This is a genomic window from Pontibacter sp. CAU 1760 (genome assembly GCF_054482735.1).
The window spans coordinates 115,344-346,029 of the sequence record NZ_JBTLRL010000001.1 but is presented as its reverse complement, the minus strand read 5'-3'; the positions used below and the strand labels follow the sequence as shown (position 1 = coordinate 346,029).

Genomic DNA, 230,686 nt, shown 5'->3' with positions numbered 1-230,686 from the left:
ACTGCCCCTTATCCTGCGTGTCAAAACGACCCACAAGCGTCTGTCAAAGGCCATCGATAAGCTGTTTCCGGCTAGGGCCACGCAGTATGTAGGAGAGCATAAGGAGCGGAAGCGTTAGAGCCCAGTGCTCCTTTTTCTACACATACAGCTTATGCACCCGCATGTAATCCGCCACAGCATCAGGAACCAGGTACTTGATGCTCTTTTCCTCTTTGATGCATTTCCGGATGAATGTCGCTGAAATATCCAGTATGGGCGCTTTCACGAAGGTTACCTGGGGCATATCCGGCAGCTCTGTGGTAACAGAGCCAGAGCGCGGGTATACATACACCTTGTGATACTCCAGTATACGTTCGGAGTTCTTCCATTTAGGGAACAACGGCAGGTTGTCCTCCCCCATGATCAGCACAAACTCGTAGCTCGGGTACTTTTCCTGCAGATAGGTTAGCGTGTCGATGGTATAACTCGGCTTGGGCATACTGAACTCGATGTTTGACACACCCAGGTTCGGGTTATCCGCAATGGCCAAAGACACCATGTGCAACCGATCGAACTCATGCAACAGCGTGTTACTGGGCTTAAACGGGTTCTGCGGCGACACTACCAGCCATACCGTGTCCAGGTCGGTATTGGTGGCCATGAAGTTGGCTAGAATCAGGTGGCCGATGTGTATGGGGTTAAAAGAGCCAAACAACAGGCCTACCTTCATACGATGGCTGGTTCAGACTTCAGGAAATTGTTTACAATTTTTTCGGCTTCGGCAAAGGCCCTGTTCAGGTCATCGTTCACGATCACTGTGTCGAACTGGTCTTCGAAGCTCATCTCGAATTTGGCCTTGAATACGCGGCTGCTGATGCTAGAGGCAGAGTCGGTGTTGCGGGCAGTCAGCCGATTGGCTAATTCCTCTACAGAAGGGGGCTTTACAAACACGGCCAGGGCGCGTTCTTTGTAAAAGTTCTTGATGCTCAGGCCCCCTTTTACGTCCACATCCAAAATCACGTGCTTGCCGCTTTTCCAGATGCGCTCGATCTCAGACTTCAGGGTGCCGTAAAAGGCGCCCTCATACACCTCTTCCCACTCCACGAATTCGTCTGCCTTGATTCTATCCTTAAATTCATCAGGCGTGATGAAGTAGTAGTCCTTGCCGTTCTCCTCAGAGCGGCCGCGCTTGTCGCGAGTACAGGCAGAAATAGAGAAGCTCAGGTGTGGGTTTACGTTGAGCAGGTGCTTTACAATAGTAGTTTTGCCGGCGCCGGATGGGGCCGAAAAGATGATAATCTTACCTTGCATTAGGGGCTATAGTGTTTCTTGAATCTTCGCTTTGATACGGTTTGCCAGGCTTGCCGGCACAATCACGCGCTTGAGGTGGCCACTGACCAAGCCTTTAAGGAGCTTTTGTTTCTGATGGTTTTCGAAGCAGGGCACGCACTCTTCGAGGTGTTGGTTAAATAAGTGCTGCTCATCGGAGGAGGCCTCTCCATCAACTATACTATCGAGCAGTTTCGCTATTCTTTCACACTCAGCCTCTTTACCTTCCACCGGTGCGTTTTGATATACTTCTGTAAATTTCGGTTCCATCTTCACTCAAACTCTATAAATGCGTCTAATTATTATAACCCATGGTTTTGGCATATTTCTCCAACTTCTCTTTTAAAGAGTTCCGGGCGCGGTGAAGCCTTGAGCGTACAGTTCCAATCGGTATATCCAGTATCTTGGCCATCTCCTCATAGGTAAACCCTTCCAGGTCGCAGAGGATAATCACGGTTCTGAAGTCAACAGGCAGGGCATTCAGGGCGCTGGCCACCTCATCCCCAATCAGGTCCTGCACGCTTTCGGTGCGCATGTCGGTGGTGGTGGCCACCCCACTCTCGCCCTCCACGTCTTCAGAGTTATAGTAACCTTCTACCTCGCTGTAGTCAACTTTGGCAGGCTGTTTGCTCTTTTTCCGGAACTCATTAATGAAGGAGTTCTTCAGGATTCGGAACAGCCATGCTTTTGCATTAGTTCCTTGCTCGAAATAGTCGAAAAAGCGATAGGCCTTCAGGTAGGTCTCCTGCACCAGGTCATTGGCGTCATCTTCGTCTAAGGTGAGCCGATAGGCAAAATTGTACAGAGGATCGAGCACAGGCAGCAATTCGGCCTCAAACCGTGCGTCCTTCTCCTCTTTACTCAGTTGTTTACCTTTTTGCTCGCTCATCGAATTGGATTTTTTACTTTAATATAATCCTCTTTATCGCGTATTATACGCAAATATAGAAATTTTAATTACATACCTCGCTTGCCGCCCTAGGGTTGCAGCAGACCGCCACTGGGGCGGGTGTTTTTTGGCGAGCCGGTTACGCCGGTATACGCACTGAAATATGGCCTGTTTACCGGCCCTTGCCTGCATTGCAGCATTACTCCCTGTACGCAGCACCTGCTTCAGCGCTTTTTGTAGTTCCCTTATCGTACCATACCCCTCGCTTGCTTAGCCATTTCAGGGTGCCGGAACAAAGGCAGGATGGGTTATTTAGGCTCTTGCAGGGGTAAAAAAGCTTGTTGCAACAAACTTTTTTACCCCTGCCCGTTTATTAGTACGTAAGTGAGCGAAATTTCGAAACATTATTCCCGGTTGATATAATGAATCGACCTCATTTCATTTTAGAACATTTTTCCATAATTTCGCTTCTATCTATTATAGACACAAAAGGGACATAAACTAAAATAAAACATGTCAGAATTTGCTGAAATTACTTTAGAGGGTAAATCCTACCAAATGCCAGTTACCGTAGGCACTGAAGATGAAAAAGCCATTGACATTTCATCTTTGCGTTCGGCGTCTGGCTATATCACTTTGGATGCAGGCTATAAGAACACAGGTGCTACAACCAGCGCCATCACATTTTTGGATGGCGAGAAAGGGATATTGCGTTACAGAGGGTATCCGATAGAGCAGTTGGCCGAGAAGTCTAGCTTTATTGAGGTGGCTTACCTGCTGATTTATGGCGACTTGCCTACAACGGAAGATTTAGAGGGTTTCAGCGATAGAATCAGACGCCATACGCTGGTGAATGAGGACATGCGTAAGATATTGGATGGCTTCCCGTCTGCCGCACACCCCATGGGTATCCTGTCGGCGTTGGTGAGCTCACTGACGGCTTTCTACCCGGAGTCGCTTAAGTCGAACCAGTCAGAGGAGGAGATGGAGCTTTCTATCGTCCGCCTGATGGCCAAGATGCCTACTATAGCGGCCTGGTCCTACAAAAACTCTGTAGGGCATCCGGTTAACTACCCTAAGAACAACCTCGACTATTGCTCGAACTTCATGCACATGATGTTTGCGTACCCAACCGAGACGTATGAGACAAACCCGGTGGTGGTGGATGCACTGAACAAGCTGCTCATCCTGCACGCCGACCACGAGCAGAACTGCTCAACGTCTACGGTACGCTTGGTAGGCTCTGCGCATGCCAGCCTTTACTCTTCTGTGTCTGCCGGCATCAGCGCCTTGTGGGGACCACTGCATGGCGGTGCCAACCAGGCCGTGATCGAGATGCTGGAAGCGATTAAAGCAGACGGTGGCGACTCTAAGAAATTCATCGAGAAGGCCAAGGACAAAAACGATCCGTTCCGTTTGATGGGCTTCGGACACCGCGTCTACAAGAACTTCGACCCGCGCGCGAAGATCATCAAAAAGTCTGCGGATGAAGTGTTAGCGGCTTTGGGTGTGAAAGACCCAATCCTGAACATTGCCAAAGAACTGGAGGAAGCTGCTTTGAACGATCCATACTTCGTGGAGCGCAAACTGTACCCGAACGTAGACTTCTACTCTGGTATCATTTACCGCGCGATCGGTATCCCGACCAACATGTTCACGGTGATGTTCGCCCTTGGCCGTCTGCCAGGCTGGATTGCCCAGTGGAAAGAGATGCGCGAGAACAAAGAGCCAATCGGACGTCCGCGCCAGGTATACGTAGGCGAGACAGAGCGCACGTACGTAGACATGGAAAGCAGGTAGTTTCCGTTCACTTAAAATTCCAGGGATTTCTTTTAGAATGACCTAACCCCTATTTCTTTTGCCGCTTCTTAGATCAGGTTCGCCTTTTGCTGAGAAGCGGCAAAGGCTTTTTTAGCGCAACCCACATCATGGATACGGCGCTAGCCATACCCTCTTAAATACTTTTTTAGCTATACCTCATTTTATGCCGGGTGTCAGTGCCATCATTATCTGCAAAAACGAAGAGCAGTTTATAGCCGGGGCCATCGAGTCGTTGCTGTGGGCGGATGAAGTGCTTCTGGTCGATTCTTATAGCACCGACCATACCCTGGAACTGGCACGGCAGTACCCTGTAAAGATATTGCAGCGCCCCTTCGACAGCTACTCCGCGCAGCGCAACTGGGCCATACAGCAAGCCACGCAGCCGTGGGTGTTGATGCTGGACGCTGATGAACGCATCCCGACAGAACTACAGGAAGAGTTAAAAACACTACTACAGGCAAATCCGACCCATGCCGCCTACCAAATCCGACGCAAAAACTACTTTATGGGCCAGGAAGTGCGTTATAGCGGTTGGCAGAACGACACCGTGACCCGCCTCTTCGGCAAAGCCCGCTGCCACTACAGCGATAAGCAGGTGCATGAAGAATTGCAGGTGCCTGGCCCCATTGGCAAGTTGCACCATCCAATGCTGCACTATACTTACAGAAACCTGCCGCACTTTCTGAGCAAGTGGGACCAGTACAGTTGGCTATCCGCACAGGACAAGGCAAAAAAAACGGGCAAGGTCACGCTGTTTCATCTGGCTTTAAAGCCGATGGTTCGTTTCCTGAAGCAGTATTTTTTGAAGCTTGGTATACTGGACGGGCGTGTGGGGTTTGTAATTGCCTACCTGGCGGCTAGCAGCGTGTTTATGCGTTACCTGAAAATATGGCGGCTGCAGGAAGACACCCAACAACCTGCACAGTTATGAAAGTACTACACCTGGTATCGGAGAAGTCGTGGCGCGGTGGCGAGCAGCAAGTGGCCTATTTAATTGAGGAGCTGCAGCAGCAAGGCTCTACTTGCTACGTAGCCTGCCGGAAGAACACGCCATTTGAGTTATACTGCCAGCAACAGCAGGTGCCGCATATAGCCTTGCCTTTTGCCAACGAGTTCGATTTGCTCACCGCTTATAAAATAAAGCGCTATTGCCGGCAGCAGCAGATAGACCTCGTGCATGCCCATAGTGGCCATTCCCACGCCATCAGTGTGTGGGCCCACCTGCTTGGTAATAACATTCCCATCATCCTGAGCCGCCGCGTGGATTTCCCGGTGAAGGACAATGCCTTTTCGCGGTTTAAATATAACTACAGAGGCATCCGACGCATCATCTGCGTTTCGGACAAGATAAAGGAAGTGGTTTCGGAAAGCCTGCGTCACCCCGAGTTGTGCGTAACCGTGCACAGTGGCATTGATATGAGCCGGTTTAAGAATAGCCGCAGGCAGCAGCAGCTGCATCAGGAGTATAACCTACCGGCCAACCACAAGCTCATTGGCAACATTTCGGCCATTGCCCCGCACAAAGACTATTTCACGTTTGTTGATACCGCTTCCCTGCTGCTCCAGCAACGCCAAGACCTGACGTTCTTTATCATTGGGGATGGCCCCTTGCGTGGACAGGTAGAAGCTTACGTGCAGGAGAAAGGATTACAGCAGCGCATCCTCTTCACTGGCTTCCGGAAGGATATTCCGCAGTTAATGTCGGAACTGGACATATTGCTGGTGACCTCAGAAACAGAAGGACTGGGAACAACGATCCTTGATGCTTTCTCTTGCCATACCCCCGTAGTGGCTACGGCTGCGGGAGGCATCCCTGAAATTGTGCGGCATGGGCAAACCGGCCTGCTCGCACCTGTAAAAGACGCCAGCACATTGGCCGGGCAAGTACAATATCTGTTGAGCACCCCATCTGTGGGTAAACAATTCACTGAAAATGCCTACCAGTTTACGCTTGCGTTTGCTAAAGAGCATACTGCCCACAAGACTGCCACCGTTTACAAAGAAGTTTTAGGGATTCGCTAAAACTTTAAAACAATTTTCAGCGTTCACTTTCTGGCTGCGCATGCGTATGCTGCGCCATGCATAGAACCTATGTTATAGCGCATAAGCCTGTTGCAGCCGCACCAGGGGGTAACCGTATGATTATACATGTATTTAGTGCGTTGTGTCTTGCTTTCTTTCCTGCTGCTTGTTGCTTGTGTTGCACAGGCACAGCAGTATAACTTCCGTAGTTGGACACTAGAGCAAGGGCTTCCGCAATCGCAGATCACGGCTATTATCCAGGATAACAAAGGCTTTTTGTGGCTGGCTACCCGCGGCGGCCTTAGCCGTTTCGACGGCATCAACTTCAGGAATTATACGAAAAGGGAGGGGCTGCTCAGCCAAAACATCACTTCGCTTTACCAGGACAAGCAGCAACGGCTATGGATTGGCACCTCTGATGCTGGCTTATTGCTCTTTGACGGCTATGCCTTCCGGCAGTACGGCGAGAGCCAAGGGCTGCCCGTGAACCAGGTAAACGCCATTGCAGCGGACCATCATGGGCATGTATGGCTGGCAACTAATAAAGGGCTGTTCTTTAAGAATGAAAAGGGCTTATTCCGACGTGCCCCCAATTTGCCCGAACAGATATACACGGCACTCGCTCAGGCTGCTGATGGCACCTTATGGGCCGGCTCTAAAGAAAACGGCCTTTATCAACTGAACGGCTCCCGCAGCATTCATTATACCCAGGCCAATAGCTCACTTCCGAGCAATAACATCACGGTGCTTTCCAAAGCACCTAACAGCACTTTATGGATAGGCACCCCCCAAGGGCTCGCGAAGGTCAGGCACCACACTTTAAGCGTTCCTACCTTACCTGCTGTCGTAGGGTCACCCTCTGTTACAAGCATCACCCACGACAGCCGGGGCCACACCTGGATCGGCCTGCTCCGCAACGGCTTGCTCAGATACGACCGGCAGAATTTCACGCACTTCAGCCGCTTGAATGGGCTCCGCACCCCCCGCATCAGTTCCCTGGCAGCCGACACAGAAGGCAATGTATGGATTGGAACGAATGGGTATGGCTTGCAGCAGTATAAAGCGCCCTGGTTTATACATTACTTTGATTTCGAGCAAACCAATGAGCCGCGCATCACAGCGCTGGCCAGCGATAGCACGGGCACAATGTGGTTAGGCACCGATGAAGGAGAACTTGCCAGCATGCGATCCAGGCGACCCAAGTGGCGCCCTACCCCCTGGCCCAAAGGCAGCACTATCAATAATATATACACCGGTGCTGCTTCTGGAACGTGGGTTTGCAGCAGCAATGGGGTATGGCTTGTAAAACCGGATACCGCCCTACACTACTCCACTGCCGATGGCTTGCCGACTCCTGAGGTATACTATGCCAGCCGCGACAAGGCAGGCACGATGTGGTTTGCCACAGCCAATGGCGTTGCTTACTTCCAAGACAGCGTTTTTGTGCCTGCCAGTATGCCACCTGCGGCAGCTAACTCCAAAGCCAGCTGTTTTTTTCGTGACAGCAAAGACAGGCTATGGGTAGGAACGCAATCGGGGATATACCTTGTAGAGGGGAAAACGCTCGTTACCCCTGCTATGCTGCGGGAAGTTTCCTTTACCGAGGTCAGTTCTATTGCCGAAGACAAAGCAGGGAACCTTTACTTCGCTGGCTTCAACCAGGGCATCCTCATGCTCGACAGCGTTAAGGCCAGGCTGTTCACGGTAAAAGACGGCTTGCCATCGGAAGCTATCAAAACGCTTTTCGCGGACAGGGACGACAACTTATGGGTAGCAACCAGCCGGGACATCCTGAAGCTTAGGTTGTCCCAACTGCGCGAAAAGAACAAGGTATACTACCGCAGCTACAACAGCCAGAACGGGTTTAGGGGAATGGAAGTATGCGAAAACGCCATTTTGCAATCCCCGAACGGCACTATCTGGTTTGGCACCACCAAGGGCCTGACCCAGTACCTGCCCAGCTTAGACAAGCGCAACATCACCTATCCCAAGGCCATGTTAACGGATGTGATGCTGTATTCGAAGCCAACTGACTGGAAAGCCTTAGGCTATGCGACAGACAGCATCACGGGGCTGCCCCAAAACCTGCGCCTGCCCCATACCCAGAACTACCTTTCCTTCGACTTCCATGCCATCTGCCTGTCAGGGCCGGAGCAGGTGCGGTACAAGTACAGGCTAATGGGGTTTGATGAACAATGGTCGCCGCCTGTAGAGCAGTCTTTCGCTACTTATGCTAACCTGTCACCTGGCACCTATACTTTTGAGTTGCTGGCCCGCAACAACGATGGGCTTTGGGCAGCTGAGCCCCTGACCTATACCTTTTCGATTGTTCCGCCCATCTGGCGGCGTGAGTGGTTCATCGGGGTGCTGCTTTTGCTGGTTGCCGGGGCTGTCATAAGCGTAGTGCGCCTGCGTGAGCGAAGCCTGGTGCAGCTGAACACATTGCTGGAGATGCGCGTGAACCACCGCACCCGCCTGCTAGAGCGCAAGAATAAGGAAAAGGAAATGCTGCTGCAGGAAATCCACCACCGGGTAAAGAACAACCTCCAGATCGTGATCAGCATGCTGAACCTGCAGGCCCGCCATGTGCAAGACCCGCAGGCGGTAGACGTGATGCAGGCCATCCGGAGCCGGGTGCGCTCTATGTCTATCCTGCATGAGCGCCTCTACCAACACACTGATCTGGATTGCATTGATTTGGAGGATTATTTCCTCGAAATATGCGAAAGCTTGTATGCTGCATATGGTGTTAGTGCCGCCCGGATTGCCCTTGAAATCAACATGCCGCAGATAAAAGTAAACATTGACGCGGCCATTACGTTGGGACTAATTGTGAACGAGCTTGTGTCTAACTCGCTGAAGTATGCTTTCCCTGATGGGCAGCCTGGTTTTCTGCGAATTGAGCTCATCAAGCACGATTCCGTTCAGTATACACTCACTGTAAGTGATGATGGCCGGGGGCTGCCAGAGCACTTTAATCCGCAGACAAATAAGTCGTTTGGTTTGAAACTGGTTACCTCCCTGAGCAGGAAGTTGGAGGGGAATATTAAATTCATAAATAACAATGGCACTAAATCAATATTATATTTTGTTTTGGCACCATAATTCTTTTATTTCACGTAAGAATATAATGCTATGACAAAACCCAAAATCCTTATCTCGGAAGATGAGGTCATTATTGCGGAGGACATTGCGGCAAGCTTGGAAGAGATGGGATACGAAACTTGCGCAATTGATTCGGGTGAGGACACAATCGATATGATCCGGGAAACGCAGCCCGACTTGGTGCTGCTTGACATTAACCTCCGCGGAGACGCTGATGGCGTAGATATCGGTTCGCGCATTAAGGCGGAGTTTCATATCCCGTTTATCTACCTGACGGCTTACGCCGACCGCGCCACCGTGGACAGGGCTAAGAAAACAGAACCCGATGCCTTTCTTGTTAAACCTTTCGATGAGAAGAGTTTGCGTTCAGCCATTGAGATCGCTTTGTATAAACGCGACATCAACCATAAAGAATCTAACGGTTCCCCACACGCTGCGTCTAAAGACCAGGAGGTGGCTGCCGATTATATTTTTGTAAAGGTCAAGCACCGCATCATCAAAGTACACTACAACGAGATTCTATGGGTAGAAGCGTATGACAATTATTCCTTCATCGTCACAGCAGACCAAAAGTACCTGGTTTCCTCTACTTTAAAGGATATGGAGCAGAAGCTGCCTGCCCAGAACTTCGTGCGCGTGCACCGCTCTTACATCGCCAACCTCGACAAGATAGAGGCTTTGGAAGAAAACTCTGTTGTGTTTGCCAAAGGCGATATTCCAATCGGCAAGTCCTACAAAAAGACGTTAATGTCACGCTTCAATATCATATGACAAAACCCTTTACGCTGCTGTCTTAGCTAAACAGACTTACAAATTTAATGCTGCTGGCATTTCAACGCTGGCCATGAGCATCTTACCATAGATCAGGCCTATAAAGCAGAAAGCCAGCGCATTAGATGCGCTGGCTTTCTGCTTTATAGGCCTGATTCAGATTAGTATCTGTAGTACTCGGGCTTGTAAGGGCCTTCCACTTCCACACCAATGTAGCTGGCCTGGTCCGGACGAAGCTCATCCAGTTCAGCGCCGACTTTGCCAAGGTGCAGGCGGGCTACTTTCTCATCTAGGTGCTTCGGCAGGGTATATACCTTGTTCTCGTAGGCATCTGTGTTTGTCCACAGCTCCAGCTGTGCCAAAGTCTGGTTAGAGAAAGAGTTTGACATTACGAAAGACGGGTGGCCAGTAGCACAACCCAGGTTCACCAAACGACCTTCTGCCAGTACAATAATGTCTTTGCCCTCGATGTTGTACAAGTCTACCTGCGGTTTGATCACGTCTTTGGTATGGCCATAGTTTTTGTTCAGCCAGGCCATGTCAATCTCGTTGTCGAAGTGGCCGATATTACAAACAATCGCCTTATCCTTCAGGGCGCGGAACTCCTCCTCACGGATGATATCCTTGTTACCGGTGGCAGTTACCACGATGTCCGCTTCTTTTACCGCATCAGCCATACGCTTCACCGCGAAACCGTCCATCGCAGCCTGCAGGGCACAGATCGGATCGATCTCCGTCACGATCACACGGGCACCGGCACCGCGCAACGAAGCAGCAGAACCTTTTCCAACGTCACCGTAACCAGCCACCACAGCTACTTTACCGGCCATCATCACGTCCGTAGCACGACGGATCGCATCTACCAACGACTCCTTACAGCCGTACTTGTTATCAAACTTAGATTTCGTTACAGAGTCATTTACGTTGATGGCAGGCATGGTCAAGGTGCCGTTCTTCATACGCTCGTACAGGCGGTGAACCCCTGTAGTGGTTTCCTCTGACAGGCCTTTGATGCCCGCTGACAACTCAGGGTAGTTATCCAGCACCATGTTGGTCAGGTCACCACCATCGTCCAGGATCATGTTTAATGGCTTGCGGTCATCTCCGAAGAACAAGGTCTGCTCGATGCACCAGTCAAATTCCTCAGCTGTCATACCTTTCCAGGCATATACCGAGATGCCGGCAGCAGCAATGGCAGCGGCGGCATGGTCCTGCGTAGAGAAGATATTGCATGAAGACCAGGTCACCTCAGCGCCGAGTTCCACCAATGTCTCAATCAGCACGGCTGTTTGGATGGTCATGTGGAGGCAACCGGCGATGCGGGCCCCGGCCAACGGCTTGCTTGGGCCGAACTCCTCACGGATAGCCATTAAGCCTGGCATTTCTGCCTCGGCTAACCTTATTTCTTTGCGGCCCCAATCGGCCAAGGATATGTCCTTTACCTTGTACTTTAGCTCTGTATCGATCATAATATTATTTTTCTTCTTCTTAAAACTCAAAATTACGCAAATTGTTCCGCAACATCAATATTATACCCTACTGCGCACAATTACCATACCGTTAAATCCGGGTGCCTTGTTGCTTTTTTGTATGAATGCTAAAAGCGCAGCGGCTGGCAGCTAAAAACCGTACCTTTGCAGCAGACCATAGTATCACCCAAGCTTAGCCCGGTATGCGTTTATTTACAGTGCAGGAGAGAGAATTTATGCAGGCCCACCAGCACCAGGATGCCGCCACACTAATGCTACAGGCCCAGCGCTACCCGCATTTGCCGATGCAGGAACTGGTGCAGCAGATACAAGCCCGCCAAAAGGCAGCCCCAAAGCTGCCCACCTGGGCGCAACACCCTGATGCGATCTTCCCGGCAACTATATCAGTGGAGCAGAGTTCCTCGGAGGCCGCGGCCGCTTACAAAGCATCGTTGCTGAGCGGAGAACTGTTGATCGACTTAACAGGGGGCTTCGGGGTGGACAGCTTTTTCTTTGCGAAGAGTTTTACCAAGGTAATTCACTTGGAGCAGCATTCGGCGTTGCAGGAGATGGCGCAGCACAACTTCAGGTTACTGGATGCAAACAATATCCAGAGCCACCATAACTCGGCAGAGGAGTTTTTAAACGGCTTTACAGGTATGGCCGATGTGATTTACCTGGACCCGGCCCGCCGGGGCGGGAGCAACGAAAAGCTGCACTTGCTCCAGGACTGCGAGCCAGACATTCTGCACCTGCTCCCGCTGCTCTTTATTAAGGCCAGAACCGTCCTGCTAAAAGCCTCCCCGATGCTGGACATAGACATGGCGCTGGAGCAACTGGGGCATGTAGCGAAGGTATGGGTAGTAGCTGTGCAGAACGAGGTGAAGGAGGTGCTGTACCTGCTGCAGCCCGAAGCACCACAACCGGCACATGCCATTCGCACAGCAATTAACCTGATGCCTAACGGCCTGAGGCAGCAACTTGCGTTCACAAAGGCCGCTGAGGAAGAGGCCGAGGTTTCATATGCTGATCCGCTTCAGTATATCTATGAGCCCAACGCAGCCATCCTTAAGGCCGGGGCTTACCGCTACCTGGGGCAGCACCTGCAGTTGCACAAATTGCACCCAAACAGTCACCTTTATACCTCGGCCACACTGGTTCCAGACTTTCCGGGGCGCAGCTTTACGTGCCTGACCGTGAGCCGCTACAACAAGAAGGCGTTGCTACGCCAACTGCCCGGCAAGCAGGCCAACATCACGGTGCGCAACTTTCCTGACTCGGTGGCAGGCATCCGACAGAAGACCGGCATCAAAGAGGGCGGCCATACCTACCTCTTCTTCACAACCGACATGCACCAAAAGCCAGTCGTGCTCATCTGCCGGAAAGCTTAAGCTGAACACTGCCGCCCTTCCTCCGTACTATAAAGCAACAGGCAAGTGCCGCCATCTTGACGAATGGCACACCACAAAGCCTCGAATGTTACCTTAAACCTATAATACGAAAGCTATGAGCACCGATAAAAAAAACAAGCAAAGCCTGACTAACGAGAGCAAAGGCGATAAAAAAGACATTACCAATAGCCTGGAGCACAGTGTGACCGACTCAAAAATGCCAAAAGATAAGACCCCACAGGGCCGTACGGATAACGAGCAGGACGCTGAGAAAAAGAAGCGCAGCTAGTCCGCAATAGCCGATAAACATGTAAAGCCGCCACAACAGCATCTGTTGTGGCGGCTTTGTTTTTAGTAACTTAGGCGCCTTATCCGATCTACCTGTAAATCTCACAAAATGAAACTACATACCCTCTGGCTAGCCCTTCTCGTGCTGTCGCTCACCACAGCCCTGGCGCAAAAACCGTTTCAGGTGCAGATAAAGCTGTATGCCCCTACGCTTCCTGATACCACTGCTGTTTACATAACAGGCGGCCTTCCGCAGTTAGGAAACTGGGACCCTGCCAAAGCGCAGATGCAGCCCATAGGAAACCATACCTGGTCGAAGACGCTGCAGTTGGAGCAGCCACAGACATTTGAATATAAGTATACGCTGGGCTCCTGGGAGCGTGAGGCAACGGATGCCCATGCACAGGCACTACCTAACTTTAGCGTAAAAGTATCGGCTGATACGGCACTGACCGATGAGGTGCAGTATTGGCTGGAGAAAAAGCCGATGGCTGCAGAAACCGGAATTACCGGTACCACCAAAATCCATACTAATCTGCCCGGCAACGGCATCAGGCGCCGCGACCTGATTGTGTGGCTGCCACCTGCCTACCAAAGCAGCAGCAGGCGCTACCCGGTGCTGTACATGCACGACGGCCAGAACATCTTTGACCCAGCCACCAGCTCGTTTGGGAAAGACTGGCAGATAGACGAGACTGCCGACAGCTTGATAAAAGCCGGAGCCATGCAGCCCGCCATCATCGTGGGCATTTACAATACCCCTGACCGCTCCGACGAATACACTCCCGGCGAGAAAGGCGATGCCTATATGGATTTTGTGGTGAACACGGCCAAGCCATTTATTGACGAGGCTTACCGCACCAAGAAAGGCCGCAAGCATACTTTTACGGGCGGCTCGTCGGCAGGGGGTATTATTTCTTTTATGCTGGCCTGGGAGCACCCCAAGGTATTCTCAAAAGCCATCTGCATGTCGCCAGCCTTTCAGATACAGCACATCGATTATGTGAAGGAAGTGCAGCAGTACACGGGCAAAAAGAAAGACCTGTTTTTTTACATCGATAACGGTGGCATTGAGCTGGAGGAACGCCTGCAACCGGGTATTGATAATATGCTAGCTGCTCTAAAGGAAAAAGGCTATAAAGAAGGGAAAGACTTTATTTGGATCAAGGACGAACAGGCAAAGCATTTCGAAACTGCCTGGGCGAAACGTATGCCGGTTGCCCTGAAATATATACTGCCTGCCAAAAAGTAAGCAGCACGTGGGTAGGTTACTTTTTGCGGCTTACCCATTTGTTCCCTTTCACCCAAAAGCGCCAAGGCAGGCTGGCGTCTTCGCCGGCATAATCAATGCCGATGCGCGGGCCAGCGACAATTTCCTCCGGCGCAAAGTTTATACCCCTATCCTCTAGCCAAATGGTGTCCCCGGTCAGGTCTGCGCCATACAGCTCCCTATTGATGCCGAGGGCCATGCTCAACACACCCGGTCCGGCCGTGAGGTTGGGCTTTAGGGTAGTCATATTGCGGCGCAGTTGCATTTCAGCTATCCCCTCCTCCGGCACAATAGCCCGTACCAGCACCGCGTCTGCGCGGCCCTCCACATTGGTGATGATGTTGAACAGGTGATAGATGCCATACACCAGGTAAACGTAAGCCACGCCACCCTGGTGGTACATGATCTCGGTGCGTTTGGTGCGGCGGCTCAGGTGCGCATGGCAGGCCTTGTCGTTTTCGCCGGAGTAGGCCTCCGTTTCCACAATCATACCCCCTGTCAGGATGCCGTCCACGGCTGTGTAAACATGCTTCCCGATCAGCTCGCGGGCCAGTTCCACTACATTCGGGCGGGTATAGAAATCTTTTGAAAGCTTCAAGGTCGTTAGTCGTTGCTCGTTGTTTGTTATTCGCGTTCTGTCGTACGATGCGCAGGTCCTTGGGTTTGCAGCCGCTTCATCTCCACCCCCAATTCGGAATTCGTCACTCGTAATTCGTAATTAATTTATACCTTTGTTCCAGATTGGTGGCGCTTACTACTGCCGTGGTAAGTGCCTTAAAAGGGAAGCAGGTGTAAATCCTGCGCTGTTCCCGCAACTGTCATCTTCACTAAAAGGGTTAGTCCAAACCAACGGCCACTGTGCGGCACTCGCTGCATGGGAAGGCGGGCTAACTGAAGAGAGCCAGGAGACCTGCCAGTCCGACACTGAATTTGTCGTATGCTTTCGGGTAAAAAGCGGCACGGCCTCCGCTGTTCAAGCGCTTGTTGTACCTGCCTTTCTACCTGCTTGCATGCTTCGGGACTAAAGCAACCGGTACGTGGCATACATTTCATTTCGTGTAGTATTATTTTTGATGGCCTCCCTGTTGGGTATGGCAGCAACAGCTGTGGCACAGCAAGACTCCACAGCGCACCGGCTCAGCATGGTAGAGGTATTCGGGAAGCCTGCCGAGGTATACGCCGCTGGCAGCCGCATCAGCACCATCGACAGCAGTTACCTGAGCACCTATGCCTCGGGTTCGCTGGCAGATGCGTTGCAGGCGCGCACCCCCATCTATTTCAAAAGCTATGGCGTGAGCGGTTTGTCGTCTGTTGCCTTTCGCGGAACCAACGCCTCCCAGACCGCTGTGCTCTGGAACGGCCTGAACATCGCCCCGGCCACACTCGGCCAGACGGACTTTTCCACCTTGCCCATCAGCGGGATGGGCGAGGTGGATGTGCAGTATGGCTCGGCTGCGGCCACTTATGGCAGCGGAGCCATCGGCGGGGCTGTTTTGCTGCACGTTCCTAAGTATAGTAACCAAGGGTTTGGGTTGGATGTGCAGCAGGAAGCCGGCAGCTTTGGCAGGTACTTTGGCAGCGGACGCATCAGTTACGGCACCGCAAAACTGGTAATAGGCGCTAGCGCCTACCTGCGCCTCGCCGAAAACGACTTCACATTTCAGGATGTTTCGCGTTTCGATATGCCTCAGGTCAGGCAACAACATGCCGCGCAGATACAGCGGGGCTTTACCCAGGATCTCACGTATCACCTTTCCAGCAAAACACAGATCGCACTGCACAGCTGGTATACCTACGCCGACCGTGACCTGCAGCCTGCCATGGGCTCGGCATACAACAACGCTCAACAGCAGGACGAGAACCTGCGCCTGCTCACAGCCCTGCACCACAGCAGCCGCTGGGGCCAAACCGACGTGAAAGCAGCGTACTTCAAAGACTACCTACATTACACTGACAACTCTGTTAACTCGCTTGCCGATGTGCAGACCTATCAATTGCAGGCAGAGCAAACCTATACCCAAGGCAGCAACTGGAGCTTGCGCGGAGGGATAAACCTGCAGCACTTTGTCGCAGAAAACGATGGCTATGCCGGACAGCAGGCGGAAAACCGAGCGGCTGTTTTTGCGCTTTTCAGGTATAATCCTCTCGAGCCGTTAGCCCTGAGCCTGAACTTGCGCCAAGCTTTTGTGGAAGGGTATAACCCACAGCCCACCCCTGCGCTGGGCTTCGACTGGAAGTTTTTTCAGCACCAGCCGCACCAACTATCGTTGAAAGGCAGCGCATCGGGCAGTTACCGCGTGCCCACCCTAAACGACCGCTTCTGGATAGGATCTGGGAACCCTTCCCTAAAGCCGGAACAAGGCTGGAGCTTTGAAAGCGGGCTGCGCCATGTGTATACGATCGGCAACACGCTGCTGCTCGAAACCGAGGCTACCGCTTATCGCATGCTCATCGACGACTGGATACAGTGGGCGCCGGACCAAACCGGCCGGTGGCGCCCCGCCAACTTACAAAAGGTGCGCTCGCAGGGGCTAGAGTTCAGCAGCCAGGCTACGGTAAAGGTAGGAGAAGTAAAACTGAGCGGCAGCGCGGGCTATACCTATACCTCCTCGGAGCAGGTGGCGGTGTATGAGGGCAGCGGCGACAAAGGGAAGCAACTTATGTATGTACCTCGTCACAAAGCCATTTTCGCTAGTGTGGCAAACTACAGCGGCTGGGCCTTATCGGGCAACCTGAACTACACCGGCCTGCGCTACACCAGCAACTCCGAAACAACCAGTTTGGCTGATTTTATCCTACTGCAACTCGCGCTGAGCAAAAAACTGCAACTCCACCAAAACTCGCTCCTGCTAACATTCCGGGCTGATAACGTGACTAACAGCGTGTACCAAACCATGGCATTCCGCGCCATGCCCCTTCGCGGTTATACCATTAATCTGCGCTTTATCATACCTTAGAGAAATTTTACCTGACCAACTATAAACCTATATCAGATTTTAGACTTACCATGAAAAACAACACATTATTCCGTAGTCTGCTTGCGGCTGCTTTTTTTCTTAGCGGTGCCTTTGGCTTTACAAGCTGCGACGATGACAAAGAAATTGCTCCTAGCGTAACGCCGGCACGTGGCCCATACGACCAAAAAGGAGTCTTTATCTTAAACGAAGGCAACTTCGGCACACCAAACGGTTCTATCTCTTTTCTGAGCGACAGTGCCAACAAAGCAGTCGAGAACAATATCTCGCAAAAAGCCAACAACGACAGGCTCCTGGGCGATGTAGTGATGGACTTGGATTTTGTGGGAGACCGCGCTTACATCGTGGCGAACAACTCTAACAAACTGGAAGTGGTAAACGCCTACACTTTCAAGACGGAAGGCATTGTGGATTTGCAGCAGCCCCGTTATTTTGCTGTGGCCAGCCCAGACAAAGCTTACGTGTCAGAGTGGGTGCAATATGGGCAAACCGGCCAGGTATCAGTCATCAACCTGAATACGCTGCAGGTGGTAAAAACCATAGCGGTAGGCCCTCAGCCCGAAGAACTGTTGGTGGTTAACGGTAAACTGTACGTAACTATCAGCGGCGCTGATGTAGTGACGGTAATTAATGTGACCACGGATGCTATAGAGCAGCAGATTCAGGTGACAGACGGGCCGGCGGAGCTAGAGACGGACCAAAAGAACAAGCTATGGGTGCTGGCAAAAGGGAAAACAGTTTACAACCCGGATTGGACAGTGAACACCACCGCCTCTACGCCTGGCGCGCTGGTGGCTATCAATACGGCCAATAACATGGTGCTTAACACCATGACATTTGGTAGCAATGAGGTGTCTCCGGGCAACCTGGCCATTACTGCCGATGGCGGCAACCTATACTATAACTTCCAGGATGCCACCTATACCCAAAGCGCCAGCTCCACCAGCCTTGCCACGACTCCGCTCTTGGCACGCAGCTTCTATGGCCTGGGTATAGACCCGGATAATGGATACTTGTATGGCAGCGACACAAATAACTTCTCCGGCGACGGCAAAGTGTTGATCTATCAGCCAGACGGCACAAAAGTGAAGGAGATTACGGTAGGCATTGCCCCCAATGGCTTCGTGTTTAACTAGCAGGTAGCTCTACCTGAAACACAGCAGCGCCCGCTCCTTCGCATAGAAAGAGCGGGCGCTGCTGTGTTTCAGGTTAGGTCTATTGCTTTATATCGTCACGTTCGGTACCGGTGCCCTTGCCGTCATAAGCCCCGTCGCCAATCACCTTACCGGTATTGTCGTCATGGTTCTCGTGGTCAGCATGGTCGTAATACTTTTCCAGATCAGTCGTGTCGCTGCTCGCATTATACCCATTATCTCCGTCAATCATTTCGCCTTCGTCTTTAATTTCCCCACGCCCTACATTCACATCACCGGGCTCGGTGCCTTTGCTGCAAGCCCCTAAACTAAGCGAAGCGGTAGCCATCACGGATAAAGCGAGTATAGTCGATTTTATTTTTTTCATTTTCATAGCGTCTGTCCTTTCATTTATACATAGTGCTGGCTGCACCCAGGCAACCGGCAGTTACATTTACGTCCGCTGCTGGCCGAATGTTAAAAAAGCCAGCCACCTTGCCGCCTGTTCACGCGTAAGAAGGGGAAAACGTAACACCAACATGGAAGAGAAAAAAACACCATTGCAGGAGCATACCAAGGATGATTCTTCGGACGTGGAAAAAGTAAAGCAGGGAAACCAGGCACCGCCACCTCAGCCTCATGAAAAACCGCAGGCAACAGAAAAACCCCATACAAAAGAAGAGGAAGAAGCAGAAAAAGGGCATTCCTGATAGGCAATGTGCCAGCAGGCACCTTAACTTGCGCTGAAATGCCTTTACAATGAAAAGACAAACCCTACCCCCTACCCTGAAACGCAATTTGCTGCTGATCGGGCTGATCAGCCTGTTGCTCGGTTCGGCTTTGGAGATCTATACCTTCGGCTTTGCAGACGACTTTTTTAGCCGCTGGCTGCGCAGTTTCTTCGTTTTCTTTATGCTGATCGCCCTAACGGCATTAGCCATCGTGCCGGGGGTAAACTATGTGGTAAGCAAACTGACCCGCTAAACGGTTAGCAGGCTTACTGCGCTACAGTAAGTTTAGAGTGGACTACCACATCCAGGCTGGCTGCCACTGGATTGCTTTCTAATGTCGTACCTGTCAGCCGGAAGGTGATTTTATTTTTGTGCTGCAGCAGTTTCGCTAGCTTTTTACTGGCCAGGGCATCCTGCACAGCTACTGTGTTTACCTGGCCGCTTTCTTCCATTTTCCGCAAGTGCAGGTCGGTGATAGTGTTGAGTACTATGAAGTCGTTGCTGCCGTGCGGGGCAAACGAAATATCCCCTGAAATAACCGCATCATGCGATCCACTGAAGTTCCGCACTGTGTACGCCACACTTTTCACCGATATGTTTTTGATGTTGTCGCCATATTCGTCTAACAGGTCTGACGTTGCATGTACATCTTGCAGCACTACAAACTTCGGTTCGGGAGTAGCAGGCTTGTTGATGTGCAGCTCAAACGCATGTGGTACAGATACCTCTTCCTGAAAAAGCGAACACGCCGCTGCCATCACTAAGGCGACAACAGTAACCACTAACTTAAAATTGCTCCAGGTATACATGCATTTACCCTCAGGAATAGCTTATGTAGCAAGACGAACCCACTACTATTACATTACAATTATATATAAATTTGTAAATATAAAAAAGCAAACATGAATATTTTTACTATATTAAGTCTAGCTATTATTATAGATTCGTTTAAAAAGTGTGCTGTTTAGCTTAAAAGCCGGTGAACTCCCTACCCTCGCCAACTGTTGCAGAGACACGCGAGCCCGAAGGGGGACATTGCCCTTGATTGCCTGATTATAGGTACCTTTGTGCCTGAGGCGTTCGTTCGCTCTATCATTTTTTACTTCGACCTATCTTGGACAAGCCAACAATACTGCTCTTAACACCCCCGCTCACGCAGCTCAACACCCCATACCCCGCCACTGCTTACTTAAAAGGCTTTCTGACTGGCCGTGGCCACCAGGTGACGCAAGCCGACATGGGGATAGAACTCGTGTTACGCATGTTTAGCCGCCAAGGGCTGCAGCAAATCTTCAGCGCGATTGAGGCGGGGGGGTATGCGTTGTCGGATAACAGTTTGCGGATGCTGCGCCTTAAGCGCGAGTACCTGCAGACGATTGAGCCTGTGATCCGTTTCCTTCAGAACAAAGACAACACGCTGGCACAGCAGATCAGCTATAGCCGCTTTCTGCCCGAGGCCGCCCGTTTCGACCAGGTGGAGGATATCGACTGGGCGTTCGGCAGTATGGGCATTACCGACAGGGCCCGTTACCTGGCTACCTTGTATCTGGAGGATTTGGGAGATTTGATCAAAGAAACGATTTGCCCTTACTTTGCCTTTAGCCGCTACGCCGATAGCCTGGCCATGTCGGCCACGCACTTCGACCCGATGGAAGAGGCCTTGCAGGAAACCCCTAACCTGGTGGACCAATTGCTGCTGGAGCTGCTGGAAGAGCAAATCCAAACCGTGCAGCCTGCTATTATCGGCTTTTCCATACCTTTTCCGGGCAACCTGTACGGCGGCCTGCGCATGGCGCAATATATCAAGTCAAAATATCCGCACATCAAAACGACAATGGGTGGGGGCTACCCAAATACCGAACTCCGCAGCTTGCGCGAACCGCGCCTGTTTAAATACATCGATTTCGTGACGCTGGACGATGGCGAAGGACCGTGGCTGAAACTGCTCGATCACCTGCAAGGCCAGCGCGACGAGGAGCAACTGCAGCGCACATTTGTGTTACAAGATGGCGAGGTGCAGTACATCAATGGCAGCATCGACGCCGACATTCCGCACGCCGAAATTGGCACGCCAGACTACAGCGACCTGCCATTGCAGCAGTATCTCTCGGTAATTGACGTGATCAACCCGATGCACCGCCTTTGGAGCGACGGCCGCTGGAACAAACTGACCATTGCCCACGGCTGCTACTGGAAGCGCTGCTCTTTCTGCGACATCACCCTGGACTATATCAACCGCTACGAGGTAGCCCCTGCCACGCTGCTGGTCGACCGCATTGAGCAAATCATTGCTCAGACCGGGCAGACCGGCTTCCATTTTGTAGACGAGGCCGCACCGCCTGCCCCACTCCGCGACATGGCCATTGAGTTGATCCGGAGGGGTGTAAAGATTTCGTGGTGGGGCAATATCCGTTTTGAGAAAACCTTTACCCCGGATCTGTGCCGCTTGCTGGCCGCCTCAGGCTGTATAGCGGTTTCAGGTGGTTTGGAGGTGGCTTCTGACAGGCTGCTGGCTCTGATGGAGAAGGGCGTAAGCATAGACCAGGTAGCCCGTGTGACGGACGCGTTTACGCAAGCCGGAATTATGGTGCACGCCTACCTGATGTATGGTTTCCCGACACAAACTGCGCAGGAAACCATCGACTCGCTGGAGGTGGTGCGGCAGTTGTTCGTGAACAACGTGATTCAGTCAGGTTACTGGCACCGCTTCAGTATGACGGCGCATAGCCCGGTAGGCAAGAACCCGGAGAAGTATAGCGTCGTGAAAGTTGGTCCGGAGGAAGGGCCCTTTGCCAACAACGACCTTTGGCACGACGACCCCACCGGCACCGACCATGAGCTATTTGGGCAGGGCCTGGCCAAAGCCATATACAACTATATGCATGGCGTAGGCTTGGAGCAACCGCTCTCTTTCTGGTTCGACTTTAAGGTTCCACGTGTAAAAACGCGACCTGATCTGATTTACAAAGCTATCCAGCAACCCCAGAAGCCAGACGCCGAGCGACCAAATGCCAGGGTGCTATGGCTGGGCAACCAGCCGGAACTGGAATTCACGATGATTGCCAAGAAAGGCCAGACGATTGAGCGCTGTATGCTCACCTTCTATGAGAAAGGCGAGGATTTCCAGGTGAAAACGACCGCGAACATCGGCCAATGGGTATTTGACATGGTACAAAAAGCACATCCGAACAATATGGAACCGGTGCTGCTGAAACACCTGGAGGCCACCTTCCCAGCAGACGCACATTTGAGCTTTACAGAGTTCCTGGCGTCGCCAAGCTGGTTTGAGCTGCGCGAAAAAGGGCTTTTGCTGCTGTAGCCCCCTAACCTGAACAGACTCGCATTGCCTGCACTGGCGCGGATTTGCAATCCATGCCTTTCTATAAAATTGAGTCTGTGACTCGACTGAGCAGCTTATGACCCAAGCGCTGCTGTGGCAGGATGTCAAGGGTATATGTGATGCAAGGGCCTAGCTGTTTCAGATACAGAATGAAGAATACCAAGGTGTAAGACCACCCCCTGCCCCTCCTTAAAAAAGGAGGGGAGTTTCTTTTTTTGCCTACCGTACTCCTTTCACGTTCATCTTCAGGCCATACACGGCATCCATGGCAGTAATGAACAAGGTGTTGCGGTCTTTGCCGCCAAGCACTGCGTTAGCAGTCCAACCGGCATCAATCGGTATGTGTGCGATTTGCTCTCCTTTTTTGTTAAAGACCGTTACGCCTTTGCCCGTCAGATAAATATTGCCTTTGTTATCGATGGTCATTCCGTCAGAGCCCAGCTCGGCGAAAAGCTTTTTGTTGGCAAGGGAGCCATTTTTCCGGATATCATATACATAGGTTTTGTTGGCCCCAATATCTGCCACGTACAGTTGCTTGCCGTCTGGCGTACCGATTATGCCGTTGGGTTTTGTGAAAGAAGAGTCCGCGATAACTAGCTGCTTGCTGTTGGGCGCTAAATAATACAAATGTTCGCCGTCGGGTTGCATTTCCGGGTTACGGGTCCAGTAACCGCGCTTGTAGAGCGGGTCGGTGATGTACATGCCCCCGTTCGGGGCTATCCAAAGGTCGTTTGGCCCATTCAGCAGCTTTCCTTCAAAATCAGAAACAAGCACGGTGGGCTTGCCTGCTTTATCGAAGGCCCAGATGGCGTTGGTGCTATCGGCAGTAGTGATTAGGTTGCCTTGCTTGTCGAAGTACATGCCGTTGGACCGCCCGGTTTTAGCCAGGTATGTACTGATGGTGTTAGTGGCGGCGTCCCAGCGAAGGATCTTATCGTTGGGCTGATCGGTAAAGTAAACATTCCCTGCGGCATCCACGGCTGGCCCTTCGGTGAAGGTATACCCCTCGCCCAGCTTTTCGACCTGAGCTCCTTTGGCCACAATGCCCGCTTTGTCGGTGATTTGCGCTTTAACGATGCATGGGGCTGCAAATAGCAGGAGCGTTATGCTCCACCAGCCTAGTTTCTGATACTGTTTCATAGTTTTACAGGTATAAATTTTAACGCATGCTTTTGCAGGTAATCATACAAACCTTCCTGAATGAAGTACTCCCAGCCACCAATACAGCTTTCTCTTCTGAACTCAGGTATATCCTCTGGAAAATCTGCCGTGGTGACAGCCGTGAGCCTAAGCTGTGTCTGCAATCCTTTCTCAAACAGCTCAAACACCACATAGGAGTCGCCAGAGTAGCCTTCGTAGCGCCAGTTATACACCAGTTTATGCAACGGCTCTACCTCCGTTACCCGCCACTGGTGCGGGAAGCTTCGGCTCTCTGCCTGCACCTCAAACTCCGTTTCGAACCCTACTTCTGGCTTAAAGTCAGGTATGGCCTGGAAAAACCACTGCCGCATCTGCTCCGGCTCTGTAATTGCCTTCCATACCTGCTCTCTTGTGGCTTGATACGTTTGCGCTACTATAATAGGGGAATCCGTACTCTTCATAAAGTTATACATTGATTAGCATATTTCTATTTGAGATAGTGCTAAATAGTTAGTATAGGCTGTAAACGAGGTAAAGACGAGCATGGAGTCTAGGCCGTATTAGGAAAAGACTTTATTTACTGTCCCTATCTTTGATAAATTGTACCTTATCAGCAGGTAAGTTTGAGTATATTCCACTGACTTTTTTTGGAAGTGCAATCATATATTCAACAATTACATTTATAAGGACGAACAACTGTCCAACTGTTTCAGGTTTATCAGTATCAATTTGACCTGGATGCACTGCATCATTACCTATGACTCTTACAATGTCAAGTGATTGCTGCACCAAATCTGGAAGACCTTTTTTTACTAAATTTCTAATATCTGTATTTATATTTTTCCCAAGTTCCCCGAGTTCCTTACATAAAACTTGAATGGCAAGTCTTAGAAGAGCGGCTGCACCCCTAGGAGACTTCAAATGAATAGCAGATGCTTCCATATATAATTTCAAGACAGAATCGGGCATTTCTGGATTAGGAAAGGGTGCATTGCCATTACCTGGGTAGTACATTTTATCTTCTACCCAAACACTATTTTTCTCACAATGCTGGCAAGTTCCTATATGTAGTTGACTAAATGAACTGTGAGCCCGTTGACCTTCCCAAGTTGAGCTCCACCAGTCTTGCTTTGCTATCACTCCACAGTGTGGACAAGTGAAAGATTTGTTTAAGACTACAGGTTCTATATATTTCATTCTTTATTTAGATTACACTTAACCAATTGCTATCTGAAGTACCTACCCGCTGTTGTCTCATTACCTCAAGATAGTAATTTAATCTTATCATCTGAAAAGCAATAGCCTTCCAAAATACTCCTACCCCTCCCGCTGCATGTAGAGGTCGCGCTGCACGTCCTGGCCTAGTATAAAATCCAACTCGCCCACCTCCCGGAACCCGTATTTTTGGTAGAAGCGTTTGGCGCGGGCATTGTGCTCCCATACCGTAAGCCATACCACATCGCACTGCTGTTGCCTCGCCCCTTGCAAACTTATCTCCATAAACAAGTCGCCGAGGCCTTTGCCTGTCGAGGAACGGGTAATGTAGAGCCGGTCAATTTGGAGTGGCTTCTGCGCCTGTATCGCGTTTGGGGCGGGTTTGTAGTTTAGCTTGAGGTAGCCAACAGCCTCCCCTGCTGCTTCCGCAATAATAAATGCCGTGGACGCATCGGCTAGTTCGGCGGCTTGCAGTGCCGGGCTATACATGGTGGGCCGGAAAGCGGCCATGTCTTCGGGCCTGTTGTCAAAGCCAAAGGCTTCCTCGAAAGTGCGCCAACCCAGGTCTGCCAGTAGCGCAGCATCCTGCGTGGTGCCTGCCCGGAAAGTAAAGGTATCAGAAGTGGGGAAATTCATGTAGCCTGATTTGAGCATTTAAGATAGAGAGTTTTTGCTGATTTTCTCTCTTGGTTGCAAGGGTAGTGATACAATCAATGAACCGGGTCAAACCACCCCTACCCCTCCTTGTCCAAGGAGGGGAGTCTTCACAGATGTAAAAAAGATACTCATCTCATTACTCTGAAAAGATATACGCTTGAGAAGAAAGTGACCAACGCCAGATTCCGCAAACTCCCCTCCTTGGATTAGTGAGAACGCGAGTTCGAAACTAACGAGCGTAGCTCTGAGGGGTTGGGGGTGGTTTGACCCGGTAATGCAAATGCATTAGCGCGATAGTTGCCTTAATTCAAAAGCAACTTTTGAGCACAGCCAATACGCAAAACAGCGGCATCTGCCCATAAATGACAAATGCCGCTGCTGGTATAAATTATAATTGCTTATCGTGCGTCTTGTGCCGTGTTACGTGTGTCGTAGAACTACTCGCGCTTCGTCTTCAGCAGGTTCTTCAATTCTGCCAGTTCGTCGCGGTATTTGGCGGCTTGCAGGAAATCGAGGTCTTTGGCGGCGGCCTCCATTTGCTTCTCCGTTTTCTTGATTAGTTTCTCCAGTTCGTCGCGCTTCATCATCTGGATCACTGGCTCGGCAGCAAGGGATACTTCCTCAGCGCCCGCATACATCTTCACCTCTTTCTTCTTCGAGTCGGCCATGGTGGTCTGCTCAAATATCTCCTCTTTCGACTTGAGGACGGTACGTGGTGTGATGCCATGCTCGATGTTATACGCCTCCTGCGTGGCGCGGCGACGATTTGTCTCATCTATCGCGCGCGTCATAGAGCCCGTCATGCGGTCAGCGTACATAATTACCTTGCCTTTGTCGTTACGGGCGGCGCGGCCCATGGTCTGTATCAGGGATCGCTGGTCGCGCAGGAAGCCTTCTTTATCAGCATCCAGGATCGCGACCAAGCTTACCTCCGGCAAATCGAGGCCCTCGCGCAGCAGGTTCACGCCCACCAGCACATCGATAATACCTAGACGCAGTTCCCGCAGAATCTCTACCCGGTCCAGCGTCTTTACTTCCGAGTGCAGGTACTTAGCTTTGATGTTGAGGCGGTCGAGGTACTTGGTAAGTTCCTCGGCCATACGCTTGGTGAGGGTAGTGACCAGCACACGGGCACCTTCCTTCACGCGCTCATCAATCTCATCCAGCAGGTCATCCACCTGGTTCCCGCTTGGCCGCACTTCAATTACAGGATCCAGCAAACCCGTCGGACGTATAATCTGTTCTACAATCACACCCTCCGAACGTTGCATTTCATAATCGCCGGGCGTAGCGCTTACAAATACTACCTGGTGCATCAGGCTCTCAAACTCGTTGAAAGTCAGCGGGCGGTTGTCCATGGCGGCGGGCAAACGGAAGCCATACTCCACCAGGGCCACCTTGCGGGAGCGGTCGCCGCCCCACATGGCGCGCACCTGCGGCACAGTTACGTGGCTCTCGTCTATCACCATCATAAAGTCGTCCGGGAAGTAGTCGAGCAGGCAGAAAGGCCGTGCACCGGGCGCGCGGCGGTCGAAGTAACGGGAGTAGTTCTCGATGCCGGAGCAATAACCCAGCTCGCGGATCATCTCCAGGTCGAACTCAGTGCGCTCCTTAATGCGCTTAGCCTCGGCCGGACGGTCTTCTTTCAGGAAGTACTCATGCTGGGCCACCATGTCGAATTGGATCTCGTTAATGGCCTGGTGCAGCGTGTCCTTACCCGTCACGAAGAGGTTGGCAGGGTATAAAGTTATGGCTTGCTCATCAGAGAGTTTCTTGCCCGACTCCGGATCGATGCGGTGAATCTGCTCCAACTCATCGCCGAAGAAATACAGGCGATAGGCGAAGTCAGCATAGGCCGGGAAAATGTCCACGGTATCGCCCTTCACCCGGAATGTTCCACGTGTAAACTCTGCCTCTGTGCGGCTGTACAGGATCTGCACAAAATTATAAAGCAGGTTGTTACGGCTATACCGCTGGCCCGGAGCAAGGTTGAGCACGTTCTTGCCAAACTCCTCCGGGTTACCGATACCGTAGATACACGATACCGAAGCAACCACAATAATATCGCGGCGGCCCGAGAGCAGCGCAGACGTGGTATGCAAACGCAGCTTCTCAATCTCTTCGTTAATGGCCAGGTCCTTCTCGATGAACACATCCGAAGAGGCGATGTACGCCTCTGGCTGATAATAGTCGTAGTATGAGATAAAGTACTCAACCGCGTTGTTCGGGAAAAACTGTTTGAACTCGCCGTATAGCTGCGCGGCCAGCGTCTTGTTGTGGCACAGCACCAGCGTGGGTTTGCTCACGTTCTTGATCACGTTGGCCATGGTAAAGGTCTTACCCGTACCGGTGGCCCCCAGCAGCACCTGCGACGGCTCCCCGTTGCGGATCCCCTGTGTGAGTTGTTCTATCGCTTTAGGCTGGTCGCCGGTTGGTTGAAATTCTGATGTTAACTGAAAATCCATTGGATGATTTTTCGGACATGAATAGATAAACAATAACACATATGGCAGGCTGTAAGTTTATATTCTTGCCACTTTAATGGCACATACGCAGGTGCCTGCCAAACAAACGAAAACAGCGAAGCCTGCTTCTCAAGGCAGGCTTCGCTGTTTTATATCTTATACTGGCATCGCTTACTTGCCGCCTTCAGAGACATCCAGTTGCCAGAGGTCTTTGTAACGCTGCGAACCGTTGCGGCCCAGCCCTATATAACCCAAATCGCCAATGGAAAAGCCTATAGCGCCCTCGCGCCAGGCCCCGGCGAAAGCATCCAACTGCTGCCAGGTATCGCTTTGCGGGTTATACTGCCATACATCACGCACAGGTTGGGCAGTAGCAGGCGAGGTACCAATTGAGCCGCCAACCAGGTAAGCCTTGTTGTTCAGCACGAACGTGCTGGTATAGGCACGCGGTGCAGGGTAATCTGTTTTAGAGCGCTCCAGCTCGTTCAGGCTTTTCAGGTTGCGCCAGGTGCTGGTAGCAGGGTCATACTCCATAAAATCCGCCTCCTGGATGGTGCTGTTACGGCCACCACCTACATAGCCTTTGCCATTAACCGCAAATGCAAAGCCGTTCACGCGGCGGGCACCTGAAAAACCAGGCTTTTCAGTCCATGTTCCGGTAGCAGGGTCCAACTGCCAGAAATCTTTCAGGTAAGCGCCATCATAGCCCCCACCCAGGTAACCGCTGTTGCCCAGCATCATGCTGATGGCACCATAGCGGGCTGTGCCCGGAAAGTCTGGCAGTTGCTCCCAGGTGTTTGTGGCTGGGCTGAATACCCAGAAATCCTTCAGGTTCTGCGAGCCATTATAGCCAGTGCCCACATAGCCTTTCCCGTTTACGGCAAAGCCAACGGCACCTGTTCGGGCCTCGCCCGGAAAGTCCGGCAGCTTGGTCCAGATGTCCTGTGCGGCATCATACTGCCAAAAATCTCCCAGCATGTTCTCACCGTCAAATCCGGTGCCTACATAAGCTTTTCCATCAATGGTAAAGGCAACGGCTCCGGTGCGTGCTGTGCCGGCAAAATTAGCTTTAGCCGTCCAGTCGTTAAAGAAATCATCTTCGTTGTCGCTGTCGCATGACGTAAACACGCACAGGGTTAACAAGAAAAACAGGCTCGTTAACAAACGCATGTTCTTAGGTATAATTCTCATAGCCCAGCAATCCTTATTTAATAGTCGTGTAATAGATTTTCAGTTTAATGCTCTGCTGCTGATTCTTGGGGCCACCTACTACCAGCCTGTTTACAACAGTGCGGTAGGCTGCAGCCGGTGGTGCCAGCAACAGGGTCAGGTTGCCCGGGTTATCTTGCTTCAAGAGGTCTACAATTTGTGATGTCAGGTCAAAGTCGTAGCGCCCGTTTGCGTTCTGCGGGCTTGGCTCCTTGTAAACGGCTGTCAACTCTGCTTGCCCCGAAAGCAGCGGAGTAAGTGGCACATTGGAACTGTTAGTGGTGTACAGGCCCAGCGTAGCAGGTGCCGGGTAAGGGTAACTGGTCGTGTTGCTGAGCGGCTCTACTACCAGCAGTGCTTTATTGATCAAATCCGCCGGCAGCTGGCCTTTCAGCTTGCTAATGTTCGGTACCTCCAGTTTAATCATCAACCCCGAGCCGCTGTGCGCCACGCTTACGTTGTTCGTTGCGCTTGCAGGCACAGGCTGGCCACCGCGCACAACGCCTTCCAGCAACGAGCCTTCGAGGTTTGTGCGAATCTGGTTGAACTGCACGCTGTTGTTAGTGAATGGGAAGTCTTTCGTTTTAGCCACTTTGCTGCCATTTGCAGTTTCGGAGTAGTAGAGCCTTACCTTCACGGAAGAGGCCGCCGGAAAACCAATGACAGCACTACCGGACGTACTGGTTAGTTTCAGGCCTTTAAAGTAATCCAGGAAAGCCGTAGCATCGGTAAGCCTGGTGTCGGCGGCTTTCTTCAGCGATAGCCACTCCTGGCCTAGGGCTGCCGGAAGCTTCACCTTCAGGGTGTCTTTGCTGGTTGGGCGAGGCCGAACTGAAAAAGTGGCCAGCGCCTCATCTGCTGCGCTTACGCTAGAGTTGTTGTACAACGACTCTTCGCCATAAAAGTAAGAGTAAGGCTGCTCGTTAAAGAAGTAAGGCGATAGCGTGCGCACCTGGAGATTCCCCGTAAGCCGGTGCAGGCTATAAGAGATCGTTTGGGTGGTGTCGCCGTAGTTGTATCTGGAGTAAGGCAGGATGAGCTTTACAGAGTCCAGCGTGGCGTCTGCAGCCAATGTCCAGGCATTGCCCAGGCCAATCTGAAAAAAGGCGTTCGCTTTGAGTGTACCCGTATAAGGCGTGGTATACTGCCCCGCCAGCATGGAGGTAGTAGCCGAGGTGGCCAGAGAATCCAGGTACACGGTAGACACATTCACCGTCAGGGTATCTGTGAACCTTCCGGCGATGTTGTCGTCCACAAGTCCCAGGCCCAACTCATTCGGGTCTTCGCAGGACACTAGCGCGACGCAGCAGCAAAGCAATAGCATGGCCTTGTTCTGCAAAAGCGTCTTTAATCTTGAAAATTGCATATGGTTTTGTACTGTGATAAACAGATTCTTGCTTGGGTTTGATTACAGGATTGTGGCGGCGGAACTGTGACAGCCACTGGCTGACGTACTTGCTGATGTTGCAGCGCAGCCTGACAGGGAAAGGCCTAACATAGCTTTATAGCTGCTCTGCCCTCTTTTACTGCGCATGCTCCGAAACCTCCGTCATATATTACGAAAAGCCTATTTTTTATCAGTCCCAAATATAACACTATATTTTCGCTATCAGAAAGATGTTGTATTATACTCAACTTCTTTCTTCCGCAATTATTGCACCAGTGCACCCTAACCAGCTGCTCATTTCGCATAGCTCCTCCAGAATCGGCTTGTCACTCCCAAATGCCTTTTACAAACCGCCAGGGTATAAATCAGAAAAGCCTGCCACAACGGACAGGCTCTCCCTCATCAACCATTCAAACAAAAAATCAATACAACATCAATTCAATATCTACTTGGCGCTACATAACCGTGCTACCCGCACTGCCGGGTAAATGACATGTATAGCCGGGCACACCTGCGTGGGGGCATCGTCTACCTCCAGCGCCAGATTTACACGAAGCCCGGCGTGTTGGTACGCTTCCGGCAGGTTTTGGGTCACTACATAGCCCTCCCGCAGCTGCCCAAGGTACCCGTTGCTGGCATCAGCCGTTGCCGGAGCGCCAGCCAGCAGCTTAAGCACATAAGCGCCTGTCGGGCAGTCATAAGGCCCGACTACCTCTACCGCTATACAAGCCGGTGCCGGGTCGTCTGACTTCGCACAGCCTGTACATAACCAAGCCAGGCAGAAGGCAAACAATATATTCGCGTGGAGGAACTTCATAAGGTGGCACTGCTTGCGTTTGCAAGCTTCAAGCGGGGCACCCCCGGGGCACCACCGCTTAAAGTGCAGTTCTTTTTCATAGCTATATTTAGTAGATCAGGTATGTTTTCAGCCCCGATGTGCTGCAGGTGCAGGCATTGGGGTTTAGCTTGTCAAGGCGTTTCCTATCCATGACTCCGGTTTTGAGCTGATGGTTGCATGGCCTCATGAAAATAAGCTTATTTTTTTCCGCTGCGCAGGTCGTAGTTCACAGCCATCTGCATTCCGACAGTGTAAGGCTTTTTTTGCTTCACCGACCTATCCTCAGATGCTGCCAGCATAGTGCTAAAATATCCTCTTACCTCGGGCCCCAGCGTAACGGAGACTTTGCCGGAAAGCCGGCGGCCAACCCCGGCAGACACGTTGCCCGACCACTGCACCTTCCGGAACGGCGACGCCTCATCTGTTTCGTAGGCTACTTGTTCTACATCTGCGTCGGAGGCCAGCACGGTGGCTTGCAGTAGGATGTTGGCTGCCACGCCTGCACCGCCATACAAAAACCAGTCGCGGTTTAGGTTACCCTCATACTGCAGCCCCACCGGAATAGTCAGGTGCCGGTAGCGGTAGTTTACGCTATAGTCCGGAGCCTTGGCGATCATCAGGGAATCGGGAGGCGAGGCGCTGAGGGAGGGCACAAATACAGTAGCCTTGCCCACAGGGCGAGCAGCCGCACTGGCGTGTTTGCTGCCGCCTGCCTGTTGCAGCACATAACTGGACCGCGAGCGGGCCGTGTTTTGCAAATAGCCAATACCAGCCAGGAGCTTGAGCTTGTGCCAGAGGCGCAATCCGGTTTTTACCTCCACGCCGTAAGAGAAGCCGGGCCCTGTATACTCCTCATATTCCTCTTTGGCCTCTTCCATGTACAGGGTATTCAACGAAGCCGCCGAGTTGATGTCTGCTGCAAAGCCATACCTGCTCGCAACGGCAGGGGCTGCGCCGGGTGTACTGATATTCTGATTGAAGTAGCCCGGAGCGTAGGCCATTGCCAACGACCACCGCCCGCTCTGCTCCTGCTTCTCTTCCCCTGTGTTAGCTGCCACCGTCCGGGCCGCTAATGCCGCTTCGCGCTGCGCTTCCTCCTGCTGCCTGACAGCGGCCATTGCCTGTGCGCTCTGCTCCTTAAAGCCCAGGCCTTTGTTTCCTTTTTCAACAGGCGAAAGCTGCACAGCCATTGGCTGTTTGTTGCTGCCTGTTTGATGATTTGCACCGGCTATGGCCTGCGTCGTCTCCGGTACAGGAGATCCAATGGAGGAACCCTCGGAAGCAGAGTTCCTGGCGATACCAACAGATGCGTTTGCTTGAGAAGATGCCTGGCTTGCCTCTGATTGTACTGCGGCATCTGTCGCGCCAAGCGCAGGCATTTCTTGCGGCATGAATGAAGGTCGCGCAGCCGTAGCTAATTGGTCAGGCGTTTGCGGGGAAGTCTCCACATTCGGCAAAGGGGCCATTTTACTTGTCTCGCCTTGCTGGGAAGCGTTGCTTGAAGTAGCAGCGATGGTTGGTTCGGCTGATGGCGTACTGCCAAAATAATAGGCCCCGGCTACCCCCACTAATACCAGCAGGGCTACACAGGCGGCAGCCAACTGCCCATAAAACAAGGCGCGCTTCCGGTATTTCCCGTTTTCCTGCACTGTCAGCTCGTGGTCTATACGGTCCCAAAGGTGCTGAGACGGAGTCGCCTCAGCACCTTGCATGCGGTCTTGGAACTCCTGCTCCAGTTTTCCGCGCTTATCGTTAGTTGCTGATGACATGGTCCTGATAGTTATTTTCCTGGCTGGCCAGCATGTTCTGCAAAATTGCCCGCGCCCGTGAATACTGTGACTTAGAGGTGCCTTCTGATATATCCAGCATCTCGCCTATTTCCTTGTGGTTATACCCCTCGATGGCGTATAAGTTGAACACCATGCGGTAACGTGGCGCCAGCCCCTGCACCATCTGCAGCAGCTCGTCCATGGAATAGTCTGACAGGTTGGCATCCGATGATGCCAGGTTGCTTACCTCCTCTGCCTCATGCGAAACTGTGAGCAACTGCTTGCTGCGCAGGTGCTTCAAGGCGGTGTTCACCACAATCTTCCGAATCCAGAACTCCAGTGGGCAGTCGCGTTTGAACTTGGCTAGGTAGGTATAAACCTTCATGAATGCCTCCAGCAAGATATCTTCTGCCTCGAAGGTAGTAGGGGCGTACCGCAGGCAAACCGCCATCATCTTACGGGAATATTGCTCATACAAAAGCCGCTGCATGTCGCGTTTGCCCGCAATGCACCCTTCTATGAGTTTCTCCTCGTCTGATTTTGGATTTCTAAAAAGCTTCAAAGATGCCCGGTTTGGTTTGCCCTACACAATTACATGATTCCTGTTGCCCCCTTATGGTTGCACGCACCCAAAAATAAATCGGTCAGATGCATTTCCTGCTTAAAATAAGCGAAAATTATTGGCTGGCAGGTCTTATAAAGGTATGAAAGAACAGCTTTGGATGTGTGATGAAGCACAGAATACTGAGAACTCGTTCATTTCATAGGCTTGCCCCAATTCTCAAATGTCCTGCTCCTATAGCTGATTCTCCGCTTCACGTCTGGGGTAGGGCCCTTCTCAAGCCAGGGCGCGTCTCCCACTCGGCGCTGTGTAGTTAAGGCTGCCGGGAAGGGGCCCTCTCAGAAAAACCGGGAATGCTGTTACCCTGGTCATACACAATGGCAGTGTTTTAAGTTGAAAACACCCGGCTCTAACAACGTTATGCATCATATAATCTTCGAATTCAGAGTAGAATATTCGGCGAGATGCAGGAAAGAAGCATGTTTGGATAAATTTATACGCCTCTTAAAAGCAAAAGCGCGTGGCCTCCTGATAGGATGCCGCGCGCTTTTTATAACGTTGATACCTGTCTATAGCATGTGGAGGTGCAGTAACTTGTAGCCGAACAGCACTAGAAGCGTACCCAGTAACAACCAGGCAAACATAATCACGCGCAGGGCATCCCCCGATGTTTCTGTAGCGTCACTCATGGTTTCATACGCATGCAGCCTGGCTTCTTGCCGCACGGGCTTCGTTAGCAAATGGTAGGAGATACTGAAACCTGCCGCCACTATCACCACATCGTCTATGTATCCGAAAACGGCTGTCAGGTCGGGCACCAGGTCTACGGGACTTAGGGCATAACCAATGGACAGGGCCAACAACACGCGCACATACCAAGCCACACGGCTATCGCGGTAAGCCAGGTATAAGGCGTAAAGCTCTGTATTGGTGGTATGGGTGCGTTGCTTGAGTGTATGGAGTTGTGTCATGGGGTCGTTGTGCTGTATAGTGCTTTCTACGGCGACACACTTCCCTCTACTTGTACAAAAGCAATATTCTCCTTCAATCAGCGATGTATTCTCCCGACAATACCAGCTAACGCTCTTGTTACCAGGTGTTATGTAACATTACCAGCTACTTATAGCGTGTCCGGCTCAGGAGTTCCAGATATCCCAGGCTGCGTCAGCTTGCCGGTATAGCATGGCCAGGCCATTGCAGGTTTTGGCCCCTGCCGCTTTCCCGTGCTTTAGAAATTGGGTTTCTTCAGGATTATAGACCAAGTCATAAAGGAAATGCGCTGAGTTCAGGGCCTCATAAGGCAAAGGGGGTGCTGTCTCTGTGTGAGGATGCATGCCGAGCGGCGTCGTGTTGATGATCAGGTTGTACTGCTGCATCAACGCAGGCGTCAACTGCTCATACCCCAGTACTTGCCCGCCTGCCATACGCGACACTTTCTGATAAGGCACTTGCAGCGCATCCAGGGCAGCCCATACGGCTTTCGCAGCCCCGCCTGTGCCCAGCACCAAAGCCTGACCCTTGGTTGTGTAAAACTTCTCCAGCGAAGTCCTGAACCCGATGTAATCTGTATTGAAGCCTTTCGCGCGGCCATCGCGGATCCGGATGGTATTCACTGCGCCGATTGTAGCGGCGACGGCATCGAGCTCATCCAACAGCGGCAACACCTCCTCTTTGTAAGGCACAGTCACGTTAAGCCCTACCAGTTCCGGTTCCTCTTGCAGCAAATCCCGGATTTCCTGCGCAGCGGGCAGTTCATATAACTCATACTGCGCATCTGTTATACCTTCCCGCTCAAATTTCTCTGTGAAGTACTTCTTCGAGAAAGAGTGGCCAAGCTTTTTACCAATGAGTCCGAATTTGCGCATGGGGTTATACTTTGGGAGTGTCGTCTGCAGTAAAGTGATCGATGAGGTAAACAAAGGCAAAGCCAAATAAGGCCAGCATCACACCGTAAATCAAGAAGGAAGGCTGCCCGGTCAATGCCTCGAAGGCAGCTGGCGAAATGTTCTGTTGCACCAGCGGCTTCACCTCACCGTGCCGGTCGGTATACGTTTCGAGGGTCTGCTTCCAGGGCCATACCTTGTTCAGCGAGCCCACCATAAAGCCTGTTAGCAGGGCCACGGTGGCGTTGTGGTAATTCTTCAGGGCCCAGTTCAGCAGGTGCGAGAACGACAGGATGCCCACTACGCAACCTGCGCCAAACACAGCCACCACACTCACCTGCAATTCCTTCACAGCGTTCAGGATAAACTCATACTTGGCCAACAGTACCAGCAAAAAGCTCCCTGAAATGCCTGGCAGGATCATGGCGCAAATGGCAATGGCCCCCGACAGGAAGATAAACCAGTAGGCTTCGGGTGTTTGAGTGGGCGTGGCTATCGTTACATAATAAGCGATAGCTGCCCCCAACAGCCCGACCAAAATAACGCCGGGTCTCCAGCGGGTGATCTTTTTGCCCACCACCACGGCGGAGGCTACAATCAGCCCAAAAAAGAAAGACCACAGCAGTTCCGGGTAATTCTCCAGCCAGAACAGGATCACGCGCGAAAGCGATACTACCGAAAACAAAATCCCTGACAGCAGCACCACCAGGAAACTTCCGTTGATGTGATTCCAGAAATCCGCTAACCGGAAGCGCAGTAAGAGCTTCAGCGCCTCCCCGTTTACAGAGCGGATAGAGCCCAGCAGTTCTTCGTAAATACCGGTAATGAAGGCAATCGTGCCGCCCGACACCCCCGGCACCACATCAGCAGCACCCATACCAGCCCCCTTCGAGAATAGCAGGAGGTATTCTTTTAATGATCGTCTTTGCATTGGTTTATCTGTAGCAGGTACTGGCAGGCCTGAAAGCAAAATTGCCCGTGCGGCCATACCGACGGGCAATTTATCACTTTGTATTTATACTTTACCCTTTCAGGTTCGAGTTTTCCATATCCAGGAAGTGGCTGAAGGTATCGCCACGAAGACCCAGGCGGATGGTCTCGAGCGGAATCACCTCACTCGGGGCAATATTACCCAGGTTCACGTTTGCACCCAACAGTTTTATAAACCATACCTGCTGTGCTTTCTGCGGAGCTTCCCACAAAATTTTCTCAAACGGGATCTTGGTCAGAATCTCTTCCACCAAACCGCTTCGCACCTCTCCGGTAGACCGGAACAAACCTACGTTACCACCTTCGCGGGCCTCCCCGATCACTTTCCAGGCACCGGCATCCAGTTCAGCCTGCATCAGCTTGATCCACATGTAAGGGGGTATGATTTTGGTGTCGTCCTTTGACCCTACTTCCGAAAGCACTGTTACCTGCTCGGACAGGGTTTTGATGTAATTGCACTTCACCTCATGGTCCATCTCCAAAGAGCCGTCCGAAACCTCTGCATAGGTCATCTCATACTTATCTAGGATACGGCGGTAATCCTCAAACTGGTTGCGGACGATGAAGGCTTCAAATAAAGTGCCTCCGAAGTACACCGGTATACCGGCTGCCCGGTACACATCCAGTTTCTTCTGCAGGTTCGGCACTACATAAGAAGTAGCCCAGCCCAGTTTCACGATGTCCGTGTACTCACCGGCAACTTCTATGAAGTCTTCTACCTCTCTTATACTTAGCCCTTTATCCATGGCCATGGTATAGCCGCGCTCGCGAGGTTTTGCCTCACGCTCAGGAATGCTGTTCAGCGAATAATTCATCTAGTTTTATTTGCGATACTGATCGATTAATCGGGATAAGGCACGTTGCGACTCCAGTTCAGGGAAGAACTCGAAGAGCAATTTATGCTTCTCGAAGTCCAAAATTAACGCATTTTCCAGATAATTATAAGCTTCGCGGTATTTTCCTGCCGAAAGCATGTAAGCACAGGCCCTATAATAGAGCTCTGCCTCCTTCGGCTGGATCTCAATCGCGTTCAGAATAATATCGGTCGCTTCCTCAAAATTCCCCTGTTCGTACAGGATAATAGACCAGTTGAGGTAGATGTCCTTGTCGTCGGGGCGGATGTCGGCGGCACGCGCATAACTCTCCAGCGCCGACACCACGTGGCCTACATGATACTCGGCGGCGGCAAGGGCCACCCAATAGTCTGCGCTGTCATCATACAGGTCTACGGCCTTCTTAAAGAAATGCACCGCCTCATACCAATTGTTCTGCGCATCCAGGATCATCCCGATGCCGAACCAGGCTTCGTCCATCTCCGGGTCCAGGTCCACGGACTTTTGGTAGTAGCGGCGGGAGAGGTCCCATTGCTGCAGCTTCTCGTAGCACTCGCCGATGTTGCAGTATACCTCCGCAGAAGGCTCGCTGTGCTCTATGATGGTGTTAAAAGACTCGATCGCTTTGGCATAATCGCCTACATACACCAGGGCATTGGCCATGTTGTTGTAGGCCGTGATAAATTTAGCGTCAATGATGGTGGCGTAGTCGTAAGCCGAGATTGCCTTGTCGTAGGCCCCCATCTTGTTATACATGTTGCCCAGGTTAAACCAGGCGACAGAGGAATAGGGCTCGTTATCGACAAACTTCTGAAAGAACTCAATGTTCTCGCCAATGGTGTTGGTAACCTCCAAGCAGTACAGGATTTCCTGCATGGCCGCTTCGTTCTCCGGGTTCAGCTCGATGCATTTCTTATAATACTTTACCGCAGAGCTGAACTTGCCCCAGGTCTGGTAGGCAAGCCCGATGTTAAAATAGATATCGTCACGGTCGTCGGCGGCATAGGCCAAAGCCTTCTTGAAATGGTCAATCGCCTCGCGGAACTCGCTGCGCTGGGTAAAGATGATGCCCCGCGTCAGTTGCACATCCGCATTCTCCGGGTCCACTTCCGCTACCTGGTTGATCAGCACCATCGCCTCCTCGAAGTTGCCGGCCATGGCCAGTAACTGCGCCTTGTCTATTTGGAGTTCCGTTGAGAAAGGGTACTGGGCAATCGCCGAGTCGCAGGCCGCCAGGGCCTTAGCATACTCGAAATTGGTGGTGTAATGGTCTATTATATATTCGAAATCGGTGAGGTCGAAAAACACAGTCTCTTTGCTGCCGAGCATTCGCTCGAAGCGCTGTATCAGTTCCAGTTCCTCGCTATGTTCTTCAAAGTTCTCTTTCATCTCCAAGGTCCAACAGGCTGCATGTAACAGCCTTTTTCTTACTACATTTTAAGCGGGAAAATAGTTTATCGCCCGTTTTCGGCCATGGCCCGCTGCAACTCCCCGCACACCCAACGCACTGAATCAGAAACAGGTATAAACACAAAATTTAATGCGCGGCAGACTTTATCGTTGCTGAACAGGTGGGGTTTAGCGGCAACCCGGGCCGTGTCTTTTGTGATGAGCGGGCGGGCACCGGTTAGCCAGCTGCGCACATGCTCCAGGCGCCACACCACCTCGGTTAGCCAGGCCGGCACCTTGTTGGCCGGGGCTTTTTTCCCGAAACAGCGGGCTGCTTCCCCGAAGAAGTCCTTATAGCTCATCAGACCTGCACTTAAGATAAACCTTTCTCCGGATATTTCCGAGAATGCTAGCTGCAACATAATGCTAACTACATCGCGTACATCCACGAAATTGGCACTTCCACCCGTATAAAATGGCCGCTCGCGGTATACGTACTTAAAAAGCTGTGTACTGCTGCGGTTCCAGTCGGCAGGCCCAAGCACCACCGATGGATTCACGATCACCGCCTTCAGCCCCTCAGCTACTCCGCGCCATACCTCCAGTTCGCCCCAGTATTTAGAGCTGGCATAGGCTGAGCGCTTCTCGGCAGGGTCCCACTTGCTTTGCTCTGTCACTACGGCGTTGCCCTTAGGCCGCCCCACAGCCGCGATAGAGCTGACATGGCACAGCTTTATACCCGGATACTCCAGGCACACATCCACGATATTGGCTGTGCCTTCTATGTTTACATGCTTCAGCAAGTCTTCGTCCTGCGGGGCATACGACACCAGACCGGCACAGTGAAAGACATGACTCACGCCCTGCATGGCCTCCCGCAGAAAGGTCGGGTCCAGGATATCGCCCTCCAGCCACTGTACCTGCCCGCTCCCCGGTATGGCGGGCACCTGCCCCCGGTAAACAGCCTTTACCGGATGGCCCTGCTGCAGCAATGCCGGAATCAGGAATGAGCCAATCAGGCCACTGCCACCCGTTACAAATACCATGTCTGTGGACGTATTAAGAATTAAACGAAAAGATTAAAGCTTGCTGTTGCGCAAAGGCAGGGCCAGGGCTTTGGTCAGGTGCTTGCTTTGCAGCACTTTCTGCAGACTGTTAGTATGCTTCAGGCCATGCGTGTCAGAGCCCAGAAAATCCACCAGGCCTTCGTCGATCAGGCGCTCAGCGTAAGCTTTTGCCCCCGGCGAGTAATAACCCGTCAGCGAGTTGAGGTTTGGCTGAAACAGCACGCCCTGCTCCCGCAAAGCCGCCAGGCTATCGAACTTGCCATAAAAATAGGTATAGCGCTCCGGGTGGGCCAGCACAGGCTTGTACCCCTTGGAGCGCATCATAAAGATCGCTTCGCGCAGGTTCAGCGGCTCGTTCAGGAACGAGGTTTCGAAAAGCAGGTAGTTGTCTCCAAAGGTAAGCAGTTCCCCCCCCTGTTGCAGTTTCTCCAGGAAACCTTCGTCCAGGTAGTATTCCGCTGCACAATCCAGTTCCATGGCTATACCGGCTTCCTTTACGGCATCGCGCAGCAAAGCCAGCTTCTCCCGGATAATCTCGGGGGTGTTTCTGAAGAAATCGCTCATGATGTGGGGTGTCATGATCAGTTTGCGGTACCCCAGCCCCTGCATGGTTTGCACCAACTCCACCGACTGCTCCAGGCTTTCAGACCCATCGTCGATGCCGGGCAGTATGTGCGAGTGCATGTCGGCGCCTAAGGCGCTGAAAGACTCTTCCATGGGTGTGCTGTCACCAAATAAACTCTTCAAAAACTTTATCATCTGTAATTATTAGGCGCCAAAGGATTCCGCACCAGTTGCTCGTGGCATTCAACCTTCAAAATAACATAAATAAATAGCGCTGTCAAAATAAAGGACGCACTACCTGCTTCTCTAAAGCATACGGTTTTAGGTGCAAAAAAAGAGCCATTGATCCGCTCGCCGCTGCCAGTTATACCCAGAGGGACGCTGCACCACAAATTTAAGTTTTACAGCTTGATTTGCAGCAACACTTAATTGCGGGCATTATTTTAACGAAGTAATAATTTTTAAAGCATATTAATTAAAATAACTCAAATTACTCTTCTTTTAAAAAGTTAATTTTATCAATTCCATAAAATCCTGCCAAAATGCACTTGCTTTTATTTAGATTTGTAAACAACGGAATTTAGATATCCGTTAAACATACCACTACTTATATACCCGCTATACTCAAAAAAATAAATGGAACTTAAAACGACTGAAAATCAGCGTATGATTGCGGACATGATCCGTGATTTTGGTGCAAAGCATATCAAGCCGAAAATGATGGAATGGGACGAGAGCCAGGAGTTTCCGGTGGAGGTCTTCAAGGAACTCGGGAAACTGGGCCTGATGGGTGTTCTGGTACCAACTGAGTACGGCGGGTCTGGTTTTGGCTACCTGGAATATGTGACGGCTATCGCTGAGCTTTCTAAGATTGACGGTTCCATTGGCCTCTCTATGGCAGCGCACAACTCGCTTTGCACAGGCCATATCCTCCAGTTCGGTAACGAGGAGCAAAAGCAGCAGTACCTGCCTAAACTAGCTACGGCAGAGTGGATCGGGGCTTGGGGACTGACAGAGCCCAATACCGGGTCTGACGCCGGCAACATGCGCACAGTGGCGGTGCAGGATGGTGACCATTGGGTGATCAACGGTGCCAAGAACTTCATCACACACGGTAAGTCCGGCAATGTGGCCGTGGTGATCGTGCGTACGGGCGAGGTAGGTGACTCCCATGGCATGACGGCATTTGTGATCGAGAAAGGCACCCCGGGCTTCAGCGCCGGGCGCAAGGAAGACAAACTGGGTATGCGCGCATCTGAAACCACGGAGCTTATCTTTGAGGATTGCCGCGTGCATAAAAGCCAGATGCTGGGTAATGTGGGCGAAGGCTTTATACAGGCGATGAAAGTGTTGGATGGTGGCCGCATCTCTATTGCAGCCCTATCGTTAGGCATTGCGCAGGGCGCATTCGATGCGGCTTTGGCTTACGCGCAAGAGCGCCAGCAGTTCAACAAGTCCATTGCCAGCTTCCAGGGCATTTCGTTCAAGCTAGCTGACATGGCCACGGAGATCGAGGCGGCTTCGCTGCTCACATACCAGGCAGCCGACATGAAAAACCGCGGCCTGAACGTGAACAAAGAGTCGGCCATGGCGAAGTACTATGCCTCTGAAGTTGCCGTGCGCACAGCAACTGAAGGTGTGCAGATTTTCGGGGGGTATGGCTTCACGAAGGACTACCCGGCAGAGAAATACTACCGTGATGCTAAGCTTTGCACCATTGGCGAGGGAACCAGTGAGATACAAAAGCTTGTTATTTCAAGAGCCATCTTAAAATAATGGCTTCACGAAGGTGGCTTTAAAGGCCTTCAGCTTGCTTTTATACATAAAATCTTGCCAGGCGAGAAATATATTTAGCCAAGCTATTGATTTTTAAGTATAACCTTGATTAAATTTGCAACCCTAATTCAAAGAGAAACGAAAGAAAATATGATTATTATTAATGTAAAAGATAACGAGTCTGTAGACCGTGCATTAAAGAGATTCAAGAAGAAATTCGAAAGAACTGGCGTTCTAAAGGAGTTAAGATCAAGAGCTTACTTCGAGAAGCCTTCTATCGCGAAAAGAAAGCAGAAGGAGAGAGCTGTATACAAGCAGCATTTGTTCGCTGAGCAAAACTACTAGTTCTTTCTAGCAACATACTTTATTTTTCCATACATTGGTAAACCTGCCATTTACAGCAGGCTTATCAATGTATGGATTTATTTTTTAAGTACCTCCAGTACGAGAAGCGGTATAGCCCGCACACCCTTACCTCCTACCACACCGATCTGGGCCAGTTTGCCCAGTATCTGCAGCAGGTGTATGAGATTACCGATGCCGCCGAGGCCGACCATACCATCATCCGCTCCTGGCTCCTGACGCTGGTGCAGCAGCAGATGCAGCCGCGATCCATCAACCGCAAAATCGCCTGCCTGCGTTCTTACTATCGTTTCCTGCTGGCGCAGCAGCGCATCGTCGTTAACCCCATGCTGCGTATCAAAGCGCCCAAGGCTTCCAAGAAGCTTCCGGGGTTTGTGCCGGAGGAGCCCTTCAACACCCTACTCGACAATTTTACTTTTGAGGATAACTTCGAAGGCCAGCGCGAGCGCCTGATCCTGGAGTTCCTGTACGGCACGGGCATCCGGCTGGCAGAACTTTTGGGCGTGCAGCATGCGGATATAGACCACAGGGCCAAAACAGTGCGTGTGCTCGGCAAAGGCAACAAAGAGCGTATTGTGCCCCTCAACGACTCGTTACTGAAAAGCATTGCCACTTATGAGGCACAGAAGAAGCACTACTTTGGCGATAACAATTCCGGAACCTTGCTCGTTACTAATAAGGCTCGTCCGCTATATCCAAAATTCGTTTACCGCGTCGTTAAAAAGTACATTAGCTTGGTTACTACCTCCGAACATAACAGCCCACACGTGTTGCGCCATTCTTTTGCTACGCACCTGTTAAACAAGGGCGCCGACTTAAACGCAATCAAGGATCTGCTGGGACATGCCAGCCTTGCGGCAACGCAGGTGTATACCCACAATTCAATAGAAAAGCTTAAATCGATTTTCGAGAAAGCCCATCCGAAAGCATAAGTTAAATTTTTTAAACGTTAAGACTATGAAGCTACAACTGCATTCCGTTAATTTCGATGCTGATGAGCAGCTGAACAACTTTGTACAGCAGAAGGTAAACAAACTCGACACGTTCTATGACAGGATTGTGGATGGGGAGGTTTTCCTGAAGAACAACAACAAAGATGGTATAGATAACAAAACCGTGGAGATCAGGCTGTTGGTCCCTGGCTCTACCCTCTTCTCGCAGGAAGATGCCCCTTCTTTCGAAGCCGCTGCCGATGCCGCCGTAGATGCCATGCGCCGCCAACTGAAAAGGCACAAAGAAAAACAGACAGCACACTAACCTCTGGAGTTACGATTTACTAATTCCTAGTTAGGGAATTTTATATAAACAGAAAGGCCTGCTACTTGTAGCAGGCCTTTCTGTTTATATAGGTATGGGCTTTTAGTTTGCCCTTCGCTTCCGGTTATAGGCCGAACTCTTCTTTGATCTTGTCCACGTGGTCCAGCTTCTCCCATGTAAAGGTTTCGAATTCCCTCACCTCTTTCTGGCCGTTTTTCACGATCTCGACTTCCTTCATGAAAGGAGTTCTACCCATGTGGCCATAGGCGGCTGTCTCGGCGAAGATCGGGTTCTGCAAACCAAAGCGCTGCACAATGGCGTAAGGGCGCATGTCGAACAGCTTGTTCACCTTCTCGGCAATCTCGCCATCGCTCATTACATTGCCTTCGGTATCCTTCACGTTCGTAGAGCCATACGTGGTCACGTAAAGGCCCACAGGCTTTGCCACACCAATGGCGTAAGCCACCTGCACCAGCGCCTGGTCTGCCACCCCTGCAGCTACCAGGTTCTTGGCGATATGACGGGCCGCGTAAGCCGCCGAACGGTCTACCTTGGAAGAGTCCTTGCCAGAGAAAGCGCCACCACCGTGGGCACCTTTGCCGCCATATGTGTCCACGATGATCTTACGGCCGGTTAGGCCAGTGTCGCCGTGCGGGCCACCAATCACGAACTTACCGGTCGGGTTGATGTGGTATTTGATGTTATCGTCGAACAACGACTGGATACGCTCTGACAATAGCTTCAGTACGCGCGGCATCAGGATCGTATCTACATCCTGCTTGATCTGCTGCACCATCTTGGTTTCAGCAGCATTCTTAGCCTCTGCGCTGTCGTTCTCTGCCTGCACAAACTCATCGTGCTGCGTAGAGATAACGATTGTGTCGATCTTCTCCGGCACATGGTTGTCGTTGTAGCGGATCGTTACCTGCGATTTGGCATCCGGGCGAAGGTATGTCATCTCCTTGCCCTCCTTGCGGATGGCAGACAACTCCTGCAGCAACAGGTGCGAGATGCTCAGGGCTAACGGCATGTAGTTGTCCGTTTCGTTGGTGGCATAGCCAAACATCATCCCCTGGTCACCTGCTCCCTGATCCTCTGGGTTGGTGCGCTCCACGCCCTGGTTAATGTCTGCCGACTGCTCGTGTATGGCCGAGATCACGCCGCAGGCATCCGCGTCAAACTTATATTCTGATTTAGTATATCCAATGCGCTTGATCACCTCACGGGCTACTCTCTGCACATCAACATAGGCTTCTGTCTTCACTTCTCCGCTCAGCACTACCAAGCCAGTCGTTACAAGCGTTTCGCACGCCACCTTAGACTGTGGGTCCTGCTTCAGGAACTCATCTAACAACGCATCTGAAATCTGATCCGCTACTTTATCCGGATGCCCTTCTGATACAGACTCCGACGTGAATAAATAAGGCATTTTGATTAGGGGTTTAGGTACAAAGTATAAACCAGCTATACTTTTGGGTAGTATAGCGGTTACAAAGCTAAGACAATTCCGGTATACTTAAAATAAGCAGACCCAAGAGATGAACTGCGTTCAGTAACATAAGGTTAGAAATTTCCGGGTGCCGGCAGTGGTTCCTACGCACCTGTGCCAAGCCCAAGAAGTGCCTCCATGTGTCAAACCATTTAGTTTTAGGCTCGTTTGAGGAGTATAATATAAAAACAGACTTAACTATATATGAAACGCATACTAGCAATTTTCACCTTACTCACGGCCTTAGCAGGTCATACCATCGCCCAAAACAATGATTCGCCTTACAAAACAAGCCTAAAAGTGGATGCACCGATTATTGCAGCCGGTATGGGTTTAAGTTTATATGGCCTGACACTGATGAAGGACAAGGATGGACTGACAGAGCAGGAAGCGCTAACACAAACCAAGGACGACGTGAACCGCTTTGACCGTTTCTCGGCAGGCTGGCATTCTGAATCTGCTAAGAAAATAAGTGATATCCCGTTTTACGGGTCGTTTGCATTAGCCCCAGCGCTCATGCTCTTGGACGATGAGGTGCGCGGCAAGGCAGGCCAAGTGTTCGTATTGTACGTAGAGACGATGGCTGTAACAGGCGCGTTGTTTACGATGACCAATGGCAACGTGCCCCGCAATCGCCCTTTAACATACAGCGAAGAGGTAGAACTATCTGAAAAGACAAGAGCAAATGCGCAGAACTCGTTTTATGCGGGCCATACTGCCGCGGCTGCCAGTGCCACGTTCTTTGCAGCTAAGGTGTTCCACGACTTTCATCCAGACTCGCCTGCCAGACACGCCGTATGGGCCGCTGCCGCCGCGATACCCGCTGGTGTGGGGTATTTAAGGTTACGTGCCGGAAAGCATTTCCTGAGCGATAACTTACTAGGCTATGCTGCGGGTGCAGCCGCAGGCATACTGGTGCCACAACTCCATAAAAAATCAAACAAGATGAACCTGAGCCTGGTGCCTGTCTCGGGCCGCGACTACAGCGGCGCCCTGATGACGTATACTTTCTAAGCAGGCCGAACATCTTGTGCTAAACAGACCAGGCTACCGATTCGGTAGCCTGGTCTGTTTTTGTAGGTATGGTAACGCCGTTTGTTACTGGCTTTGCTCTTGCTTGTCTTTCTTCAGGTTTTCTTCAAACAGCTTATAGATGCGCTTGTACTCATCGGTCCAGCTGGCAGGTTCTTTAAAGCCATGGTCCTCTACCGGGTATACGGCCAGTTCCCAATTGTCCTTCCCAAGTTCGATCAGGCGCTGCGTTAGGCGCACCACATCCTGGAAATGCACGTTGGTATCCACCATTCCATGGGCAATCAACAATGCCCCCTTCAAGCCCTCCGCATAATAGATAGGCGAGCTTTTAGCGTAGGCCGTGCTGTCGGCGTACGGTGTGTTCAAGATGTTGGAGGTATAGCCGTGGTTGTAGTGGGCCCAGTCTGTTACCGAGCGCAGGGCAGCGCCAGCGGCAAACACATCCGGCTCCGTGAACATGGCCATGAGTGTGATGAAGCCACCGTAAGAGCCCCCGTAAATGCCAATGCGGCTTGGGTCTACGCTATACTCGTTCACCAGGAACTTCGCTCCGTCTACGTGGTCGCTCAGATCCTTGCCGCCCATAAAGCGGTATATGCCCGTCCGCACATCGCGGCCATACCCTGCGCTGCCCCGGTAATCGATGTCCAATACGGTATAGCCCTGGTCTACGAGGAAGTTGTGGAACATGTACTCCCGGAAATAGCTGCTCCACCACTTGTGCGCATTCTGCAGGTAACCGGCGCCATGCACAAACACCACTGCCGGGCCCTGTTTCTCCGGGTTCTGCGGGCGGTACAGGCGGGCGTACACATCGGCCCCATCCCGGGCTTTGAACGTCACCACCTCAGGCTCACGCCAATCATAGGATTTAAACTCTTGGGTAAGCGAATGCGTCACTTGCTTTGGCTTGGCATTTTTTTGGTTGTCCATCACAAAAAGCTCCCAAGGCGTGTTGCTGGTGGAGGAGCGGATGGCCAGGGTCTTCTCGTCTGGCGACAGCGTTACTTCCTGCGCCCCCGGCAAGTTGGTCAGTTGCACCATGTCGCCGCCTTCCAGTGGCATACGGTAGAAGTGCTGCTCCCCTGGGTGCGTTTTGTTCGCCGTGAAGTACCAGTGCTTCTTGTCATCAGACATCCGCACGTCCGATACCTCAAACTTGCCGCTTGTCAGGGCTTTTTTCCTGCCTGTCTGCACATCCACGGTATAAAGGTGCGAATAGCCGCTTTCCTCTGAGTGGAACCATACCCGTTGGTTGTCCGGCATCCAGCCGATAGCGCCGGCGCCATACCCTATTCCGGGTCCGTTTATCCAGGCCTCATCACGCTGACGATCCAATACTGACAACTTACCTGATACCGGGTCCAGCTTCAGGATCCAGCGGTCTTTGTTATCTTCAGAGCGTGCTACCACCACGGCGTGCTTTCCGTTACCAGACCAAAAAGGCCCATAGATCGCAGTCGCGCGTGGCTTTGGCTTTTGCGCTTTGCTACCCGCCGTATCCTGTGCAGCACCTTTCTTTTTCTCAGCCAGGTAGTCCGGCTGCTGTAAAATACCTTCTATCCCCTTCATGGAAAGCGCAAAGGTGGTATCGCGCTTCGTGTCGTACAGGTAAGTCTCAAATACCGTTTGTGCATCACCTACTTTCGAGCGCGTGCTAATGTCTTCGGTATACCCGCTGGCCGTTACGTAATTTGGCACAATGGCTACTTTGGCATTTTTCGGGCGGCTCACCAACTGGTAGGAGATAAAGCGCTCGTCGGGGCTCAGGCTCAGGCTGTTGACGGCTTTGTCCTCGATGTATATCTCTTTCGGCCGATTCGGAGCATCCCGCTTCGCCTGTTGCTCGCGGGCTTGCTTTTCCTCCTCGCGGTCCCGCACAATCTGCAGCAGTGTCTTTTGCTGCGCCATCAGCCAATCGCGCTGGGCATTGCTGCCTTCCTCCGCCGTTTTGCGGCCTTTCCTGAAATCCGTCAGCTGCGTGGTCTGCCCATTGTCAATATTCCAGGCAAACAGGTTATTGTCTTTGATATAGACCACCTTCTGCTCGCTGCGGCTAAACGAAGGACTGCTCTCGCGCTCCACCGTATTCGTAATCTGTTGCTGTTTACCCTTCTTCACGTCATACAGGTAGATGTCGCCGTTCTTCTCATACACCTTCCGGGTTTCCGCAAGGTTATACGCTCCGGCCTGCGTCGGCAGGTTGCGCCGTTCCTGCGGGCTTACCTTCTGGATGTTGCGGCCATCGGCAGACACGCTGTAAAGGGAGTCGGCTTTGTTGCCATCTGGGTTCCAGTAGAAATAGACTTTCTTCCCGTCTTCCGACCAGAATATATTGCTGGGTGAAGTGCCGATCCATTTCGGGTCGCGCATAATCTTCTCCACGCTGAGCGTCATTTTGGCATCCTGGGCCTGGAGTGCGCCGTTGCTTAAAAACAACAATGCCCCTATGGCCATAGCTCTTATTTTGATTAGCATGTGTAAGTAGTGTAGTGTTTCTTAAGGGCTTTTTGCTTTTAAATTTAAGGAGGTACTGGCATAAAGCAAAACAGCCACCGCTATCTGGTGGCTGTTTTTACATATAAGCGTTAGGATCTTTTCTTTTTTCCGAAGTTCATATCCGGGTGCTTCTCCTCATGGTCGGTCAGGCCCTGGTAAAATGTAGCAAAGCTCAGCAGCTCGGCCTCTCCAAAAAGCTTACCCAAAAACGTGATGGTTGTCGGCATGCCGTTGTCCTGGAAGCCGTTTGGCAGTACCACGCACGGATGCCCCGTCAGGTTGGTTACCACCAGGTTGCTGCTGGCAAACGATGGGCTGAGGTATACATCCACATCCTTCAGGGTTTCCTGCATCTGCTGCACCAGCAAAGTACGCACACGCTGTGCCTGGATGTATTCTACGGCAGGCACAAAACGCGCTGCCCGGAAAGCGTTTGGCCAGGCGTTTTTGTGCTGGGCCACCAACAGGCTATCGCGGCCGCTGCGGGTCAGCTCGTCAAAAGCGGCGGCTCCCTCTACCGAAATGGTGAGTGTCAGGGCGCGGGCCGGCAGGTCAGGCAAAGTGATCGGCACTAATTCCACGCCTGCTTTGCGCAGGGTTTCCAGCGTAGCCTCATCGTTTTTCTTAAAGCCATACTTTCCCTCGAAGTCATTCTTCAGGTAGCCCACCCGCAGCTTTTTCACGTCTATACCCGGGTTGTAGTTGAACGGCGCATCGTATACCGATTGGTCTTTGCCGTCCGGTCCGTAAATGGCGTTAAACACGATGGCACAGTCTTCGGCGGAGCGTGCAATCGGCCCGATCTTATCCATCGACCAGCTCAGGGCCATCGCCCCATGCCGGCTCACACGGCCAAAAGTCGGGCGCAAGCCCGTTGTACCGCAAGCAGTAGACGGTGAAACAATGGAACCGAGTGTTTCTGTTCCGATGGCGTAAGGCACCAACCCGCCTGCCACTGCTGCTGCTGAACCGGCAGAGGAGCCGCTGGACCCTTTGGTAATGTCCCAGGGGGAACGGGTTTTGCCACCATACCATACATCGCCCATCGCCAAGGCGCCCAAAGTAAGCTTGGCCACTAGCACGCCACCGGCATCTTGCAGGCGCTGTACTACTGTAGCGTCCTCATCAATCACCTGGTCTTTGTAAGGCATCGCCCCCCAGGTGGTTTTATATTTTTTAGTTGAGAGCAGGTCTTTCACGCCGAACGGGATGCCGTGCAACATGCCTTTATATCTGCCAGCCTTTATTTCCTTGTCTGCCTGCCGGGCCTGCTGTAAGGCCAGTTCTTCGGTTAGCGTCGTGACGCACTGCAACGTTGGGCCATACTTCTTCAGGCGGTCCAGGTAAAACCTGGTCAGCTCCTCGGATGTGATCTGTTGGGTGCGAACAAGTTCCGCTAGCTGCGGCACTGAGTAGAATGCTAGCTCCTCCTTTTTCTTCGGCGGCTTCACCTTAGCTGGTGCAGCCACCTCGAACTTTGTTTTCTGTTGCTCGAAAGTATACCCCACAGGGATGGGGTTAAACACCAGGGCGGGGGCTACACTATTTGGCAGATCCACCTTGCGGATCGCCACATAGCTTTCCTGCATCTCTTCCATCTCCGTTAGGGTAGAGTCTAGCTGTGCCTCCGAGAAGTTCAGGCCCATCACTTTCTGTGCGTCCTGCAGTACCGCCACCGTAATCTTGTTATCTGCCAGCTTGGTGACAAACGCGCCTGAAACGAAACAGGCTGCCGCCAACAGGCCAATTTTGCTTTTATTCATTTTTATAGCTTTTGTAGTTTCTAAGATACTAAATGTCAAAACAAAAAAGGCTGTTCGATCGAACAGCCTTTTTTGTTTATTTTATTCTTAACAGGCTGAAGCAGCACTCTTAAGATAATCGTTAAGCTTTATGCTTAGTCGTTCAACACTGGGTTGTTCAACTCCTCAGCCTGTGGAATCGGGAAGGTCAGCTCATCCGCGTTGTAAGGGAAAGAATTGCCAGCCTCAAACAGGTGGTTGCTTCCTCTTGTAACGGTTTTCTTCAGACGCTTCATGGCTAAGTAAGACTTACCTTCACCCCATAGCTCCAAACGAGTCTGCTTGTAGATTTCATCCAACAAGGCCTGTCCGTTAAGTGCATCTACATAACTTGCATCAGCTACACGCGCTGTCACCAGGTTCTTCAGCATCTCTCTTGCTTCAGCATCCTGGCCTAATCTTGCCTTTGCCTCCGCGTTCAACAGGATCATCTCCTCGATACGCATGTACACGTAGTCAGTAGTTACCTGACGCTGACCACCTGCTTTTCTAGCCGGATCAAAGAACTTGAACAACGGGCGGTAAGAAGTAGCGCTGAACTGCTTTCTTCTTAAGTCATCCGGACGCATAGAATCATACAGTCCTTTGTCGATGTTCTTAGGATCTCCTGCCCATGCATAGCTGTAGGTATAAGCATCCACCTGTCCCCACCAAGACACCAGGTCGAGGTCGTTTGCCAGGGTAAGGTCTACACCCCACATCCAGCTTGGCGTTGCTACGTTGTTGAAGCCGGACTCTGGGTTAACCAGCACACCGTTCTCAACTCTACCGTACAATTCGTTCTGATTCGTTACACGGTATCCACCAGAGGTGATCACGTCATTTGTCAGTTCTACCACACGGTTCAGGTCAGCTGTTGTTCCTCTTGCAGCTAAGGCATAAGAAAGCAAGCCTTTGGCCACTGTCTTGTCGATCTGGTCTTTAGAAGTTCTGTTGAAATCATCTAAATACTCTACTGCCTGAGACAGGTCACTGATAACAAGGTTGTATACCTGCTCAGCAGTTGATTTCGGCTGGTTAGGCACCTTGGTGTCTGTGTAGAGTGGCAAAATCTTCTCAGATGGTGTATACCCTTTGGCATAGAACTGAGCCAGGTAGAAATACGCGTATCCGCGCATCGCTTTTGCCTGCCCCATGATGTGGCGCGATAATGCTGTTGCAGGAACTGCATCGTTACCACCTAATGCGTCGATTACTGTGTTTGCACCGAAGATGATGCGGTAGTAATAGCGCCAAGGCTTGTAGGCACCGATGTCCGTGTTGTCGGTAGTTGTCTGGAATCTTGCAATTCTAGAGTACCAGCCATACGTAACACCCGCTAACACCATATCCGATGCGATCATGTCGCTGTAGATATCATAGCCTTTCTGACCGAAGTCATCATGGTCAAGATTTGTTCCACCTGTACCCGTGTTATACATGGTAGAGTATAAACCGGCGATGTTACCCTTCAACAGCGAAGGATCTTTCTCAGCGGCGGCGGCAATTTGCTCTGGAGACAATTGGCGGGTAGGCTCAACTTCCAGAAACTCTTTGTCGCAACTGCTCATGAACATCGTCATGACAGCTGCTCCTATTAAATATATATTCTTTTTCATGCTGATAATCAAATTAAATTTTCACTCTTAAACCTGCTGTTACAGTAGACAATGGAGAATAGCGGTATGTGCTAGAGCTTCCGGCCTCATTTGTAGAAGGGTTGAATCCATCACGCTTTGACTTGATCCACAGGTTGTCGCCAGATACCCATATTGATAATCCACCCACACCCAACTTGGTCGTATAGTTCTTAGGAAGTGTGTAGCTCAGACGCACGTTGTTCAATGTCAGGTAATCTGCCTTCGTGATGAAGCGAGAAGAAGTTGAGTTCACGTTCTTGTCGTAATCGTTAGAGATACGCGGTACATCAGTGATGTCGCCTGGCTGCTGCCATCTGTCGAAGATGTCTGTGTGCCAGTTGTTACCACCCACTACTCTGTTGTGCATCAAACCTGCATAGGTATAGTCATAAGCATAACCACCAAGGCTGTACAGGAACTGTACGTTCAGGTCGAAGCCTTTGTAACCGGCAGCCAGGTTGATACCACCTCTTACATCAGGAAGCGCTGACTTGCCGATGTACTTCTGCGTAGCTGCTGAGTAGTTCTTGGTAGTAGCTGTCAGTAGGTTAGCATCCGGGTTCTTCGCCATGTAGTCAGCAAGGTTGGTTACTTCCTCGCCAGCATCGTATGAACCGTTTCCGTTTCCGTCAGCATAATGTACTGTCCAAGTGCTTGTACCATCCTGCGGATCTACACCAGCAAACTCTCTCACATAAAAGTCATAGATAGAGTGTCCTTTAGACCATCCAAAAGGTGTCTGTACGTCAATCACCTTCTCAACACCTGTAGACGGGTCAATCGGCATTTTCGTGATCTCGTTGCTGAAGATCTCACCGTTTACGTTAACGCTCAAGCGGTAATCTTTCTGCTGGAACACATCACCTGTCAGGTCAAACTCAACACCTCTGTTGCGCAGGTTACCATCATTTACCTGAATCAAGGCATACCCTATAGATGGACCTACTCTTCTTTCGAAGATCAGGTCATCTGTGTTTTTCTGGTAATAGTCAACTGAACCTGAGAAACGGTTTCCGATTTCAAACTCGACACCTGTCTGGAACATTTTAGAAGTCTCCCAAGTCAGATCTGGGTTACCTTTTACATCGAAAGAGAATGCAGGCGCATCGTTCAGGTTATCCACGTTGAACAGGTCATAGCCTGGGTAGAAACCTACACCTGCCTGATCACCGATCAAACCGTAGCTGGCCTTCAGCTTTAAAGAAGTAAACAACGGCAGGTTGTCCATGAAATCCTCCTCAGAAACTAACCAGGCTGCACCTACTGAACCGAATGTACCCCACTTGTCTTTTCTGAATCTTGAAGAACCGTCACGACGGATGGTAGCAGACAGGAAGTATTTCTTGTCTAAGTCGTAGTTCACCTGTCCGAAGTAAGACTCCAAAGAGTACTCATCCGTGTATGAGTTAGATGGGTTCTGAACAACCGCATTGCTCAGGTCTTCGATGTTCGGGTCAACCAGGCTATAACCTGAAGCACTCAGGATGTTACGCTTCCAGTTGGTAGACTCGTGTGCGGCTAAAGCCTCGATATTGTGTGAGCCGAAAGTTTTGGTGTAACGCAGCAAGTTGAGCAAGTTGTAGTTGAACAACTCTGTACGCTGGTGGAAAAGGCTACCGTTCTGTGAAGCAGAACCGCCATAGTATTTGTTACCTCGGTTCAGTAACTTGTTGTGGTAGTACTGCGCACCAATACGGTTCTCTAAGGTCAGGCCTTCTGCGATGTTCACATTCAGGCTGGCATTACCGTTCAGTTCGTTACGGTTGTCTCTTCTAGTATCGTAAGTTGCATCCGCAATTGCGTTTGTCAGACCACCGAAACCACGGGCTGTTACCGTACCATAGTCAAACTGGTTGCCACCGAAGATAGGGTCGGTGATCAGTTGGCCTTCTGCATCGCGCATGAACAGCGGGTAGATAGAAGGAATGTTATCGGCGAACCAGAAAATGCTTCCGGAGTTGCTGCTCTGTCCGTTGTTATTTGTCTCTGTTCTGGCGTAGTTAAAGCTTAATGCACCGTTCAACCACTTGTTGATTTCCTGGTTTACATTTAAGCGAGCAGACAGACGCTGAAAGTCAGAGTTGATGATATAGCCTTTGTCTTCTAAGTAACCGAAAGACGAGTAGTAGCTTGTTTTATCAGATGATCCACCGAACTTCAAGTTTACTTCCTGACGGGCAGCGTTCTGGAAACCGTAGTCTTCCCAGTTTTCCGGGTCATACTTTCTGGTTACGCTCTCTCTTACCGTTCTGGTAGCCGGGTCAATCAGCTCACCACCATTGGCAACATTCCACAGGTTATAACCTGGGCGGATACCTCTGTTAGAGAACAAGTTCTCATTAGCGTATACAGTTGGGTCAGTTGTGATTTTTGGGTTGGCGTCTGCGTTGTTATACAGGGCTTCCCAACCTAAGGCGATGTACTGCTCAGGCGACTTGATCGTGTTATAACGTGGCAGTAACGACATGTTGGTACCGAAGTTTGCATCTGCCTCGATGTAAGACTTTTTGCCTCTGCCGTTTTTGGTAGTGATTACAACCACACCGTTGGCACCTCTTGAACCGTAGATGGCCGTTGCAGCAGCATCCTTCAGGATAGTAGTTGACGCGATGTCAGCTGGGTTGATGGAGTTGATGCTTCCAGAGAAAGGAACACCATCCACTACGTACAATGGAGCACGGTTACCGTTTACAGAACCGATACCGCGGATACGGATAGTAGCTTCTGTACCTGGCTGACCGCTTGTGTTTACGATACGCACACCCGCTACCTCACCGGCTAATGCCTGCGATACGTTCGATACGTTTTTGCTCTCCAGTTTCTCTGCTGTTACAACCTTCGCAGAACCTGTAAAAGATTGCTGTGTAGAAGTGCTGTAACCTGTTACCACAACTTCTGAAAGCGTTTCGGCGTCTATTGCCAGGCTAACAGACACAGAGCTTCTGCCGCTGATGGCAACCTCTTGCGTAGAGTATCCAATATACCTGAACACCAATGTGTTTTGGTTTTCAGGAACATTCACGGTATAGTTACCGCCAAGACCGGTAGTGGCACCCACTGTGGTACCCTTCACGATAACAGATACGCCGGGCAGTCCCTCCCCGGTCGATTTGTCGGTTACTGTACCCGACACTGATCTGCTTTGAGCCCAAGCTTGTACCACAAGCAAGAACGCAAAGAAGACACTGAGTAGTAAACTCTTCTTCATGTTAGAAAATTAGGTTGAATAAAAATTTGTAAGAATGGTTTGTTGGCCAAATATACTTAATTATGACATAAATCAAAATTCGCCTCCCCGCTTAGTATCAGATAAAAACAATTTTCCAAAAAATACTCACTTTAATTCTACAATATGTAATACAGCTGAAAGTAATCTATCTATGGGTAACAAGCATGTATTTCATTATCAAACAACAGATTAGTATGCGTGAATAACATTAATAGACTTTTATTATATATAAATAATACAAATTAAACTAAATACCCATACTAGTATAAGTCAATTCTAAGAACAGGTATACACCCTATGTTAACTACACCTACAATTAACTTATAATGAGTAACATACCAACGGATAAATCTAACATTTACTGAGTTTTACTGTATAATGCCTCGCTAACAGAACTTGCACAGCCTGTTATAAGATACTTCGGAATAAAGGTCAAGTACAAAATTTTTCATCATTAGATTTATTAGCGCTCTTTTCTATCACTTAATTATAAAGCGCTGTATGCTGTTACGCCACATTTTCCTCAGTATAACCATATCCAGTAAAATTCGTGCGCACAAAAAAAGGCAGACGAAATGCCTGCCTTTTTTTGTGCGCACGAAAGAGTGCTTAGTAACCCGGGTTCTGTTCTACTCAGTCCTCGGAGTTGAGAATTTCACGCTGCGGTATAGGCCAAAGCAACTTGTTCGGGTCCGTTACACCCAGCACCGCTGAGGCTCTGCCCGTACGTCTTAAGTCGAACCACCTGTGGCCTTCGTTGGCCAGTTCTACCCTGCGCTCAGCCAAAATTGTATCAATCAGCGCTTCCTGTGACAGCGGTACCACAGGGGTAAGTTCAGCCCTTGCCCTTACTTGGTTCAGCAGGCTCGTAGCTTCCACCAGGTTTTCAGCACCACCAATTCTGGCCAGTGCCTCGGCCCTGTTCAGCAGTACTTCCGCATATCGGATCAGCAACACGTGGTCGGTTCCGTCCGAGACGCGCGTATACTTGCCGGTATAGGTCGAGGTTAGCACGTTGGTGGCCAGGCGCTCATCACCCGCCTCGTGCGCCGCCGCCAGGCCAGTGGTTGGGGATACTTCGTTGCGACCGCCCAAGCTGGTAGGCAGCCAGAAGAATGCGATGGAGTTAGAATTAACAGGATCGAATTGTAATTCCCATATCGCCTCCGCCGTGTTCTTCAGCTCGTAGATGTCGCGGTAGTTTGGCACCAGCATGTAGCGGCCGGAGGCGATCACCTGTTGCGCAAATTCTGCCGCCTGCTGATAGTTGTCTTGATACAGTTGCACCCGTGAGGCTAACGCCAGTGCGGCCCACTTGGTGGCACGCCCTTTACCCGCAGCCCCTGCAAACGACTCCGGTAGGTTAGTAATAGCATAGTTAAGGTCCTCCATTACCAGATTGATCACCTCTTGCTCCGAGGCACGCGGGGTAGGGTTGGCATCGCCGGGTGTGAGGGTAGGGGTAGTTCGCAGGGGAACGCCCAAACCGTTATCGCCATACCCTGTTGGGGAACCACCGAAATAGTTGATCAGGTTAAAGTAATGGTAAGCCCGTAAAAACCTCGCCTGCGCCAACACCGACTCTTTGTTGAAGGCGGGATCATCCACACTCGGCACGTTCTGTATCAGGTTGTTAGCCCGGTTGATACCTGTATAGATAGCGTTCCACATATTGCTCAACTCCACGTTCTCAGGCAGAATGCTCCGCTGCGCAATTTGTGCGAACGACGGAAACGTACCGGTATGCATGGCATTGTCAGCGGTCAGGTCGGCAAAGGTAAAGTAACGCAGGCCCATGTAGTTAACACTTTGCAGGGCGCTGTAGGCTCCGATCAGGCCTGCCTCTGCACCAGTTCTGTTATTGAAGGCTGCGTCAGCAGGCAAGGAGGCTTGCGGTTCCACATCCAGCGGATCGCACGCTGCTGCGCTCAGCAGCATGCTTAGCGCAATCATCTTAAAATATCTTGTATGTAGCATTTCGTTTACGTTTTAAGAGTTAGAGGCCAATGTTCACGCCAAAGGTCACAGACCTGGCTTGCGGGTACACCAGGAAGTCGGTGCCCAGGGCCACGTTGTTGCCACTGAAGGTGTTCACCTCCGGGTCAAACCCAGTATAGTCGGTAATGGTGAACAGGTTCTGCGTTTGCAGGAAGAGGCGCGCGCGCTGCAGGTGCACCCGCTCCAACACTGAGGTCGGTATGGTATAGCCAAGCACAAGGTTCTTCAACCTGATATAGGAGCCATCCTCCAGCCAACGGTCTGAAGTTCTGCGGTTGTTGTTTGGGTCACCGTATACCGCCCGGGGCACGTTTGTGTCTGTGTTCTCCGGAGTCCATCGATTCAGCACGCCATCAGTCTGGCCAAACACTCCATTCATACCCTCCGAAAAAGCGCGGGTATTATTGTAGATGTCGTTTCCCTGCGTGAACTGGAAGAAGAACGTCAGATCGAAGCCCTTGTAAGTCAAGTTGTTGGTTATGCCGCCGGTATATCTTGGCTGCGCGTTTCCGATAATCTGCTGGTCATCGCTGGTGATCACACCGTCTTCGTTCAAGTCCTTAAAGCGGATGTCGCCTGGGCGCGTGGCCGTTGATTGGTACACGGCGTTGGGGTTGCCGGTTTGGTCTACGGCACGGCTGTTGAGGGTTGTAATCTCATCCTGCGTCTGGAAAATACCATCAACTACATACCCTCTGAATGAGCCGATGGGTTGGCCCTCCTCTACCCAGCTGGCAAAGCCTGCCGGGTATGGATTGCCGCCATACAGTTTTGTGATCTCGTTGCGGTTGAAGGAGATGTTGAAGTTGGTGTTCCAGTTGAACCCACCGGGGTCGTTAGACTCAATGTTATAAGAGGTCAGGGCAAACTCCAAGCCTTTGTTCTCCATCGAACCGATATTTTCCTGCACACTCACAAAGCCCGAACTGCCCACCAGTGGCCGTGCCAGCAGCAGGTTGTCGGTCTGCTTCAGGTATGCGTCCACGTTCAACACAATGCGGTTGTTCAACACCCCGAAGTCTAATCCTATGTTCGACTGCTTCGTCTCTTCCCAGGTGAGGTCGGGGTTGCCGAGTTGAGAGGGAGCCAGACCAGCTTGCTGCAGGTAATTAGCCCCTGCGCCTACCAGTGCCAGCGCGTCAAAGTTGCCGATTTCAGAGTTACCAGTCACTCCGTAGCTGGCCCTTAACTTCAGTTCACTGATAAAGTCAAGCCCATCTAGGAAGGTCTCCTCCGAGATGCGCCAGCCCACAGATGCCGCTGGAAACACGCCATACCGGTTATTCTCGCCAAAGCGGGAGGAGCCGTCGGCACGCACGCTAGCAGAAAAGAGGTACTTATTCATCAGGCTGTAGTTAAAGCGCGAGAAGTACGACTCCAAACCCCAGGCAGACTCCGAAGAGGTGGCAGATGTTTTAACTGAGCCCGCTGACAGCTGCTTGATGTCGTTGCCCGGAAAGCCCGTGGCCGCTGCGAAGATAGAGTTGAAAGTAGACTGCTGGTAGGAGATACCGAGCAGGGCCTGGAAGCTGTGAATCTCGTTGAAGGTCTTGCTGTAGTTCAGGGTATTCTCATTCAGCCACGACACGTCTTGCCGGTAAGACATTTGCCCCTGGCCGTTAGAGCCTGCGCCGGTGTTGGTAGTAGTAGGCCGGAAGTCCTCTTCCCGGAAGGTCAGGTAGTCTAGGCCGAATGTAGTGCGGAAGCGCAGGGAGGGGAGGATATCCCACTCTGCAAATACGTTACCGATCATGCGGGCACTGATGGCAGAAAGCGTAGGCTCTTTGGCGGCAGCCACCGGGTTCTCAGTAGAGGCACCCGGGTCTTTGGCATAAGTGCCATCTGACAAGAATACAGGTATGTCGCTAGCCACTAGCAGGGCTGTGCTGATCACGCCATTGATGTTGTTGTCGTTCTGGATGCGGCTGCTATTCGATCGGCTCAACCCAAGGCTGGATCCTACCCGGATCTTGTCGCTGATGTTGTGGTCGAGGTTCAGTCGGCCGTTCGCCCGTTCAAATGAGGAACCAATTACGATGCCCTCCTGGTCGAAATACGTGCCAGACACAAGAAATTTCGTGCGCTCGTTTCCGCCGGATATGGAGAGGTCATAGTTGGAGATAGGCGCTGTTCTGAAAATCTGGTCCTGCCAGTTGTTGTTAGGCGCAGTGGAGGGATCGGCAAAAGTAGAAACAGCACGTAAGCCATCAGGACGATCTACGGCTGCCCACAGGCCAGCAGCGTTGCGGGCACGCCGGAAGCCGTTGAAGAAATAGGCTGTCAAGTCTGCCTGCGAAGCGAACCCTAAACCGGCAGCATTGCCATAGCGGTTCAGAATCATCTCGTTGTAAAGCTCCACCTGCTGCTGCCCCGTCAGGGCGTCCAGGCGGCGCCAGGTTTCCTGGTAGCCGGTGTAGTAGCCCATATTGATTTTAGTACGGGCATTAGCGCCGCGCTTGGTCGTAATCAGTACCACGCCATTGGATGCCCTGGAACCGTAGATAGCAGCAGAAGCAGCGTCTTTCAGGATTTCCATAGAGGCAATATCGCTAGGGTTCAAATCAGAAAGGGCGTTAGTTTGCTGCCCTCCTGTGCCAATGGCGGCGTAATTACCTGTGTTGATTGGCACGCCGTCCACCACATACAGCGGCTCGCTGCTAGCCCCTATAGAGGCCGCCCCACGTACCCGCACCGCGATACCGCTGCCCGGCGTACCGGAGTTCTGCGTTACCTGCACACCGGCGGCACGCCCCTGCAGCGCTTGGTCTACCGACACCACCGGAATATCCTCCAAGGCCTCTGCCGTAACCGAGGTGATAGCACCTGTCAGTTCTTCACGCGTCTGGGTACCATACCCTACTACCACTACTTCCTCAATACTCCTAGAGGATTGGGTAAGTGTAACATTAATGATATTACGCTCGCCAATGGGCACCTCCTGCTCGGCAAAACCGATGTAACGGAAAACGAGTGTATTGGCATTTGCCGGGATGTTGTTAATGGTAAACCGTCCCTCCACATCGGTGCTTGCACCCACAGAGGTTCCTTTTACGATCACGCTGACCCCCGGTAAGGCTTCGCCGTTCGCTGAGGTCACGCGCCCCATAATCGAACGGTTCAGCTGTGCCCACGATTGCCCCACCAGAGCCAACACGAGCAAGAGACTAAACAGTAAATGTTTTTTCATAAAGTGACTGATTAAATTATTAAGTTTTTAAGACATTACATTCAGCATGTTAACTCATAAAAGCACATTTTTGTTTAGCAATTGTATCTTCCGCATACCCTTATTAATATCTGTCCGAAAGACCATATAAGCTTGCTGCCTTTCAAACGGTTAAATAGGATTCTTAAATATTCATAGCATGACCTTCCTCAAGCTTCAAACAGCGGGATTGTACCCCAAAAGGTACCACACAAGGCATTACCTATAATTGGAATATATAAATAGATCACTATGCTTGCAGCACTTGCTAAGAATAGTCTGAAATGGGTGATGAAGGAGGTATATAGGATTGGTTGTCTATTGCTAAGGGAGGAGCAGCAACACAGCTATATGCTTTCTAACTGCAAAGTAGGAAGAGTGCTGCAGAGCAAGTAGAGATATTAATTGCTGTTGCTGTTGGCAAAAGCGATAGTTTACCGCATAAAGAGGGTAATACAACTGAAGCCAAATTTCTAGAGAGCGACCTCCCCAATGGAGAGGGCACAATTTGCTGTGAGTTAAGCTAAAAAGGAAATCACTTCAATCCCATCTCCCACCTTCACAGCACCTGTTCCTACCGGTAGTACGTTTTGCCCAAACATAATCTTGTTTCGGACTTGCCGGAAAGTTGCCAGAGTGCGGAGTGGCTCCGGGCTTTTTTGGGCTGTCTGCTGGTTGATGGTGGTCACCACACAGCGGGCACACGGCTTTACAGCCCTGAAGCGCTGACTGCCGATACTAAAATCCAGCCAGGTGTCTTCGGCAAAGGGCGCGCCTCCCTGAAACACGAAGTTCGGGCGGAATTGGTCCATAGGGACGGGCTGCTCCAACCGGTTGTTTAGGTCGTCGAGTGAGGCCTGCCCGATAATCAGGAACGGGTAGCCGTCCGCAAAGCTTACTACTTCACCGTGTGTGGCATAGCCTGGGTCTACACGGCGTTGGGTCTGCGGGGGCATGTACACTAACCGAGCTGCCATACCCAGCGCAGCGGTAAACCATGCGGTGGCAGACTGACTGACTTCCTGCGCCAGCACTACATCGTCCCAGATGGTCACCTGAATTTCCTGGCCTGTTGCCGCACCGAAGGGTATAAAGAGCGGCTCTATTTTGTCCTGCTTGTGCTGCACCTCCAGGCCTCCCTCTTTCAAGGCTACCTGCAGCAAGGCCATTTGCGCATGTTGCCGCTGCGTCAGGAAATTCCCCTGCTCGTTTACCAGCATCCAACGACGATCATACCGCAACCCTCTTTCCTCCACATCAGCAGTCTCTAGCCGGATGCCGCCCAACGATTTGATGGGGTAAATGTAGATATCGGACAGGAATAGTGCCTCCATGTGTTGCGTTAGTATATAATAAGTGATAGCCTGTTATGTTTGCCGAATGGGCATGGTTTTGCAAAAGTAGTGGAAGTACCCTTCATGTCAAGCGCCAATCAATCAGCAGCTCGTTTTAAATGGCCCGGATGCCTGCTTGTAGCTGTAACAGGGTTGGCTCCGTACAGTATACCTACATTCTTCACCTCAACAACCCTGAAACCTATGCGCTATATCAGTTTGCTGCTTTTGCTCTGTTGCCTCTCTATTTCCACTGCATGGGCGCAAACAGAAGTTGGCTGCGCGGAGGGCCACATGCAGGCAGCGAAACGGATGGCAGTGGCAACGCCGGAGCACCAGCGCCTGATGAACCTCTATGACCTCACCTTTTATAAGCTGGACCTGCAGCTTGAGCGCAACAGTACCTACATCGCCGGGAGCGTGACGTTGGCCGGACAGGTACGGAAATCCCCACTGCCAGTCTTTGCCTTTGAGTTACACCCCAATTTTGTGATCGATGCCGTTTTTGTAAACGGGGAGCAGGTGACCGCCATTAGCCGCAGCGGCAGCGACGTAACGGCACAACTGCCTGCTGCTGTCGGCCCGAACAGAAGCATCAGCACGGTTATCCAGTACCACGGCACTGCCCCGAGCGAGAACCAGGCTGCTATTGGTAACGGTTTTACAACGGCTAGAGAGCAGGCCTGGGGCAACCAGGTAACCTGGAGCTTAAGCGAACCTTATGCAGCCTACGAGTGGTGGCCCACCAAGCAGGTGCTGACAGATAAAGCAGATTCGGTGCATGTGTTTGTAACCACCAGCGCCGACAATAAGGTTGGTTCTAACGGCCTTTTGACACGCGTGGTGGACCTGCCCGACAACAAAAAGCGGTATGAATGGAAGTCGCGCTACCCGATTGCCTATTACCTGGTGTCGGTGGCGGTGTCTAATTACGAGGAGTACCTGATAGCAGCCAAACCAACCGGCGCCCCGGCTCCTATACCTATCCTGAACTATGTATACCCCGGGGGTGCCCTTGATTTCTACAAAAAAGACATTGACCAGACGGCTGATTTCCTAGAGTATTTCTCTGAGCTGTTTACTTTATACCCCTTTGCCAAGGAAAAGTACGGGCATAGCATGGCGCCTATGGGTGGCGGCATGGAGCACCAGACCATGACGACACAGGTGGGCTTTTTCTTTACCCTGACGGCCCATGAACTGGCGCACCAGTGGTTTGGCGACAACGTTACCTGCGCCAGTTGGCAGGATATCTGGCTGAATGAAGGCTTCGCCTCTTACGCCGAGTACATTGCGTTGCTGCGTTTTGTGCCTTCCGAGGCTGACGATTGGATGGAGAATGCCCACCGGCTGGCGCTGCAACGCCCGGATGGAAGCGTGAAAGTGAATGACACCACCAACGTACGGCGTATATTCAGCTCCCGGCTGTCCTATAAAAAAGGGGCGGCAGTACTGCACATGCTGCGGTTTACGGTAAACAACGACAAACTTTTTTATGAGGCGCTGCGCAAATACCAACGGCAGTTTGGAGGAGGCACCGCCACGACCGAGGATCTGAGAGGCGTATTTGAGGAAACCACGGGCATGCCATTAGGCTACTTTTTCGACCAATGGTATAGCGGCGAGGGATACCCTATTTTTGAAGTGGAGTGGAACCAACAGGACAACCGGCTCTTGATCATCAGCAACCAGCGCACCAGCAGCCCGTCTGTGAGCTTCTTTAAAACAGATATGGAGTACCTCATTCGCACCACCACCGGAACCTCCACCGTGCGCGTGCATCAAACCAAGCCCAACGAGCAATATGTATTGCAGGTAAAAGGCACCGTAACCAGCATCGTGGCAGACCCACAGAATTGGGTACTGAATGCCGACCGGCCAGCAGAGCAAAACACTTTCCTGGAAGTGCCGCAAACACCGGACGTGGTGCTATACCCCAACCCGGCCACCGATTTTGTGCAGGTAGATAACCTTCCTTTTGCCCCGACCTCAGCCGCCCTCTACAATGCCACGGGCCAATTGGTGCAACTCATACCCCTTAGCGGATCGTTGAACACCCGGATCCCTGTCATGGATCTGGCGGCTGGTTACTATGTGGTGGTGCTGCGCAATGGCCAGCAATCATACCGCGCCAGTTTTATTAAAGTAACGGGCGGATAAAGGCTGCTGGAAGTTTAGTAGTGCCGCATCATGGCGATCACCTCCTGAGCCGCCTTCGCATTGTACTCAAACGCCAGGCGGCGGAAATTAATAATATCGATGATGGTGCCCACCAGGCACAGCCCCCCGGTGAAGAAATACAACAGGCCCATCCCGATCTGGCCCAGCACAAACCGCTGCAAGCCGGCTAACCCGATGAACCCGATCAAGGTAGTAATGAGTATTAACTGCGGCTCGCGGCGGCGGGCACGGTAGATGTTCACGAACTGCTGGCCCTGCTGCTCCGACATGTCGTTTACCAGGGACTGCACATAGCTCATTTCATCCGGATCTAGTTCAGGCATCAGGTGTAAGATATTCGCCATAGTTTTATAGTAAGGTTGGTTGTTTTGCGTTTGAACTTACCGCTGCCCAATCAGAAGGCGGCCGCAGCGCCACAGCAGCAGCAGCACGGCGGGTAGCGCCAATGGGTGCGCTTCCCATGCAGCTTGCCAATCGCCCCGAAACAGGTAGGCAACCCCATGCCCTAAACCACAGCCCCAGCACCCCGATGGCCATACCCAGCTGAAAGGGCAAAAGCTAAAGAGGTGATCCCCGGCAGGGTCCAGCAGTGCAAGCGAACTCAGCCCTAGCAGCCACGCTGCCACCTCGGGCATATTGTTTGCCAGAAGCGGGGCATGCGTCGGGCACGGTATCAAATGCTGTTTCTGTTTTCGGTAGGGAGCCATGCAATAAGCGCTCGGTTTAGCATGGTATAAGGTAAAATAATTCTCTGAAGATTAAAAGTCTGCAAGCCTTTATAAGCCTGTGCAAAGCAATCCTTCCTGCAAAAGCCATAGCATACTTTTGTTTTGCCAAGAGCGCAGAAAAAAAAATTCAGGATTGTTTACAAGCAGAGCAGTAAGCTTTGCCTCACTTTATACCTGTACATAGTTTTAGAACCGGCCTGGCAAGTACCTATTCAAACAAAGCGCCGCTCAACATTTCTGCTGAACGGCGCTTTTTAATTTGATGTGGTGGGTTCTTTCGTTATCCTGTTTAAGGTATAAAATGTCGATGTGTTTCATGTATCGGGCATATAGCTAAACCCTTATAAGCTATTTATTCTGCTGCTGGTCTTTCATTAACCGGACCTTCGTTCGAAGTATTTTGATTGTATGGGTTATAATTGTACGGGTTCTGAAGCAGTGGTGGGTTCTGTAACTGTGGGGGCTGCTGATTGAGCGGGTTTGCGCTTCGTGCAGCTCTCTCTTGGTCTCGCTTCAGCCTTTCGCGCAGTATGCGCTCATCCTCCATCATTCCCTCCGAAACTGTCTCGGTAAACTGTCTTGAAAAGCCAAAGCCCTCGTCAACTGTTCGATCGCCCATATCTCCGGTATTGTAAAATAAATCTGAAAGGCCTCTTCTCCTATGTCGTCTCATAATGCACTCCTTTCTTTTCTTTTTAAAATTAAGCGAAAGCAATATGCCTGCGCAAGTTCAAACAAATATCATTACTCAGATATTATACTATATTATACGCAATATTCACAATTTCGTGTAAGGTTTCTCCGGATTTATCTATCTTTTTGTGTATTTATACCTATAGGGATTGTGGCAAGCGTTTTTTTTCTTTACAAATACCACAAAACCCTGCTAGAAAAGAAGAGGGCCTGACAAACGCCAGGCCCTCTTCTTTTAATATGCGGTATACGGTACGATAATTATTTCTTCTTCTTCGCTTTGGCTTTGGCCTTTTTCGATTTGGCTGCTTTTATTTTCGCATCCGTTTCCTCAGCTTCCTTTATCAGTGATTTCCAGTCATATTTAGCTTCGGCGCTGAAGTCGATGGTGGCTTCGTAGTCATCTTTTTGCACATCCAGCACCTTGATGTCCTTGGTCAGGTAGGTCTGTATCTCGTCCAGGATAGGTTTTTCTTCCGGGCTGCAGAACGACACGGCGATACCTTTCTCGCGGCCACGGCCCGTACGGCCTACCCGGTGCACATAGTTCTCGGGCTGCTCCGGCAAGTCGTAGTTCACCACATACTCTACACCCGGTATATCAATTCCGCGCGCACTCACGTCAGTGGCGATCAGCAGCTTCACATCGCCCGACCGGAACGCTTTCATTGCCTCCAGGCGGTCTTTCTGGTCTTTGTCGCCATGCATGGTCACGCTTTTAATCTCCACGCGCTCCATTGCCTTTAGCACGCGCTCGGCACGCACCTTGGTACGCACAAACACCAGTATCTTCTTGTCCGGGTTCTCGTTCACCACGCGCTCCAAGAAAAAGCGCTTGTCGTCCATGTCCACATACATCACGGAGTGGTCCACGTTCTTGGCTACCGGGTCTTTCGGCGATATCTGGATACGCACCGGCTTGTTTACTAGCGAATAGGCCAAGTCTTTGATCGTTTCGTTGATGGTTGCCGAGAAGAAAAGCGTCTGACGCTTGCCCGGCAGCTTGGTAATGAGTTGGCGGATGTCGTGGATGAAGCCCAGGTCCAGCATGTGGTCGGCCTCGTCCAGCACCAGCACTTCCACGCGGTGCAACTGAATATGGCCCTGGCTTACAAGGTCGAACAGACGGCCCGGCGTAGCCACCAGAATGTCGATGCCGCTTTCCAGCTTCGCTATCTGTGGCCCTTGCTCCACGCCCCCGAAAACGCAGAAGGTTTTGATGCGGGTATAGCGCCCAATCTCCTCAAACACCTCTGTAATCTGAATTGCGAGTTCGCGCGTCGGCACCATCACCACGCACTTGATACCGTCTACGCGCTTGCGGTTTTTGCTGTACTGCAGCCTGTCGAGTACGGGTATGGCGAAGGCCGCGGTTTTGCCTGTTCCGGTCTGGGCGATGGCCAGCACATCCTCCCCCTTCATAATGGGCGGGATGGCTTTGTATTGAATATCGGTGGGTTTGGTGAAGTTGAGCTTTTCAAGGCTCTTCTTTATTTCATCGGATATGCGGTACTCTTCAAACTTCATGGTGCTGCTGTTTAGATAGCCAATGCCTTTTATTACGGCAAAAGCTTACTGCAAAGGTAGCTTATCTTTTTGGCATCTGCACCGGGGGCTTTCTATACTTACCAGGCACGTTGCTTTGCCTGTCAGCCATTTATCCACTCACAACGGCAGATTACAGAAGCCCTCCCTGCTATCCTAAACGGTTTTAACCCGCAGAAAATTAGGTCCATAAAAAATAATTACGGGCCAGTATGATAGTTTTAAAAACCTTTTTGATAGTTTTGCTATCATTTACAATAGTAAAAACCTAAACCCCTTACGCCCAACTCAATTTTATGCTATCATTGTTAAACCCCGTCGTGCTTTTCTTTGTATTGGGCGCCTTTGCCGGAGTCATTAAATCCGACCTGCGCATACCCAAAGATTTTTACCACACTCTGAGCATCTACCTACTGCTCTCTATCGGCATTAAGGGGGGCATCGAACTGTTCCATACCCAGTCGCCCATCTGGGGGCCGGCAGCTGGAACAATTGTGCTTGGAGGGATCATCACGGTGCTGGCCATGTTCATCCTGCAGCGCGTCGGCCGCTTCAACAGAACCGATGCCATCGCCATCGCGACGCACTATGGCTCTGTGAGTGCCGTAACGTTTGCTGTTGTGCTCAGCTACCTCAGCAGCAAGGGCATATTTTATGAGCAGTATAGCACCGTGTTGCTGGTGCTACTGGAGATACCGGCCATTGGGGTGGGCATCTTGCTGGCCAAGCTAAACCCCGGCAGCGGCCGCATGCAAATTGGCAAGCTGCTGCACGAGGTTTTCCTGGGTAAAACCATCCTCCTGCTAATTGGCGGGCTGCTGATTGGCCTGCTTACGGCCTATACCCACAACGAAGACATTAACTTTTTCTTCCTCGGGTTGTTTAAAGGCTTCCTGGCGATATTTATGTTAGAAATGGGCATTGTAACCTCCGAAAGATTTGGGGATTTAAAGAAAGTAGGACTATTTTTGCTGGTATTCGGTATGGCAATGCCAATCGTCTCGGCCATGCTGGGGATAGCGGTGGGTATGCTGGTTGGGCTTAGCCTGGGCGGCACAGTGGTATTGGCCACCATGGCGGCCAGTGCTTCGTACATAGCAGCGCCTGCTGCCATGAAGATCGCGCTGCCTGACGCGAACGCTACTTTTTACCTGACTTCCTCCCTGGGCATCACCTTCCCTTTCAACATCCTGATAGGTATCCCGTTGTACCATCATATGGCGGAGTTTATGATGCAGCAACTATAATCCGGGCACGCCACCAACTTATTATGATAACATCAAGCGTAAAAATCAGCCTCAACCACAAATCGTACCTGCGCGAACCGGAGGGCACTGTTTTGGGGCAAAAGATAATCACCGAAAGCATCCGGCTGATTGACGAGTTGGGCTTTGAGCAGTTCACGTTCAAGAAGCTCGCCACCGAGATCGGTTCTACGGAAGCCTCCATTTACCGCTACTTCGAGAACAAGCACAAGCTGCTGGTATACCTGGTGTCGTGGTACTGGGCCTGGCTGCAGTACACCGTCACGTTCCAAACGCAAAATATGCCCAACCCTACGGAGCGTCTGAGCCGTGCCATTGAGGTGGTTGCCCGGGCCGGGCAGGCCGATGATCCTTTGGTGGCTTACATTGATGAGCGCATTTTGCACCGTGTGATCGTGGCGGAGTCGTCGAAGGTATACCATACCAAGGAAGTAGACGCGGAAAATAAGGAGGGTTATTTTCTGGAGCTGAAGCGCTTCTGCCATTTTCTGGCCCTGATTGTGCTGGAGATCAACCCCGACTATCCATACCCGCATGCGCTTATAAGCACCATGCTGGATGCGGCGCACCAGCAGTTGTTTTTTGCCCAGCACCTGCCCTCGCTAACCGATGTGGCGGCAGAACGGTACACAGATACAGTAAACTTCCTGAAGCAGATGGTTTTTGCAGCCATCAAATAAGCGACCGGTAAAATTAAAAAATTAGTCCTCATGGATAAATCAAGCACAGCACCCAAGTACACCCCCATGCAGCGGTTCCTGCAGCTGCTCTCTGTCGAGCGGCGCGAGATCCTGTATATGTATGTCTACGCCATCGCTGCCGGACTCATCAGCCTGATGCTGCCCCTGGGCATACAGAGCATCATTGGCTTTGTGTCGAGCGGGCAGGTAACGGTGTCGGTGGTCGTGTTGATCAGTTTGATCGTGCTGGCTCTGCTGATTGTGGGTGGCCTGCAGGTGATGCAGCTGTGGCTGGTGGAGTTTATCCAGCAGCGCCTGTTTGCCCGCACTGCCGCGGAGTTCGCTTACCGTGTGCCCCGCCTGCAGTCGGAGGAACTGCTGAAGTATTACCCGCCAGAGCTAATGAACCGCTTTTTTGATGTGCCGGTGCTGCAGAAAGGCCTGGCCAAAATCCTGATCGACTTTTCCACAGCTGTTATCCAGATTATCTTCGGGCTGCTGCTGCTGTCGTTTTACCATCCCTATTTCATCTTCTTCGGCCTGTTCCTGATTCTGGTGCTGGTCCTTATTATCTGGGCTACGGGCAAAAAAGGCATCGACACCAGCATACAGGAGTCGAAGTACAAGTACAAGCTGGTCGCGTGGCTCGAGGAGATGGCGCGTTCCCTGAGCACCTTTAAGCTGGTTGGCCATACCGACTTGCCCATGGAGCGCACGAACCGCTACGTTTCCAATTACCTGGACGTGCGCCGGCAGCATTTTAAGGTGCTTATGACGCAGTACTTCAGTTTCGTGGGCTTTAAGACTTTTATCACCGGGGGTTTGCTGGTGCTGGGCTGTATCCTGGTGGTGCAGCAGGAGATCAACATCGGGCAGTTTGTGGCCTCTGAGATCGTGATCATCCTCATCATGACGGCGGTGGAAAAGATCATCATCAAATTGGACACGGTGTATGATGTGATGGCCAGCCTGGATAAGATTGGACAGGTGACAGACCTGCCGCTGGAAGAAGTGACAGGAATCAAGCTAGACGACCTGCCCATGACCGGCGGGATGAGTATCCAGGCCAAAAACCTGACCTATAACTTCCAGGACACCCGGAAAGTGGCCCTAGAGGGTATAACTTTTACCGTGCAGCCCTCTGAGCGCATATGCCTGGCAGGCTTTAACAGCTCCGGCAAAAGCACTCTGATCAATATTATCCTTGGCTTGTTCCCATCGTACCAAGGCAGCTTGTCTTTTAACGGCATCTCGCTGCACGACCTGCACAAAGGGAACCTGCGCAGCCTGATCGGCGACAACATCTCTAAAGAGCAGGTATTTGACGGCACCCTGATCGAGAACATCACGCTGGGCCGCGACCTGCCGATGAAGGACATCCTGTGGGCCATCAACCTGACGGGGCTCTCCCCCTTCATCAACACGCTACCTGACGGCCTGCACTCTTACCTGACGGGGGGCAGCATGCGCCTGCCTGGCAGCGTGGCCCGCAAGATTGTAATGGCCCGCAGCCTGGTGCAGCGCCCTAAGCTCCTGATCATCGACAACTATTGGGCGGGAATGGCCCAGAAAGACAAAATGGAATTCCTGCACCTGCTCATGAGCACGCAGTTCGACTGGACCATGCTGATCGTGTCGAACGACCGCGACGTGATGCAGATGTGCGACAAAACCCTGTTGCTACAGGACGGCCGCATGGTGGTATATGATACCTATGAGCAAATCAAGAAGCTGGATATTTTACACGAACTGACAGACGTTACCTCCTAGTTATGGCGATAGAGAACGAAGTAAGCACGCGAGGCAACACCGTAGCGGACATACTGGCCCAGGTGGAAACACCCCGGTTGGGGCGTACACTGACCTATTGGATCGGGGGAATCTTTCTCACAATCTTCCTGAGCCTTTTCCTCCCCTGGACACAGAACATCCGCTCTACAGGAGACCTAACGGCACTCACCCCACAAGACAGACCGCAAACGCTGGAGGCAACCATTGCCGGGCGAATCGAGAAGTGGCACGTGATGGAGGGGGCCTTTGTGCGCAAGGGCGATACCATCGCGAGCATCACGGAAGTGAAGGAAAAGTACATGGACCCGAACCTGCTGTCGCGGCTTGGCGAGCAGGTAGAGGCCAAGCAGGGAGCCGTTTCAGCAACGGAGGATAAAGCACTGGCCATGCAGCAGCAAATAAAGGCGCTTCGCGAGGGGCTTGTGTTTAGCTTGCAGAAGGCCCGCAACAAAGTGGAGCAAACCCGCCTGAAGCTGCAAAGCGACAGCATGGATGTGGTGGCCCAGCGCATGGAGCTCTCCATTGCCGAGTCGCAGTTTGCGCGCCAAGAAAACCTTTATGAGCAGGGGCTAAAATCGCTGACGGAACTGGAGCAACGCCGCCTTAAGTTGCAGGAGGCCCAGGCAAAACTCGTGTCTCTGGTCAATAAGTATGAGGCAACACAGGCAGAACTGCAGAACGCGCGCACAGAACTTAACTCGCTGCAAGCCGAGTATGCCGATAAGATTGCCAAGGCAGAGGCTGAACTGAGCGCCACCCGCTCTTACATTTATGGCACACAGGCAGATGTGGCCAAGCTGCAGAACGAGTATAGCAGCACCCAGATCCGGAGCCAGTATTACCAGATCGTGGCCCCACAGGACGGCTACTTAGTCAAGACGCTAAAAGCAGGTATAGGCGAAACGATAAAAGAAGGCGAGGCCCTGGCCACCATCATGCCCGAAAATCCTGACCTGGCTGCAGAGTTGTACATCGATGCCCTGGATTTGCCTTTGATTGAGCGCGGTGACCCCGTACGCCTGCAGTTTGAGGGCTGGCCTACGTTAGTCTTCTCCGGATGGCCGGGTGCTAGCTTCGGTACGTTCGGCGGCCGAGTGGCGGTGATCGACAACTCCGGCACTAACGGCAAATACCGCATGCTGGTAGTGCCCGACCCTGACTCCGAGCCTTGGCCAGAGGCCCTGCGCGTGGGTTCCGGGGTATACGGCTGGGCTATGCTAAACACAGTACCGATCTGGTATGAGATCTGGCGACAACTCAATAGCTTCCCTCCGGATTATTCTACAGGGAAATCCCAAAATCAACCTGGCGACACTAAAGTGGCGAAAGCCGCTTACACAGAATCTGAAAAGGAATAAGCTGCTCTATGCACATTTTAAATTACATAAGGTTGCAGGTTTTGCTTGCGCTGATGCTAGTCCTGAGCGCACCTGGTGCCCTCGCCCAAGAGAGCGACTCGGCGCAGGTGCAGGTGCTTCCTTTATCTGAGTTCCATAGCCTGATCTTGCAGTATCACCCCATGGCCTCGCAGGCAGCCCTGCTTACCGAGCAGGCAAGGCAGGAACTGCGCATTGCCCGCGGTGCCATGGACCCCGTTATTGCAAGCAAGGTATACCGCAAAGAGTTCGGCGGAAAGGAATACTATAACCTCTGGAACAACACGCTCCGGGTACCGCTCTGGTTTGGCCCCGACATCAAGGCGGGCTTCGAGAAAAACAGCGGTGCCCTGCTGAACCCCGAGAACAGCACGCCTTCCGATGGCTTGAGTTCTGTGGGCATTTCGGTGCCGCTGGGGCAGGGCTTGTTTATTGATGAGCGCCGTTCAGTTATTCGCCAAGCCCGCTTGCTGCAGGATATTGCCGAGGCAGACCGGGTGAAAATGATCAACAAACTGCTGCTACAAGCCACTAAAGACTATTGGGACTGGCTCCTGAATTACCAGCAGGTGCAGCTATACCAGGAGTCTGTGGAACTGGCTAATTTCCGGCTTTCTGCCGTCCGCATTCGGGTACGGGAAGGCGACCTGCCCGCCATTGACACCGTAGAGGCGCTGACGGAACTGCAATCGAGGCAGGTACTGCTACAGGATGCCAGCCTGGGGTATAACAATGCCCGCCTAACGGTGGCTACGCACCTGTGGGGCATGGATGAAGTACCTTTAGAGTTACAGGACAGCACCATCCCGGCTCTAATCGGCACTGAACTTACTCCTCTGGCAACTGACTCTTTGAGCCAGTTGCTGGACCGGGCCAGGGCCAACCACCCCGAACTGCGCAAGCTTGCCCTGAAGGGGGAGCAACTGCAGATAGAACGCCGTTTTGCTGCAGATAAGCTGAAGCCGAAGCTAAACGCGGAGTATAACCTGTTGCAGAAAGATTTTTACCTGGAGCCAGAGGCCCTGGACCGCCGGTTTATGGGCGAGAACTACAAGCTGGGCCTCAGCTTTAGCCTTCCGCTGTTTCTGCGGCAGGAACGCGGCAAACTGCAGCTCACCAAACTCAAGCAGCAGTCTAATGCGCTGGAGTTTACCCAAACCTCCCGCGAGATAGAGAACAATTTGCTGTCCGCTTACAACGAGTGGCAAACCCTGGAAGAGCAGATCAGGCTGCAACAGCAGATGGTAGCCAATGCCACTACCCTGCGCAACGGCGAGGTAATCCGGTTCCGCAACGGCGAAAGCTCCCTGTTCCTGGTAAACTCCCGCGAGATGAAGCTGATCGAGGCCCAGGTGAAACTCTATACCCTCCAGTCGAAGTACGCGAAGGCCAAAACCTACCTCTACTGGGCTGCGGGGCAGATGAACTAGCCTACCCTGCATGTAGCCACTAGTAAGTTTTGAAAATCATCTCTGAATAAAATTCTTTAGGGAGAAAGTGTACAGTGCCTTCTTCTTTTTAACAGGTAAAGGGCACTTCTACACTGTTCGGGCTGTTGCTCAATTGCCACTAGCCCTTGTTCCTGTGTTCAGAAAATTCCTTTACCCTATACTGCTGTGCTGCGTCTTGCTCAGCCACACCTCCTGCGAGAAGGAAGCAGCGGCGGCGGCTCCAGTAGCCGCCAAAGTTCCTGCAGAAGCCTTGCCATACGTCTCCTCGGAACTGCTGCTCAGCGTTCCGAAGGACTTGCTGCAGCAACTGGTTCTATCGGAAGGCTACAGCACGTATGGCTCAGAAGTGCAGTACGGCATATCGGTGTACCGGATGGTGTACACCACTACCTACCAGGGCCGCGCCATACATGCCTCCGGGCTGGTATGCATGCCGCAGCACATGGCAGCACCGGCACCTGTAATCAGTGCTCAGCACGGCACTATTTTCGCCCATGCAGATGCCCCGTCAAACTTCAGGGAATTATCCGGGTTTGAGCTCTTTGCCTCGGCTGGTTACGTCTTGCTGCTCCCGGACTACATTGGTTTTGGCGCCTCCAAAGACATCCTGCACCCTTATTACGACCAGCTGCATTCCGCATTGGCTGTTGTGGACATGATCAAGGCGGCAAAGGCGCTGTACAAGCAGCATAAGGTGCCTGTCAGCGATAAATTATTTCTGGTGGGATATTCTGAGGGCGGTTATGTAACCCTGGCCGCGCAGAAAGAGATCGAGACCAATCCGGCGCACGGGCTGAAAGTAACGGCTTCGGCGGCTGGCGCAGGGGGGTATAACCTGGTGGAGATGTTGGGTACTATCAAATCTGGTGCGCCATACCCCTATCCTGCCTACCTGACCTATGTGCTACAGGCGTACAACACAACCAACAATTGGAACCGGCCGCTCACCGACTTTTTCCGGGAACCTTACGCATCTAAACTTCCCGACTTGTTTGATGGGAGCCAGGGCGGCAGTGCCATCAACCGCGAACTAACAACTGACCCCAAGCAACTCTTCAGTGCTTCATTTTTCGAGGGCCTGCAACATAGCCAGCAGGAAGTGGCGCTGAAAGAAGCTCTGCAGGCCAACAGCTTTCCGGGCTGGGTACCGCAAAGCCCTACCCGCCTTTACCACGGCACCACCGATCACATTGTGCCGTTCAGCAATTCTCAGGCAACCTACGAGCAATTTAAGAAGGGGGGCGCCCAACAACTCGAATTCATCCCGGTAGAGGGGAAAGGCCACAGTTCAGCCTTCGAGCCGATGCTCCGCTCTGTCATACCCTGGATTCGGCAGTTTTAACGCCTGGTGGTTAAGGCGCCTCCCTAACGGCCTGCCACCACTACTTTCTCTTTAAAAGTAGCCTTTTCTCCATTCAGCCCGAATAGCTCGATGTAGAAGAGGTAGTAGCCCATGCCTGCCTTAGCACCATCTTGCCGCAAGCCGTCCCACCGGAAAAAGCCATTGGCCGCTAAGAGTTCGTTGCGGGCCAGCTTCCGAATTTCACGGCCCTGCGCATCAAACACGGTAATATTGGCGACCAGCCCCGCTTTGTCTGTGGCGTAGTTTACCGTGGTGAAGTCGTCGAAGCCGTCGCCATCGGGAGAGAACACCTGCGGTACTATTTTGAAAAGGCGCTCTGTCGCCACCCCTTCCTGAGTCTGCGAGTTTTTATACCCCGGCGTAGCGAAGATAGTGCTGGCTGCTGAATGGAAATTGCCGGCTTGGGTTGGTCCATCCAGCCGCACCCGTTCCAGCGAAACACCGTTTTTATCATCCAGCAGCGCAAAGTGCATCTTCTCATCGTAGCTGAATTGGTCGGCTGTCTGGCCATTTGGTTGTATTATCACTACCGTTCCGGCCGCATCGGGGTAAGTGGGCAGGCTGCTCATGCGCAATAAGTTCTGTGCCTTCGGGTAATTGCTTCGGATGTTATCGGGGTTGGCGGTAAGCGCTACATACTGGCCGGGTGCCAGTACATAATGGGCTGTTGTGATGACCTTGAGGTTGGTGATGCTGTCTCCGCCGGTGTTGGCCAGCTTCCAGTCTTTCAGGTCAAGGTATTTATCGCTGCGGTTCACCAGTTCTACAAAGTCGGCTCCGTTGGGGCGTGGGTTAAAGAGTATTTCGTTTAGGACCACATCGCCCGGAGCAGGGGCCGAAGGCAGGGCAAAGGAAAGCTGGTGGGCGGCGCTTAAGTTACCGGCACAATCAGTTATACCGTTTACCGTAAGCGTATACGCTTGCTTTTCCTGTAAGGGAGCGGCCAGGGTCAGGAGTACTTCCGAGAATAAGGGGCCTTGCGGCGCTGCAGCTTGTATAGCTATTTCAGGACTCAGCGTATAGCGGGTAAGGGATGCGGCCTGCATGCTATCCAGGCGTTCATCAAAACGAAGCAGCAATTTATTAACTGTTACAGCTACCACCTGGTGCAGTGCCGGTGGCCGGTTGTCAGGGTTTTGTGCCGCCACTGAGTTGGGCTCCGCTGGCGTGCCGCCACGCGCATCCGTCGCCGCCGACCAGTTCTCTATACCGCCACAGGGGTTGGAGACATCGATCATCTCAAGGCTCCAGCCACCTTCCTTTTTACTGCTGTTCTTATACCATGTGTCTGCGTACTGCACAGCCGAAATGAGCTTGCCGTTGGGCTGGCGCAGTTGCAGCAATTCGCCGCTGTTGTTCAGGCTCGGGAAGTTGCTGATGCCAATCACCTTGCCATACCCCTTAAAATTTTCGACCTGCGTACTCGGCACCACCACCGCATACTCCTGCGGCAACAATTGCACATCCGGAAAAGTAGCTGTAGAAGTAGCATCCGCATACCGGATCCCCTTCAGCGACAACACTTCATTTGTTGGGTTATAAAGCTCGATATATTCCTGCGCGGGTAGCTCCACTGCCGGCGTTTCATCAGCCATGATCTCAGTGATGAGCAGCTGGTTATACCCTGGCAGCACAGCAGTCGGCACAAAACCAAACTTCACCTCATGAGTTGATGTCAGGGCATTCCCGTACAAATCTGCTAAACCTGTTAGCTGCAGCACATTCTCGCCTGGCCTGAAAGGGCCACTGAAAACCAGCCGCACAGTGCCCACTTCTGTCAGCTCTGCAATCAAAGGCTTTTGCGTACCGTTGAGGGTATAGTGTGCTGCCTGGCTCGCTTGCTGTGTCAAAAGCGGCTCGTTAAAGCGCAGCGTCAATTCTTCCGGGCCACTGGTTTGCACCTGCGTCAAACCGGGTGGTTGCGTATCGGTGATCTTAAAATCATCGAAGAAGAATTTCTGGCTGTTGGCCGAAGAGTAATGCAGGTACAGCCCAAAATAGCTGGATCGGTTGTAGGTGCCATCGGTGGCAGTGCCCTGGCTGCTGTACTCCTGCCCGTTGCCCAATAGGTCAATGTCAAGTTGCCATACATCCGTCACGCTTCTGCTCACCCGCACCCGCACCACATTGTCGGTGCCACCAAGGGTTTTGTCTTCGCCGTTGATAAGGTATACCGGGGGTTTCCCCGCGTCTTTCCGAAACAAGCTCACCTCGTCGGGCGTGCCGCCAAGCCGCACGAAGTAGCCGTTGGCCATGCTCAGGTCTGCTGCGTTTGCTACCAAAAACACATCAGCATAATTAGCGGCAGAGGTTGCTAGCTTTAAATTTGCCCAGAACTCCCATACGGTGCCTGTAATTGCCTGCGATGGGGTTACCAGTTGCAGCTCTGTGCCGGTGGTAGCTGGCCCGTTGCTCTGCAGTTGCCTCTGCGGGTTCACTATAAAGTTATTTTCGCTCCCCGTCCAGGTGGGGTTCTGTATAAAGTCGCCGTCCGAGAAACTTTCCTGTAGTTGTGCCTGGGCAAGCATAGGCAACAGCAGAAGAAGTGCGAGTATAGCTTTTTTCATAGGCAGGGGTTGCGGGTACTGTGTACTGAGTGAAACCCATAAATGATTCAGCAACACGGCGCAAACTGTTTACCTGATGCAGAAACGGGCCAAACCACCCCTACCCCTTATCCAAGGAGGAGGACGTTAATCTTGCAGCTTCTCGGCATAGGTTTGGGATGGTAGCTTCTGTATTGCCTTTTTAGACTGCGCGCTACTCATCCCGATGGTTGTGCTGGGGAACAGGACCAAGAGGCATACCTGATTATTCATCCAGCTATGTTTTGAGGATTTGTCATCTGATTTATTGGCCGAATACCTCTTGCCGGTTATGCTTTCTCCTAGCGCTTCGTACCTCTTCACACAATTTTAAGGAAGTTTCGCCCTGGATTTTATGTAACAGACCGTCCTCCTAATTTATACAAAATGATAGGTTTATGCATTGCAAAGTTTATATGAGAAGGTGTATTTTATTCAAAACTTACTAATTTGCAACTGCATCCGTAGGTTTTGCTGCGCTAATTGTGCGATGAACAGTTTTGGTGCGCTTTTGATCTTAGAATCAAATTAACTTAATATCTATACCTTAAAACAATGAAAGTAGCAGTTGTAGGCGCCACAGGATTGGTTGGCGGCGAAATTTTAAAAGTACTGGAGGAGCGTAATTTTCCGGTGGATGAGTTGTTGTTGGTTGCTTCTGAGAGGTCTGTTGGCAAGCAGATGACGTTTAAAGGTAAACAGATTAAAGTGATCGGAATGCAGGACGCGATTGCGGCGGCCCCGCAAATTGCGATTTTCTCGGCTGGCGGCAGCACCTCCACGGAGTGGGCCCCAAAGTTTGCCGAGGCAGGCATTACAGTAGTAGATAATTCCTCAGCCTGGCGCATGGACCCTACCAAGAAACTGGTGGTGCCGGAAATCAACGCCGACGAGCTGACAAAAGAAGATAAAATTATTGCCAACCCGAACTGCTCGACCATCCAGATGGTGGTGGCGCTCAACAATCTGCACAAGGAGCTGCAGATGCAGCGCGTGGTAGTGAGCACCTACCAGTCGGTGACGGGCACAGGCAAGGCGGCTGTAGACCAGCTGATGAACGAACGTGCCGGCAAAGACGGCGATATGGCTTACCCCTACCCGATTGACCTGAACGTGCTGCCGCACATCGACGTGTTTCAGGACAACGGCTATACCAAAGAGGAGATGAAGATGATCCTCGAAACGAAAAAGATCATGGGCGACGACTCCATCCGGGTGACGGCTACGGCAGTTCGCATTCCGGTGATGGGCGGCCACTCGGAGTCGGTGAACGTAGAGTTTGCAAAGGACTTTACGCTGGACCAGGTGTACAGCATCCTGAACGAGACGGAGGGTGTGGTAGTGGTAGACGATGTAAAGAACCTGCAGTACCCAATGCCGAAGGATGCCCATGGCAAGGACGAGGTGCTGGTAGGCCGCATCCGCCTGGACGAAACGCAGCCGCGCACCCTAAACATGTGGATTGTGGCCGACAACCTGCGTAAAGGCGCCGCCACCAACGCCGTGCAGATTGCCGAGTACTTGGTGAAGCACGAACTGGTGTAAGTTTCAGACATTAAAAATAAACCTGAAAAGGGGAGCCCTATGGTTCCCCTTTTTGTTGCCGGGTACATTTACCGCTTTCGCCGTTCGCCAAGGCCACCCCACTCTCAGCTGCCAGCTAAAAACGCTCACTTACCGGTTATCACAGCAGGTGCTTGTCAGCAATATGGTACTGTGGCAGAAAGAATTTAAAGAAGCGGCCTGTTGCATTTAGCATTTTGCTTATCTTCCGTCTGTAAGAGCGTGTCAGTTCCTTGAGTAGAAAAGCTAATGCAATGAGGCCTTACATTAGCAAACGCTCTACCCATAGTGCAGATATACCGAATGGACCTCCGTTTATCTGCTAGTTAGCTGCAAGTGAAATCATTAAACATCTCAGATATGAAAGCAAACAAATTTTATATTGGTCTCCTGGTGCTTCTATCATTCCTGGCTTCATCCTATATTGAGAAAAAAGTGTCTGAACCTGATTATTTTGTGTTTGGTCTTCTTTATGGGCAATGCAAAAGTGGGGAATGCATCAAAATATATAAGATTGAAAACAGCACTCTACAGCTCTATAAAGAAGATACATCCCATTATCCACCTTTTAATACATTTCATAGTGGTAACTATAAAGAGCTGAGCAAAGACAAGTATAAACAGGTACGCACGATAATTTCAAAAATCCCACAGCAATTGATTCTAACTCAAAGCGGTACTATAGGCACGCTTGATGATATGAAGCAGGATATGCTCTATTTTGAGTACGCTGAGAATGGAATTAAGAAGTTCTGGGTAATTGATCCTAACAAAAAGCAGCTACCAGCTTATCTACATCCATTTATTGATGATATTGACAGAACAGTTAAGCTTTTGGAACAATAGAAGCTCCTACAGCTAACCCCGTACAGCTTCTATGCTCGGCTACGCCTCACCCATCGGCTACACGAGTAACGTTGGACATAATCTAAATATGGAAGCTGCGAAAATGATAGTCATTGTTTACAGAAAGATTTCAATCGACTACTAACTTGAATAGGAGGTGGCCGCTACATGTCTATCAGTACCTCTGAGATTGAGGCAGAGTAATTCTTGGGAATGCCACAGTAAGCTGATGGGGATAAAGCAAAAACATTACCTCATCGGGGAAAGAAGCTATCGGATCGTCGTAAAATGGACAGAGAACAGTCAGAATAAGGAGCGACACTGTTTCAAATTTAAATTTACCCTCAGGTGTCAGTATTTCCTGAAATGTTTTAGTTAATATTTAGTTTTCACTAATAAAGCAAATGATGTGCTTCGTAAAATTATTTATTAGAACATATTGAATATATTGAAATTATACGTATAAAATTTAAAAAAATATTAATATTCAATAAATGAAGACGTTACTGCACTTATGCCTACTACTGGCTTTTGTTTCATGTGATTCTATGGAAGATGTGAAGCCAGTGTTTCTAAATAACGATGTATGCAGAATGGCCACTTTTGATGTCAGAAATGATGGCGGAGGGAGATTTCAAGAGTTCCTTTATGATGAAAACAGAACGCTGCTTGGAATGGAAACATCGTTTACTGATGGAGGAGTTTACATTAAGGAGTTGTTTGAGTTTAACTCGCAAAACAAAATATCCCAAAGGACTTATTACGTTTATGACAAATTAGATAGTTATACTACCTATGAGTATAATGCTACAGGATTACTTACAAGAGTTACTACTTTTGGGAAAGAGGAGGGAAGTATTAGTGTTACAAAGAAGTTGCAGACCAAAACATATGAATATAGCTCCCCAAAAGAACTAAGAAGCGTAACCATTACTGAACCAACTGCTACCACTGAAGTTTGGTTGTATGAATACAGCAATGGACTGATGCACACAGCTAGGCTCTATAGACCAGCAGGAACGCTTGTGGAGTCAAATTCGCTGGAATACGATAGTAGAGACCGCGCTTTTTTTGAGGCCCTGCCTTTTATTAATGATGTTGCGTTTGGGGAAAGCCTTGGATATCCTTACTACCGCAATATTACAAAGCTCACTAAAACCAGACCAGATGGCTCTGTTGCTAAACAAAACTCCTATACTTCCATATTTGAATACAACTTAGACGGCTACACTACTCTAGAGGCCAGAACAAGACTTGACAAGAGCATAACGGATACCTTTAGCTATAGTTATAATTGTGAAAAGTAACTGCTAGTTATTCTATCCTGTACTTTGTCAGTTCTCTTGTATAACAGTTTTTAAATACAAAGAGAAAAGCTTGCTTGTAATAGGGCCTGATGTACTACTTCTTACCTACAGAAGTAGGGGTTTTATCCAGAATAAATGGGTACAGAAAGAACAAAAACAAATGCCTAACAAATTCTATAAGTTAGCTGCGCCACCTTATAGCATAGACCATAAAACACTAATAACCAGCCATAAACATCATCAGCCCGGCTAGTGCGCTAATGGCTATCCACGGAATCATACCTACTTTAAAGCGGTGCATCGCTACAATGGACACAAGCACCCAGCTGAGGCTGAAGTAGTCGATGGCGGCGAGCCCACTGCCATCTGCCCGAAATACCACGGCCCGCCCCAGGTATACCGTCAGGTTCAGGACTACCCCCACTACAGCAGCCGTCACGAGCCCTAAAACAGCTTTCACCCTTCGGTTGCTCTTCGTCTGCTCCACCAGGGGCGCACCCACCAGTATAAACACAAAACAGGGCAGGAAAGTATAAAAGGTGGTGGCCAGCAAACCCATGCTTCCCATCAGCAGGGAACCACCAAAGTGATTATACCCCGCCATAAACCCCACAAACGCCAGCACCATGATCAGGGGTCCCGGTGTGGTCTCGCCCAAGGCAAGACCGTCGATCATCTGGTGGCTGCTTAGCCAGTTCAGTTGCTCAACCGCCACCTGCGCCACATAAGGCAACACAGCATAGGCGCCGCCAAAAGTAACCAAAGCCGCCTTGGTGAAAAACAGTGAAAGCCTTCTCCAAAAATCGGCATCGGGGAGCAGCAGGTAGTACAGTGCAAAAGGCAATGCCCAGAGTAGCAGCGCCATGCTCACCTGCTTCACAACGCGCAGTGGGGTGAGTCCGGTATCCGGGAGGACGGTATGCGCATTGATGAAGTACTCGGCCTCTTGGGCTGGCTCCTGCCTATCGGAGCCGTGCTGCCGCAGCATATCTGGAAAGCCCCATGACAAGGTGAAAGCAAGCAGCAAGGTGCCCAGGATGATGAGGGGGAAAGGGACGTTGGCAAAATAGAGCAGTACAAAACTAGACAGCGCTAACAGATAGTGCAGCGACCCGTTCAGCGCTTTTTTCCCGATTTTGATGAATGCCAGCACCACAATGGCCACCACAGCGGGTTTAAGCCCATAAAAGAGTGCCGCCACCCAAGGTATGCTGCCATAACTTACATACACCATGCTCAGCCCCAACAAAATAAACACCGAAGGCAGCACAAAGAGCACGCCAGCCACCAGGCCTCCGCGCAGGCCATGCAGCAGCCACCCGATGTAGGTTGCCAACTGCTGCGCCTCAGGCCCCGGCAAAAGCATGCAGTAGTTGAGCGCGTGCAGAAACCGGGAGTCCGAAACCCACTTTTTCTGCTCCACCACAAACGCATGCATGATGCTGATCTGGCCTGCCGGCCCGCCAAAACTGATGAAGCCAAGCTTCAGCCAAAAGTAAAAGGCCTCTTTAAAGCTAGGCTTTTGGTTGTTAGGCACAACAGGGAAAGAACTTACCAGCATGTTCATCAAAAATATATGGTAAAGAAACAGCGGAAGGTCAAAACCTTATAGCTTTTTGTGCCGCAGGTAATAGCTGCATAGCCTGCCAACACCTCAGCGTAAGAATAGATTAGGATGCAGGAAGTGCTATTCCGGTTACATACTAAACAATAGCTATACGGTACTTACCAGAAATTCTTCAGCTTAATTTATACAAAGAAGCTAAGAATATGTTATATTTTCAGAATAATACACATACGCTACCCTATTACTTTGTCCTCATGAAAATACCTTATCAAATCATACTTTCTGCTGCTACCCTTTTGAGCGTTGCAGCCTGTTCCTCTGAAAATGAGCAGAAGAACACATTTACGCCTACGCCCCTGAACATGGCTACCCCGGCTGCATCGGATACTTCGGCACAGGGCACAGCCAACGTAAACCCTGCGCATGGCCAGCCTAACCACCGCTGCGACATCCCGGTGGGGGCATCGCTGGACCTGCCGGCGCAGCCAGGCCTAAACATGCAACCAACTGTGGCACCGCCCACCCCTACCATCAAAGGCGCAGTAGCCGGAGGCATTAATCCGCCGCATGGCCAACTAGGCCACGACTGCTCTGTTGCCGTTGGCGCTCCTTTAAATAAGTAAGGAAAATATTGCCAACCAAGTGCTTTTAACCCCACACATAGTGCAGGTAGTGGGAGTAGGCACTCCTGCGAGCAGGTAGTTGGCTGGTATTTAAATAAAAAAGAAGTTGACACAACCAATTCAAGAAATCATACCAAGAGAATTAGCAAATGATGGAGTGCGTGCACTGCTTTATGAATTTTCAAAAGGTATAGAAGAGACAGTAAACTTTGGGTCTCATATTCTCAAATGGGATTTAGATACTGCAAAAGGTGGAGATGAGCAAATTCCAATCATATTATCGCTTCGGCACTTTCTAGAACTAATAGATTCAATATCTATTCTCGTCAAGAGTTTTTCTGTTGATCCATGTAAGTTGATATTAAGAGGTGCACTTGAAACTTATTTTGGGATTGAGTACATGCTAGAGCAAAACACTAATGACCGCTGCATGGCTTTTATGGTTTGGCATACGCATAAGAATTTAAAATCTTACAAAAGTCTTGATTCAAGAAATGAGCAAGTAAAACAATTACAACAAAAATTGAATAGTGATAAAGCAATCAATGGATTCAAGATTCCTGAAAATCTAAAGCTTAATTATGCGATTCAAAATTTAGAATCACTGTTAAAAAAACCATCCTATCTTAACGCTAACAAAGAATACGAGCGCTTGAAGAGTAAAGGTGAGAAGAACCCTGCTTGGTATAGGCTTTTTGATGGACCAAAAAATATACAAGAACTTGCAGAGCGTTTAAATTTATCAGGGCTCTATGAGATTTTATATCGATACTGGTCAGGTCCTACTCATGGGACAGATATACTTCAAGGTAAACTAGTAGGTGCTATTGATAATCGAGCGGAGATTATTCAGTTAAGATATCCTAAAGATGCTCAAGCTGTGACAAGTTATGCCATGACTTTATCCTTAAAATTATTTATCCTTTTCGTAGATAAGAGGCACTCACATAAGAAACAAGATTACACAAATTGGTACCATACAGTTAAAGATCTTTATCAAAGGGTAGCAAGTAAAGAACAGATGCTAAAGATCAATCTTGACTAAAAATAACATCAGCCAATAAAGCTCAGGTTTTTAAATCGGCTACGCCTCGTTCATAGCCTGCACTAAACGTTACATACCATTCACACCTAACCCCTTCCTGATCATGATGAAAACAATATTCCCGCTGCTGGCACTTTGTCTTGTGTTTCTTTCAGGATGCGCCGTCACCTCTACCTCTACTGCTAAAGTGCAGGAGCCTGCAAAGCCTTATGTGGGCATCATGACGCTGGTAACCGACATCGGCACAGATTTTAATCAACTGGATTCTGCAACATATGAGCAGCATATCAGAGGCAAATTCAACAACCTGGAGAACCTGAAATACAGAAAGCACCTAGAGAAAACGCTGACCCGAAACCTGGAACAGCAACAGCAGGCGCAAACGCGTATTGTCAAGTCTTCTGACGTGTTTAAGCTGAACGCCAATGTGAGCTATAGCGAGTTTCTGGAAAAAATCAGGGCTACGGGCGTAGACGGCATTCTGCTGGTAAACCTGCGCAACTACTGGTACACCAACGATTACACCACCGTGCACTTCGACCATGTAAGCACCACCACCACAGACACAGAGCCGAGCGCTGTTTTTTATACTTACCTGCTGGATTCGCAGACGCTGCACCCGGTATGGTTCGCAGACTCTATGGTGCAGGGCATATCAGCCGGATACGATACTTTGCACAACCACCTAGCACGCTCCCTTTCCCGGAAGCTACGCAAGGATAAATACATAATAGCCAACTATTAGCAGTCTCTGTGAAGTATAAAAGCCGGCACAAAGTATAGATTTATACATTGGGCTGGCTTTTATACTTCCGTATTTTAGGCTACCAGTTCTACGCTGCCTTTATGCCGCCGTGGTTGCAGTCCAGATACTTTATGTTGCAGGCGTGGTGCACTTGGTGTACCAAAAGCGTATTAAACACCTGCCCAAACACCAGGATTTATCGCCGATGAGGCAAAGCACTTACACCCAGCAGGCCCAGCCCAAATTTTCTTATCTCAGAAACTCTCCACGCAGCGGCTCAAACAGGCACAACTACCGGCATGTGAAGTTACGTTTAAAGAATTGACATCAAGCACAACTCCTATGGCTGCCAATACCAACCCCTTCCAAGACGCTGCCTTGACCACAATCTTGGTCATTTCAGACATGGAGAAGTCAAAAGACTTTTACCTGAACAAACTGGGGGCAGAATTATACAGGCAGTATGGCGGCGACTCCATCGTTCTTAAATTTTTGGATAACTGGATTTTGCTCGTCACAGCCGGAGGCCCCACAGAAGACAAACCCGATATAAGCTTTGTGCCACCCCCTGATCCAAATTCAGTCAGCCACTCCTTTACTATCCGAGTGCAAGACTGCCAGCATTCGTATGAGCTGCTTAGGAGCCGAAAAGTAAATTTCATTACACCTCCAAAACAACGCAACTCAGAAGTCCGCTGTTTTTTCCGCGACCCCGATGGACATTTATTTGAGATCAGCGAGACGAAGTAGGAATTTGGCTTAAAGCTTCCTCGCTTACAAGCTAGTTTATACCTGCTCGCCAATAAAAAAGCCGGCACATGTCCGGCTTCCATTTATTTTGCTTCTTCTGTCCCTTCTGGGCATTGCTGCTCCATCAGGTCTTTTATGTTTTCAAGGCACCTGGCCGGTATAAAGGCATAGACTTCCTTCCCGCCGGCGTAGTATTTGAAACTGGCAAACTCGGAGCGGCTTTGGGGGTATATCCATTTGTCATCCTCACAGCCATAGACAAATAGTGGAAGTTCCTCATACACGTAGTCTACAAACGAAACCACCTCTTCGCCTTTTACGAACAGCAGGCGCCGCGAACCGCTCTGCACGCCGGAGCCCTCCCACCTGAAGCCAATGGCGTCGCTGATAGCCTTTTGGTCTTCGTTAGGCTGAAAATAATACATCTTATCCCAGTCAAAGTCTGTCACCGCAGCCATATCAATGGTCTTATACCCTTCGGCGTTGGTTTCGCCTTCGGTTACGGCTTGCATCAGTTTTTCATTCAGGTCGCTGTTGCTGTCGGAGCAGCCGGCAAAAAGGGCAAGGGCCAGCAGGGGCCATAAAAATCGTTTCATTAAACTATACGTGTGTATGCTTTCAAATAATCAATCAGGGCTATACCCGCACGCCATTATTGTGAGGCGAGTGGCGCCCAAATACCTTGGCAATCCAGCGGGGCAGGAAAACAGAACCCAGCACTAGGTATGGATAGTAGGTAATGAGGCGGTAAAGCACCACTACAATGCTGGCGAATCCCCCCAGAAATAACCCGAAGAAGCTCGGGAAGGCCATCTCCACGATACCAGCGCCGCCCGGCGTAATGGCAATCAGCATCACGATCCAGAAAATGAGGTTGCGGGAAATGATGAGCATGTGCTCGCCAAAGCTCACATCCACAAACGCCGCAATAAGGCAGTTGAGCAGGAAATAGCGGGCGCTCCATACAAATATGGTGGAGATGATGGCTCGCGCCCAATAGTTGAATCCCTTCCCTTTGAGTTGCTCCGAGGCCCACATGATCTCGTTGCCATGCTGAAACGCGTTGACGCGCCACTTTCGTAGAAACTTAATCGAGGTTACTTTCAGCAGCAGCCACTTAAAGGCGCGCGGCTTCACAAACAGCGCATAGATCATCACGAAGGTATAAACGGCGATCAGGCTATAGCTGACGTAGAACGCCGACTGCAGCTTGGCCACATCAGACGGTTCGAGGTTGAAGGTGGGGAACACCTGCCCCTGCGTCAGCAGCAGGGCGATAGGGGCCGCCACAATAAAGAACATGTTGTCGAGCACCGCCGTTAGCATCACATAGGCCAGCGACTTGCCCAACGGGATACCCTCCTTGTTGAGGATGATGGTGGCGATGGTAGTGCCGCCCACCACAGAGGGCGTGATAGCCGAGGCAAACTCCCACAGCATGATCACGTCTACGCTGTTGCGCCAGGTCAGGAACTTGTCGGTGAGCGAGCGGATGCGGTACATATAGCCGGCATCTCGGATGACCAGTACGACCAGTGCTGCCAACAGCCACCATACGTTGGCCTGGGCCAATCCCTTCAACTCGCTTACTTTATCATCCCGGACAAAAAGCCATACCGTGGCCGCCAACCCCAACAGCACAGGGATCAGTATCTTGATCGGGCTAAAGCTTTTAAGTATCGTCTTCTTATTTTGATCCATGTGGGTGTCGTAGGACTTTCTGCCGCTCATGGCAGTGCTACCGTAGGCGCATTGAGCATTTAACTATTATCGGGCAAAACAGTTTGTCTTACCCGGAATTTTGTGTGCAGCACCTTTCCTATTCCTCTGCCAGCAGCAACTGTGTTACCTGCGTTGCCTGCCCTTCGGCCGCTGTAATGAAGAAATCGTTAAAGCCTTCGCCCACCTCTACCCCGATAAGGTTGAGTTGCAGCATATCCAAAATAGCCAGGAAGTTGAAGATCATTCCGATCTTATCCGGAAACTCCTCCATTAATTGCGAGAAAGCCAGTCTATCGCGCACTGCTATCATTTGCATGATCAGGTCGCGCTGCTCCTCGATGGTGTACGGATACGTGATGACGGTATGTTTCGGTCGGGTCTGCTCTTCGTCGTAGCGCACCATCACCTTTTCGAACACGCGCATCAGCTTATAAAGGCTCAGGTCCTGCAACTCATACTCGAAGTGGTTGGCGTTGGCAATCTGCTGCAGCTCCTCGTGTATGTTGCCGCGGTTCTCCTGGGCTAGGCGCTGCGCTTCCATCTCCATCAGCTCCGGCACCGCACTTTTATATTTTTTGTACTCCAGCAGGTGCTGCACCAGTTCCTCACGCGGGTCAATCTCGTTGCCCTCTTCGTCTTTTTCCACGCGGGGCAGCAGCATCTTGGCCTTAATGCGCATGAGGGTGGCCGCTACCAGTATAAAGTCGGAAGCTACCTCTATGTTCAGCCGTTCCAGCCGTTGCAGGTAGCCCAGAAACTCGTTTGTGATCTGAAAGATCGGAATGTCGTGTATGTCCAGTTCATCGCGCTCGATAAAGAAGAGCAACAAGTCAAAAGGCCCTTCAAACAGCGGTAATTTAATTTCGAAACTCACCTTGTCTTATTCTAAAGTTCTGACGCCGGGTGCAGCGCATTTCACAAAATTAAGGATTTTCGGCAGATGCCTGCTATACCCCTTCCTGCTATAACCAAATGCCTTGCAGGCATGGTTCAGCACTAAAGAAGCAAATTGGCCCTCTGGCCTTTGCCAAAGCACTAACACGTTAACGGTAAATGAATTATTGCATGACCTCTTTTCAAAAGGCATTAAAAATATAGAAAACCCTATATACAATCATCTATTTGTTGGCTGTGTCCGTACGTAAAGGAATCGGGTGGGTGTGTTGCAGTGGGTTGGCAGCTTGTGTTGTTTAATTTATTAACTTTGCCCGTTGACCGAAAGCGTATACCAGCAATGGGACTAAACTTTCACTAATTTATTTTGTTAGAGGTCTATAACGATGATTCTATGATTATAAAACCCGGAGAGCTACTGGCCTCTATCAACACTCCTGCCGACCTTCGCAACCTGAAGGAGGCCCAACTGTTGCAAGTTTGCCAGGAACTGAGGCAATATATCATTGATGTTGTTTCGATTCACGGAGGTCACTTTGGGGCCAGCTTGGGGGTGGTGGAGCTAACCACCGCGCTGCACTATGTCTTTAACACCCCCTACGACCAGCTGGTATGGGATGTGGGCCACCAGGCTTACGGCCACAAGATCCTGACCGGCCGCCGCGACATCTTCCATACCAACCGCAAGTACGGCGGTATCTCCGGATTCCCGAAAAGAAAAGAAAGCGAATACGATACCTTTGGCGTGGGCCACTCCAGCACCTCCATTTCGGCGGCACTGGGTATGGCGGTCGCCTCTAAGTACAAGGGCGAGGAAAAGCGCCAGCACATTGCCGTGATCGGTGATGGCGCCATGACGGGGGGGATGGCCTTTGAGGCCCTGAACCACGGCGGCGTGGCCAATGCCAACCTGCTGGTGGTGCTCAACGACAACTGCATGAGCATCGACCCGAACGTGGGCGCCCTGAAAGAATATTTGACAGACATCACGACCTCCCGCACTTACAACAAGATGCGCGACGAGGTATGGAAGATACTGGGCAAGATCAGCAAGTTCGGCCCGGATGCCCGCACCATCGTCTCTAAGATAGAAAGCGGTGTGAAGGCGGCTATCCTGAAGCAGAGCAACCTGTTTGAGGGTCTCAACTTCCGCTACTTCGGCCCGATTGACGGCCACGACGTGGACCACCTGGTGTCGGTGATGGAAGACCTGAAACACATCCCGGGTCCGAAAATCCTGCATTGCCTCACCACCAAAGGAAAAGGCTTTGCCCTTGCCGAGAAAGACCAGACCAAGTGGCACGCACCCGGCCTGTTCGATAAGATTACGGGTGAGATCTACAAAAAGCATTACGACCAGCCACAGCCGCCAAAGTACCAGGACGTGTTTGGCCATACCATCGTGGAGATAGCTGAGCAGAACCCGAAAGTGATGGGGGTTACGCCTGCCATGCCTTCCGGTTGTTCGCTTAACATCATGATGAAGGCCATGCCGGACCGCGCCTTTGACGTGGGCATTGCCGAGCAGCATGCGGTTACCTTCTCTGCTGGTCTCGCCACGCAGGGTATGATTCCGTTCTGCAACATCTACAGCACCTTTATGCAGCGCGGTTACGACCAGGTGGTGCATGATGTGTGCCTCCAGAACCTGCCAGTGGTATTTTGCCTCGACAGAGCCGGCTTTGCCGGTGCCGACGGCCCGACGCACCACGGCGCGTACGACATCGCCTACATGCGCTGTATCCCGAACATGGTGGTATCTGCCCCGATGAACGAGCAGGAGCTGCGCAACCTCATGTTTACCGCCACTCAGGACGGCGCTGGCCCCTTCACAATCCGTTACCCGCGTGGCGAAGGTGTGATGCCGAACTGGCGCACGCCGCTGGAGACAATTGAGATTGGCAAGGGCCGCACGGTACAGGAAGGCGAAGAAATAGCGATTTTAACTTTCGGCCATATCGGTAACTACGCCGTGGACGTCTGCAAGAAGCTAAACTACGACGGCATTACCCCCGGCCACTACGACATGCGTTTTGCCAAACCTCTCGATGAGGAACTGTTGCACCACATTTTCAGCAAGTACGATAAAGTGATTACCGTGGAAGACGGTTGCCTGCAGGGCGGCTTCGGAAGCGCGGTGCTGGAGTTTATGGTGGACAACGGCTATACCGCTCAGGTAAAGCGCCTCGGTATACCAGATGCCATTTTCGAGCATGGTTCGCAATTGGAATTACACAAAGAAGCAGGCTTTGCCCCATCCGACATCGAGCGCACCGTGCGTGAAATGATCGGTGTTCCAGTCAAAGCCTAGTCTCTACTCATACTATCATTCAAAAGCCTCACAGCGTTTTATACCTTGTGGGGCTTTTTTATTTTCATACAGGTTCGAAAATCCAACCACCCCTGCCCCTCCTTGACTAAGGAGGGCAGTTATACCTACTTTTTCCTCTGTCTTCATGATAGCGTCATTTTTTATACTGTAAGGATTTTAGTTAAGAGAAGTATAGCAGCTACTATCAATCTTCGCAGTATCCACGGCAGTAGCAGACTCCCCTCCTTAAACAAGGAGGGGGCAGGGGGTGGTTGGACCTGGTACTAGAAAAAACCCTTTAAATCCGGGTGCTGCTTTAGATTTTAAAAGAAAACCGGCATATTGAGTCTAATACCAAACGCGCAACATTAAATGCCCAAGACATATATAGACGCCGGCTCCGGAGATATACTGGTCTTCCTCCATGGTTTCTGCGAAAGCAAGCAGGTGTGGGAGGCTTTCATGAAGCCCCTGCAGCAGCGCTTCCGGACCATTGCCCTGGATTTGCCGGGCCACGGCGACAACACGCTCCACACCACAGATCTCAGCATGGAAAGCATGGCCGAAGATGTGATGCGCCAATTGGCGGCCTTGAACGTGAAGAAGTTCATCCTGATCGGGCACTCGATGGGAGGCTATGTGAGTTTGGCATTGGCCGGGAAATATGGCAACGCGTTAAACGGGCTTTGCCTCTTCCACTCCTCTGCCCTGCCCGACACGGATGAGAAAAAGGAGAACCGCAACAAGAGCATCAGTTACATAGAGCGCCATGGCGTTGTTAATTTCATCAACCCGTTTGTAGAACCGCTCTTCTACCAGACAAACCGAGCCCGGCTAAAAGCTGAGATTGACATGATGAAGGAGATTGGCCGCTTAACCCCAAAAGCAACCGCCGTGGAGGCCCTGGCCGCCATGCGCGACCGCCCGGACCGGACCGATGTGCTGAAGCAGGCTAAATACCCGGTCCTGTTCATCTTCGGGAAAGAGGACGGTGCTGTGCCTTTGGACAAAGCGCTGCAGCAGTGCCACCTGCCCCCGAACAGCCTAGTGAACTTCCTGGGCCATACCGGCCACATGGGCATGTTTGAGCGCACCTACGAAACCCGGAAAGCGCTTGAAAAATTTTCTGAAACAATCTATGGCTAACGTTCCTGCTGCCGCTCCAAACGTTGCTGTAACGGCTACTCTCCCGCTAAAGCACATCCTGCCTGTAATCGTATTCGCGCAGTTCGCCGGCACCTCGCTGTGGTTTGCCGGAAACGCCGTGCTGCCCGAGTTAAAAGGACTGCTCCAGTTGCAGGAAGGGGCCTTAAGCTTGCTCACCTCTGCCGTACAACTGGGTTTTATACTGGGCACGCTCTGCTTTGCCTTCCTCTCGCTGGCAGACCGGGTATCCCCACGGCTTCTGTTCCTGTTGTGCGCCCTACTGGGGGCTGCGGCAAACGCACTGATCCTGTTTAGCGCAACCAGCCTAACGGGTGTGCTGCTGCTGCGGGGCATCACGGGGTTTTTACTGGCCGGCATATACCCTGTCGGGATGAAGCTGGCGGCAAGCTGGTACAGCGGAAAGCTGGGCAAAGCCATTGGCTACCTGGTTGGCGCATTGGTACTGGGCACGGCCTTTCCGCATCTGCTGCGCAGCAGCATGGCGAGCGCATTGCCTTGGCAAGGCATTATGCTGGGCACCAGCACGCTCGCGGCAATCGGAGGCATGTTGATGTACGCTGTGGTACCAGACGGACCCTACTTAACAAAGGGGGCCACATTCAAAGTTGGCAATATCGTGGCTGTATTCCGGGTACGGGAGCTGCGAGCAGCGGCCTTCGGTTACTTTGGGCATATGTGGGAGTTGTATACGCTGTGGGCCTTTGTGCCCTTGCTGTTGGCTTATACCTACCCGGAGTGGCCGCAGCGGCAAATTTCCTTTTATAGCTTCTGGATAATTGCAGGTGGCGCGTTCGGTTGTGTGGCCGGGGGGTATCTCTCGGCACGTTGGGGAAGCGCCAGAGTGGCGTTTGTGCAGTTATTGCTCTCGGGGTTGTGCTGCATCCTGTCTTTTTGGATGCTTGAGGCACCGAACCTCATGTTCGTCCCGTTTCTGTTGTTCTGGGGCGTGGTAGTGGCCGGTGATTCCCCTCAGTTTTCTGCCCTAACTGCCAAAACAGCACCTCCACAGTTGGTTGGCACGGCTCTAACCCTGGTAACCTCTGTCGGCTTCGCCATTACCATCGGTAGCATCCAACTGACAGCATACCTGCTTACGTTTATACCCCCGCATCACGTATTCTTGTGGCTGGCCGTGGGCCCTCTTTTCGGTTTGATGGGCATGCGTGCACTCCTCCAAAAAAAATAAGGCTGCCTGCGCTAACGCAGGCAGCCTTTAAAAATCGAAACTTCCATATGCCTTACTTCAGAAAGACCTAAAAAGTTATCACTTTTTCTCAAGTTCCATTGTGGCGCCGTCCGGCGTCTTCAGGGTCATCTTATCGTCGGTAAGTTTCTCTACCTCGAAGTTCTCCGTTACATCAGCCCCTTCAAACTGCAGGGACAAGCGCTTGGCAGCTTTATCAAACTGCCAGGTGCCGGTTTGCAGCGTACCGCCGCCGCCCATGGCAAAACGCCCATCAGCATAAAACTGCATGGTTTCCTTTTTCTCCGCCGATGACAGCTTCTCTTTATCGCCAGCCGCATTCAGTTCTTTGTTGGCTACCCAGGTCTTGCTGCTTGGGCCCGAAAGCAGGCTCTCAGAAGCTTCCTCGTCTTTGCCGCCACAGCTTACCATAACGAATATAAGCAGCACGCTCAGGAACGCGTGCAATGTATGTTTCATGTCTAGTGTCTTGTTCAGTGTTTCCATTTTTGTATTGCTTGTGTTAGCGATTAATTTATACCACTACCCTCAGCTAGTGCGTAGCTAGAGTACGACCTTTTATACCTGGCCGTTGCCATAGCCACAAAACAACTAACCCTATCTGTTAGCGTAACTTACCTAGAGCGGAAACCATACTTAAACCAAAACCCGCTGATCGTTTAATTTTGACTTAAAGAGTATAGTATATGGGACTGATGGATTTTTTTAAAAAGGGGAAAGAGGAGCTAGCCAAACCGGCCAGCGCACCGAAAACCACACGCCCTGCTACAATGCCAGGCAATACCGGGGGCGGGGTCTTTAACAGGGATGAGGTAAACAAGGCCCCTGCAGCCATGCCTGAACAAGATGTGTATACCGTAAAGAGCGGCGACTCGCTTTCCAAGATCGCGCAGCAGCATTATGGCAACGCCAGCGACTGGAAGCGTATCTATGAAGCAAACAAAGCCGTAATCGGCAGTAACCCAAACATGATTCACCCGGGGCAGCGTTTCGTAATTCCAAGAGACTAGACACTTTCACACAAACAACATCGGCCAGCATATTATGCTAGCCGATGTTGTTTCATGCCGTACTCGCTATAGTTGTTGCATTTGATCTTCTCCTATTGCCATGGCCAATATACGTTGTATATCTGAGGTCTCGACCCCATCAAAAACTTAAAAGCCAAATGAGAAGATGCAGCGACGGGAACGTTGTCAACAAGGGCTGGTTTCCACGGCGGCATCAGCTTCGCTGCCCTTATGACTTCATCATCAAATATAACACCGCCTGATTTAACGACGCGAATTTCTCCTAGTGAACCGTCCTCCTTTACAGGAACAGAGAGTATCACAATACCTTGCATGCCGAAATATTGTGCCGGGATAGGATAATGAACATACTTGCTTAAGAAGGCTTTCATAGCTTGCTCCCCGCCTGGAAACTCCGGCACTGCATTATAAATATGCTGCTTAGCAAGTATCAAAGTGTCTGCGCCTGTCGCGGAAGGCACTACTACCCGGTAAGCCCATATCTGGTGCGCTGCCGTCTTCTTTTCTTGAGTTTGCTGCACATTCAGTTTCAGCATATACGCCAGCACCGGATAGCCGGGTCTGAACGCAGTAGTATCTACATTCCAGCTCTCTACCATCGCCAGGTATGAGAAATCGGGCTGCAGCATGCCGAATGAGCCATTCAATAAAAAGGTAGTTGTTTTTCCACCTAGCTTAGCTGTCTGGCCATTAATTAACTTTCCCTCATGGTATTGCTGTTGCATCACAGGCGTTGCTGCCTGCCCATTTTGCGAAAGCATGTAGAGCCATGTTCCGTGGCGTGCACCATTCAGGTAAGCTCCCCTTAATTGCAGCCGGCCATTGCTGCTGTCCGGTAGTATAACTTCAAAGTTGCCCGTGCCATTGAACACAGCCTGTTGCCCGTTTTCGTTCCAGAAGCTCTGCACCTTCACCTGCTCTCCTTCGTACATTATCTCCTGCTCTTGCTGCCCGTTTTCGCGCCAGAACTTCCAGGTGCCGGTTGGGCTACCATTGAGATACTTTGCCTGGCATTGCAGTCGGCCGCTCGGATAGTAAAACAGCCAATCGCCCTGCTTTTGCCCTTTGCTGTAGTTGCCTCTGGCCAACACTTTTCCGGAGCTGTAGTAGTCTGCCACCGCTTTATCAAAGGGCATTTTAAACAGCTTTCCCGCACGTATGAGAGAATCGGGTATGGTGGCCAGGCGGGTATAGGCAGCGTTTTCTCTTTTTGTTACCTCCCAATTCTGGGTATAGTAAACAGCCACCTGCTGCTGGGCCTGTGCGGTAGCCAGGGCTATAAAGAGCACCAGCGGCAACAGTAAAGTTTGTTTCATGATCGAGTTAGTACAGTTCTTTCTTGCTCAAATATAAGGCATATCAAATATAATATACAGAAAAAACAAAGCCGCACAACCAGTATGGCTGTGCGGCTTTTAATCAATAAGTAATTTTTGGTGCTTAGAAGCGCTCGTCCGCTGCAAAGAAGAAATCACCTTCAATTTGCGCGTTCTCATCAGAGTCAGAACCGTGAACGGCATTTGACTCGATAGACTTCGCGTACTTCTTACGGATTGTGCCTTCTGCGGCCTGCTCTGGGTTAGTGGCTCCAATAAGTGTGCGGAAATCCTCTACTGCGTTGTCCTTCTCCAGGATCATCGCCACGATAGGGCCTTTAGACATATACTTTACCAGGTCGCCGTAGAAAGGACGCTCCTTGTGTACTTCGTAGAATTTGCCGGCACGCTCCTCTGTCAGGGCTGTCTTCTTCATTGCCACGATACGGAAACCGCCTTCTTCAATCATTTGGGTGATACCGCCGATGTGGTTATCTGCCACCGCATCCGGCTTGATCATTGTGAACGTAATGTTATTCGCCATGTCTTTAACTGCTATATAGGTTATACTTCTAATTTCGGACTGCAAAATTACGGCATTTCAGCTAAAAACAGCATACTTTTTCGTTTACTTTCACCTGGCCTACCTCCTCCGCCCATACTGCCAAATCAGCCCTGTTTGGGCCTAAAACGCTATTTAATTGCTTTAGAAGTATTTTATGCTCAAATTTGCGCCTTATATCCTTATTAATCAGAGGATTTAAAACGATAGTATGCACAATATCAATGCGCTGCAGAAACTTTTGCAGGAGCCTAAAGAGGTGTTCATCACCACACATCATAAACCAGACGCCGATGCGCTGGGTTCTTCGTTGGGGCTGGCAGGATATCTTAAAAAGAAAGGCCACCGTGTGACGGTGATCACACCTTCTGATTACCCTGATTTCCTGAACTGGATGGAAGGCAACGACGACGTGATCGTGTATTCTCAGAAGAACGACGCGTTGGTGCAGCGGCTTATCTCCGAGGCACAGGTTATCTTCTGCCTCGATTTCAACACCCTGTCCCGCATCAACGAGATGGGTGAGTACATCCGGCAGGCATCGGGCACGAAAGTGCTGATTGACCACCACCTGGAGCCGGAGGACTTCGCTGACCTGAGTTTTTCCAACACCAGCGCCGCAGCCACCGCCGAGATCGTGTATGACCTGATTAAGGCGATGGGCGATGCGGAACTAATTGACACCGGAATTGGCGAGTGCCTGTATGCCGGCATCATGACTGACACCGGCTCTTTCCGGCACCCGAGCACAACGCAAAACGTGCACCTGATCATTGCCGACTTGCTGCAGATTGGCGTGCGCACCTCCGATATCCACCGCCTTATTTATGACAGCTCCTCGGAACTGCGTCTGCGCTTTTTGGGTTATGCCCTGAAAGATAAACTGGTGGTGCTGCCCGAGTACAGAACAGCCTATATTTCCATTACCGCGGAGGAACTGAAGACCTATAACTCTAAAACCGGAGACACAGAGGGCCTGGTGAATTACGCGCTGTCTATAGAAGGCATCGTTTTTGCGGCCCTCATCATCGACCGCGTACAGGCAGTGAAAATGTCGTTCCGGTCGGTAGGTGATTTTTCGGCCAACGAGTTTGCCCGCGCTCACTTTAACGGCGGAGGCCACAAGAACGCAGCCGGTGGCATTTCGATGGACACACTGGAGGCCACCGTTAAGAAATTCGAAGACTTGCTGCCACAGTATAAAGCGCAGTTGCAGCAGTCCACAACCAATTAAAATTTATCTCAACTTATATCAATGCTATCTAAAACTAAATTTTTGCTGCCAGTGCTAGCTGGTGCACTGTTGTTGCAGGGTTGCAACAAAAACGCCGACGAGTTTCATACAACAGCCGACGGCCTGACTTACAAGATTTTTGAGCAGAAGGAAGACGGAACCTACGAAAGCAGGGGCGAAGTTTCTCCAGAGGATTCTACCGGTGCCAAGATCGGGCAGGTAGTTACCCTGCAGATGTCTTACCAGAACTCGGAGGACTCTGTGTTGTTCGATTCTCGCAAGCAAAGCCAGCCGGTAATGATCCCGGTGATGGAGCCTACCTTTAAGGGTAGCCTGGAGTCAGCACTGATGATGCTTGCTGCCGGCGACAGCGGGGTATTCAAGGTAAATGCTGATTCACTTTTCGCGAAGACGTTCAACCAGCCAATGCCTCCTTTCATCAAGGCGGGCTCGCAACTGACATTCTTCATCAAAGCTGAGAAAATCCAGTCGAAAGAAGAGGCCATGGCCGACCAGCAGAAGATGTTTGAGCAGCAGATGAAAGAGGCTCAGACCCGCGCTGCCGAGCAGATCAAAGTAGACGACACGAAGTTACAGGAATACATCAAGGCCAATAACCTGCAGAATGTGCAGAAAACAGAGTCGGGTGTATACTATGTCGTGAACAAGCCCGGCAAAGGCCCGCAGGCTAGCCCCGGCGACCAGGTTTCGGTACACTACAAGCTTTCTTTCCTGGATGGAAAAGAGCTGGAGAACTCCCGCAACAACCCAATGGCCAACGGCGAGCCGTTTAAGTTCACGCTTGGCCAGGGCCAGGTGATCAAGGGCTGGGACGATGCGATTCAGCAACTGAAAGAAGGCAGCTCGGCCACCCTGCTGGTTCCTTCTACCTTGGCTTACGGCGAGCAGGACCGCGGTCCGGACATGCCGGCAAACTCTATCCTGCGCTTCGATGTGGAGCTGCTGGATGTAGAGAAACAGTAATTACCGCTTACCACAACGGCATATGAAGCATTTCACGTTTATGATCCAAAAGAGAAGCCGCCTGCTACAGGCGCTTCTTTTCTTTGTAGTGCTCGGAGCCCTGGCTTCCTGCCAAAAAGACTACGAGCCTTTTGACCCTGTGGCACAGCAGGAAAAAGACGACAAACGCATACAGGAATATCTGCTGAAGAACAATGTGGATATGAATGCCGTTACCAAAACGAATTCAGGTTTATACTACCTCCCGCTGCAAACTGGCAATGGCAATAAAGTAGAGTCTGGTGACAAGGTAGAAGTAAAGTACAAGGGGTGGCTGCTAAACGGAACGGAGTTCGACTCTAACTACGATAGCACGAAGCCTTTTATCTTTATGGTAGGTGCCCGGCAGGTAATTGCCGGCTGGGACGAAGGCCTGAAGCTGATGGAGGAAACCGGGAAAGGCCGTTTGTACATCCCTTCTCGCCTGGGTTACGGTCAGCGTGACGCAGGCACAATTCCACCGAACTCTGTGCTCGTGTTTGATGTGGAAGTAGTGGATATCAAATAAGCCAGTTCTTGCTAAAACAGGAAAGGCCAGAGCAGTACGCTCTGGCCTTTCCTGTTTTATACCCTATCGTACTTATTCCGCCAGCACCTCTGAGAGGATAGCCAACGATTTAATCTCGCCGAGGCGGTCTACGTGCAGCTGGTAATAGCGAATCAGCACATCCAACAATTCACGGCGCACCCGCCCATTGGGTATGAGCGCCAAGGCTGTCTCTCCCAATAGCTGATCAAAGTACTGTTCATGGGCCTGCATGGCCAGCACAGTGGGGGCCGCCGTAGCCGACTGCGCATTCCCTGAAAAGGCCACCTGCTCCACAATCTCAGCACCAGAGCCCGGACCAAAACCCAGGTGATAGCTCAGTTGCAGCAGGAACACCAGGTGGAAATTCTCGAAATTGCTTTCCTGCTCATCGAAAAAGACGATCGCATCCCACAGAAAATGAAATAGCGGCGGGTTTTCCTCCTCCTCCTTCACGGTGCGCGACACTACCTCCGACAAAAACAACATCATACTGCTCTTCCGGATATCAAAGGGGATGGAGTAAAGCGGGTGCGCGCTCCTGAACTCAGAGATGCGGGTGAGCCCGCCTTTTGCAGAAGGGTATACCACCATGTCGAGGAGCGTGAAAGGCTGAAAAAGCGCCACCCGCGAGCCGGGCCCTTTCTTGCGCACCCCGTTTACCACATACGACTGCATGCCCAAAGCCTCGGTGTATACCCGCGCAATAACAGACGTTTCGCGGTACTTGATGTGGTTGAGAACAATCCCTCGTGTTTTGACTAACATATACAGGGCTTTTACAATAAGGGCGGCAATGTGCTATAGCGTTAAATAACTGAATTGCCAGGAGGTTTGAAAGCTAAATGGTTTGATTTTTTGTCCTGAAACCGCTCCTTGCACCTATCAAACGATCAAAAGAGCTGCCTACTCCAATACGGCAATTTTGCTGATGCAGGTTTGCTTCCCGGTCACGTCTGCGCTCATCACCAGGTATACGCCAGCCTTTACACGCTTGCCGTTGTAGTCGCGGGCATTCCAGGAGAGGGTGCCTCCGGTGGCCTGGGTTTTATACACCAAGGTGCCGGAAATATCCGTGATGCGCACCTGTGCATTATTAGGCAATCCGGATACGCCTACTAAACCTGTGTAATCGCGGCGCACTGGGTTGGGGAACACGGTAGCGCAGTCGGGTTTGCCTTCTGTAACGGTGGCTCCGGCACGGTATGAGGCCAGGCCCGCCTCCGTGGCCACAAACACTTCGCCGGTTTGATGCTCTACTGCCACCGAAAGCACTTTATCAGAAGGCAGCGGACTGGTTTGGGCAGTGAAATGCTTCAGGAGTTTGTCGCCATCGGGCGAAAAAAGCCAGAGGCCGTTATCGGTTCCTATCCATTTCCGGTTTGCCCCGTCCACGGCAATTGCCCGCACGATCTGCCCATGCAGCAAGGGGCGACCATCAATAATGGGCAGGTGCGCCTCGTAAGGCTGTGACTCAAACACAAAGGCCGGGTTGTAGTATACCCCGATGCCGCTTCCGGTACCCACCCATATATCGCCGTTACGGTCTTTGGCCATACTGTATACAGTACCATCAGGCAGATTGCCGTTGCCCTCGCCTACCGTGAGCGGCTTCACCCGGTTTTTCACGTCATCATACACCACAAGGCCGCTCCGGGTATTTCTGCGACCCGATATGGAGAGCCACTTATAGGCATTATCATCCAGCACAAGCAGGTTCAGATTACTGCCGTCGGTTACACCCGGCAGCATGAACGAGCTCCAGGTATTATCCGGCGCCAGCCGATGCAGGCCCGGTGCATTGGGGTGCTGGTTGCGGTTGACCACCCATACATTACCGGTAGCATCTACAGCCACATCCGTCACGCGCACGTACTCGTGGTCGGCCGGTGTAAGGGAGCTCAGGAGCGTACCGTTGCTGTTGTTGTACAGCTTTGCCTTGCCCAGGCCCCCCCATTCCAGCAGGCCATTCCCGTAACTCCCGAAGTATGTTCTATCTGTCACGGAGTTGTAGGCGGCAGCCACCAGGTCGCGAGCAGGTATGTATGCCGCAGGGTTGGGGTATAAAAACTGGTTGAAGTTTTCCCACCGCCCGTTTTCATGTATAAAAAAGCCGTCGCGGGTACCGGCATCCAGGTAGCTGGCGTTGTAGCCGCCACTGAGCACGTAGACTTTCCCGCCATAGGTATAAAGCCGGAAACTCTTGCCAGAATAAGGTCCGCTTGGTGAGAAAGCCGTGGCCTCAGTGCCGTCCACATCCAACCGCACCAATCCGTTCTTTTTGTCTGCCACCCATACCTTGCCTGCTGCCCCTACCACAGCCTGCTGCGGCTGAGCCAGCAGTTGGTGCGCCAGCGTGCGCAGTTGGCCGTTGCGGTCGAGCAGCAGGACGTGTTGGCTGGTAGCGATGGCCAGGTAGCTTTCTGAGGGCGTTAAGTGGAGAATGCGGGCACCAATAGCCGTTGGCTTCCAGGTGTTGTTGCGAAGCACAAAAAGCCCTTGCGAAGCAGTGCCCAGGTATAGTCTCTGGTTGAAAGCGGCGATCCCGCTGAGCGAATCAGGAGCAGGAAGCCCGTTGTGTAGCGCCGACCAGTTGTGAAAGTCCTGCAGATTGGCCCCGTTCCGCCGTGCTGCCAACACGCCCATGTTGGTGGTTAAGTAAATACTGTCGCGCAAGATAGCTGCGGCTTTTACATTCACCACTTCGCCCTTGGGACCTAAATTGCTGTAGGTGTCTTTTATCTCGAGCTTTTGCAGGTCCAGCACCACTACCCCAAAAGAACTGGAGAGGTAGGCCAGCTTGTCCTGCACATGGATGTGGTGGATCTTCTTTTCGCCGGGGATGGTTTTGCGGAAGATATCGCTGATGTTGTAGAGGGTGTTCCCGCGCAGTAGGTCTACCTGGGTATTGGCATAGGCTATGACCAGTGTGCCTGTGGCTGCATCGTATCCAATGGTACTAACCTGCTGCTCCCGCAGGCCATCCACTTTCGAGATGGCTTGGGTCGCGTTAAATTCCTTATCGTAATAGAAAAGGCCGTTTTCTGCCGCCACGTATACTTTGTTGCCAGTATCGGCCACTGCTTTTGCCTGTTGGTACGGCACATGCACCTGCCAGCTACCCAAAGGCAGGCTGCTCTTTTGCCCATACCCCTCCAGGCTAACCAAGAGCATGCCCAGCACCGCCTGCAGGCAGCTACAGGCAAAGCGGACTTGGTTATACCTCTCTCGGGCGGGTGCTATCATGGGCATGTACGGATTTTTTGTGGCATGTAAGGCAGCATTTCCGTTTGATGCCGCCATACATGCTAACGCTTAGTTCTTTAGTTTCATGCCTTTAACGAAGCAATGGCGGCAACGGGCTTCGTAAGAATCCGTTTCGCCAAGCAGCACCTGTTGCTCGGATACGGCACTTCGGTACGAGTACGTAGCAATATCCCCGCACTGCACACATACGGCATGCACCTTGGTCACATACTCGGCCACGGCCATCAGGGCAGGCATAGGGCCGAACGGTTTGCCCAGGTAATCCATATCCAGCCCAGCCGCAATGACGCGCACGCCACTGTTGGCCAGTTTTACGCATACCTCCGCCAAGCCATCGTCAAAAAACTGGGCTTCGTCCACACCCACCACATCGCAGCTGCCACCCAAAAGCAGCATGTCCTGGGCAAAATCAATGGGGGTAGAGCGGATAGAGTTGGCGTTGTGCGACACCACGTCTTCTTCGTGGTAGCGCTTGTCTATAGTAGGTTTGAAAATCTCAATCTTCTGCTTCGCGATCTTCGCCCGGTTCAGTCTGCGGATTAGCTCCTCCGTCTTGCCCGAAAACATTGATCCGCAGATCACCTCAATCCATCCTCTTCTGGTAGCGTGGTTGTCGTTGCCTACGCGCGGTTCAATAAACATTTGCTGGTGATGTGGTAATAGTATATAGTTGAATTGCTGTATGCTAAAATGCTGCCATGCTACCTCCCGTGCGCACGGCTTGTTATCCGGTGTTTCCTAGCCATGGTTCGGACAGGCCATAGCCCATTGCCATCAATCCAAGGGAGTAATTGATTGATACTGTCATTTCGACCAGCGGGAGAAAACTGTGTTATTGCTCCGTATGGTGAAATTCAGATTTCTCCCGCTGGTCGAAATGACAATTTTGTGCTAAGTTGACGTTATGGAGTCGCGGCCAATCGCCTGCCACTTCTCACGTGTCCTATTATCTGGCTTTCCTTAGCTGCTGTAGCGCAGATGGGGCAACTTGGTTTGCTCCGGCACTTTCCCGGTGGCATCACCGCTTGCCAATGTACACTGGCAGGCCAGTCTTTCGTTCTCCTGCAGGCGGCCACGGTTGCGGTAGCGCATTTCGGCCTCCGTTAGGGGCCCGAAGTGCGCCAGCCCCTCCACCACGATGATACGGCAGGTGGTGCAGCGGCCTTTGCCGCCGCAGGCGTGCATCCAGTCCTGGCCTTCGGCTTGCAGCGCCTGCAGCAGGGTTTGCCCCGGTGTTATTTTTACTGTGAGCCCCGCCAGGTTTTGCACGGTTAACTTCGGCATAATTTTATAACTTTACAGAAGAAAGCATACCCCATGGAAGACAAATATAATCAATTACACATAGAGCGTTACAGCAAACAGCTGGCAAATCTGCTTTGCGACCGCCACTTTGCATCGCACGACACCCTGAACGGCCCTCAGCTGCTTAACTTTACCCCTATCCGGCAGGTAAACCTTTTCGTAATAAAAGAACTGCTGCTGCGCTGGCACCAGGAAATGGCCAACCTCCGCAGCCCATACTTCGACTATGAGCATGAGGAGGTAAAAGAGGCGTTGCTGAACTTTATGAACGTGCTCTCGCGCAAGATCCTGATGAAGCGCAATGCGTTTGAGCCGCTCCTGCAGAAGGCCATCCACGACACGTTTCTGGTAGTGCTGGCCCCGGTCACCACATTTGAGGAGAAGTTCCTCCGCATCCAGGAAGAGATCACCTTGCCGAAGCTGCAGGAGAACCTCAAATACATTGATCTGGACAAAGCCCTGTTTGCCGGGTTTATCGACACGCTGTCTTCTAACAGCCGCGACCGGGAATATATCCTGAGCCGTTTCAGGCTGTATGTAAACGCCAACCAAGAAAAACGTATGCCGCTGCGGGAGTTGCTTCCGCAGTTTAACAGCATCCTGCCTATCTCAGAGCAGGAGGTGAGTGGCGCAGAGCCGGTTGTGGAGGCCATGCCTTTACCGAAGCCCACGCCAGCCGCCCCTATCCGCGAGCGCGAGGTGGTGTCGCCGATACACACCGCGCAGCGCGAGGCCTCAGCGCCCACCGCCCGCTACCGCACCCAGGATGACGACGTGGAGGACGAGGCACCGAAAAATGCGCGCCCAACCCTCAACGACAATTTCCGGAAAGCGCCGTCCGCCTCGCTGGCCGACTCGCACAGCAATCAGCGGATCGAGTCGCTGAAGAACTCTATCTCAATCAACCAGCGCTTCAGCTTTATCAACGAGCTTTTTAACGGCGACAACATGACCTACTACCATACCATCAAAACCCTGGATGAGTATACTAACCCGGAGATGGCACAACAGTACGTAACCCAAGAGTTAGCCGCTAAGCACGACTGGAGCAGAAAACAGGAGCACGTGCAGAAGCTCCTGCGCCTGATCGAGAGAAAATTCTCCTGAATCGGCCTTAAAAATTAAGGTGGCGGCGCCCTTGCATTTAGTTGCAGGGGCGCTGTTGCTTAGGGGTATTCAGGAAATATACTTAGCTGCAAGCACGCATAAAAAGTGCAATTACTTAAAAAGCGGTAACATGCTAAAAAGAGCCGCGTAGGCTGTTGCAAATGCGGTTCTCAAATACTAATTATGCACCCGCAGTATGGTCCGCTCCTGCATCGGAACCTAAAGCGAAGAGCGGCTGTTACCCGAAAATCAAATAAAAACCAACGCAAACAGAACCGGTACCTGTATTTTATTAGCTTTTAAACAACCTGATTTAGCCATGAAAGACGATTTTGACTACGACGACGACTTAGACTTCAGCAACTTTGATGAGGACGAAGAGGATGACTTCGATATGACCTTTGAGGAAGACCTGTACCTGATGATTAGGGAGAAGCTGCGCGACACCGTACAAGAGTTCAGGAGCGAATACCCGGCAGCCATCAAAAAGCTGGAGAATGCCATCAATTCTTTCAAGATCACGGTAAAAAACACGGATGACACCAAGTTTTACCCGCTTGTGGCCAAAATGCTGAGTGAGCACATCAAGCCGTTGGCGCAGGAGTATGACGTGGTGCAGGAAATTTACGACAACATGCAAACGGACATCCACCGCTTTAAAAACCAGCGGGCGCATGGGTTTGAAGGAGACTTATACCTGAGCAAATAACCAAAGCTGGTTTATACCCATTAGCCCGAGGGTCCGTTCTGCGCCGACAGGACGGACCCTCTTTTTTGCCTTTTAACTATAAGTTTAAACACCAAAATAGGTTATTTGGTCTACGGTACTTATTTTTAAGCTGCGGACAAGGCAATTCGCAACCACAAATTTCGTTTTGTGGTAAAATACTTGCAACCCATTGGCCTTTATTGGCATCTACTGCATAGGCGCACAGCACACACTAAAAGGCGTGTTGCGTTGCTTTTGCACTATAATACAAACTTAATACTCCGTTACTATGGCTCTTCATAAGCTATTCGAAGGGGAACAATGCCTGATCCAGACAGTAGACAAGCGTATAATGCTGACTACCCACCGGCTCATGAAGTTCAGTTTTTCTTGGGTGCTACCCAAAAAGAGCGATGCTGTGCTGCTGGAAGACATTGTAACCTGGGAAGTGAAACAAACCGGCCAGAACCTGTACCTGGGGCTGAGCATCGCGTTCGCCTCGGCCATTTACTTCAATAATTCCTTTGCGCTGCTGAGCGGCTTTTTCCTGATTCTCTACATCGTAACGCGCCACCGCAAAATCCATATCCGGACGCACGACAGCATTATGGTGCTGCCCTTGGAGGAGCTGGAGGACAACAGCATGAAAGTACTGCTAGACTCCGTGCGCATGGCACAGCATAACCGAATGGAACAGCTAAAGGATACAAGGCCGCTGCCGGTATAAGAACAAATCTAAACTATCCGAAAGCCCGTTACCTCCCTACCGCAGCACTTGCATAAAGGGGTAACGGGCTTTTTGTTCCTATAATATTCTGTTACTACTCTCGTATTATCGCTATATTTAGGCGTTATAAGATTTATTGCAGTATGCCAGCAGACGAATTGATATACCCAGACAGAGTGAAAGCGCATCAGCAAAAGATTAAGCAGGTGCTGTATGAGGTGGGCAAAGTGGTGGTGGGCCAGAACTATATGGTAAACCGGCTGCTGATCGGCCTCTTTACGGGTGGGCACATTCTGCTGGAGGGCGTTCCCGGCCTGGCCAAAACGCTTACCATCAACTCGCTGTCCAAAGCCCTTCACCTCGACTTCCAGCGTATCCAGTTCACGCCCGACCTGCTGCCCTCCGACCTGATCGGGACGATGATCTATAACCAGAATGCCTCTGCTTTTGAGGTAAAAAAAGGCCCTATCTTCGCGAACCTGATCCTGGCTGATGAAGTGAACCGCTCCCCGGCCAAGGTGCAGTCAGCGCTGCTGGAGGCGATGCAGGAAAAGCAGGTGACAATTGGCGAAACCACTTTCATGCTGGACCTCCCCTTCCTGGTGCTGGCTACCCAGAACCCCGTGGAGCATGAAGGAACCTACCCCCTGCCGGAGGCGCAGGTAGACCGCTTTATGATGAAGGTATACATTGACTACCCGAAGAAAGAGGACGAGCTGGAGATCATGCGCCGCATGGCCAACATGACCTACGCCGACACCGTTTCGAAAGTGCTCTCGAAGGAGGATATTTTCTCGATCCGGAACGAGATAAACCAGGTGCAGATCTCAGAGACGTTGGAGCGCTACATCATTGAGCTGGTGTTCGCCACCCGCCGCCCCGCCGACTACGACCTGAACGAGTTTGCGCCCTACATCCAGTTTGGGGTGTCGCCGCGTGCCAGCATTGCCCTGAACCGCGCCGCCAAGGCAGTGGCCTATTTCGATGAGCGCGATTACGTGCTGCCCGAGGACATCAAAGAAGTGGCGCATGATGTGATGAACCACCGCATTATCCTGAACTATGAGGCGGAGGCAGACGGTATCCATACCAAGGATTTCATCGAGGCCATTTTGCGTAAGGTCCCAATCAGCTAAAACGTACTTTAGCGGGTAATCCTTAACCTATAAACTGGCACTCCGGCAAACACGCTGGCCAGCACAAGGGGGTGCTGCCTGTAAAATGCATCATAGCACCAGGTTTTTAGTTGCAGTGCTTCGGTTTGGTTTAATGCCCGCAGGCCCTTACGGAGCTCTTTCTCGAAAAGCACTGCATCAAAGATTACTTTCTGCAGGATAATCTTCACATATGCTAACATCATACGATTGCTGTGGTTGTGCTGCAAACCTACCGCTGGCCTATTACAACAATAACACGGGCGGGTTACGAAATCATTAATTCAACCCCTCTCCTGGCAACAGCTACCGCAGTTAGGGCAACTCAGCTGGCAACACTTCACTAGCTCCGTCTAACCGCAACACTCCTACTCCCGTACTTTCTTCATCCCCTTTCCTACATGCGTTTGCATGCAGGAAAGGGGATGAAGTGTGTTTTTAATAAGCTATACATATATGCTAGGAGGATTATTCAGGATGTTTCTGCTCAACAAGCTGATGGGCGGCGCGGGCCGTACCGGAGGAAGGGCCAAACGTGGGTGCGGAGGCATCGGCTGTGTTGGGTTGATTATTATACTGGTGCTGGCGTTTTTCGTGTTTCGCTCCTGCGGGGCTGATATACCGGATGCAGATTTTTAACCTGAGCGCTGCATACTCAACCTCTACTCAGCGAAGGATGAACCACACCCCTTGCTATACCTCCTCATCCGTGAGCGTATGCAGAAAGGCGATGATTGCGACAGTTTCCTCCGCTGTCAGGTGCAGCGGGTCGGGGGGCAGGGTTTGGTTTTCGAGCGGCATGCCCATCCCCTGTGCACCGCCCTGGTTATAGAAATCCAGCACCTCCTCCAGCGTTTGGTAAGCGCCATTGTGCATGTATGGGGCTGTCTTGCTACTGTTACGGAGTGTCGGGGTTTTGAAGGCGAAGCGCAGGCCGGGCATTCGGCTGTGGGTGAAGCGCCCCTCGTCGGTGTCCAGCTTCGGGTGGGCGGCCCTTGGGTTTTGCAGTACGCCCAACACCTCGGCCTCCGTATCGGCGAAGTGGGGCGCGGCCGTGCCATTAAACACCGGCATGAAATGGCAGGTACCGCACTTGGCCTTGCCCATGAACAGGTTAAAGCCCTTTGCCTCCGTTGCCGTCAGGTGCTCCCCCTCGCCCCGCATGTGCCTGTCGAACCGGGAGCTGAAGGGCGTGAGTGAGCGCACGTAAGCCCCGAGCGCCAGCATGACGTGGCGGGGCTGCACCTCGGCCTCCATCCCCGGAAACGCCTTCCGGAACGCCTCTGCATACGCAGCCTGCCGGTTCAGGCGCTGCGCCGCCTCCTCCACCGACGCGTGCATCTCGTCCTTGTTGCGAATCACCTCCACCGCCTGGCTTTCCAGCGTGGTGGTGCGCATGTCGTAGAACTGGGCGTGCTGCAGCCCAGCATACAGAAGGGTGGGCGCATTGCGCTGCACAAACTTACCCGGCTCCAGCGCGGCGCTCTTGGGCAGGCCGTCGCTGAAGGCCAGCTCCGGCCTGTGGCAGCTGCCGCAGGTACGGGTGCCACCCGACACCACAGGGCTAAAGAAAAGGGCTTTTCCCAGGGCCACTTTGGCAGGGGTGGTAGCAGCATCGGCCATACCAGCAAAGGCATCGTTGTTGATGCTGTTGGGCGCGAACAAAGTAGCAGCCTGTGGGTTCAGGGCCAGTTGATTCGGGAGCGGCGCAATGCCCAACTCTTCCTGCCATGCCGTTATCCTGGTGGTGATAGGGTTGGCGAAACGGGTGATAAAGGCCATGCGGTCGAACTGCTCAAACTCCTGCCCCTGGTTATACGCCGCCCCTTCTCGCAGCAAGTGCTCCAACTCCCGGTTCTCGCCCAAAAACGCCAGCACATCCCGCACCGACTCCAGCGCCGGGGCCACCTCCTGCACGCCTGCGCCCGAGAGGGGCGTGTCGAAGCCGGAGATGCCAAAAACCATGATGCGGTAAATCTCCTGCTTGCAGGCATTCAGCAAGTTGGCCTCCTCCAGCTCGGTTGCCTCCAGGATGGTGCGGGCGCGCCTTAGAACTGATATGAATTTTGTCACCTCCCGCACCAGCTCCGCACGGTTATCTGCCTCAAACGTTGGGTATAGGTACTCCTCGATAACCTGCAGGCCAGCCGGCTCAAACGCCATCGATTCCTGCACCTCGTAGGTGGGCAGCGGGGCGCCATTCAGCGCCTTGCTGGCCGTAGGGGCGTAATATTCGGTAAACAGCTCTACCTTTTTATACCGGTGGCGCACCTCCCGGAAAGCCCTCCGCATAGCGTCTGGCTGCCCGGCCTTGGCCTGGCGCAGCAACTGGTGCTTAGCCGTGTGCTCCAGCGTGTCGAGGTTAGCGAGCAAATGCGTTTTAGCCTGCTCTACAGGCGCAGGGGGCGTGCCGGGCACGCAGCAGTACAGAAGCACGCTCAGGCTCCCGAAAAAGAGGTATAACTTTTTCATCATCATACAAAATCGCTAAAAAATGAAAGGCAAAGCCTCCCACTGTGCCGGAAAGCTTTGCCTGTTAATCATACAAAATACTGTTGCCTACTAACGTGGCACATTCGTCAGGATGACGGTCTGCCCGCCCTCCATGTTCGAGGACACGCCACTGCCATCAGCATTCTTGTATTTCGCATCTCGCCAGGTGTGCGGGTGCAGGTTCACCACAAAGGTGCCCGCTTTGCCTATCAGGTCCGAGATGTCATACATGGCGCCGTACTCCCAGGAGCTGAGACGGGTATCGCCGGAGGGGTTATACTTGGCGTTGAAAGCGGCATCGCCGCGGCGGTGGTTCATCTCCAGCATCGGCTTCAGCGCCCCGGTCCGCAGGTCATACTGCCAGATGCGGCCATCGTGCTTGTTATCGCGGTAGAAGGAGTCACCGTCCTCCTGAATGTAAGCGTAGTTCTGCGTCACGCAAATGTTGTCTGGGTTCACGATGCTGTTGCCCGGGTCCTCGTTGCCATCAATCAGCGGCGTGATCTTTCCTTTCAATGGATTATTGGCGTCCAGCTCCAGTTTGTATACCCTCCCCCACATGGTCAGGCCAGGGGCGGGGTTCACCTTGTCCGGGCTCACGCCGGTGGAGGTAAAATACAGGGTGCGGTTGTTCTTGGCGCTGCCCTTTCCGTAGTCCAGATCCTCGACGCGGGCAAACTGAATCGCCTGCTTAGCCACCGACTGGGCAGCCAACTGAGCACCCGTGCTGGAGGCCACGTTGTCGTAGGCCACAAACTCCACCTCGTAGCCCTTGCCTACCTCCATGGCGGTTTCCACCACGTTTCTGTCGGTGCGGCGCAGGGTATAAAGCTGGCCGTTCTGCAGGTCGCCCACGGTGCTGGAAACGTACATGTTTATCTGGCCCATGCTGTTGGCCGGGTTGCTCTCATCTTCGCCCACAAACACAACTGTTTTCCCGGCAAAGGCGGCCTTCGGCAACGGCACGGCATTCTCGGCGCTGCACTTGCCCAGGGCGGGCAAGGTGCGGTCGGTGCGGCTTCTGTCGCCCACGCTGCCCATCGGGTCGATGGCATGGATCATGGACTCTGTGCCGCTCTCGCCAGCGGTGAGCAGCACTGGGCCGAAGCCGTGCTCCTGTGGTGTGGCCAGCGTGGCCGAGCACAGGCGCCACATGCCACCCGCACCATCCACGATATACTCGCCCTTCAGCGGCTTCAGGTTCTTATCCAGGTATACCCGCGATACGGCCTGCAGAATCTCGTGGTTCGTCACCATGATGTAGCCTTCGCCACTGGGGTTGCGCAGCATGCCAGCCCCGTCTGGCTGGGCACCATACACAAAGTCCGGAGACTCCTCCAGCACATCGTCGCTGCTGAGCAGGGTATTCACGGAAATGCCTTCAAAGCCTGGGAGCGTTTTCACCAGCGCCGGGTTTACGGAGTAGTCCTCCAGTGCCAGGTCAGCGGGTTTTCCGGGATTATAGCTGTCGTCGTTGTGGCAGCCCACGAGCAGAACTGAGGCAAGCGCCAAGGCAGCACCAGCGTTCCTAATCGATAAGTTGTTCATAGTGTTTGTTTTGTTTCTATTCAAAGCTACCACCGGCGTGTTAACTCAGTGTTACACCAACATTACTGTTCTGTAACCCCTTTTTTTCCTATGTGAGGAGATTAATACTCGTGCCGAACTGCAGCTTTGCGCTTGATGGAGGTCGCCCATCCCCCCCCTGCGGCCATACCCCTTTGGAAATGAAAAAGCCTGCCGGTTGGCAGGCTTTCGCAAAGCGGGAGACTAAGCCGCTCCACTAGCTGGTTGCCACGATGTTCTCACCCATACATGCGCAACCAAAGGTGAAATATTGGACTAGTAAGTGGTATTCTGTGGGTTGAAGTTGGCCCAGCCGGCCGTCCAGTCGGTGTTACCGAAAGCGCCGATGTAGTCAACGGTGGTAAAGAAGCTATCCATACCGGTGAAGTTGGCTGCCACGCTTGTACTGGCCTTCGTAAAGGCGGGCGTAGCATTATAGGCTCCGCCGATGTTCAGCGAAGTGCCATCGTTCACGACGGCGTTGCTGTTTGCCGCTGCGTTAAACCAGCTCGCCACATCGTAGGTGCTGCCACTTTCCACTGTCAGGGCCTTGCCCGTTGGGATGCCGGCAAGCACGGTGTTTCTGATCAGCATTTCTCCGGCTGTGGCATTTGTCTGCGTAGGAGCGCCATCTAGCAGCAAGCCTGTTGGCCAGCCCAGCACGATGGAATTATGCAGCTTTGTCTTGTTGTTGCGCCGGATGTGCAGGCCACGCTTGAAATTGGCGTTCACCTGCGCGGAAGGGTTTGTACCCAGCGGGCCGAAAAGCGTTACGTTAGAGTAAGTAGGCGCTGTAATCGGTGTGGCACCCGAGCCCTGCGAGTCGTTGTCGGACTCGAAACCGTTGGATCCGGAGGCATCAGCTACATTCGGGTCTGAGATGCCCACCAAAAACTGCAGCTTACCGGAGTATCCGTTGTCGGTATCAAACATATCATCCACAGTCTTATAAGCAATTAGGTGTTTGGCGTTCACCGTACCACCGAACCACTCAAAAGAGTCGTCGCCGCTGTAGGATACCTGCACATAGTCGATTGTTGTGCCTGAACCCACACCGCCCATTGTCAGGCCGTTGATCTCGTTGTCTGGCTGAAAGGCGATGCCGGGGTACTCGATGCGCACGTACTGGAGCGTACCGGAGTTGTCGGCAGCGTCAGCCCCACCGTACTCTCTGTCCACGCCACCCTCGATGCGGGCTCCTGCACCCAGATTCACCGGGGCGTTTCCGAGGATGATGATACCACCCCAGTCGCCGGCGGCGCGTGAGCCTGCTGGCTGCGCTGAGGTGAAGACAATCGGCTTAGAGGCTGTGCCCTGCGCCATGATCCTGGCGCCGCGCTCGATGATCAGTGTGCCTTTCGTGGATTTCTCGCCCATGATCACGGTGCCCGGCTCGATGGTAAGCGTCGCGCCTTCTTTCACATATACAAAGCCCCGCAGGAGGTATTTCGTGTTTGCGTTCAGCGTAAAGTTCTCCTCGGTAGCGCCGGAAATAACGGTCATACCGTTGGTCTGCTCGGTTGTAAACTGCTCACCAGCAACAGTTGGTGTGTCAGTCGTGTCGTCGCAGGCCAGGAAGGTTACGGCCAGGAAAGCAACCAGGAACAGATTTGATAATTTTTTCATAATAGGTTGTTAAGTGTTTGTTTTGGTTTTATTAGAATTTGTATGTCATGCCCACAGTGGAGTACTGCCCTTTGCGGAAAGCCCGGAAAGATTCATCCACTTCAGTGATCTTCTTGTCATCGTTGGAATCCTGGATCAGGCGCGTTTTCTGATTCAAGAGGTCCTGGATGCCGGCTTTCAGCTCGAAGTGCTCACCGATGCCCTTCGTCAGCGACAGGTCGATCTGGTGGCGCGGCATTTCGTAGATGGCTTGGCGCAGGTTGCTGCCCGCCGCGAAGATGCGCGTCCCGATCACGTTGTACAGCACGTTCACCTGCAGCTTGCGGTCATCGTCCTGGTAGTATACCCCCGTGTTCACCACGTAAGGCGACTGACCCACCATCTGGCGTGTGCCGGGCTGGTAACGGGCGCGGTCATCGGTCAGGGTCACTTCGCTTTTCACCAGGGCGGCATTCAGCACCAATGTTAGGTTTTGGACAAAGGGCGAGGCCGACACATCCAGCAGCGACTTGCGTATTTCAGCCTCCAGACCGTAGCTAGCGGCGTTCCTTGCGTTCTCGAAGGTGATGGTGTTACCACCGCTGGTGTTCTCAAACACCGTTTCGATGGGCTTGTTGAAGTGTTTGTAGAAAGCTCCAATGGAGAGGATTTCCGTGGGGTTCGGGTAGAATTCATACCGCGCATCGCCGTTGTAGATCGTGGCCACTTCCAGGTCCGGGTTGCCCACTACCTCTAGCAGGTTCACGAAGTCGAAGTAAGGAGCCGGGGCGATCTCCCGAAACTCCGGGCGGTTCACGCTCATGCTTCCGCCGGCTCGCAGCTTGGCACGGGCAGTCAGGTCGTAGGTGAAGTTAGCCGAAGGTAGCACGCTCAGCACCGGATTCGACCGGTTCAGCGGGCGCCCGTCAAAGCCCAGCGCGGCCAGTTCCTGGTTGTTGTACTCCACGCGCACCCCGCCCGAAACCGACAGGTCTGTTGTGATGCCGGTGGCACCGCCCACGAAACCGGCCAGGTAAGTGTTGTAGGCTTGGTAGTTGTTCTGCGGGTTCGAGTCCTCGAGCAGTTTCCAGCCGGTGGTGTTGTTGATGTTCTCAGAGGAGAACACTTCCCCGATTGGCAGGTATGGAATGTTCTGGTCAAACATGGAGTTATTGGCTGGTGCGAAGGAGAAGAAGCGGGAGGTATAATCGCGGCTCTTGCGCTCTGCATAGAACCCGGCCCTTAGCTTCGGTGTGTTTTCAGCGGTGGTATCGGCTGTGGTAAAGCGGTGCTCTATCTGCCCGTTTGCCATCATGCCATGCTCGTTCAAGTCGGAGTAAAAGCGTCCGGCGTCGCGCAGCGTCGGGATGGGCTGGTACAGCAGGCGGTAGGTGCCGTTGCCCGCATCATCGGCTGTTCGGAAGCGACGGTAGTCCGGCTCGTTGCGGTTAGTGTAGTTATACCCTCCCGTCCAGGTAACGGTGGTGTTGTAATCGTTGAAGTCGTGGGTGCCCTGTAGCTGCCCCGAGTAGATGGTGCGGCTCTCGTAGCGCAGCGAGTAGTTTTTCTGCAGCTGCGCATCGTTTGTATAATCCACGCCCTTGCGCTCCAGCACCTCGTTGCTGCCCAGTTGGTTGAACAGGTTGCGGAACTCCAGTTTATTGTCGTTGTTCAGGCGGGCGGCCCAGTTGCTGATGAGCCCTACCCGCACGTTGTTGGTATACACGTTGTCGTGGTAAGCCATCTGCTGCTCGCTTCGGCCCAGCTCGCTGTTAAACGCGCCGTATGCGTTGCGGGTACCTTCGGTGGTGGTCTGTGTGTTGCTGTAAGAGGCAGCGGACACCGTGCTCAGGCGCAGATTGCCCAGGTCGAAGCGGCGGTTTATACCCAGTGACATGCGCAGGTCGGGGGTGGCGGTGGCTGCCAGCGGTGCCCAATTGTTAGGGAACAGCTGGCCTTTCTGCGGTACCTCTCCCGTAGCATTGGCATGAGTGGCCAACCCGGCTGGCAGCTGCCGCTTGCCGTTGTCAAAGCCCAGGAAGTCGGTGCGGCTCTTGCTGTCTGCCAGCACCTTGGCAAACGTGGTGCCGGCGCGGTATGAGCCCGAGACACCGATGCTGGTCTGGTCCTCGCTCACCACGTTCTTCGTATAGATTTTGATCACACCGCCGCCAAACTCACCCGGCAGCTCCGGCGAGCCGTTTTTGTAGATCATAATGCGGTCGATGACGCTGGTGGGCAGGATGTCGAAGGAGAAGGCTTTCTGGTCTGGCTCGGTGCTGGGCGTCAGGGCATCGTTGAGCAGCACGGTGTTGTAGCGCTGATTCATACCCCGTATCACCACGTATTTATCGTTGAGCACCGTTACGCCCGGTATGCGCTTCACGGTCTCGGCAGCGTCGCGGTCCATGGATTTGGCAATCTGCTCACCGGCTACGCCGCTCACCACCACCTCGCTTGCTCGCATGTTCGCTAGCACGGCCATCTCGGTGTTTGTCTGGCGCGTGCCTACAATCTCCACCGTCTGTATCTGTGTGGTGTTCTCCTCTAGCTGCACATTTAGGGTAGTGGGCTGGCCGCCGCTTACGACCACGCCTGCTTTCTCGAAAGGCTTATAAGAAAGAAAGGTGACAGACAGGGTATGGGAACCTGCCTCCATGGGCAGCACAAAGTTTCCCTCATAGTCTGTGGTTGTTCCTTTGGATGTTCCCTTGATAAACACCACCGCGCCGATGATCTCTTCGCCGGATACTTTGTCGGTTACCTTGCCTTTGATGGCTCCCTGCTGCGCGAAGCTGTAGGCAGTGGTAACAAGAATGGCGAGAATGGTTAAGAATGATTTCATTGTGCTCTACTTTTGTTTAGTCTCGCTGCAAAAGTAGATGCCGCATATTACCTCATGTTTACACCAGCGTTAAGGCTATATTAAAAAAAGCTATTGTTCGTTATCGCAATATTATTCCGATGTGATGGCAATGTTACGCGATGGGTTTGCAGCCTCCAAGCCCATTTTTATACTCTCTTCTTAATGCGTCGAAATAAACGTTTAAACATCATTGCAAAATCTCCGGCACTCCTCCAAAAATAAATGCTTTGGAAGCATTTATTTAACATTGCCGTAACACTCCGATAACATTGATACACGAAATTTGTGCATCGAAAAAAGGCGGCATGACTATCCCCTCTATCGGCATCACTTAACCGGTATCTTTTATTTCACCCAACATGAATTTTAAAGAAATTCGCCTTTTCGCCGTAGCTTCTGCTGTGGCACTTACTTTTGCCGCGACAACCGCCGCAAACGCACAAACCGACACGACTAAAACAATACAACCCGCTCCAACCCCAGCTATGGTGGTAGAAAAAGCCCCTGAGAAAGTTGAAGCACCAAAAAAGAAAGCTTGGTACGATGTGCTTTCCATCAGAGGGTATGCCCAGGTGCGGTATAACCGACTGCTCGAAACGAACCCAGACCTTAAGTGCGACCAGTGCGATAAGTCATTGGGTGAGAACACAGGGTTCTTCATCCGCCGTGCCCGTCTGATCATCAGTGGCAACGTGCATGATCGTGTGTTCATCTACATTCAGCCGGACATCGCCTCATCGCCAAGCTCCACTACCCAAAACTTCTTTCAGCTGCGGGATGCCTATTTTGATGTGGCCTTGGATGCAAAGAAAGAGTATAGGTTCCGCGTGGGTCAGAGCAAGATCCCGTATGGCTTCGAGAACATGCAGTCGAGCAGCAACCGCCTTACCCTGGACCGTAACGACGCCCTGAACAGCGCCATTGCCAATGAGCGTGACCTGGGAGTGTTCTTTTACTACGCGCCATCCGAAATCCGAAAGCGTTTCGAGGAACTGACCAGCCTTGGCCTGAAAGGCAGCGGCGACTATGGCGTGGTTGGCCTGGGTATCTACAACGGTCAGACCGCCAACAAGCCTGAGGCGAACGACAACCTGCATACCGTGGCCCGGGTTTCATACCCCTTTAAACTTAGCAATGGCCAGTTCATCGAGCCGGGCATACAGGCGTACACTGGTCGCTACACGGTTACGGCAGACCAGCTTAGCGCCAAAGTGATTGCAGACAAATCATACATCGACAGAAGGGTGGCGGCAACGCTTGTGGTATACCCGCAGCCATTGGGCTTCCAGGCCGAGTATAACATTGGCGAAGGCCCGGAGTTTGACCCTGCCACCAACTCAATTAAAGTGAAGGACATCAAAGGTGGCTACGCCCAGACGATGTATATGATGAAGCTCGGCAACCATGTGGTTACTCCCTTCCTGAAGGTGCAATACTATGATGGCGGCAAGAAGCACGAGAAAGACGCACCCGGCTACCTGGTATACCAGACGGAGATTGGCACGGAATGGCAAATCATCAAAAACCTGGAGCTGACGGCGGTATACTCCATAGAGGACCGAACCATCACTACCCCAAGCAACCCATCCAACAACCAACATGGTAACAGGCTGAGACTGCAGGCCCAGTTTAACTTTTAAGTTTCTGCTCCCTGCCAACGCAACGCCCTTAAGCCACTAAGCCTAAGGGCGTTGCTGTTTTCAGGCCAGTTGGCATAGTCAATTTCAATGCTTTTAACCTGCCCAATGTTACCGCAATGTTAAGACATGGTAAAAACAGGTGACTAAAACACAAAAAACAGGCGGCCATAAGCAGTTAAAAAACCCCCTCAGATATACCTAAAGGCACTTCTTGCCACTTTTAACAATTTCGTAACAATTGTTAAGATGCAATTTCCTCTGAAAAGCCGGACCTTTGCAGTGCAAAATCGGAACACCTCACTCAGAGAGCCTGACTAACTCTGTGGGTACAGCAGGAAAGATTTTGCACACGGCTACGGTATAACAGAATCTTATCAGAGCAGTGTAGTTTAAAGCTTAGTCACGACTTAGTATTTTATTCTCACTAAAACCATTAAGAATCGTGAACAACAAAATAAAGGGCGCTCTTATTGCCCTGTTCGCACTTTTCACAGCCAGTGCCACCCAGGCACAATCCGTTAACAACTCAAAGTTTGGCAAGGGCCTGCAGTTCATCACGGCCGACTCTTCTTTCAGCATGAAGTTCCAGACGCGCTTCCAAATGCTGTATGTAGGCGGATCTAACCCAGCCGACAACGAGTGGGACGACCAGTTCCTGATTCGAAGAGCCCGCCTGAAGTTCGGCGGTTTTGCATATGACCCACGCCTTACCTATAAAATAGAACTTGGCCTTAGTAACCGCGACATCGGCGGCGAGCCGATTGCCCAGCAGAACTTCGCCAACAACATCATCCTGGATGCGGTGGCAAAATACAACTTTGCACCGGGCTGGGAATTCTGGGTTGGCCAGACAAAGCTGCCCGGTAACCGTGAGCGTGTGATCTCCTCACAGCAGCTCCAGTTTGTGGACCGCAGCTTATTGAACTCGCGCTTTAACATCGACCGCGATGCGGGTGTGCAGCTACACCACGAAACCACTGTTGGCAACGTGATCCTGCGACAGGCTGCCGCCATCTCGAATGGCGAGGGCCGCGACTATACGGCCCTGAATGCAGGTGGGTATGGCTATACCCTGCGTGGCGAGATACTTCCTTTCGGAGACTTCATGGGGAACGGCGACTACTCCGGCAGTGACCTGGCGCGTGAGCAAACCCCTAAACTGTCTATCGGCGCCACCTACGACTTTAACGATGATGCCAGCCGTGCCAGAGGCCAGCTGGGCAACTTCCTGAGCGACACCCGCGACCTGCACACTGTGTTCGTGGATGCCATGTTCAAGTATAGAGGTTTCTCGGCCATGGGCGAGTATGCCAACAAAACTGCCCCAGATGGCCCTGTGGTGCTACGCACCGACGAGGGTAAGATCCAGGAAACTTTCGTAACCGGAAATGCCCTGAACTTGCAGGCAGGTTACCTCTTCAAAAATAACTGGGAAGTAGCCAGTCGCTACACCAGCTATAACCCTGATGCGGCAATCGGAGCCAGCGACGAAGACCACTATACCCTCGGCCTGTCGAAGTACATATTCGGCCACAGCCTGAAGGTACAGAGCGACATCACGCTACAGCAGCGCGTAGGCCGCGAGGACAGGTACCAGTTTCGTTTGCAGATGGAGGTCGCGCTTTAAGCCCCGCCATCAAAACTTAACAATATGTTAACATTGCGGGCTGCAAAATCTAAAATCTTATAGCTCACTTTGCACCTGCTTACACAGGCTAAAATGCAATAAAAGATAACTCGCTGTCACTCATCATAGTATAGCAGTAAGTTGCATTCAACTGTCCATAACTGAACTAAAACAACCAAACCAACTCCAGCTTATGTTAAATTCTAAGCTTTCCAGATTAAATGTCGCAGTGCTTTTTGGCGCTACCATGCTGTTCAGCGCCTGCGGAGGCAGCACTGAAGAAGGAGCCGGCAATGGCTCTGACCTTTCTGGCAACATTCAGATAGACGGTTCCTCTACGGTATACCCGATCACGGAGGCAGTGGCCGAGGAGTTCCGCACAGTGGCTCCGGATGTGAAAGTAACAGTAGGTGTGTCTGGCACGGGCGGTGGCATGAAGAAATTCACGCGCGGCGAGATCGACATCGTGGACGCGTCGCGCCAGATGAAGGCGGAGGAAGCTGAAATGGCCACATCCAACAACATCTCTTACATTGAGTTACCGGTAGCCTATGATGGTTTGACGGTAGTGATCAACCCGGAGAACGACTGGGTAAAGGACATCACCATAGATGAGTTGAAGAAAATCTGGGAGCCAGCGGCACAGGGTACTATCAAGCGCTGGAACCAGATCCGTCCGGAGTGGCCAAACGAGGAGATTCACTTGTACGGCCCAGGCGTAGAATCCGGCACGTATGACTACTTTACAGAGGCTGTTGTGGGCGAAAGCGGCGCGAGCCGTGGCGACTATACCGCCAGCGAAGACGACAACGTACTGGTGCAGGGTGTATCGACGGATAAATTTGCCCTCGGCTTTTTTGGCTACGCATACTATGAGGAAAACCAGAACAAGCTGAAAGTGGTGCCGGTAGACGACTTGAACGACAGCAACGGCAAAGGTGCTATTACCCCTTCGCTGGAGACTGTGAAAGACGGTTCTTACGCTCCGCTTTCCCGCGCACTGTTCATCTATGTAAACTCGAAGGCTGTGGCCTCTCCTGCGGCAGTTGAGTTCGTGAACTTCTACCTCGACAACGCCGCTGAGCTGAGCCAGGAGGTTGGTTATATTCCGCTTCCGGACGACATGTACAAAGAGCAGAAGCAGAAGTTCAAGCAGTTTGCTGACGGCGCGAAGAAGTAAACCTATATATGATATTTTGCAGAAATAACGGCCGAAGCATCAGCCGTTATTTCTGCATTATTAAACAAACAGCACCTTGAAAGTATCCGAAAAAATTATCGAGGGCCTGTTGTGGTTAGCAGCTGCAATCACAATACTTATTACAGCTGGCATCATTTGGGTGCTTTTATCCGAGTCCATCAGCTTTTTTCAGGTTGTCTCAATCGTTGATTTCTTAACAGAGAAGGAGTGGACGCCCCTTTTTGCTGACAAAAAGTTTGGTATCGCCCCGCTAGTGGCAGGAACCCTGCTCACTACCGCTGTAGCCATTGCCGTTGCCCTTCCGATCGGGCTTACCATCGCTGTATACCTGAACGAGTATGCCCATGCCCGCATGAAGCAAGTGGTGAAGCCGCTGCTCGAAGTACTGGCCACTATTCCAACGGTAGTGTATGGCTTCTTCGCCCTGACGGTGGTAACGCCTTTCCTGCAAAGCTTCATCCCGGAATTAGCAGGTTTCAACGCTTTGTCTGCCGGTATCGTGATGGGGATTATGATCATCCCGATGATCTCCTCCCTGAGCGAGGACGCCATCAGTTCGGTGCCCCGCTCGCTGCGCGAGGCCGCTTATGGCATGGGCTCCACACGCCTGCAAACCTCCTTCGGCGTGATGGTGCCAGCGGCATCGTCAGGTATTGTGGTGTCGGTTATCCTGGCTATCTCCAGAGCGGTGGGCGAAACGATGATTGTGGCCATTGCCGCCGGTCAGCAACCGCGCCTCACGCTTAACCCGCTGGTTCCCATCGAAACTATTACCACCTACATTGTACAGGTTAGTTTGGGTGACGTGCCGCGTGGCTCACTGGAGTATAAAACAATTTTTGCTGCGGGTATCACGCTGTTTGTTTTCACATTCGCGCTGAACAACCTCAGCTTCTGGATCAAAAAGAAATACCAGGAAAAGTATGACTAATTCAGAGAAAAACAGGCTCAAGGACAAAGCCTTTCAGGTTTTCGGTATTTTCTGTACCTTCATTGGCCTGGTGGTGCTCGCCGTTTTCCTGTTCGACATTATCCTGGAGGGTGCCCGCCGCATCGACTGGGACTTTCTGGTAAGTTTGCCCTCTCGTAGAGCTGCCCGTGCGGGTATCCTGACGGCTTGGGTAGGCACGCTCTGGATACTGGTGCTCACCACCATCATCGCGTTTCCGTTGGGGGTAGCGGCGGGTGTTTACCTGGAGGAGTATGCCAGAAAAAGTAAAATGGCTAACTTCCTGGAGATAAACATCGCCAACCTGGCGGGTGTGCCCTCTATCATCTATGGTTTGCTGGGCCTCGAGATCTTTGTGCGCCAGATGAAACTGGGAGGCAGCTTATTGGCCGGTGCGCTTACGCTGTCGCTCCTGATCCTGCCCATCATCATCGTGACTACTCGCGAGGCCATCAAGGCGGTACCCCGCAGTGTGCGCGACGGTTCTTATGCCCTAGGTGCCTCGAAGTGGCAGACGGTATGGAACCAGGTTTTGCCGGCCTCTTTCGGGGGTATACTCACAGGAATTATCCTGGCTTTGTCCAGAGCGGTGGGCGAGGCCGCTCCACTGATCGTGATCGGGGCGCTGGCTTATGTGCCGTTTACGCCGTCTTCGCCGCTCGATGAGTTTACAGTGCTGCCTATCCAGATCTTTAACTGGACGTCAAGGCCGCAGGCCGATTTCCAGACAAACGCAGCGGCGGCCATCATTATATTGTTAATCATCACCTTCATGCTGAACGGCATTGCCGTATACCTGCGCAACAGGCAGCAGAAAAAAATTAAGTGGTAACTTATACCCATGAGCAAAAAACACAACAAACTGGAGGCCCTTAACCTCAATGCCTATTATGGTGATTTTCATGCGCTGAAAGGCATCAATATTGCCATGGAGGAGAAGAATGTAACGGCTTTCATCGGCCCCTCTGGCTGCGGAAAGTCCACGTTCCTGCGCACTTTCAACCGCATGAACGACTACATCGAAGGCTTCCGGACTGAAGGCGACATCCTGCTGGACGGCAAGGACATATATGCCAAGGAAGTGCGTGTGGATGAGCTGCGCAAGGAGGTGGGCATGGTGTTCCAGAAGCCCAACCCTTTTCCGAAGAGCATTTTTGAGAACGTGGTGTATGGCCTGAAGATACAGGGCATCAAGAAAAAATCGGTGCTGGAGGAGGCTGCCGAGAAGTCGCTGAAGCGCGCCGCCCTTTGGAACGAGGTGAAGGACAACCTCAACAAATCGGCACTTGCCCTTTCGGGTGGGCAGCAGCAAAGGCTTTGCATTGCCCGCGCCCTGGCTATTTCGCCCTCCGTGTTGCTGATGGATGAGCCGGCCTCTGCCCTCGACCCGCTTTCTACCGCCAAGATAGAGGAGCTGATCTATGAGCTGAAAACCGACTATACCATCGTGATCGTGACCCACAACATGCAGCAGGCTGGCCGTGTGAGCGACAACACCGCCTTCTTCTACATGGGCGAGCTGGTGGAATACTCCAAGACGAAGACCATGTTCACCAGCCCGCAGGACGAGCGCACGCAGAATTACATCACGGGCCGCTTCGGTTGATAAACTGTTTGCCTCCCCCGCTGTTTAACAAAATAAAAAACTCACCCATTCAGATATATACAAGATGCCTCATATAGATGTAGAGTTAGAAAAGCTGAAGAAAAAGCTGCTGGAGATGTGGGATTTGGTGGAATACCAGTTGCACAGTGGCCGCGATGCCATGCTCAAAGCAGATCCCGAACTTGCCGACCAGATCATCAAGCGTGACCGAAAGGTAAACCAGTTTGATGTGAAGATCGACCGCATGTGCGAGAACTTCTTTGCCTTGTTTACCCCTGTGGCCGTGGACCTGCGCATGGTTTTGGCTGTGCTGAAGATCAACGCAAACCTGGAGCGCATCGGTGATACCGCCGAGGGCATTGCCCGCTTTGCCAAGAAACTGGACGCCCCCGTAAACGAGGACCTGCTCGAAATGACAAACCTGCTCCCGATGTACGAAGAGGCGATGTCGATGCTGAACGATTGCCGCATTGCCTTCAAAAACAACGACCCCGTTTTGGCCAAAACCATCATCAAGCGCGACAAGGGGCTAGACAAGATTTACCGCAAGTCAGACCGTATCGTGACAAAGTACATGGCCAACAACCCAGAGAAAATCACGGAGGGATTAGCGATCTTGTCCATCATCAAGAAAGTGGAGCGGGTCGGCGATCAGGTAACGAACATTGCCGAAGAAGTCATCTTCTATCGCGATGCAAAAGTGGTGAAGCACAAGCAGGACAAGAAGAAAAAGAAGGATTAAAGTGAATTGTTAAATTGTTGGATGGTTTAATTTTTACCATCTACACGGTTTTCCATATAAAAAGAGCACGGGCCTCAGCGGCTTGTGCTTTTTTTTTGAATACGCGTTGCCATAAGTTACTGCTGCACTCCACTTTTGGCATATCCTATCAAGTTACCTTCTCCGAAAAGCCCTTCATGCCTAACAATCGGCCGCAAAATTACCTTCCAAGCGTTTTGTGCCTTACCTTTGCAGGAAAATATCCTGAAAGTGCTGCTAAAAGAGATTTTATACCTGATTCAGAAGGACCTGGTGCTGGAGTGGCGGCAGAAATACGCTTTCAATGGCATGCTGCTTTATGTGGGCAGCACCGTGTTTGTGTGCTTCCTGAGCTTTGGCATGCGCGCAAACGTGCTGACGGTGCCGGTATGGAATGCAGTGCTCTGGATTATCCTGCTCTTTACGTCCGTGAACGCGATCGCGAAGAGCTTTATGCAGGAGAACCGGGGCCGTTTGCTGTATTTTTACTCCATTGTGAGTCCGCAGGGCGTGATTCTGGCTAAGACCATCTACAATGCGCTGCTCATGCTGGTGCTGGCCGTGATTTGTTTTCTGGTGTATGCGTTGGTGCTGGGCAACCCGGTGCAGGACATACCCATGTTTCTGCTCTCTATCCTGTTGGGGGCCATCGGATTTTCCACCTCGCTCACCATGATTTCGGGCATCGCTTCTAAGGCCGCCAACAGCAGCACGCTCATGGCGGTGCTCAGCTTCCCGGTAATTGTGCCGATGCTGCTGATGCTGATCAAGATGTCTAAAAACGCCATCGACGGCCTGGACCGCAGCGTAAGCCTCGACGAACTGCTTACCCTGCTTGCCATAAACATGATCGTGGTCACTGTATCTTACATTTTGTTCCCGTACCTTTGGCGTTCGTAACGGCCTGTCCGCGAAACAGAACGAATTACAAATATTATGTGTCTCTGGTATGGCAGCAGCATGGTAGCTGTGCAAAATACTGGAAGTGAAAGGTTTGAGCTACACCTGCTGGCGTCACCCTAGCCCTTAAATGAATATGAAGAAACATTGGTGGAAAGTACTGGCTGCGTTGCTACTCGTCTTTACGGTAGTGGCTGGTATGCTTTCGGAAGTGCCACGCCTGGCGATCCTCAACGAAACGATCCGGAACTTATACTTCCACGTGCCGATGTGGTTCGGTATGATCATCATCCTGCTGGTGTCATTTGTCTACTCCATCAAATACCTCAAAACCCCCTCTACCCGCAACGATGTGATTGCGGCGGAGGCGGCCAAAGTGGGAATCCTCTTTGGCGTGCTGGGTATCGTGACGGGCATGGAATGGGCCAAATTCACGTGGGGCGACTATTGGAGTAACGACCCAAAGCAGAATGCCTCGGCCATCGGCTTGCTGATTTATTTTGCTTACCTGGTGCTACGCAGCTCCTTTAACGAGCAGCAGCAGCGGGCGCGCATCAGTGCAGTGTATAACATCTTCGCGTTTGCGGCGCTTATCCCGCTCTTGTTCATCCTGCCCCGCATGACCGACTCGCTGCACCCCGGCAACGGCGGTAACCCGGGTTTCAACTCCTATGACCTGGACAATCGCCTGCGTGCCGTGTTCTATCCGGCCGTTCTTGGCTGGACGCTGCTGGGCATCTGGATCGTGAACATCAAATCAAGATTAGAATTACTGAGACAACGCTTATATGAAACTGTTTAGAATAGTAGCCTTGTGGTGCTTTATGCTATTTGCCCTGGCAGGGCTACAACCGGCACAGGCACAGGAAAATGCGGCAACTACTGCGCAACCTGATGTAGAGATGGCTGACATGCTGCGCCAGGATGGCAAAATATACGTGGTGGTAGTGGTGCTGCTGACCGTGTTGGGGGGCGTGCTGCTATACCTGGTTGTACTGGACCGTAAGGTGACCAAGCTGGAGAAGCAGCTGCACGACGACCTGGTGAACCGCTAAAATGGCCTGGCGGACATAGCCAAGGGCTGGGATTTCCCGTACCACTTATTCAACCTATACATGAAAAATAAACTGAATGAGTGTTTCCCTAAATCCCAAACTGTACGTTTCACTTTGCCCGCTAGACCACGTGAAGCCGCACCCGATTGACGATGGCCATTTCGACCCCGCCTATGCCTATAAAGTATTGGGGGTATACAATGCCAGCGAATCGTCGGAGTGCTTTTTTATACTGAGCAATACGCAGAACCAGATATGGTTTATCTCGCAGCGCCACTTACGCGCCCACAAGCTTCTGGACTCCGACGAGTTTTACCTGAAGCTGGAAGCAGCGGAAAGCGAGGAAAAACCGAGCACAAAAGCCACACAAACCATGTTTGTGAACGGAACCACAGGAAGCGCCGCTTACTAGCCTGCCCTGAATCTCCCGGTGATGTGCCCCTTGTTCTGAAGCATTAAATTTGCCTGCCGCCATGGATTTATATTCAGCCATAGCGTGTTAAGCTACAGATAAAGGATTTTTAACCTTTGACATAAAAGATGAAGAAGTCACACATCATCGGGATTATTATCATTGCGTTGGCCATCGGCATTATCATGTCGTCGGTGGGCGATGCCAGTACCTATGTATCTTTTGGCGAGGCGATCGAGCGCGCCGAGGAAGGCAACACCACCAAAGTACACGTGGTGGGCCGCCTGAAAAAAGACCCGCAGGGCCATATCGACATGGCCTACGACCCATTGATAGACCCGAATTACTTTGCCTTTACGCTGGTAGACACCAACCGTGTGGAGCAGCGCGTGGTCTACTACAACCCCAAACCCCAGGATTTCGAGCGCTCTGAGCAAGTAGTGATCACCGGCAACATGCAACAGGATGTGTTTGTGGCCGATAAGATCCTGCTCAAGTGCCCGTCTAAGTACGTGGAAAAGGAAATCAAGCCGAATACTGCAAGCCTTTAAATCAGTTTAGAGTTACCGCGCCGATAAGTTAAAGGGTTAATATGGCTCCCAGACTTGCGAACACGCTAACTTACTAACTTACTAACTATACAAAATGATAAATACGCTGATCGGGGACATTGGCCATGCTAGTGTGATCGTAGCCTTCGTGGCAGCCATTGTGTCTTCCTATGCTTATTTCATGGCCTCGCGCGCAAACGTAGAGGCTACTGGCGACACGAGCTGGCGCAACCTGGCGCGTGGCGCGTTTTACGTGCACGCGGCGGCGGTGCTGCTCGTTATCTTTAGTTTGTTCAACATCATTTACGAGCATCGCTACGAGTATTACTACGCCTGGAGCCACTCCTCCAACCACTTACCGGTGCATTACATGATCTCCTGCTTCTGGGAGGGCCAGGAAGGCTCTTTCCTGCTCTGGATTTTCTGGCATGTGGTGCTCGGGGTTGTGCTGATCAACAGCGGCAAGAAGAACAAGGTATGGGAAGCTCCTGTGATGGCCATGTTCTCGTTTGTGCAGCTTTTCCTTACTTCCATGATTTTGGGCGTGGTGCTCGGTGACCTGAAGATCGGCTCCTCCCCTTTCATGCTGATGCGCGACTTCATGCCAGACGCCCCTGTGTTCGCCATGGACCCTGACTTTGTGCCACAGGACGGAACGGGCCTGAACCCACTGCTCCAGAACTACTGGATGGTGATTCACCCGCCTACGCTGTTCTTGGGTTTTGCCGCTACGCTTGTGCCGTTTGCCTTTGCAATGGCCGGCCTTTGGAAAGGCAAGTTTGTGGAGTGGGTAAAGCCAGCCTTGCCTTGGTCGCATTTTGCGGCTGTTGTATTGGGTGTAGGCATTATGATGGGCGCTTACTGGGCCTATGAGACGTTGAACTTTGGCGGATACTGGAATTGGGACCCTGTGGAGAATGCCGTATACATCCCTTGGCTGGTGCTGGTAGGCGGCATACATGCCATGATTGCTTACCGCCGCAGCAAGCAGGGCTTGAAGGCTTCGTTTATACTGGTTATCTCCTCATTCCTGCTAATACTATACGCTACTTTCCTGACACGAAGCGGCATCCTGGGAAATGCCTCGGTGCACTCTTTCACGGACCTGGGCTTGTCGGGGCAGTTGTTTACTTACCTCGCTGCTTTTGCTGTGCTGGCGATAGCTTTACTGGTGTACCGTTGGAAGCATATCCCGACTACAGAGAAAGAACTGGCCACTTATACCGGCGAATTCTGGGTGTTTATCGGGGCGGCTGTGCTTTGTCTGGCAGGCTTCCAGGTACTGGCTACCACGTCTATACCTGTCTATAATGCCTTCCTGGGCTTTATCGGCATCGACTCCAACGCTGCCTTGCCTGCTGACCAGATTGAGCACTACACCAAGTTCCAGTTATGGGCCGGTGTAGGCGTGGCTGTATTGTCAGGTATCGGACAACTGTTGTGGTGGCGCAAAGGCGAGAAAACAAAGAGCACCTTTATCGACGCGATTATGCTGCCGGGTATGCTGACGCTGCTTTTCTCTAGCCTCGTGATTGTGCTGTCCAAAATGGGCGTGTTGTTTTCTGAGACAATTGACAACCCGGTATACATTACGCTGCTGGTGGCGGCGCTCTTTTCGGTGTTCGCTAACATGAGCATTATCCTGAGCCTGCTCCACAAAAAGATAGCGCTTTCAGGTGGTGCGGTGGCCCACATCGGCATCGCGCTGATGTTGATTGGCATCCTGTTCTCTTCCGGCTATTCCAACATCATCTCCCAAAACACGTCGGGCATGGTATACTCGCGTGAGTTTGCCGATGAGATAAACCGCGACAACGTGCTGCTGTGGCGCAACGGCCCGGTGGAGATGAACAAGTATACGGTGAGCTACCATGGCCAGTTCCAGGAAGTGAAAGGCGTGCCGGAATACGTGAATCGCGAATTGCTTTTCCCGACGAATGATGAGTATACCGCCATTGCCCGCGGTGATATTAAAGCAGGCGACAAGGTGTACTTTAAAACCGGCGACACGCTGGAACTGGAGTCTCCGGAGAATACCTATTACCAGGTGAAATACAAAGAGCGTGACGGTGACAAGTCTTTCACGCTATACCCTCGCGCACAGGTGAACCCTAATATGGGCTTGCTTGCCTCCCCGGACATCAAGCACTTCGCTGACAAGGACCTTTACTCACACGTGTCCTCGGTGCCAGACCCGAACGAGGAGAAGGACTGGGGCGATCTGCAGGAGTTTGAGGTAAGTGCTGGCGATACCATTATCCTGAACGATTACGTGGCCGTATTCAACGGCATTGAGCGCATCGAGCAGGTGCCAGGCGTACCATTGGAAGAAGGCGATGTAGCGGTGCAGGCTGATATGAAGATCATGGGCGAGCAGAAAAACTACCATGCCCACCCAGTACTGATGATCAAGGACCAGATGCTGGGCCGTGTACCGGAGGAAGTCGCTGACCTGGGTTTGCGCATCACCTTCCTGAACATCGACACTGAGAACAACCGGTTTAAGATTGGGGTGAACGCGACCCAGAAAGACTATATCATCCTGAAGGCTATTGAGAAGCCTTTCGTGAATATCCTTTGGATAGGCACGATTGTGATGGCCATTGGGTTTGTGATGGCCATTTTGCGCCGTAACAACGAAGGGCAGCCGACTAAACCAACTGCTACTACGCCTAGCCAGAAAAAAAGAGCACAAGCTGCTTAATTGCAAGCGAAAGCCTATAAAGCCTGAAAGCCTTTGCTACTCGCAAGGGCTTTCAGGCTTTATAGGCTTTCGCTTTTCAAGTATATCTTAATCGTTTTGCTTAGTTTTACCGCTGATGCCACATAGCTTTAACAAACGGATCGCATTGGTGGGCGCAGGCAATATGGCCTGGCACCTAGGGCAAGCTTTTGCAGCAGCCGGGCATACCGTTACAGCTGTTTACAGCCGCAGCGCGACCTCCCGCACAGCCCTGGTCAGTCTGCTGCCGCACGCCCAGCCTATGGCTATACCTGATTTCAGCGACACCGATACAGACGTGGTGCTGTTGGCAGTGCCTGATGCAGTGCTTGCCAGCGTAGCCGCTACAGTGCGGGTGGCTCCCGGCACCATCGTGGTTCATACCTCCGGTTCACAGCCATTGTCCGTTCTGGAAGTTGTGAAGGGCGCGCGCATCGGGGTGTTTTATCCCTTGCAAACCTTCTCAAAAGCAAAGCCGGTTGACCTAACCCATACCCCACTGCTATTGGAGGCCGAAGACAAGGAAGCCTTGCAACAGTTAACGCAGCTGGCCCATACCCTCAGCACTCAGGTGCACCCGGTATCATCTCAGGCTAGGAAGCAACTGCACTTAGCAGCTGTGTTTGCCTGCAATTTCACCAACCATCTGCTCGGCATCAGCCGCCAGTTATTAGAGGAAGCCCGATTGCCGCAAACCTTACTGCAACCTCTCATCACCGAAACCTTTGCCAAAGCCTCGCAGCAGCACCCGTTTACCGTCCAGACCGGCCCTGCCGTTCGTGGCGACGGGAACGTGATGCAGGAACATCTGCGCCTGCTGCAGCAACATCCCCGCTACCAAACCCTGTACCAGCAGTTGTCAGACAGCATTCAGGAGAAGCCCAGCCCTACAGATGCAGACGAAGGCGCGTGACAAAGTAAACGTTCTGTGCCTTGTTTGAGTAAACACCCAAAGCCCGGGGCCGTTTTGATTCGGCGGTAGGCCTTTGTAAATTGCACCCTCAAAATAGATATAGAAGAGATGAAAGTTGTAAATATAACCTTTAAGTTTTCGGATGGGGCGCCAGATGTCACACACCCTGCGGTAGAAGGGGAGTCGGTGCTGGATGTGGCATTAGACCACAATATAAAGCTTCAGCATAACTGCGGCGGTGTATGCGGCTGCAGCACTTGCCATGTATATGTAGAGGCCGGCATGGATGACCTGCCTGAAATCTCGGACAAAGAAGAAGATTACATTGACCGCGCTGTGAGCCCGCGCATCAACTCCCGCTTGGGTTGCCAATGTGTGGTGCAGGGCAACGAGGACATCGTGGTAACAATACCAGAGCAGGATTTCCTGGGGCATTAATTAAATGGCTGCATGGTTAACTGTTGATCTTCATAAGCTGACTATCTCCTGAAAACCATTTAGCCATACAACCATATAACCATAAACAGAATGAATAAGAGCTACGAACCGCCAATCCAATGGAACGACTACGAGGACATTGCGATGGCACTGTACGAGAAGTTTGGCGATGATTTCACAGAGTCTAAAATATACCGCATCCGTTTCACAGAGCTGCTGGAGTGGGTCCTGAGCCTGCCTAACTTTGAGGGTACGCGCGAGCAGGCCAACGAAGGCCACCTGGAGCAAATCCAGGCTGCCTGGGTATATGAGTGGCGCGACAACCAGGACTAAGCTTTTTACCGGCCGTGTAGGCTGCTAAACATATAATGCATAGTTTTAAAGGTTCTTCTCCCGGGAAGAGCCTTTTCTGCTTTCAGGCAGGCTGCTGCCCATACATCAGACAACAAAATAAAACTTAACCCACATTATGTCTATCACTCAAACAGACCTAACCCGCATCAACACGTTTGTGCTTGATGTTGACGGTGTACTGACAGACGGTTTGCTGTATTGCTTTGCTGACGGCGAGCAGGTACGCGCCTTTAACATCAAAGACGGATTCGCCATCAAGCACGCTATCCAGCAAGGGTACCGCGTGGCTATTATCTCTGGCAAAAACGAGCCTAGCGTGCGCAAACGGCTGGAGCAACTAGGTATCGAGGACATCTTCCTGGGCATTGAGGAGAAGGTAGACACGTTTGAGGATTACCTCTACATGCAGGGAATCCATCCGGCCACCGTGGCCTATATGGGCGACGACATGCCGGATTTTGAGGTAATGCAACGCTGCGGCCTGCGTGCCTGCCCTGCCGATGCCGCAGCAGACATTGTTGAGATCAGCACCTTTGTATCTACCAAAAAAGGGGGCCGTGGGGCAGTACGCGATTTAATCGAGCGGATTATGAAAGCGCAGGATACGTGGTAAACGCACATGACTGCTAAAGATCACAACGAAGGGCATATACATTTTCTACAAACTAATAGTAGATTTCTCTTAATACGGTATTGTATATATAAAAAATATTTTCTAGTTTACGTTCAGTTTATTACCCATTATTAATTATTCATCTTTATGAAGACAGGAAAAGTAAAGTTTTTTATTGAGTCTAAAGGTTATGGATTTATAACTGAGGACGAAACGAATGAGGATTTCTTTGTGCATGCAAGCGGCTTGAATGGCGTAGACATTCAGCAGCACGACCGTGTGGAGTTTGACACACAGGAAGGCAAAAAAGGGATCAACGCTGTAAACGTGAAAAGAATCTAACATAGTTTACTTCAGAGAACCAAAAAGCCCCTTTTGCAAGGGGCTTTTTTATTGCCGTTTCGGCTCCTGCCCGTACCTTTGTGTGGCTACCCTCCTGCTCTATGAAGCCTATTTTAACGCTTATACGCGCTCAAAACCTCCTCCTGATCGTGTTAAGTCAGGCACTGGTGCAGTCGTGCCTGCTTTCGGCCGGTATCAGCTGGCAAAAGGTGCTGGAGCCCGGCTTCCTGGCACTTACCTTCGCCACCGTTTGCATCGCTGCGGCCGGCTACATCATCAACGATTACTACGATGTGAAGATCGACGCCATTAATAAGCCGGAGCGTCTGTTGGTGGGGCGGGCCATTCGTAGGCGCAGAGCCATGTTTGCGCATCTGATGCTTTCCTTTGGCGGTGTGTTGATCGGCATCTTCCTGAAGATACCCGTGGGGCTGATAAACCTGGGCGCGGTGCTCTTACTGTGGGGATACTCTGCCCGCCTCAAAAAGCTGCTGCTCATCGGCAATGTGGCCATTGCACTGCTCTCTGCCTCTATGTTGCTTGTAGTGGCTGTGTATGATGATAAACTCAACAAAACCACGCTGGGCTATGCGCTCTTTGCCCTGATGATCTCCCTGATCCGTGAAATCATCAAAGACATTGAGGACATGAAAGGAGACGCCTCTTTTGACTGCCGCACCTTACCTATTGTGGCGGGCATGCGAGGCGCCAAGTATGTGCTATACCCACTGATTGTCCTTTTCATGGGTTTGCTGGTGGCAAGCATGGTGCATCGGTCCACCTCGCTTCTGTTTGATACCTATATGCTGCTTTTCGTGCTTGCGCCCAGCATCTGGATGGTGCTGAAGCTTGCCCAAGCCGACCGTAAGTCAGACTTCACCTACCTGAGCAACCTCAACAAACTCATTATGCTGCTCGGAATCCTCTCGATGCTGCTGGTATAGAAAAAGCCTGAACCTTACCGACCCAGGCTTCAGCTGTTTTCAAGAAGTTTCAGTTATTTGATGATCAGACGGCTGGTGGCCACATCATTGCCGGCAGACACCTTTACGTAATAAGTGCCTTTGGCAAATTTCTGCGTATTAATCTCTGCTTTCCCGTTCACTTGGTTCATTTCCAGCACTTTTCTCCCCAGCAGATCAATCACAGTCACCGAGGCATTCCGAATCTGCCCAAGGTCTACACGCACCAGGCCCTCTGAGATAGTAGGGTACACGGCGATGCGCTTGCCGCTAATCATATCGTCTATACCTGTGGTAGTGCCGGTTACCGTGATGGACTCGCTTACAGTAGCCAGTATGTTGCCATCAGGCCGGCGTACCAGCAACTTATAGGCATAAGCACCGCCGTTGGCAAAGTTGACCTTCATCAGGTAACGGCGCGAAGTGAGGGGCTCTCCATCCTCATCACCTATCATGGCTACACCATTCTCATTAAAAGGAAGCGGCTGAAAATTCAGGCCTGCAGTGTCAGTGGCGTAAGATAGGGTAATACTCTCGCGCTTAGCGGCGTCTGTCAGCTCCATATGGATGTTGACAGCCTCATTTTTTCTTTCTCCTGCCGTTACATAAATTTCCCAAAGGATGTCTTTTCCCGTCTCCAAGCCAGAGATGAGGTCCAGGGTACCGTTGATGGTGGGTTCCTCAAAAGCAGCCACCGAAACACTGCCATTGACAGATGCCAGCGCGTTGCCGCCAGCCACCGGAATCATCTCGAGGGTATAATTGTACGTCTGGGCAGAGTTGAACTGAATAAACAGGTTATAGGTGTCATTGCCGAGCAGATAGCCTCCAGAGGGACCAAACTGCGCAACACCGTTTGCATTAACAGGCACGTTAACAAACTCTTTCGATTGCGGGTCCTGGTATTTCACAATCACGTTACCGGCCATGGCTGGGGTGAAGGTAAATTTACCAAGCACGTAGGTACCGGCGCTGTTGCCAGCCGTGGTGGTCACCGTGATTTCTTTCGGCACGCCAATCTGCACACCGGTGGCGTTGTTTAAGTTGGTGGCTATGGTTTGTGCTAAAGTCACGCCCGCACTTAGGGTAACAATCAGCAGCATTAGCAATAGTTGTAAAGTTCTTCTCATCGATGTTGACATTTTGATTGGATAATTAAGCCTGTATATATACCAGAAAAGCAATACACGGGTTATGGGCATATACGTGTATTGCGGCTAGCAGATGTATCAAACATTATGCTTGAAGCCAAAAGAAGCATAACTCCCTGTGTATCAATATAAATATTATAATAATTCTATTGGCGGGAGCAATATGCTTTAATTTGGATAAGGCAAAATGCAATTAATTATAGCATAACCCACAAATGTGCTATATTTACAAATGCTATGGAACAACTACACTACCATGCACTGCTGAGAGCACAGTATATGCTGCAGCAATGCATGCTCCGGAAAACGGACGCAAGGCTGGAAGTATTGGCTTTACTATTACAAAACCAACATGCACTGGCCCACTCTGATCTAGAGAAAGAATTAAAAGGGAAATTTGACCGCGTTACGATCTACAGAACGCTGCATACATTCGAAGAAAAGGGAATTGTGCACAGCATAAACGACCTGAGCGGAGCGATAAAATATGTACTCTGTCAGCAGCCTGGGCCCAAGCAGCAGCACAAACACGTGTATTTCAACTGCACTGCCTGTAGCCAAACCTACTGCCTGAACGAGGTGCAGGTGCCCCCGCTTTCGTTTCCGTCGGGTTACCAGGTGCACCAGCTGCAGTTTCTGGCCCATGGGATCTGTGAAACCTGTAGGGCAACTCCGTAGGGCGCTTTAGTACACTGTTTACCATTAGCGATATGTCCAGTCAGGAAAACCATGCTGCCGCTTTCAGGGCAATTGTGTTGTCACCAGTGAGGTTGCGGCTGTTTCTGCTGTTTCTGCTAGCCAAGTTACCGATGGCTTACCTGGCAGGGCTGCGTGTAACTGCCCTTACAGAAGAGCAGGCAACAGTGCGCATTCGGTATAAATACCTCAACAAAAACCCCTTCCGCTCCATCTACTTTGCCTGCCTGAGCATGGCGGCTGAGCTGTCGACAGGAGTGCTCTGCATGATGCAGGTGTATAAATCCTCCCCGGCAGTGTCGATGCTGGTGACACAGATGGAGGCTGACTTCACAAAGAAAGCCGTTGGCCGGATAGACTTTACCTGTGCTGACGGCAAAGCCATTGCCGAAGCGGCTGCTAAAACCAAGGCAACGGGTGAGGGCGTAACCATAACCGCCACCAGCACGGGCACCGATGAAAGCGGAGGTACAGTGGCCGTGTTCAAATTTACTTGGTCACTGAAGGCAAAGCGGAAATAACCTGATCGCCGCGGTTTTGCAGATATGCCTGATCTTCCGATTCATACATTCAATTTTCCAACACCATGCACCCCACCGCCACATCTCCAGAAGCATACATCGACAACCTTCCTAACGATAGAAAAATAGCCATGCAAGCGCTCCGAAAGGTAATCCTGGAGAATTTGCCAGCAGGCTTCGAGGAGACTACGAGCTACGGCATGATCGGGTATGTGGTGCCCCATGCCTTATACCCGGCAGGCTACCACTGCACCCCGGAGTTGCCGCTGCCTTTTCTCAGCATTGCCTCTCAAAAAAATTTCATAGCGGTATACCACATGGGCATTTATGCCAACCCTGCCCTGCTGGAATGGTTTGTGGGGGAATACCCGAAGCACAGCCCGAGAAAGCTGGACATGGGCAAGAGCTGTATCCGGTTCAAGAAAGTGGGGGAACTGCCGTACGGGCTAATTGGCGAACTGGCTGGCAAGATGACCCCGCAACAGTGGATCGCGCTGTACGAAGGCCAGCTCAGGAAATAGCACAACGAGGCACCACCAGTATATAGTTGTGTTTGCTAACACATATTCTGCCCATTACTTGCTAACTTCTTAAGGCAAACCCATTATCTTTGCAGCTTCATTACAAGCCTGTACTTTTGGAACGACCAAATAAGAAGAATATAGTCATTTTCGCTTCGGGATCGGGGAGCAATGCCCAGCGCCTGCTGGAGTACTTCGAGCACCACCCAGACATCCGTGTGGCCGCCCTGTTCTCCAATAACCCGAACGCCTATGCCCTAAAAAGAGCCGAGACTTACCACGTCCCGGCTCTTTTGTTTTCCAGGGATGATTTTTACAAATCCGATCGGGTGCTGGAACAGATTCAGCAGTTCACCCCGGACCTGATCGTGCTGGCCGGCTTCCTTTGGCTCGTCCCGCAGAACCTGCTGCAAGCTTTCCCAAACCGCATCATCAACATACACCCTGCGCTGTTGCCCCAATACGGCGGCAAGGGGATGCACGGCCAGTATGTGCATACCGCCGTGGTGCAGGCCGGCGAGAAGGAGTCGGGCATTACCATTCATTATATCAACGAGGAGTACGACAAAGGTGCTTTCATCCGACAGGAACGCTGCCCGGTGTTTCCGGATGATACACCGGAGGCACTCGCTGCCCGCGTGCTGCAACTAGAGCACCAGCACTTGCCACAGGTGGTAGAGCAGCTTTTGGCGAATCAAAATAAATAGAAAATTAACCTAAATACCCATATCCATGCAATCCGTTCAAATCAAATCCGCACTTATCTCTGTCTATTACAAAGACCGCCTCGAGCCATTGGTAGAGCTCCTGAAGCAGCATGACGTGACCATCTATTCGACGGGCGGCACCCAGACTTTTTTGGAGGAGCAGGGAGCAGACGTGGTAGCCGTAGAGGACCTGACAGCTTACCCGTCCATTTTTGGGGGACGCGTGAAGACACTGCACCCGAAAGTGTTCGGTGGTATCCTGCAACGCCGCGACAATGAGAGCGACCTTACGGAGAGAGAGAAATTTGAGATTCCGCCGATTGACCTGGTGGTGGTTGATTTATACCCCTTCGAGGAAACCGTGGCGTCGGGTGCGCCGGAGGCCGACGTGATTGAGAAGATTGACATTGGCGGTATTTCCCTGATCCGGGCGGCAGCCAAGAACTTCAAGGATGTGCTCATCGTGTCTTCGCGCGACCAGTATGACGAAGTGGTAGAGCTACTGAAGGCCAAGAACGGTGCCTCTGAACTGGAGGACCGTAAGCGCTTTGCCGCAAAGGCTTTCAACGTGTCCTCGCACTACGACACCCATATCTTCAACTACATGAACGGAGAGGGCGAGCAGCCTGCCTTCAAGCAAAGCGTGCAACACAGCATGCCACTGCGTTATGGTGAGAACCCGCATCAGAAAGGCGCTTTCTATGGCAAGTTAGAGGATCTGTTCGAGCAACTGAATGGCAAGCAGCTTTCTTACAATAATCTTGTGGACGTGGATGCGGCCGTGGCCCTGGCGGCAGAGTTTGAGGAGCCGGCCGTGGCCATCCTGAAGCACACCAACGCCTGCGGTTGCGCCACCGCCGACACCATGAAAGAGGCTTACCTGCTGGCGCTTTCCTCTGACCCTGTGTCGGCTTTCGGCGGCGTGATCATCGCGAACAGAACCATTGACCTGGCTGTGGCCGAGGAACTCAACAAGCTGTTCTTTGAGGTGCTGATTGCCCCGGAATATGACGCTGACGCGTTGGAGCTTTTGAAGACCAAGAAAAACCGCATCCTGCTGAAGCAAAAGCCTGTCGAACTGCCCAGCAAGCAGTTTAAGACGCTGCTGAACGGTGTGATAGAGCAGGATAAGGATTTGGCGACCGAAACAGAAGCTGACTTCACGACTGCAACCCAGCGCGAGCCGACTGCTGCCGAGAAGAAGGCGCTGGTGTTTGCCGCCAAAGTTTGCAAGCACACCAAATCAAACACTATTGTGCTGGCCACCGACAAGATGATGTACTCCAGCGGCGTGGGCCAGACCTCGCGTGTGGATGCCCTGCGTCAGGCCATCGAGAAGGCTCGCAGCTTCGGCTTCGACCTGAGCCAGACGGTAATGGCCTCCGATGCGTTCTTCCCCTTCCCGGACTGCGTGGAGATCGCGGATGAGGCAGGCATCAAAGCCGTGGTGCAGCCAGGCGGCTCTATCAAAGACAAGGACTCTATCGCCTACTGCGATGCCCACAACATGGCCATGGTGATGACCGGCGTGCGCCATTTCAAACATTAAGGACTAAATAAAGTCATACCAGGCACCAGCTGTCTATATTAATCCCCGGCTTTGGTAAAAGGCCGGGGATTTTTTCATAACTTCCGTGCAAATGCTTTTTTACGGGCGCCCCAGAAAGGAGAAGCACACCCCCTATTCAATTTTTTCATAGTGCTAGCCGTTATACAGGTTCATATGCAGGAGCAACTGCCTTCAGAAACGACTTTTAATTTCCGAGGCTTTGGGTGCTACATTATTAATTACGCTGAATTTCACTAATTTTGCCGCAAGTTTCTGTTTAGAAATATTGTATATCTAAAATATAATTGGGCGCCGACTAGCCTGAACCTACAAAATGGGACTATTCAACTTCTTAACCAGTGATATAGCAATTGACCTTGGTACTGCTAATACCTTGATCATACATAACGATAAAATAGTTGTAGACGAGCCCTCTATCATTGCTGTGGACCGCACCACGGGCCGTGTTTTGGCAATTGGCCGCAACGCCATGCAGATGCACGAGAAAACGCATGAGAACATCAAGACGATCCGCCCCCTGAAGGACGGTGTGATCGCTGACTTCCACGCGGCCGAGGAGATGATCCGGGGTATGATCAAGATGATCGACACGGGCCGTCGCCTGTTTCAGCCTTCGCACCGCATGGTGATCTGCATTCCGTCGGGCATTACCGAGGTGGAGAAGCGCGCTGTGCGTGACTCTGCGCAGCATGCCGGCGCCAAGGAGGTATGGATGATCCAGGAGCCGATGGCTGCCGCCATTGGTATCGGCATCGACGTGGAGCAGCCGATCGGATCCATGATCGTGGACATCGGGGGTGGTACCACGGAGATTGCCGTGGTGGCCCTTTCCGGTATCGTCTGCGACCAGTCTATCCGCATTGCCGGCGATGTGTTCACAAAGGACATCCTGGACTACATGCGCCGCCAGCACAACCTGCTGATCGGAGAGCGCTCTGCCGAGAAGATCAAGATTGAGGTAGGCGCTGCCCTGACAGAAATCGAAAACCCACCGGCTGATTACGAAATCCGTGGCCGTGACCTGATGACCGGTATTCCGAAGGTAATTAAGGTGACCTACCAGGAAATAGCCATTGCCTTGGACAAATCGGTTTCAAAGATCGAGGAGGCCGTATTGAAAGCGCTGGAGATTGCACCGCCGGAGCTATCCGCCGATATCTACGACAACGGTATTCACCTGACGGGTGGTGGCGCCTTGCTGCGTGGCCTCGACAAGCGCCTGGCCGCCAAAACCAAGCTGCCGATCCACATTGCTGAAGACCCGTTGAGAGCAGTAGTGCGTGGCACGGGAGCAGCGATCAAAAACATCGAAGGATTTAAGAATGTCCTGCTAACCTAACAGGGCTCCATGCGGAATCTTTTTGCATTTATATACCGGTTCCGTGCGTTCCTCGTGTTTGTGTTGCTGGAGGTGCTGTGCATTTACCTGATCGTGCGTTACAATACGTATCAGGGCGCGGCTTTCTTTAATTCGGCGAACAAATACGTGGGCCAGGTATTGGAGTATCAGAGCGGCATTACCGACTACTTCCGGTTAACATCCATCAACAATACCCTGGCCCGCGAGAATGCGGAGCTTCGGAAAGAGTTGATGCAATTCCGCACGCAAGGGATTTCCGACAGCACTGCTGTGTTGGATACCACTTTCTACGCCGCCACCGACAGCAGCCATACCGCTCCCTATATCCTGCATGCAGGCCGTGTGATCAACAACTCCGTGCGCCGCATGAACAACTACCTTACCCTATCGATCGGTGCTGCTGATGGCGTGAAGCCGGGTATGGGCGTGATATCCTCGCACGGTGTGGTTGGTCGCGTCAAGACGGTGTCGGAGAACTATGCCACCGTCACCTCGGTGCTGCACTCGCAAATGCTCATATCAGCCAAAATCAAGAAAGACAACACCTTTGGCACCCTAAAATGGACTGGCGGCAATTACCGCACAGCCATGTTAGATTATATACCGCTGCACATAAATCCGGCGAAGGGCGACACCCTAGTGACCAGTGGCTTTAACACGGTTTTTCCGGAAGGCATTATGGTTGGCACGATCAGTTCGGTGGAGAAAGAGCAGGATAAGAGCTTTTATACCATCAAGGTAAGGCTCGCGGTTGATTTTGCGCAGCTGTCTTATGTATACGTGGTGGAAAGCACCGCAATACAGGAGCGTGATGACTTAGAACAACAAGCAGGCATCGTAACCAATGAATAGTTTTGGCCTCATACATATCCTCAGGTTCATCCTGTTTGTAGCCTTGCAGATCCTGCTGCTGGACAACCTGGTGCTGTTCGGTACCGGGTTTTGCTTTATTTATGTGGCTTTCCTGCTGTTTTTGCCGCTGGGTATTAACCGGGTTTGGCTGTTGCTACTGGGCTTCATCACTGGATTTACGGTAGACATGTTCTATGACACGGTGGGTATACATGCCGCAGCCAGTGTGCTGCTGGCGTTTTTAAGGCCACATGTTTTGAACCTTCTCACCCCGCGCGACGGTTACGACAGCAGTGATTCCGTTAACATTCACCTGATGGGGTGGCGCTGGTTTTTGGCCTATTCGTTTACGCTGATTCTACTGCACCACACGGCTGTGTTCTTTCTGGAGACAATCAATTTCCAGACAGTGTTGTACACAGCTGGCAAGGTCCTTTTTAGCACCCTCTTCACGGCAACCGTAACGGTGATCCTACAACTCTTGTTCTTTTCGCCAAAACGAGCGCGGATAGATTACCGATGAATTATTTAGAAAACCGCAAATACGTTATTCAGGGCATCTTCTTAGTGGTAGGTGTCGTTTTCGCCCTCCGGCTGTTCTATATTCAGGTGCTCGACAGCAGCTACAAGCAGGCGGCCGAAACCAATGCCATCAAGCCCGTTATCCAGTACCCTTTCCGTGGCCTGATCTACGACCGGAACGGCAAGCTGTTGGTACAGAACACTCCGGTATATGACCTGATGGTAATACCCAAGGAAGTAAAGGACCTGGATACGCTGCGCCTGGTCAAACTTGTTGGCCTTCCGCTAGAGGACGTACGCGAGCGTTTGCAGAAAGCACGGTCCTTTTCTTATGTGCAGCCGTCAGCCTTTTACCAGAAGCTCAGCACGCAGGATTTTGCCCGCATCCAAGACAACCTCATCGATTTCCCTGGCTTTTATATCAATGCCCGTACAGCCCGCGGCTATCCGCACCAGAGCTTGGCGCACGCATTAGGCTATATCGCCGAAATCAGTCCGAAGCAATTGGAGGACTCTACTTACAAAGGCTATCGCCCAGGCGACTACATCGGCAAGAGCGGCATTGAGCTAGAGTATGAGGAGTACCTGATGGGCAAGCGCGGCGTGAAGTATAAGATGGTGAACGTGCGCGGCGTTGAAAAAGGCTCCTTTAAAGACGGTGCCTACGATACCCTCTCAGTGGCGGGCAAGAACCTCATCAGCACCATCGATTTAGACCTACAGCAGTATGGCGAGTTCCTAATGAACGGTGCCAAAGGCAGTGTGGTGGCCATCGAGCCGGCAACCGGCGAAGTATTGGCTTATATCTCCTCCCCGTTCTATGATCCGAACCTGTTTACCGGCAAAGACTACGGCAAGAACTACGTGCAGCTCCTGAACGAGCCGGACAAAACCATGTTTAACCGCCCGATCATGGCAAGTAGCAATCCGCCGGGCTCGATCTTTAAGCTGGCACAGGCGTTGATCGCCTTGCAGAATGGGATTATCACCCCTAACACTGGGTTCCCGTGCAACCAGAGCCTAGTAAAATGCTCACATGCGCATGCTGCTCCGTCTAACCTGAGCATCGCCATCCAGACGTCCTGCAACCCCTACTTTTACCAGGTGTTCCGCGCTGTGGTGAATCAGGGCAAATCCAAAAACACCTTTAAGGATACCTCCATCGGCCTGGGCAATTGGCGCGAGCAGATCACCAGTTTCGGCTTTGGCACTGCCTTGGGCATCGATTTGCCAAACGAGAAGCAGGGGATTATTGCCTCACCGCGCATGTATGACAAGATCTATGGCGAAAATCGCTGGAAGTTCTCTACTATCTACTCGCTTAGCATTGGACAGGGGGAACTGGGCGTAACACCGTTGCAGATGGCCAACTTTATGGCGACCATCGCCAACAGAGGCTATTACCTCACGCCGCACATTATCCGGTCGGTAGGAGAGAACGGCAAGCCGCTGCCAGAATACCAGCAGCGCCATTCTACTTCGGTAGAGGCCCGCCACTACGACCCGGTGATTGACGGTATGGCTGCTGTGGTGAAATCCGGTACAGGCCGTAATGCCTCGCTGGAGAAACTGGGGATAGAGGTTTGCGGCAAGACGGGTACGGCCGAGAACCCCCAGGGCAAGGACCACGCGGTGTTTGTGGCATTTGCCCCCAAGGTAAACCCAAAGATCGCGATTGCGGTGTATGTGGAGAACGCAGGCTTCGGGGCGCAGTCGGCAGCCCCTATTGCCGGCCTGATGATAGAGAAATACCTGACAGACTCCGTGTCCAGAAAGAGCATGGAAGATTGGGTGCTCAGCAGAAAATACTTGGATGTTAAATAAGCAGATGGGCGTAGAGCAAAAAGTGCATGGCGGCGGCAGAGTGATGATGGGCTCGGCGAAAGGCAGGCAGACAACCGGCAACCGCATGCTCCAGAACCTGGACTGGCTAACTGTGCTGGTTTACGCTGTGCTCGTGGCACTGGGTTGGATGAATATATATGCCGCCGTATACAGCCCCGATAATGTGGTGAACATTATGAGCTTTGACATCAACTCGGGCAAGCAGCTGGTATGGATTGCGGCCTCGCTGTTGCTGATTATCGTGCTGCTGGTAGTGGATTATAAAGTATATGAACACCTGGCGTATCCCATTTACGGTGCCATTATCCTGCTGCTGCTGGTCACACTGGTTGTAGCCAAGCCTATTGCGGGCTCCCGCTCGTGGCTCGACTTAGGAGGAGGCATACGGCTGCAGCCTGCCGAGTTGGCGAAGTTCGCCACGGCACTGGCTGCCTCGAAGTTCCTCAGCACGGTAAACCTGCGGCAGCAAAACTTCAAAGACCAGATGAAGCTGGCAGCCATTACCCTGCTGCCCCCTACCATCATCATCCTTCAAAACGAAACAGGCTCTGCCCTGGTTTTTGGTGCCTTTATACTGGCATATTTCCGGGAAGGTATTTCGCCGCTCATCTTGATTATCGGAGGCTCGGTGGCTGCCGTTTTTATTTTAACACTGCTAGTTCCGAAGCTATACCTCATTCTAGCCATGACAGTGGTACTCGCTTTGGCCACCTGGCTCGATTACCGCCTGCTACGCCGCTATAAGACTATGATGGCTTTGTGGGCGCTGGTAGTAGGCATGATTCTAAGCGTGGATTTCTTTGTGAACGATGTTCTGCAGCCGCACCAGCAAAATCGCATCAAGGCCCTGATCAACCCTGAGGCAGACCCACTTGGCTTTGGCTGGAATGTCACCCAGTCTAAAATTGCTATCGGTTCAGGCGGATTCTGGGGCAAAGGATTTCTGGAAGGCACCCAAACAAAGTTCGATTTTGTACCAGAGCAAAGCACCGACTTTATCTTCTGCACCATCGGTGAAGAGCAGGGTTGGATCGGAAGCACACTGCTGATTGGCCTGTTCATGTTTCTCCTCATTCGGATTGTAATGCTGGCCGAACGCCAGAAATCTGTCTTTGGTCGCTCCTATGGCTATTGCGTGGCTTCTATTATATTTTTCCACTTCCTGATAAACGTGGGTATGACGATTGGTCTGGCACCAGTGGTAGGTATACCCCTCCCCTTCTTCAGCTATGGAGGCTCCTCACTGTGGTCTTTCACTATTCTGCTTTTCATCCTCATCGCCATCGACGCAAACCGCAGTCAGGATTTAGCGAGGTAAACATCCATCAAGTTTTAGTTCAAGCAAAAATCACCCTGTGGCATATGGGTATACCCATATGCCACAGGGTGATTTTTGCTTGATGAGTGCTTCCCTATAGGTGCTTCCTTGCTTTTGCGATCGTCCACCACTCAATCAAGTTTGATAAATGTGGCACAATGGCATTTTCCCGCTACTGTCCTCTAGCCGAATTCTTACTGCATGCGGAATTGAAAAGTCTTTTACAATTCCCTTAAATAAATTCTATATAAACTATACTATCTGAAATGTTATATCCCTATATTTGAAGTTCCTAATAATTATACACTTACATAGAATGAAAAAACTATTACTCATCTGCTTTTGCTGCTTAACGCTGCTGCAGGCAAAAGCAAACAGCGCATCAGATTTTGGGGGTAGCCCGGTTGATACGCTGACAATCTCTATTCCTTATGCCAAAAGCACAAGAGCGGCTTCGGCAGGGCTGTTAGTTGGTACACAAGGTGTCGGCCTTGAGGCACAGTTGCCGCTTTTAAACCAGTGGCAGTTGCGCGTTGGCGGTACTTTCTTGCCCGTTAAGTGGACTGGTGATTATGCGGCGAAGTCTTCTAACACAGTTGTAGACCTTAATGGCGATTTCTCAAAGGTTCACCTGCTTGCAGAGTGGCAGCCGTTTACAGATGCTACCTCGCTGTTGAGCAAGCTATCTGTTAGCGGTGGAGCAGCCTATATCATCAAAGCGCAAGGTACTGCTAATGTGATGCTGAAAGACCCTTACCAGTATGGTGATATCGAGATGAGCCCTGAAGAAGTGGGTGAATTTATTGTTGATTCTGAGTGGAAAGGATTAGCTCCTTATTTAGGAGTAGGCCTGAACCGCATCAAACTTTTCAATAATGTTAGCCTGGATGTGTCCTTAGGTGCATTCCGCATGCCGTCGCCAGATGTAGTGGTAACAGGCACTGAGCTGTTGTCAGAGAACGGCCAGAACGCTGCGCAACTGAAGAAGAACTTCGAAGACAACCGTTACCTGCCTTCCCTGCAGTTCGGCATCAACTATACATTCAACAAGGAAGCTAAATAACAATGAGAAATAAATTACTTGCCCTATTTGCTGCGGGCCTTATGGGCTTCGCTACGGTTAGCTGTGACAAATACACAGAGGACCTGGACATCGCGGTTAGAACCGATGTGATGAAATACACTGTACTGCTGCAGGTGCAGGACGCGAAAGACGGCTTGCCGGAAGACGTGCAGATCAGCGTGGTTGGCGAGGACGCCGACTATATCTATGACGGCGGCGGTAACAAGGCCCTGAAAATGGAAGGTGGCTTAATCACGCTGGGCGTTCACCCGAAGCATGAGCCAACCGAAGGTGACCCAATTAAGTTTACTGTAAAACTGAGTGGCACCGGCTTCCTTGATTCCTCTTTCCCGGTTACAATCACTAAAGATCAGTTTAACCAGATAAAAACGGCTAAGGTTGTTAAGTTATCGAATGCACCTACGACAGTAGTTGTAGAGACGAAGTCAGTGGCTTTAGCAGCAGATGGCACTTCTCCTTCGCCAATTGTGCTTAATACAAACGCCACAGCCGCTTCCCCTACTCAGACTGAGGTTGTTGTTCCGGCTAACACGCAGTTTCAGGATGTTAATGGTACTCCCATTGCAGGCGGATCTGTAAACCTTCAGGTAATCAACTTTAACTCAGAGAATAATGCCGCTTCTGTGGCCCTATTCCCTGGTGGATCTTTGTTAGCCAATGATGTAACTACTGCAGATGGCACGAAATCTTCTGCTATTCTCTTGCCTGCGGGCTTAGCTCAGATCAACATGAGCGTGAATGGCAAAGAAGTTCGTAAGTTCAGCCAGCCAATCTCTTTATCTATTGGCTTGAACGCAGATTTCAAAAAACCAAATAGCGCAAACCCAATTGCTGCTGGCGACAAGCTGGACATCTATAGCTATACAGAAAGCACCGGCAAGTGGGCATATGAGAAAGAAGCAACCGTGACCATGGTAAACGGAAAGCCAACTGTTTCATTTACGACGAACCACCTTACCGTTTATGGTGCTTTCTTAAAGGTAGATGCAGTAATTTGTTTCAATCCATCAATTTACTTTGTTAATGCTCCACACTTAAAGGGTATTACTGAAACTTTCAAATTAGAAGTGAGACTTGCTGGCTCTAATGAATTTATCTATGATTACCAACGATCATTGACAGATGGTCAAACTATGATCGAGCATACAGCATATAGAGGTGCGCCTGCGAATCTCCTTGTATATAATAACAGAGGCCAGTTAGTTGCAACTTCTCAATTGAATCAAACTTGTGGAACGGATGTTGTTATTAACATTGCAGCTCCTGCAATACCAGTACAGGCTGTAACACTAAACCTGGAAGTTAGATGCCCAAGCAAGGGCTTGGTAGTGATTCCGGATTTTGATATGGTTTATCGTCCGGCAGCGTCCACAGGTGCTTATACTTATTTAGGTAAGGTAGTAAAGGGTCAGCTTGTAACAACAGCCTTAGAGGTTGGTAAGAGCTATGACTTCCTCGCTACTTTGGGCGGAAAGACAAAGCGTATTGACGATCACCTGATCTCTTCGGCCAACATGAGCACGACAGCAGGTGAAGGCGCTAACATGGGTTCTAAGGCACCAGCGCAAAACGCAGCATTGTTAGTAGAGTTCTGCGGCAATAGTGCTGTAGTATCTAAATAATGAGATAAGTATACCCCTATCTTTATCGGGGTAGAAAAGCCTCCTGAACTAACAGCCTCCAAGCTATTAGATTAGGAGGCTTTTCTTTGTTAGTGTTGCAAGGGATTAGCAGAAGGTTGCTTGATGGTATAGAATTCGTGCGTAGAGAGGCTTACTTTCGGCCATATACTTTCCAAGCTGCAAGACTGTCCGTCGCAAGGACAGAAGCAATCGAGGGTAAAAATTCAAAGGACCAATCCAAGGAGCATTGATTTCGTTACTTACATGCTTCAAGAGTAGCAATAAGGAGTTTTGATGATATAGTTTATTATATATAATTAGTTTTATTATATTTTTGTCCTGAAGGGAAAATTTGTCTCCACACCCGATCTATCACCCCTATGAAACAAAATTACAAAATCAGCATAAAGCTGAGCCTTGCCTTTATGCTATTGTGTGTGCTCAGCCTTGCCTCGGCTCAGAACAAGGTTTCTATAGGCGTAAAGGGAGGCACAAATTTCTCCAGAACAAATCAAAGCGAATACTATCACTATAACGACGCTATCCGGTATGGTTATATTCCGGGGCGCGAACCAGGCAATTATAACTACCCTGTTCGCTTCGATCAGAACATCAACCGTGAGCTAGGTTTTGTGGTGAACATCGGCAACGACAGCTTGTCATTTCAGCCAGAACTGCTATTTGTGCAGAAAGGATATAAAGCGAATGGCGTTTTTGAGGGAGAGAAAGGCAAGCAAAACATGAAAAGCTACGAACAGTGGCAAAATACTTATTTGGAGGTGCCACTGCTTATTAAGTTCGCATCGGGCAAGAACAGGCTGAAGGTTTTTGTTGCTATGGGCCCCTCCGTGGGCTTCTGGTCTGACTCTTACTACAACCGCAACGTTACGGGGCTTAAGACAGAAAAAGCGCCCTACAACTTCGAGGACCAGTTCCGGTATACGATTGGCGCTTTGGAGCAGGATACTGTTACAATGGAAATGGTACGAGTGGGGGCTGGCCAGGACAGTGTATCAACCGTTGAGAACCGCCGTGAGATAAGCGCTGTGTTTGCAGGCGGTATACAGTATAAACTTGCAAACCGAAGCCTGCTGGTATTTGACCTGCGCTACGTACAGGGCCTCACAGACTTGTATCGGTATAATTATGACAAGCGCCCGCCTTATACCGATAAGATCACTAATCGCCGAATTGCGTTATCCCTGAGCTACCTGTTCCTGTTTAAGGAATAGCGAGAAGAGTGACAGAAAAACAAAAAAGCCCTGTAAACGATCACGTTTACAGGGCTTTTTTAATCTTAGTACCAGGAGCGGGAATCGAACCCGCACGAGCTTGCGCTCACAAGATTTTAAGTCTTGCGTGTCTACCAGTTCCACCATCCCGGCAACCTTCAGGCTATTCCTGAAGAGATGTGTTTAAAAAACAAAGACGTTGCTTATCACAACGTCTTTGTTTTTTTCTTTAAGCGAGCGGGAGACGGGATTCGAACCCGCGGCCTCGACCTTGGCAAGGTCGCGCTCTACCAACTGAGCTACTCCCGCTTTTTTGTTTTTCCTAAACCGCCGTAGTGATTTAGTGATGCAAAGATAGAGACAAAATTTAAGATGTCAATACCTGCTTTAAAAAAAATCAGCACCTGTTGCTTTCTACGCTGATAATCAGGGAGAAAATTTTCATCCCTTTTTCAACAAGGTGTCGCGCGGCCTGCTGCCCTGCGTATCTGATGCTGTAAATTTAAAGCGCTGCCTCTGAAAAACAAACGCACCCTCCGTTTTTCTGGCGCGATATGGGCAAACTCCTGTCCAGCAACTACCCTTATACTTACCGAATGCCTTCCTTTTGCTTGTCGTGTAGCAGCAATTTTAACTCGTTTAGCTTCAAAAGCGCTTCTACCGGCGTGATGGTGTTGATGTCGAGCTGCTCAATGAGTTCTTTTGCCCGCGTTAGCTGTGGATTCTGAGGCTCAAACATACTGAGTTGGTAGTTATTCTTCGGAGCCGTCTTCATCTTCTGCTGTGGCGAGTGCTCCGATACTTTCTCCTTTTCCAGGTGGTGCATGATCTCGTCGGCGCGGAGCACCACGTTGTTGGGCATACCGGCCATTTGGGCCACATGGATACCGAAGCTATGCTCGCTGCCGCCTTCCACCAGTTTGCGCATAAACAATATCTTGCCGCCCGCCTCTTTCACCGACACATTATAGTTCTTCACCCGCGGCAAGTCCTCGGCCAGCTGGTTGAGCTCGTGGTAATGCGTCGCGAAAAGCGTTTTGGCCTTAAACTTGGGGTGGTTGTGCAAATGCTCCACAATGGCCCAGGCAATCGATATACCGTCATAGGTGCTGGTACCGCGTCCAATCTCATCCATCAGCACCAGACTGCGGTCCGAGAGGTTGTTCAGGATACTGGCCGTTTCCGTCATCTCCACCATAAACGTCGACTCGCCCTTCGAGAGGTTATCAGAGGCACCAACACGGGTAAATATCTTGTCGATGATACCCAGTGAGGCGGCCTCTGCCGGCACAAAGCAGCCGATTTGCGCCATCAGCACGATCAGGGCCGTCTGGCGCAGCAGCGCGCTCTTTCCCGCCATGTTCGGACCGGTAATAATGATGACCTGCTGCTCCTGGTTATCCAGGAAAATGTCATTCGGCACATAGCTCTCACCGAGCGGCAGCTGTTTCTCGATCACCGGGTGGCGGCCTTTCTTGATGTCCAGCACATGCGCCTCCGTTACATCCGGCTTTATATAGTTGTTGGCTACCGCGATGTTGGCAAACGAGCTCAGGCAGTCGATCACCCCAATCACTTTGGCGTTCTGCTGCACCTGCGCCACAAAATCGAGGGCATAAAGCACCAACTCGGTATACAGGCCAAACTCTATCGTGAAGATGCGCTCCTCAGCGTTCAGTATTTTCTCCTCGTAGGTTTTCAGCTCCTCCGTGATGTAGCGCTCGGCGTTTACCAGCGTCTGCTTGCGTATCCAGGTAGCGGGCACTTTGTCTTTGTGCGCATTGCTCACCTCCAGATAATACCCAAACACCTTATTATAGGCGATTTTAAGCGAGCTGATGCCCGTGTTCTTTACCTCGCGCTGCTGCAACTGGGCCAGGTAGTCTTTGCCCGAGAAGGCGATGGCCCGCAGTTCATCCAGCTCTGAGTTTATACCCTCGTTGATCATATTGCCCTGATTCGTGAGCATAGGCGGCTCGGGCTTCAGCACGTTCTTGATTTCCTCGCGCAGCCCGTCGCAGGGCGTCAGCTGTGCTGCCAGGCGCTGCAACGCCGAAATATTGCTTAGGGCTAATGATTTCTGAATAGGCAGGATGGCATCCAGGGCCTTGGAGAGCTGCACCAGTTCACGCGGGTTTACGCGGCGCACCGCCACTTTCGAGATCAGGCGCTCCAGGTCGTTTATCTGCTTCAGGTGCTGCGTAAGTTCGTGCAGCAGTTCGGAATCCTTTTTCAGGGCCTCTACCGTGTCCAGGCGGCGGCGAATCTGGTCTACTTCCTTCAGAGGCAGTACTACCCACTTCTTCAGCAGACGGGCACCCATCGGCGTCACGGTTTGGTCGAGCACCTGAATCAGCGGCACGCCCTCCGGGTGCTGCGGAAACAGCAATTCGAGGTTGCACACGGTAAAGCGATCGAGCCATACATACTTGTCTTCTTCCAGGCGCGAGATGGTGGCAATGTGGCTGATTTCGTGGTGCTGCGTCTCAGAAAGGTAATGCAGGATAGCGCCCGCCGAGATAATGCCCTCGGTCATCCCCTCAATGCCGAAGCCTTTGAGGGAGGCTGTGCTGAACTGCCGTGTCAGCGACTCGTAAGCGGTGTCGTAGTTAAATACCCACTCGTCCAACGCATAATAGCGAAAGTCGGGGCCGTAGCGGTCGATAAACGTTTCTTTCTCGCGCTTGCAGAACAACACCTCCGAGGGGGCCAGACTTTGCAGCAGCTTCCCGATATAGCTTTTATCACCCTGCGCCGTAATAAACTCCCCCGTGGAGACATCCAGGAAAGAGATGCCGGTTTCTGTTTTGCCGAAATGAATGGCCGCCAGGTAGTTGTTGCTGCGCCGCTCCAGCACCTGGTCGTTGAACGACACGCCGGGCGTTACCAACTCGGTCACACCGCGCTTCACGATGCCTTTCACCGTCTTGGGGTCTTCCAGTTGGTCGCAGATGGCCACGCGCTCTCCGGCCCGTACCAACTTTGGTAGGTAGGTGTCCAGGGAGTGATGCGGAAAGCCTGCCAGCGCCGTTTCGGAGGATGAGCCCGCGCCGCGTTTGGTCAGCACGATGTCCAGTATCTTGCTGGCCTTGATGGCGTCTTCGCCAAAGGTCTCGTAAAAATCCCCTACTCTAAACAGCAGCAGTGCCCCCGGATGCTTCACCTTGATGGCGTTGTACTGCTTCATCAGCGGGGTGACTGTGCCTTTGCCTTCTCCTTTCATACCTTTTTTATCTTTTTGATGCTGCTGCATCTAGCTTTATCAATTAAGTGGCCAAATTTCGCTTAACCTACCCCTACCCCCTCCGAAGAGGAGAATTGTATATGCTGCGTCGGGACAACAACATGGCCTTGATTTGACTTTTGCCTAAAACCACCGGAACTTTACTGCAGCGCTGGAAACAAAAGGTCTTGTGTCTTATGTCTAAAATCTAGCGTCTAAAAAACATGCGTAAACTCTCGATGGATGAACTCAACCGGGATTCGGTGGAGGACTTCAAAAATAAGAAAAAAATACCGTTAGTCTTGGTGCTCGACAATGTGCGCAGCCTCAACAACGTGGGCTCTGTGTTCCGGACGGCCGATGCCTTTATGGTGGAGAAGGTATACCTCTGCGGCATCACGGGCCAGCCTCCCCACCGCGACATCGAGAAAACAGCCTTAGGCGCTACCGAATCCGTGGAGTGGGTGCACGTGCCCGATACGCTGGAACTGGTAAAGGCATTGCAGGCAGACGGGTATAAGATCGGGGCAGTGGAGCAGGCAGAGCGCAGCACTATGCTGAACGACTTTATGCCGGAAGCAGGGCAAAAATATGCGTTTGTGCTGGGCAACGAGGTAATGGGCGTGGAGCAAGAGGTTGTCTCACTGTCAGACCTTATTCTCGAAATTCCGCAGTTCGGCACCAAGCACTCCCTCAACATCTCGGTGGCCACCGGCGTGGTGGTATGGGATTTCCTGAGCAAGATGCTAGCACAGGAAGTATAGCCTTCTGCCTTAAGTGAAAGAAAGACACGTTAGAGAAAAGTCCCCCTTTGAAGGGGTAAGGCCGTTAAGTTCTGCATTATATTAAGTCATGGCGCGAGCATCCTCGCTCGTGTCCTACTATTTTCTGGCCCTCTGGGCCAGTTGAGTCGGAAACTCAACATTCACTTTAAGACACGAATCTGGAGATTCGCGCCAGAATCAGGTAGAACTTAACGGCCCTGCCCTTCGAAGGGGGACAAATTATACTTACTTGCCATACCACTGCGCCATCACGTGGCTGGCTGGCTTGTCCTGGGGCGTGAAGTCGAGGTGGTCGCGGCGGTTGGGGCGCAGGCGCGGGTACCACTTCCAGATAAAGGTGCCGCCAAACCAAGGCTGCTGCCAGAACTGCTGGTAAAGCGCCTCGTAGGCATTGGCCTGGGTTTGCTCAGACAACGGTACATCTTCTACCTTTCTATCGGGCCAGAGCCAGGGCTCAATGGCTGCGTCCGGGGTGTTTTTGTACCCTATTTCCGTAAACACGATAGGTTTGCCATACCGCCGCTGCACTTTTTCAATGGACTTCATATGGCCTTGCCACCCTCGTCGCAGAGCTTCTACACTAGGATTTTGAATTCGTGTGAGGGGGAAGTAGCCTTGGATGCCAATGAAGTCGAGGGCATCCCAGAACTTGATTTCCTCAAACTCCTTGTTCCAGTTGGCCGCATAGGTGAGTTTGCCTTTGTATACTTTCCTGATCTCCTGAATGAGGTTGCGCCAGTCCTGCTCGCGTTTTGCGGCGGGGAGGTATAATTCCGTGCCGATACACAAGGCCTCCATCTGCTGCGCTTCCGCCAAGTGGGCATAGTGCAGGATAAAGACACGATAATTGGCGAACCACTGCTGCCAATCCGCCTCGCTTTCCATCGCTATGTCGCCAAGCCATTTGCCGCCGTCGCGGTTCATCAGCCAGATGTGTGGCTTTAAGAGCGTTTTAATGCCCGCCTGCCTGGCCAGTGTGGTGGTATGGATGAGTCCCTTGTCGCGCTCGCCCCAATAGGCCCGATTGCTTCTGCTGAGCATCACCTCCGGCGAATTATAGTCGCGTTGCCAGCCGAAGGGCGTTTGCGCGATCCAGTTCACGTTGTACTGCTTCAGCGTTTCCATTTGCTCCCTTGTCACGGAATCGCCGCCTACCCAATTTACGCCCCTGTACTTCTCGCTCATCGGCACCGTGAGGCTCGTGCTAGCGGAAGAGGCAAACACAGGCGTTTCATGCAGGCGCATCCGCCAGAAAAGGACGACCAGCAAGGCAATGGCAGTAAAAAGCAGCAGAAATTGTTTCATGGCAATGCAGTTTAAGCAAGGAGGACTTTCCCAGAGTGAATTTATACATACGCCCCTATGCGGGCAGCTGTTCAGACGGAAAATCGGGTATAGGTTTAATGACTACACCGAATTGCACCCCACCAAAAAAAGCTTATCCCAAGATACTCCACCCCGCTAAGCGTGCAAATAACAGCAGGCTGTACTTTGTTTCGCCTTCCCTTTGCAGCATTTGCAGGAATCCTTTCGCTAAAAAAACGGCAGGCCTTTTAAACCTTCCTCCTTTTGCGCTGTCCTATTTTACAAAGGATATTTTCTTACCCGGATAGGGAAGATACACTATAAGCGCCACAAAACCAGCACCACCGCTCACAAGCTACCCAGTAAATTACCAGTTATACCTCTGAGTTGAAACCGAACCAATCCCAAGCTATGAAAACAATTACTTCTTATTTTCTCCCGCTGCTGCTCTTTCTACCATTCATACTGCAGGCGCAACAGGCCCCTGGCTCAGGCCGGGTAAGCGGGACACTGGCGGAGGGCGCCAACAACAAACCGATCGGGTTTGCAAACGTGGTCTTGCTCTCACTCCCTGACTCATCGCTGGTGACGGGTGCCACCACCGATATCGAGGGTAAGTTTATACTGGAGCGCGTGCCGGCGGGCCGGTATGTGCTGCGGGCTTCGATGGTGGGCTACCCAACACGCTTTGTTCCAGATATTCGGGTAACGCAGGCGCAGCCACAGGTGGCGCTGGGCACAGTAGCGCTGCGGGTAAGAGCCACCCAGCTTGGCGAAGTGGAGATTACAGCAGAGCGGGCGCTGGTGGAGTATGCGCTCGACAAGCGGGTGGTGAATGTGAGCCAGGATATTAACGCAAAAAGCGGCTCAGTGGCGGAGGTGATGCAGAACCTGCCCTCTGTTACCGTAGACATCGACGGCAACGTGAGCATGCGCGGCAGTTCCAACGTCACCATCCTGGTAGACGGAAAGCTTTCTTCCTTGTCGGGTATCCCTTTGGATCAAATTCCCGCCAACCTCATCGAGAGCATCGAACTGATCACGAACCCCTCCTCCAAGTACAACCCCGAGGGCACTTCCGGCATCATCAACCTGGTGCTGAAGAAAGAGAAAACGCCTGGCTTTAACGGGTCGGCCGCTGTTACCGCCGCCACTCAGGATAATTACAACGCTTCCCTCAACCTGAACTACCGCTACAACAAATGGTCACTGAACGGGGGGTATGATTTCAGGCAGCGCAGCCGGCCCGGCAGCAGCGACAGCTTCACAGAGAACTACTACCTCGACAGCCTGACCGGCCGCATCGACAGCACCAGTTACCGCATTCAGGACGGCGCGCGCACCAGCCGCGACCTGTCGCATAACCTGCGCCTCGGCGCCGATTACTACCTCACCCCGCGCCATACCCTCTCCGCCTCGGCCCTCTACCGCCCGTCCCTGGACAAGGATAAGAACAACATTTTGTACCGCTTTGAGGATGAGAACCGGCAGTTCCAGAGCGCCAGCCGCCGTTTCACGGAAGAGAGAGAAGACGAGCTGGCCATCGACCTGACCCTGGGCTACCGCCAGACGTTTGCGCAAAAAGGCCAGGAACTGACCGCATATGCCGTGTACAGCACCAACGTGGACGAGGAGGAAAGCATCTTCCGGCAGCTACAGGAAAACGCCTTGCCCGGCCAGCTACCCGAAGTGCAGCGCACCTTTGTGGATGATGCCAACACCCGCTTTGTGACCAAGACCGATTACGTATATCCCTACTCTGAAGACAGCCGCCTGGAAGCCGGTTTCCGCACCTCGTACGAGCAGCTGGATGAGGACTCCCGTTTCTTCGACCTCAACAACACCACCGACAAGCTGGAATATAACGAGCTACAGAGCAACCATTTTGTGTATGATGAGCAGGTATACTCGGTGTACGGTAACTACAGCAATAAATTTGGCTCTGTGAGTTTGCAAGCGGGTGTGCGGGCCGAACAGACGCTGACCAAAGCCGACCAGCGCACCACTGACGAGGTGTTCCGGAACGATTATTTCAGCCTTTTCCCGACCCTGTTCATCACCAACGACTTCGACAAGGACAACAAGGTGCAGTTCAGTTATAGCCGCCGCATCAACAGGCCGCGAAACCGCTTCCTCAACCCTTTCGTGGATCGTACTGACCAGTATAATACCCGTGTCGGAAACCCAAAGCTGCGGCCAGAGTTCATCAACTCGCTGCAGCTGGGCTACCTGCGCTACTGGGGCGATATCTCCTTTAACTCGAGCCTTTTCTTCCGCCATACCACCGATGAGATCGATCGTTTCCGGACGGCTACTGTAGTCCTGGTAGACGGCATGGAGGAGCCGGGCACGCAGACCACTTTCCTGAACCTCAATAGCAATGTTTCTTATGGGGTGGAGTTTGGCCTGAACTACCCGATTGCCAAGTGGTGGCGCTTGAACGCGAACTTCTCTGGCTTCCGAACACAGCTGAATACGACCCAGGGAGACACCGAACTAAGCAATAGCCAGATCAGTTGGAACACCAAGGCCAACTCTACCATGACAGTTTGGAAAGACCTTGACTTGCAGCTTTCGGCCTTTTACCGCGCCCCGACCGCCGACATACAGGGCCGCCGCGAGCAGATGTTCAGCACCGATTTCGCTATGAAAAAGGACGTGTTGGATAAAAAGGGAACGGTTTCACTGCGCGTGTCGGATATCTTCAATACGCGGCAATTCAACTTCTTGAACTATGGCCCGACCTTCCGCACCGAAGCGGAGTACAAGCGCCTGTCGCAGGTGGTATACCTGGGCTTCACCTACCGCATCAACAGCGACAATAACCAGAACAACCGCCGCCAGCGCGACAACCAGCAAGGCGCACCAGATATGGATGACGGCTTTGAATAAGCAGCCGCATTCATTCCTATACCCTGGGTAGCGCGGTTGCCGTATATAAACCGACCTAACCAAACGCCCTATGCAGCCAGAATCCCGACGCCTCCCTATCATCGATATGCACTGCGACCTGCTGGTATACCTGACGGATGTACCCAATGCCAAACAGGATAATGTGGAGGAGATCGGCTGCGCCCTGCCTGCGCTAACAGCAGGCAACATAAAACTGCAGGTCATGGCACTCTACTCCGCCACCGAACCGGGCAGCACCGCTTATGCCGCCTTGCAGCGCGACAAGTATAAGCAATTGGCCGAAGCCGACAATTGCCTGACCGCTGTAACTGATGTGGCTAGTCTGCATAAAGCATTGCAAAACGAAAATGGCGTGGGTATGGTGGCCGCCATCGAGAACGCTGCCGGGTTTTGTGAGGAGGATGAGGAACTGGAAGACGGCTTTAAGAAACTGGAGAAGATCATCACGGCTTGCGGCCGTGTCTTATACATCAGCTTCACGCACCATACCCCAAACCGCTTTGGCGGGGGCAACATGAGCGAACTGGGCATTACCCGCGACGGCAAAATGCTGCTCGATTACCTGCATGGCCGCCGCATCGCCGTAGACCTCTCGCATACCAGCGATGCCCTGGCCTTCGACATGCTCACGCACATCGACAGAGAGCGCCTGGACGTTCCCGTTATCGCCAGCCACTCCAACTTCAGGCCGGTCTGGGACCACAAGCGCAACCTGCCCGACGAGCTGACGCAGGAGATCATTCGCCGCAAAGGCCTTATCGGGATAAACTTTGTCAGAGCTTTTGTGCACACCGAGGACCCGGAGGTGCTACTGCACCACATCCGGTATGGCCTGGGCCATGGGGCGCAGGACGCACTTTGCTTTGGGGCCGACTACTTTTACTTTGCCGACCACCCGGACCCGGCACGCTTCCCGTTCTATTATAATGAGCATGAGCAGGCAGGCACCAGTTACCGTTACCTTTTAGAGCGGCTGCAAAGCGAGTATCCGCAGGACCAACTGGAGAAATTGGCTTACCGAAATGCGCTGCAATTCATCGAGCGGATGTGGGCTGATTGAAACTCCGGAAACCAGTGCAATTTTAAGCAGGGCGTGGCTTGTTTGTAAAAAGTCAAAATAGCAATCTAAAGCAAGATACTGGAACAGGGTTACAGCATATCCTAGATTCGTTTGAAAAATATTGATATTTTAAAGTTACAACTCAAATCCAATCTTAAACCATAATTCCTTGTCGTAATCTAACGGTGCAATAAACGGCACGTGCCCCAAACACATCTCACAGTCAGACAATTGCACTTAAAAACACAGGATGCAAATTGCACCAAAATGCGCGCAAATTAGGAGAAAAAATCCCTAGAAAGTTGCTTGAGAAAGCACTGACAGCCATACATTGGCTAAAATTATATATATCTGCTTTGCCATACGCCACAAAACACCGTATACATTTATAAGCACCTGTACATGACTTCAATTGCTCAAATAATCAACCTATAAATCCCGACGGCCATGGATGCTCAGGAATACACGCCGCACTACATACAGATCAACGAGTTGTACATCGACACGGTGGTGATAGACGATACTGAGTTTATCACGCTTTGGTGCTTTACGGTGCTCGACGATGAGTATAAGTTCGTATACCTGGGTTGTGATTTTTCTCAATTTAACCAGATTTTGATTGCTGCCGGCGAGAAGGGCAAGGAAATGGCGCTGCACATAGCCAACATCTTAAATGAGCCTTATGACGTGCCGACTCTTATCCCGATCAAAGAGCAGTTTGATGAGTACCTGGAGCTGACTGGCCACGACATCATTGTGTATGAGCCGCTGGCTGTAGAGGATGACTTCGAGGAGTTTGACGCGGAAGACGAGGACCTGCCCATTGAGCAGCTGTTTGGCGGCAAGCCGAATAAAACCCAACAGAAGTACCTGATCTATCAGCTAGACAAGTTATACCCTTCCAAGATATTTGAACCCGAGAAGATGGTGCATGAAGAACTGGTGGATTGTTTTGAAGACGATTCGCTGGAACTGGCGCAACTTTACTTCGACTACCTGAATGCCATCGAGAATGGCTATGCAGAAGCCGAAGCCCGCGAGGTAGCGGGTTTGTGCCGGGAGCTCTTTTTCCGGATAGCCCGCAAAGCCGCCGAACTCTGGAAGTAAACTGTGCTATTGATTCAGCATACCTTTAACGCCATGCGCTGCAACAGCCTGTGGCGTTTACTTTTTGCTCTGTTCATAACTGCTCTACCCTCAATAAAGGCGAAAAGCTAGTGTGCCGGAGCGGCTGCAGAGTCGGGGCTTGCCAGCGCATTGAGCTGCTCCCGCAGGTGAAGCCGCATATCAGTCAGCCATTCGCGGGTGGCCTGATCGTCCGTAAGGCGCAGGGCCTCTTCGTAGCGGTCTAGTTGGGAGGTATGGGTGTGGATAACAAACTCACGGTAGCGCGTGTCAAATGCCTGCCCCTCCAATGCCATCATCTCCTTCACCAGCCCCTGGTCTGCGCCGCCAAGGCTGTCAGGCACTTGGATCTGCTTCTCTTCCGCCATCAGCTCTTTTAGCCGCTGCAGGGCCTTTCCATGGTAGTTTGCCGCCTGGTGTCCGAGCGCCTTCGTTTTGGCTGTCGCCCCTTTTGCCTGGGCTAGTTTCCCCATCTCTACCTGTAGCATATTGCTGCTGGCAGCGTAATCCCAGAACGCAGGGTCTTGCCGCAACTCACGCTGCACTGTTATCACACGGGCATCATCGGATGTATCAGGGCCACTACAGGCCAGCATGAGCAAAAACAGTATTCCAAGGGTATAGGACAGGAGTTTATCGAACAACATAGGTATGAAGATAGCAGGCGTTTATACCCTATACTGCTACAACTGCCCGTTTGGTTTGAGCAACGCAGAACTTCTGTAAAAAATACAGCACCGGCTCCTGTTGCTGCTATCCTGTTCGCTGCGGTTTACTTAAAAAAAATAGGTATGGCGCACTACTGTCAGGTTACTGTCGCGGCCCTGTTCGGCAATTACATGGGCTGGCTTTGGTTGCTTTATCAATGCCTGTGGCAAGCCGATGCTTTGGTCGTAGAGGTAGAGCTTAAGCGTTGTGCCGGGTAGCAGCAGCAACTCCAAAGAAGTCTCCTTTTCGATGGGCAAACCATGTAAGCGCGTAAAATACACTGCCCCTCCCGCTGCCTGCGTGGGCTCCAGTTGCAGTTCCTCACCTGCTAGTTTAACTGCTTTCAGGTCTTCTGCTGCTTGCGGCTGCAAGGCTAGTTCTAAGTGGGCAGCCCCTCGTGGCGACGACAGCCGCAAACGCAACAACCGCTGCCCGTTCAATACAGTATCCAAAACCACTTCTGCCTCCGGTGCTGGCAAAGCAACTGTCTCAGCTTGGCTGACCAGGTAGTTCTGTTTAGCGTGGGGGTATATAGCCGTTAAAGGCTGCATGGCGCTTTCGGTAAAAAATTGCCGGTTCCAGTCGTCGGTGGTTTGATAAAGGGATGCCCAGTAGGCCTTGCCCGTGTCTGAGTTCAGGTGATAGCTGACATGGCTGTGCAGCGGCTGCGTTGCGGATGGCTTTTCGTGTGCGATTGCCCTATATACCTGCCCCATCCCTAAGAGCAGCACTAGCAGTGGCAACAATGGAATCGCTTTCCAGTTAAAGCTTCGCTCCAGCATCACCAGCAACGGCAACAATAGGCCAAGCAACAGCACGAACAACGCTACAGAACCGATTGGCAATTGCAACCCGAAAGCCACAAACACGACCTGCACCAGCGGCATCAGGATAAAGATGGCGGGCACAGCGGCCACCAGGTAAAGAAGCACATACCCTAGATTAAGGGATGGCAATGTATAAACACCGGTTAGGAATACAGCAAGTATACCTCCCAGGCTAAACATCAGTGGAAACATAAACAGGTATGCCGCATTAGGTGCCCATACATATAATACAAGCATCAACACATACTGCAGCAAAGCAATGCCTAGAAAGAGTGCATAAAGATTCAGCCAGCGCAGGGCAAGCCAACTCTGCAATAGAAATACACCTGCTGCCAGCAACAGGTAACCTGAGAGGAATATCGTGGAACTGTACACCCCGTTAATGCGGTGCGTGAGCGGCAGCATGTCCAGCACCAGGCTATTTACCGGGACGAACAACATGACGGTCGCCACAAACACAAACAGCGACACTACAAAACCCGACAGCAGTTGCAGGCCTGTAACTGCGCGCTTTTTCAGGGCTACCCGCAACGTTAGGACAAGTAAAAGCGAGGTAATTGCGACCCATAAAATATTCAGCCCCTGCGGGTATGTTATTACCCAGCTGCCGATAAAATTAAAGAACACTGCGTCTGGAGCCTTCGTGTCTGAAAGGGAGGTGTTGGCGAAGTGCCGGGCAAGCGCTAACAGGTTGCTGCCGTGCTGCTGCAAACTACCTTGGTCTAAGTTCTCAGGAGCGTCTGTGGCCTTGTGGTAATGCACGAACCCGTCTATGAACGCGGAGTTCACCCCGCTGTATCCGGCCTCTTTAAACACGGTAAAGTCTGTGTCGTTGGGCATCCGGCTGTAAATCTCATAGGCCAGCGAGCTTACAAAAGGGTAGGGCGCCCGCGCGATGTATTGCTTTGCCACCCAACCGTTCTCCGGGCTCAGCTCAAAGGTCATGCTTGGCCCCCGGTTGCCCCGTGCTTCCACGTTCAGAACCATTGCCACCTCTTCTGCCCAAGGGTGCTTCAGGAACGCCCTGGCCCCGTACAAGCCATACTCCTCGCCATCCGTCAGCAGCACGATCACATCGTGTACCGGAAGGCTGTCTTGCTTTATTGCCCGGATCGCCTCTAGAATAGCCGCCACGCCGGCCCCGTCATCTCCGGCTCCGCGGGCATTGGGCTGTGAGTCGTAATGCGCCATCAGTAGCACTGCCTGCTGGCTGTTGCCGCTACCTTTTAAACGCCCGATCAGGTTGTATACATACCCTACCGATGCCGCACCGTGCCTGGTATGCGCGGCCGTGGTTTGCTGCACCTGCGGGTTCAGGCCCAATTCCTGCATTTCATGCAACAGATACGCGCGCACCCTGGCGTGTTCGGCGGTGCCCATGGCATGCGGCTCCCGGGCTATCTGCTGCACGTGCCGCATGGCCCGCGCTGCTGAGAATACGGCAGCTGGTGCATCGGCAGGAAGGGGCCTGGGAGGTTGCAGCAGGTAAATACTCAGCCATGCAAGACCAGTGATCAACAGCAGTAACAGGGCCGCGGTAACAACGTTTCTGTAAGGCATAAGCCTGTGGTTTTGGGCGATTGGCATGCTATCTAAGGTATGAATAAAATCAGTAACCTGCCGCCTGCCCCTATAAAACAGAAGCGGCAGCACCTGTGTGGTACTGCCGCTTCTGCTATCGATTCAATCAATCTGATCAACACTATACTACCTGCTCTTTCTCAGGGTCAAGCACCTCATTTTGGCGCAGGTGCACTGGTGTGGTTTTCTTGCGCAATTTCATATTCAGCATCTCCACCATCAGCGAGAAGAACATGGCAAAGTAGATGTAGCCTTTCGGGATGTGCTGGTGCAGCGATTCCACCACCAGCATAAAGCCGATCAGGATCAGGAACGACAGCGCCAGCATCTTCACCGTAGGGTGCTCGTTCACGAAGTCGCTCACATACTTGGCAAACACCAGCATGATACCCATCGCCAGGACAACGGCAATGATCATGATCAGGACCTCTTGCGCCAGACCTACCGCCGTCAGGATAGAGTCGAAGGAGAACACGATGTCAATCAGCACTATCTGCACCAGCACCCTAGACATAGACGCGTATACCTTGCCGCCATGCGTTTCCTCCTCGCCCTCCAGTTTATTGTGAATCTCGGTGGTGCTCTTCGCTAACAGGAACAAACCGCCTAAAAACAGGATGATGTCGCGCCACGACACCCCGAAGTCCTCTTCTGTGAAGGGCAGGTTGATGGTGAAGAGCGGCTCACTGGCGCTCACGATCCAGGAAATGAACAGCAACAGGATGACGCGGAAAATCAGGGCCAGCGACAAACCAATGGTACGGCCTTTGCCCTGCTGTTCCTGCGGCAGCCTGCCCACAATAATTGAGATAAAAACGATGTTGTCGATGCCGAGCACTACCTCCATAAAGGTCAGGGTCAGCAGGCTAATCCAGGTATCCGGATTCGCGAAAATTTCCATAGAAGTATTTTTTTGGTGATGAGAAGCGCACTGCGGCTAGTACTGGCGGATAACCCCTGTCGCTCAGCCGCAGCAAGAATATGTATCGGTTACCGCCTAGGATTTCATGTTGATGAACTGCAAAGGCATGCCAATGGTTTCGGTGTTACTGCGCATCAGGGCAATCACTTCCTGCAAATCATCTATCTTCTTGCCCGTCACCCGGATCTGCTCATCCATAATAGCCGCCGACACTTTTGCCTTGCTGTCCTTAATCAGCTTCATGATCTTCTTGGAGGTTTCCTTGTCGATGCCTGCCTTCACCTTGATGTCTTTCTTCACCATCGCGCCCGATTGGTACGCCTCCTTGGAGAAATCCAGCGCCGTGCCATCCAGTCCTTGCTTCACCATTTTGCCGATAAGCACGTCTTCGGTATGCTGCACACGCATGTCGTTTTCCATCACGATGTGCACCTCATTGCCTTTCTTGTCGAACTCCAGGCTGCCTTTGGTGTCACGGAAGTCGTAACGGTTCATAATTTCTTTGCGGGCGGTGTTCACCGCATTGTCCATGATCTGCGGATCTACCTTGCTCACGATATCAAAAGATGCCATAGTTTTGTTTGTGTTTGGTATCTAAAATTATTTTTACACGCTATAAAGCCAACAAAGTTATGTTATTTTCGGATAGGATAGCGTATGGCGGCTTACCGGACTTTATGGAGTATAGCGCCTAACCGCTAAATTGCCTCTCGGTTGCGCAGCCGTAATGCAGGCAGCGCGCCACAGCCATTTATACCCTAGTTTTCGACCATCAATCCATACCCTATACGCTGCACATGGAAGTAATAGAGCCTGCCACCCCCGAGGAATTTAAGAAATATTACCGCTTGCGCTACGAGACCCTGCGCCAGCCCTGGAACCAACCCGAAGGCAGCGAGCGTGTGGACGACGATGACACCGCCATACATGCCATGCTGGTAGACGATGACGGCGAGGCTTTGGGAGTGTGCCGCCTGCACCTGAACACGCCCCAGGAAGGACAATTACGCTTTATGGGCATCCGGCAAGACCAACAGGGAAAGCAGTTAGGCAACCTGCTGCTGGATTACCTGGAGGCCCGTGCCAAGGCCCTGGGCGCTACCAGCCTGGTGCTGCAGGCCCGCGAAAACGCAGTTAACTTTTACCGCCGGAACGGGTATGAGGTAGAGAAGGAAACGTACGTCTTGTTCGGCACCATCCAGCATTACCGCATGACCAAGCAATTGAGTTAAAACACCCGATGAAGCAACAGACCAAACTTTGGCTTACCGCCGGTGCCTTGTTTGCCGCCACGGCTATCATCAGTAGCTGCAGCAGGAGCCACGCGCCGCTCAGCACCGTGCCCACCGTTGACTTAAACCGCTACCAGGGCCGTTGGTATGAGATTGCCCGGCTGCCGCAACGCTACGAGAAAGGCTGCCATTGTGTATACGCCGAATACCGCCTCACCCAGGAAGGGTATGTGGAAGTGGTAAACGTTTGCCGGAAAGGCGGCCCTGATGGAGAAGTAGAATCTGCCAAAGGAAAAGCCTTTCCGGTAGAGGGTAGCCAAAACAGCAAGCTAAAGGTGCAGTTCTTCTGGCCCTTTAAAGGCGACTATTGGATACTGGCGCTGGACCCTGCGTATCAGCATGTGTTGGTGGGTGCCCCAGACCGGGAAAGCCTTTGGGTTTTATCGCGCACCCCGCAACTAGACCAAGATACCTACCAGCAACTCGTGCGCACCGCCGAACAAATGGGATTTCCGGTAGAGCAGCTGCTGGTTACGGACCAAAGCTGTTACCAGTAACTGACCTTAACTTCCGCGCTTTTTCTGCACCTTTTTCACCATGTTGCGCAGCACGCTACGCGGTGCCAGCCGCATCGAGAAAACCGCCAATTTATTGTGGATGCCCGGAATAACGACCACCTCTCCATCCATCATTCCCTCATATCCTGCCTCAGCCACGCTTTTTGCATCAGCCACAAACACTTGCGAGAAAATCCCGGAGCCCTCTAAGTTTGCGGCGTCCTTGAACTCGGTATCGGTAGGGCCGGGGCATAGCGCTGTAACGGTTACGTTGTCTTCCTCCAACTCTGCGGCTAGTCCCTCCGAAAAGCTCTGCACAAAAGCTTTGGTAGCGTAATACACCGCCATGTATGGGCCTGCAGGCGGGAAAGCCGCTGTGGATGACACATTCAGGATTTTGCCGTGCTGCCCCTTTGGCAGTTGCTCCAGGAACAATTTGCAGAGATGCGTGAGCGAAACCATGTTGAGCTGCATCATATCCAGTTCCCGTTGCAGGTCAGATTCCCGGAAGGCACCATAGTAGCCAAAACCCGCATTGTTGATCAGCACATCTATGGTTAAGCCGCTTTGCTTGATGGCGTCAAAAACAGCGGCAGGCGCGCTGGGCTTGCTCAGGTCTTCGACGATCACTTTGGTGTATACCTTGTAATTTACGGCAAACTGCAGCGCCATGGCTTCCAGTTTATCTTTGGAGCGGGCTACCAGCACCAGGTTGTGGCCTCTTTGCGCCATCAGTTTTGCCAGTTCGTAGCCAATGCCGGCAGATGCACCCGTAATCAGGGCGGTGTGGGTAGCAGTATTGTTTATGGTCATGCACTTCTTGTCTTTAGCTGATTGCTCTATGTGATTTTATTTATCCTGTCCGCGCATTTCCTGCCGGCGCATGGGCATCTGGTCTATCAAGCCAAATATGTCCTCGATTGGCACAGGGCTTGACCGTTGCAATTTCCGGGTACCATCCTTGCCCACCAACACGACAGCAAAGTCATCCGCCGATATCTGAAAGCGATTGCGTAAAGCTTTGCTCTGCTGTTTTTTCTGCCGAACACCATCCAGGTATACCTCCTGCGGCCCAACCAGTTCGATCAGTACCATGTCGCGGTCCTGTAGCCCATCGTTTACGCTGCGCAGCAAAGCCTGTTGCCGCACATACGCCGGATGGTCCCTGGCCGGGGTAAATAGCAGTAGTGGCCGTCTTTTCCATTTATAGGCTTTCAAGTCAGCTTCCATGGGTTTAAGCTGCGCATCAGCCCGCAGCCCGAACAGCAGAAAGCCAACCACAGCAATCGGTATCAGTAATTTCTTCATCTCAGTGTATACGCGCGCAGGATCGAGGCTGGATGGTGCAGTAGCTTAGTTAGTTTAAGCTAAGCCCGCTAATTGGCCCAATAACTTGCTTTGAGCCGCAGGCAGCAACTATATCATATTAGCTTTAAAAGCGGCTTTTCGTTATATATAAAATATTTTTTTAGTTTTTTTATTGCCAAAATTTGAAAAAATAAATCAATGTGTTACATTTGAAACAACAAACACAATGTAGGGTGTTGAAACTGGCAGACAAGCCCTCCTATCTCGGGGGTGGAGGCCTTAGAATAAAGCAGCTCTTGCCTAACTACTCCGTGGAGGTTCGATTCCTTCCCCTACAGCTAAATAAAGAAAGCCGCTCTGGAACCTAGGTTCAGAGCGGCTTTACTTTTTACTAGCCCATACGACAGTAATAAGCTTTTAAGCTTTATCTGTCAAGACTGGAGCTTCATTGTGGGAGCAGTCCAAACAAGCAAAGATCTCATTTACTTAATTTTATATATAATAAATATAAATATTTACACACCACCTGTGTTTTAATCTTCACCACCATTCCAGAGCCTGTTACTTCATTTTGGTTATATACTTCGTTTAAATTGCACTGTATCCGTATAATTTTAAAAACTTCGACAGCATTTGTACAGATGGGCGCACAGAGATGAGAGACACGCAAATACCTTTAAAACTTAACCAAAATCCATATACGAGGCTTCGATTTTCTAAAAGCGCAAACCGCTGTGCTGGTTAACAAGAGCTACCCCACAATTTAACAAAACGCTATTTAGCAATCATTTACACACTTATTAGTATTGCATTCGCCTTCCACTGAAGCTTCACAAGCTTCAACCAGGCACCTGTATGCCTTGCTCATACAGCCACAACTGAAGATTAATAAATTTTATATTAAACCTTTAAATACTACATTATGAAAGCAAAATTCTTAAGTATCGCTATTGCACTGATTGCACTGTTTAGTTTTCAATCTGCCTTTGCGCAGCATCCAAATCTTAAATCGCCACTAACCTCATCGGTCACGAGCACACAACAACTTAAAGTAGATTATGATATCTCAGGGTTGGGGAATGTTTCGACTGTAAAAATTACGGTGAGTTTTGATCTGAATGTAGATACCTACTGCTTTAACAAAGGACGAAGATCAACACCAGTGCCAGGGCTCACGCAGCATTTCGAGAATCAATCATCTACATTTGATGTGCCAGTTCGGAACGGTAGAGCGAGCGGTTCTATTACCACGAATGAAACAATCAAGGCTGGAGACTGCCCTGCAGGTATGGATAGAACAGAAACAACCGTTGCTTATACGAATATAACACTCGAAGTATTAGGTAGCGAATTCCCTGTTGGCGATGCCATACAATAATGATTAGAATACTGTAGCTTAATAAGGTTAGGATATGATCAGTGATTATATCCTAACCTTATTACCTGTTATAAAGGTCAGATAATGCGCATTATCTGACATTAGCTTTCATGCCTCATGTGTTATGCTTCAAATTATCAGGGTCTATAGGCGAGAAATAGCAAGAATCATTTCGCATGCAACATATACCATACTACTATGCTGTTGCTCAGCTTTCATATGCCCTGCACAGACATTAATATCCATACATGGCACAGCAATAGACTCTACCACACAAACACCGCTTAGCTACGTTACTGTGGTCGTTCAGGAAACCGACAGCAACTATCCCATCAAAACGACACTAACGCTGGCAGATGGCACCTTCGCTATAACTGGCCTTCCCGCAAGCAACTACCGGCTCACCCTCTCCTATGTCGGTTACAAGACCACAACACTTAAGCTTCCTCCCCCAACTACTGCTGCTGTTGACCTCGGCATCATACAACTTGCTCCCACAGCTATGCAACTGCAGGAAGTGCAGGTTACCACACAAAAGCCCCTAATTGAGCAGGATGTAGACAAACTGACCTATAACGTAACAGCAGATCCAGACCACAATTTGCTCAACACCTTAGAGATGCTGCGCAAAGTGCCGCAGCTAACTACCAACGCAGATGATAACCTGCAACTGAATGGCAGTAGCAATTACCAGATTCTGGTGAATGGCAAAAGATCAGCCTTGCTGTCAGGCAACCCGAGCGAGGTGCTGAAATCCTTGCCTGCCAGTGCGCTTAAAAAGATCGAGGTGATCACTACCCCATCCTCCAGGTATGCTGCAGAAGGGGCCACTGGCATCATCAACATCGTTACGCACAGCAAAAGCATTCGCGGCTACCATGGGGCTGCAAACTTAGGAGGCAGCAGCCCGGAGGGGTATAGCGCCAGCACCTACGCCAACACGGCGGTTGGCAAGTTCAGTACGTCAGGGCGTATCAGTAGCAGCTCGTCTAAGAGCCCACCGGGCAAAAGCAGCTCCATAAGAGAGGACTTAAACAAGCAGGGCAGGCTGGTGCAAACCGGGATAAGTGAGAACAACCGCAAAGCATGGGGCATAAGCAGCGAGCTAGCCTATGCGTGGCGCCCGCAGGACCTGATTACGGTTGGGTATAGCATGAACAGAAACAGCAGCGCAAGCGAATTCATGCAGGCTGTTGCGCGGAGAGATGGCCTGAAAGAACTCACGGAAGCCTACCAAAACCAGAGCGAGAACCACAACAACAGCAATGGCCATGATATTACCCTGGATTATCAGCATAGTCTTGATGAAGCAGAAGCCCATACACTTGCAGTTTCTTTTAACCTGACCAATAGCAATTATGAAAACGCATCAGGCTTTACCCTGGTGCCTGTGCTCAATTACGAAGGCAGGGAAAGTGTTACGACCAGCCACGACAACACCGAACTGTATGCGCTGCAGGTAGATTATACCCGACCACTAGGCGCACAAGCGCTTGAGGCAGGTATAAAGTCTACAGTAGAGAACAACAGCAGCAGCTATTATTACAAGAACCAAAACCCGGAAACTTACACCTTTGACCTTGACTCCAGCCTCAGCAACAGCTTCAGCTATCAGCAGCAACTGCACGCTGCTTATACCTCTGTCAGCCTCCAGCAAGACAAGTGGGGCCTCCGGGTTGGCGCACGGCTGGAGGGCACCAAGCTGGATGCGCGGTTCAAATCTTCTGCCACCCGTGCCAGGCAGGGCTACCTCCATCTGTTCCCGAGTATTACGCTGTCGCGGCTGTTACAAGAAAGCAGCTCCATCAAGCTGTCGTACACCCAACGCATCGACCGGCCAAGCCTATACCTGCTTAACCCGTATGTAGACCTTATCGACCCCGTGAACATCAGCTATGGTAACCCCAGCCTTAGGCCCGCTACAACGCATACCCTTCGCCTCGACTATATGGTGTATACAAAAGGCACTGCCATTAGCATAGGGCTCTTCCACCACTTCACAAACAGCGCTATCCAGAGCTTTACTACCCTGGGGACAGACGCTATTGCCCGTACTACCTTCGGCAACATCGGCGAAAACCAGACCTTAGGCCTCTCGCTTAACGGCAACAAAACCTTTTTTCAGAAGCTGAGCGCAAACCTTGATGCCGGCTTTAACTATGTAAAATTCATCAGCGCGGAGCAAAGCAGCCCGCAAGGCAACGAGGGGTTTACGTATAATGTGCGGGGAGCCACTACGTATCGTTTCGGGAAGGGCTGGCGGGCAAGCGGGAACCTCAGTTATAACTCGCCGAATGTCATGTTGCAGGGGAGAGCCAGCGGCTATACCTGGAGCAGCATGTCATTGCACAAGGAGTTTCTGAAAAACAATAGAGCCAGCCTAAGCTTGTCCGTAAGGAGCCCTCTCCAGCGGTATAGGCGTACTTCGAGCCAGATTCATACCCCGAACTTCCACCAGCAGCAAGCCTTCTATACCGTGGTCCGCCAGGTAAGCCTTGCTTTTAACTATCGGTTTGGCAAGCTGCAGGGCCGTTAAACCCTGATTTCAATTTCGTTATATGCTTTTCGCCCTTACTTACCCCAATCCCTCACCTACCACGCCTGCCTGCATAGGCTACTCAAAAGCACATGAAGGCATTTAAGCACAAAGCCTGTTCAATGATAAATTCGCCACACAACTACACAATCGTTGATAATTAAATATTTTTTCAAGTTTTTTGTTGATAAAATTTGAACAACCAAAACATTTTGTTACATTTGAATCATCAAACACAATGTAGGGTGTTGAAACTGGCAGACAAGCCCTCCGATCTCGGGGGTGGAGGTTCTGGGATAAAGCAGCTTTTTTGACCTATTACTAGTACAAAGACATTTGCCTAACTACTCCGTGGAGGTTCGATTCCTTCCCCTACAGCTAAAAAGCCTCTCCAGACTCAGGTCCGGAGAGGCTTTCTTCATGTAAGTGCTAATGGTGGCTTGTCTGCCTTTGCTATTTCTTAGCGGAGATCATAATGGGCAGTTCCATCTTTTCCCAGCGAAGCACAAGCCCCTTATCTGTTACTTCATAAGCCAGCCGTTCGTTCATGCTGGCAGTTGCTTTAGGTTTTACCTGCACGCGTAGTGCGTCCTGCTTTTCATCGTACTGCGTGCCCCACTGCTTTGCAGTTTTATTAAAGATCACCGTCCAGGCATCTTCACCGGGGATAGTATAAAAACTGTAGGTGCCTGCAGCCAGTGGCTTTCCTTCCACCATCACATCCTTATCCAATGTAACGGTTGTCGCCTCGTTCGCTCCTGCGCGCCATACCTTGCCGTATGGCACTAAATCTCCCCAAATGGTGCGCCCTTTCACAGCCGGACTGCTATAATTAACCTTCACGGTTGCATCGCCTATTTTACCTGTTGCCTCGGCAGCCGGACTTGGCTTGTTGGCACTGTTGCCTTGCGCCCAAGCGCCTGTAGCGGCTAACAAGCAGATGAGCAGTACAGCCAACGTGTTTAAAATACGGGTTTGTTTCATGTGTTAATAATTAAATGGTTGAATAATATGAGATCGATTTAAACTAGAGTGGTAGAGGAATGGCGTGATTTTCAAAGCATATATACGGGAGTGACTCAATTAGGCTGTGTTTCTCTTTAACAGGCGCTTCCCCTTGTTTACTAAACTGTTATCGCATCGCTTTTATTATGATGAACTAATTGACTGGGAGTTTCCGGGGGTATTAGGCTTGGGTATAAGAAACCAATTTGTGTTAGCACCGGAGCCCGCCTTGGCGACCCTTCCGTCATAAATAATATTATTTGGCTTCTACCCCACAGTTTTGATATAGGCAAGATGTAAAATGACATACTTTTCAGCCTAAGTCCTTAAAAATCATACCCTCAAGCATCTTAGAAGCAAAATATGGAAAGTGAAAGATAAGGCTATAAGACGTTTTTTTTACAACTTAATCAAAATCACCGCGTATTATTTGATATAGTCGCACATAAAAACTTTTTTTGTTGAAAAATTTGCAATTTAAAAAAAGAGCTTCTATATTTGAATCATCAAACACAATGTAGGGTGTTGAAACTGGCAGACAAGCCCTCCGATCTCGGGGGTGGAGGTTCTGGGATAAAGCAGCTTTTTTGACCTATCACTAGCACAAAGATATTTGCCTAACTACTCCGTGGAGGTTCGATTCCTTCCCCTACAGCTAAAAAGCCTCTCCAAACTCAGGTCCGGAGAGGCTTTCTTTTTTAGGTATAAATCAGGGATGCGTTTACTTACACCACCAGGTATTTAGGCAGGGATATCAGACAACCAGCTGCTGCTGCGAAGCTGCTGCCTGTTGTTGCACCATCTCAGCCTGCATCTGCTTGGCTGTTTTTCTGCTGCCGTCCGGGCTCCAGCCAGGCGGGTAAAAAATGTACTTGAACTTGTGCTCCCACGACTTTGCCTGCTTCACGTCTTTCCAGATATCGCTAAACTCATGGAAATTCAGCTTGATGGGGTTATTGGAGTGCGGGGGGTGCAGCACGCCAAACTTCGGCTCGATCTGCTTCTCCCGGTTCTGGTAGGTCCCGAAGAGCTTGTCCCAAATGATCAAAATACCGCCATGGTTACGGTCGAGGTACTCCACATTGCAGGCATGATGCACTTGGTGCACCCAAGGCGTGTTAAACACTTTGTTGAAGCCCTTGATATCAGGCACCAGCGTAGAGTGCAGGAAGAACTGGTAAATAGAGTTAAACGACATGCACAGCGCAATCATCACCGGGTTAAAGCCCACAATCGGCATCCAAATCCAGTAGATTGGCTTGTACAGGAAGATGGTCCAGCCGTTGCGGAAAGCCGTACCTAAGTTAAACTTGTCGGAAGAGTGATGCACCACATGCGCGGCCCAGAACAGGCGCACGGTATGGCAGAAGCGGTGATGCCAGTAAAAGTTAAAGTCATCGCCAACCAGGCAAAGCGCCCATACCCACCAGGCCCACCCCAGGTTTTCATACCCAAGGAACTCTGTGCGCAGCGGCTCAAACAATTCATAGAACAGAAAGAACAGCCCAATTTGGTAGGCTTTCGTCAGTGTGTTCAGCAAGGCGGCACCCAGGCCTACCCAGGTGCTGGCCATAGAGTCTTTTATGTCATACAACTCCTTGTCCTCACGGTAACCAATATAGGCCTCGACTATAATAAGCACAGCAAAAATGGGCACAAAATAGGCAAAGGGATTAGGTAAGTTTTCGAATAGAATTTCCATGCAGCAATTAAAAGTAAAGCATCCACCTGGCGCGCAAGGCGCACCCCGGATTCAGCCGAAGTTACGCATATATCTGCCGCCGTCCAATTTCGGCGTTGGCACCTCGCCACCAGCATTACGCCGGAAAGCAGGGTTTTGGTTATGGTTTCGGCGGATGACCAGGCGCACCTCAGCCTGATAGTCAATCATATCCCAAAACCCCACCATATCGCCAGTTGGAGCGCAGCGGTAACTGGCGATATGGTGGAGGGATGGTTGTAACTAGCGAAAGCATGTATGGGAAAGCCAGTTGCAAACTGGCTTCAATGGTGGCTACAAGTTACGCTGGCGCTAAACCTGCGGGATGGGGGCCGGGACTACCATACGGCCAGTTGCAAATTACAAACTGGCATCCTAGAAAGCCACCAATTGTGCTGGCGCTATACTAGCGGTGGGTGAGAAATACCAGCAATGCTTTATCCTGTTAATGTGTTGATTCTGCAAATCCTGGTTCAAACAAATACCCGTAACCTTCTGCCCCTCTCGCTAGTTCTTTAAAAACGTTATCTTTGTCTAGATGACATGGAAGCGCAAAACGTAGACAACAAACGTTTTGCGCCTTTTCGCGTGCTACTTGTGCCTTAAAACAGAATACCATTGAAAGTTAAAGATTTCCTTGAGCTGTATCGCCTCGATAGCGAGGTGCAAACCATTGCCGAACGTTTGAGAGCCGCCGATGGCTACCGCCTGCAGCTGAAAGGCCTTGCCGGCAGCCAGGATGCGGTGCTGGCCTCTGCTATTTATACCCTCAACTATCAGCACCAGCTTTTCGTGCTGCATGACAAAGAGGAGGCGGCTTATTTTTATACCGACCTCAAAAATCTGCTGGGCGAGGAGAAAGAGATCCTCCTTTTCCCGACCTCTTACAAGCGGCCCTACAGCTTCGACGACACCGAGAACGCCAACATACTCATGCGGGCCGAAGTACTGAACCGATTGAACCAGAAAACCGGCAAAGGCGAGCTGATCGTGACGTACCCGGAGGCACTGACGGAAAAGGTGATCAACAAAAAATCATTGGTAGAGAATACGCTGGGGGCCAAGATCGGGGAAAAGCTAGATACAAACTTTCTGAGCGAGATGCTGGCCGAGTATGGCTTCGAGCGGACTGAGTTTGTGTACGAGGCGGGCCAGTACGCGGTGCGCGGCGGCATTGTAGATGTATACTCCTACGCCAACGACCTGCCTTACCGCATCGAGCTTTTCGGGGATGAGATTGAGAGTATCCGAACCTTCGACCCCGACACGCAGCTGTCGGTGGAAACGAAAAAAGCCATCTCGATCATACCCAACGTGCAGACCAAGCTGCTCCAGGAAACCCGTGAGGCGTTTCTGGATTACCTCCCTGCCAACACCAACATCTGGTTTAAGGACGTGCGCCTGACACTGGATGTGATTGACGAGTACTTTGACAAAGCCTCGCACGCGTTCGAGAAAATGATGGTCGGCAGCGGCGGCACCCAGATTGTGTCGGACCCGGAACAGCTTTTCCAGACGCAGAAGCAGTTCAAGAAGCTGCTCGATAGCTTCAATATTATCGAGATCGGCAAGCGCTTTCATTTTAAATCCGCTGAGGTGATTCAGTTGCAGTCCAAGCCGCAGCCGTCTTTCAACAAAGACTTTAAGCGCCTGGTTAAGGACCTGCACGAGCAGCAGGGGGCCGGCTTCGTGAACGTGATCGCCACCGACTCGCCGCGCCAGATCAACCGCCTTACCATGATCTTCGATGAGCTGGACCACGACGTGCGCTTCCAGCATTTGCCGGTTTCGCTGCGCGAGGGCTTCATCGACCAGTCGCTCAAGATCACCTGCTATACCGACCACCAGCTTTTCGACCGTTTCTACCAGCACAAGGCCAAGGAGGGGCATTCCAAATCCAAGGCCATGACGCTGAAAGAACTGCGCTCGTTGCAGCCCGGCGATTACGTGACCCACGTGGACTATGGCATTGGCCGCTTTGCCGGCCTGGAGAAAGTGGAGGTGGGCGGCCGCCTGCAGGAAGCCATCCGGCTGGTGTACCGCGACGACGACTTGTTATATGTCAGCATCCACTCGCTGCACAAGATCAGCAAGTACAGCGGCAAAGAGGGTGGCCCGCCAAGCATGAGCAAGCTGGGCTCGCCGGAGTGGGAAAACAAGAAGAAGAAAGTCAAGAGCAAGGTAAAGGACATCGCCGCCGAGCTCATCAGTTTATACGCCAAGCGCAAGGCCGCACCGGGGTATGCCTTCACCAAAGACGGCTTCCTGCAGGCTGAGCTGGAGTCTTCGTTTATCTACGAGGATACCCCGGACCAGGCAAAATCCACGGAGGACGTGAAGGCCGACATGGAGCAGCCGCACCCCATGGACCGCCTGGTATGCGGCGATGTGGGCTTCGGAAAAACAGAGATCGCCATACGTGCCGCCTTCAAGGCAGCCTGCGACGGCAAGCAGGTGGCCATACTGGTGCCGACCACCATCCTGGCCATGCAGCACTACCGTACCTTCCGCGACCGCCTGGAGCAGTTCCCTGTTACCGTGGATTATATCAACCGCTTTAAAACCGCCAAAGACACCAAAGACACCCTGAAGCGCGTGGCAGAGGGCAAAGTGGACGTTCTGATTGGGACGCACCGCATTGTGAGCAAGGACGTGAAATTCAAGGACCTTGGCCTGATGGTGATTGACGAGGAGCAGAAGTTCGGTGTGAAGACCAAGGACAAACTGAAGGAGATGAAAGTAAACGTGGACACGCTCACGCTCACGGCCACTCCTATCCCGCGCACGCTGCACTTCTCGTTGATGGGTGCCCGCGACCTGAGCGTGATCGGTACGCCGCCGCCCAACCGCCAGCCCGTGAAGACAGAGCTGCACGTGTTTGATGAGGCCTTGATCCGGGATGCCATTGTGCATGAAATGAAGCGCGGCGGGCAGGTGTTCTTTGTGCATAATCGCATCAAGGACATTGAAGAAATCGCCGCTATGATTCTGCGCCACGTTCCGGATTGTAAGGTAACCTATGCCCACGGGCAGATGGAGCCGGAGAAGCTGGAAAAACGCATGATGAAGTTCGTGAACGGCGAGTATGACGTGCTGGTCTCCACCAACATCATCGAGTCGGGTCTCGATATCGAGAACGCCAACACTATCATCATTAACCGCGCGCATATGTTTGGCCTATCGGACCTGCACCAGATGCGCGGACGCGTGGGCCGGTCCAACAAAAAAGCCTACTGTTACCTGCTGACGCCTCCGGTAGCTGGTCTGCCCTCTGATGCCCGCAAGCGCCTGAGTACTTTAGAGGAATTTTCTGACTTGGGCGAGGGCTTCAAGATCGCGATGCGCGACCTGGACATCCGGGGGGCAGGTAACCTGCTGGGCGGTGAGCAGAGCGGTTTCATCACTGACCTCGGTTTTGAGATGTACCACCAGGTGCTCGACGATGCCATCAAAGAGCTGAAGGAAACAGAGTTCAAGGACCTTTTCCTGAACGACAACCTGGAGCAGTTTATCGAGCCGGTGCGGGATTGCAACATCGAAACAGACATGGAAGTGCTGATACCGGATTGGTATGTGAGCAACATCTCGGAGCGCCTTAGCCTCTACAGCAAACTCGACAGCACCAAGGACCTCGACGACCTAGAAACGCTGCGGGCCAGCATCGTAGACCGCTTCGGCCCATTACCGGAGGCAGTACAGCAATTAGTGGAGATCGTGAAGCTCCGCTGGCAGGCCCAGCAACTCGGCTTCGAGAAGCTCACCATCAAAAAAGAGGTGATGAAAGGCTACCTGCCCAGCGAGAACAATGATGCCTATTTCCAGTCAGACACATTTGGCCAGATACTGCGCTATGTGCAGCAGCACCCACGCCACTCACGCCTGAAAGAGGCCAAGCATAAGCTGATCGTGATCGTGGAGGATATCCGGAACCTGCGTGATGCCAGGCAAGTGTTTGAGGGTTTTGGGATCCAGGCCGTTACTTCTACACAAACGCCCTAAGCACAAACACTAACTTGTTTTAGCTTCTCCCTAAAAAGCCACCCCCTTTCTTAACAGCAAGCGGGTGGCTTTCCTTATTTATTGCACTATTTTAATTATATTTAGGTTTAGTTAATGAAAGCTGAATAATCCATTGGGCTTTCTTAGACGTTTAAAATTATATGCCCTTACACAAAGCAAACTTATCTAACATTGCCACCCTTGCCCCTGTGTTCCGGGTATTGCCGGGGCTATACCTCCTTTTATCACCCGATTTCACTATCCTAGGTTGTACAGTGCTTTATTCTAAGGTCGCGAACTTCAATATTGAGGACACGATCGGGCGTAACATTTTCGATACTTTCCCTAAAAAACCAAATAGCGCAAATCAGAGGGCTAAAGAAGATTTATTGATCTCCCTGAACCACGTGGTAAAGGAGAAGGAACCGCATATAATGCCTTTACTGCGTTTTGACGTGCCGGTTGCTGCTGGTAAGGAGGGCGAGTTTGAGGAGCGTTTCTGGAATACGACCAATACCCCTGTTCTCAATGAAAAAGGGAAATTGATATACATTCTGCATGAAACCCGCGACATCACCGACGAGGTGAAACATGAGCGCAACAGCAAGCGGCTGGACCTGCTCAGCAGTGCCCTGAATGCCGTGGCCTGGGAGTATGACGTGGCGCAGAACCGTATGTTCTGGGGCAAGGGCCTGGAGGAGGTTTTCGGCTATACCCAGCAGGACATGGGCGTGGGCGGGGAGTCGTGGCGCACGCGCGTGCACCCCGACGACTTCGAGGTTATTAACGCCAGCATCAAAGAAGCCATGTTAGCCAAAAAAAAAACATGGTCGGGCGAATACCGCTTTCTGAAATCAGACGACACCTATGCCTACGTGATGGACCAGGCCCATATCATCTACGACAAACAGGGCAAGCCCAGCTTTACCCTAGGCTCTATCGTGGACATGACAAACAGGAAGCGAACTGAGGATAACCTGCTGGAGAGCAAGCAGCGTTTCCGGCACCTGGTCGAGGTCCTGCCCCAGATCGCCTGGACGGCCAGCCCCAGTGGCAAGATCTTACACTTCAACCAGAACTGGTACAGCTATACCGGCATGTCCAAAGGGCAAACGGAAGGCTGGATAAAGATGGCCCACCCCGACGATACCTCGCTGGTTTTAACCACCCGTCAGGATGCCTTCATTACTGGAGAAGCCTTTGAACTGGAGTACAGGCTGCACAGCTATCTGGACGATTCCTACCGTTGGTTTCTGGAGCGTGCCGTGCCCATGCATGATGCCCAACATAAGGTTACACTTTGGATCGGCACCTTAACCGATATAGACGAGCAAAAACTGGCCATGGAGCAATTGGAGGAGAAAGACCGCCAGTTTCAGAACATCCTCCGCCTCTCCCCGGCGCATATATGCCTGCTGCAAGGGCCGCTGCATACCTGCTCGTACATTACCCCAGGCTATTCCAAGCTCTATGGCAACCGGAAATTCATGGGCCTCAAAGCCAGCGAGATATGGCCGGAACCGGAGTATGAGGGCCTGCTGAAACTGCTGGATCAGGTGTATGAGGAGGGCGACACCGTGCAGATTTGCGAATACAAGATGAATATCGACCCAGACCGGAACGGAAATTTGCGGGAAGCGTATTTTGACTTCAAATACCAGCCATTAGCGGACAAGGGCCAAACAGAAGGCATCCTGCTTACTGCTGTGGATGTGACAGACCTGGTAGACGCAAAGAAAAAAGCAGAAGACCTAGCCAGGTTGCAGCGCCCCGACTAGTGTGTTGGCAGCCGAAGCGATAACTTGTACCGTTATAGCCTGATTTTCACGTTGCCATGGCGTGTCGCCGTGCTATTCTAGTTATCTTTACATTCGACTGATTCACCCAGGTTCTTCGGGGCCGAAAGCACACTTATGGAAAATACGCCTGCCCGGCTACCAAACCCAGACTTCAAACAGCTGTTTCAGGTACTGCCGGGTTTATATGTCATCTTATCGCCAGACTTAACGGTGCTGGCCGCTTCCGACGCTTACTTGCAGGCTACCCATAGCAGCCGTGAGGCGTTGGTAAACCGCTCCCTCTTTGATGTTTTCCCGGAGAACCCGGACCTGCAGCGCACAAAAGCGCGCGAAAGCATAGAGGCATCGCTAAATCAGGTTATCACGCACAAAACCCCGCAACAGCTTCCTTCTCACCGGTATGACGTCCTGAACAAAGAGGGCCAGTACGAAAGCCGTTACTGGCAACTCAACAGTTTCCCGGTACTGGACGACGAGGGCGAGTTGCAGTACATTGTGCACGAGGTGCGCGATGTGACCCGGCAAACCTTGGCAGAGCGGGAGAAGAACGAAACCAACGAGCGCTTTGAGCGCGTGGCCATGGCCACCAGCGACGTGATCTGGGATTGGAACCTGCTGGACGATGGCCTTTGGTGGAACGAAGGGTATAAAACCCTGTTCGGATACCCTGAGGAAAAGCGGGACCCCACGATTGCCTCCTGGACGAACTTTATACACCCCGACGACCTGGGCCGTGTGGAAGCCTCTATTTACAAAGCCATTAAGAATGGTCAGCAAAAATGGCAGGATCAGTATCGCTTCCGCTGTGCCGATGGCGGTTACAAACTGGTCTTCGACCAGGGCTATCTCATCTATAACGAGCAAAACGAGGCTGTCAGGATGCTCGGGGCCATGGTAGACATTACAGAACGCCACCAGGTGCAGCAGGAGCTAAAGGAAAGCACGGAGCGATTTGAGCGCGTGGCCCTGGCTACCAACGATGTGATCTGGGACTGGAACATCCAAACCAACGGCCATTGGGTGAACGAAGGCTTCAAAAAGCTGTTTGGCTACAAAGACGAGGACATTACGCCCACGTTGGATACCTGCACCAGCCGCATTCACCCGGATGATGCCGCGCGTGTAGAAGCCTCTGCGATGCAGGCTCTGCAAGACGACAACCAGGAGTTGTGGGAACAAGAGTACCGTTTCCGGTGCGCCGATGGCAGCTATAAATTCATACACGACAACGGGTACATCATCCGGGACGAGCAGAACAAGCCCGTCAGGATGATAGGCGCCATGCGTGACGTGACGGCAATCAGGCAGCTGACCGAGCAACAGCAGGAAAGCACCGCCCGCATTACCCAGATTCTGGAGTCGCTGCCGCTGATGACCTGGACAGCCGCACCAGACGGCGATGTATTTTACTACAGCCAACGTTGGTTCGACTTTAGCGGCAGCACCTTCGAGGATCTGCGCGCCTGGGGCTGGTCCACCATCATACACCCCGATGATGTAGCAGCAACGAGCCGGGCATGGCGGCACTCGCTCCAAACCGGCGACACTTTTGTGGCAGAAAACCGGTGGCGCGCAACCGACGGCTCCTATCGCTGGTTCCTGGCCCGAGCCGTGCCCATCCGCAACGCCGCCGGCGAGATTATTATGTGGGTAGGCTCCCATACCGACATTGAGCACCAGAAGCAGATGATGCTGGCCCTGGAGGAAAGCAACGCCAAGTTTGAGATGCTGGCCGAGTCGATTCCGCACGTTGTGTGGAGCGCGGACGCTAACGGGCACGTAGACTATTTTAACCAGCAGTGGTACAGCTATACCCGCATGACCGAGGAGGAGACACTTGGCTTCGGTTGGGCGCCGGCCCTGCACCCCGACGACCGGGAGCCCACTACATCCGATTGGCTAGCCTCTATGGCTACCGGGGAGAAGTATGAGCGTGAGTTGCGGCTGCGCAATATCTTCACCGAAGACTACCGCTGGTTCCTGGCCCGCGCCGTGCCTGCCCGCAACGCCGACGGCGAGATTATCAAATGGTTTGGCACCGCCACCTACATCCACGACCAGAAGATGCTGCGCGAGCAGGTAGAAAAATCAGAGAAGCAATTTCGCTTTCTGGCCGAGTCAATCCCCCAGATTATCTGGACCACGCGCCCCGACGGCTATACCGAATACTTCAACAAACGCTGGCACGAGTACACGGGGCTGCACATGGAGGAAAGCCAAGGCGATGTATGGAGCACCTTACTGCACCCCGAAGACCGGGAACGGGCCGTAGAACGCTTCCAGTACTCCCTGCGAACCGGCGAGTACTACGAGATAGAGTACCGGATCAAGAACGGGTATAACGGCACTTACCGCTGGTTCCTGGGCCAGGCCATGCCCATGCGCAACGCCGAGGGCGAAATTGTAAAATGGTTTGGCACCTGCACCGACATAGAGGACCATAAACGCGCAGAAGAGCAACTGGTCGAAAAAAACCTGGAGCTCGAGCGCATCAACCAGGACCTGGACAGCTTTGTGTATACCGCCTCCCACGACCTGAAGCTCCCGATTGTGAACATGGCCGGTATTTACCAAGAGCTGATACGCGTGGCCACGTTCAATGACCCGGATGCGCCCAAGATGCAGGCAATGTTTGAGAAAGCGCTGCGGCAAATCCACACCACCATCCAGGACCTGTCGGATGTCGTGAAGGTGCAGCGGATACAGGCCGACCACATGGAGTTGGTAGACCTGCGCACCCTGACAGAGGACGTGCAGCTGGGCCTGCAGGACCTGTTGCAGGAGACCAACGCGCGCCTCAACCTGGATTTTGCCGAAGCACCTGCCTTGCCCTTTACTAAATCCAGCCTAAAAAGCATTATCTTTAACCTCATCAGCAACGCCCTGAAGTACCGGGCACCGGACAGGGCACCGGAGGTGAGCCTCCGCACCCAGCCTAAGGGCGATTATATAGAACTGACGGTGAAGGACAACGGGCTGGGCATCGACATGAGCAAACACCAGAACAAGCTGTTCCAGATGTTCAAGCGCTTCCACAACCACGTAAATGGCTCGGGGCTGGGGTTATACATCGTAAACCGGCTCCTGACCAATCACGGCGGATATATCAACATCGAAAGTAAACTGGGCGAAGGCACCACGTTTTACCTGTACTTTAAGCAAAAGAAGAATTAGAGATTTTTGAACAGAGAGAGAATGAAACAAGTGAACACGGTCCTCTTGATTGACGACGACGACACAACCAACTACCTGAACCACCGCTTGCTTATGCGCATGGAGGTAGCTCCTGACATACGGGTGGTAACGGATGGGGGCGAGGCGCTGGATTACCTGAACAAAGCCTTTGCCGGGCAGGCGGATTCCCCGCGGCCCGACCTTATTTTTGTGGATATTAAAATGTCTGGCATGGATGGATTTGAGTTTCTGGAGGAATACCAGAAGCTGCCTGCAAACGACAAAGGTAACGCGGTGTTGCTGATGCTCACCTCCTCGGCCAGCTTTTACGACCTCGAAAAACTTAAGCAGTTCCCGGATGTGCGCCAGCACTATTCCAAGCCACTGACCGAGCCGGATGTGCGCGAAATCATGGCCACCTACTTTTAACGCTCAAACAGGCTTTGCTTACTGCATTCAGGCAGCGCTTCTCTCGTAGCAGAGAGGCGCTGCCTTTTTTGTGGGCTTAACAATCGCCACGGCAATCCCGTAAATAAAAATGCTCATCACACGGATGGGTATAATTTTTACAAGACGATCTAAATTTAACTAAAGCTATGGCAAACGATGCATATAACAATGACCGGACCGACAATCAGGAAATAGGCCGCAGGTTGTACGATAGAGAAAACAGACAGAACGAGAACCGCCACCAACAGCGCTATGCCCCACGCGGCGATGCTGACCGCGAGCGCAAGTGGGACGAAGGAAACTACTTCCATACCGGCCCGAGCCCCCGTGGCGCCCAGGACCGCGACAGCAACGACTACCGCAGAGGAGGCAGCAGCCACAGTGCCTATAACCAAGGGCAGAACGCGCCCCAAAGCGACCATTATGGTAGCCGCACGAACAGCTCGTACCGCAACGAGCGTTCTTATATAGACCACGGCGACCATGGCAGCAGCCATTACCAGCACGATGAGCGGCACAGCATGCGCCGTCCGCATACAGAGGGCGGGTCGCTGCAAGGCTCACACGATGACAGGAATACGCAGCGCAACGACCCTTGGCGTGAAGGCCCGGGTAGCCGCAGCCGTTACAAGGAAGATGACTTCCGCTACGGCAGTGGCTCGCATAACTGGTACCGCGAAAACAGGTATACGCCAGACTCCGGCGAGCACCGCAGCCACGATGAGCGCGGCATCATGGACCGCGTGAAGGACACCTGGAACGATATCTGGCACTCGGACGATGCGCAATACCAGAACCGCGGTGAGCGTTACACGTCTGACTCTGACCGCCTGGACTCGCACAGGCGCTATGGTTCAGAGGGCTTCCGCGACAGATCTTTCGACCGCGGATATGAAGGCGGACCACGCTGGGCAGACGAGTCTGACAGCGACCGCAGAAGCCATTAATTTGCTAAAAACGCAACGTTATTTCCATTTTGTTTCAAAATTGATAGCACCAACCTTGCAGTTGGTGCTATTTTTTTGTAACTTAGAGCTTGCGCATAATCCGAACATACTCATAATCACCGCGTAAATGAATAGATAGGGTTCTCTGCCAATTTTTCACTTTTAAAATACCAGCCATGCACCATAACGAACAAGACCCACGCCACTCGCACCACCGGGACCTGCGCCACCGCCGGGAGCAGCATCCGGAACAGTTTGAGCGTGAGCGCTACTTTAATGACTTTAAAAGCCGCTGGGGCGAGCCGTTGCTTCCGCTGCACCTGCACCCCAATAATAGTCAGTCGCGCGACATCGGCCGCTTTGGAGTAGAAGGCGACTTCCATAGACAGCACGAAGAGTGGCTTCCGAATCAACGCAGGCCACATTACCCGCAACAGCAGCAGCATTCACGTGATACTTCCTGGCGCCAGCGCGACGTGAACTTCGACCGGAACAACCAGCGTGCCGAAGACCGTTGGATGCAGGATGAGACAATACCACACCCCGACGACAGACGCCGCCGCCGCCAAGGCCTGCCTGACCGCGACGGAAGGGATAACAGACACCAGGGATAGCGATCTAAGCATTGCTCAAGCATCATAAAAGCCGGCTAAAACCGGCTTTCGCTGTTTCCGGCAGTTTCCGTATCTTCGCTCCTACCATGTCATCTTTAGAGCACTTGTTGCAGCAAATCCGATCGTGTCGGATCTGTGAGGCGTACCTGCCACTCGGCCCGCGCCCTGTGCTGCGTGCCAATACCAGTGCTCGGCTGCTGATTGTGGGGCAGGCCCCCGGCACCAAGGTACATGCCAGCGGCATCCCCTGGGACGACCAGAGCGGAAAGCGGCTGCGGCAATGGCTCGGGCTGGAACCTGCTGTTTTTTATGACCCGGCACAGGTGGCCATCGTGCCGATGGGCTTCTGTTACCCCGGCAAGGGTAAAAGCGGCGACCTGCCCCCGCGCCCGGAATGCGCCCGGAACTGGCACCAATCCTTGCTGGCCTTAATGCCCAGCATCCAACTTACCCTGCTGGTGGGCAAGTATGCCCAGAATTATTTCCTAGGCTCCACTACCAAAGCCACTCTAACCGAAACGGTGGCCAACTGGCACGAATATCTGCCGAAGCACATGCCCATACCTCATCCATCGCCTCGCAACCAGTTTTGGATCAGGCGAAATCCGTGGTTCGAGGAGGATGAAGTGCCGGCGTTGCAAACGCTGATACAGCAAATGCGTCTCACAACTTAACACTGTTCATACCCGTTGCATCTTAATTACCCTGACCAAGCTATCTTCCCTTATGATCACTTACCCTTCCAGCAAGTTGCCCGACATTGGCACCAGCATTTTCACTGTCATGTCGGCGCTGGCAAGCGAGCACCAGGCCATCAACCTCTCGCAGGGCTTCCCGGACTTCAACTGTCCGAAGCCGCTGATGGATCTGGTGGACAACTACATGCGCCTGGGCTTCAACCAGTATGCCCCGATGGCCGGTATGCCTAAACTTCGCGAAAACATCAGCCGCAAAACAAGCAGCATGTATGGCTACCAACCAGACCCTGATACCGAGGTAACAGTAACCTCTGGTGCCACCGAGGCCTTGAACGCAGCCATTACGGCAGTTGTAAAGCCCGGCGATGAAGTGGTGGTGTTGGAGCCTTGTTATGATTCTTACGCCCCGGTTATCCGGTTATGCGGCGGCTCACCGATCTATGTGTCGTTGGCGCTGCCAGACTTCCGCGTAGACTGGGACCAGGTAAAAAGAAGACTCTCTTCGCGCACGCGTTTACTCATCATCAATACTCCCCATAACCCGACCGGCGCAGTGATGACGAAGCAGGATATGGATACACTGGCAAACCTGCTGGAGGGCACCGACATCATGGTTGTGAGTGATGAGGTGTATGAGCACATGGTATTTGATGGGCAGCAGCACTACAGCGCCCTGCAGCACCCACAGTTGCGGCAACGCAGCATTGTGGTCTCGTCTTTCGGCAAAACATACCATGCTACCGGCTGGAAAGTGGGGTATGCCGTGGCCCCGGCCCCGCTAACGGCAGAATTGCGCAAGATGCACCAGTTTATCACCTTCTGCACACCTACCTCGTTGCAACTGGCCATTGCCGATTTTATGGAGGACGCGGAGCATCACCTTCAGCTACCTGCTTTTTACCAGGCCAAGCGCGACTTCTTCCTGGCGCAGCTAAGCGGCTCCCGGTTTGAGCTGCTCCCATCGGCGGGCACTTATTTTCAGCTGGCCCGGTATGACCGCATCTCGCAGGAGCATGACCAGGACTTTGCCAAGCGTTTGACCAAAGAAACAGGGGTAGCAGCGATTCCGGTTTCTGCCTTTTACCACGACCGGACAGACCACAAGTATCTCCGGTTCTGCTTTGCCAAAAATGAGGAAACCCTACAAGCCGCCGGCGAAAGGCTGGCAAAGCTATAGAGCAGCCCTACCGGAAAACGAAACACACAAAACACTATGAACCTACGCATAACCATTGTTCAGACACAACTGCACTGGCAGGATGCGGGGAAGAACCGCGCCATGTTTTCGGAGAAGCTGGCTGCCGCCGCGCCGCAAACAGACCTGGTCGTGCTGCCCGAGATGTTCACGACCGGTTTTAGTATGGAGGCCGAGGCGCTGGCAGAAGAGGCTGCAGGCCCTACTTTATTGTGGATGCGGCAGGAAGCGCAAAAGCACCAGGCGGTGATAACCGGCAGTGTGATGGTGAAAGAGAACGGACACTACTTAAACCGCCTGTATTGGGTGCGCCCCAACGGCAGCTATGCCACCTACGATAAGAAGCATCTCTTCCGGATGGCAGGCGAGCACCACACCTATACTGCCGGCGGAGAGAAGATTGTCGTAGAGCTGAATGGCTGGAATATTTGTCCGCTGGTGTGTTACGACCTGCGCTTCCCGGTGTGGAGCCGCAACGTCAGCAACAGCTATGACCTGCTGCTGTATGTGGCGAACTGGCCGCAGGCCCGCAGCCTTGCCTGGCGCACGCTGCTGCAGGCGCGCGCCATCGAGAATGTGGCGTATGTGGTTGGCGTAAACCGCGTAGGCACCGACGGAAACAACCACCCCTACTCCGGCGACTCTGCCATTATCCACCCCAAAGGCTATCATTTGCTGGACAGCAGCCATGCGGAGGGCATCCATACCCTCACACTTAGTAAACAGGAGCTAACAGATTTCAGGGATGCTTTTCCGGCACACCTGGATGCTGATCATTTTGATTTGCTGTAACACGGAGTTGGCCGTTTCTGAACATTTATACCGGTTGAGGGGATCAGGCAACCAGGCTATGCGGGAGTGACGTCTGAATGAACCGAATTCTCCAGAAACGCCTTTGTTACTGCCAATGCCTCCTCCTCATTCACCTGCCTGAACTGCACCTGTGGCCGTGCCTGCAACATGCGTAGCAGCCGCGGGTGATTCCCATCCAATAGCACGAGCGTTTCTGCACGGCCTTCAAACAGCTCCTCCAGCAATGGCATCGTCCCGCCAAAGTCAGCACGCGAAGCATCTGCGCTAACATATACCACGGCTTTTTCGCTTTCCCGAAGGAGGCGCAGCGCATAGTGGAGCGTCAACTCGCCAGAAGAAGTGTCCACATCCAGCACCGCCACAGCAGGCAACTCCTTTTTAACGTGTGCAGGCAGCGCCTTGTGGTACGCCGCGACAGCTTTCAGGTCGAGGTATAGGAAAGCCTGCATCAGCGCACCACCAATTTAGAGCAAACATATTGGCCACTCTCAGCCATACCCCGAATAATATAGATACCGCTTTTCAGGTGCTGCATGGGCAGGGTATGGGTACGACTGTACATGCCAGTGCGCTCATAAACCAGCCTGCCAATAGCATCGAACACCTGGATGCTGACAGGGGCTGAGGCCTTGACCTGTACATTGCCTGAGCCACTTCTATCGACAGGGTTAGGGTATACTGCTAAAGTCAGGCTGCTCTCTGGGTTTGCCGGTTGATTGGTGTTGCCGCCTGTTTGCTCCAGCATATACAAGCCTCCGCCCTGTGTGCCGATAATGATGTGCAGGGTATTCTTCTCGCCCAGATTGGCTGTGGTGAGATGCAACCCTTTGCCTAACCGTGTCGCCTGCAGACCTGCTAACAACTGATTTCCCAGCACCTCTGTTTCAGCGGTCAGAGTAGCGCCCGTTAAGGCGCCAGGCAGATTCCGGTAAATGCGCAGCGTGCCGCTATCGTCGGTGGTCAGCAGGTCCGGCACGCCATCGCCGTCTACATCGGCCGTGGCCGGGGCCAGCAAGCGACGGGTATAATCCGGCAGGATACCGCCGAAAGCAACCACCTCGGCGGTATACGCAGGAGCCGTGCTGGTTCCTGTGTTTTGGTAGAAACTGAGGCTGCCGTCGCTCTGGCCCAGCAGTAAGTCCTGGTCTCCATCCGCATCTATGTCTACAAAAGCAGGCGAGGCATTGTCGGGTACCGTCAGCAACTGCCGCACATCCCCAAAGTTGTATTGCGCAGGCTGTCCTTTTGCTGCTTTGTTTGGGATGTAGCTGATGCGCGATGTGTTCCTGGCAGCCAGTTTATACCCCAGCACCAGGTCCAGGGCACCGTCTCCGTTCAGGTCGGCGAAGGCCGGGTGCAGGTTAAACAATTGTGCCTGCTGCAAGCCCAGATAGTCATTGGTTTCGAGAGTGAAAGCGGGCGCAGCGGCGGTTCCGGTGTTGCGGTACACGTGCAGTGCGGCGCTGTATGCATTGCCTCTTGTAGCGGCGGCATTGCTCACCAGCATATCCAGGTCACCGTCGCCATCCAAGTCGGCAAATGCCGGGAAAGCACCTTCGCCCACATCGATCATCTGCCCTTGCAGAAAATCATCCTGCAAAAATTGAAAGTCTGGCCGATTGGCGGCTCCTTGGTTGTGGTAAAGCCAGGTGGCGTTTTCGAAGTTTATACCCTGTAAGTCCTGCGTGGCTTGCGGCGCAACCAGCATATCGGGAACGCCATCAAAGGTAACGTCCTCGTAATACGCTGCCGGAAAGCCTTTAAGCGTCATAGGTGCCGTAGCCGGGAAGGCAGGGGTATAGCCTGTCATCTGCGCTTGGGTGGCTGTGCCCTTGTTTTCCATCAGCACCAGGTTGTGGCACTGCACGCTTCCCATCACCAAGTCCTTGTCGCCATCGGCATCCATATCCAGCAGCAAAAGCGCAGAACCCTCATGGCCGGTGTGCAGCGGCCCCGCCACACGGCAGTAGGCCCCAAACACATAGTTGTTGCAGCCATCGCACTCCGTAATGCCTCCCCACCAGGTGGTTTGCTGCTCGTAAGCCAGGCTGCCGCAGGTTAGCTTGTTCTCCACCTGCTGGTTGCGGTACAACTCCAGCGTAAACCCGCGCGAGAACTCTGTAATCAGGATATCCAGGTCGCCGTCGTTGTCGATGTCGGTGATGGCGGGTATGTCGGCGCTCTGCATCTGCATGTTTACCCGGCCGTTGCTGTAGAAAAGCGCCTCTTCGGCCAAAGAGAATTTTAACATCCCGCTGCTACTACGCTCCTGTTTATATACCCTGATGCCGAGCGGGCTGCTCGTAAAAATGTCTTTCAAGCCGTCGCAGTTATAATCGCGCAGCAACGCCCACTTCTCCAGGTCAGCCGGGAAAAGGGCCTCGTAGGCTGGCGCGTAGGTATACTGCCATTGCCCGTTTTGCTGCACGGCCAGCCAGGTGAATACTTTCTGCAACTGCCTGTCGAAGACAAAGAGGTCCGGCTGCCCGTCCAGGTTCAGGTCGAGGGTGGAGAACTGCGGCGTGTTGAGGCCGCCGCTCCAGGGATGCTGCAACTGCCTGCCCGCCGACGAAACCGGCACATCCTGCCGAAACCGGAACTGCAGCGGCGCTGCCTGCTGGGCCATGACCGTGGTTAGGGCACTAAAAAAGAGGTATAAAAGAATGAGGTACTGCTTCATGCTTCGGAGTGGATCGTGATGGCTAGCACTATTTCAGTGCCTGCACGTTGGGGCACTGTCGCTTTTAAGGTTTTGAATGTATATTGCCACAGTGCAGGGCAACGTGTTTAGAACGATAGAACCGATGCCGCGCATGCCTTGTTTAAGCTAAAAATACGCATTTCATGCAGAACAGCATCGAGTTTCTATACCAAAAGTACCTGGAGTGCCGCCACGTCAGCACCGATTCCCGTGCCGCGCAGGACCAAAGCCTCTTCTTCGCCCTGAACGGCCCGAATTTCAAAGGCGCTAAATTTGCCAAGACTGCGCTGGAGAAAGGAGCAAAGTACGCTGTGGTAGATGACCCGGCTATGGCCGCAGACAATGTTTTTGTGATAGAGGATACGCTACAAACACTTCAGGACCTGGCCCGGCACCACCGCCGCCAGCTCAGCATTCCGGTCATCGGCATCACGGGCTCTAACGGCAAGACCACCACCAAAGAACTCATTTATGCCGTGCTTAGCCAAAAGTTCAGCACGCTTTACACGCAGGGCAACCTGAACAACCACATCGGGGTGCCGCTTACGCTGCTGCGCATAAAACCAGAGCACGAGATGGCCATCATCGAGATGGGGGCCAACCATATCGGGGAGATTGCCCTGCTTTCTTCCATTGCAATGCCGACCCACGGCATGATCACCAACATCGGCAAGGCGCACCTGGAGGGCTTTGGCAGTCTGGAGGGCGTGGCCCGCGGCAAAAGCGAGCTGTATGTGCACCTGCTAAATGCAGGAGGAACGGTTTTCATCAACACCGGCAACGAACACCTGCTGCGCATGAGCCGCCGCATCGAAGACAAAGTGACCTATCCCGCCCCCGGCGATTATTACCACAGCGAACTGCTGGAAGCCTCGCCATACGTGGTATACAAGGACGAGGACGGCAACGTGGTAAGAACCCAACTGGTGGGCAGCTACAACTACGAGAACATGGCCGCCGCCGCCTGCATCGGCAAATACTTTGGCGTATCACTGCAGCAAGCCAACGAGGCCATTGCCGCCTACAGCCCCGTCAACAACCGCTCGCAGGTATTGCAGAAGGGCAGCAATACCATCATCCTGGATGCCTACAACGCCAATCCTACTTCTATGGCCGCCGCTGTGCGCAACTTCGGCAGCATGCATGCACCAAAGAAGGTGGTGATACTGGGTGATATGTTTGAGATGGGGGCAGAGAGCGAGGCCGAGCACAGGGCATTGGGCGAGGTAGTGGCTGAACAGAATTTCGAGACCGTTATCCTTTGCGGCAAGGACATGAAGTATGGCGCAGAGGTAAACGAGAAATTTTTATACTTTGAGACGAAGCCGGAGCTACAGCAATGGCTGCAAGAACACCCTGTTTCAGAAAGCTATGTGCTCATCAAAGGCTCGCGGGGGATGGGGCTGGAGACGCTGGTGGAGGAGCTTGGCTGATCATCTCATTCTACTTATTCTGTGTACAAAGGGGCAGGAGCAACAAAACTCCTGCCCCTTTGCTTTTCAGGAACGCAAAATACAGCAGATGCTACAGTGATTCAAATGTTACTTCTCCCTCTTTTCCAGCTCTCTTTTGCACACAAAAAGCCCTCTAAAAGCATCTAAAACCATTTCGGGGGGGGGGGGGAGAGAAGTACAAGAAGGCATGTTACTTTTACATCTAAACATTCTTATATTTAGATGTATTATTCGCATACTTTCACCTAAAATTTTTAGCCATGAGAAATAAGCTACTACTACTCACTCTCCTACTCTGCTTCTGCCAACTAGCGAAAGCGCAAACACAGGACTCTAGTTTTTATAGGCACTCGTTAGGAGTAACTGTAAACCCGATTTATGATGCTGATGGCTTCACAGCCAAGCATCCTACTGCATTAGGGTTGATGTACAGGTATCAATATAAAGAAAACAAAGCCATTAGGTTAGGCGCTTCTGGGGCTTATGACCAAAGAACATATTTAACAACACTTAATTCCAACCCAGTTCCACAAGACACACTGCTTACTACCAAATTTCTTGAACTTTCTATAGGCCATGAATGGCAATACAAAATCGGTTCATTCTTTACATTTGGGCAAGGTATAGATTTAGCGCCATTTCTTATTAATCGGTTGTATAAAATCGACAATATTCTTATAGGTGAAAATAGACTTATAAACGAGCAGATTAAAAGAGAATACAAAACAACAGGTTTGGCTCTACAACCTTTCATTAATATAAGTATTTCATTACTACCTCGGCTCTTCCTTGTAGCAGAATGTAAAGCAACAGTTGAGTACAGCAAACAACGATATTCTGCAGTAGGCACCTACGGCGATGTAAATGAGAGTCATAAAGACAGGGGAACAATATCAGGAGGCGCAGAAAGAGAACGGTTTACCACCAGCATAAAACCAATCTCCTCGCTTCAGTTAAACTTCAAGCTATAAAACTCAACAAACTTAAATATGAAACAAATGTACAAACCTTAGGCATACTACTCCTGCTATGCTCTGTATTCACTGTAATTTGTTAAATACCTTTTTCTAAAACGGCGAGTCGAAATGGCTTAGTAGCGGCAGTACCTCATCCTTCTCCGACACCAGCGGGTCGGTTATACCCCAGTCAATGCCCAAGGCCGGGTCGTTCCAAAGGATGCCTCCCTCCGATGGTTGGTGGTAAAAATCTGTGCATTTGTACAGGAAGGTGGTATTGTCTTCTAAAGCCACAAAGCCATGGGCAAATCCCTCGGGTATGTAAAACAGGTTGTGCTTCTCCGCATCCAGCACACAGGCCACATGCTGCCCGTACGTAGGCGAGTCTCTGCGCAGGTCTACAGCCACATCTAACGCTTTGCCTGTGCTAACGCGCACCAACTTGCCCTGCGCATGGGGCGGTTTCTGGAAATGCAGCCCACGCAGCACCCCCTTCGCTGATACCGACTGGTTATCCTGCACAAAAATGGGCGCTATGCCCAAAGGCTCGAACCACTTTTGGCTGAACGTTTCCAGAAAATAGCCCCTGTCATCTCTGAATACGCGTGGCAGAAACTCGATTAGCCCTTCGATGTGGTAAAGTTTGTGTTCCATTATTTCTCGTGTCGTCTGTTTGTTTTGCTGCAGCGGCTGTAGTTTGCTGAATGCCTTCTAGTACCTTCAATTATTCGCAACCCGCTAATTTAGGATTAAGTTAATTGCCTTTAAATATCTCTCTATAACAATACGGTCGTCGAAGCGGGTAATTGCCAACTGACGGCTGGCCTGCCCCATGCGGTGCAAGGCCTCATCCGGTAGCGCTAGCAGCTGCAGCATTTTGGCAGCCAGGTCCCCGGCATTGCGCACCTGGCAAAGGTAACCGTTTATTTCGTGCTGCACCACCTCCCGGCAACCTGGCACGTCCGTCGCGATAAGAGGCTTGGCCATGGCAGCGGCTTCCAGCAGCGTGCGGGGCGTACCTTCGCGGTATGAGGGCAGCACCACACAGTCTGCCCGCCTTATCACCGGAGCCACGTCATCGGTTGTGCCCAGATATTCAATTGCTCCAGTTGCCAGCCAGGTATCCAGTTGTTGGCGCTTCACGCCGGCGCTGCTTGTCTCATCCAGCGGGCCCAGCAGCTGGCATTTGATGTCCGGGTATTTGGCTTGCACCAGTTTGCTGGCTTCCACAAACTCCGCCACGCCTTTGTCATACAGCACACGCGCCACCATCAGAAACGTGAAAGGCTGGCCCCGTTTATACCCCTCCGCCGGAGTAAAGGCTTGCAGGTTTACCCCGGAGCCGGGTAACAGATCCGTAATTTCCCTGCGCACCAGTTTTTGCTGCAGGAACAGCTGCCGGTCATCCTCGTTCTGGAAAAAGACTTTGGCCGGATACCGGAAAGCAATCCGGTAGAGCAGTCGGGCAATATCAGACACATATGTTTGGGTGATAAACACCGTACCTAACCCCGTTAAATTACTGATGGAGGGTATGCCTGCCCAGTTTGCGGCCAAAGCCCCGTAAACGTTTGGCTTGATGGTATAGTGCAGCACCACATCAGGCTGCAGCTGTTGGTAAGTCCGGTATAAGCGCCAAAGCAAACGTAGATCCATGAACGGGTTGGTGCGCTTATCCATCGGCAGCGGTACAAAACGGCAACCGGCTGCTTTTAGCTTTTCAGAATAGGCGTCTTCCGGCGCAATGGCTACTACCTCATGCCCCGCCGCCTGCAAGGCCTGAATCAGGCTTAGGCGGAAGTTGTAGATGTTCCAGGAGGTGTTGATGACAAGGGCTATTCGCATAGTATGGCAAATGAGCGCGGCAGTTTGTGGGCGTTTCTCAAAAGGCCGTAAGTTAGCATTTTAGCGCAAGCATCAGAAAATTAAAGTAAATTGCGCCGAATTTGAATTATACCCTACACTCAAAAAAATAGACCTATGCCCCCGATCGCATTTCTGCATACCCATGTGCTGGTAGTAGTGCTTTTCCTGCTGCTGTTTACTGTGAAAGCCGTATTGTTGCTCCTGAACAAGCGCGATGCCCTTGCCAAAATGAGAAGCAAAACCAAAGTGCTGGATATGATTTTCGGCACGCTCATTCTGCTGTCGGGCGGCTATCTGCTGTTCCTGTACAACGGCGGCATCCCTACTTATCTGATCGTGAAAATTGTGCTGGTGCTGGCGGCTATTCCGCTTGGCATTATCGGCATTAAGCGCGAGAACAAGGTACTGACTGTGCTGGCGCTTTTCATTTTCCTGTATGTTTATGGCGTGGCCGAGACCAACAGCCTGTCCATGAACAAAACGGAAGCCATCGCAGAAGCCCCTGAAGCTGAGCCAGGTGATGACCGCCTGAGCGAGACAGAGCATCCGCAGGAGGAGATTATGGCCGCGATGAGCGAAGCACAATTAGAGAATGCCAAAGCCATTTATAACAAGCTGTGTGCCAGCTGCCACGGCGAAAATGGCGCCAAAGGAATTGCTGGTGCTGCTAACTTAACGGAAAGCCAATTGGGCCTAAATGGCAGAATTAACGTTATTGAAAATGGCCGCGGGCTGATGCCTGGTTTCGGCGACCAACTCACGGAGCAGGAAGCGGAAGCCCTGGCGGCCTATACCATCACGCTGAAAAAATAAAACTTAATGGGGAAGAAGAACTTCTACGAGACCTCCAAGCCACAGGAAACCGCTGTGCTGGTGTCCGTACCTAATTACCGACAAACCGATGAGCAGACTACCGAGTACCTCGATGAGCTTGCTTTTTTAACTGAAACGGCCGGTGCCGTAACGCTGAAGCGCTTCGTGCAGAAGCTCGACAAACCGGACAGAACCACGTATGTGGGAAGCGGAAAGCTGGATGAGATAAAGGCTTATGTCGTGGAGCATGGGGTGGATATGGTGATCTTCGATGATGACCTCAGCCCGTCGCAGGTGCGAAACATAGAGCGTGAGCTGCAGGTGAAGATCGTGGACCGCAGCTTGCTCATCCTGGATATCTTCGCGTTGCGGGCCAAAACGGCACAGGCGCATGCCCAGGTAGAGATCGCGCAGTACCAATACCTGCTGCCGCGCCTCACCAACCTCTGGACGCACCTTTCCAAGCAAAAAGGAGGTATCGGCATGAAGGGTCCTGGTGAAACAGAGATCGAGACGGACCGCCGTATTGTGCGGGAGAAAATATCCTTGCTGAAGGAGCGCCTGAAGAAATTCGAGAAGCAGAACTTCGAGCAGCGCAAGGCACGCTCGGGCATTGTGCGCGTGGCCCTGGTAGGGTATACCAACGTGGGTAAGTCCACTTTAATGAACCTGCTCTCTAAGTCTGAGGTGTTCGCCGAGAACAAGCTGTTTGCTACCGTAGATGCCACTGTGCGGAAAGTAGTGCTGGAGAACATCCCGTTCCTGCTTTCTGATACCGTAGGGTTCATCCGCAAGCTCCCAACCAAGCTGATCGAGTCGTTCAAATCTACTTTGGATGAAATACGCGAAGCCGACCTGCTGATGCACGTGGTAGATGTGTCGCACCCTTCGTTTGAGGACCACATTGCTGTGGTGAACGAAACGCTCAAAGACATCAACGCCGCCGAGAAGCCGGTGCTGTTGGTGTTTAACAAAGTAGACCAGTACCTGGAGCAGCGGCAACAGGAACTGGAGGAGGAAGGTGCTGAGGTACGCCCATCCATCGAGGACCTGAAGGCAACCTATATGGCCAAGATACACGCGCCCGCCCTCTTTGTGTCCGCCACCAACAAGATCAACATCGAGGAGCTGCGCATGGAGTTGCAGCGCCGCGTAGCCGAACTCCATTACCAACGCTACCCAAACAACGCTTAGCGTAAACCATACCCATTAAGCGTCCTGCGTCAGGTATACTTCGGTACACCTGACGCAGGACGCTTTTTTTTGACGCGATTCAAAATACCCTCAGGAAATCCCCCTTGCCAAGCATGCCCGCTGCGCGTTTGGCCGCCAAGGCGTTTCTAACTGCCTTTGAGCGCTTCTGCCGTACCTGCCGCGCCCGTGGCACAACCATTTACCTTTACAATCAGTAAGTAGCAATGCCACAAGTGCAGCTTTTGCAGCCTTGTGGTTTATCATTAACTGATTGTATGAAGACGCTATATATACTTAGGCACGCAAAATCGAGCTGGGACTTTGAAGAGCTCAGCGACCATGACCGCCCCCTGAACAAGCGTGGCCGCAACGACGCCCAGCTGATGGGGCAGGAACTGGCTGGCCGTGGCGTAGAACCGACCCTGATCATCTCCAGCTCCGCCGTGCGGGCATTAACCACAGCCACGCTGGTGGGCAAAGAGATTGGCTACGATGCAGATGATATTGTAGTGGACGAAAACGTGTATGGCGCCGGGAAAGAAGACCTGCTGAATGTGGTGCAGAACGCACCTCCCGATGTAGAAGCCCTGATGCTCGTGGGCCACAACGAGGCCCTCAGCGAGTTTGCCAACATGCTTGCCCCTGAGCATATCGCCAGCCTCCCGACCACAGGTATTGTGGCCTTGGAGTTTGACTGCGACGACTGGCATGATATCGACAAGAGCATTGCCAGCATGCTATTTTATGACTTCCCAAAGAACTACAAGTAGCCCAGCCCCGACGCTGCCGGCACACCCTTAGAGCACCAACCAACATGGAAAAAGAGAAAGAGAAGAAAGCCTCTCCGCAATATCCGTTACTGGATAGAGAGCTGAGTTGGCTTGCCTTCAACTATAGAGTATTACAGGAGGCAAAAGACCCGCGCGTGCCCCTGCTCGAGCGCATTAAGTTCATGGCCATTTTCTCGTCTAACCTCGACGAGTACTTTAAAGTGCGCGTGGCCACACTCAAACGCCTGATCAAGCTGAAGGAAAAAACCCGCAAGAAGCTGCAGGACGACCCGTCTGACACGTTCGGGCAGGTGATGCAGGAAGTAAAACGGCAGCAAGAGGAATTTGGGGAGGTGTTCCGGGAGGGCATCTTAAAAGACCTTCGGGCGCATGACATCCACCTGCTAACAGAGCACGAACTCAACCCGGAGCAGCAGGAGTGGGTGCGCGACTATTACGAGGAGGCGCTTGAGCCCTTGTTGCTCCCCATCATACTGGATGAGACGGAAACGCACCTGTTCCTGAAAGACCAGACGGTATACCTCAGCATAAAAATGTGGGAACCGCAGGAGGGCGAGCCATGCAAGCCTGAGCGCTTCGCCATGCTCGAGATCCCGACCAAAAAGCATGGCAGCCGCTTTGTGAAACTGCCAACGGTAGGTGAGCAGCGCTACGTGATGTTTGTGGATGATGTGATCCGGTTTTGCCTGCCCAGGATGTTTGACAAGTACCGCAAATTCGATGCGCATGCCGTGAAGGTGTCGCGCGATGCAGAGCTGGACATTGAGGAAGAAGTGTCGGGCAACCTGATGGCCAAGATCCGGAAGAGCCTGAAAAAGCGCGAAACCGGCTACCCGGCCCGCTTGCTCTATGACCCTGAAACGCCGCAGGACCTGCTGGACATGATGATGGCCCACACCGGCGTAACCGAAGACGAACTGGTGGAAGGCAGCAAGTATCACAATTTCCGCGACTTCTTCCAGTTCCCGGACTTTAACCTGCCGAGCCTGAAATATGACGCGCAACCAACCCTGGTGCATCCGCAACTGGAGCAGGAGCCGAGCATGCTGGCCGCCATGCAAAAGCAGGATTACCTGGTGCACTACCCCTACCAGTCCTTCGACTACGTGCTGCGGCTCTTTAACGAGGCTGCCGACGACCCGAAAGTAACGGCTATGAGCGCAACGCTGTACCGTGTGGCTGACAAATCCGCTATTGCCAAGGCACTGGCCAGGGCCGCTAAAAACGGCAAACTGGTTACCGTGGTGGTAGAGTTGAAAGCCCGCTTCGATGAGGAGTCGAACATTTTCTGGGCCGGTAAACTGCAGAAGGCCGGGGCCAATGTGCTGTTCGGGGTGCCTGAATTGAAAGTGCACTCTAAGCTGGGCCTGATCACCCGCAACGAGAAAGGCAAGCTGGTAAACTATGCTTACCTAAGCACCGGCAATTACAACGAAGACACTTCCACGATTTACGCCGACCACGCGCTTTTCACTTCCGACAAGCGGATAACGACGGATGTGGAGCAGGTTTTCAACTTTTTCATCGACCGGCAGCCGGACAAGGAATTTCACCATTTGCTGATGGCCCCGCTGAACATGCGGGAGCAATTTGTAAAGCTGATCGATAGGGAGATCAAGAACGCCAAGAAAGGCCTGCCCGCCCGCATGATCCTGAAGATGAACGCGCTGCAGGACGAGCGCATGATCAAGAAACTGTATGCTGCCAGCCAGGCAGGGGTGCAGATTGATCTGCTGGTGCGTGGTATCTGTTGCCTGGCACCGGGTATAGAAGGCATCAGCGAAAACATACGGGTGCGCAGCATCGTGGACCGTTACCTGGAGCATGCCCGGGTGTACATTTTCCACAACAACGGCGACGAGCAGTATTATGTAGCCTCCGCCGATTGGATGACGCGCAACCTGAACCGGCGGGTTGAGGTGGCTTTCCCGCTGCTTCAGCCGCACTTGGTGGAGCAGGTGCGCGCTATTATCGATCTGCAGCTGCAAGACGACGCTAAGGCCCGTAACACCGACAACAGCTATATACAGCCCGACGCTCCCACGAACATCAGGTCGCAGTACGCCACGTATGATTACCTCCGTAACCTGATCCCGGAAGGGATGAACCCCAATCGGGGAGAAGACCAGCAGGACAATTAAGCAGAAGGGGGCAAGCTAATGTAGCTTGCCCCCTTCTGCTTATACCTATCTCTTGTTGTTAGCGCTTACCGGTTGCCCCTGTTAGACCATTTGCGCGGCGGCGTCAGGTATAACTCTAACCCCACGTAGCCGGCTCCAGCCAGGTCGTTGTTGATGATCTCGTCTCTGGAACCAATCTCATCGAATATCCGGTTGCGGTAATACTGCCGGAAGCCACCCTCTACGGCAAACCACAGGAAATCGTAGATCTCGCGCTCCATGCGCACGAGGGCCTTTACGTCGGTGCGGCGATATTCCAGGTCTTTGAACTCAGACAGCGGGGGCTCGTCCACAAACAGATTGTAGCTTGCTCCCTCCAACCTATAACCGGCGTAAAACAGTGTCTTCTCATTGGCATTGTAGCGCATGCGCACGTTTGCCGGAAAGATAGACTCCACGCCCCACTGTGGCGTGAACGTGCGGTTGTACAGAATACCGGGGTAAATATTTTTGCGCCCATAGGTATAGCCCAGCTGCGCGCCCACCCCGATAGCGAAATTTGGGTTTTTCTTCCAGCCATAGGCCACATCAACAGTGGTTTTCAGGTAATCAGTGATGTTGATGTCGTCGTGGGTATAATCTCCGTTCAGTTCCCCCTTTATCCGCACAATGTAAAACCGACGGTCATCCAAAGAATGCAGGTAAGCCAGCTGCAGGCCAATGCTTTTCAGGTCCTTGTCCTCCAGGTAGCTGTAGAGCGGGTAGGAGCTTGGCGTCACGTTATCGAAGTTAAACTCCTCCATCTGGTAGTCGAACCCGATGATCAGCTTCGTCTGCGGCCTGTTGATGAGCGGGGCCAAGGCCCGGATGAAGAACTTGTTGTTGCGCCGCACATGGGCACTTCCGTCGCCCACGCTCGGGTCCTCCGAGTCCGAGTCGATGTCGAACTGCGGCAACCGCTCATAACCGGCCACCACCCCGCGGGGCCGCCCCATGCCGTTCACGTTGGGAGAGGCATAGTCAATCACATCACCCAATCCTTCGGTAACGGTCTGTTGGGTTTGCGCCTGCCCTTGCTGCGCCATGCAGAACAAAGAAAGCACAAAAAGCAGTGTACAGGTCTTTTTCATAGTTTTCGGTCGTGTTTATGCTTCAGGTATAAGCCTCTCTGGAGGCTATCCTTATTTATACTAGTGTGGCGGCAATGTGTTAAAAAAAGAAGCCGAAATTCAGCATAAACAGCTTATCATCCTCCCCGATGGCATAGGAAAGCGAGAAGACGGTCCGGTTCATCATATCTACCCATACCCCGGTGCCATACCCCGTGTGCAGGCTTCTGAAGAATGACTGCTCGGGTTCACCATCATAGTACACCCGCCCGGCGTCCAGCAAACCCAGTACGCCAATTTTGCCCGGTGAGAGGTACAGGTTAAAGTCGAAGAGCTGAATGCGGGCCTCGCCGTTGGCATAAAGGCTGCTGCGTCCGGCAAAGCGTGTGCGCCGGTAACCCCGCAGGTTGGAGGTGCCCCCCAAGGTGTTAGCCTGGTAAAACCGGAAATCGCCGATGTTATGCGCCGCCCCGATTCTGCCGGCCCATGTGAGCTGTAGCGGAAAATTCGGGCTGATGTAAAAGCGAAACTCTGAACTCAGGTTCGTATAGCTCAGCCCCTCCCCGTTTAGTTGCTGGTTGTAACTGATGCGGTTGTGGAAACGCATGCCAATGCGGGGATTAGCCTCGGTGCTGGTGCCTGCCCCAATCACATCGAGGTTTGCATAGGCCGAAACCCCGGCATAGTCCTGCACCTCAAACTCGCCAGTGGCCGGGCTGAAGGTGCCGGGCTCCAGTCTGCCGGCACGCGCCTCGTTTAGCAAAAAGCTCTCCCGCTCCGGCTTCTCCACCTGGAAACGCTCGTATGTAGGCCCTACCCCGACTTTCAGGAAGTTAGTCAGGTCCTTGTAAAGCGAGGCGTCGGCAGACTGGCGCTGGTAGCGCACCCGGTAAAAGCTGTCATCCAAATCGCCGGACTGGTTGGTGTTGTTGCCAAAGCCGTAGAAATTGCGCTGGTACTGCGGTCCTTGCACCGCAGCATTCATAGCCAGGTTCCAGTCGTTGAGCACCTGCCGCACATCGCCGGTATAGCGCACGTTAAACGACTTGGTCAGGAAAGCGAAGTTTGCCTCCAGCAGGTGCTCCGAGGCATAAGGCGCTTTCCGGAACTTCTGGGTGCGCAGCAGAACGCCCGCCCCCAAAAACAGGCCGTCGTCTACATTGTACTCTGCCGATAGCCTTGGCCCAACGTAGGGTAGCTTGAAGTTGTCGCGATCGTAGCGCGTAACGCGTTCGTCTGAGCTGGTCTTGTCTTTGCTCTCGCTGCCAAAGGCAATGTCGTTGTCCGTTACAGTATCATAAATCACCGTATAATTTTTCGGGCCACTGACACGGGAGCTGTCCACGATCTTGTCTTTGTCGCCCCCACCGAGAATGCGCACGAGGATGCTTTTGTCTACATCGCCGTTCACCACAAACTCATCCTCTCCGTCGCGGCCGTAAATCCGGATCTCCTTGGTCTCGTTTCTGTAGAACGTGCGGTTGTACAGCTCCTGCATCACCTCACCCTCTTTGGTTATTTTGTAGCCGATCACCTGCACCCGGTCGTCGTCGAGGCGATTGATCACAAAGCGCTCGTGCTTGTCGCTGCCCGATATGTCCACGTACTTCGCCAGGAAACCGTAATACTGCTCCGCCACCTCCGGCAACTTGTCTCTCCTGGACTTCAGTTTCGCAACGATTTCGGGACCTGAGAGTTCCTGTACGTTTTCAGGCCATTGCCGCACGGCTTCTTCAATCACGTCATCGGTCACACTGGCTTTAATGCTCTGGGCTAACCGGAGCCAGTCCTCGCGTGTGGCGCGCGAAGTAAAGGTCCTGTCAAGGGTAATGGCACTGAGGTTCAGGCCAATCACATCCGGGAAGTCGTACCCAAAGTTCTGCACATTCCGGACGCCCCATTTGCGGGTAGCCAGCCAAGGCAGTATACCATCCACCTTAAAGAAAGCCATGTCGCGGTCTTCGGGCACGGGGGTATACAGCTTCCCTTTTTCGTTTTTCTTTTTCTCCTCTACCCAGCGCCACTGGCCCTCATGGCGGTCCCAGTCGCCGATGAGCATGTCGAGCAGGCGGGCACGCACAAACTCCTGCTGGTCTACTTCGTTGTCGTTGTCGTCTTCCAGTTCCTGCAGCAGCTTTTCTGTACCCACCAGGTTCTCGGCATAGCCAAGGCTGGCAGTTTCCTCGTGGTTCTCATCGGCATCCTCTTCCAGAAAGGCCAAGGTATTGCCAAACTCATCGATGTACTGGCGCAGGTAAGGCGTGTTGGGGATGTATACCAGCTTTGGATTGGTATGGAATACGCCGGCGGCATCGGCAAGCGGCGGCACGGCCAAGGCGCTATAGGGGTGCTGTGCCGATATCTGGTCCTGCAGCAGCGTGCGGGCAGCGGTTTCCTGCAAATATTCCGGCAGGGCCTTGGTAGGGTCCTTGTCGATGGTGCGCAGCGTATACTCTTTGGCGTCGGGGTTGCGCACTTTCAGTGAGGCGGTCTGTTTTCCGCCTCCTTTCTGGTATGGGGTAAGGCCCTGAAAAGTGTTTTTCATATCCAGTAACGGCACCTCCACCGGGGCAGCCCAGACCTCGCGGTAATGGTTGCCGAGCAGTTTACGGCGTAAGCCGGAAGTCTGGTAATCGGTATTGGCCGAAAGCGTGATGGTGCTGTCAGCGTAGTTGAATTTGTCTTCCACCAGGGGCACCTCTTTACGCGGCTTCTTGGCATACATCGGTGCGCGGTAGGTTATTCTGCCCGTAGACCCATCGCCAATAGGCTCCCAGTACTCCACCCAGGCTTCTCCGTTATCATAGTACATCACTTTGGCAAAACCCTTCACCTTCTGCACATAGGTCACATTGCCGCCAGGATTTATGTACTGCACCTTGCAGCCCGACCCGCTGACGATATGGGAGAGGTTATTGTGCTTAAAGTACTCCAGGGCATGCTCATGGCCTGCGGCGTACACAATGTTGTCGTATTTATCGAAGATGTTAAGCAGGCCTTCTATATAGGCCTGGTAGCGGGGATGCGGGATGTCCTGCAGGATACCGCCATACTTGCGGGCAAACGGGTAAATAGAGCCGATGACCGGCAAAGGCAGGTACATCCAATCGCGCAGCATGGTGAGCGGGAAGAAGTGGTCCTTCAAAGAGAAAAAGCCGCCATGCGCTCCCCGGCTCATAAGCGGGTGGTGCCCCACTACCAGGATATCGCTGCCGCTGTTTTTCTCAATCAGGTCCTCGAGTTGCACCAGAAAATCCACCTCGGTGGCAGCGCCACAGTGCGTGTTATCGCCGTAAGGCCGATCGAAAGGGTGCAGCCACCATTCCGAGTCGATGGCGATCAGCACAATGTCATCGCTGATCTTTACCTCGTATGGGCCAGGGCAGCCATCGCCGGGCACGAAAAAGTCGCCGCCCACCACAATATTCTCCTCTGTCAGGTACTCATTCACATAGCGCTGCTCGCGCAGGATGGCCTCGATGCCGCCGCGGCCGCTGTGGTTCCAGTCGTGGTTGCCCGGGATCATGTACTTCTCGCCAGGGTAGCCTTTCATGATGTCGAGCTGGGCGTTTAGGCGGGCCTCAGATACCTCCCGGTCATAGGCACCTGGCTTAGGCAATCCGTTGTGGTATACATTGTCGCCCAGGAAGATCGTGGCGCTGTTCATGCCAGCTTCATCCATTTGGCTGCGCATTAGCTTCATCGAAGGCTCTCCATCCAGGTCCGGGGCGCCCACGTCTCCGATCAGGAACACGGAATAGATGGCCTTCTCGCTGGGTGGCGGCACGTCTTGTTGCCAGTCTTGCGCCTCGCGGCTGTAAAAAGGCTGCTGCGAGACGCAGGCAGTCAGGGTAATGCACAATAAAAGCGCCTGCCATAAGGGGTGAAGGCATAGCTTGTGCCAAATGAGTACAGGTAGAGTCATAGGTTATTTCACATCTATTTCGTGCTGCTGCCCAGATGTTTTCAAGCCATTTCACAAGCTTTAGCGAACCGACTTCTACCTTCCCGCACACAGAAAAAGCACACAGGCTTAGGCAGCGAGGCGCGTTTTGGTTTACTTGGCAAAAAAGGCTACTGGCACAGCAGAACTGAAATTGATAAACGAGTGGCAGAAGTTTTTAGTTATAGGCCGCCCCCTTGCTTATAATCGGTTGTAACTGCTTCTGCGCTTTCAACAAAATGTGTGATTTTACCGTAACCGAAGCAACTGCAAGCATGCTGCATCCACCTGTTATAGATAGTTAGATATACCCTTATGCCCCTCACAGACGCAAAACCTCTTATGGAAAAGCCAAAGCTCATAAAACAAGCAGGTGAGTTTGTTTTTAAATTGTTCAAGGAGAAGCTTTCGAAGAAGCTGGTTTACCACAACTACCGCCATACCCTAGAGGTGGTGACGGTGGCAGAAGAACTTGGGCAGCACAGCGGCCTAACGGATGAGGAACTGCAAGACCTGACGCTGGCGGCTTGGTTTCATGACACGGGGTATGTGGATGCGTACGAAGGGCATGAAGAGGAGAGCATCCGGATTGCCACCGAATGGCTCTCCAAGCACGAATACCCAGCGGATAGAATCAAGCGGATCGAGGGCTGCATCATAGCCACCAAACACACCGTTACACCCCAAAACCCGTTGCAGGAACTGCTGGTAGACGCCGATTTGGCGAACATCGGCAAAACCACTTTCTCGGCCACCGCCGAACTGCTGCGCGTGGAATGGGAGATTTTCCAGGACAGGTTTTTCACGGACCGGGAGTGGGCCCAGTTTCAAATGGATTTCCTGCTTTCCACCACCTTTCACTCGCACCACGCACAGCGCATTTTCGCCGCCCAGCTGGGGCTGAACATACAGGAGCAGCGGGAGCGCCTGAGCAAAGAGGAAAAGAAAAAGAAGAAGACGGACAAGAAACACCGCGAAACACTGGCCCAGCCCAAGCGCGGCATCGAGACCATGTTCCGGAACACGTACCGCACGCACCTGAACCTGAGCGCCATCGCCGACAACAAAGCCAACATGATGATCAGCCTCAACGCCATCATCCTGTCGGTGGTCATCACATACCTCAGCGCCAAGTCCTCCATCATCGGCACCGACTTCACCCAGCACCGCACGCTCATCATCCCGATTGGCATCCTGCTGCTCACAACGCTCGGGTCGGTTATCTTCGCCATCATCTCGGCGCAACCCGAGGTGACAAGCTTTGCCATGAACCGGAAAAAGAAGAAGATCGTGTCGCGCAACGTAAACCTGCTTTTCTTCGGTAACTTCACCAAGCTGCCCCTGGAGGACTTTCAGCAGGGCATGCACGAGATCATGCGCGACAAGAAGTCGCTGTACAACAACATGATCACAGACATCTATTACCTGGGCGACGTGCTGAGCCGCAAGTACAAAATCCTGCGCATTTCCTATACTATCTTTATGGTGGGTCTCGTGCTGACAGTGCTTGGTTTTGCGGTGGCCGTGGCTTCGTACTAGCCCGCCCGCGGGCCCTCAGCCCTGCTTGTATTATGCCGGTAATTACTGTACATTTGTCGCAGCAAAAAGCACTGAGCTGGCCCTGTAGTTCAACGGATAGAATAGGAGTTTCCTAAACTCTAGATCCGCGTTCGATTCGCGGCAGGGCCACAAAAAAGCCACTCTGCATTATGGCAGGGTGGCTTTTCTTTTTTCACCAAGAGGTTTTCAGCAGTTGCTACAGGCCCACCGTGATATTGGAGTACACCTTGAACTTGAGACGGGCGATAAGGGGGTTGGAGGAGGTGCTACCCTCCAGCTTGAACGAGATGATGTTGCCCTGCATGATCAGCTCTTTCAGCTCGTTTTTAACCGACTCGTTGGAAATACTGACAGGCACCTCTTCGCCGCTGGCGGAAAGTGCCTGCAGGTTGGCGTTGCTAACGGAGCCAATCGTCTTGTAGCTGCCATTTCCTTTTTGGGCAAACTGCAGGTTGCCTGTAAGCGTGGTACCGCCCACCCCGCTGTAGCTCTCCACTACAAAGGTCACCTTCTCGATAGCAGAGTTCTTAATCTTGTCCTTGTGCTTCTCGATGTCACCGTCGCGTGTGTCTTTGTCCACTACCATGGCAAAGTCGGTCCCTGTGTTTTCGGCCTGGTCTAGCAGGAACGTAAAGCTCTGTGGTACATCAATCTTGCGGTCCAGTTCAGAGCAGGCAGCCGCAGCAATAGCCACAGCCAAGACGGCGGCACTCAGCACGAGTTGTAAGTGTTTAAACATAGTTTAAAGGTTTGGTTGAACATTGTGTTTGAACATTACAGATAATCAATATTCCACCGAATACTTTTAATCCATTATTTTGTTACATTTATAACATTTAAATTGAAATAATTTAAATCTAGGTTGATTTTTTCGCTGAGGCTGAACATAAACGGTGCGGCAACGCCGCAGCATGAGCATGGAAACGAACGGTAAGGGTAGGGCAAAAAAAGGCCTCCGAGCCTATTGTTTCGGAGGCCTTTGCCGAAGAAACGGCAAGCTGAGTGGTTAGCGCTACAGGGGCTTATTTTATCTTGATCACCCGCATATAATCTACCATGGCCTGGTTTACCTCCAGGTTCATGTTCTGGTTCGTTGGCTCTGTAAACGTGAGCGACAGGGTATGGCTACCCTTTTGCAGCGGTACCTCCACCGTGTTGGTGAAGCCCCAGTTGTTCCACTCGCCGGTGCCACGCTGCGGTAGCACAATGGTTCCTACAAAATCATTGCCTTTTTTGAGCGTTCGGATGGCGGCTTTGTTCTCGGTATTGATCGGGCCATTGCCATTGGCATAGCGGAAGTCGATGGCGTATATTCCATCCTGCGGCACGGTTACCTTCATCTCTACAGTAGTATTCTGCTTTTTGCTGATTTCCACGAAGCCCGCTCCGGAGAAATCGCGGTAAGGCAGCTTGGCTTTCGGGGCAAACTTCTCTACCTCATATACCAGCTTAAACTTGTCGGGCACCACCACTACCGGTTCACTGCCGAAGGAAGTGACACCGGTTTCATCCTCGGCCAGCACCATGTACTCGCCATACCCCTCGGCCTGTACTGGCAGGCTGGTACTTGTTGTTTCCTGCCACGGCTGCCCGTTTTTCATTACCTGATAACGCACAGCGCCTGCCACGGCTGGCCAGGACAGAGAACCGTTTTTATAGCTTGCCTGCGGGGTTTCCGGGGAGGTATAAGCCACGGCATGGTTCACCTCGCCGCCCACCGCGTTGTTAGCCAGCTCAATTTGAATGGTATGGCTGCCTGTCAGGTCACCAGGTATCTCCGCATTTGCCAGGGGCTTGCCATCCATGGCAATAGACTTCACCTGGTTGCCGTACCCACGCATCTCGATGTTCAGCACAGCGTTGCGGTACGGATAATTGGTGAGTTTGCGGCTTCCGGCAAAGGCCTGCGGCACGAATGGCTTCAGCACCAGTTTGTCTGCCTGGAAATCCATCCCGAACAGCACTTTATACACCATGCTGAGGTTGCCCGCCAAACTCCAGAGCATGTTGCTCGAGTTAATTTGGGTGCCGGCATAGTCGCCGTTAGCGGCCACAAAGTTCTCCTTGTTGGTCAGGAACAAGGCAGCAGGACGGTAAATAGCACTGATGCTCTCGGTCAGGGCCTGTTCGTTGCCCGCCCTGGCTGCCGCTAAGCTCCAGTACGACTGCACAAAAGGCCAGATGCCGTTGTTGTGGTACGGCGGGATGCCCGGAATCTGCGGGTAAATGCTCGGGATACCAAAATCCGTGACGGGGGTATGGGCCACGATGGTTTTGCTGCGCGCAGCATCCGCTACCCCGAAGATTACCGACAGGGCCTCGCCCAAGGCTTCGGCACGCGGCGAAAGGATTTTGTAATTGCGGCCATACAAGTACTGCCCGTAATAGCCTTTCTCTTCTTGCCACAAGTGCCTGTTCATACCTGCCTGTATGGTTGCCGCCTTGCTCTTGAACATTGCAGCCTCTTCCGGTTTGTTTAGCAGGCGGGCCATCTCCGCTGCTACCGTATTAGCCTGGTAATGGGCCGCGTTGGTGCCCAGGTTCTCTGACTCATAGATATCGGCAGGCTGCATCCAGCGGGGATAGGTTTGCTCGCGCCAGTCCAGGAACGACGACTCGCCCATCACCAGCCCTGTTTCCGGGTTATAAGCGTTTTTGTAGTCGTCTTCTAAGGAGTTTTTGATGATCTGGTAAGTATCCTGCAGCCACTGTTTGTCGCCGGTTGCCTTGTATACCTCCCAAGCCGCCACCGCCCAAATTATGCGGTCTGTGGAGACAGGGTATGCGCCGCCCGTTCCGGTATCCTGCACAATGCGGCCGTTCTGCACTTTCCGCATCAGGCTATACTTAGAAACGCGAGGCTGCAGCTGCGCCATACTCAGGATGATGCTGTAGCTGATATCGCGGGTCCAGACGCCGGCCCACTCCTTGCCTGTCCGGAAGGTGCTGTCGGGCTCCACCGCATTGATCATCTCCTCCAAGGCCAGGTTATAGATCGCGTCGCCCAGCGGGTAGCCCGAGGTATACTGTGGGAAAGCGGCCGTGTTCCGTGACATCTGCCAGCGCTGTGCCGTCTGCTTCTCCTCTTTGTTGGCGTTCATCAAAAGCGTGATCTCATAGATGCCGTCTCCGTCCGGGTCCTGCAGCTTAGCACCTTCATTCCGGCCAAGGTTATCGAAGTCCCAGCTCAGCGGGTCGGCCCCTCCGGCAATATATACCCCTTTAAAGTCTTCTTTGTAGATCTTGTCGCCAGTGGCGGTGGTATAAAAGCCCTGCTTCCGGAAGTCCTGTAGCACCGGCTGCATGTCCAGGCGCACTTTCATCTCCGTGTTCGGTGCGAGGTAGGTATCGTTGGGCACCAGCGTAGTGTCGTTGAGCTGTCGTAGTGTCGTTGAGCTGTTGCCCGAACGTAATCACGGGCGTGGCGCAGCTTCCATCACCGCCCACACAGTTAAAGTGATGGTCTTTTCCGGACACCATCTCGTTATCGCGCCCGTTGATGGCGAACTTAAACGTGATGCGCGGGGAAACAAAGGCATTGGCCGGGCTCTGGTAGTTCGACGTCAGTTCGGTAGCCGACAGAGCACGGGCCACGAAATCGCCCTGCACCACGCTGTCGCGGTAAATGCTGTAGGCATCCGATTGCCATACCGGCTTGCTGCCTGCGGTGCTGGTAGTGGTTTCGGTGGTGGTGATGGCGCTGTCGGTGGGCTTCTGCGTTTGGCAGGCACCCAGGGCCAGCAGCGCCACCATTAGGCTAGAGTAGATTGAGTTGGTATGCATAAATGGCAATGTATAGCTTTAATTTAACGCTGTGTAAGGTAATGCTGCCTCACTGTTACAGTAAAAGACGCATGACCATAGAAACCGTAAAAATAACGCTTTCGCCGGACCAGGGTTACCGATGGCTCCCTGATGACCCAAATGACGTAAACACAGGAAAGGCTAAAGCGGAACAGAGTATCGAAAGAGTATAGGGGGGCAAAACAGGACTGCGCACCAACAACAAGGCATGTAGGCTGAGTTAGCCGGGAGGATTACCCCAATTTACGCTTCCCGCTTTAAAGCAGCTGGTGTTATAAGCCCCACCCAGCTCTTGGCAATGCCGGTCCTCGTAAGTATGCAACCCTAGGGTTGGATGGCCTTTATCAAGACCAGCTGAAGCGTGCACCCTTCTTTTAAATCACGGTAAAACTACCCGAAGAGCAACTTAATAGCCGCGGAAGCATATAAAAAGAAAGTCACTGATACCCTGCCCTGATGAAAATTTTAATACTACTGCTGGTTTCTTCTGCCTCCCTTTGCCTCCTCGCCTGCCACGATCGCAGCACAGCGGTGCACCATGATGAAGAAGCGGAAACCAAAATTCCCAGCGCTGCCAGCAAACTGCTTCCCATGCCGAAGGATGTGCTTTATACCTCCCGCTCACTTATCTCGGGTAGCCTTTATGCCCGCCCAAGCTTCGACGGCACGGTGCTGGCTCGCTTCGACACCTCGCAGCAACTCTATGTGGTGGACACAACGGATAATATTTTTGTGAAGGCCCACCTGCTACAGGACACCTCGCTGCAGACCGGCTATATCCCCAAAGCCATCTTACCTGAGCGGCTACCCTGATTTGCGGACCGGACCAGGCACAAAAAAAGCAGCCACTTTACAGCAGCTGCTCCTTTTTTAGTTTGCCTAAATTATTTTACAACAACACGGCGCACAATGCTGTGGCCATCTGCTTCCAGTTTCACATAGTATAAACCCTTTGCATAGCGGTTTAAATCCACTGTTTTAGACAGTTGGCCATCCGTGCGTGTCAACGTTTCGTGCAGAATTTCGTTTCCGATAACATTCATGATACGAAGCACCACTTTACGGGACTCCAGGTTGGATATAGAAATGGTGAAAACGCCGTTGCTCGGGTTAGGGTAGATGGCTACATTGCCTTCTGAAGAATCAAGGTTCAGGGGGTTTTCCTTCTCGGCCTGCTGCGTGGCAGCTGGCACTTGCACAGGCGTACGTACCTGGGCATGCGCTAGGTGTAGCGACAGACTGATAAAGAGAAGCAGTATAAGGTGTTTCATATAAATTTTTACAGTAAAGTCTTTCTCAATAAGAACAAAAGTTATTCCACTTATTTAAAACGGCAGGCATTCTTTTTTGTTCTTGCATTTTACACCAAAAAATTGCGTCATTCACCAATTTAACGCAATAGGTATAGGACGAATTTAATAGGCACGCATACTACTTTGGCAACAGACGTCGTTATAATCGGAGGTGGTTTGGCTGGGCTCACCAGCGCACTGGGCATGGCAAAAGCCGGGCTGCAGGTAACGCTTGTCGAGAAAAAAAACTACCCTTTCCACCGGGTATGCGGCGAATACATTTCTAACGAAGTGCTGCCCTACCTGCGTCACCTGGGGGTGCAGCTGCGAGAACTCCGCCCGGCACGCATCAGCCGCTTCCTGCTTTCCTCGCCTAAAGGCACTTTGCTGGAAGCCAGGCTGGACCTCGGCGGTTTTGGACTTAGCCGCTATACCCTCGACCATCACCTTTATCAACTGGCGCAGCAACAGGGCGTGCAATTTATCCTGCAGCAAACGGTGCAGAATGTCGCCTTTGCAAACGACGCCTTTTCAGTACACCTCTCAGGGGGCGGCGCACTGCAGGCGAAAGTAGTGCTGGGCGCCTATGGCAAACGCACCAACCTGGACCGGCAGCTGAACCGGCGTTTTTTCCAGGCCCGCTCACCCTACATTGGCGTAAAGTACCACCTTGCATATGACTCCCCGCGCCACCAGATCGCCCTGCACAATTTCCGGGATGGGTATGCGGGCATATCGGCGATAGAGGACGGCCGCTATTGCTTCTGCTACCTGACCACCCGCCAAAACCTGAAGACCCACGGCAGCATCGGGCAAATGGAGCAGGCCGTGCTTAGCCAGAACCCGCACCTGCGCCGCATTTTCGAGCAAGCCACCTTTTTGTACGAGCAGCCAGAGGTGATCAATGAAATATCCTTTGCTAACAAACCCTGCATCGAGCACCACATGCTGATGTGCGGCGACGCAGCCGGTATGATTACGCCGCTGTGTGGCAACGGCATGGCCATCGCCATACACTCCGGCAAGATAGCCACCGAAGAGGTGCTGCGGTATTTCAGGAACGGCCACAACCGTCAGGAGCTGGAAAATGGGTACCGGCGCCGCTGGAAGAGCACTTTTGCCAACCGGCTAACCGTAGGCCGTACCGTGCAGGGTCTTTTCGGGAGCCCGCTCGTTTCTGAGCTCGCCGTGAGCACCCTCAAACACCTGCCGGCGGCTACCAAACTCATCATGCGCCGCACGCATGGGCAGCCGTTCTAGCGCGCTCCCATTTCGCGCTGCCACATCTTAAACAGAAGCGCATCCGTAAGCTAGTAGCGTTCATGGCTAAACGCCATTGCTCCTGTTCATCAGCCTGTTTGCTGGCGGGGTGGCCGCTCTTAACGGCGCGCCGGGCAACGCAAAACGACAAAAGACGACCAAGCATCAACCATACAACATGAAGAGCTACCTCTGCGCCATCGGCACAGCAAACCCAGCGCATAAGATTCCGCAAATGCAGATCGCGGATTTTATGGCAACAGCGCTGCAGTTCGATGAGCACGACACCCGTAAACTCAAGGCCCTTTACCGGGTATCCGGCATCAAGCAGCGCTACAGTGTGCTGCAGGACTATGCCCGGCAAAACGGCGACTTCACCTTTTTCCCCAACACCCCTACCCTCGAGCCTTTCCCGACAGTGCAGCGCCGGATGGATGCTTTCCGGAAGTATGCCGTGGACCTGTCGGAGCAGGCGATTCGCGACTGCCTGACCAAGGCACCCGCCATTGCCCTGCAAGACCTCACGCACCTGATTACGGTTAGCTGCACGGGCATGTATGCACCCGGTCTGGATATTGAGTTGGTAGAGCGCATGGAACTCTCGCCTTCGGTGCAGCGCACCGCCGTTAACTTTATGGGCTGCTACGCGGCTTTCAACGCCATTAAGCTGGCAGACGCCATTTGCAAGTCTGACCCGGCGGCAAAAGTAATGCTGGTGTGCACGGAGATCTGTACCATCCATTTTCAGAAACACGCCCAGCAAGACCACCTGGTATCAAACGCGCTGTTTGGCGATGGGGCCGCTGCGGTACTGATGCAGGGCCAGCCCCATGCCAGCGTGAGCCTGGAGCTCCAGTCCTTCCATTGCGACCTGGCGCCTGCGGGGCGGCGTGATATGGCCTGGCACATTGGCGACACGGGTTTTGAGATGACGCTCTCCTCTTATGTGCCTGATCTTATCAAGAAAGGCATCAAGGAACTTACTGACAGGTTGCTGCAGGGGCTTAAAACAACGGTGTCGGAGATCAAGTTTTTTGCCATACACCCCGGCGGCAGGCGCATCCTGGAGGTGATTGAGCAGGAATTGGGCATGTCGCGCAACGACAACCGCTTCGCCTACCAGGTGCTCAACGACTTCGGAAACATGTCGTCGGCTACGGTACTGTTCGTGCTGAAGGCCTTGATGGATACCCTGACCACTGACGAGCAAAACGAGCCTGTCCTGAGTTTCGCCTTTGGCCCGGGCCTTACCCTCGAATCGATGTTACTGAAAGTGCACTATGCAGAAGCTAAAGCAGCGGTCTGACGAGACGGAGTTGATGGACGACCTCACCTTATCGGGGGAGGAACTGAGGCAGAACCTGAAAGAACTGGAACTGATCAACAACTGGCTGGGCGGCCACCAGGTGGTGCTGAACGCCCTGGAAAGCTTGGTCATCGGGCAGCCACAGCCACTGCGCATTGCTGACATTGGTTGCGGTGGTGGCGACACCCTCAAGCAAATTGCCCGCTGGGCGCGGAAAAACAGGCTTCAGGTGGCGCTTACCGGCGTAGATGCCAACGACTTCATGGTGCAGTATGCCCGGCAGCAATGCCAGGCATACCCCGAAATCAGCATTGCCCGGCACGATGTCTTCTCCAATGCTTTTGCCCGACAGCCCTACGATATCATCGTGTGCAGTCTTTTTTGCCATCACTTCAGCAATGCGCAACTCGTACAGATGTTCCGCCAGCTGCATGCGCAGGCGCAAATAGCCGTTATCATCAATGACCTGCACCGCCACTGGTTAGCGTACTATGCCATTAAGGCCATCACGACAGTTTTCAAGGGATCATACCTCGTGCGCAACGACGCGCCTCTCTCCGTCTGGCGAGCCTTTAAGCGGCCCGAGCTCCGGCGGCTTGTTGAGCAGGCTGGCGTCCGGCAGTATAAGCTGCGCTGGATGTGGGCCTTCCGGTGGCAACTGCTTTTGCAAAAGCCCTGATTTATACTTACCTTAAACTAAAGCCAGCCATACTTTTGCCGCTACTTATACCCTGACCTTATGAATAATAGAAAGCTTCACTTCTGGTTGATCTTCATTGCCTCCATCATTATTTCGGCACTCATCATCTCGGTGCTGGTGAAAGCCATGAAGCTGATCCTGATGGGCATCCTGGTGCTGGCGCTCACACCGGTGGTATACCTGATCCTGAAAAAGCTGCTGCTGCCGCAGAAAAAGGACGACTCGGATAAGCTGAAGACCCGCCACTAACATCCCTGCCATACTAAGTTAGCGCTTGTTAGAAGTACAGCTGTTGCGCCAACCGGAAGGTGTTGGCGTGCGCCTCCACGATGTGCGCAATTTGTTTGGAGTAACCGCCTCCCATGCTTACTGTTACAGGCAGCTTGTGGCGTTGGCACAGCTCCAGCACTGTACGGTCGCGCTCTTTGCAGCCACCGATGCTCATACCCAGCTTGCCCAGTTTATCCGTAGCCAGCACATCCACCCCCGACTGGAAGAACACGAACTCCGGATGCACCTCATCCAACAGGCGCGGCAAATGCTGGTGCAGCAGCTTCAGGTACGCTGCATCGTCGGTGCCTTCAGCCAACGGCACATCCAGGTCCGACTGCTCTTTATGGAAAGGGTAATTGTGGCCACAGTGCATGCTGAAGGTGAATACCCGCGGCTCGTGCTCAAAAATCTGTGCCGTGCCATTGCCCTGGTGTACATCCAGGTCCACGACCAGGATCTTCCGGAAACCTTTGTGGTTGAGGAGGTAATTTGCTGCAATACCGATGTCGTTGAGGAGGCAGAAGCCTTCGCCGCGGTCTGTAAAGGCATGGTGTGTGCCGCCAGCTACATTCATCCCGATGCCAAACTCCAGGGCAAACAGCGTAGCCTGCAAGGTACCGTTCATGATCACTAGCTCCCGGTGCACCAGTTCTTTTGAGAGCGGAAACCCGGTTTTCCGAATTTCGGAGGGCGTGAGTTGCAGTTGGCTAAGCCTGCTCCAGTAGTTTGCCTCATGCGTTTCGAGTACATACTGCTTGGGCAGCGGGTCCGGTGCAAAAAGATTTTCAGGCGTGATGGTGCCCTCATAAAGCAATTGTTCAGGTAGCAGGTCGTATTTAGCCATCGGGAAACGGTGCCCCTCTGGCAAACTATGTGCGAAAACGTCGGTCCAGGCAATTTTAAGCATATCACAAAGCTAACAAGAAACACACAGCGCATGTTCTAATCATTCTACCTCCATACCCTTGTTTGCTAACGGCTGCATTATAGCCACAATGCAAAAACTAAAGCAATTAGCAGCAGAATCCACAAGCTACTAAAGTGTGGATATTTTCCTCAAATCCACTAGCTATCCCCAATTTTGATGTGGATAAATGTTAACAACTTTGTTGAAAGCCTATAGTTGTCCACTAAATCATGTGGACTTCCTCCCTAAAAAGGCAACATTCCTTAACAATTTCATATTATGGAACGCAAAAATCAGCATTTGGCTAAAGTTATTAACTTCCCCACAGCTACAGACCGAAAGAAGCCCACAGCAGAATAATCCTATAATCGGAAAAGCGGTTTTACGCAGATTTTTTGGCACTAACTCATGCTGTGAAAGCACGCTAGTCCCAGCTTAATTTTGATTTCCCGAACTCAAAACCCTGACTGGCAAGCACCTTGTAAAGCAAGAAGCGCAGGAACCCGACGCGTGCTCACTTGGGGTACCCATATCATTTTTGCCTGTTACAGCGTATTCCTCCAATATATAACAGGCCACTCCACCCTATTTCATGACGCATAATGGTTAAACCACCTCAATTTTTGCGCCACCAGCTATGGCTGGGACTTCTGATTTTCATGCTGGCAGCGTGCGATACCACTATCAAAACCGATGAGGCGGTGATTGCCGATGCCGTGGACAAAAAGACGACAGCATACCCCAGCCAGATCTTTGCGGTGGATACGGCCAGCAGCGAGGTTACCTGGATCGGGTCTAAAATGACGGGGCGCCACAATGGGGTAATTAAGCTGAAAACAGGTGAGCTGTTTATGAGCAACGGGCTGCTGACCGGCGGGCACTTTATCATGGATGTTGCCAACACCTCCTCCCAGGACAAAACCATAGATGCCGAGAGCAACAAGAAACTGACCACGCACCTGCGCTCCGCCGACTTCTTTGATGTGGAGAAGCACCCTACCGCTGCATTTGAGCTGACAGGCATTGCCCGGCTCGACAGCGTGGACGAGCAACCCCAGGCCAGCAAGTCAAAACCGAGAGCTTACAGCGAGCTGCGCATCACGAACCCAACCCATCGCATCACAGGCAACCTTACAATCAAAGGCGTTACCAAAAGCGTCTCCTTCCCGGCCCGCGTCACCCTCGACACATTGCTTCGCGCCAAAGCCAACTTTAACATCGACCGTACCAAATGGGGACTGGTATACCAGTCTGATAAGTCGTTAGGCGATAAAACAATTTACCCTGAAGTTAACATCGGCATTAACCTGGTGGCCAAGCCCAAAGAGGATTGATAGACAAGCCTTTACACCTCGCCCTCCTGGCCAAACGCTGTAAGGCCTGTGCCAGCTACTTGGCTTCTGATATGCTAAGCGCGGTTTTTGGGCGTTGCTATACAAACTAGAATGTGTTTATGAAAAAAATTTGGTGCCTGCTACCGCTTTTGTTCCTTGGCTTTACTGCAGCTGCGCAAAGCACGCCGCTACAGGTCTTTAACCAGCAGCAGGCCGTCACGCTAAAGGCAGGAATGCTGGTGTTGGCGGGCTGGGCGATCCTTAATATCCTACTGGGCGGCTTAAAGCTGACCAAAGCCACCCGCAGCCGCAAATACTATTTTCAGATGAACCTCTACTGGAACATCGTGAACCTGATGATTGCCGGATTTGCGCTTTATAGCATATTTTCTAAAGACCCAGCCACCGTTACGTTGCTGCAGAGCCTGAAGCAGCACCTGACTTACAAGAAGATTCTGTACCTGAATGTGGGCCTGGACTTGGCCTATATCGCTATCGGGGCTTACTTGAAAGAGCGGTCGCGCAACTCGCCAAAAACGGAGCAACTGCTGGGCTGGGGCCAGGCCGTGGTGCTGCAAGGTGTCTTCCTGTTTTTGCTGGACCTGGTGCTGGTGGTGCTGTTAGAGTTTTCGGCCAGCGAGCTGTTCCGGCTTTTCCCGTCTTCATAACATACAGCAGTACTGTTGAGTATATAAAGTCATGTATAAAAATAAAAGAGGCTGCCCCCTATCTGGTGCAGCCTCTTTTATTTTTACCAACATAAGCCTTATCTATCGTGTTTTCCTTCGGCAAATTCTTCGATCATCTTTTTGTTGAAGGCCGGGATGTCATCGGGGTTACGGCTGGTCACCAGCCCCTTGTCTATCACCACTTCCTGATCTACCCAGTCAGCGCCGGCGTTCTTGAGGTCGGTTTGCAGGGTATGGTAGCTGGTCATTTTCCTGCCTTTCACCTTGCCCGTTTCGATCAGCGTCCAGGGGGCGTGGCAAATGGCGGCCACGGGCTTGCCAGATTCCATGAACTCGTTCACAAAGCTTACCGCCTCCTTGTTGGTGCGCAGGTTGTCGGGGTTCATCACGCCGCCTGGCAGCAGCAGCCCGTTGTAATCCGCCGCTTTCACCTCACTCAGTTTCTTGTCTACCGTAAACTTATCACCCCAATCCGTGTGGTTCCAGGCTTTGATCTCGCTGTTCTTGTTCGGGGAGATGACATGCGCCTCTGCTCCTTCGTCTTTCAGGGCTTGCAGCGGCTTGGTCAGCTCCACCTGTTCAAATCCCTCTTCTACTAAAATCGCTATTTTTTTGCCTTCTAATTTATTCGCCATTATCAAGTTTGTTTTTAGTGTTAAACCATTTGTCAGTGGTATAAGTAACGGTCAGGCAGGCGAATTGTTAAGCCAGCCCTGCCCCGGCTTAGTAACCATACCTTATATTTCATAGCCACAGCACGCCGCTAAGAGGCCTGCTGTGGCTATACCTCGCGCTTGCTGTCAGCGGGAAAGGGCAAGTCGGTGGGGGCGATGGTGTTGCTGGCGCGCTTGGCGGGGTGCATGTGCCTGCGGTGCTTCATCCCTTCCAGGCGGGCCTCTACCTCAAATTTGTTATGATAGTATCCTACCCGCATCGACTCCCGGAGGTAAAGCCACAGGAACCGGAAGAAGCCGTGCTCCCGAAACTGCCGGATATGGCACAGCTCATGGGCTACCCAGCCTTCGTCTTGCAGGAAGTGGTCGCGGCTCACACCGCTCAAATGTATGGTCTTGTCCAGCACCATGGCCACATTGCTGCTTTTAAGGACCAGCCGCGCAATTCTTGCAAAGGGCGAGCGTTCTACAACTTTATAATCCATCACGCCATTAAATTTCGTGGTTTCAAAAATGGTTTATCGGTTCGTCAGAAATAACACTTTACCCATACCCCTGCCGCCGAATTTGCCAGAACCACCACAGTAGCAAGCAAATAACCCGGCGATTGGGTTTGGTGTTTTGGATGCCAGTGCCTATTTTTGTTCGCCTGCTAAAGTGCCTGCTTGTATCTGGCGGGCATTACGGGCTTTTTGGCTTCTTTCCGAGAGTCGTTTTTATCGCCAAAAGGTGAATACTGTAAAGGCTGCCCCGGCAGCTTTGCACAAGCTAAACCCTATGACAAAATCAATTATCCTGAGCGTGCTGGCCATTTTCTCGCTGGCGCTCTCTTACTTTTACGAGGTAGCCCCGACATCGCCAGCCGCACCGGCAACCATTGTGGGCAGCACCTTTCCTGTTACTCCCTACGCAATAAACTCACCCGAGGACATGGTACAGGCCCTGCAAGCCGACCTGACGCCCGAGCCTGTGACAGCGGTTGAGGTTGTGCAGCAGGAGTACTTCGTCCGGAACCTGGGGCTGCGGTTCCGCAACCCGGACTACAGGAAGCTGGTTGAGACGGCCTCCACGTGGGTTGGCACCCCTTACCGCTATGGCAGCAACTCTAAAAAGGGCACCGACTGCTCTGGTTTCGTGACCCGCATTTACCGCGATGTGTATGGCGTGGACCTCAGCCGCAGCTCCCGGTCTATGTTTCAGGATGTGCGCCGGGTAAAGCGGGACAAGATGCGCACCGGCGATCTGGTGTTTTTCCGAAGAAGCGCCAAAGGCCCCATCTACCACGTGGGCATCTACCTCAAGAACAACAAGTTTATACACTCCTCTACCACAGGGGGCGTAAAGGTGAGCTCGTTGCAGGAGCCATACTACAGAAAGAACTTTTACGCTGCCGGCAGGGTAAACTAAGCCAGCAGATGCACTTACAGGGAGGCCCTTCAGGTTAACTGCAGGGCCTTTTTGTTGCCTGCCAAGCCGAACAAAATTATTGGCAGCAAGTATAGAAAGGTTACCATTGTTTAAGCAACTTGCAGCCCAAAGCAGTGGCATTGATTCACAAAGGATATCTGACCCTTATAAAAGCATACACACCAATGGAGAACCAAAGACCAGAGGGCAAAAACATTGCACAAAGCCCTTTTTTCAAAAATATACTTAAAAAAGCTGAGGTATACCTGAAGCATCCTTCCCAGGTGGCTGAGCTCATAACCGACACCCTGAAGAAAGCATCCTCCAAGAAAGGAGTAGGTGCGCTGGCCGGCGAGGTATGGGAAAACCTGCAGTTGCTAACGCGCATGATAAAGGCCGCTACCTCCGGCGAGTACAAGGGTATCCCTTCGTCGACCGTGGTAGGGGGCGTAGCTGTGCTGATCTACTTCATCACCCCTATCGACCTCATTCCGGATGTGATTCCGGTAATCGGCCTCCTGGACGACGCAACGCTGCTGGCCTGGTTTATGACCAGCATCAAATCGGAGCTGGACAGGTTTAAAGAATGGGATGCCACTCGCCCGATCAAGGTGAAGCCCGTTGTAACAGAACCGCACAATGTCGACACTTCATTTGGTACGCCCAAGTACAGCGACCGCGCTGAGGGCGACACAGAGATACAGACAACGAAAGACATGTAAGTAACCTTAACCTGGAAACTGATGGAAGCAAAGAAAGACGAATGGAAAAAGCTACAGGGGGCTGTGCCGGCCAAAACCGACGCAAAAGCCAAGGAATCTGCCCCTGTTAGCCCTGTTAAGCACCATTCCACACACGGCGAAGCTGAAAGCACGGATGCGCCTACGTTGCGCACTGCCACGACAGACAGTAGCCGCAGCCCCAAGAACCCCAACGACGAAAGGCCTACGGGCGGCAATATCCGTTAACACCAGTAGTACCACAGAATTGTTATATAGGCAGACCTACATTATAGGTTTGCCTATTTTTTTGCACTAATTCGCTATCTATCCCTGGCTCTGATCGGCAGTTATACCACACTTTCAGGATGCTATATTTATTTACATATAGTACAATACAAATACATTAATTTAAAATAAATCATATAAATCATCGGGCATTAGGCTTTTTTTAAGAGATATAATGTATATATTTGAACGTGAGAATTTGTACTTTAACTATTAGCCAAAGTGTCTTCATCGTTTCTTCGTCTTACTTCCGTTAATCTGCACATTGATGGGATCGGGAAAGTTTTGTTTGAGCGTAGCGAAAAAGCAAAACGCCTGAGTATAAGTGTGCGCCCCTTAAAGGGGATTCGGGTGGCCGTGCCGCCGCATATCAGCTTTGAGAAAGCCGAACAGCTTATCTATACTAAAGCCGACTGGATACGCGAGCACCAGTCCCGCATGGAGCAGCAGGAGGAAAAGCTGACGGTATATACCCATGAGTCGGAGTTTCAGACCAGGAGCCATACCCTGCGCCTGCTCACCCATGCCCGGTATGATATGCGCTGCCTGCTCCAAAACGGCTATATCAACGTATTTTACCCTGCCTTTAAAGATGTAGCCGACCCGGACGTGCAGAAGTTCATCCGTAAGTCTATTGAGGAGGCTTACCGAAAAGAGGCAAAGCAGTACCTGCCGCAGCGTGTGGCCTATTTCGCCGAGAAGTTTGGCTTGGAATACCAGAACGTGTTCATCAAAAACGCCAAGTCGCGTTGGGGTAGCTGCTCCCATAACAACAACATCAACCTGAACCTGCACCTGATGCGTCTGCCTGACGCGCTTTGCGATTATGTGATTTTGCATGAGCTGGCGCATACCGTAGAGAAAAATCACGGCCCAGGCTTTTGGTCGCTGCTCGACAGCATTTGCGGCGACGCCAAGTTGCTGGACAAGAAACTGAAAGCATTCCGCATCTCCATCTTCTAAACCCTACCGCATCGCATAAAATTTACTTCTTCAGATTATCATGCTTCGGCCATGATCCCTTACAGGCTGCTGCGGCACGAGTGCAAGCAGCCCACAAAACAAAACCCATAAACAGGAAGCGGGCAGCCTGTTAAGACTGCCCGCTTCTTGTTTATGGGTTTTGCAAAATATGATGCCGCTACCCTGCCTGCTGGTAGGTATGGCTCGCCACATAGTCAATAAAGTCGCCTACTGTGTGGATGGGCACCTCGTCCGGGATGGTGATGCCGAAGCTCTTCTCCAAGGCCAGGATGATGTCCACCACGTCCAGGGTCTCGAAGCCAAAGTCCTTTTCAAGGCGCTTGGCTGCCTGCAGGCGTGCGGGCTCTATCCTTTTTGTTCTGCTGATAATCCGGATTACCTCCTTTTCGATAGCTGTGCTTTGTAGTAACATAGGTTTTAAACTGTGTATTCTCTTACTTTATTGTTGCGGATGGGGGCCTCTTCGCCTGTGGCTCCCGTCTGTTGCTGCGGCTTTCCGCGCAGCCTGTCTTTCAGTTTCTGGTTCAGCAGGTACATGACCGGCACAATCAGCAGGGTGATGGCTGTGGCAAAGCTAAGCCCGAAGATGATTGTCCAGGCAAGCGGCCCCCAGAAGGCGGCACTGCTTCCCCCCATAAAAAAGTGGGGCTCGAACCGGGTAAACAGGGTATAGAAGTTGAGGTTTACACCCAATGCCAACGGAATCAGGCCAAGGATGGTGGCCGTGGCCGTGAGCAGCACTGGGTTGAGGCGGGTCTTGCCGGCCTCCACGATCGCGTCCTTCAGCTCCATCCCCTCCCCGATGAGAATATCCGTGAACTCCACAATCAGGATGCCATTCTTCACCACAATGCCTGCCAGCGCGACTATACCAACGCCCGTCATCACAATGGATACATCCATCCCGAAGATAGAGAAGCCCAGCAGCACCCCGATGATGCTGAACAGCACCTCCGACAGGATGATGAACGGCTTGGAGACAGAGTTGAACTGGGTAACCAGGATAAGAAAGATGATAAAGAAGGCCGCTACGAGCGCCATCAGCAGAAACTCCATGGTTTCCTGCTGCTCCTCTTGCTGGCCGCCCATGCGCACGGTATACCCCTCCGGCGTCTGGAAACTCTCCAGCGACTGCTCAATCTGCTGCACCACCTCGTTGGGGTTATAATCAGCCAGCACGTTCGACTCGAGGGTTACCATACGCTTCAGGTTCTTGCGTTTGATGCCGCCGTATGACGTAGAATAATCAATAGAGGCTACGGAGGAAAGCGGGATCTGGCGCACCTGCCCACTGTTCATGTCGCGGTAGGTAATGCGCATGCCCAGCAAGGCGTCGATGTTGTCGCGGTAGGGCTCGGCGTAGCGGATCTGGATCGGGTATTCGTCCTCATCGCGCTTGAACTTGGAAGCTTCTCTGCCGAAAATAGCCGTCCGGATCTCCTGTCCGATCTGCCCGGTAGTGATGCCCTCGCGGTTGGCGCGCACCCGGTCCACGTTCACCACAATCTCAGGCTTGCTGTCCTCCAGGTCAGAGCGCAGTTCCTCTATCCCCTCAATGTTCTGCTGCTCGAGGTAGGTCTCCACCTGCTTCGACAGGGTGATGAGCTCTGCAAAATCCTCTCCGGCAATCTCGATGCTGATCGGTTTTCCCACTGGTGGACCCGATTGCTCCTGGCCCACGGTGATGTCGGCACCCGGTATACCCTGCACCGCGTTTCTGATCTGGTTCAGGTATTCACTGGTGTTCGTTTCGCCGCTGCGGTCCATGAACTCCACAAAAGCCACCGTTACTTTTCCTTTATGCGACTGCGCCGTAACGCTGCGTTCGTTTTGGTCGCCGGCCCCAATGGCCACGTTCGAGATCACAGACTCCACATCCGCATTGTCCTGCCCAATCACACCATAAATGCGGCGCTCTACCAGCTTGGTCACGGAGTCCGTCACGGCCTGGTCCGTACCGATCGGCATGTTGATGTAGGTATAAACGAAATTGGGGTCAGACTCCGGGAAGAACACCACCTTAGGCGAGCGTACGCCAATGAGTACAAACGAGAGCAGCAGCAGAACCCATACCCCGGCAAACACCCCTACCGGGCGCTTGCCTACCAGCATCCAGCGCAGCAGGCGCTCATACCCGTTCATGAAGCGCGGCAGCAAATTGTTCTGGAACCCGTTGATCAAGCCCGTAAACACATACTTGTTGAGCGCCACCAGCAGCACGCCCAGCACAATCAGGTTGGCGGTGCCATACCACCCCACCAGGTACAGCACCACCGCTACAGCCAGAGCAATGCCATTAACCAGGGCAAAGCGGCGGCGCGCTTTTGGTGATACCTGCTGCTCGTGGTCTCTCCTCATAAAGGAAACCGCAAACACCGGGTTGATGATAAAGGCCACCAGCAGCGATGCCGCCAAGGTGACGATGAGCGTAATGGGCATGTACTGCATAAATTTGCCCACCATCCCCGGCCAGAACAGCAGCGGGAAGAAAGGCGCAATGGTGGTAAGCGTACCAGCCAGCACGGGCACGAACACCTCGCCCGCCGCTTCTTTGGCAGCTCTTACAATGCTCAGGTTGGAGTTGTGGTAAATGCGGTGCGTGTTCTCAATCACCACAATCGCGTCGTCCACCACAATACCCAGCGCCAGCAGAAAGGCAAACAGCACGATCATGTTGAGCGAGATGCCGAAGAAGTACAGCGTAATGAAGGCCAGGCACATGGAGAGCGGCACAGAAAGGCCCACAAAAATGGCGTTGGTCGTCCCCATGAAAAACATCAGGATCAGGGTAACGAGCACAAAGCCGATGATGATGGTATTGATGAGGTCGTTCAGGGTATGGCGCGTCCGGGTGGATTGGTCACCGGTTACGGTAACCTTCAGGTCGTCGGGCAGCGTGGCGCCTTTCATCTCATCAATGGTGGCGGCGATGTTGTCAGAAGCCTCGATCAGGTTTTCGCCGCTTCGCTTGATCACGTTGAGCGTGATCACTGGCTCGTTGTCAAGACGGGCATAGCTTTCCTGCTCCTCAAAACCCTCGGCCACCTGGGCAATATCACCCAGCCGGATGTTGCCCCCTGATACGGACTGCACCACAATATCGCTGATTCGGTTCGGGTCTGTATACTGGCCCACTACGCGCACCGAGCGCTTCATATCGCCCACCGTTACATTGCCACCCGAAATGGTCATGTTCTCGCGGGAGATCGCGTTGGCGACGTCATTGAACGTAACGCGGGCGGCCTGCATCTTGTACATGTCCACGTTTACTTGCACCTCTTTCTCCAAAGCGCCCACCATGTCCACGCGCGTAATTTCGGGGCTCGACTCGATGCGGTCTTTCAGCTCCTCGGCATAATTCTTCAGCTTGTCGAGGCTATAGTTACCCGACACGTTCACCTGCATGATGGGGATCTCCGAGAAGTTGATTTCCTGCACATCCGGGTCCTGGGGCAGGTCGGTCGGCAGGTCTGAGCGGGCTTTGTCCACGGCATCCTTCACCAACTGCTTGGCTGCCGGCACATCCACATCGGTGTTAAACTCCACCGTGATCATGGAGAAGTCCTGGATAGAGTTAGACGTTACCTTCTTCACCCCCGACAAGGCCTTCAGTTGCTTCTCGATAGGCCGCGTAACCAGGTTCTCCACATCAGAGGGAGACGTGCCCGGGTATACCGTCCCCACAAACACCGTCGGGATCACGATGTCCGGGAAATTCTCCTTCTGTAGGTTGACGTAAGAAAAGATACCTGCCAGGGTCAGGATAATGGTGATGATATAGATACTGGTTCTATTGTCAATCGACCAGTTAGTTGGCTTAAACTGCTTCATAATCGCTTGCTTCTGGTGGTTATTTCTGGCTCAGGCTCTCCTGCGAGAACACGACAGGCTGGCCTTCGTTCAGCCCCTGGTAACCGGCCGTAATGACCTGCTCGCCGCTGGTCAGTCCGCTCAGCACCTCTACCATCCCCTTGTAGTCTCTGCCAGTCTCTATTTCTTTGCGGGCCGCCACGTAGCGGTCACCGTCTTTGCGGGCCACGTATACATAAGCCTTGTTCTCATCGCGCTGCACCAGGTTTACCGGCACCACTACCACGCCCTGTTTGCTGTAATCCTGAATCCGGACAACGGCCACCATGTTCGGGCGCAGGGACAGGCTCTTGTCGTTTTTAAAGCGGAGCTCCACCGTAAAGGTGCGGTTGGTTGGGTTGATAAACTGGCTCACCACATCCACGGTCATCTCCACCTCCTTGCCCAGGTCCGGGAAGAACACCACCGCATTATCCCCTTCGTTTATCTTGCTCTGGTAAGCTTCAGACACCTCGGCCACGATCTTGCCGCCTTGCGTATTCACCACCCGGATGATGCCCATGCCCGGCATCACAGCCTCCCCGGCGTTAGGCACCACATCGTCCACCACCCCACTGATCGGGGACTTGATGTTGAACTGGTCGCGCTGCTGCTGCAAGGTTGCCAGGCTGCGCTCCAGGGCCTCTTTGTTGTTCTTGGCCGTCAGGTACTGCATCTCTGTGCCGATCTTCTGGTTCCAGAGGTTTTGCTGCTTCTCAAAGCCAATGCGGGCCAGCTCCAGGCGGGTTCTCAGCTCCGCGATGTTCTGCTCAAGCACCTGCGCATCGATGGTCGCCATGGTCTGGCCCTTCGATACCCGGTCGCCGCGGTCCACGCGCACGCTGGTCAGTACGCCACCCACTTTAGGGCTTACAAATACGTTCTGATCAAAGTCCACCCGGCCCTGTACCTCCAGGTAATGGCGGAAGGTGTCCTGCGCAAGGGTGGTGACGCTTACGGGCACCGTCTTCTTTTCTTTGGCTACTGTCTTGCCGTCCGCCTTCAACTCGGCCTCTAAGGCGGCAATCTCCTGCCCCAGTCTTTCCTGCTCGCTTTTCAGCTCTGCCAGCTTTGCCTCTTTGTCGTTGCCTGTGCCGCATGCTGCCATACCCAGCACCAGGGCCACAGCGTAAATTCCGATGTATCGTTTCATTTGTAGTTCTTAAAGGGGATCTTCTTTCTTATTTTATTCAGCCAGCAACGTGCCGGTGGCGCGGCTTAAATTCACTTTGGCAATCAGGGCATCGTACATGGCCGCATAGTAGTTGGTCTGTGCCTCGCGCAAGTCGGTTTCGGCGGTCACTACCTCCAGGTTAGTCCCTACTCCCTCCTGAAACTTGATCTTTGCCACCCTTGCAATATCCTGCGCCAGGGCCATGTTCTCGCGCCGGGCCTCCAGCACTTCCAGTGCGTTGGTCAGCTCGGTGGAGGCTTGCGCCAGCTCCAGGTCGATGCTCTGGCCCAAGGCCTCGAAACCCAACTTGGTATTCTCGAGGGCTACTTTGGCTTGCTGGATCTGGTAGTGCTTGCGCAGCCCGTCGAAAATGGGCAACTGCAATTGCCCGCCCACATAACCGTATTCCAGCCAGTTGCTGGTCTTGGTTACGCTGCTGAAGCTGTTGCTGGCCGTAATGTAGCCATAGCGAGCATTCAGGGAAAGCTTGGGCAGGTATCCCGACTTGCGGTTGCGCAAATCCAGCTCAGCCAGGTCGCGCTGCGTTTCCAGGATAGAATATTCGATGCGGTCGCTGTAGTTGAAGCTTTGCGGGTTCAGCTGGCTGATGTCCACTTCTACCTCGGCCAACTCGTCGGTGAGCTGAATGGGCTGCCGCTGGTCGAGCCCCATCTGAAACTTGAGCAAATTCTCGCTCACAGCCATCAGGCGGGCGGTTTTCTGCTGCTCTACCTTCAGGTTGTTCAGTTGCACGCGCAGCCGGTCCACGTCCAGTTTCTCGGCTACCCCGTTTTCATACATCACGCCGGTCTGGTAAAGGATCGTGTCGAGGCGCACGAGGTTCTGGTTCAGCAGCTCGAAGCGCTCGCGGTTTACTAGCACCCCATAATAGGCCTTGGCCACCTGCTCAGCCACCTCGATCTCGCTCTGCTCCGCCTGCTTCCGCGACAGCTCGGTGTAGGTCTTCGCTGCTTTTAGCCCGATCAGGTAAGTGCCGTCAAAGAGCAGTTGGCTGCCCGTTACGGTGGCGTTGCCGGTATAAGCCGGCGTGAACGTAACCGGCACAAAGGTGCCCGGCTCCGGTGCGTTCGGGTTATTGGGGTCCTGGAAAAACTCGGCTGGCAGGAAGCTCTGCTGCTGAATGAAGTTATCCCCGATTTCCAGTGAGCTGTTGACCTGCGGCAGGCCCATCGCCCGGATCTCGCCCACTTGGGCCTTGGCGATGCGCTGCTGGTTGCGGCTAACCTTTAGGCTGGCGCGGTTCTGCAGCGCGTACCTGATGCTCTCCTGCAGGCTAAAGGACTGGCCGCCCTGGCCATGGGCCGCGTAAGTGCTCCACAGCATCAGGAAGGCGGCTAGCAGGCTTAGACTTTTTTTCATGTTCAATTTTAAGGTGTATTGTCTTGCTCTTATTCTTCCTCTTTGATGTGCAGCAGCTCGTTGATGAGCTTATGGCCTTTTAGCGTGGCGATGCCCAGCATGTAGTGCTCCAGCACAGCCAGTTGCACCCGACTGATATTATACTCATGCGGCGGGAACACCTGGTTGTTGAAAGGCAGCTCCAGGATGGCCAGGCGCATGCGGGCGATGATTTCCACATCCAGGTCTTTCCGGAAAAGCCCCTCGTTTATACCCCGCAGAATGTTGTCCTTCACCTTCGTGAGCATAAAGCTGTTTTTATGGCGGTGCCATAGCGCCCAACTCTCCGGGTGGTACTTCTGCAGGTCATGGAAAATGGAAGGGTGAATCTGGGAGAACACCTGCTTGGTGAGCGCCATGATCTGAAAAATCTCCTCTACAGCATTGCCCGATGTCTCCACAAAGCACTCGCAGTCGCCCTGCACGGTGGCCAGGTAGTTCTCCATCGTTTCGTACACCACCTGGTCTTTGTTGGCAAACCACTTGTACAGGGTCTTTTTGGACATGGCCAGGTGCTGGGCAATGTCATCCATCGAAACGCTTTTAATGCTCCGCTGGCAGAACAGCCCAATGGCCGCCTGCAGTATCTTCGATTTAGTGTCTGTTCTTTCTACTGCTTCCATATCACGTATCGGCCGCAAAACTATGGAAACATTTTCTATTTCGAAAGTTTCCGGCAAGATATAACCTGAACAGGCTTGCCATCAGAAAGTTTGCTACTACCTGAAAAACAACGACTTAAATGTAGCGCATTTAAAGTTAAGGGAACGTTAAACTAGCTAAACAGCCCGATTTTGTAGACGAATAGCACGGCAGAGGTGGTTGTAGGCAAGCTGTGCCGGGTCAGATGCCAAGCACGGTGCGCAACAGGCTGTAACCGCTCCGGCTCAGGGGTACGCGCACCCCGTTCTTCAGCAAAGCGATGTGCGTGTCTTTCTCCAGAGGCTCAATGCGTGTAAGCTGGGCAAGGGGGATGATGTAGGAGCGGTGCACGCGCACAAACTGCTTAGCGTCCAGCACCCGCTCGTAGTAACGCATGGTTTTCTTCTTCAGGAACAGCCCATCCGGGGTATGGACTTTCACATAGTCATCGTACGCCTCCAGGTATAGGACGTCTTCCACGGGTATGATCCGGATATCATTCCCCGCCTTTACCACGATGCGCAGTTGCTCTTCCGGCTGCTTGGCAGGCACTTCGTTCAGTTCTGCCGCCATCCCCCCTGAAGTGCCCGCATGGCGTTTCTCCAGCCATTTTTTCAAGGCAGCACCAAAGCGCTCCCGGCTGAAAGGCTTGAGCAGGTAATCCACGGCATTGGCCTCAAAGGCTTTCAGGGCATAGGCATCATAGGCGGTGGTAAAGATCACGCCGGGCTGCTGCTCCACCAGCTCCAGCATCTCAAAGCCATTGATCTTGGGCATCTGGATGTCGAGAAAGACGAGGTCAGGGTGGTGATGCTGGATGGCTTTTATACCCTCAAAGCCATCGCCGCATTCTTGGGCTACTTCCAGTTCGGGGTACTGTTGCAGGTACTCGGCCACAATGCTGCGGGCTAGGGGCTCATCGTCTATAATCAGGCATTTCATCATCGTTCTAGTTTTGCGGTATCTTAATGCGGGTGATAAACTGGTTTCCCTGCTGCTGGGTCTGCAACAGGTCGGGGCGGGCGTAGAGCAGGTACAGGCGGCGCTGCACGGAGCTCAGGCCAAAGCCGGTGCCCTGCTGCGGGCGCGCAGTGGCGGGGTCATAGGGGTTCTCTACCTGCAGCAGCAAGTGGTGGTCCTGCGCGGTAGCCTGAATGCGGATGGTTGTGTCGCCCACGGTATCATATAAACCAAACTTGATCGCGTTTTCTACCACAGGTTGCAGCAGCAGGGCAGGCAAGCGCATGGTTTGGGCATCTTCCTGCACCTCTATCGCGGTTTGCAGCCGATGGCCGAACCGCACTTTCTCGATCTCGAGGTATAACTCCAGGTGCTTTAGCTCATCGGCGAGGTTTACCTGCTGTTGGTTGTCCTTGCGCAGGGTGCCGCGCAAAAAGTCAGCGAGCTGCTGGATCATGGCGCGGGCTTTTTCAGGCTTCATCACCAGCAGGGCGGAAATAGAATTGAGGCTGTTAAACAGAAAATGCGGCTGCAGCTGTTGCCGCAGGGTATGGAGCTCCGCGTCACGGGCCAGCCGCTCGGCATCGGCACGGCGCTGCTCGTCCTGCTGCCGCTCTAGGGTATAAAACCAGAACCAGCTCAGCAAGAGCAGCAGCAGAACCATCAGCCATGTAAACACAAACCGAACCCCCAGGGTAGCCTCTATAAAAGCCACATACCCTTGTTCCGCTACAAAAATTTGGGCGGCAACCCAGTAAAAGGCCATCGTACTCAGCACTGCCAAGCCCAGGCTCCACACCAGCAGGTAGGCGGCCTCTCTTATGCTGGGTTGATAGTAGCGCAGGCCCATCCCCATAGCGTAGCTGCCGCTTGCCAGCAGCAAATTGGTCAGGAGCGCGTCTACTGCCGCCAGCTTCAGGGGCAAACCGCCATACCACAGGAGCGCCGTTTGCACGCCCGCCCATAACAGCGCCCAGCAAAGGTATACCAGTATGACACGAACTGTAGGCATGTGGGATGATGGTTAATTGGTGGTTGTTAATTGGAGATTGTTACCTGCTAATTGTTTTCATGCTGCTTATAGACTGTAAATAACTGTTAAACCGATAGCCATACAGCACTTGGTAATCAACAATAAAACACGTAACAATTTAGTAGCTCTTGATGGTTAACCCGCCGAACAATGCCACACCTTTCAGGATCAGCACCTTGTTAGGGTCGTAGCTACTGCTCTGCAGCAGGGGGCGCTTGTCGTCCATGCCACCCAGGATGGCGACCACCTCCGACTTCACCTGCCAGTTTGCCGGCACAATCAGGGAGGTGCCCCCAAAGATCTGCGTGGCCTCCAGCACGGCCGGCGACTGCAGGTCGGCCTGGCTCAGGTTCAGCTCGGTGCCCCCGAAAACGCTCACCACCTCGCCGCCCCTGAAGTTCTTAGAGATGATGTTTTTTTTTACGCCGCCCAGGATGGCCGCCGAGTCCACAACCTCCTCGGTGCTGTAATTGCCCTGGGTTGTGTGAGCTCCTGTGCCTGGCTCGTCTGGGTTCAGACCATCAGCTTCTTGCTTATTGGGCTCGGCAGCGCGGGGGGCTAGGTTTCGGTAGAAATCCTCGTGCCGGTTCTTCGGCTTCAGCATCATCCAAAGGCCAAGTCCAATCAGCAGTATCGGCCAGAAATATACCCGTAGGTTTATGTCAACAATCAGGTCGTTGAGGAGAAAGATGGAGCCGATAAGCACAAGCACCAACCAACCTGACTTGCGGAAGTTATGCTTGAACCCAATGAAGAGGCCAATTACAATCAGGATCATGGGCCACGAGAACACCCAGTGCGGGAAGAAGAAGAGATGGAGCTGCGAGCCGAGGATGAAAACGCCGACGGTTACCAGCAGCAGGCCCGCCAATACTTTCCCGCTGGTGCCCCGCTGTGGGTTTTGCCAGTTATCGCTGTTGGGGTTTTGATTTTTATTTTCCATAGTTCCTTTTCTTTAAGTTTCTGATATAAAGGTACTCAAAGCCAGTGCACGCGTCCAGGGTTAATAGGTTGGCACGAAGAAGAAGTCGGCGAGCTGCGGGTTTTAGTCGGTAAGCTACGAAGCATATCGCCTTTCTGCAATTTACCGATGCGCCGCCAACCTTCAGCCGCAATACTTATGGAAAGCAGGTATGGCAATTGTAAATACAGGTCGGGTACTGTTCGCATGACGGATGGCCAAGGCAATGCAACGTTTTAATTGATGCGTTACAGAAACGCCATCCCGTGCATCCTCAAATCCTGTAAATCCTGGTTCTGATAGCTTGGTTGGTAAAATGATTCGGACAGGTCGCAACCCAATGCCGTAAACTTATGGTGAAGCTATATCTAATCTGTTATCTCGACGAAAGGAGAGATCTGGAATGTTTTATTGTACTGTGATTCTTCAGATTCCTCGCAAAGGCTCGGAATGACAGCTTCGCCTTACGTTTACGGCATTGGGTCGCGCCCTGTCCCTGCGAACGTTAGTCAAACACCCTCCTCTTGCACCAACTCAGGATTACCGGAATAGAGGCCGAACGCATCAAATTATTATCTTTGTGTATTATGGTGGAGAACATACA

At 52.1% G+C, this 230,686-nt stretch carries 202 protein-coding genes, 3 tRNA genes and 1 riboswitch (2 of these 206 only partly in view); of the genes, 114 read left to right on the top strand and 91 right to left on the bottom strand.

What is annotated here, in order from left to right; translation table 11 throughout:
- Nucleotides 1-118, top strand: the end of a protein-coding gene (locus ACXYMU_RS01465) for a hypothetical protein (RefSeq protein WP_458984568.1). It extends 770 nt beyond the left edge of the window; the window shows 118 of its 888 coding nt (coding positions 771-888); its start codon lies beyond the left edge, outside the window; it ends in the stop codon at nucleotides 116-118.
- A gap of 18 nt (nucleotides 119-136) precedes the next feature.
- Here ACXYMU_RS01465 and nadD read toward each other — a convergent pair whose 3' ends face one another.
- From nadD to ACXYMU_RS01445, 4 genes are read right to left on the bottom strand one after another with little or no spacing between them, the layout of a single operon-like run.
- Nucleotides 137-709 (bottom strand): nicotinate (nicotinamide) nucleotide adenylyltransferase, encoded by a 573-nt coding sequence (gene nadD, locus ACXYMU_RS01460; RefSeq protein WP_458984567.1) that lies wholly within the window; start codon nucleotides 707-709, stop codon nucleotides 137-139.
- Nucleotides 706-1,290 (bottom strand): guanylate kinase, encoded by a 585-nt coding sequence (gmk, locus tag ACXYMU_RS01455; protein WP_458984566.1) that lies wholly within the window; start codon nucleotides 1,288-1,290, stop codon nucleotides 706-708. The genes nadD and gmk overlap by 4 nt, the downstream gene beginning before the upstream one ends.
- A 6-nt stretch (nucleotides 1,291-1,296) precedes the next feature.
- Nucleotides 1,297-1,578 carry an anti-sigma factor family protein gene (locus tag ACXYMU_RS01450; protein ID WP_458984565.1) on the bottom strand — a complete coding sequence of 94 codons (282 nt, stop codon included), beginning with the start codon at nucleotides 1,576-1,578 and terminating at the stop codon, nucleotides 1,297-1,299.
- A gap of 25 nt (nucleotides 1,579-1,603) precedes the next feature.
- Entirely contained in the window at nucleotides 1,604-2,197 is a 594-nt protein-coding gene (locus tag ACXYMU_RS01445) for a sigma-70 family RNA polymerase sigma factor (RefSeq protein ID WP_458984564.1), read from the bottom strand.
- Between the two features lie 513 nt (nucleotides 2,198-2,710).
- Here ACXYMU_RS01445 and ACXYMU_RS01440 point away from each other — a divergent pair.
- The 5 genes from ACXYMU_RS01440 to ACXYMU_RS01420 all read left to right on the top strand — a co-directional run bounded on the left by ACXYMU_RS01440 (nucleotide 2,711) and on the right by ACXYMU_RS01420 (nucleotide 9,916).
- Complete coding sequence (locus tag ACXYMU_RS01440) at nucleotides 2,711-3,997, top strand: citrate synthase (RefSeq protein WP_458984563.1); 1,287 nt, start codon at nucleotides 2,711-2,713, stop codon at nucleotides 3,995-3,997.
- 184 nt (nucleotides 3,998-4,181) lie between these two features.
- Entirely contained in the window at nucleotides 4,182-4,949 is a 768-nt protein-coding gene (locus ACXYMU_RS01435) for a glycosyltransferase family 2 protein (RefSeq protein ID WP_458984562.1), read from the top strand.
- Nucleotides 4,946-6,040, top strand: coding sequence for a glycosyltransferase (locus ACXYMU_RS01430; RefSeq protein WP_458984561.1), 1,095 nt, complete (start codon nucleotides 4,946-4,948; stop codon nucleotides 6,038-6,040). The genes ACXYMU_RS01435 and ACXYMU_RS01430 overlap by 4 nt, the downstream gene beginning before the upstream one ends.
- 126 nt (nucleotides 6,041-6,166) lie before the next feature.
- A complete protein-coding gene (locus ACXYMU_RS01425; RefSeq protein ID WP_458984560.1) occupies nucleotides 6,167-9,145 on the top strand; it encodes a ligand-binding sensor domain-containing protein in 2,979 nt (992 codons plus the stop codon).
- Between the two features lie 30 nt (nucleotides 9,146-9,175).
- Nucleotides 9,176-9,916 (top strand): LytR/AlgR family response regulator transcription factor, encoded by a 741-nt coding sequence (locus tag ACXYMU_RS01420; RefSeq protein ID WP_458984559.1) that lies wholly within the window; start codon nucleotides 9,176-9,178, stop codon nucleotides 9,914-9,916.
- A 161-nt stretch (nucleotides 9,917-10,077) separates the two neighbouring features.
- On the opposite strand, the gene ahcY is transcribed toward ACXYMU_RS01420, so the two are convergent.
- Nucleotides 10,078-11,385 carry an adenosylhomocysteinase gene (ahcY, locus tag ACXYMU_RS01415; protein WP_458984558.1) on the bottom strand — a complete coding sequence of 436 codons (1,308 nt, stop codon included), beginning with the start codon at nucleotides 11,383-11,385 and terminating at the stop codon, nucleotides 10,078-10,080.
- A 203-nt stretch (nucleotides 11,386-11,588) separates the two neighbouring features.
- Between ahcY and ACXYMU_RS01410 the strand changes: the two genes are divergently transcribed.
- The 3 genes from ACXYMU_RS01410 to ACXYMU_RS01400 all read left to right on the top strand — a co-directional run bounded on the left by ACXYMU_RS01410 (nucleotide 11,589) and on the right by ACXYMU_RS01400 (nucleotide 14,316).
- The gene (locus ACXYMU_RS01410; RefSeq protein ID WP_458984557.1) at nucleotides 11,589-12,776 is read left to right on the top strand and encodes a THUMP-like domain-containing protein; all 1,188 of its coding nucleotides are present in this window, start codon (nucleotides 11,589-11,591) and stop codon (nucleotides 12,774-12,776) included.
- A 115-nt stretch (nucleotides 12,777-12,891) separates the two neighbouring features.
- Entirely contained in the window at nucleotides 12,892-13,065 is a 174-nt protein-coding gene (locus tag ACXYMU_RS01405; RefSeq protein ID WP_458984556.1) for a hypothetical protein, read from the top strand.
- Between the two features lie 108 nt (nucleotides 13,066-13,173).
- Entirely contained in the window at nucleotides 13,174-14,316 is a 1,143-nt protein-coding gene (locus ACXYMU_RS01400; RefSeq protein WP_458984555.1) for an alpha/beta hydrolase-fold protein, read from the top strand.
- Between the two features lie 16 nt (nucleotides 14,317-14,332).
- On the opposite strand, the gene ACXYMU_RS01395 is transcribed toward ACXYMU_RS01400, so the two are convergent.
- Complete coding sequence (locus tag ACXYMU_RS01395) at nucleotides 14,333-14,932, bottom strand: DNA-3-methyladenine glycosylase (protein WP_458984554.1); 600 nt, start codon at nucleotides 14,930-14,932, stop codon at nucleotides 14,333-14,335.
- A gap of 127 nt (nucleotides 14,933-15,059) precedes the next feature.
- Nucleotides 15,060-15,266, top strand: a riboswitch (cobalamin riboswitch).
- A gap of 105 nt (nucleotides 15,267-15,371) precedes the next feature.
- Between ACXYMU_RS01395 and ACXYMU_RS01390 the strand changes: the two genes are divergently transcribed.
- A complete protein-coding gene (locus ACXYMU_RS01390) occupies nucleotides 15,372-17,291 on the top strand; it encodes a TonB-dependent receptor plug domain-containing protein (protein WP_458984553.1) in 1,920 nt (639 codons plus the stop codon).
- A gap of 50 nt (nucleotides 17,292-17,341) precedes the next feature.
- Nucleotides 17,342-18,445 carry a YncE family protein gene (locus tag ACXYMU_RS01385; protein ID WP_458984552.1) on the top strand — a complete coding sequence of 368 codons (1,104 nt, stop codon included), beginning with the start codon at nucleotides 17,342-17,344 and terminating at the stop codon, nucleotides 18,443-18,445.
- A gap of 79 nt (nucleotides 18,446-18,524) precedes the next feature.
- On the opposite strand, the gene ACXYMU_RS01380 is transcribed toward ACXYMU_RS01385, so the two are convergent.
- A complete protein-coding gene (locus ACXYMU_RS01380) occupies nucleotides 18,525-18,830 on the bottom strand; it encodes a hypothetical protein (RefSeq protein ID WP_458984551.1) in 306 nt (101 codons plus the stop codon).
- Nucleotides 18,831-18,981: 151 nt separating this feature from the next.
- On the opposite strand from ACXYMU_RS01380, the gene ACXYMU_RS01375 reads away from it, so the two are divergent.
- On the top strand, nucleotides 18,982-19,152 hold the full coding sequence (locus ACXYMU_RS01375) for a hypothetical protein (RefSeq protein ID WP_458984550.1): 171 nt from the start codon (nucleotides 18,982-18,984) through the stop codon (nucleotides 19,150-19,152).
- A 49-nt stretch (nucleotides 19,153-19,201) separates the two neighbouring features.
- The gene (locus ACXYMU_RS01370) at nucleotides 19,202-19,426 is read left to right on the top strand and encodes a DUF2798 domain-containing protein (RefSeq protein WP_458984549.1); all 225 of its coding nucleotides are present in this window, start codon (nucleotides 19,202-19,204) and stop codon (nucleotides 19,424-19,426) included.
- 13 nt (nucleotides 19,427-19,439) lie between these two features.
- Here ACXYMU_RS01370 and ACXYMU_RS01365 read toward each other — a convergent pair whose 3' ends face one another.
- A complete protein-coding gene (locus ACXYMU_RS01365) occupies nucleotides 19,440-19,982 on the bottom strand; it encodes a hypothetical protein (protein ID WP_458984548.1) in 543 nt (180 codons plus the stop codon).
- Between the two features lie 305 nt (nucleotides 19,983-20,287).
- Between ACXYMU_RS01365 and ACXYMU_RS01360 the strand changes: the two genes are divergently transcribed.
- Nucleotides 20,288-22,492 (top strand): B12-binding domain-containing radical SAM protein, encoded by a 2,205-nt coding sequence (locus tag ACXYMU_RS01360; RefSeq protein ID WP_458984547.1) that lies wholly within the window; start codon nucleotides 20,288-20,290, stop codon nucleotides 22,490-22,492.
- A gap of 240 nt (nucleotides 22,493-22,732) precedes the next feature.
- Here ACXYMU_RS01360 and ACXYMU_RS01355 read toward each other — a convergent pair whose 3' ends face one another.
- The 17 genes from ACXYMU_RS01355 to ACXYMU_RS01275 form a co-directional block, all read right to left on the bottom strand.
- A complete protein-coding gene (locus ACXYMU_RS01355) occupies nucleotides 22,733-23,653 on the bottom strand; it encodes an SMP-30/gluconolactonase/LRE family protein (protein WP_458984546.1) in 921 nt (306 codons plus the stop codon).
- A complete protein-coding gene (locus ACXYMU_RS01350) occupies nucleotides 23,650-24,114 on the bottom strand; it encodes an SRPBCC family protein (protein WP_458984545.1) in 465 nt (154 codons plus the stop codon). The genes ACXYMU_RS01355 and ACXYMU_RS01350 overlap by 4 nt, the downstream gene beginning before the upstream one ends.
- A 112-nt stretch (nucleotides 24,115-24,226) precedes the next feature.
- Complete coding sequence (locus ACXYMU_RS01345) at nucleotides 24,227-24,850, bottom strand: DUF4145 domain-containing protein (protein WP_458984544.1); 624 nt, start codon at nucleotides 24,848-24,850, stop codon at nucleotides 24,227-24,229.
- A gap of 120 nt (nucleotides 24,851-24,970) precedes the next feature.
- Complete coding sequence (locus tag ACXYMU_RS01340) at nucleotides 24,971-25,504, bottom strand: GNAT family N-acetyltransferase (protein WP_458984543.1); 534 nt, start codon at nucleotides 25,502-25,504, stop codon at nucleotides 24,971-24,973.
- 458 nt (nucleotides 25,505-25,962) lie between these two features.
- The gene (uvrB, locus tag ACXYMU_RS01335; protein ID WP_458984542.1) at nucleotides 25,963-27,990 is read right to left on the bottom strand and encodes an excinuclease ABC subunit UvrB; all 2,028 of its coding nucleotides are present in this window, start codon (nucleotides 27,988-27,990) and stop codon (nucleotides 25,963-25,965) included.
- 171 nt (nucleotides 27,991-28,161) lie between these two features.
- The gene (locus tag ACXYMU_RS01330) at nucleotides 28,162-29,160 is read right to left on the bottom strand and encodes a Kelch repeat-containing protein (protein ID WP_458984541.1); all 999 of its coding nucleotides are present in this window, start codon (nucleotides 29,158-29,160) and stop codon (nucleotides 28,162-28,164) included.
- Between the two features lie 34 nt (nucleotides 29,161-29,194).
- Entirely contained in the window at nucleotides 29,195-30,565 is a 1,371-nt protein-coding gene (locus ACXYMU_RS01325; protein ID WP_458984540.1) for a DUF4270 family protein, read from the bottom strand.
- Nucleotides 30,566-31,031: 466 nt separating this feature from the next.
- The gene (locus ACXYMU_RS01320; RefSeq protein ID WP_458984539.1) at nucleotides 31,032-31,403 is read right to left on the bottom strand and encodes a hypothetical protein; all 372 of its coding nucleotides are present in this window, start codon (nucleotides 31,401-31,403) and stop codon (nucleotides 31,032-31,034) included.
- Nucleotides 31,404-31,621: 218 nt separating this feature from the next.
- On the bottom strand, nucleotides 31,622-33,193 hold the full coding sequence (locus ACXYMU_RS01315) for an outer membrane beta-barrel protein (protein WP_458984538.1): 1,572 nt from the start codon (nucleotides 33,191-33,193) through the stop codon (nucleotides 31,622-31,624).
- A complete protein-coding gene (locus ACXYMU_RS01310) occupies nucleotides 33,177-33,755 on the bottom strand; it encodes an RNA polymerase sigma factor (protein ID WP_458984537.1) in 579 nt (192 codons plus the stop codon). Before ACXYMU_RS01310 ends, ACXYMU_RS01315 begins: the two co-directional genes overlap by 17 nt.
- Nucleotides 33,756-34,324: 569 nt before the next feature.
- On the bottom strand, nucleotides 34,325-34,726 hold the full coding sequence (locus ACXYMU_RS01305) for a YkvA family protein (protein ID WP_458984536.1): 402 nt from the start codon (nucleotides 34,724-34,726) through the stop codon (nucleotides 34,325-34,327).
- A 165-nt stretch (nucleotides 34,727-34,891) separates the two neighbouring features.
- Nucleotides 34,892-35,620: a shikimate dehydrogenase family protein gene (locus ACXYMU_RS01300; RefSeq protein ID WP_458984535.1), complete on the bottom strand. Its 729-nt coding sequence runs from the start codon at nucleotides 35,618-35,620 to the stop codon at nucleotides 34,892-34,894.
- Nucleotides 35,621-35,624: 4 nt separating this feature from the next.
- Nucleotides 35,625-36,569 carry a polyprenyl-phosphate transporter gene (locus ACXYMU_RS01295; protein ID WP_458984534.1) on the bottom strand — a complete coding sequence of 315 codons (945 nt, stop codon included), beginning with the start codon at nucleotides 36,567-36,569 and terminating at the stop codon, nucleotides 35,625-35,627.
- Between the two features lie 91 nt (nucleotides 36,570-36,660).
- Nucleotides 36,661-37,443 carry a phosphosulfolactate synthase gene (locus ACXYMU_RS01290; protein WP_458984533.1) on the bottom strand — a complete coding sequence of 261 codons (783 nt, stop codon included), beginning with the start codon at nucleotides 37,441-37,443 and terminating at the stop codon, nucleotides 36,661-36,663.
- A gap of 6 nt (nucleotides 37,444-37,449) precedes the next feature.
- The gene (locus ACXYMU_RS01285) at nucleotides 37,450-38,850 is read right to left on the bottom strand and encodes a tetratricopeptide repeat protein (protein WP_458984532.1); all 1,401 of its coding nucleotides are present in this window, start codon (nucleotides 38,848-38,850) and stop codon (nucleotides 37,450-37,452) included.
- A gap of 65 nt (nucleotides 38,851-38,915) precedes the next feature.
- On the bottom strand, nucleotides 38,916-39,896 hold the full coding sequence (locus tag ACXYMU_RS01280; protein ID WP_458984531.1) for an NAD-dependent epimerase/dehydratase family protein: 981 nt from the start codon (nucleotides 39,894-39,896) through the stop codon (nucleotides 38,916-38,918).
- A gap of 33 nt (nucleotides 39,897-39,929) precedes the next feature.
- Nucleotides 39,930-40,664 (bottom strand): tyrosine-protein phosphatase, encoded by a 735-nt coding sequence (locus tag ACXYMU_RS01275; protein WP_458984530.1) that lies wholly within the window; start codon nucleotides 40,662-40,664, stop codon nucleotides 39,930-39,932.
- A 453-nt stretch (nucleotides 40,665-41,117) separates the two neighbouring features.
- Here ACXYMU_RS01275 and ACXYMU_RS01270 point away from each other — a divergent pair, with 453 nt between their 5' ends.
- The 4 genes from ACXYMU_RS01270 to hpf all read left to right on the top strand — a co-directional run bounded on the left by ACXYMU_RS01270 (nucleotide 41,118) and on the right by hpf (nucleotide 43,877).
- Nucleotides 41,118-42,257: an acyl-CoA dehydrogenase family protein gene (locus ACXYMU_RS01270; RefSeq protein ID WP_458984529.1), complete on the top strand. Its 1,140-nt coding sequence runs from the start codon at nucleotides 41,118-41,120 to the stop codon at nucleotides 42,255-42,257.
- A 150-nt stretch (nucleotides 42,258-42,407) separates the two neighbouring features.
- Nucleotides 42,408-42,602, top strand: coding sequence for a 30S ribosomal protein S21 (gene rpsU, locus ACXYMU_RS01265; protein WP_458984528.1), 195 nt, complete (start codon nucleotides 42,408-42,410; stop codon nucleotides 42,600-42,602).
- A 71-nt stretch (nucleotides 42,603-42,673) separates the two neighbouring features.
- Nucleotides 42,674-43,552 carry a tyrosine-type recombinase/integrase gene (locus ACXYMU_RS01260; protein WP_458984527.1) on the top strand — a complete coding sequence of 293 codons (879 nt, stop codon included), beginning with the start codon at nucleotides 42,674-42,676 and terminating at the stop codon, nucleotides 43,550-43,552.
- A 25-nt stretch (nucleotides 43,553-43,577) separates the two neighbouring features.
- A complete protein-coding gene (gene hpf / locus ACXYMU_RS01255) occupies nucleotides 43,578-43,877 on the top strand; it encodes a ribosome hibernation-promoting factor, HPF/YfiA family (protein WP_458984526.1) in 300 nt (99 codons plus the stop codon).
- Between the two features lie 124 nt (nucleotides 43,878-44,001).
- Here the strand turns inward: hpf and metK are convergent, their stop codons facing one another.
- The gene (gene metK / locus ACXYMU_RS01250; RefSeq protein ID WP_458984525.1) at nucleotides 44,002-45,306 is read right to left on the bottom strand and encodes a methionine adenosyltransferase; all 1,305 of its coding nucleotides are present in this window, start codon (nucleotides 45,304-45,306) and stop codon (nucleotides 44,002-44,004) included.
- Between the two features lie 264 nt (nucleotides 45,307-45,570).
- Here metK and ACXYMU_RS01245 point away from each other — a divergent pair, with 264 nt between their 5' ends.
- Nucleotides 45,571-46,380, top strand: coding sequence for a phosphatase PAP2 family protein (locus tag ACXYMU_RS01245; RefSeq protein ID WP_458984524.1), 810 nt, complete (start codon nucleotides 45,571-45,573; stop codon nucleotides 46,378-46,380).
- Between the two features lie 84 nt (nucleotides 46,381-46,464).
- Here the strand turns inward: ACXYMU_RS01245 and ACXYMU_RS01240 are convergent, their stop codons facing one another.
- The 7 genes from ACXYMU_RS01240 to ACXYMU_RS01210 all read right to left on the bottom strand — a co-directional run bounded on the left by ACXYMU_RS01240 (nucleotide 46,465) and on the right by ACXYMU_RS01210 (nucleotide 62,087).
- Nucleotides 46,465-48,879 (bottom strand): prolyl oligopeptidase family serine peptidase, encoded by a 2,415-nt coding sequence (locus tag ACXYMU_RS01240; protein ID WP_458984523.1) that lies wholly within the window; start codon nucleotides 48,877-48,879, stop codon nucleotides 46,465-46,467.
- Between the two features lie 110 nt (nucleotides 48,880-48,989).
- A complete protein-coding gene (locus ACXYMU_RS01235; RefSeq protein WP_458984522.1) occupies nucleotides 48,990-50,663 on the bottom strand; it encodes an amidase in 1,674 nt (557 codons plus the stop codon).
- 134 nt (nucleotides 50,664-50,797) lie between these two features.
- Nucleotides 50,798-52,300 (bottom strand): RagB/SusD family nutrient uptake outer membrane protein, encoded by a 1,503-nt coding sequence (locus ACXYMU_RS01230; RefSeq protein WP_458984521.1) that lies wholly within the window; start codon nucleotides 52,298-52,300, stop codon nucleotides 50,798-50,800.
- 13 nt (nucleotides 52,301-52,313) lie between these two features.
- Nucleotides 52,314-55,529, bottom strand: a complete 3,216-nt coding sequence (locus tag ACXYMU_RS01225) for a SusC/RagA family TonB-linked outer membrane protein (RefSeq protein WP_458984520.1) — start codon at nucleotides 55,527-55,529, stop codon at nucleotides 52,314-52,316.
- A 654-nt stretch (nucleotides 55,530-56,183) separates the two neighbouring features.
- Nucleotides 56,184-57,527 carry a RagB/SusD family nutrient uptake outer membrane protein gene (locus ACXYMU_RS01220; RefSeq protein WP_458984519.1) on the bottom strand — a complete coding sequence of 448 codons (1,344 nt, stop codon included), beginning with the start codon at nucleotides 57,525-57,527 and terminating at the stop codon, nucleotides 56,184-56,186.
- A gap of 19 nt (nucleotides 57,528-57,546) precedes the next feature.
- Complete coding sequence (locus ACXYMU_RS01215) at nucleotides 57,547-60,735, bottom strand: SusC/RagA family TonB-linked outer membrane protein (RefSeq protein ID WP_458984518.1); 3,189 nt, start codon at nucleotides 60,733-60,735, stop codon at nucleotides 57,547-57,549.
- Nucleotides 60,736-61,271: 536 nt separating this feature from the next.
- Entirely contained in the window at nucleotides 61,272-62,087 is an 816-nt protein-coding gene (locus tag ACXYMU_RS01210) for an MOSC domain-containing protein (protein WP_458984517.1), read from the bottom strand.
- A 204-nt stretch (nucleotides 62,088-62,291) separates the two neighbouring features.
- Between ACXYMU_RS01210 and ACXYMU_RS01205 the strand changes: the two genes are divergently transcribed.
- Complete coding sequence (locus tag ACXYMU_RS01205; protein WP_458984516.1) at nucleotides 62,292-64,247, top strand: M1 family aminopeptidase; 1,956 nt, start codon at nucleotides 62,292-62,294, stop codon at nucleotides 64,245-64,247.
- 14 nt (nucleotides 64,248-64,261) lie between these two features.
- Here ACXYMU_RS01205 and ACXYMU_RS01200 read toward each other — a convergent pair whose 3' ends face one another.
- The 4 genes from ACXYMU_RS01200 to ACXYMU_RS01185 form a co-directional block, all read right to left on the bottom strand.
- Nucleotides 64,262-64,612 carry a TM2 domain-containing protein gene (locus tag ACXYMU_RS01200; protein ID WP_458984515.1) on the bottom strand — a complete coding sequence of 117 codons (351 nt, stop codon included), beginning with the start codon at nucleotides 64,610-64,612 and terminating at the stop codon, nucleotides 64,262-64,264.
- 36 nt (nucleotides 64,613-64,648) lie between these two features.
- Nucleotides 64,649-64,975, bottom strand: a complete 327-nt coding sequence (locus ACXYMU_RS01195) for a DUF2752 domain-containing protein (protein ID WP_458984514.1) — start codon at nucleotides 64,973-64,975, stop codon at nucleotides 64,649-64,651.
- Between the two features lie 373 nt (nucleotides 64,976-65,348).
- Nucleotides 65,349-65,615 carry a hypothetical protein gene (locus ACXYMU_RS01190; RefSeq protein WP_458984513.1) on the bottom strand — a complete coding sequence of 89 codons (267 nt, stop codon included), beginning with the start codon at nucleotides 65,613-65,615 and terminating at the stop codon, nucleotides 65,349-65,351.
- A gap of 335 nt (nucleotides 65,616-65,950) precedes the next feature.
- Nucleotides 65,951-67,216: a DEAD/DEAH box helicase gene (locus ACXYMU_RS01185; protein ID WP_458984512.1), complete on the bottom strand. Its 1,266-nt coding sequence runs from the start codon at nucleotides 67,214-67,216 to the stop codon at nucleotides 65,951-65,953.
- 314 nt (nucleotides 67,217-67,530) lie between these two features.
- On the opposite strand from ACXYMU_RS01185, the gene ACXYMU_RS01180 reads away from it, so the two are divergent.
- The 6 genes from ACXYMU_RS01180 (at nucleotide 67,531) to ACXYMU_RS01155 (ending at nucleotide 75,139) form a co-directional block, all read left to right on the top strand.
- The gene (locus ACXYMU_RS01180) at nucleotides 67,531-68,481 is read left to right on the top strand and encodes a sodium-dependent bicarbonate transport family permease (protein ID WP_458984511.1); all 951 of its coding nucleotides are present in this window, start codon (nucleotides 67,531-67,533) and stop codon (nucleotides 68,479-68,481) included.
- A 23-nt stretch (nucleotides 68,482-68,504) separates the two neighbouring features.
- A complete protein-coding gene (locus tag ACXYMU_RS01175; protein WP_458984510.1) occupies nucleotides 68,505-69,179 on the top strand; it encodes a TetR/AcrR family transcriptional regulator in 675 nt (224 codons plus the stop codon).
- 30 nt (nucleotides 69,180-69,209) lie between these two features.
- Entirely contained in the window at nucleotides 69,210-70,949 is a 1,740-nt protein-coding gene (locus ACXYMU_RS01170; protein WP_458984509.1) for a peptidase domain-containing ABC transporter, read from the top strand.
- A 2-nt stretch (nucleotides 70,950-70,951) separates the two neighbouring features.
- Nucleotides 70,952-72,328, top strand: a complete 1,377-nt coding sequence (locus ACXYMU_RS01165) for an HlyD family secretion protein (RefSeq protein WP_458984508.1) — start codon at nucleotides 70,952-70,954, stop codon at nucleotides 72,326-72,328.
- A gap of 8 nt (nucleotides 72,329-72,336) precedes the next feature.
- Nucleotides 72,337-73,776 carry a TolC family protein gene (locus ACXYMU_RS01160; RefSeq protein WP_458984507.1) on the top strand — a complete coding sequence of 480 codons (1,440 nt, stop codon included), beginning with the start codon at nucleotides 72,337-72,339 and terminating at the stop codon, nucleotides 73,774-73,776.
- Nucleotides 73,777-73,930: 154 nt separating this feature from the next.
- Nucleotides 73,931-75,139 (top strand): alpha/beta fold hydrolase, encoded by a 1,209-nt coding sequence (locus tag ACXYMU_RS01155; protein ID WP_458984506.1) that lies wholly within the window; start codon nucleotides 73,931-73,933, stop codon nucleotides 75,137-75,139.
- A gap of 23 nt (nucleotides 75,140-75,162) precedes the next feature.
- On the opposite strand, the gene ACXYMU_RS01150 is transcribed toward ACXYMU_RS01155, so the two are convergent.
- Nucleotides 75,163-77,727, bottom strand: coding sequence for a lamin tail domain-containing protein (locus tag ACXYMU_RS01150; protein ID WP_458984505.1), 2,565 nt, complete (start codon nucleotides 77,725-77,727; stop codon nucleotides 75,163-75,165).
- A 126-nt stretch (nucleotides 77,728-77,853) separates the two neighbouring features.
- On the bottom strand, nucleotides 77,854-77,979 hold the full coding sequence (locus ACXYMU_RS01145; protein ID WP_458984504.1) for a hypothetical protein: 126 nt from the start codon (nucleotides 77,977-77,979) through the stop codon (nucleotides 77,854-77,856).
- 321 nt (nucleotides 77,980-78,300) lie between these two features.
- Between ACXYMU_RS01145 and ACXYMU_RS01140 the strand changes: the two genes are divergently transcribed.
- The 3 genes from ACXYMU_RS01140 (at nucleotide 78,301) to ACXYMU_RS01130 (ending at nucleotide 81,461) form a co-directional block, all read left to right on the top strand.
- A complete protein-coding gene (locus tag ACXYMU_RS01140; protein WP_458984503.1) occupies nucleotides 78,301-79,290 on the top strand; it encodes an aspartate-semialdehyde dehydrogenase in 990 nt (329 codons plus the stop codon).
- 378 nt (nucleotides 79,291-79,668) lie between these two features.
- Nucleotides 79,669-80,154 (top strand): hypothetical protein, encoded by a 486-nt coding sequence (locus ACXYMU_RS01135; protein WP_458984502.1) that lies wholly within the window; start codon nucleotides 79,669-79,671, stop codon nucleotides 80,152-80,154.
- 494 nt (nucleotides 80,155-80,648) lie between these two features.
- A complete protein-coding gene (locus ACXYMU_RS01130) occupies nucleotides 80,649-81,461 on the top strand; it encodes a hypothetical protein (protein ID WP_458984501.1) in 813 nt (270 codons plus the stop codon).
- 217 nt (nucleotides 81,462-81,678) lie between these two features.
- On the opposite strand, the gene chrA is transcribed toward ACXYMU_RS01130, so the two are convergent.
- A complete protein-coding gene (gene chrA / locus ACXYMU_RS01125; protein ID WP_458984500.1) occupies nucleotides 81,679-83,028 on the bottom strand; it encodes a chromate efflux transporter in 1,350 nt (449 codons plus the stop codon).
- 254 nt (nucleotides 83,029-83,282) lie between these two features.
- Between chrA and ACXYMU_RS01120 the strand changes: the two genes are divergently transcribed.
- The 4 genes from ACXYMU_RS01120 to ACXYMU_RS01105 all read left to right on the top strand — a co-directional run bounded on the left by ACXYMU_RS01120 (nucleotide 83,283) and on the right by ACXYMU_RS01105 (nucleotide 86,191).
- Nucleotides 83,283-83,651: a hypothetical protein gene (locus ACXYMU_RS01120; protein WP_458984499.1), complete on the top strand. Its 369-nt coding sequence runs from the start codon at nucleotides 83,283-83,285 to the stop codon at nucleotides 83,649-83,651.
- Between the two features lie 106 nt (nucleotides 83,652-83,757).
- On the top strand, nucleotides 83,758-84,696 hold the full coding sequence (locus ACXYMU_RS01115; protein ID WP_458984498.1) for a DUF5677 domain-containing protein: 939 nt from the start codon (nucleotides 83,758-83,760) through the stop codon (nucleotides 84,694-84,696).
- A 103-nt stretch (nucleotides 84,697-84,799) separates the two neighbouring features.
- Nucleotides 84,800-85,441: a hypothetical protein gene (locus ACXYMU_RS01110; protein WP_458984497.1), complete on the top strand. Its 642-nt coding sequence runs from the start codon at nucleotides 84,800-84,802 to the stop codon at nucleotides 85,439-85,441.
- Between the two features lie 342 nt (nucleotides 85,442-85,783).
- A complete protein-coding gene (locus tag ACXYMU_RS01105) occupies nucleotides 85,784-86,191 on the top strand; it encodes a VOC family protein (protein WP_458984496.1) in 408 nt (135 codons plus the stop codon).
- Nucleotides 86,192-86,274: 83 nt separating this feature from the next.
- Here the strand turns inward: ACXYMU_RS01105 and ACXYMU_RS01100 are convergent, their stop codons facing one another.
- From ACXYMU_RS01100 to ACXYMU_RS01090, 3 genes are all read right to left on the bottom strand, one after another.
- The gene (locus tag ACXYMU_RS01100; protein ID WP_458984495.1) at nucleotides 86,275-86,787 is read right to left on the bottom strand and encodes a hypothetical protein; all 513 of its coding nucleotides are present in this window, start codon (nucleotides 86,785-86,787) and stop codon (nucleotides 86,275-86,277) included.
- Nucleotides 86,788-86,827: 40 nt separating this feature from the next.
- The gene (locus tag ACXYMU_RS01095) at nucleotides 86,828-87,892 is read right to left on the bottom strand and encodes a lysylphosphatidylglycerol synthase transmembrane domain-containing protein (RefSeq protein ID WP_458984494.1); all 1,065 of its coding nucleotides are present in this window, start codon (nucleotides 87,890-87,892) and stop codon (nucleotides 86,828-86,830) included.
- Between the two features lie 118 nt (nucleotides 87,893-88,010).
- Nucleotides 88,011-88,787, bottom strand: a complete 777-nt coding sequence (locus ACXYMU_RS01090) for a segregation and condensation protein A (protein ID WP_458984493.1) — start codon at nucleotides 88,785-88,787, stop codon at nucleotides 88,011-88,013.
- 414 nt (nucleotides 88,788-89,201) lie between these two features.
- Between ACXYMU_RS01090 and dxs the strand changes: the two genes are divergently transcribed.
- Nucleotides 89,202-91,118, top strand: a complete 1,917-nt coding sequence (gene dxs / locus ACXYMU_RS01085) for a 1-deoxy-D-xylulose-5-phosphate synthase (RefSeq protein WP_458984492.1) — start codon at nucleotides 89,202-89,204, stop codon at nucleotides 91,116-91,118.
- A gap of 15 nt (nucleotides 91,119-91,133) precedes the next feature.
- Here dxs and ACXYMU_RS01080 read toward each other — a convergent pair whose 3' ends face one another.
- The gene (locus tag ACXYMU_RS01080) at nucleotides 91,134-91,265 is read right to left on the bottom strand and encodes a hypothetical protein (protein WP_458984491.1); all 132 of its coding nucleotides are present in this window, start codon (nucleotides 91,263-91,265) and stop codon (nucleotides 91,134-91,136) included.
- A gap of 225 nt (nucleotides 91,266-91,490) precedes the next feature.
- Between ACXYMU_RS01080 and ACXYMU_RS01075 the strand changes: the two genes are divergently transcribed.
- Nucleotides 91,491-92,264, top strand: coding sequence for an alpha/beta fold hydrolase (locus ACXYMU_RS01075; RefSeq protein WP_458984490.1), 774 nt, complete (start codon nucleotides 91,491-91,493; stop codon nucleotides 92,262-92,264).
- Entirely contained in the window at nucleotides 92,257-93,471 is a 1,215-nt protein-coding gene (locus tag ACXYMU_RS01070; RefSeq protein WP_458984489.1) for an MFS transporter, read from the top strand. Before ACXYMU_RS01075 ends, ACXYMU_RS01070 begins: the two co-directional genes overlap by 8 nt.
- A 78-nt stretch (nucleotides 93,472-93,549) precedes the next feature.
- Here ACXYMU_RS01070 and ACXYMU_RS01065 read toward each other — a convergent pair whose 3' ends face one another.
- Nucleotides 93,550-93,948 (bottom strand): lipocalin family protein, encoded by a 399-nt coding sequence (locus ACXYMU_RS01065; protein ID WP_458984488.1) that lies wholly within the window; start codon nucleotides 93,946-93,948, stop codon nucleotides 93,550-93,552.
- A 227-nt stretch (nucleotides 93,949-94,175) separates the two neighbouring features.
- On the opposite strand from ACXYMU_RS01065, the gene ACXYMU_RS01060 reads away from it, so the two are divergent.
- The gene (locus ACXYMU_RS01060) at nucleotides 94,176-94,499 is read left to right on the top strand and encodes a LysM peptidoglycan-binding domain-containing protein (RefSeq protein ID WP_458984487.1); all 324 of its coding nucleotides are present in this window, start codon (nucleotides 94,176-94,178) and stop codon (nucleotides 94,497-94,499) included.
- 92 nt (nucleotides 94,500-94,591) lie between these two features.
- On the opposite strand, the gene ACXYMU_RS01055 is transcribed toward ACXYMU_RS01060, so the two are convergent.
- Both ACXYMU_RS01055 and ACXYMU_RS01050 read right to left on the bottom strand, forming a co-directional pair.
- A complete protein-coding gene (locus ACXYMU_RS01055) occupies nucleotides 94,592-95,836 on the bottom strand; it encodes a TonB family protein (protein WP_458984486.1) in 1,245 nt (414 codons plus the stop codon).
- Between the two features lie 124 nt (nucleotides 95,837-95,960).
- A complete protein-coding gene (locus tag ACXYMU_RS01050) occupies nucleotides 95,961-96,380 on the bottom strand; it encodes a nucleoside-diphosphate kinase (RefSeq protein ID WP_458984485.1) in 420 nt (139 codons plus the stop codon).
- Nucleotides 96,381-96,609: 229 nt separating this feature from the next.
- Here ACXYMU_RS01050 and ACXYMU_RS01045 point away from each other — a divergent pair, with 229 nt between their 5' ends.
- The 3 genes from ACXYMU_RS01045 to ACXYMU_RS01035 are packed head-to-tail and all read left to right on the top strand — an operon-like array spanning nucleotide 96,610 to nucleotide 99,163.
- Nucleotides 96,610-97,632 carry a DHH family phosphoesterase gene (locus ACXYMU_RS01045; RefSeq protein WP_458984484.1) on the top strand — a complete coding sequence of 341 codons (1,023 nt, stop codon included), beginning with the start codon at nucleotides 96,610-96,612 and terminating at the stop codon, nucleotides 97,630-97,632.
- A 51-nt stretch (nucleotides 97,633-97,683) separates the two neighbouring features.
- The gene (locus tag ACXYMU_RS01040; protein ID WP_458984793.1) at nucleotides 97,684-98,616 is read left to right on the top strand and encodes an FKBP-type peptidyl-prolyl cis-trans isomerase; all 933 of its coding nucleotides are present in this window, start codon (nucleotides 97,684-97,686) and stop codon (nucleotides 98,614-98,616) included.
- 22 nt (nucleotides 98,617-98,638) lie between these two features.
- The gene (locus ACXYMU_RS01035; protein WP_458984483.1) at nucleotides 98,639-99,163 is read left to right on the top strand and encodes an FKBP-type peptidyl-prolyl cis-trans isomerase; all 525 of its coding nucleotides are present in this window, start codon (nucleotides 98,639-98,641) and stop codon (nucleotides 99,161-99,163) included.
- A gap of 72 nt (nucleotides 99,164-99,235) precedes the next feature.
- Here ACXYMU_RS01035 and recO read toward each other — a convergent pair whose 3' ends face one another.
- The 4 genes from recO to ACXYMU_RS01015 all read right to left on the bottom strand — a co-directional run bounded on the left by recO (nucleotide 99,236) and on the right by ACXYMU_RS01015 (nucleotide 103,732).
- Nucleotides 99,236-99,949 (bottom strand): DNA repair protein RecO, encoded by a 714-nt coding sequence (recO, locus tag ACXYMU_RS01030; protein ID WP_458984482.1) that lies wholly within the window; start codon nucleotides 99,947-99,949, stop codon nucleotides 99,236-99,238.
- Nucleotides 99,950-100,087: 138 nt separating this feature from the next.
- Nucleotides 100,088-102,433: a type IX secretion system anionic LPS delivery protein PorZ gene (porZ, locus tag ACXYMU_RS01025; RefSeq protein ID WP_458984481.1), complete on the bottom strand. Its 2,346-nt coding sequence runs from the start codon at nucleotides 102,431-102,433 to the stop codon at nucleotides 100,088-100,090.
- A gap of 63 nt (nucleotides 102,434-102,496) precedes the next feature.
- Complete coding sequence (locus ACXYMU_RS01020; RefSeq protein WP_458984480.1) at nucleotides 102,497-103,090, bottom strand: thymidine kinase; 594 nt, start codon at nucleotides 103,088-103,090, stop codon at nucleotides 102,497-102,499.
- 318 nt (nucleotides 103,091-103,408) lie between these two features.
- Nucleotides 103,409-103,732 carry a 2Fe-2S iron-sulfur cluster-binding protein gene (locus tag ACXYMU_RS01015; RefSeq protein ID WP_458984479.1) on the bottom strand — a complete coding sequence of 108 codons (324 nt, stop codon included), beginning with the start codon at nucleotides 103,730-103,732 and terminating at the stop codon, nucleotides 103,409-103,411.
- A gap of 33 nt (nucleotides 103,733-103,765) precedes the next feature.
- Here ACXYMU_RS01015 and ACXYMU_RS01010 point away from each other — a divergent pair, with 33 nt between their 5' ends.
- The 4 genes from ACXYMU_RS01010 (at nucleotide 103,766) to ACXYMU_RS00995 (ending at nucleotide 107,432) form a co-directional block, all read left to right on the top strand.
- Nucleotides 103,766-104,860 carry a hypothetical protein gene (locus ACXYMU_RS01010; protein ID WP_458984478.1) on the top strand — a complete coding sequence of 365 codons (1,095 nt, stop codon included), beginning with the start codon at nucleotides 103,766-103,768 and terminating at the stop codon, nucleotides 104,858-104,860.
- 319 nt (nucleotides 104,861-105,179) lie between these two features.
- Complete coding sequence (locus ACXYMU_RS01005; RefSeq protein WP_458984477.1) at nucleotides 105,180-105,569, top strand: hypothetical protein; 390 nt, start codon at nucleotides 105,180-105,182, stop codon at nucleotides 105,567-105,569.
- 289 nt (nucleotides 105,570-105,858) lie between these two features.
- Nucleotides 105,859-106,296, top strand: a complete 438-nt coding sequence (locus tag ACXYMU_RS01000) for a hypothetical protein (RefSeq protein ID WP_458984476.1) — start codon at nucleotides 105,859-105,861, stop codon at nucleotides 106,294-106,296.
- A 143-nt stretch (nucleotides 106,297-106,439) separates the two neighbouring features.
- Entirely contained in the window at nucleotides 106,440-107,432 is a 993-nt protein-coding gene (locus ACXYMU_RS00995; RefSeq protein WP_458984475.1) for an AAA family ATPase, read from the top strand.
- An 8-nt stretch (nucleotides 107,433-107,440) separates the two neighbouring features.
- On the opposite strand, the gene ACXYMU_RS00990 is transcribed toward ACXYMU_RS00995, so the two are convergent.
- Complete coding sequence (locus ACXYMU_RS00990) at nucleotides 107,441-107,656, bottom strand: hypothetical protein (protein WP_458984474.1); 216 nt, start codon at nucleotides 107,654-107,656, stop codon at nucleotides 107,441-107,443.
- A gap of 250 nt (nucleotides 107,657-107,906) precedes the next feature.
- Between ACXYMU_RS00990 and ACXYMU_RS00985 the strand changes: the two genes are divergently transcribed.
- Nucleotides 107,907-108,089 carry a hypothetical protein gene (locus tag ACXYMU_RS00985; protein ID WP_458984473.1) on the top strand — a complete coding sequence of 61 codons (183 nt, stop codon included), beginning with the start codon at nucleotides 107,907-107,909 and terminating at the stop codon, nucleotides 108,087-108,089.
- 54 nt (nucleotides 108,090-108,143) lie between these two features.
- On the opposite strand, the gene ACXYMU_RS00980 is transcribed toward ACXYMU_RS00985, so the two are convergent.
- From ACXYMU_RS00980 to ACXYMU_RS00965, 4 genes are all read right to left on the bottom strand, one after another.
- A complete protein-coding gene (locus ACXYMU_RS00980) occupies nucleotides 108,144-109,928 on the bottom strand; it encodes a cytochrome-c peroxidase (protein ID WP_458984472.1) in 1,785 nt (594 codons plus the stop codon).
- 84 nt (nucleotides 109,929-110,012) lie between these two features.
- On the bottom strand, nucleotides 110,013-111,491 hold the full coding sequence (locus ACXYMU_RS00975) for a PhoX family protein (RefSeq protein WP_458984471.1): 1,479 nt from the start codon (nucleotides 111,489-111,491) through the stop codon (nucleotides 110,013-110,015).
- A gap of 294 nt (nucleotides 111,492-111,785) precedes the next feature.
- On the bottom strand, nucleotides 111,786-113,135 hold the full coding sequence (locus ACXYMU_RS00970; protein ID WP_458984470.1) for a T9SS C-terminal target domain-containing protein: 1,350 nt from the start codon (nucleotides 113,133-113,135) through the stop codon (nucleotides 111,786-111,788).
- 31 nt (nucleotides 113,136-113,166) lie between these two features.
- Nucleotides 113,167-115,959, bottom strand: a complete 2,793-nt coding sequence (locus ACXYMU_RS00965; RefSeq protein ID WP_458984469.1) for a TonB-dependent receptor — start codon at nucleotides 115,957-115,959, stop codon at nucleotides 113,167-113,169.
- A 380-nt stretch (nucleotides 115,960-116,339) separates the two neighbouring features.
- On the opposite strand from ACXYMU_RS00965, the gene ACXYMU_RS00960 reads away from it, so the two are divergent.
- The 19 genes from ACXYMU_RS00960 to ACXYMU_RS00870 all read left to right on the top strand — a co-directional run bounded on the left by ACXYMU_RS00960 (nucleotide 116,340) and on the right by ACXYMU_RS00870 (nucleotide 133,007).
- Nucleotides 116,340-117,620 (top strand): porin, encoded by a 1,281-nt coding sequence (locus ACXYMU_RS00960; protein ID WP_458984468.1) that lies wholly within the window; start codon nucleotides 116,340-116,342, stop codon nucleotides 117,618-117,620.
- Nucleotides 117,621-118,062: 442 nt separating this feature from the next.
- On the top strand, nucleotides 118,063-119,247 hold the full coding sequence (locus ACXYMU_RS00955; RefSeq protein WP_458984467.1) for a porin: 1,185 nt from the start codon (nucleotides 118,063-118,065) through the stop codon (nucleotides 119,245-119,247).
- A gap of 193 nt (nucleotides 119,248-119,440) precedes the next feature.
- Nucleotides 119,441-120,427: a PstS family phosphate ABC transporter substrate-binding protein gene (locus ACXYMU_RS00950; RefSeq protein ID WP_458984466.1), complete on the top strand. Its 987-nt coding sequence runs from the start codon at nucleotides 119,441-119,443 to the stop codon at nucleotides 120,425-120,427.
- A 76-nt stretch (nucleotides 120,428-120,503) separates the two neighbouring features.
- Nucleotides 120,504-121,379 (top strand): phosphate ABC transporter permease subunit PstC, encoded by an 876-nt coding sequence (gene pstC, locus ACXYMU_RS00945; RefSeq protein WP_458984465.1) that lies wholly within the window; start codon nucleotides 120,504-120,506, stop codon nucleotides 121,377-121,379.
- Nucleotides 121,372-122,229 (top strand): phosphate ABC transporter permease PstA, encoded by an 858-nt coding sequence (gene pstA / locus ACXYMU_RS00940; protein WP_458984464.1) that lies wholly within the window; start codon nucleotides 121,372-121,374, stop codon nucleotides 122,227-122,229. Before pstC ends, pstA begins: the two co-directional genes overlap by 8 nt.
- 9 nt (nucleotides 122,230-122,238) lie before the next feature.
- Entirely contained in the window at nucleotides 122,239-123,003 is a 765-nt protein-coding gene (gene pstB, locus ACXYMU_RS00935; protein WP_458984463.1) for a phosphate ABC transporter ATP-binding protein PstB, read from the top strand.
- A 64-nt stretch (nucleotides 123,004-123,067) separates the two neighbouring features.
- Complete coding sequence (gene phoU, locus ACXYMU_RS00930) at nucleotides 123,068-123,745, top strand: phosphate signaling complex protein PhoU (RefSeq protein WP_458984462.1); 678 nt, start codon at nucleotides 123,068-123,070, stop codon at nucleotides 123,743-123,745.
- 276 nt (nucleotides 123,746-124,021) lie between these two features.
- Nucleotides 124,022-124,663 carry a heme exporter protein CcmB gene (locus ACXYMU_RS00925; RefSeq protein ID WP_458984792.1) on the top strand — a complete coding sequence of 214 codons (642 nt, stop codon included), beginning with the start codon at nucleotides 124,022-124,024 and terminating at the stop codon, nucleotides 124,661-124,663.
- 136 nt (nucleotides 124,664-124,799) lie between these two features.
- Nucleotides 124,800-125,465 carry a cytochrome c biogenesis protein CcsA gene (gene ccsA, locus ACXYMU_RS00920; protein WP_458984791.1) on the top strand — a complete coding sequence of 222 codons (666 nt, stop codon included), beginning with the start codon at nucleotides 124,800-124,802 and terminating at the stop codon, nucleotides 125,463-125,465.
- A complete protein-coding gene (locus ACXYMU_RS00915; RefSeq protein WP_458984461.1) occupies nucleotides 125,452-125,718 on the top strand; it encodes a CcmD family protein in 267 nt (88 codons plus the stop codon). Before ccsA (ACXYMU_RS00920) ends, ACXYMU_RS00915 begins: the two co-directional genes overlap by 14 nt.
- A 76-nt stretch (nucleotides 125,719-125,794) precedes the next feature.
- Complete coding sequence (locus ACXYMU_RS00910) at nucleotides 125,795-126,130, top strand: hypothetical protein (protein ID WP_458984460.1); 336 nt, start codon at nucleotides 125,795-125,797, stop codon at nucleotides 126,128-126,130.
- Between the two features lie 128 nt (nucleotides 126,131-126,258).
- The gene (locus tag ACXYMU_RS00905; RefSeq protein ID WP_458984459.1) at nucleotides 126,259-126,681 is read left to right on the top strand and encodes a cytochrome c maturation protein CcmE domain-containing protein; all 423 of its coding nucleotides are present in this window, start codon (nucleotides 126,259-126,261) and stop codon (nucleotides 126,679-126,681) included.
- A 94-nt stretch (nucleotides 126,682-126,775) separates the two neighbouring features.
- Entirely contained in the window at nucleotides 126,776-129,385 is a 2,610-nt protein-coding gene (ccsA, locus tag ACXYMU_RS00900; RefSeq protein WP_458984458.1) for a cytochrome c biogenesis protein CcsA, read from the top strand.
- A 115-nt stretch (nucleotides 129,386-129,500) separates the two neighbouring features.
- Nucleotides 129,501-130,316: a Rossmann-like and DUF2520 domain-containing protein gene (locus tag ACXYMU_RS00895; RefSeq protein WP_458984457.1), complete on the top strand. Its 816-nt coding sequence runs from the start codon at nucleotides 129,501-129,503 to the stop codon at nucleotides 130,314-130,316.
- A 108-nt stretch (nucleotides 130,317-130,424) separates the two neighbouring features.
- Nucleotides 130,425-130,754, top strand: a complete 330-nt coding sequence (locus ACXYMU_RS00890; RefSeq protein WP_458984456.1) for a 2Fe-2S iron-sulfur cluster-binding protein — start codon at nucleotides 130,425-130,427, stop codon at nucleotides 130,752-130,754.
- Nucleotides 130,755-130,844: 90 nt separating this feature from the next.
- A complete protein-coding gene (iscX, locus tag ACXYMU_RS00885) occupies nucleotides 130,845-131,087 on the top strand; it encodes a Fe-S cluster assembly protein IscX (protein ID WP_458984455.1) in 243 nt (80 codons plus the stop codon).
- 136 nt (nucleotides 131,088-131,223) lie between these two features.
- Nucleotides 131,224-131,721: a KdsC family phosphatase gene (locus ACXYMU_RS00880; protein ID WP_458984454.1), complete on the top strand. Its 498-nt coding sequence runs from the start codon at nucleotides 131,224-131,226 to the stop codon at nucleotides 131,719-131,721.
- 147 nt (nucleotides 131,722-131,868) lie between these two features.
- Nucleotides 131,869-132,063, top strand: coding sequence for a cold-shock protein (locus ACXYMU_RS00875; protein WP_241644124.1), 195 nt, complete (start codon nucleotides 131,869-131,871; stop codon nucleotides 132,061-132,063).
- Nucleotides 132,064-132,164: 101 nt separating this feature from the next.
- Entirely contained in the window at nucleotides 132,165-133,007 is an 843-nt protein-coding gene (locus ACXYMU_RS00870) for a geranylgeranylglycerol-phosphate geranylgeranyltransferase (RefSeq protein WP_458984453.1), read from the top strand.
- Between the two features lie 53 nt (nucleotides 133,008-133,060).
- On the opposite strand, the gene ACXYMU_RS00865 is transcribed toward ACXYMU_RS00870, so the two are convergent.
- Nucleotides 133,061-134,155, bottom strand: coding sequence for a T9SS type A sorting domain-containing protein (locus ACXYMU_RS00865; RefSeq protein ID WP_458984452.1), 1,095 nt, complete (start codon nucleotides 134,153-134,155; stop codon nucleotides 133,061-133,063).
- Between the two features lie 258 nt (nucleotides 134,156-134,413).
- Between ACXYMU_RS00865 and ACXYMU_RS00860 the strand changes: the two genes are divergently transcribed.
- The 13 genes from ACXYMU_RS00860 (at nucleotide 134,414) to ACXYMU_RS00800 (ending at nucleotide 148,026) form a co-directional block, all read left to right on the top strand.
- Nucleotides 134,414-134,854 carry a Fur family transcriptional regulator gene (locus ACXYMU_RS00860; RefSeq protein WP_458984451.1) on the top strand — a complete coding sequence of 147 codons (441 nt, stop codon included), beginning with the start codon at nucleotides 134,414-134,416 and terminating at the stop codon, nucleotides 134,852-134,854.
- A gap of 32 nt (nucleotides 134,855-134,886) precedes the next feature.
- Nucleotides 134,887-135,393: a DUF4442 domain-containing protein gene (locus ACXYMU_RS00855; RefSeq protein ID WP_458984450.1), complete on the top strand. Its 507-nt coding sequence runs from the start codon at nucleotides 134,887-134,889 to the stop codon at nucleotides 135,391-135,393.
- Between the two features lie 65 nt (nucleotides 135,394-135,458).
- Nucleotides 135,459-135,914: a DUF1801 domain-containing protein gene (locus tag ACXYMU_RS00850; protein ID WP_458984449.1), complete on the top strand. Its 456-nt coding sequence runs from the start codon at nucleotides 135,459-135,461 to the stop codon at nucleotides 135,912-135,914.
- A gap of 116 nt (nucleotides 135,915-136,030) precedes the next feature.
- Complete coding sequence (gene purN, locus ACXYMU_RS00845) at nucleotides 136,031-136,621, top strand: phosphoribosylglycinamide formyltransferase (protein ID WP_458984448.1); 591 nt, start codon at nucleotides 136,031-136,033, stop codon at nucleotides 136,619-136,621.
- A 25-nt stretch (nucleotides 136,622-136,646) separates the two neighbouring features.
- A complete protein-coding gene (purH, locus tag ACXYMU_RS00840; RefSeq protein ID WP_458984447.1) occupies nucleotides 136,647-138,170 on the top strand; it encodes a bifunctional phosphoribosylaminoimidazolecarboxamide formyltransferase/IMP cyclohydrolase in 1,524 nt (507 codons plus the stop codon).
- Between the two features lie 334 nt (nucleotides 138,171-138,504).
- Nucleotides 138,505-139,530, top strand: a complete 1,026-nt coding sequence (locus tag ACXYMU_RS00835; protein WP_025608913.1) for a rod shape-determining protein — start codon at nucleotides 138,505-138,507, stop codon at nucleotides 139,528-139,530.
- A 9-nt stretch (nucleotides 139,531-139,539) separates the two neighbouring features.
- On the top strand, nucleotides 139,540-140,403 hold the full coding sequence (gene mreC / locus ACXYMU_RS00830) for a rod shape-determining protein MreC (protein ID WP_458984446.1): 864 nt from the start codon (nucleotides 139,540-139,542) through the stop codon (nucleotides 140,401-140,403).
- The gene (locus ACXYMU_RS00825) at nucleotides 140,396-140,926 is read left to right on the top strand and encodes a hypothetical protein (protein ID WP_458984445.1); all 531 of its coding nucleotides are present in this window, start codon (nucleotides 140,396-140,398) and stop codon (nucleotides 140,924-140,926) included. Before mreC ends, ACXYMU_RS00825 begins: the two co-directional genes overlap by 8 nt.
- Nucleotides 140,923-142,749 carry a penicillin-binding protein 2 gene (gene mrdA / locus ACXYMU_RS00820; RefSeq protein ID WP_458984444.1) on the top strand — a complete coding sequence of 609 codons (1,827 nt, stop codon included), beginning with the start codon at nucleotides 140,923-140,925 and terminating at the stop codon, nucleotides 142,747-142,749. Before ACXYMU_RS00825 ends, mrdA begins: the two co-directional genes overlap by 4 nt.
- A gap of 43 nt (nucleotides 142,750-142,792) precedes the next feature.
- Complete coding sequence (gene rodA, locus ACXYMU_RS00815) at nucleotides 142,793-144,088, top strand: rod shape-determining protein RodA (RefSeq protein ID WP_458984790.1); 1,296 nt, start codon at nucleotides 142,793-142,795, stop codon at nucleotides 144,086-144,088.
- Between the two features lie 316 nt (nucleotides 144,089-144,404).
- Nucleotides 144,405-145,151: a hypothetical protein gene (locus ACXYMU_RS00810; protein ID WP_458984443.1), complete on the top strand. Its 747-nt coding sequence runs from the start codon at nucleotides 144,405-144,407 to the stop codon at nucleotides 145,149-145,151.
- Nucleotides 145,152-145,153: 2 nt separating this feature from the next.
- Nucleotides 145,154-146,794, top strand: a complete 1,641-nt coding sequence (locus ACXYMU_RS00805) for a hypothetical protein (RefSeq protein WP_458984442.1) — start codon at nucleotides 145,154-145,156, stop codon at nucleotides 146,792-146,794.
- A gap of 380 nt (nucleotides 146,795-147,174) precedes the next feature.
- The gene (locus tag ACXYMU_RS00800) at nucleotides 147,175-148,026 is read left to right on the top strand and encodes a porin family protein (protein ID WP_458984441.1); all 852 of its coding nucleotides are present in this window, start codon (nucleotides 147,175-147,177) and stop codon (nucleotides 148,024-148,026) included.
- A gap of 69 nt (nucleotides 148,027-148,095) precedes the next feature.
- Here ACXYMU_RS00800 and ACXYMU_RS00795 read toward each other — a convergent pair.
- From ACXYMU_RS00795 to mutS, 3 genes are all read right to left on the bottom strand, one after another.
- A tRNA-Leu gene (locus ACXYMU_RS00795) sits at nucleotides 148,096-148,179 on the bottom strand.
- 83 nt (nucleotides 148,180-148,262) lie between these two features.
- Nucleotides 148,263-148,335, bottom strand: a tRNA-Gly gene (locus ACXYMU_RS00790).
- A gap of 280 nt (nucleotides 148,336-148,615) precedes the next feature.
- Nucleotides 148,616-151,249 carry a DNA mismatch repair protein MutS gene (gene mutS / locus ACXYMU_RS00785; protein WP_458984440.1) on the bottom strand — a complete coding sequence of 878 codons (2,634 nt, stop codon included), beginning with the start codon at nucleotides 151,247-151,249 and terminating at the stop codon, nucleotides 148,616-148,618.
- Between the two features lie 224 nt (nucleotides 151,250-151,473).
- On the opposite strand from mutS, the gene ACXYMU_RS00780 reads away from it, so the two are divergent.
- Nucleotides 151,474-152,013: an RNA methyltransferase gene (locus tag ACXYMU_RS00780; RefSeq protein ID WP_458984439.1), complete on the top strand. Its 540-nt coding sequence runs from the start codon at nucleotides 151,474-151,476 to the stop codon at nucleotides 152,011-152,013.
- A gap of 246 nt (nucleotides 152,014-152,259) precedes the next feature.
- Here ACXYMU_RS00780 and ACXYMU_RS00775 read toward each other — a convergent pair whose 3' ends face one another.
- On the bottom strand, nucleotides 152,260-153,339 hold the full coding sequence (locus tag ACXYMU_RS00775; RefSeq protein WP_458984438.1) for a glycoside hydrolase family 113: 1,080 nt from the start codon (nucleotides 153,337-153,339) through the stop codon (nucleotides 152,260-152,262).
- Nucleotides 153,340-153,750: 411 nt separating this feature from the next.
- Here ACXYMU_RS00775 and ACXYMU_RS00770 point away from each other — a divergent pair, with 411 nt between their 5' ends.
- The 3 genes from ACXYMU_RS00770 (at nucleotide 153,751) to ACXYMU_RS00760 (ending at nucleotide 158,419) form a co-directional block, all read left to right on the top strand.
- A complete protein-coding gene (locus ACXYMU_RS00770) occupies nucleotides 153,751-156,231 on the top strand; it encodes a TonB-dependent receptor (protein WP_458984437.1) in 2,481 nt (826 codons plus the stop codon).
- Between the two features lie 70 nt (nucleotides 156,232-156,301).
- The gene (locus tag ACXYMU_RS00765; protein WP_458984436.1) at nucleotides 156,302-157,312 is read left to right on the top strand and encodes a dipeptidase; all 1,011 of its coding nucleotides are present in this window, start codon (nucleotides 156,302-156,304) and stop codon (nucleotides 157,310-157,312) included.
- A gap of 447 nt (nucleotides 157,313-157,759) precedes the next feature.
- Nucleotides 157,760-158,419 (top strand): hypothetical protein, encoded by a 660-nt coding sequence (locus tag ACXYMU_RS00760; protein WP_458984435.1) that lies wholly within the window; start codon nucleotides 157,760-157,762, stop codon nucleotides 158,417-158,419.
- A 107-nt stretch (nucleotides 158,420-158,526) separates the two neighbouring features.
- On the opposite strand, the gene ACXYMU_RS00755 is transcribed toward ACXYMU_RS00760, so the two are convergent.
- The 4 genes from ACXYMU_RS00755 to ACXYMU_RS00740 all read right to left on the bottom strand — a co-directional run bounded on the left by ACXYMU_RS00755 (nucleotide 158,527) and on the right by ACXYMU_RS00740 (nucleotide 163,048).
- On the bottom strand, nucleotides 158,527-159,084 hold the full coding sequence (locus ACXYMU_RS00755; RefSeq protein ID WP_458984434.1) for a DUF4142 domain-containing protein: 558 nt from the start codon (nucleotides 159,082-159,084) through the stop codon (nucleotides 158,527-158,529).
- Nucleotides 159,085-159,213: 129 nt separating this feature from the next.
- A complete protein-coding gene (locus tag ACXYMU_RS00750) occupies nucleotides 159,214-161,532 on the bottom strand; it encodes a M20/M25/M40 family metallo-hydrolase (RefSeq protein ID WP_458984433.1) in 2,319 nt (772 codons plus the stop codon).
- Between the two features lie 142 nt (nucleotides 161,533-161,674).
- Nucleotides 161,675-162,454 (bottom strand): TerC family protein, encoded by a 780-nt coding sequence (locus ACXYMU_RS00745; RefSeq protein ID WP_458984432.1) that lies wholly within the window; start codon nucleotides 162,452-162,454, stop codon nucleotides 161,675-161,677.
- A 96-nt stretch (nucleotides 162,455-162,550) separates the two neighbouring features.
- Nucleotides 162,551-163,048: a YajQ family cyclic di-GMP-binding protein gene (locus tag ACXYMU_RS00740; protein WP_458984431.1), complete on the bottom strand. Its 498-nt coding sequence runs from the start codon at nucleotides 163,046-163,048 to the stop codon at nucleotides 162,551-162,553.
- A 224-nt stretch (nucleotides 163,049-163,272) separates the two neighbouring features.
- On the opposite strand from ACXYMU_RS00740, the gene ACXYMU_RS00735 reads away from it, so the two are divergent.
- Together ACXYMU_RS00735 and ACXYMU_RS00730 are read left to right on the top strand one after the other, a co-directional pair.
- Nucleotides 163,273-163,707 (top strand): GNAT family N-acetyltransferase, encoded by a 435-nt coding sequence (locus ACXYMU_RS00735; protein WP_458984430.1) that lies wholly within the window; start codon nucleotides 163,273-163,275, stop codon nucleotides 163,705-163,707.
- Between the two features lie 8 nt (nucleotides 163,708-163,715).
- The gene (locus ACXYMU_RS00730) at nucleotides 163,716-164,264 is read left to right on the top strand and encodes a lipocalin family protein (RefSeq protein WP_458984429.1); all 549 of its coding nucleotides are present in this window, start codon (nucleotides 163,716-163,718) and stop codon (nucleotides 164,262-164,264) included.
- Nucleotides 164,265-164,270: 6 nt separating this feature from the next.
- Here ACXYMU_RS00730 and ACXYMU_RS00725 read toward each other — a convergent pair whose 3' ends face one another.
- On the bottom strand, nucleotides 164,271-165,077 hold the full coding sequence (locus ACXYMU_RS00725; RefSeq protein ID WP_458984428.1) for an SDR family NAD(P)-dependent oxidoreductase: 807 nt from the start codon (nucleotides 165,075-165,077) through the stop codon (nucleotides 164,271-164,273).
- A 36-nt stretch (nucleotides 165,078-165,113) separates the two neighbouring features.
- A complete protein-coding gene (locus ACXYMU_RS00720) occupies nucleotides 165,114-165,572 on the bottom strand; it encodes a DUF4174 domain-containing protein (RefSeq protein ID WP_458984427.1) in 459 nt (152 codons plus the stop codon).
- Nucleotides 165,573-166,494: 922 nt separating this feature from the next.
- Here ACXYMU_RS00720 and ACXYMU_RS00715 point away from each other — a divergent pair.
- Both ACXYMU_RS00715 and ACXYMU_RS00710 read left to right on the top strand, forming a co-directional pair.
- Complete coding sequence (locus ACXYMU_RS00715; protein WP_458984426.1) at nucleotides 166,495-166,950, top strand: hypothetical protein; 456 nt, start codon at nucleotides 166,495-166,497, stop codon at nucleotides 166,948-166,950.
- Nucleotides 166,951-167,074: 124 nt separating this feature from the next.
- Nucleotides 167,075-169,486 carry a TonB-dependent receptor domain-containing protein gene (locus ACXYMU_RS00710; RefSeq protein ID WP_458984425.1) on the top strand — a complete coding sequence of 804 codons (2,412 nt, stop codon included), beginning with the start codon at nucleotides 167,075-167,077 and terminating at the stop codon, nucleotides 169,484-169,486.
- Nucleotides 169,487-169,939: 453 nt separating this feature from the next.
- Here ACXYMU_RS00710 and ACXYMU_RS00705 read toward each other — a convergent pair whose 3' ends face one another.
- From ACXYMU_RS00705 to ACXYMU_RS00695, 3 genes are all read right to left on the bottom strand, one after another.
- Nucleotides 169,940-170,470: a DUF2911 domain-containing protein gene (locus ACXYMU_RS00705; protein ID WP_458984424.1), complete on the bottom strand. Its 531-nt coding sequence runs from the start codon at nucleotides 170,468-170,470 to the stop codon at nucleotides 169,940-169,942.
- A 775-nt stretch (nucleotides 170,471-171,245) separates the two neighbouring features.
- Nucleotides 171,246-172,193 carry a sterol desaturase family protein gene (locus tag ACXYMU_RS00700; RefSeq protein ID WP_458984423.1) on the bottom strand — a complete coding sequence of 316 codons (948 nt, stop codon included), beginning with the start codon at nucleotides 172,191-172,193 and terminating at the stop codon, nucleotides 171,246-171,248.
- Between the two features lie 51 nt (nucleotides 172,194-172,244).
- Complete coding sequence (locus ACXYMU_RS00695) at nucleotides 172,245-172,382, bottom strand: hypothetical protein (RefSeq protein ID WP_458984422.1); 138 nt, start codon at nucleotides 172,380-172,382, stop codon at nucleotides 172,245-172,247.
- A 447-nt stretch (nucleotides 172,383-172,829) separates the two neighbouring features.
- Between ACXYMU_RS00695 and mfd the strand changes: the two genes are divergently transcribed.
- The 9 genes from mfd (at nucleotide 172,830) to ACXYMU_RS00650 (ending at nucleotide 185,879) form a co-directional block, all read left to right on the top strand.
- A complete protein-coding gene (gene mfd / locus ACXYMU_RS00690; RefSeq protein WP_458984421.1) occupies nucleotides 172,830-176,210 on the top strand; it encodes a transcription-repair coupling factor in 3,381 nt (1,126 codons plus the stop codon).
- Between the two features lie 161 nt (nucleotides 176,211-176,371).
- Entirely contained in the window at nucleotides 176,372-177,988 is a 1,617-nt protein-coding gene (locus ACXYMU_RS00685; protein ID WP_458984420.1) for a PAS domain-containing protein, read from the top strand.
- 135 nt (nucleotides 177,989-178,123) lie between these two features.
- Nucleotides 178,124-181,183 carry a PAS domain-containing sensor histidine kinase gene (locus tag ACXYMU_RS00680; protein WP_458984419.1) on the top strand — a complete coding sequence of 1,020 codons (3,060 nt, stop codon included), beginning with the start codon at nucleotides 178,124-178,126 and terminating at the stop codon, nucleotides 181,181-181,183.
- 21 nt (nucleotides 181,184-181,204) lie between these two features.
- Nucleotides 181,205-181,612 carry a response regulator gene (locus tag ACXYMU_RS00675; RefSeq protein WP_458984418.1) on the top strand — a complete coding sequence of 136 codons (408 nt, stop codon included), beginning with the start codon at nucleotides 181,205-181,207 and terminating at the stop codon, nucleotides 181,610-181,612.
- A gap of 167 nt (nucleotides 181,613-181,779) precedes the next feature.
- Complete coding sequence (locus ACXYMU_RS00670) at nucleotides 181,780-182,580, top strand: hypothetical protein (RefSeq protein WP_458984417.1); 801 nt, start codon at nucleotides 181,780-181,782, stop codon at nucleotides 182,578-182,580.
- Between the two features lie 176 nt (nucleotides 182,581-182,756).
- Complete coding sequence (locus ACXYMU_RS00665; RefSeq protein ID WP_458984416.1) at nucleotides 182,757-183,194, top strand: hypothetical protein; 438 nt, start codon at nucleotides 182,757-182,759, stop codon at nucleotides 183,192-183,194.
- 86 nt (nucleotides 183,195-183,280) lie between these two features.
- The gene (locus tag ACXYMU_RS00660; RefSeq protein ID WP_458984415.1) at nucleotides 183,281-183,868 is read left to right on the top strand and encodes a uracil-DNA glycosylase family protein; all 588 of its coding nucleotides are present in this window, start codon (nucleotides 183,281-183,283) and stop codon (nucleotides 183,866-183,868) included.
- A 52-nt stretch (nucleotides 183,869-183,920) separates the two neighbouring features.
- Nucleotides 183,921-185,069, top strand: coding sequence for a pyridoxal phosphate-dependent aminotransferase (locus ACXYMU_RS00655; protein WP_458984414.1), 1,149 nt, complete (start codon nucleotides 183,921-183,923; stop codon nucleotides 185,067-185,069).
- A 36-nt stretch (nucleotides 185,070-185,105) separates the two neighbouring features.
- The gene (locus tag ACXYMU_RS00650; RefSeq protein WP_458984413.1) at nucleotides 185,106-185,879 is read left to right on the top strand and encodes an amidohydrolase; all 774 of its coding nucleotides are present in this window, start codon (nucleotides 185,106-185,108) and stop codon (nucleotides 185,877-185,879) included.
- Nucleotides 185,880-185,935: 56 nt separating this feature from the next.
- On the opposite strand, the gene ACXYMU_RS00645 is transcribed toward ACXYMU_RS00650, so the two are convergent.
- Both ACXYMU_RS00645 and ACXYMU_RS00640 read right to left on the bottom strand, forming a co-directional pair.
- Nucleotides 185,936-186,349 (bottom strand): hypothetical protein, encoded by a 414-nt coding sequence (locus ACXYMU_RS00645; protein WP_458984412.1) that lies wholly within the window; start codon nucleotides 186,347-186,349, stop codon nucleotides 185,936-185,938.
- Complete coding sequence (locus tag ACXYMU_RS00640; RefSeq protein WP_458984411.1) at nucleotides 186,349-188,580, bottom strand: T9SS type A sorting domain-containing protein; 2,232 nt, start codon at nucleotides 188,578-188,580, stop codon at nucleotides 186,349-186,351. The genes ACXYMU_RS00645 and ACXYMU_RS00640 overlap by 1 nt, the downstream gene beginning before the upstream one ends.
- Before the next feature lie 164 nt (nucleotides 188,581-188,744).
- On the opposite strand from ACXYMU_RS00640, the gene ACXYMU_RS00635 reads away from it, so the two are divergent.
- Nucleotides 188,745-190,034, top strand: a complete 1,290-nt coding sequence (locus ACXYMU_RS00635) for a UDP-N-acetylmuramoyl-tripeptide--D-alanyl-D-alanine ligase (RefSeq protein WP_458984410.1) — start codon at nucleotides 188,745-188,747, stop codon at nucleotides 190,032-190,034.
- Nucleotides 190,035-190,315: 281 nt separating this feature from the next.
- Nucleotides 190,316-191,026: a hypothetical protein gene (locus ACXYMU_RS00630; protein WP_458984409.1), complete on the top strand. Its 711-nt coding sequence runs from the start codon at nucleotides 190,316-190,318 to the stop codon at nucleotides 191,024-191,026.
- A 96-nt stretch (nucleotides 191,027-191,122) separates the two neighbouring features.
- On the opposite strand, the gene rfbC is transcribed toward ACXYMU_RS00630, so the two are convergent.
- Entirely contained in the window at nucleotides 191,123-191,665 is a 543-nt protein-coding gene (gene rfbC / locus ACXYMU_RS00625) for a dTDP-4-dehydrorhamnose 3,5-epimerase (RefSeq protein ID WP_458984408.1), read from the bottom strand.
- 84 nt (nucleotides 191,666-191,749) lie between these two features.
- Nucleotides 191,750-192,856: a glycosyltransferase family 4 protein gene (locus ACXYMU_RS00620; protein WP_458984407.1), complete on the bottom strand. Its 1,107-nt coding sequence runs from the start codon at nucleotides 192,854-192,856 to the stop codon at nucleotides 191,750-191,752.
- A 135-nt stretch (nucleotides 192,857-192,991) separates the two neighbouring features.
- Between ACXYMU_RS00620 and ACXYMU_RS00615 the strand changes: the two genes are divergently transcribed.
- The 4 genes from ACXYMU_RS00615 (at nucleotide 192,992) to ppk1 (ending at nucleotide 197,816) form a co-directional block, all read left to right on the top strand.
- On the top strand, nucleotides 192,992-193,690 hold the full coding sequence (locus ACXYMU_RS00615; protein ID WP_458984406.1) for a SirB2 family protein: 699 nt from the start codon (nucleotides 192,992-192,994) through the stop codon (nucleotides 193,688-193,690).
- Nucleotides 193,691-193,696: 6 nt separating this feature from the next.
- Nucleotides 193,697-194,884: a GTPase HflX gene (gene hflX / locus ACXYMU_RS00610; RefSeq protein WP_458984405.1), complete on the top strand. Its 1,188-nt coding sequence runs from the start codon at nucleotides 193,697-193,699 to the stop codon at nucleotides 194,882-194,884.
- Between the two features lie 275 nt (nucleotides 194,885-195,159).
- Nucleotides 195,160-195,654, top strand: a complete 495-nt coding sequence (locus tag ACXYMU_RS00605) for a SixA phosphatase family protein (RefSeq protein ID WP_458984404.1) — start codon at nucleotides 195,160-195,162, stop codon at nucleotides 195,652-195,654.
- A gap of 44 nt (nucleotides 195,655-195,698) precedes the next feature.
- Nucleotides 195,699-197,816 carry a polyphosphate kinase 1 gene (gene ppk1 / locus ACXYMU_RS00600; RefSeq protein ID WP_458984403.1) on the top strand — a complete coding sequence of 706 codons (2,118 nt, stop codon included), beginning with the start codon at nucleotides 195,699-195,701 and terminating at the stop codon, nucleotides 197,814-197,816.
- 65 nt (nucleotides 197,817-197,881) lie between these two features.
- Here the strand turns inward: ppk1 and ACXYMU_RS00595 are convergent, their stop codons facing one another.
- Nucleotides 197,882-198,925 carry a DUF6268 family outer membrane beta-barrel protein gene (locus tag ACXYMU_RS00595; RefSeq protein WP_458984402.1) on the bottom strand — a complete coding sequence of 348 codons (1,044 nt, stop codon included), beginning with the start codon at nucleotides 198,923-198,925 and terminating at the stop codon, nucleotides 197,882-197,884.
- A gap of 79 nt (nucleotides 198,926-199,004) precedes the next feature.
- On the bottom strand, nucleotides 199,005-202,829 hold the full coding sequence (locus ACXYMU_RS00590) for a BamA/TamA family outer membrane protein (protein WP_458984401.1): 3,825 nt from the start codon (nucleotides 202,827-202,829) through the stop codon (nucleotides 199,005-199,007).
- A gap of 360 nt (nucleotides 202,830-203,189) precedes the next feature.
- Here ACXYMU_RS00590 and ACXYMU_RS00585 point away from each other — a divergent pair, with 360 nt between their 5' ends.
- Nucleotides 203,190-204,386, top strand: coding sequence for a Pycsar system effector family protein (locus ACXYMU_RS00585; RefSeq protein ID WP_458984400.1), 1,197 nt, complete (start codon nucleotides 203,190-203,192; stop codon nucleotides 204,384-204,386).
- Between the two features lie 78 nt (nucleotides 204,387-204,464).
- A tRNA-Arg gene (locus ACXYMU_RS00580) sits at nucleotides 204,465-204,536 on the top strand.
- Between the two features lie 67 nt (nucleotides 204,537-204,603).
- Here ACXYMU_RS00580 and ACXYMU_RS00575 read toward each other — a convergent pair.
- The 3 genes from ACXYMU_RS00575 to ACXYMU_RS00565 form a co-directional block, all read right to left on the bottom strand.
- Nucleotides 204,604-205,146: a hypothetical protein gene (locus tag ACXYMU_RS00575; protein ID WP_458984399.1), complete on the bottom strand. Its 543-nt coding sequence runs from the start codon at nucleotides 205,144-205,146 to the stop codon at nucleotides 204,604-204,606.
- 283 nt (nucleotides 205,147-205,429) lie between these two features.
- The gene (locus tag ACXYMU_RS00570; RefSeq protein ID WP_458984789.1) at nucleotides 205,430-207,244 is read right to left on the bottom strand and encodes an alpha-L-rhamnosidase-related protein; all 1,815 of its coding nucleotides are present in this window, start codon (nucleotides 207,242-207,244) and stop codon (nucleotides 205,430-205,432) included.
- A gap of 385 nt (nucleotides 207,245-207,629) precedes the next feature.
- Nucleotides 207,630-208,190 (bottom strand): hypothetical protein, encoded by a 561-nt coding sequence (locus tag ACXYMU_RS00565; RefSeq protein ID WP_458984398.1) that lies wholly within the window; start codon nucleotides 208,188-208,190, stop codon nucleotides 207,630-207,632.
- Nucleotides 208,191-208,667: 477 nt separating this feature from the next.
- Here ACXYMU_RS00565 and ACXYMU_RS00560 point away from each other — a divergent pair, with 477 nt between their 5' ends.
- The gene (locus ACXYMU_RS00560) at nucleotides 208,668-209,024 is read left to right on the top strand and encodes a hypothetical protein (protein WP_458984397.1); all 357 of its coding nucleotides are present in this window, start codon (nucleotides 208,668-208,670) and stop codon (nucleotides 209,022-209,024) included.
- A 71-nt stretch (nucleotides 209,025-209,095) separates the two neighbouring features.
- Here the strand turns inward: ACXYMU_RS00560 and ACXYMU_RS00555 are convergent, their stop codons facing one another.
- Complete coding sequence (locus ACXYMU_RS00555) at nucleotides 209,096-209,482, bottom strand: T9SS type A sorting domain-containing protein (protein ID WP_458984396.1); 387 nt, start codon at nucleotides 209,480-209,482, stop codon at nucleotides 209,096-209,098.
- A 165-nt stretch (nucleotides 209,483-209,647) separates the two neighbouring features.
- Here ACXYMU_RS00555 and ACXYMU_RS00550 point away from each other — a divergent pair, with 165 nt between their 5' ends.
- The 4 genes from ACXYMU_RS00550 (at nucleotide 209,648) to ACXYMU_RS00535 (ending at nucleotide 213,018) form a co-directional block, all read left to right on the top strand.
- On the top strand, nucleotides 209,648-210,763 hold the full coding sequence (locus ACXYMU_RS00550; protein ID WP_458984395.1) for an NAD(P)/FAD-dependent oxidoreductase: 1,116 nt from the start codon (nucleotides 209,648-209,650) through the stop codon (nucleotides 210,761-210,763).
- A gap of 109 nt (nucleotides 210,764-210,872) precedes the next feature.
- Nucleotides 210,873-212,069 carry a type III polyketide synthase gene (locus ACXYMU_RS00545; protein WP_458984788.1) on the top strand — a complete coding sequence of 399 codons (1,197 nt, stop codon included), beginning with the start codon at nucleotides 210,873-210,875 and terminating at the stop codon, nucleotides 212,067-212,069.
- Nucleotides 212,044-212,748, top strand: coding sequence for a methyltransferase domain-containing protein (locus tag ACXYMU_RS00540; protein WP_458984394.1), 705 nt, complete (start codon nucleotides 212,044-212,046; stop codon nucleotides 212,746-212,748). The genes ACXYMU_RS00545 and ACXYMU_RS00540 overlap by 26 nt, the downstream gene beginning before the upstream one ends.
- 60 nt (nucleotides 212,749-212,808) lie before the next feature.
- Nucleotides 212,809-213,018, top strand: a complete 210-nt coding sequence (locus ACXYMU_RS00535) for a hypothetical protein (protein ID WP_458984393.1) — start codon at nucleotides 212,809-212,811, stop codon at nucleotides 213,016-213,018.
- 28 nt (nucleotides 213,019-213,046) lie between these two features.
- On the opposite strand, the gene ACXYMU_RS00530 is transcribed toward ACXYMU_RS00535, so the two are convergent.
- Nucleotides 213,047-213,949, bottom strand: coding sequence for a histone deacetylase family protein (locus tag ACXYMU_RS00530; protein WP_458984392.1), 903 nt, complete (start codon nucleotides 213,947-213,949; stop codon nucleotides 213,047-213,049).
- Nucleotides 213,950-214,551: 602 nt separating this feature from the next.
- Between ACXYMU_RS00530 and ACXYMU_RS00525 the strand changes: the two genes are divergently transcribed.
- Both ACXYMU_RS00525 and ACXYMU_RS00520 read left to right on the top strand, forming a co-directional pair.
- Nucleotides 214,552-215,283: a YceI family protein gene (locus ACXYMU_RS00525; RefSeq protein WP_458984391.1), complete on the top strand. Its 732-nt coding sequence runs from the start codon at nucleotides 214,552-214,554 to the stop codon at nucleotides 215,281-215,283.
- Nucleotides 215,284-215,402: 119 nt separating this feature from the next.
- Nucleotides 215,403-215,951: a DUF6992 family protein gene (locus tag ACXYMU_RS00520; protein WP_458984390.1), complete on the top strand. Its 549-nt coding sequence runs from the start codon at nucleotides 215,403-215,405 to the stop codon at nucleotides 215,949-215,951.
- A 98-nt stretch (nucleotides 215,952-216,049) separates the two neighbouring features.
- Here ACXYMU_RS00520 and ACXYMU_RS00515 read toward each other — a convergent pair whose 3' ends face one another.
- Together ACXYMU_RS00515 and ACXYMU_RS00510 are read right to left on the bottom strand one after the other, a co-directional pair.
- Nucleotides 216,050-216,607: a type 1 glutamine amidotransferase domain-containing protein gene (locus ACXYMU_RS00515; protein WP_458984389.1), complete on the bottom strand. Its 558-nt coding sequence runs from the start codon at nucleotides 216,605-216,607 to the stop codon at nucleotides 216,050-216,052.
- A gap of 146 nt (nucleotides 216,608-216,753) precedes the next feature.
- On the bottom strand, nucleotides 216,754-217,131 hold the full coding sequence (locus ACXYMU_RS00510; RefSeq protein WP_458984388.1) for a hypothetical protein: 378 nt from the start codon (nucleotides 217,129-217,131) through the stop codon (nucleotides 216,754-216,756).
- A gap of 292 nt (nucleotides 217,132-217,423) precedes the next feature.
- Here ACXYMU_RS00510 and ACXYMU_RS00505 point away from each other — a divergent pair, with 292 nt between their 5' ends.
- The 4 genes from ACXYMU_RS00505 (at nucleotide 217,424) to ACXYMU_RS00490 (ending at nucleotide 220,023) form a co-directional block, all read left to right on the top strand.
- Nucleotides 217,424-218,053 (top strand): C40 family peptidase, encoded by a 630-nt coding sequence (locus ACXYMU_RS00505; protein WP_458984387.1) that lies wholly within the window; start codon nucleotides 217,424-217,426, stop codon nucleotides 218,051-218,053.
- A gap of 185 nt (nucleotides 218,054-218,238) precedes the next feature.
- Nucleotides 218,239-218,775, top strand: coding sequence for a YkvA family protein (locus ACXYMU_RS00500; RefSeq protein ID WP_458984386.1), 537 nt, complete (start codon nucleotides 218,239-218,241; stop codon nucleotides 218,773-218,775).
- A 21-nt stretch (nucleotides 218,776-218,796) separates the two neighbouring features.
- Entirely contained in the window at nucleotides 218,797-219,021 is a 225-nt protein-coding gene (locus ACXYMU_RS00495; RefSeq protein WP_458984385.1) for a hypothetical protein, read from the top strand.
- Nucleotides 219,022-219,282: 261 nt separating this feature from the next.
- Nucleotides 219,283-220,023 (top strand): M48 family metallopeptidase, encoded by a 741-nt coding sequence (locus ACXYMU_RS00490; protein ID WP_458984384.1) that lies wholly within the window; start codon nucleotides 219,283-219,285, stop codon nucleotides 220,021-220,023.
- A 178-nt stretch (nucleotides 220,024-220,201) separates the two neighbouring features.
- Here ACXYMU_RS00490 and ACXYMU_RS00485 read toward each other — a convergent pair whose 3' ends face one another.
- The 8 genes from ACXYMU_RS00485 to ACXYMU_RS00450 form a co-directional block, all read right to left on the bottom strand.
- The gene (locus tag ACXYMU_RS00485; protein ID WP_458984383.1) at nucleotides 220,202-220,456 is read right to left on the bottom strand and encodes an acyl carrier protein; all 255 of its coding nucleotides are present in this window, start codon (nucleotides 220,454-220,456) and stop codon (nucleotides 220,202-220,204) included.
- Nucleotides 220,457-220,461: 5 nt separating this feature from the next.
- On the bottom strand, nucleotides 220,462-223,875 hold the full coding sequence (locus ACXYMU_RS00480) for an efflux RND transporter permease subunit (RefSeq protein ID WP_458984382.1): 3,414 nt from the start codon (nucleotides 223,873-223,875) through the stop codon (nucleotides 220,462-220,464).
- A 19-nt stretch (nucleotides 223,876-223,894) separates the two neighbouring features.
- Nucleotides 223,895-225,046 (bottom strand): efflux RND transporter periplasmic adaptor subunit, encoded by a 1,152-nt coding sequence (locus tag ACXYMU_RS00475; RefSeq protein ID WP_458984381.1) that lies wholly within the window; start codon nucleotides 225,044-225,046, stop codon nucleotides 223,895-223,897.
- Nucleotides 225,047-225,079: 33 nt separating this feature from the next.
- Nucleotides 225,080-226,447, bottom strand: coding sequence for a TolC family protein (locus ACXYMU_RS00470; protein WP_458984380.1), 1,368 nt, complete (start codon nucleotides 226,445-226,447; stop codon nucleotides 225,080-225,082).
- Between the two features lie 29 nt (nucleotides 226,448-226,476).
- Entirely contained in the window at nucleotides 226,477-227,109 is a 633-nt protein-coding gene (locus tag ACXYMU_RS00465) for a TetR/AcrR family transcriptional regulator (protein ID WP_458984379.1), read from the bottom strand.
- Nucleotides 227,110-227,329: 220 nt separating this feature from the next.
- Nucleotides 227,330-228,073, bottom strand: coding sequence for a LytR/AlgR family response regulator transcription factor (locus ACXYMU_RS00460; protein WP_458984378.1), 744 nt, complete (start codon nucleotides 228,071-228,073; stop codon nucleotides 227,330-227,332).
- A gap of 4 nt (nucleotides 228,074-228,077) precedes the next feature.
- A complete protein-coding gene (locus ACXYMU_RS00455) occupies nucleotides 228,078-229,100 on the bottom strand; it encodes a sensor histidine kinase (protein WP_458984377.1) in 1,023 nt (340 codons plus the stop codon).
- Between the two features lie 139 nt (nucleotides 229,101-229,239).
- Nucleotides 229,240-230,064 carry a LiaF transmembrane domain-containing protein gene (locus tag ACXYMU_RS00450; RefSeq protein WP_458984376.1) on the bottom strand — a complete coding sequence of 275 codons (825 nt, stop codon included), beginning with the start codon at nucleotides 230,062-230,064 and terminating at the stop codon, nucleotides 229,240-229,242.
- A gap of 605 nt (nucleotides 230,065-230,669) precedes the next feature.
- Between ACXYMU_RS00450 and pheS the strand changes: the two genes are divergently transcribed.
- Nucleotides 230,670-230,686, top strand: partial view of a phenylalanine--tRNA ligase subunit alpha gene (gene pheS / locus ACXYMU_RS00445; protein ID WP_458984375.1) — the start only. The gene runs 1,009 nt beyond the window's last position; 17 of the gene's 1,026 nt are visible here — the first part of the coding sequence; the start codon lies at nucleotides 230,670-230,672; its stop codon lies off the right edge, out of view.

Excerpts from the sequence above, each read along its gene's own strand:
- ACXYMU_RS01035 (WP_458984483.1), top strand. The coding sequence starts at position 98,639 with ATGAAGCATTTCACGTTTATGATCCAAAAGAGAAGCCGCCTGCTACAG.
- ACXYMU_RS01450 (WP_458984565.1), bottom strand. The coding sequence starts at position 1,578 with ATGGAACCGAAATTTACAGAAGTATATCAAAACGCACCGGTGGAAGGT.
- ACXYMU_RS00890 (WP_458984456.1), top strand. The coding sequence starts at position 130,425 with ATGAAAGTTGTAAATATAACCTTTAAGTTTTCGGATGGGGCGCCAGAT.
- ACXYMU_RS01420 (WP_458984559.1), top strand. The coding sequence starts at position 9,176 with ATGACAAAACCCAAAATCCTTATCTCGGAAGATGAGGTCATTATTGCG.
- ACXYMU_RS00620 (WP_458984407.1), bottom strand. The coding sequence starts at position 192,856 with ATGCGAATAGCCCTTGTCATCAACACCTCCTGGAACATCTACAACTTC.
- ACXYMU_RS01325 (WP_458984540.1), bottom strand. The coding sequence starts at position 30,565 with ATGCAATTTTCAAGATTAAAGACGCTTTTGCAGAACAAGGCCATGCTA.
- ACXYMU_RS00505 (WP_458984387.1), top strand. The coding sequence starts at position 217,424 with ATGACAAAATCAATTATCCTGAGCGTGCTGGCCATTTTCTCGCTGGCG.
- ACXYMU_RS00975 (WP_458984471.1), bottom strand. The coding sequence starts at position 111,491 with ATGAACAACTTATCGATTAGGAACGCTGGTGCTGCCTTGGCGCTTGCC.
- ACXYMU_RS00860 (WP_458984451.1), top strand. The coding sequence starts at position 134,414 with ATGGAACAACTACACTACCATGCACTGCTGAGAGCACAGTATATGCTG.
- ACXYMU_RS01320 (WP_458984539.1), bottom strand. The coding sequence starts at position 31,403 with ATGAAGTTCCTCCACGCGAATATATTGTTTGCCTTCTGCCTGGCTTGG.
- ACXYMU_RS01055 (WP_458984486.1), bottom strand. The coding sequence starts at position 95,836 with ATGAAACAAACTTTACTGTTGCCGCTGGTGCTCTTTATAGCCCTGGCT.
- ACXYMU_RS01165 (WP_458984508.1), top strand. The coding sequence starts at position 70,952 with ATGGCGATAGAGAACGAAGTAAGCACGCGAGGCAACACCGTAGCGGAC.
- ACXYMU_RS01160 (WP_458984507.1), top strand. The coding sequence starts at position 72,337 with ATGCACATTTTAAATTACATAAGGTTGCAGGTTTTGCTTGCGCTGATG.
- hpf (WP_458984526.1), top strand. The coding sequence starts at position 43,578 with ATGAAGCTACAACTGCATTCCGTTAATTTCGATGCTGATGAGCAGCTG.
- ACXYMU_RS00950 (WP_458984466.1), top strand. The coding sequence starts at position 119,441 with ATGTTAAATTCTAAGCTTTCCAGATTAAATGTCGCAGTGCTTTTTGGC.
- ACXYMU_RS00565 (WP_458984398.1), bottom strand. The coding sequence starts at position 208,190 with ATGCATACCAACTCAATCTACTCTAGCCTAATGGTGGCGCTGCTGGCC.
- ACXYMU_RS00470 (WP_458984380.1), bottom strand. The coding sequence starts at position 226,447 with ATGAAAAAAAGTCTAAGCCTGCTAGCCGCCTTCCTGATGCTGTGGAGC.
- purH (WP_458984447.1), top strand. The coding sequence starts at position 136,647 with ATGCAATCCGTTCAAATCAAATCCGCACTTATCTCTGTCTATTACAAA.
- ACXYMU_RS00595 (WP_458984402.1), bottom strand. The coding sequence starts at position 198,925 with ATGAAAAAGACCTGTACACTGCTTTTTGTGCTTTCTTTGTTCTGCATG.
- ACXYMU_RS01285 (WP_458984532.1), bottom strand. The coding sequence starts at position 38,850 with ATGAAAGAGAACTTTGAAGAACATAGCGAGGAACTGGAACTGATACAG.
- ACXYMU_RS01430 (WP_458984561.1), top strand. The coding sequence starts at position 4,946 with ATGAAAGTACTACACCTGGTATCGGAGAAGTCGTGGCGCGGTGGCGAG.
- ACXYMU_RS01175 (WP_458984510.1), top strand. The coding sequence starts at position 68,505 with ATGATAACATCAAGCGTAAAAATCAGCCTCAACCACAAATCGTACCTG.
- ACXYMU_RS00450 (WP_458984376.1), bottom strand. The coding sequence starts at position 230,064 with ATGGAAAATAAAAATCAAAACCCCAACAGCGATAACTGGCAAAACCCA.
- nadD (WP_458984567.1), bottom strand. The coding sequence starts at position 709 with ATGAAGGTAGGCCTGTTGTTTGGCTCTTTTAACCCCATACACATCGGC.
- ACXYMU_RS00855 (WP_458984450.1), top strand. The coding sequence starts at position 134,887 with ATGTCCAGTCAGGAAAACCATGCTGCCGCTTTCAGGGCAATTGTGTTG.
- ACXYMU_RS01435 (WP_458984562.1), top strand. The coding sequence starts at position 4,182 with ATGCCGGGTGTCAGTGCCATCATTATCTGCAAAAACGAAGAGCAGTTT.
- ACXYMU_RS01375 (WP_458984550.1), top strand. The coding sequence starts at position 18,982 with ATGGAAGAGAAAAAAACACCATTGCAGGAGCATACCAAGGATGATTCT.
- ACXYMU_RS00910 (WP_458984460.1), top strand. The coding sequence starts at position 125,795 with ATGAGTGTTTCCCTAAATCCCAAACTGTACGTTTCACTTTGCCCGCTA.
- ACXYMU_RS00465 (WP_458984379.1), bottom strand. The coding sequence starts at position 227,109 with ATGGAAGCAGTAGAAAGAACAGACACTAAATCGAAGATACTGCAGGCG.
- ACXYMU_RS00475 (WP_458984381.1), bottom strand. The coding sequence starts at position 225,046 with ATGAAACGATACATCGGAATTTACGCTGTGGCCCTGGTGCTGGGTATG.
- ACXYMU_RS01080 (WP_458984491.1), bottom strand. The coding sequence starts at position 91,265 with ATGAAGACAGAGGAAAAAGTAGGTATAACTGCCCTCCTTAGTCAAGGA.
- ACXYMU_RS00835 (WP_025608913.1), top strand. The coding sequence starts at position 138,505 with ATGGGACTATTCAACTTCTTAACCAGTGATATAGCAATTGACCTTGGT.
- ACXYMU_RS00875 (WP_241644124.1), top strand. The coding sequence starts at position 131,869 with ATGAAGACAGGAAAAGTAAAGTTTTTTATTGAGTCTAAAGGTTATGGA.
- ACXYMU_RS01330 (WP_458984541.1), bottom strand. The coding sequence starts at position 29,160 with ATGCGTTTGTTAACGAGCCTGTTTTTCTTGTTAACCCTGTGCGTGTTT.
- ACXYMU_RS01385 (WP_458984552.1), top strand. The coding sequence starts at position 17,342 with ATGAAAAACAACACATTATTCCGTAGTCTGCTTGCGGCTGCTTTTTTT.
- ACXYMU_RS00730 (WP_458984429.1), top strand. The coding sequence starts at position 163,716 with ATGAAGCAACAGACCAAACTTTGGCTTACCGCCGGTGCCTTGTTTGCC.
- ACXYMU_RS00725 (WP_458984428.1), bottom strand. The coding sequence starts at position 165,077 with ATGACCATAAACAATACTGCTACCCACACCGCCCTGATTACGGGTGCA.
- mreC (WP_458984446.1), top strand. The coding sequence starts at position 139,540 with ATGCGGAATCTTTTTGCATTTATATACCGGTTCCGTGCGTTCCTCGTG.
- ACXYMU_RS01120 (WP_458984499.1), top strand. The coding sequence starts at position 83,283 with ATGAAAATACCTTATCAAATCATACTTTCTGCTGCTACCCTTTTGAGC.
- ACXYMU_RS00650 (WP_458984413.1), top strand. The coding sequence starts at position 185,106 with ATGAACCTACGCATAACCATTGTTCAGACACAACTGCACTGGCAGGAT.
- ACXYMU_RS00825 (WP_458984445.1), top strand. The coding sequence starts at position 140,396 with ATGAATAGTTTTGGCCTCATACATATCCTCAGGTTCATCCTGTTTGTA.
- ACXYMU_RS01245 (WP_458984524.1), top strand. The coding sequence starts at position 45,571 with ATGAAACGCATACTAGCAATTTTCACCTTACTCACGGCCTTAGCAGGT.
- ACXYMU_RS00905 (WP_458984459.1), top strand. The coding sequence starts at position 126,259 with ATGAAGAAGTCACACATCATCGGGATTATTATCATTGCGTTGGCCATC.
- ACXYMU_RS00555 (WP_458984396.1), bottom strand. The coding sequence starts at position 209,482 with ATGAAACACCTTATACTGCTTCTCTTTATCAGTCTGTCGCTACACCTA.
- ACXYMU_RS01440 (WP_458984563.1), top strand. The coding sequence starts at position 2,711 with ATGTCAGAATTTGCTGAAATTACTTTAGAGGGTAAATCCTACCAAATG.
- rpsU (WP_458984528.1), top strand. The coding sequence starts at position 42,408 with ATGATTATTATTAATGTAAAAGATAACGAGTCTGTAGACCGTGCATTA.
- pstA (WP_458984464.1), top strand. The coding sequence starts at position 121,372 with ATGACTAATTCAGAGAAAAACAGGCTCAAGGACAAAGCCTTTCAGGTT.
- ACXYMU_RS00985 (WP_458984473.1), top strand. The coding sequence starts at position 107,907 with ATGCTAGGAGGATTATTCAGGATGTTTCTGCTCAACAAGCTGATGGGC.
- ACXYMU_RS01235 (WP_458984522.1), bottom strand. The coding sequence starts at position 50,663 with ATGAATAAAAGCAAAATTGGCCTGTTGGCGGCAGCCTGTTTCGTTTCA.
- ACXYMU_RS00710 (WP_458984425.1), top strand. The coding sequence starts at position 167,075 with ATGCTTCAAATTATCAGGGTCTATAGGCGAGAAATAGCAAGAATCATT.
- ACXYMU_RS01300 (WP_458984535.1), bottom strand. The coding sequence starts at position 35,620 with ATGCGCAAATTCGGACTCATTGGTAAAAAGCTTGGCCACTCTTTCTCG.
- ACXYMU_RS00605 (WP_458984404.1), top strand. The coding sequence starts at position 195,160 with ATGAAGACGCTATATATACTTAGGCACGCAAAATCGAGCTGGGACTTT.
- ACXYMU_RS00590 (WP_458984401.1), bottom strand. The coding sequence starts at position 202,829 with ATGACTCTACCTGTACTCATTTGGCACAAGCTATGCCTTCACCCCTTA.
- recO (WP_458984482.1), bottom strand. The coding sequence starts at position 99,949 with ATGTTAGTCAAAACACGAGGGATTGTTCTCAACCACATCAAGTACCGC.
- ACXYMU_RS00510 (WP_458984388.1), bottom strand. The coding sequence starts at position 217,131 with ATGGATTATAAAGTTGTAGAACGCTCGCCCTTTGCAAGAATTGCGCGG.
- ACXYMU_RS01315 (WP_458984538.1), bottom strand. The coding sequence starts at position 33,193 with ATGTCATCAGCAACTAACGATAAGCGCGGAAAACTGGAGCAGGAGTTC.
- ACXYMU_RS00530 (WP_458984392.1), bottom strand. The coding sequence starts at position 213,949 with ATGCTTAAAATTGCCTGGACCGACGTTTTCGCACATAGTTTGCCAGAG.
- ACXYMU_RS00780 (WP_458984439.1), top strand. The coding sequence starts at position 151,474 with ATGCGTAAACTCTCGATGGATGAACTCAACCGGGATTCGGTGGAGGAC.
- ACXYMU_RS01340 (WP_458984543.1), bottom strand. The coding sequence starts at position 25,504 with ATGAATTTCCCCACTTCTGATACCTTTACTTTCCGGGCAGGCACCACG.
- ACXYMU_RS00775 (WP_458984438.1), bottom strand. The coding sequence starts at position 153,339 with ATGAAACAATTTCTGCTGCTTTTTACTGCCATTGCCTTGCTGGTCGTC.
- ACXYMU_RS00980 (WP_458984472.1), bottom strand. The coding sequence starts at position 109,928 with ATGATGATGAAAAAGTTATACCTCTTTTTCGGGAGCCTGAGCGTGCTT.
- ACXYMU_RS00715 (WP_458984426.1), top strand. The coding sequence starts at position 166,495 with ATGAAAGCAAAATTCTTAAGTATCGCTATTGCACTGATTGCACTGTTT.
- ACXYMU_RS01445 (WP_458984564.1), bottom strand. The coding sequence starts at position 2,197 with ATGAGCGAGCAAAAAGGTAAACAACTGAGTAAAGAGGAGAAGGACGCA.
- ACXYMU_RS01195 (WP_458984514.1), bottom strand. The coding sequence starts at position 64,975 with ATGGCTCCCTACCGAAAACAGAAACAGCATTTGATACCGTGCCCGACG.
- ACXYMU_RS01345 (WP_458984544.1), bottom strand. The coding sequence starts at position 24,850 with ATGAAATATATAGAACCTGTAGTCTTAAACAAATCTTTCACTTGTCCA.
- ACXYMU_RS00685 (WP_458984420.1), top strand. The coding sequence starts at position 176,372 with ATGCCCTTACACAAAGCAAACTTATCTAACATTGCCACCCTTGCCCCT.
- ACXYMU_RS01070 (WP_458984489.1), top strand. The coding sequence starts at position 92,257 with ATGGCTAACGTTCCTGCTGCCGCTCCAAACGTTGCTGTAACGGCTACT.
- ACXYMU_RS00995 (WP_458984475.1), top strand. The coding sequence starts at position 106,440 with ATGCCAGCAGACGAATTGATATACCCAGACAGAGTGAAAGCGCATCAG.
- ccsA (WP_458984791.1), top strand. The coding sequence starts at position 124,800 with ATGAAGAAACATTGGTGGAAAGTACTGGCTGCGTTGCTACTCGTCTTT.
- ACXYMU_RS00665 (WP_458984416.1), top strand. The coding sequence starts at position 182,757 with ATGCACCATAACGAACAAGACCCACGCCACTCGCACCACCGGGACCTG.
- ACXYMU_RS00460 (WP_458984378.1), bottom strand. The coding sequence starts at position 228,073 with ATGATGAAATGCCTGATTATAGACGATGAGCCCCTAGCCCGCAGCATT.
- ACXYMU_RS00560 (WP_458984397.1), top strand. The coding sequence starts at position 208,668 with ATGAAAATTTTAATACTACTGCTGGTTTCTTCTGCCTCCCTTTGCCTC.
- rfbC (WP_458984408.1), bottom strand. The coding sequence starts at position 191,665 with ATGGAACACAAACTTTACCACATCGAAGGGCTAATCGAGTTTCTGCCA.
- ACXYMU_RS00495 (WP_458984385.1), top strand. The coding sequence starts at position 218,797 with ATGGAAGCAAAGAAAGACGAATGGAAAAAGCTACAGGGGGCTGTGCCG.
- ACXYMU_RS00680 (WP_458984419.1), top strand. The coding sequence starts at position 178,124 with ATGGAAAATACGCCTGCCCGGCTACCAAACCCAGACTTCAAACAGCTG.
- ACXYMU_RS01150 (WP_458984505.1), bottom strand. The coding sequence starts at position 77,727 with ATGAAAAAAGCTATACTCGCACTTCTTCTGCTGTTGCCTATGCTTGCC.
- ACXYMU_RS00720 (WP_458984427.1), bottom strand. The coding sequence starts at position 165,572 with ATGAAGAAATTACTGATACCGATTGCTGTGGTTGGCTTTCTGCTGTTC.
- ACXYMU_RS00640 (WP_458984411.1), bottom strand. The coding sequence starts at position 188,580 with ATGAAGCAGTACCTCATTCTTTTATACCTCTTTTTTAGTGCCCTAACC.
- gmk (WP_458984566.1), bottom strand. The coding sequence starts at position 1,290 with ATGCAAGGTAAGATTATCATCTTTTCGGCCCCATCCGGCGCCGGCAAA.
- ACXYMU_RS01170 (WP_458984509.1), top strand. The coding sequence starts at position 69,210 with ATGGATAAATCAAGCACAGCACCCAAGTACACCCCCATGCAGCGGTTC.
- ACXYMU_RS00535 (WP_458984393.1), top strand. The coding sequence starts at position 212,809 with ATGAATAATAGAAAGCTTCACTTCTGGTTGATCTTCATTGCCTCCATC.
- ACXYMU_RS00540 (WP_458984394.1), top strand. The coding sequence starts at position 212,044 with ATGCAGAAGCTAAAGCAGCGGTCTGACGAGACGGAGTTGATGGACGAC.
- uvrB (WP_458984542.1), bottom strand. The coding sequence starts at position 27,990 with ATGGATTTTCAGTTAACATCAGAATTTCAACCAACCGGCGACCAGCCT.
- ACXYMU_RS00865 (WP_458984452.1), bottom strand. The coding sequence starts at position 134,155 with ATGAGAAGAACTTTACAACTATTGCTAATGCTGCTGATTGTTACCCTA.
- ACXYMU_RS00585 (WP_458984400.1), top strand. The coding sequence starts at position 203,190 with ATGGAAAAGCCAAAGCTCATAAAACAAGCAGGTGAGTTTGTTTTTAAA.
- metK (WP_458984525.1), bottom strand. The coding sequence starts at position 45,306 with ATGCCTTATTTATTCACGTCGGAGTCTGTATCAGAAGGGCATCCGGAT.
- mutS (WP_458984440.1), bottom strand. The coding sequence starts at position 151,249 with ATGAAAGGAGAAGGCAAAGGCACAGTCACCCCGCTGATGAAGCAGTAC.
- ACXYMU_RS00455 (WP_458984377.1), bottom strand. The coding sequence starts at position 229,100 with ATGCCTACAGTTCGTGTCATACTGGTATACCTTTGCTGGGCGCTGTTA.
- chrA (WP_458984500.1), bottom strand. The coding sequence starts at position 83,028 with ATGAACATGCTGGTAAGTTCTTTCCCTGTTGTGCCTAACAACCAAAAG.
- ppk1 (WP_458984403.1), top strand. The coding sequence starts at position 195,699 with ATGGAAAAAGAGAAAGAGAAGAAAGCCTCTCCGCAATATCCGTTACTG.
- ACXYMU_RS01405 (WP_458984556.1), top strand. The coding sequence starts at position 12,892 with ATGAGCACCGATAAAAAAAACAAGCAAAGCCTGACTAACGAGAGCAAA.
- ACXYMU_RS01110 (WP_458984497.1), top strand. The coding sequence starts at position 84,800 with ATGATGAAAACAATATTCCCGCTGCTGGCACTTTGTCTTGTGTTTCTT.
- ACXYMU_RS01045 (WP_458984484.1), top strand. The coding sequence starts at position 96,610 with ATGCACAATATCAATGCGCTGCAGAAACTTTTGCAGGAGCCTAAAGAG.
- ACXYMU_RS01050 (WP_458984485.1), bottom strand. The coding sequence starts at position 96,380 with ATGGCGAATAACATTACGTTCACAATGATCAAGCCGGATGCGGTGGCA.
- ACXYMU_RS01075 (WP_458984490.1), top strand. The coding sequence starts at position 91,491 with ATGCCCAAGACATATATAGACGCCGGCTCCGGAGATATACTGGTCTTC.
- ACXYMU_RS00570 (WP_458984789.1), bottom strand. The coding sequence starts at position 207,244 with ATGCGGAAAGTGCAGAACGGCCGCATTGTGCAGGATACCGGAACGGGC.
- ACXYMU_RS00895 (WP_458984457.1), top strand. The coding sequence starts at position 129,501 with ATGCCACATAGCTTTAACAAACGGATCGCATTGGTGGGCGCAGGCAAT.
- ACXYMU_RS01205 (WP_458984516.1), top strand. The coding sequence starts at position 62,292 with ATGCGCTATATCAGTTTGCTGCTTTTGCTCTGTTGCCTCTCTATTTCC.
- dxs (WP_458984492.1), top strand. The coding sequence starts at position 89,202 with ATGATTATAAAACCCGGAGAGCTACTGGCCTCTATCAACACTCCTGCC.
- ACXYMU_RS01270 (WP_458984529.1), top strand. The coding sequence starts at position 41,118 with ATGGAACTTAAAACGACTGAAAATCAGCGTATGATTGCGGACATGATC.
- ACXYMU_RS01220 (WP_458984519.1), bottom strand. The coding sequence starts at position 57,527 with ATGCTACATACAAGATATTTTAAGATGATTGCGCTAAGCATGCTGCTG.
- ACXYMU_RS00850 (WP_458984449.1), top strand. The coding sequence starts at position 135,459 with ATGCACCCCACCGCCACATCTCCAGAAGCATACATCGACAACCTTCCT.
- ACXYMU_RS01100 (WP_458984495.1), bottom strand. The coding sequence starts at position 86,787 with ATGAAACGATTTTTATGGCCCCTGCTGGCCCTTGCCCTTTTTGCCGGC.
- ACXYMU_RS01065 (WP_458984488.1), bottom strand. The coding sequence starts at position 93,948 with ATGAAACATACATTGCACGCGTTCCTGAGCGTGCTGCTTATATTCGTT.
- ACXYMU_RS01290 (WP_458984533.1), bottom strand. The coding sequence starts at position 37,443 with ATGAATTATTCGCTGAACAGCATTCCTGAGCGTGAGGCAAAACCTCGC.
- ACXYMU_RS00675 (WP_458984418.1), top strand. The coding sequence starts at position 181,205 with ATGAAACAAGTGAACACGGTCCTCTTGATTGACGACGACGACACAACC.
- ACXYMU_RS01365 (WP_458984548.1), bottom strand. The coding sequence starts at position 19,982 with ATGTATACCTGGAGCAATTTTAAGTTAGTGGTTACTGTTGTCGCCTTA.
- ACXYMU_RS01370 (WP_458984549.1), top strand. The coding sequence starts at position 19,202 with ATGAAAAGACAAACCCTACCCCCTACCCTGAAACGCAATTTGCTGCTG.
- ACXYMU_RS00965 (WP_458984469.1), bottom strand. The coding sequence starts at position 115,959 with ATGAAATCATTCTTAACCATTCTCGCCATTCTTGTTACCACTGCCTAC.
- ACXYMU_RS00485 (WP_458984383.1), bottom strand. The coding sequence starts at position 220,456 with ATGTTACTACAAAGCACAGCTATCGAAAAGGAGGTAATCCGGATTATC.
- ACXYMU_RS01095 (WP_458984494.1), bottom strand. The coding sequence starts at position 87,892 with ATGGATCAAAATAAGAAGACGATACTTAAAAGCTTTAGCCCGATCAAG.
- ACXYMU_RS01355 (WP_458984546.1), bottom strand. The coding sequence starts at position 23,653 with ATGAAACAGTATCAGAAACTAGGCTGGTGGAGCATAACGCTCCTGCTA.
- ACXYMU_RS00870 (WP_458984453.1), top strand. The coding sequence starts at position 132,165 with ATGAAGCCTATTTTAACGCTTATACGCGCTCAAAACCTCCTCCTGATC.
- ACXYMU_RS00645 (WP_458984412.1), bottom strand. The coding sequence starts at position 186,349 with ATGCAGGCTTTCCTATACCTCGACCTGAAAGCTGTCGCGGCGTACCAC.
- ACXYMU_RS01225 (WP_458984520.1), bottom strand. The coding sequence starts at position 55,529 with ATGAAGAAGAGTTTACTACTCAGTGTCTTCTTTGCGTTCTTGCTTGTG.
- ACXYMU_RS00520 (WP_458984390.1), top strand. The coding sequence starts at position 215,403 with ATGAAAAAAATTTGGTGCCTGCTACCGCTTTTGTTCCTTGGCTTTACT.
- ACXYMU_RS00805 (WP_458984442.1), top strand. The coding sequence starts at position 145,154 with ATGAGAAATAAATTACTTGCCCTATTTGCTGCGGGCCTTATGGGCTTC.
- ACXYMU_RS01425 (WP_458984560.1), top strand. The coding sequence starts at position 6,167 with ATGTATTTAGTGCGTTGTGTCTTGCTTTCTTTCCTGCTGCTTGTTGCT.
- ACXYMU_RS00630 (WP_458984409.1), top strand. The coding sequence starts at position 190,316 with ATGAGAAATAAGCTACTACTACTCACTCTCCTACTCTGCTTCTGCCAA.
- ACXYMU_RS00765 (WP_458984436.1), top strand. The coding sequence starts at position 156,302 with ATGCAGCCAGAATCCCGACGCCTCCCTATCATCGATATGCACTGCGAC.
- ACXYMU_RS00960 (WP_458984468.1), top strand. The coding sequence starts at position 116,340 with ATGAATTTTAAAGAAATTCGCCTTTTCGCCGTAGCTTCTGCTGTGGCA.
- rodA (WP_458984790.1), top strand. The coding sequence starts at position 142,793 with ATGATGGGCTCGGCGAAAGGCAGGCAGACAACCGGCAACCGCATGCTC.
- ACXYMU_RS00525 (WP_458984391.1), top strand. The coding sequence starts at position 214,552 with ATGGTTAAACCACCTCAATTTTTGCGCCACCAGCTATGGCTGGGACTT.
- ACXYMU_RS00700 (WP_458984423.1), bottom strand. The coding sequence starts at position 172,193 with ATGGAAATTCTATTCGAAAACTTACCTAATCCCTTTGCCTATTTTGTG.
- ACXYMU_RS00500 (WP_458984386.1), top strand. The coding sequence starts at position 218,239 with ATGGAGAACCAAAGACCAGAGGGCAAAAACATTGCACAAAGCCCTTTT.
- ACXYMU_RS00800 (WP_458984441.1), top strand. The coding sequence starts at position 147,175 with ATGAAACAAAATTACAAAATCAGCATAAAGCTGAGCCTTGCCTTTATG.
- ACXYMU_RS01145 (WP_458984504.1), bottom strand. The coding sequence starts at position 77,979 with ATGAATAATCAGGTATGCCTCTTGGTCCTGTTCCCCAGCACAACCATC.
- ACXYMU_RS01020 (WP_458984480.1), bottom strand. The coding sequence starts at position 103,090 with ATGTTTATTGAACCGCGCGTAGGCAACGACAACCACGCTACCAGAAGA.
- ACXYMU_RS00740 (WP_458984431.1), bottom strand. The coding sequence starts at position 163,048 with ATGGCATCTTTTGATATCGTGAGCAAGGTAGATCCGCAGATCATGGAC.
- ACXYMU_RS01000 (WP_458984476.1), top strand. The coding sequence starts at position 105,859 with ATGGCTCTTCATAAGCTATTCGAAGGGGAACAATGCCTGATCCAGACA.
- ACXYMU_RS01010 (WP_458984478.1), top strand. The coding sequence starts at position 103,766 with ATGGAAGACAAATATAATCAATTACACATAGAGCGTTACAGCAAACAG.
- ACXYMU_RS01260 (WP_458984527.1), top strand. The coding sequence starts at position 42,674 with ATGGATTTATTTTTTAAGTACCTCCAGTACGAGAAGCGGTATAGCCCG.
- ACXYMU_RS00655 (WP_458984414.1), top strand. The coding sequence starts at position 183,921 with ATGATCACTTACCCTTCCAGCAAGTTGCCCGACATTGGCACCAGCATT.
- ACXYMU_RS00480 (WP_458984382.1), bottom strand. The coding sequence starts at position 223,875 with ATGAAGCAGTTTAAGCCAACTAACTGGTCGATTGACAATAGAACCAGT.
- ccsA (WP_458984458.1), top strand. The coding sequence starts at position 126,776 with ATGATAAATACGCTGATCGGGGACATTGGCCATGCTAGTGTGATCGTA.
- ACXYMU_RS00970 (WP_458984470.1), bottom strand. The coding sequence starts at position 113,135 with ATGAAAAAATTATCAAATCTGTTCCTGGTTGCTTTCCTGGCCGTAACC.
- ACXYMU_RS00515 (WP_458984389.1), bottom strand. The coding sequence starts at position 216,607 with ATGGCGAATAAATTAGAAGGCAAAAAAATAGCGATTTTAGTAGAAGAG.
- ACXYMU_RS01135 (WP_458984502.1), top strand. The coding sequence starts at position 79,669 with ATGAAAGCAAACAAATTTTATATTGGTCTCCTGGTGCTTCTATCATTC.
- ACXYMU_RS00660 (WP_458984415.1), top strand. The coding sequence starts at position 183,281 with ATGTCATCTTTAGAGCACTTGTTGCAGCAAATCCGATCGTGTCGGATC.
- ACXYMU_RS00755 (WP_458984434.1), bottom strand. The coding sequence starts at position 159,084 with ATGTTGTTCGATAAACTCCTGTCCTATACCCTTGGAATACTGTTTTTG.
- ACXYMU_RS01005 (WP_458984477.1), top strand. The coding sequence starts at position 105,180 with ATGAAAGACGATTTTGACTACGACGACGACTTAGACTTCAGCAACTTT.
- ACXYMU_RS01230 (WP_458984521.1), bottom strand. The coding sequence starts at position 52,300 with ATGAAAAAGAATATATATTTAATAGGAGCAGCTGTCATGACGATGTTC.
- ACXYMU_RS01240 (WP_458984523.1), bottom strand. The coding sequence starts at position 48,879 with ATGCTAATCAAAATAAGAGCTATGGCCATAGGGGCATTGTTGTTTTTA.
- ACXYMU_RS01200 (WP_458984515.1), bottom strand. The coding sequence starts at position 64,612 with ATGGCGAATATCTTACACCTGATGCCTGAACTAGATCCGGATGAAATG.
- pstB (WP_458984463.1), top strand. The coding sequence starts at position 122,239 with ATGAGCAAAAAACACAACAAACTGGAGGCCCTTAACCTCAATGCCTAT.
- ACXYMU_RS01130 (WP_458984501.1), top strand. The coding sequence starts at position 80,649 with ATGAAGACGTTACTGCACTTATGCCTACTACTGGCTTTTGTTTCATGT.
- ACXYMU_RS01305 (WP_458984536.1), bottom strand. The coding sequence starts at position 34,726 with ATGACACAACTCCATACACTCAAGCAACGCACCCATACCACCAATACA.
- ACXYMU_RS01295 (WP_458984534.1), bottom strand. The coding sequence starts at position 36,569 with ATGCAAAGACGATCATTAAAAGAATACCTCCTGCTATTCTCGAAGGGG.
- ACXYMU_RS01185 (WP_458984512.1), bottom strand. The coding sequence starts at position 67,216 with ATGAAGTTTGAAGAGTACCGCATATCCGATGAAATAAAGAAGAGCCTT.
- ACXYMU_RS01015 (WP_458984479.1), bottom strand. The coding sequence starts at position 103,732 with ATGCCGAAGTTAACCGTGCAAAACCTGGCGGGGCTCACAGTAAAAATA.
- ACXYMU_RS00990 (WP_458984474.1), bottom strand. The coding sequence starts at position 107,656 with ATGATGTTAGCATATGTGAAGATTATCCTGCAGAAAGTAATCTTTGAT.
- ACXYMU_RS01105 (WP_458984496.1), top strand. The coding sequence starts at position 85,784 with ATGGCTGCCAATACCAACCCCTTCCAAGACGCTGCCTTGACCACAATC.
- ACXYMU_RS00615 (WP_458984406.1), top strand. The coding sequence starts at position 192,992 with ATGCCCCCGATCGCATTTCTGCATACCCATGTGCTGGTAGTAGTGCTT.
- porZ (WP_458984481.1), bottom strand. The coding sequence starts at position 102,433 with ATGCCCATGATAGCACCCGCCCGAGAGAGGTATAACCAAGTCCGCTTT.
- mrdA (WP_458984444.1), top strand. The coding sequence starts at position 140,923 with ATGAATTATTTAGAAAACCGCAAATACGTTATTCAGGGCATCTTCTTA.
- ACXYMU_RS00705 (WP_458984424.1), bottom strand. The coding sequence starts at position 170,470 with ATGAAACAAACCCGTATTTTAAACACGTTGGCTGTACTGCTCATCTGC.
- iscX (WP_458984455.1), top strand. The coding sequence starts at position 130,845 with ATGAATAAGAGCTACGAACCGCCAATCCAATGGAACGACTACGAGGAC.
- ACXYMU_RS00760 (WP_458984435.1), top strand. The coding sequence starts at position 157,760 with ATGGATGCTCAGGAATACACGCCGCACTACATACAGATCAACGAGTTG.
- ACXYMU_RS01380 (WP_458984551.1), bottom strand. The coding sequence starts at position 18,830 with ATGAAAAAAATAAAATCGACTATACTCGCTTTATCCGTGATGGCTACC.
- ahcY (WP_458984558.1), bottom strand. The coding sequence starts at position 11,385 with ATGATCGATACAGAGCTAAAGTACAAGGTAAAGGACATATCCTTGGCC.
- ACXYMU_RS00735 (WP_458984430.1), top strand. The coding sequence starts at position 163,273 with ATGGAAGTAATAGAGCCTGCCACCCCCGAGGAATTTAAGAAATATTAC.
- ACXYMU_RS01280 (WP_458984531.1), bottom strand. The coding sequence starts at position 39,896 with ATGGTATTTGTAACGGGTGGCAGTGGCCTGATTGGCTCATTCCTGATT.
- ACXYMU_RS01410 (WP_458984557.1), top strand. The coding sequence starts at position 11,589 with ATGCGTTTATTTACAGTGCAGGAGAGAGAATTTATGCAGGCCCACCAG.
- ACXYMU_RS01215 (WP_458984518.1), bottom strand. The coding sequence starts at position 60,735 with ATGAAAAAACATTTACTGTTTAGTCTCTTGCTCGTGTTGGCTCTGGTG.
- ACXYMU_RS00915 (WP_458984461.1), top strand. The coding sequence starts at position 125,452 with ATGAAACTGTTTAGAATAGTAGCCTTGTGGTGCTTTATGCTATTTGCC.
- ACXYMU_RS00810 (WP_458984443.1), top strand. The coding sequence starts at position 144,405 with ATGAAAAAACTATTACTCATCTGCTTTTGCTGCTTAACGCTGCTGCAG.
- hflX (WP_458984405.1), top strand. The coding sequence starts at position 193,697 with ATGGGGAAGAAGAACTTCTACGAGACCTCCAAGCCACAGGAAACCGCT.
- ACXYMU_RS01060 (WP_458984487.1), top strand. The coding sequence starts at position 94,176 with ATGGGACTGATGGATTTTTTTAAAAAGGGGAAAGAGGAGCTAGCCAAA.
- ACXYMU_RS00670 (WP_458984417.1), top strand. The coding sequence starts at position 181,780 with ATGGCAAACGATGCATATAACAATGACCGGACCGACAATCAGGAAATA.
- ACXYMU_RS00880 (WP_458984454.1), top strand. The coding sequence starts at position 131,224 with ATGTCTATCACTCAAACAGACCTAACCCGCATCAACACGTTTGTGCTT.
- phoU (WP_458984462.1), top strand. The coding sequence starts at position 123,068 with ATGCCTCATATAGATGTAGAGTTAGAAAAGCTGAAGAAAAAGCTGCTG.
- ACXYMU_RS00770 (WP_458984437.1), top strand. The coding sequence starts at position 153,751 with ATGAAAACAATTACTTCTTATTTTCTCCCGCTGCTGCTCTTTCTACCA.
- ACXYMU_RS00695 (WP_458984422.1), bottom strand. The coding sequence starts at position 172,382 with ATGATTGACTATCAGGCTGAGGTGCGCCTGGTCATCCGCCGAAACCAT.
- ACXYMU_RS01400 (WP_458984555.1), top strand. The coding sequence starts at position 13,174 with ATGAAACTACATACCCTCTGGCTAGCCCTTCTCGTGCTGTCGCTCACC.
- ACXYMU_RS00745 (WP_458984432.1), bottom strand. The coding sequence starts at position 162,454 with ATGGAAATTTTCGCGAATCCGGATACCTGGATTAGCCTGCTGACCCTG.
- ACXYMU_RS00635 (WP_458984410.1), top strand. The coding sequence starts at position 188,745 with ATGCAGAACAGCATCGAGTTTCTATACCAAAAGTACCTGGAGTGCCGC.
- ACXYMU_RS01210 (WP_458984517.1), bottom strand. The coding sequence starts at position 62,087 with ATGGAGGCACTATTCCTGTCCGATATCTACATTTACCCCATCAAATCG.
- ACXYMU_RS01180 (WP_458984511.1), top strand. The coding sequence starts at position 67,531 with ATGCTATCATTGTTAAACCCCGTCGTGCTTTTCTTTGTATTGGGCGCC.
- ACXYMU_RS00575 (WP_458984399.1), bottom strand. The coding sequence starts at position 205,146 with ATGTTTAAACACTTACAACTCGTGCTGAGTGCCGCCGTCTTGGCTGTG.
- ACXYMU_RS01350 (WP_458984545.1), bottom strand. The coding sequence starts at position 24,114 with ATGAAGAGTACGGATTCCCCTATTATAGTAGCGCAAACGTATCAAGCC.
- ACXYMU_RS01140 (WP_458984503.1), top strand. The coding sequence starts at position 78,301 with ATGAAAGTAGCAGTTGTAGGCGCCACAGGATTGGTTGGCGGCGAAATT.
- ACXYMU_RS00750 (WP_458984433.1), bottom strand. The coding sequence starts at position 161,532 with ATGCCTTACAGAAACGTTGTTACCGCGGCCCTGTTACTGCTGTTGATC.
- ACXYMU_RS01190 (WP_458984513.1), bottom strand. The coding sequence starts at position 65,615 with ATGGGCGATCGAACAGTTGACGAGGGCTTTGGCTTTTCAAGACAGTTT.